Origin of the sequence: Archangium gephyra (assembly GCF_049060025.1) — a bacterium.
In the GTDB taxonomy this organism is placed as follows: domain Bacteria; phylum Myxococcota; class Myxococcia; order Myxococcales; family Myxococcaceae; genus Archangium; species Archangium gephyra_A.
Genome location: NZ_JBMEQQ010000002.1, coordinates 6487501 through 6715545, shown reverse-complemented (window position 1 = coordinate 6715545; position 228045 = coordinate 6487501). Strand labels below are relative to the sequence as shown.

Genomic DNA, 228045 nt, shown 5'->3' with positions numbered 1-228045 from the left:
GCGCGCGCCGGCACCCACCCACACGTCATCCTCGATGACGGGGTAGCCGTCATCCTTGGCGGTGCCCACGGTGTTGTTGCCGTAGAAGCGCACGCGGTTGCCCACCTTCGCGTCGCCGCCCACCACGGTGCCCAGGCTGTGGACGAAGTACACGCCGCTGCCCAGCTCCACGTCCTTGCCGATTTCGACGCCGAGCACCGCCGTCTGCGCCACGCGCAGCGCGTGGTTGCCGAGCGGAATGCCCAGTCCGCGGGCCGCCTCGCGCATCCGCTGCAGCGCCAGCACCCGGAAGCCGTCCGAGGTGAGCACCATGGCGGCCACGGCCTTCACGCCGGGCTGGCCGTACTCGGAGCGCGCCACCTGCATCGCGTCGTCCTTGAGGGCCTTGGCCAGCTTGAGCACCTGGCCGGGCTTGCCGCCGGTGAGGGCGTAGCGCGCCACGTGCCTGGCCGCCTTGGGCAGGGAGCCCGCCTCGGTGCGCGCGCCGCGCAGGTACTCCATGGCGTACGTCACCGAGGTGCCCATGAAGGCCGCCTGATGCAGGCCCGCCTTGTCCGCGAGCTTCGCGGCCGCCATCACCGCCTGCGTCACGGGACGGGTGGCCTCGGGCGCCACCACCGCGGCGGCCAGCAGCGGCCGGGCCAGCGGATTCATCTCGAAGAGGAAGCGCCAGGGGTCCACCTGCGGCACGTCCGCGTGTTTGGCCGCCACGCGCGAGTCGAAGATGCCGTAGCGGTGGGCCCGCTTCAGCCACTTCTCGAAGCTGGTGTGATCCGAGCCGTGCAGCACGTACGCCCCGGTGCAGAACTCGAAGCGGCAGCCGGCCTTCTCCAGGCGCACGCCCAGCTCGATGTCCTCGGACTGGCCGAGGCTCTTGTCGAAGCCGCCGGCGGCCACGTAGTCCTCGCGGCGGAACGAGACGTTGCCGGTGAAGAGCTGCCAGCCGCGGGCGCGCCGCTTGGGGCCGCTCATGCTCGCGGCGATGCGGTTGTTGAGCCACGCGTACCACCGCTCGAAGAGCGGCATGTCGGAGATGGCGGGGTCCGGGCGGATGCTGCCGATGACGACGTTGCGAGAGCCGCGCGGGTGACGCGCCAGGTGCTTGGCGAGGAAGTCCTCGGCCACCTGCATGTCGTCGTCGGTGATGAGCACCACCTCGCCGCGCGCCGCGAGCACGCCGCGGTGACGGGCCGCCGCCGCACCGGCGTTGGCTTGCGTCTCCACGCGCAGGCTGAAGGGGAGCGTCAGCTTCTCCAGGTGGGGCGCCACGGGCTCGCGCGAGCCGTCATCCACCACCACCACCTCGAAGTCCGAGGCGGGCAGCGTCTGCCGGGCGAACTGCGCCAGCAGCCGTTGGATGAGGTCCACGCGGTTGTAGGTGGCAACGACGACACTCAGCCGCGGGCGCAGGGCCACGGGCCGAGGTGGAACAGCGGCGCCAGAGGCGCCGTTGGCTGCGCTCATTTCTTCGAAGCTCCGGACGTGGGCTGGAGGGTAACGCTCCCGAGGAAGCGCTCCTTCCCAATCAGGTCCAGCGTACGGCGAGCGGAGGTGTAATCCGAAGTCCCAAGTGAGACGCACAGCAGCGCCCGCTCGGCCGCCAGGGCGACTTCCAGGCCCACCGGGTTGGCCACGACGGAGTCGAGCAGGACCACCACGCGGTCCCCCTGCTCCACGTAGGCCATCATCTCGGCCACCACGTGCTGGGCGGCGCCGAGCTTCCAGGCCTTCCGCGTCCAGGAAGTGCACCGGCGTGCTGCTCTGCCTGCTGGCCACCTCGATGATGGCCTGCACCACCTGCAAGCCCGAGCCGCTCTCGTGCGAGGGCACCACCACCAGCGACGACCACCGGCCGCGCTGGTTGAGCATCGCCCACAGGTGCAGCAGGGTGCTCGAGGGCGCGGCGTTGGCGGACTTCTGCTGGGGAACGGGCTGCTGTTGCTCGACGACCTCGGACGTACCCTCCCCGTTGGGGGCAGGCGCCGAAGGAGACGTGGGGGCGGGCTGCGTCCGGTTGCCCCGAATCACCGACAGCGGCTGTACCACGCGCCGCTGGTCCGGTGGATTCGGACCTCCGTTCCGCGAGCCACCCTTGGTCTTCTTGTCATGAGGCTCGAACATGGGCAGAGCCATGTTACCGCGTTGCCGGGCGTTTGGCATCTCGGAAGCGGCAGAGTTTGCCTCCGGACTGTCGTATTTCCTTGGCCTCTTCGGTTTGCGGTGCGGTATCATACCAGATTTCCTACTGGGCTGGCCGTTTTCTCAGGCTCCGAGACTTCGTTTCGTAGAGCCTGGGGTGCCGGCCACGCATTCGTGACAGTTGCGAGCTTGCCGGAGCACGTGGCCGCCATCGCCACCAGCACGGTGCCCAGCCAACTGATGGTCCCCATGTCGCCGAAGCACTGGTTGGTATAGGCGATAATCACCGACATCGCCACCAATCCTCCCGCGCGGGCCACCGGCGCATGCGCCCGGTGGTAGGCCCGAACGGACAGGAACATGGAGATGGAGACCCAGGCCCACAAGCCCGAGAAACCAATAATTCCGCCAAAGGCCAGCATTCCGAGTACGGAATTGTGGGGGTGGTAGAGGTAGTCGGCGAAGGCGTGGGAGATGTCGGGCAGGGCGATCTTCTCGAGGAAGGGGTGGCCCCAGCCGGTGCCCATGAGGGGGCTCTGCTCCCAGGTGTAGACGACGTCGAGGTTCTCGATGTCGCGGTAGTCCATCTGCCCCTTCTGGAGGTTCTCGCCCTCCACCAGGGACTTGAAGACGCCGACGATGCCGAAGATGCCGGTGGGGTTGGACCAGCCGATGGCGAGGTAGAAGGGGAAGAGGGGCGCGAGCACCAGGCCGGCGCGGGTGGCGTAGCGCTTCACCCAGTGCCAGGGGCTGACGACGTACGCGGCGATGAGGGCGAACGTGAAGCTCACGTAGGCCAGGCGCCGGTCGTTGTAGTGCATGCCCATGAGGATGACGGAGCACACGCCCACCATGCGCCAGAAGTGCTTGCGGAGGGGCTCCTCCATCCACGACATGATGACGGTGGTGAGGCCGGCGACGTACAGCACCGTGTCCGAGTGGGTGGTGGCGTACTCGTGGTACAGGCCGCGCGGCCGGGCGATGGTGAGGATGAAGAAGGCGCCGAGGAAGGCCTTGGTGAAGCAGCCCACGATGAGGATGCGGCCGATGGTGCGGAAGTCCTCGGGGCCGCGCAGGGCGACGTTGAAGAGCGCCACCAGCAGGGGCAGCATCAGCATCTGGTGCCACTGCCACTTGGCCACCGTCGAGTTGCCGCCGTTGATGTAGATGCCCCACACCTGCAGCCAGAGGATGGTGGCCGTCTGGGCCATCAGCGCGAGGACGAGCGGCTTGGGCAGGGGCGGCGTGGGCGGGCCGTCGATGGTGATGCCCATGGCGCGCCGGTAGGCATTGAGCCCCAGCAGCCCCACGGTGGCCAGGTCGATGAGGGGCAGGGACATGCCCGGCTTGGTGAAGAGCAGCAGGCCGGGGAAGTAGAGCGGCGACTGCCAGTGGCCCTCGTAGGGCACCTCGGTGACGAGGTCCACCGTGACGGCCATGGCGAAGATGGCGAGCGCCAGCGTGCGGATCTTCTGCTGGCACACCCACCACCCGCCCACGACGAGCACCACCGGCAGCAGCGCGGCGGCCGGAGCCAGGACGAGCAGCCCCAGGGTCGCCAGCCCGAGCAGGGCCAGCGACGCGAGGAAGACGAGGGGGCGGGAGAGGAAATCCTGAATCATCTCAAGGCTTGGGGGCCTCGCGCGTGGTGCGCACCCACTCGCCCTTCTTCTCCTCGGGGCGGCTGAGCATCAGCCACACCTTCCAGGCCACGTAGAAGGGCGCCCAGGCCAGCGCCGACAGGCCCGACAGGCCCATGCCGGACACCCACCAGCCGCGCATCACGTAGAGCACCAGCGACAGCATGCTCGCCGCCGCCGCGTACGCGGACAGCGTCACGTGCCCCTGCCACAGCGACAGCGCGCCCGAGGCCACCGCCACCGCGCCCGCGCCCAGCACCACCCAGCTCAGCGGCGGCACCAAGAGGTCCATGGCCAGGTCCACCAGCACCTTGTCGCCCTTGCGCAGGCCCTCGGCGAGCAGCGGCAGGCCAAACTTGCGCGTCATCGCCATGCGCCCGCCATCCCAGCGGCGGCGCTGCGAGCGCGCGGCCTTCTCGCTCGTCACCATCTCACCGAGCGCCTCGGCCTCCCAGGCGTAGTGCACGCGCTGGCCCGCCTTGCCCAGGCGGATGCCGTACTCCAGGTCTTCCACGATGGAGAAGGCCTCGTGGGGCACCTGGCGGATGATGGCGTGGGTGAAGCACATGCCGTTGCCGCGCAGGCCGCACGAGACGCCCAGCCGCTCGCGGCCCATGGAGCGCACCTTGTGGAAGAGCGCCATGGCCACGGCCATCAGCCGGGTGCGCCAGGAGGCCTGCGGGTTGAGCACGCCGTAGTGCGCCTGCACCGCGTGCGCGCCCGCCTCCAGCCGCAGCCCGAAGGCGTGCAGCAGGTTGGACGTCACCTCCGTGTCCGCGTCCACCACCACCACCGCGTCGGCGAAGCCGTCCGCGAGGCTCCGCTCGAAGGCGTGCTGCAGGGCGTAGCCCTTGCCGCGCAGCTCCTGGTTGTGGCGCACCAGCACCGTGGCGCCGGCCTCGCCCGCCCGGTCCGCCGTGGCGTCCGTGCAGTTGTCCGCCACCACGAGGATGCGCCGCAGCTCCGCCGGGTAGTCCACCCGCGAGAGGTTTGTCACCGTGCGGGCGATGCCCGCCTCCTCGTTGTGGGCGGGGATGATGATGTCGAACTTGAGCCGCGGCGCCACCCGGGGCGGTGCCTCCTTCAGCCCCGACAGGAGCGTGAGCAGCAGGAGGTAGCCCGCGGCGGCGAGCACCGGCAGGGCCAGGAGGACGAGCAGCAAGTCGAGCATCATGGGGGGGTGGACTTCGGGGGGAGGCGGGGGTGCTGGACTAGCGGGAAGAAGAGGAGGACTGGGTCTCGAATTGGGGCGCTTCCAGCTCCGCGAGGACGGGCAGCCCCAGGCCGCGGCGGACCTGCCAGGCCTGCAGGAGCTGGCCGCTGAGCACGTCCCGCGCGAGCGCCGCGAAGACGCCGAGGATGAGGCCCGCGAAGATGCCGCCCAGGGCGATCACCTTCGCGTTGGGCTTCACCGGCGTGCGGGGGAACTCGGCCGGGGTGAGCAGGGTGTAGCGGTACTTGAAGGAGGCCTGGGAGATGTCGCGCTCCAGCTTCGCCCCATCAATCCGCTTGCGGAGCTGCTGCATGACGATGGTGCGCGACTGCAGCTCGTCCAGGGTCACCGCCGCCTTGGGGTTGTCCCGGATGGCCGGGAGGATGCCCATCAGCACGCGCTCCAGGCCGTACGGGTCCGGCATCGGCTCGTCGGGGAAGGGCACGTCACCGCCGCCGAAGCGCGAGTACTCCCGCGTCAGCTCGTTCTCCTCGCTCAGCAGCGTCGTCGTCTGCGGCGAGCCCTGGGCTCGCAGCCCGTTGATGCGCTGTTGAATCTCCACGATGTTGGGGTGGTTCTCCCCGTACAGCTTGCGCTGCGCCACCAGGTCCGCGTTGAGCTCTTCCAGGCGCCGGTTGTGCTTCTCCTCGGAGTCCGAGATGGCGCGCCGCTTGGCGCGGATGAGGAAGCGCAGCTCCGCCAGGTGCTGGTTCGAGTTGAAGCCGCCCACGCGCGGATCTCCCACCGCCCGGCGGCGCTCGACCATGATCTGCGCGAAGACCTTCTCGAACTCGAGATAGGACTTCTTGTAGTTCTCGCTGGCGACCTTCTCGTGCTCCTCGAGGATGGCGAGCGCGTCGGTGATGCTGGCGAGGTCCTCCTTCTGACGGGCCTCGAGGAAGCTCTGCTGCGCGGCCTCCACCAGCTCGTAGGCGAGCTGCGGATCCGGCCAGGTGATGCCGATGGCCACCTTGCCGTCCTCGGTGTTGACGATGAGGGCCTTCTCCAGCATGCCCACCATGGCGTCCAGCTTGATGTCCTCGCTGGGGCGCCCGGACAGCAGGTGCATCACCGTGTCCTTGAAGCGCAGCAGCGGGGCGCGCGTGGCCTCCCAGCGGTCCAGCAGGTTCACCCGCTTGATGAGCGCCACCAGGTTCTCGCGCCGCATCACCGCCTGGGCGGCCGAGCGCGTCACCGAGTCCACCTCGCCGGGCGGGCGCAGCGGATTGGGCGGGTCGGGGTCCAGCGCCGGGATGCGGTCCGGGTTGACCAGCGCGGCGATGGTGGAGGCGCGCTTGGGCAGCAGCGAGGCCTCGGAGTAGTAGCTGCGCGGCAGGAACTTGGCGAGCGCCAGCCCGAGCGACGCCATCACCACGAAGGTGGCCAGCGCCAGCAGCTTGTGGCGCAGCACCGCGTTCTTCACGAAGCCGGCGTAGTCGCGCAGCGCTTCCCAGTCGAAGATCTGGGCCTGCGCGCGCTCCACCTCGGGCAGCTCGTCACGGGACTGGGGCATGGCTTCCCTACGCTTCCTTCCGCGGGCGCGCCGCCATCACCCGCTCCACCTGCAGGCGCAGCTCCTCGGGCGTGAAGGGCTTGATGAGGTAGCCCGTCGCTCCGGCTTCCTCCGCCTGCGCCCGGTCCATCGTCTGCGAGCGCGCTGAAATCATCAGCACCGGCACGTTCTGCAGGGCCGGCGTGGCGCGGATGTGCTCGCACACCTCGTAGCCGGAGATGTCCGGCAACGTCAGGTCCAGGCACACCAGATCCGGACACTGCTCGGCCAGGAGCTCCTTGGCCGCCTGCCCGCTGAAGGCCTCCAGCACGCGCGTGTAGCCGAGGCTCTGCAGCATGTCGCTGAGCATCCTGCGGAACATGGGCGAGTCCTCGACGACGAGGACGGTTGTTCCTTGCTGCTGCATAGAGTCTCTCAGGCCTTTTCTCAGTCTTCCATCTGCGTCCAGACCGACAGGACGAGGAAGGCATAGAGGAAGTTGTACGCCACGAACAGCGCCACCGCCCGTTTCGCGCCACGCACCGCGTTGCGCTCACGCGCCGCCAGGCTCGGCAGGATGAGGACGGCGTACAGCACCGACATCAAGATGAACTTCTTCATGGCCTGGTGCGCCTAAAGCCTACCACGGTCATACCGGACGACCAATCCAACGCTGGTGTACCACTGCACGGCGGGCAGGCTGCCGAGAACCACGTGCTTCGCCCAGGTGTACTGCGCTTTTCCCTGTACGAAGAGATAACGAGAAACCGGGAGGGGCAGCAGCGCCTCGATTTCGGCGCGCGCCTCGGCGTCGTCGTGATGGACGCCCGTCGTGAGGGGGTGGGCATAGCGGAGTTTTCCCAGCACCTTGGCCTCGCGCCGGCCCTTCCATTCCAGGTCGAGTCCCACATCGGCTCGGGGGATGAGCTTGGTGGTGAGGGGATCCATGTAGGGCAGGTAACGCGCGCGCACCTTGGCCTTCACCGGCCAATGGTTGCCAAGGGGAACGGGGGTATTGAGGGTGGTTTCCAGGGTGGGCATGACCAGGTCCTTCGGCAACTCGTCTGGTCGCCGGGCGTGCGCCCGGCCCACCGCGATGCCGGGCTCGACGCTCAAGTCCACCAGGGGGGAGAACTGGTGCTGGAGGCCCGGGGCGAACTGGAGCACCGAGGCATGGTTGCCGGTGGAGAAGGCCACGTCCCGGCCGTACAGCGACAGCGTGAACATGTCGCGGGGCGTGGCGCCATAGTAGGACTGGACGCGCAGCTCGGGGTAGCGCTGCTGGGGGTAGGCCGCGTTGCCTCGGGTGAGGGGACGCGTGGGGCCCTCCAGCAGACCATTGACGACCCAACCGAGCGTACCGGCCACTGACAGGCGCTTGATGCCCAGCGACGTCCAGAAGCCCGCCGCGGTCTCCGTGTAGATGTAGGCGCTGTCGGTGCGCAGCGTCGTGCCCACGGGGGCCGCCGGGAGGCTGCCTCCGCCCACGCCGCCGTAGTTCTCGAAGGGGAAGTTGCCGAAGGTGGTGGTGTGGACGCCGATCAGCGAGAAGTCCCGGCGGATTTTGTAGTCGGCGCGCGAGTAGACGGACTGGAGGATCTCCAGCGAGGGCCGCATGAACGACTGGCGGATGAGGAACTGCGGCTCGTAGACGAACTTGACCTCGAGGCGGTTGGTGTAGAGGACGCCGTCCAGGCGCGGCACGAGCATCAGGTCCGTCACCACCTGGGTGGCGGACGTCTCGGTGAGCAGCGGCGTGCGGATGACGGACTCGACGCGGGCCGAGGCCTTGTATTTGACGGCCGGGGCGGAGGCCACCAGCAGCCAGCCGAGGGCCAGTGCGGGCAGCGCCATGGGGTTACTCCACCACCAGCACGTCGCCCGTCCTCAGACGGAAGGTGGGAGCGGCGCCCTCGTTGCGCGTGAGGGCCTCGTAGGTGAAGCGGATGCGCACCGGCCTGGGGTCGCCGGCCTCCTTGCGCAGCACGTAGATGGCGTCATCGCGCGCGTAGTCGGTGAAGCCGCCGGCCTCGGAGAGCGCCTGCAGCGGGCCGGAGCCCGAGTCGAGCAGCTTCTTGCCCGGGTTGCGCACCTCGCCGAGCACGGCAATCTTGATGGGCTGGGCCTCGTCCACCATGACGGTGACGACGGGGTTGGCCACCAGATCCTTGAGCTTCTGCTCCATGGCGCGGGCGAGCGCGCCGGGCGTCATCCCGGCGGCGTCCACGTCGTTGAGCAGGGGCAGGCTGATGCGGCCATCGTCCCGCACGCGCAGGCGCGAGGAGATGTCGCGCTGGTTCCACACGTTGACGTTGAGGATGTCGCCCTTGCGGATGAGGTAGCCGTCGTCCTGCTGCTGGACCTGGGGCTCGCGGTAGTCGTCCACCCAGACGAAGCGGCCCGGCTTGTAGCAGGCCGACAGCAGCAGGAGCGTGGCCAGCAGGGGCCAGCGGCGGAGGGAGGTGCGGGAGGAGAGGCTCATGGCGGACAGGGAGGGCTTCATGCGGCGCGGACCTCGGAGGAGGGCGCTCCGGAGGGAGGCTGCCCGGCGGCGGCCTGGGGCTTGCGGCGGTTGCGCACCATGCGCACCAGCCCGAGCACCTCGTCCTTGCGCACCGCGCCGGTGAGGAGGATGAGAGACACGTAGAGGAGGCCGTCCACCACCATGCGGGCCAGTCCGCGCCCCAGGTCGCGCGCGTCCAGTCCCGCCTGGCCCAGCAGCAGGTGGGCGGCGGTGACGGCGGCGCACACGCCGAGCGTCTTGCCCAGCACGGCGAGGCTGCGCGCGTCCCAGGCCCGCGAGCCGATGGCGTACAGGAGGACGGCGGTGACGACGATTTCGTAGAGGGCCAGCGAGATGGCGGTGGCGCTCGCGCCGCCGGTGAGGCCCCGCCACTGCATGAAGGGGCCGATGAGCAGCAGGTTGAGCACCAGCTTGAGGCCCACGGCCAGCACGGTGGTGCGCGTCACCGTCCAGGGACGGTTGGCCGCCATGAGCCAGCTCCCGCACACCGTGGCCACGTAGGTGAAGACGAAGATGGGGGCGAGCAGCCGCAGCACCGGGGCGGCCGGCAGGTAGGCCTCGCCGATGAGCAGCCGCACCCATGTCTCGGCGCCCAGCGCCAGCGCGAGCGTCACCGGCACGGACAGGGAGACGATGCCCTCCAGCCCCCGGCGCAGGATGCGGGTGAACTCCTCCTGGGAGCTCGCCGCCGCGCGCGACATCATCGGCAGCAGCACCCAGCCGAGGATGGGCGAGAGCAGCATCGTCATGCCCGCGATGCCCCAGACGGCGCCGTAGTAGCCGACCTCCGTCGTGTTCGCGAGGGTGCCCAGGACGAAGACGTCCAGCGGGCCGTTGCTGGCCAGCGCCGCGTCGTTGAGGAAGAAGGGGAGGGCGGCCAGCAGCGTCGCGGCGGTGGCGCGCAGGTCCACGTGCAGCCGCAGCCCGGCATGCTGGCGCGTGAGGCGGAAGAGGAAGACGGCCTTGAAGAGCTCCGCGGCGATGAAGGGCGCGGCCAGCCACGGCAGGGGCGCGCGCAGCAGCAGCAGCGCGGCCAGTCCGAAGCCCCAGATGCACTTCATGAGGATGTGGGCCACGGACAGGCCATCCACCTTCTCGTGCGCGTGCAGCAGCGCGGCGAGGATGGCGTTGAGGCGGAAGAAGAACTGGTAGACGCCCAGCAGCAGCGCGAGGGCCCTCACCTCGGGAGGCGCCCCCCGCATGTGCATCACCCCGAGCAGGGCGCCCAGCAGCACCACGGCGAGGACGGCCTGCAACAGCAGGGTGCCGCCGAAGAACTCGTTGGCGTGCTCCTTGCGGACGGCCACCTCCTTGCGGATGTAGACGTCCAGGCCGAGCGCGCTGAGGATGAAGAAGGCGGCCGCGGTGCCGGTGGCCCAGTTGTACTGGCCGAAAGTCTCCGGACCCAGCAAGCGCGGCACCAGCACCTGCAGGCCGAACCCGATGACGTACGTCACCAGCAGCGACCCGCCCAGCTTCAGGGCGTTGCGCAGGGGCGTGTGGGTGTCCACCGGTGCGGGCTCGGCCCGCGGGGTGGCCGCCGCGCTCGTCTGGGGCGTTTCGATGACGGGTACCTCGGCAGGCATGGCCGTGCGCAGTGAACGACACAGGTCCAACCCCGTCAAATACACGGCTACATGTCTGTAGGGCGTGCGGCCGGGCTTCTCACCTCGCGAGAAGCGCCCGGGTCCTGCGCAGAAGCTGGGCGGCATGGCGAGCGAGCGCCCGTGGTACGCGAGGCACTTCGCCCGGCCGCTTCGTGCAACGCCCTCCTGACTAGCTCGCGCCGCTGCCGGTGAGCACCACCGGCACCGTCTTGAGAATCAGGTTGATGTCGTTCTTGAGGCTCCAGTGGTCGATGTACTGCATGTCCAGGTACATCCACTCCTCGAACGAAATCTGGTTGCGGCCGGAGACCTGCCAGATGCACGTGAGGCCCGGACGCACCGACAGCCGGCGCCGCTGCCACGCCGCGTACTTCTCCACCTCGCTGGGAATCGGCGGCCGCGGCCCCACCACGCTCATCTCGCCGCGCAGCACGTTGATGAGCTGCGGCAGCTCGTCGATGGAGTACTTGCGGATGAAGCGCCCGATCCCGGTGATGCGCGGGTCGTTCTTCATCTTGAAGACCGGACCCGTCTGCTCGTTCATCGCCTCGAGCTTCGCCTTCAGCTCCTCGGCGTTGATCACCATCGAGCGGAACTTGAGCATGTGGAACGGCTTGCCGTGCAGCCCCACGCGCTTCTGCTTGAAGAAGATGGGCCCCCGGCTGGTGAACTTCACCCCCAGCGCCACCCCGATGAGCAACGGCGAGAGCATCGCCAGCGCCGCCGCCGAGCTGCACGATGTCGAACAGCCGCTTGAGCGCCATCTGGTGCGGCCGGAAGGCGTGCGTCATGAAGTGCAGGTAGCCATCCGAGATCGCATGGTCATCCACCGGCCGCGCCCGGTCGAAGCGCATGTGGTACGCCGGCAGCGCGAACGGAATGCCGAAGTTCTCACACAGCTTCACCGCCGCCTGCATCTCCGTGGAGTGCTTCAGCATGTTGCCGGCGATGTAGACCTCGTCCACCGGCACCGTGCACAGGATGTGCTCCAGGTCCTTCACCGTCCCCAGCACCGGCGCCGGCGGCACCGTCGAGGACGACTCGTTGCTGAAGCTCAAGAAGCCGATGACCTTGCGCCGGTGCTTGGTGTTCAGGTCCTCGCCCGTGAGCCGGCCCATGGCCCCCACGCCCAGGATGAGCACCTCGTCCAGCGGCTGTTCCTGCACCGACAGGTTGCGGAACAGCTTCAGGCGCAACAGCGCCACCGACGGCCACAACAACGGCGGGAACATGCTCAGCGCGACGATCCACGACTCGGTGCCCATCACCAGACGCGTGAGGAAGAGCACCACCGTGACGACCATCACCTGGATGGAGATGAGCGCCAGGTCATCCAGCCGCTCCCGGTCCGCGAAGCGCACGTCGTAGAGGCACAGCGCCGTGCCCACCACCAGCCACGCCACCACGCCCACCCCGAGCAGCACCCATACATCCGTGCGCTCCAGGTGCAGATCGTGCCCCATCATCGTCGTGGAGATGAGCAGCGCCGCCACCACCAACACCACGTCCACCGCCAGGTTCAGCTTGGCCGCGAACCCCGGCGCGAAGCGCGAGGGCGGAGCCTCGGGACGCGTGGGGCTCACCACCGCGAGCTGCTTCTCCGTGGTCTCGAGCGCGCCCAGTCCTGGAACCGGCGTCTGCGCGGGGCTCAGCTCCGGCGGCGGAGTCTCGGCGGGAGCCAACCCATTGGGTGGGGTCTCCGCACCGGCTCGTGGGCTGGTCGAGGGCGGCTCGCTGGAGGTCACTTCAACTTGAGATGCGGGTCGCATGCAGACCTTCCCTGATTCAACACCAACAGCACCGCATGATAGGGGGCCGCGACGTCCTCAAAAAGCCAGGGATCGCCAAGTGTTAAGACGATGTATCCTCTTCGTCGCGCGGCGCGCAGCGTAGAAGGCTGTCCGGAAATCCGTCAACCTTCCCTGGATTTTTGCATTTCGAGTGGTGCTCCCAGTGGACACCGGCTCGCCCCGGAGTCCGGGCACACACCCGCCGTACTTGTAGGGGCATGGGATGTGCACGTCGGGAAAAGGACGTGTTGGGTCCTCCATGGGAGACACCGCGATGACCGCTGCCGAGCCGCCCGTTTCCGCCGCCCCCGTGCTGGCGCGCCGCGACTACGACGCGGCCCTGTTCGATCTGGACGGCGTGGTGACGCGCACGGCGCAGGTGCATGCCGAGGCGTGGACGCGCCTGTTCGACGCGTACCTGGAGGCGCACCGCGGCAGTGGGCCCTTCCAGCCCTTCACGGCGGAGGACTACCAGCGCTACGTGGACGGCAGGCCGCGCCTGGACGGCATCCGCTGCTTCCTTCGGAGCCGGGGCCTCGCCCCGCCCGAGGGCTCCCCGGAGGAGGGCCCGGAGGCGGAGACGGTGTGGGGACTGGGCAAGCGCAAGAATGGCTACTTCCTCCAGGCGCTGGAGCAGCGGGGCGTGGAGGTGTTCGCGGGTGCGGTGGGGCTGCTGGAGCGGCTGAGGGCGGCGGGCTTCCGCACGGCGGTGGTGTCGGCCAGCCGCAATTGCGAGGCGGTGCTGCGGCGGGCCGGGCTGGAGCACCTCTTCGACGCTCGGGTGGACGGGGTGGAGGCAGGGCGGCTCGGGTTGCCGGGCAAGCCCGCTCCGGACACGTTCCTGGAAGCGGCACGGCGATTGGGCGTGACCCCGGAGCGCGCGGTGGTATTGGAAGATGCGCAGGCTGGAGTGCAGGCGGGCAGGCGAGGTCACTTCGGGCTCGTCCTGGGCGTGCGCCGGGCGGGGCCGGAGGGGGCGCTGGAGCGGGCTGGCGCGGACATCGAGGTAGCGCACCTGTCCACCGTGAGGGTGGAGGAAGGAGAGCCCTGAATCATGCGGCCGATGCGGGAGGTGCAGTCGGCGCTGGCGGCGCGGCGGGAGGAGCTGCTGCGGCGGTTGGCGGGCCGTCAGGTGGCCCTCTTCCTGGACTATGACGGCACGCTCTCGCCCATCGTGCCCAACCCGGAGGACGCGCGGCTGTCGGACGCCATGCGCGCCACGCTGGTGTCGCTGGCGCGGCACTACCCGGTGGCCATCGTGAGCGGGAGGGATCTGCCCGTCCTCAAGGGCTTCGTGGGGCTCGAGGGCGTGTACTACGCGGGCAGCCACGGCTTCGAAATCGAGGGGCCGGGCGGGCAGTCCTTCGAGCTGGAGGAAGGCCGGGCGCTGATGCCCGAGTTGGACGCGGTGGAGCGGGAGCTGGCCTCGAAGCTCGCGGACATCCCCGGCACGAGGCTGGAGCGCAAGCGCTTCAGCGTGGCGGTGCACTGGCGGCACGTGGAGGTGGGGCGGGCGCCGGAGGTGGAGCGGGTGGTGGACGCGGTGCTCGCGCGCCATCCGCGGCTGCGCAAGAGCGGGGGCAAGAAGGTGTTCGAGGTGCAGCCGGACATCGACTGGCACAAGGGCCGCGCGGTGCACTGGATGCTGCGCGCCCTGCGGCTGGAGGGCCCGGGCGTGCTGCCGGTGTACGTGGGGGATGACCTCACGGACGAGGATGCTTTCAAGGAGTTGGAAGGACGGGGACTTGGGCTGGTGGTGCGCGGGGAAGTGGAGCGGCCCACGGCGGCCGACTACGCGCTGGCGGACGTGGAAGAGGTGCGCCAACTGCTGGAGCTGCTCATCGCCCGGGCCGGAGGTACCGGAGGGAAGGCGTGATGAATGGAGCGCACTGGCTGTTCACCTATGAGGGCTTCGAGCCGCGCCAGGAGGGGCTGCGCGAGGCGCTGTGCACGCTGGGCAATGGGTACTTCGCCACGCGCGGGGCGGCGCCGGAGTCCGAGGCCGACGAGACGCACTACCCGGGGACGTACCTGGCGGGCGGGTACAACCGGCTGAAGACGGACCTGGCCGGGCGGGTGGTGGAGAACGAGGACCTGGTGAACATGCCCAACTGGTTGCCGCTCACCTTCCGGCTGGAGGGCGGCGACTGGTTCAACCCGCGGGCGGTGCGGCTGCTGGAGTACCGGCAGGTGCTGGACCTGGCGCGGGGGCTGCTCCTGCGGACGATTCGCTTCGAGGACCGGCGGGGGCGGCGCACGCGGGTGGAGCAGCGGCGCTTCGTGCACATGCGCGACAAGCACCTGGCGGGGCAGGAGCTGGTGCTGGTGCCGGAGAACTGGAGCGGCCGGGTGCAGGTGCGCTCGGCGCTGGACGGGCGGGTGGTGAATGGAGGCGTGCCCCGCTACCGGCAGCTCAACTGCAAGCACCTGCGGACGCTGGTGACGGAGGAGGTGGACGCGGAGACGCTGCTGCTGGAGGTGGAGACGGTGCAGTCGCGCGTGGAGGTGGCCGAGGCGGCACGGACGCGGCTGTATGTGGATGGGCTGCCGGTGCGGGCGAAGCGGGGGCTCGCCGTGGAGGAGGGCTACCTCGCGCACGAGCTCACGCTGGAGCTGCGCGAGGGCCGGCGGCTGGCGGTGGAGAAGGTGGTGGCGCTGTACTCATCGAGGGACCACGCGGTGTCCGAGGCGGCCATGGAGGCGCGGCACGCGGTGGAGGTGGCGCCCGCGCGCTTCGACGAGCTGGTGGCCACGCACGCGCGGGCCTGGTCACACCTGTGGCGCCGCAGCGACCTGGACCTGGAGCTGGCCGAGCCGGACCACATCCACACCACCCTGCGGCTGCACATCTTCCATCTGCTGCAGACGGTGTCTCCGCACACCATCGACCAGGACGTGGGGGTGCCGGCGCGCGGCTGGCACGGCGAGGCCTACCGGGGCCACATCTTCTGGGACGAGCTGTTCGTCTTCCCCTTCCTCAACCTGCGGCTGCCGGCCCTGACGCGGGCGCTGTTGCGCTACCGGCACCGGCGGCTGCGGCGGGCGCGCGAGGCGGCGCGGGAGGCGGGCTTCCGCGGGGCGATGTTCCCCTGGCAGAGCGGCAGTGACGGGCGCGAGGAGAGCCAGCGGGTGCACCTCAATCCCCGCTCGGGGCGGTGGGTGCCGGACGTGACGTGGCTGCAGCGGCACATCAACGCGGCCGTCGCCTACAACGTCTGGCAGTACTACCAGGCCACGGCCGACACCGAGTTCCTGTACTACTACGGCGCGGAGATGCTGCTGGAGCTGGCGCGCTTCTGGGCGAGCCTGGCCCGGTGGAATCCCGAGCTGCGGCGCTACGAGATTCTCGGTGTGATGGGGCCGGACGAGTACCATACGGGCTACCCGGACCGGCCGGAGCCGGGGCTGGACAACAACTCCTACACGAACCTCATGGCGGTGTGGGTGTTGTGCAAGGGATTGGAGGTGCTCCAGTTGCTGCCCGGCGAGCGCCGGGACGAGTTGCTCGAGACGCTGTCCCTGGGCCCGGAGGAGCTGGCGCACTGGGAGGACGTGAGCCGGAAGATGCGGCTGGTGTTCCACGAGGACGGCGTGCTGAGCCAGTTCGAGGGCTACGAGCAGCTCCAGGAGTTCGACTGGGAGTCGTACCGGGCGCGCTACGGGGACATCCAGCGGCTGGACCGGATTCTGGAGGCCGAGGGGGACTCGCCCAACCGCTACAAGCTGTCGAAGCAGGCGGACGTGTTGATGCTGTTCTACCTGTTCTCGGCGGAGGAGCTGAAGGACCTCTTCGAGCGGCTGGGGTACCCGTTCGAGCCGGAGATGATTCCGAGGGCGGTGGACTACTACCTGCAGCGGGCCTCGCATGGCTCGACGCTGAGCGGGGTGGTGCACTCGTGGGTGCTGGCGCGAAGTGATCGCCCCCGCTCGTGGAAGCTGTTCAGCGAGGCGTTGCGGAGCGACATCTCGGACGTGCAGGGCGGGACGACGCCGGAGGGCATCCACCTGGGCGCGATGTCGGGGACGGTGGACCTGATGCAGCGGGCGTACACGGGCATCGAGGTGCGCGGGGACGTGCTGCACTTCAATCCGAACCTGCCCGAGGGGCTGACGCGGCTGAAGTTCTCGCTGCGCTACCGCAAGCACCTGGTGGACGTGGAGATCACCCAGGACAAGCTGGTGCTCAACAGCCGGTGGCCCGCGCCCGCGCCGCTGGAGTTCGCGCTGCGCGGCGTGCGTCACCAACTCCAGTGCTGCGAGACGCGGGAGTTCCCCATCGTGAAACCCCCGATCTCTCCCGTGTCGGACATGCACAGCGCGGGCCCGTGAGCGGATTTGCTACCCCTTCTCACCACCGCACGCACAGCGACTCGAAGCCGCGGAACATCAGCCCGCCACTCTTGATGCGCGGCGGGCTCGTCTCGTCCAGGCGCAGCTCCGGCATCCGGTGGAGCAGCTCCTCGAAGGCGATCTCCAGCTCGCGGCGCGCCAGGCCCGCCCCCAGGCAGTGGTGCGGCCCGAAGCCGAAGCTCATGGACTTCTGCTGGTGCGGATCCCTCGTGATGTCGAAACGGTCCGCGTCCGGGAAGGCCGCCGGATCGTGGTTGGCCGCCGCCAGCCCGAGGAACACGATGTCACCCTTGCGGATGGTCCGGCCGCGCAGCTCGATGTTGTCCACGGCGATGCGGTGGATGAAGGGCACCGGCGGAGCGAAGCGCATCATCTCCTCGATGGCCGATTTGAGCAGGGTGGGGTCCTTGCGCAGCAGCGCGAGCTGGTCCGGATGCGTGAGCAGCTCGTACATGCCGTTGCTGAGCTGGTCCGTGGTGGTGAGGTGTCCGGCCGCGACCAGCAGGCCCGCGTTGGCCACCACCTCCTCCGTCGGCATCCCGCCCTGGTCCTGCACGCGCAGCATGTGGCTGATGAGGTCGTCCCCCGGCGCGCGGCGGCGCTCCTCGACCAGGGCCGTCAGGAACCCGTTGATCTTCGCCTGGCCCTCGTTGGCCTGGCGGGCCGCCTCCATGAGGTTGGTGGCCGCCCCCGTGCTGGTCAGCTTCGTCACCGCCTCGCCCCACTGCTGGAGCCGCTCGCGGTCCTCGGCCGTGATGCCGAGCAGCTCCGCGATGACGAGCGGAGGCATCTGGTAGAAGACCTCGGGCACCAGGTCCACCTGGCGCTGGTGGCGCAGCTTGTCCAACTGCGTCACCAGCGTGCGATGGATGAGGGGCCTCCAGCTATCGAGCACCTGCGGGGCGAAGGCCGCCGCCGTCTGCCGGCGCGGACGCAGGTGGGCCGCTCCGTCCTTGCACGCCATCTGCCGCTTGAAGGTCTCGGTGACCTCGCGGATGGACTCCGGGCTCAGTCCCATCATCTGGAACTGGTGCTCCAGCACCTTGGCCCGGTCCGCGCTCAGCCGCGAGTCTCGCAGGCCGTTCATCACGTCGTCGTGGCGGGTGAGGAACCACGCATGCACCGCCTCCGACCAGTGCACCGGGTCGCTCTCCCTCAACTCCTTGTAGAAGGGGACCGGGTCGAGCAGGTTCTCCGGATCCACTGGATTGAGTTGAAGCTTCCGGGCCGCGCTCGCCATGTGTCCCTCCACTCACCCGCCTCCGAAGTTTCCGTTCTGGCGGGGTGTGCCTGAATCGCACCGTTGTCCTGACTTGATATGCAGATGCCAGGCCAGGGTATCATGCAAGGCTTTGGCCGACACAGCGACGGTGTAAAGCTTTGGATTCCGGTGCTCTTCCCTTGTAGGGCTGGGTATGTCCAGGGGGGCAAATCCGCCCGGCGCCGTCCTCGCGCCCGGGTAGCCGGAGACTCCCCGGGTCACGTGGTACCCAAAAGGTAGGCGGCCGCGAGGGGGATGTCACGGGCAGTGCGCGAGGGAGCCCCGGAGTCCGGGACAGATGGGGCCGTGGTACAGGGGCCCTCGCATGAGCACGGAATTGTTGGAGCGGGTGGTCATCCGCGAGGCCCGGCCCGAGGACGACGCGGCCATCGGCGAGCTGCTGGTGGAGGCGTTCGTGACCCAGTACGCCAAGAAACTACCCGAGGTGGTCTACACGGAGGCGCGCAAGCAGAGCCTCCGGGACACGGCGGGCAAACGCGCGGTGGCGACGGTGCTGGTAGCCGAGTTGGACGGCCGTGTGGTGGGGACGGTGGCGCTGTGGCCGCCGGGCGCACCCGGCTCGGAGGCGTGGCTGCCGGGTGCGGCGGACCTGCGGCACCTGGCCACCGCGGTGGAGCTCCACGGCCAGGGCCTGTCCATCCCGCTGCTGGAGGCGGCCGAGCAACTGGCGCGCGAGTGGCGCGTGCCCGCCCTCTGCCTGCACGTGCGCCGGGGCGCGGCGGGCGTGGCGCGCCTGTATCAGCGCCGGGGTTTCACCCGCGAGCCCTCGGCCGACCTGGACACGCCCACGGTGTACCTCGAGGCCCACGTGCTGCGCTTCCAGGACTGAGGCGAGTGCCCGCTCCCCCTCCCGCTGTGGAGAGCAGGAGGTTCCCCGGAGCGCGTGCCTAGATTCAGGGGCGAACACGGGACACCCACCGGGGGACACCATGCGCGCGCCGCCCATCTCCGACTACGCCTTGCTGTCCGACTGCCACTCGGCACTGCTGGTGAGCCGCCGGGGCTCCGTGGACTGGCTGTGTCACCCCCGCTTCGACTCGCCCTCCGTGTTCGGCCGGCTGCTGGGCGCGGAGGCGGGACACTGGGTGCTGCGGCCGGTGAAGGGCCGCTCGCGCCGGCGCTACCTCGAACGCACGCTCGTGCTGGAGACGCTGCACCACACGCCCACGGGCATCGCCGTGCAGGTGGAGGCCCTCGCGTTGGGGCGCGGCAATCGCGAGCACGAGCTGGGGGCGAATGCGCCCGGCATGGTGCTGCGCCGGGTGGTGTGCGTGGAGGGGCAGGTGGAGTTCGAGACGGACTTCTGCCCGCGGCCCGAGTACGGCCTGGTGCACCCGCTGCTGCGCGAGGTGGAGGGCGGCGTGCTGGCGCAGGGAGGCGCGGACCGGTTGCGGCTGTCCTCTCCGGTGCCCCTGCGTCTGGAGGACAGCAACGCGTCCGGACGCTTTACCCTGCGGGCGGGTGAGTCGGTGTGCTTCGCGCTGGAGCACCGTGCGTGGTGGGAAGAGGCGCCGCGGGCCTGGAGCCAGCAGGAGCTGCATGCGTGGCTCCTGGACACGGTGGAGGGCTGGCGGAGCTGGTCGGACATGCACCAGAACTACGAGGGCCCCTGGCGCGAGCTGGTGCACCACAGCGGCCGCGTGTTGCAGGGGCTCACCTTCCAGCCCACGGGCGCCATCGTCGCCGCGCCCACCACCTCGTTGCCCGAGTCCGTGGGCGGCGAGCGCAACTGGGACTACCGCTACACCTGGCTGCGCGACGCGAGCCTCACGCTCGAGGCGCTCTGGGTGGCGGCCTGCCCGGACGAGGCGTGGATGTTCTTCGACTTCCTCACCTCGTCCATGACGCAGATGCGCCGGGGGGAGGACTTGCAGATCATGTTTGGCATTGGTGGCGAGCGCGATTTGAGCGAGCGCGTGCTGCCACACCTGCCGGGGTGGAGGGGCAGTTGGCCGGTGCGGGTGGGCAACAGCGCGTGGACGCAGCGGCAACTGGACGTCTACGGCGAGGTGCTCGCGGCGGCGCACCGGCTCCAGCCGCAGCTCGACAGGTTGGATGAGGCCGGACGGCGGTTCCTGCGGACGCTGGCGGACACGGCCGCGGACCGCTGGGCCGAGCCGGACCAGGGCATCTGGGAGATGCGCGGACCGCCGCGGCACCACCTCTACTCGAAGCTGATGTGCTGGGTGGCGATGGACCGGGCGCTGGCGCTCGAGGACATGCTGGGCGCGGACCCCGAGCGCGTGGCGCGCTGGAAGCGGGTGCGCCGGGACATCCGCTCGGCCATCCTGGAGCACGGGTGGAACGAGGACGTGGGCGCGTTCACGCAGTCCTTCGACTCGGGTGTGCTGGATGCGTCGGTGCTGATGATGCCCATCGTCGGCTTCCTGCCGGCGAACGACTCGCGGATGCGGGCCACGATGGACGCCATCGCCACGGAGCTCACGGATGCGCGGGGGCTCGTGTACCGCTACCGGGCCGACGACGGGCTGGAGGGCGAGGAGGGGACGTTCTTCCTGTGCACCTTCTGGCTGGCGCAGGCGTACGCCCTGGCGGACGAGGTGGAGCGCGCCCGGGAGACATTCACGCAGGCGGTGGAGCACGTGAATGACGTGGGGCTGCTGTCCGAGGAGGTGGAGCCCGACAGTGGGGAGCTGCTCGGCAACTTCCCGCAGGCCTTCAGCCACATCGGCCTGGTGAACGCGGCGTGGGCCATTGCCCAGGCCGAGGAGCGCCGCGAGCGCAGGGCCGGGTCCGCGCGCCTCTCCACGCCGGGTGCCCCCATCTGATCGTTCCTGGATATCTCGCCCGGCCCGGGGAGGAGGGTGGGCGGCAGGGGATGTCATACTCCCGGGATACGTTGCCCCCGCGCCGGTCGTCCCCGGCGCACACCTCCATGTCCCGCTACCGCCTGTCGCAGAGTGATGCCGTCGAGTGGCTCCGTGGCCTGCCGGAGTCCTCGGTGGACCTCGTCATCACCGACCCCGCCTACGAGTCCCTCGAGAAGCACCGCGCCATCGGCACCACGACGCGTCTCAAGCGCAGCAAGGCGTCCAGCAACCTCTGGTTTCAAATCTTCCCCAACGCGCGCTTCCCCGAGCTCTTCGCCGAGATCTGGCGCGTGCTCAAGCGGGACTCGCACTTCTACCTCTTCTGTGACCCCGAGACGATGTTCGTGGCCAAGCCGCTCGCGGAGGCCGCGGGCTTCCGCTTCTGGAAGCCCATCGTCTGGGACAAGCAGCACATCGGCATGGGCTATCACTACCGCTCCCGCTACGAGCTCATCCTCTTCTTCGAGAAGGGCCGGCGGCGGCTGAGCGACCTGGGCGTGGCGGACGTGCTGCCGGTGCCGCGCGTCCACCGGGGCTACCCGGCGGAGAAGCCTCCCGCGCTCAGCGAGGTGCTCATCCGCCAGAGCAGCGCGCCCGGAGAGGTGGTGGTGGACCCCTTCATGGGCTCGGGCTCGGTGGGCGTGGCGGCGGTGCGGCTCGGGCGGAACTTCCACGGCACCGACATCTGTGACGAGGCGCTCGACATCTCCGACACGCGCCTGCGGGCCGAGGGCGCGGTGCCCGAGGAGACCGCCGGCTCGCGGGAACTGCGCCTGGCCCACAGCGGGTGAGCGGCCAGGCGAGGGAGGCACGGATGACTGGACACGAATACGCGGACCTGGTGGCCAGATACATCGTGAAGAACTTCGCCTCGCGCGGGGTGAAGGTGTACCGCGAGGTGTCCGTCGGCAAGACGCTCACCGGGCGCGGACGGCGCGTCGACATCTTCGTGCTCGAGCCCTCCACGCGCACCGCGCTCGCCATCGAGTGCAAGTTCCAGGGCAGCGTGGGCACCGTGGACGAGAAGATTCCCTTCGCCCTGCAGGACCTGGAGAGCATGCGGATTCCCTGCTGCGTCGTCTACGCGGGGGATGGCTTCTCGCAAGGCATCCTCCACATCCTCTCCGCCTCGCCCATCGCCGCCTACTGCCTGCCCGGCGCCAAGACGCTCGCGCCCTCCCAGGACACGCGGGAGCTGGACTCCATCCTCGCCATGACCTTCAAGTGGTGGGACGTGCTCGTGCGCGGCAAGAAGCGCGTGGCGCTCTGAGCGCCTCCCGTCCTTCCATGACGTGCGGTCCGGCCATCGGACGGGGTAGTGTGCCCGCCCTACATTCCGAGCGGCCCGCACGGCCGGGCCGGGGAGCTACACCATGCGCGCGTTGCAGCTCGAGCGGTTGGACGGTCCCGAGGGTCTGAAGCTGGTGGACGTGCCGGAGCCCGAGGCGGGTGACCAGGTGCTCATCGACGTGAGGGCCGCCGGAGTGAGCTTCCCGGACCTGCTGCTCACCAAGGGCCAGTACCAGATGAAGCCGCCGCTGCCCTTCGTGCCGGGCGTCGAGGTCGCGGGCGTGGTGCGCGGCGCTCCGGCGGGTTCGGGCTTCAAGGCCGGCGACCGGGTGATGGCCTTCACCATGCTCGGGGGCTGGGCGGACGTGGTGGCGGCACCGCCGGGCATGACGTTCCGCGTGCCCGAGGGCTGGAGCTTCGAGGCGGCCGCGGGCACGGTGATGAACTACCACACGGCCTACTTCGCGCTGCACCGGCGCGGCCGGTTGAAGACGGCCGAGACGGTGCTCGTGCACGGCGCGGCCGGTGGGGTGGGGACGGCGACCATCCAGGTGGCGCGCGGCGCGGGCGCCCGCGTGTTCGCGGTGGTGAGCAGCGAGGAGAAGGCCGAGGTGGCTCGCAGCGCGGGCGCGGACAAGGCCTTCCTGTCCAGCGGGGACTGGGTGTCGCGGGTGCGGGACGCGACGAAGGGGCGGGGCGTGGACGTGGTGATGGACCCGGTGGGCGGAGACATCTTCGACCTGAGCCTCAAGTGCCTCGCCCCCGAGGGCCGGCTGCTGGTGGTGGGCTTCGCGGGCGGGCGGATTCCCGAGGTGAAGGTGAACCGGCTGCTCCTCAAGAACGTGGACGTGGTGGGCGTGGCCTGGGGCGCCTTCATCATGCAGGAGCCCGAGCTCACCGCCGAGATCGCCAAGGGGCTGTCCTCGCTCTCGGACAAGGGCTTCGTCGAGCCCGTGGTGGGGCAGGTGTTTCCGTTGGAACAGGCCGCCCAGGCCCTGCGTGAGCTGGACTCGCGCAAGGCCACCGGCAAGGTGGTGCTGCGCATCCGGGAGGGGTGAGCCGCGCGTTTGGAGGTAGCATCGGTGCCCTACTCACTTCAGGGGGATGCACCGATGCTCACCGGACGCATGATGGACTTCCCGCTCACGTTCACCCATTTCCTCGAGCGGGCCCGCACCTACTTCGGCCGCGCGGAAATCGTCAGCCGCCAACCGGACAAGTCGCTCCACCGCTATACCTACGCGGACTTCTACCGGCGCACCTGCAAGCTCGCCCACGCCCTCACCCGGCTCGGCGTGAAGCCCGGCGACCGCGTGGCCTCGCTGAGCTGGAACCACCACCGCCACCTGGAGCTCTACTTCGCCGTGCCCTCCATGGGCGCGGTCATCCACACCCTCAACCTCCGGCTCCACCCCAACGACCTCGCCTATATCGCCCGGCACGCCGAGGACCGCGTCGTCGTCGTGGACCGCTCGCTCCTCCCGCTGCTCGAGAAGTTCATCGCCGCCGTCCCCTCCATCCAGCACGTCATCGTCATCCCCGATGATGGCCCCACCCCCGAGGGACGCCTGGACTACGAGAAGCTGCTCGCGCCCGAGCAGGACTCCTTCGCCTGGCCCGCGCTCGAGGAGCGCTCCGCGGCGATGCTCTGCTACACCTCCGGCACCACCGGCAATCCCAAGGGCGTCCTCTACTCCCACCGCTCCTGCGTGCTGCATGCGATTGCCCTGTGCATGAGCGACTCGTTCGGCATCGGCGAGGCGGACGCCATCCTCCCCGTGGTGCCCATGTTCCACGCCGCCGCCTGGGGCATGCCCCATGCCGCCGTCTTCACCGGCGCGAAGCTCGTCTTCCCCGGGCCCCACCTGGACCCGCTGTCCCTCGTGGAGCTCATGGCCGGCGAGCGCGTCACCCTCGCCGCCGGTGTGCCCACCATCTGGCTCGGCATCCTCGCCCTGTTGGATCAGGAGCCCAAGCGCTGGGATTTGAAGTCCGTGCGCACCATGGCCATCGGTGGCTCGGCGGCGCCGCCCGCGATGATCGACGGCTTCCTCCACCGCCATGGCCTGCTCGTCACGCACGCCTGGGGCATGACGGAGCTCAACCCCGTCGGCACGCTCGCGCGCCCGCGCCGCCACCACGAGCACCTGCCTCAGGAGCAACGGCTCGCCCTCCGCGCCACGCAGGGCTACGCCCTCCCGCTCGTCGAGGTGCGCCACGTGAGTGACGCGGGCCAGGTGCTCCCCTGGGACGGCGCGACCATGGGCGAGCTGGAGGTGCGCGGGCCCTGGGTCGCCTCCTCGTACTACGGCGGCGAGGGCACGGACCGCTTCACCCCGGATGGCTGGTTCAAGACGGGAGACGTGGTGACGCTCGATGCCGACGGCTACGTGCGCATCACCGACCGCTCCAAGGACGTCATCAAGTCCGGCGGCGAGTGGATCAGCTCCGTGGACCTGGAGAACGCCCTCATGGCCCACCCGGCCGTGCTCGAGGCCGCCGTGTTCGCCGCGAAGGACTCCAAGTGGGACGAGCGCCCGCTGGCCGCCGTGGTGCTCAAGCCGGGCCAGTCCGCCACCAAGGAGGAGCTCGCCGCCCACCTGGAGAAGCGCTTCGTGAAGTGGTGGCTGCCGGATGACTACGTCTTCCTCCCGCAGATTCCGCGCACCTCCACCGGCAAGTTCCTCAAGACGAAGCTGCGCGAGGACTACGGCGACTACCTGCTCGAGCAGAAGCGGAAGAACGGCTGACGTCCCCCGCCTCGGCCCGGGGCTTCCCGTGTGGAAGCCCCCGGAGGAGCCCGGCTCAGTCCTCGATTTCGAGCTCGAGCCCGCCGGTCATCCTCAGCGCGATGTTCGCGAACGCCGTGGCGATGATGCCGCCGATGAAGCCGATCAGCGCGTACATGATGGGGATGAAGATGATGGCGGCGATGCCCCCGCCGATGCCGAAGGCGGCCAGGGGACCGGCGTTCTTCCCGCCCGAGGCGGCGCCGATCGCGCTGAAGAGCATGAAGAAACCGCCGTACATGAGCCCGATGAGGAAGCCCATGAGGGCATTGAAGACAGCGAGGTACTTGCCGAACGACAGCACGCCGAAACTGCGGATCCGCTTCATGGTGGTATCCCCCTCGAGGATGTCCCGAGCCGGTGGGGTGGCTCGTGCGTAGTACCCCCCAGGTTAAGCGTTGTCCCGTGGACGATTCCAGCCCATCCCTCAGCCGGCGAGGCCGTGGCGGAGCGCGTCCCAGCCCACCCGGGTGATGGCCTCGTCCCGCTCGCTCTCTCCGTAAAGCAGCAGCGCCACTCCGTAGTGGAACGCCCGGAAACGCGCGCGGTCCCAGGTGGCCGCGTCGATGTCCCCATAGGCCTCGCGGAACGCGCCCCGGGCCTCCGGCGGCAGGAAGGTGAAGGCGAGCGTCAGGTCGATCGCCGGATCTCCCAGGTGCACGTCTCCCCAGTCGATCACCCCCGTCACCGTGTGGTGCGCGTCCACGAGCAGGTGTCTCGCGTACAGGTCTCCGTGCACCCAGCAGGCGCGCCGCTCCCAGGGCGGGGTGTCCACCAGCCGGGACACCCAGGCACGCACCGCCGCGCCGTCCACCGCCGCGCCGTCCGCCTCCAGCTTTGCCAGCCGCTCGAGAATCATCGGCGCGCGTTGGCGCAGGTCCGCGCGGGCCAGCTCGTCCCCGGGGCCTCGCGCCAGCGTCTCGTCGTCCACGGGTATGCCGTGCAGCGCCCTCAAGAACCGCCCCAGTGCCGCGGCGTTGCGCAGCCGCTCCCCGGGAGTCCACGCCACGGCGCAGGCGGTGACTCCGGGCAGCAGCGCGTACCCGGCGAAGGGGTAGGGGTAGTCTCCCTCGGGCTGGCCGTGCCACACCGGCTCGGGGATGCGCAGCGGCAGGTGGGGCGCCAGCCGGGGCAGGATGCGGGCCTCGTTCTCCAGCAGGGCCACCGCGATCTTCCGGCGCGGGAAGCGGAACACCCACCGCCCGTTCACCGTATACGCGGCGTTGTCCCAGCCCGTCCCCAGGTGCTCCAACCTCGCCGGGGCGAAGCCTCCGGGAATTGCCGCTCCACCCGCCGGGCGGCGTCCTCGCGCGTCAGATGGACGTCTGCTTCCCACACGGGCGGCATGCTGCTTCCTCCCCCCTTCATCCATCCCGGCGCGGAGGGGGCCACGCACACAGGGAGACCCGGGCTCGGCGCCCGGGTCTCCCTGGTTCCTTCAACGGCTACCCGCTACTGGCAGGCGATGCCGGGCAGGCCCCGGTACGCGCCCTGCGACGTCCAGCGCGTGTAGGGCGTGCCGCACGAGCCGGCGTACGGGTCATCGATGCCGTAGTTCGGCACCCAGTACTCGAAGTGCAGGTGCGGACCGGTGGAGGCGCCGGACGAGCCCGCCCGGGCGATCCACCAGGTGCAGGACAGGTTGGTGTTGCGGGCGTACTGCTGCGTGTACTTCATCAGGTGCCAGTACTTGGTCTTGGTGCCATCCCCGTGCCGCATGATGATGTAGTTGGCCGTGTAGAGGCCGCAGGCGGCGTACGGGTTGGCCTGGTTCCAGTAGTTGCACCGGTCGTAGTACCCATCCACCGAGGACTCGATGACACCCGCGGCGGCGTTCATGACCCACACGCCGTAGTCCATCTTGCTGAACCCGCCGACCAGGGCGTAGTCCGTGCCGGTGTGTCCGGAGTAGCGCACGCCACCGCACGCGTAGTCCCGGCCACCGTAATCCTTGTACGCGCTCACGACGCAGCCACCGTTGCCGCACTGGTCGCCGAGCTGCGACATGGGAAAGCGGAACATCGTCTGCGCCGAGGAGACCGCCGGCATGGCCAGCAGCGCGAAGAGCAGCGTCGCGGCGAACTTCTTCATGGTGTTCATCACTTCTCACCCCCGAGATCCGGAGCTGCCTTGCCCGTGCGCACGTCGATCTTCCAGAACTCGCCGCCGCCCGCGTTGTAGCGGAGCACGTCGTCGCTCACCCACTCCATGTGGTGGCTGGAGACGGGCGGGGGAACGAAGCCCGCCGGAGCGCCGCCGAACAGCATGTGGCTCTCCATCCCGATGTTGGTGAGCTGCTTGGGCTCCGCGCCGTCCACCGTCGTGACGAAGAACGAGGCCACGCTGGTGCGGCCCGACACGAAGACGACCGTCTTGCCATCCGGGGAGATGCTGGGCGTCGCGTCGATGCCGGGACCATCCGCCAGCACCTTCACGCGGCCGTTCATGTCGATGATGGCCACGGACGTCTCGTGACCCTCGTCGTTGCTACCCGCCATCGTGGCCACCAGGGCGTCACCCTTGGCCGTCGGGAAGAGATCGCCGCCCACCTTCTGGGCCAGCACCCGCTCGCGGCCGTTGGGCTCGCGCAGGCGCAGGTTGCCCTGGCCGTCCAGCAGCGCCACGTTGCGACCCACCGCGCGGGCCTCACGGTACTTGAACTCGCGGGCCACCACGCTCACCGCGCCCGTCGGCTCGTCGTACTGCACGATGGCCAGCAACGGCACGTCGTCCGTGGCCGGAGCGTTCTCGGGAATCTCGGCGATGACTCCCGCCATCATGTTGCGGCCCTGGCCGAAGAGATGCACGAACCGGGCCTTCGGTCCGAACTCCTTGGCGACCGCGGGGACGATGCGCTCACGCGCCTTCTCGACACGGCGAAGGTCCGACGGATTCATACGGCCCGCTGCCGACGCGCTGGTCGCTGCCAGCGTGAACGCCGCCATGGACAGAAATAGCTTTCTCATCCGGCTCCTGGGGGAATAGGGGGAATGCCTGTTTATCCGTTTTTGAGAAGGTTTGAAAGCCCAGGATACAAACAGTTGAGTCGGGATTTTTCGTGGAAGATTTGTATGGATTTGTTTTGACCGTGGCGGAACGCCCTGGGGTCCGTGGCACCCTCACCCCGACCCTCTCCCGGAGGGCGAGGGGAGAGTGGGGGCACCGTTCTTCGGTTCTTCAGTTCTTCGGTTCTTCGGTGTTCAGGCGGTGCCCTTGGGCTGCAGCAGCTCGGTGGAGAAGTAGCGCTCCATCCGGTCCGGGAAGAGCGTCACCACCTGCGCCTGCGGACCCAGCCGCTTCGCCGCCTCCACCGCCGCCGCGTAGTTGAGCCCCGACGAGGGCCCCACCGGAAAACCCCGGCGGATGAGCGCCCGCGCGGTGCTCATCGCCAGATCGTCCGAGATGTTCAGCTCCACCAGCCCCGGCAGGTCCGCCTCGCGGTACAGCCGCGACAGGCCATCCACCACGCCCGGCACCCGTGAGCTGAAGCTGCAGCACTCGATGTCGGTGCCCAGCCCCGAGATGGGCCGCGCCACGAAGGGCGTCACCGGGCAGCCCGCCTCCGCGAAGGCCTGGTACAGCCCCACCACCGTGCCGCCCGTGCCCACCCCGCTCACCACCGCGTGCACCAGCCCGCCCGGTACCTGCGAGAGAATCTCCTGCCCCGTCCACACCCGGTGCGCCTCCGCGTTGTCCGGGTTCTCGAACTGGCGCGGCGCGAAGGCCTTGCGCTCCCGGGCGAGCTCCTCCGCTCGCGCGATGGCGCCCCGGATGCCCACGTCGCGCGGCACCAGCTCCACGTTGCCCCCGTAGGCGCGGATGGTGAGCACGCGCTCGCCCGTGACGCCCTCGGGCATGACGGCGGTGAACTTCAGCCCCATCTGCGCCGAGGCCAGCGCCAGCGCGATGCTCGTCGAGCCGCTCGAGGCCTCCACCACCTCGCCGTCCGGGCTCAGCTCGCCCAGCCGCCACGCCTTCTCCAGCATGTAACGCGCGATGCGGTCCTTCGTGGAGCCGCTCGGGTTGAGGAACTCCAGCTTGCACCAGATGGTGGGGCCCTCCGCCTCGAGGCGGACGGGGACCAGCGGCGTGGGGGCGATCGACTGGAGGAAGCGGCCATCCGCGGGGAGCGGGCGACAGGGAGGACGTGGGGTCATGGCGGGCTCCGGAAGTCCGCCCCACATATCGTGAATACCCCCGCGCCGGGAGTCTTCCTCCCGGATGACGCACCGCTTCTCTGGCCGCTTCCCGAGCGAATGGCTCAGAAGTGCAGGCCGACGCCCCCGAACGGGCCGCCCATCTTCTCCCGGTGCACCACGCCATCCAGGTGGCCCCGGTCATCCAGCAGCAGCCCGCGCCAACCGGCTCGCACCGTCAGCGCGCCCAGGTGCATCGCCAGGCCCACCTGTCCATCCAGTTGCAGGTGCGGCAGCGGCACCCACTGCACCCGTCCCTCCATATCGAACGGTCCGAACAGGCACCGCTCGAATGACAGCGCGAGGCTCGGTCCGATGAAGGTGATGTCCGGTGCGCGGGCCATGGCCACGCCCGCCTCCCACCGCAGCCGGCCGTGCTCGCTCGCGAGCGGGGCGAACGTCACACTCGCGTCCGCCAGGGTGATGTGGTCCTTTCCCTCCGAGCCATCCTCCGTGTTCAGCGACAGCGAGTTGATGCGCGCCGAGACACCCCAGCGCCGCTCCTCGACGCCCAGGTTGAACCCCACCGCTCCGCCGTCCGGCAGCACGTTCGCCTCCACGCCCATCCGCACCATCACCGGATGGCTCCGCTCTTCCGGCTCCTGCGTCACCGGGCGCGGGCGGTACCGGCGGTAATACGGGACAGACGTCCCGGAGACGGAGATCCACCCGATGCCCGGAGTCAGGAGGGGCCGCCGGGGACGCGGACCCGAGCCCCCGCCATTGTCGCCTCCGTTGCCCGGCGAGTCGTCCGAGTCCCGGCCCACGGGCGTGGCATCGTGGACCCGGGACTTCCCGCTGCTGCTGCCGTGCTCGCCGCTGGAGCTGGAAGAGCTGGAGCCGGAGGAGCGCGAGCCTCCGGACGAGGACGAGCTGGAGCCGGAGGACGAGCCACCCGATTTACCGAAGCGGGCCTCGGCCACCGGGGCGGTGAGGACGCATCCGGCCGCCAGGGCGGCACACAGTGTCTGCTGGGGGGATGGCAGGGGAGGCCTCCTGGGAATGCGGTTCCGTGCGGCTCCATCCAAGCATTTCTCCAACCCGTCCGGCCTCCACTCCCCAGCGGGTGACGCATGCCCGACAGGGTGAGTGTCCATGTCAGGAACCCAGCCGGGGCGAGTGTCGTCAGCCGCACGGCGGCGCCCCGCACGCGGGGTGATAGCCTCCACCCCATGTTGTTCTTCGACCTGGAGGCCTATGCACCTCCCGATGACCGCACCGCGAGCCTGAGCTCGCTCATCGTCAACCCCGCGCGGCCGGGACACCTGCTGCTGGGCGGATGCTTCTTCCGCAAGCGCTTCGACGAGCCCATCCCCGAGGCCCCCGAGGTGCAGGGGCTCTGGCTCTGGAACTTCGCCTCCGAGGCCGCCCTGCTCTCCGCCATCAAGGCGCGCTTCGAGGAGGAGTGGCGCCTCCAGCGCGAGGAGAAGGTCCGCGTGCTCGGCAAGCCGGCGACGGACCTCGTCGTCTGTGGCGCGGGCATCACCAAGTTCGATCTCCCGGCCCTCTACTGCCGCTCCCTCTTCAACGAGATCGCCAGCCCGGCCGAGCTGTTCGAGGTCTTCTTCAAGGCCCGTCCCATCGAGCTCGCCAACGAGGCCAGCTTCCTCTTCCCCGAGGAGCCCATCCTCTATCCCAAGACGACCCGGGAGATGGCCGGGCGGCTGGGATTGCACGAGCGCAAGGGCTCCAGCAAGAACATCTGGGACAGCTACGAGCGCCGCGACTACGCCGCCATCGAGCAGCGGACCGCCGAGGAGCTCCGCCTGGTGCTCGAGCTCTACACGCGCCTGCAGGCGAAGATCGCCCGGGCCTCGCGGGCTACATGAAGGTGGTGGGCGGGCTTGCAAGGGCCGGCGGGACGGGGTGGTTTCGGGCCCCCCTATTCGCGTGGAGTGGGCCGTCATGCGAGCATACACGCGTGTTGGTTGGTCGATCCGAGGCCCGGCGATGACGATTCGCGCCAAGGTGTTCCTGTTCGCCTTGATGGCGGTCGGGCTCGTATGCCTCATGGGCGTCCACCTCTACGCCGGCGCCAGCCGGGGCCAGTACATCCGCGAGCAGCTCACGGCCATCCAGGAGCAGCGCGATGCCTACGAGCGGTTGCACGGGCTCGTCTGGCCCTACCTGAACCAGTTGGCGCAGATGCGGCGGGTGGAGGGCAGCATCGGGCTCGTGCAGCGCGAGCTGCTGGAGAAGGTGGACGTGGAGCTGGCGCAGCTCGAGGACAGCCTGGCCCGGGAGGAGCGGTGGTTGGGGAACAGGTCCGAGGAGTCCGAGCGGCAGGAGCAACAGGAGCTCCGCGATGCCATGCGCCAATGGTCGGAGTGGGCGGCGGCGCGCGTGCGTGCCCTCCCCGAGGGCACCTCGGTGGGCTCCACGTTGCAGTGGTTGCTGTACTCCCAGTTCGAACAGAACGTGGGCCAGCGCATCAAGCTCCTGCAAGAGGCGGAGAAGGCCGAGATGGACGAGCTGCGGCGCCGCTGGGACGGCAACGTGCAGCTCTCCCGCAACCTGGCGCTGGTCTTCCCCGCCATCTGCCTCGTGCTCGTGCTGGCGCTCGCCTTCGCCATCCTCAACCCCCTGCGGCGCTCGCTCCAGGGGCTCATGACGGTGGCCGAGCGCATCGGGCGGGGGGACTTCGACCTCCGCCTTCCCCCGGCGGGCCATGACGAGCTGGGCCGGCTCACCCACGCCTTCGACCGGATGGCGCGCGAGCTGCGCGAGGTGCTGGAGGAGAAGCAGCGGCTCATCCGCGCCGAGGCCGAGGTCTCCGAGCGCGAGGCCCGCCGCTACCACCTCCTGCTGGAGGACACGGTGCGCACCCGCACCGCCGAGCTCGCCGATACCAACGTCCGCCTCCAGGACAGCCTCCAGCAGCTCCAGGCCGCCCAGGAGCAGTTGCTCTTCGCGGACCGGCTCGCCTCCGTGGGCCGGCTCGCCGCGGGCGTGGGCCATGAAATCAACAACCCGCTCGCCTTCATCCTCAGCAACCTGCGCTACGTCCACCAGGAGCTGGACGAGCTGTCCGGCACCCCCTCCGAGGAGTCGCGCCAGGAGATGCTCGCCGCGCTCTCCGAGGCCAGCGAGGGCGCCGAGCGCGTGCGCCTCATCGTGCAGGATCTCAAGTCGCTGTCGCGGCCGGATGACGTGGCGCTCGGCCCGGTGGACCTGGCGGAGGTGGTGCGCGGCTCGGCGAAGATGGCCCGGCACGAGGTGCGGGACCGGGCCCGGTTGGTGGAGGACTGTGGCGAGGTGCCTCCCGTGCACGCCAACGCGGCGCGCCTGGGGCAGGTGTTCCTCAACCTCATCATCAACGCGGCGCACGCCATCACCCCGGGCCGCGTGCAGGAGAATGAAATCCGCGTGGAGGCCCGGCGCTCCGGCCCCAGCCAGGTCACCGTGGCGGTGCGCGACACCGGGGCCGGCATCTCCCCCGAGCACCTGCGGCGCGTCTTCGATCCCTTCTTCACCACCAAGCCCGCCGGCGTGGGCACGGGGCTGGGGCTGTCCGTGTGCCACCGCATCATCACCGCGCTCGGCGGGGAGATTCGCGTCGAGAGCGAGCCGGGCCGCGGCACCTCCTTCTTCATCACCCTGGCCGTGGCCGAGCGCTCCGGGGACTCGGAGCCGCCGTCCTCCGGCGAGTCCGCGGCCTGAGCTGTCCGGCGTTGGACGTCCGCGCGGCGCAAGGACTTGGCGAGCGCAAACTGTTCAACGTTCTTCCCCGTGAAATTCCGCACGCCCCCAGCGTCTGGAAACAGGCATCCCCATGTTGGGCGCGCAAGCCATCCAACATTCAGGAGGAGGAACGGATGCCACCGCGTGGAGTGAAGAGCCCGAAGCGTCAGCGGCAGTATGCGAAGATCAAACAGTCCGCGCGCAAGCGGGGCACCAGCGAGGCCCGTGCCGAGGAGCTCGCCGCCCGCGTCGTGAACAAGCAGCGCAGCAAGTCCGGCGAGACGAAGGGCTCGGCGAAGAAGAAGACCGCCGCGAAGAAGAGCGCGGCGAAGCGGAGCTCCACGAAGACCTCCGCCAAGAGCTCGTCGCGCCGGGCGAAGCCGGCCCGCGGCACGCGCAGCACCGGGGCCAAGTCCCGCACCCGCACCACCGCCGCCAAGACGCGGCGCAAGTCGAGCGGCTCGTCCCGCTCGAGCAGCCGCTCCAAGCCGTCACGCTCGAAGAAGAAGTAGGCGCGCGCCCGGCGAGCCTGACGGCCAGGTACCGTTTCCAGTGAAGTGACCCCGCGGCCCTCGGAGAAGACCCGAGGGCCCGCGCGGCTCCGGCGGCTCCGGTCCGCTCAGCGGGCCGAGTCCGAGCCGACCGCCTGGTCCTCGGGCGCGGGCTTCGCCGGGCTGGCCTCGAAGTGAGTCCAGAGCATGGGGTCTCCCGCCTTCACGGGCACCAGGAGCTTCTTGTTGATGATGTGATCGGCGTCGCTCGGTCTGACGATGGAGCGGGTGACGAACTGCTCCGGGATGCTCCGTTGGTACACGTGGTCGAACGTCAGGACCGTTCCCTCTTCCATGTCCTGGCTGGCGACGATCACCGGGTGGAGGTTCCAGCCCTCACGGGCCTTCGCGGCCTTGTTGTGCGCCCAGTTGTACGCCACGATGCCACTCACCATCACGCCGCCCACCAGTCCCACCACCAGGCCGATGATGAGCCCCAGCACGATGCCCGCCGGCTTCTTCTTTTCCATGTCGAGAGTCTCCGGGCGTTCAGCCGCCCATCGCTGAATGGTACACCCGCGCGAGTGCCTGGGCCTCGTTCGCCACGCCGAAGCGGGCCCGGGCCTCCTCGGCGGCGTTGAGCCCCACCTGCCTCGCCCGCTCCGGCGCGTTCAGCAGCTCCTTCAGCAGCTCGCGCAGCTCCGCCACGTTGCCGGGCTCGAAGAGGAAGCCCGTGCGGCCGTGCTCGATGAAGGAGGGCACGTGCGGCAGCCGGCTCATCACCGTGCAGCACCCGCACGCCATCGCCTCCAGCATCACCATGGAGAAGGACTCGAAGTGCGTCGGGTTCACCAGCACGCTCAGCCCCTGGTACCAGGGCACCACCGGGCGCTGCTCTCCGGCGAGCACCAGCCGCCCTCCCGTCTTGTCGCGCAGCCCCTTGGCCCACGCCCTGTCCCCGCCCTTGGCCAGCCCCACCAGCACCGGCGTCCACTCGGACGCGGGCAGCCCGGGCAGCAGCGGCGCGAGCGCCTCGACGAAGTCTCCCTGGCCCTTGCTCGGGCGGATGCGTCCCACCACGCCCACGCCCCGCCGGCCCCCGAGCCCCAGCGCCTTCCACGCCGCGTCCCGGTCCACCGGCGGTGTGAAGCGCTCCAGGTCCACCCCGTGCGGCACCAGCTGCGAGGGCCTCCCCATCCACCCGGCGCTCTGCGCGTTGAGCGTCACGAGCTGCTCGGCGAAGCGGGTGAGGAAGCGGGTGAAGCGGCCCGGCGGCCCTCCCCCGTGGCGCGTGTAGACGAGCCGCACCTCCCGGCCCAGCAGCCGCAGCAGCAGCCCGGCCAGCAGCTCGTTGTTGCGGTGCGCGTGCCACACCACCGGCTCCTGACGGATGCGCCGCCACAGCTCGCTCCAGGCGATCCGCGGCACGTCCTCCTCCAGGTTGCCCCCCACGGCCCGCGTCTCCATCAGCCGCGCCAGCTCGGTGACGATGCGCTCGGTGTGCGCGGTGACGCCCGTGCGGCGCCGGTGGAAGTGGGGGTGGACGACGAGCATGGCGCCCCCGTCTGTACCCGACGTCAGACGACTCGGCAGCTGGCGTCTGGCGTCTGTAAGGTACTCCCGCGTACCCCGCTGTCAGTGGGGGGCGGGATCTGGCGCTCATCCTCCCACCTGTGGTACCTGAAGTGTGCCCATGCCCACTTCTCTTCCCCGTGGTTGGCTCCTCGGGCTCGCGCTCTGGTTCGCGAGCACCGCATGGCTCTACGCCTTCATGAGCCGCGCCCAGGCCGAGCAGTCCTCGGAGCTCGCGCAGCTTCGGCGGGAGATGGCGGAGCTGCACCGCGAGGTGCTCTCCTGCCAGTTGGAGAGCGCCGAGGCGCGCATCTCCCAGGGCCGCCGCTAGCTCGCGTCAGGGAAGTGGCCGAAGGGGCGTGATGTCCCCTCTCCCGAGGGGAGAGGGGAGATGTCAGCGCAGGTTCCCAGGGTGTCTGGGTGCAGAGCGGGCAGGCTCGGCCCTCGCCGCTCCCCCGCGTGAAGAAGGACCCGAGGTCAGAGGTTGACTCCTGGAGGTTACCTCCGGAGTCATCATGGACCGTACGGGCAGTGCAGACCTTCCCCTCCATTCGGGCCGCGTGCCGGACTGGCTCGCCCAGCGCATGGCGCGCATGAGCCGCGTCCTCGTGGAGGCCCTCGTGCTCCACTACGGCCGCCACGAGGTGCTGCGCCGGCTCGCCCATCCCTTCTGGTTCCAGTCGCTCGGCGCCGTCATGGGCATGGACTGGCACTCCTCGGGCGTCACCACCACCGTGCTCGGCGCGCTCAAACGCGGGCTCACCCCCGGCGGGCGCCAGCTCGGGTTGTATGTCGTGGGCGGCAAGGGCCTCCAGGCGCGCCGCACCCCGGACGAGCTGCGCATCATCGGCGACCGGGTGGGCATCGACGCGGACGCCCTCATCCGCGCCAGCCGTCTGGCGGCCAAGGTGGACAGCGCCGCGGTGCAGGACGGCTTCGAGCTGTATGCCCACAGCCTCATCCTCTCGGACGACAACGCGTGGGCCGTGGTGCAGCAGGGGATGAACACCGAGGCCCGGCAGGCCCGGCGCTACCACTGGCTGTCCGAGGGCCTGGGCAGCTTCGTGGACTCGCCCCACGCCGCCATCGAGGGGCCCAACCAGGGCGTCATCCTCAACCTCACCGACAAGCGTGCCTCGCGGGCCCGGGCCGCCCAGGTGGAGCTGGTCTCCCAGGGGCCGGACGTGGTGCTGGGCGCCCTGCGCAAGCTGCGTCCCCAACCCGCGCCCGTGCCCTTCACCCCGCTGCTGCCCCACCTGCAGATGCCCCCGCACGAGGAGGTGACGCGCGAGGACGTGGTGCTGCGCCGGCTCCACGGCACGCTGGCCGCCGCGGCCGAGCAGGGCCCCCGCGACTTCGCCGAGCTGCTGCTCCACCCCGGCGTGGGCGCGCGCACCGTGGCGGCCCTGGCCACCGTGGCCGAGGTGCTCCACGGCTCGCCCGCGCGCTTCACCGACCCCGCGCGCTTCGCCTTCGCCCAGGGCGGCAAGGACCGGCAGCCCTTCCCGGTGCGCCTGGACGTCTATGACGAGACGCTGCGCGTGCTGCGCTCGGCGGTGGACGCCGCGAGGCTCGGCAACGACGAGCGGCTCCAGGCCATCCGCGAGCTGGACCGGCAGGCGCGCCGGCTCGAGTCCGTGGCCACGGGCGCATCCTTCGACGCGCTCGTCGAGGAGGGGTGGAAGGACGTCCCCGAGTTGCTGCCCACCGATGCGCCCCCGCGCAGGCCCTCGGGACGTCCCGGCTGGCGGCGCCGGACCGGGCCCCGGAGCCAACTGGAGCTGCCCGGCCTCGAGGAGGAGACTCCCGGTGATTCCTCGTCCCACTCCAGGTGAGGCCCGGGGGGCGGACGCCCGCCCGGTCGGCGATCGAGCCGCCCCTCCTGAAAGAGGGACGTGTACGGTGGCGGAGAGCTGTTTCCCTCCAGGGCGGGGCGGTGTGGGGTCATGGCGGTAATCTGTCCGGTGGCGCCTGCCCCCCCAGGCGAGTAGGGAGCCCTCATCGTGTCGAGCAGCAGCCACTCTGCCCCTTCCGCGCGCCGGGGGGCCCAGCAAAAGCGGGCCTTCCCCCCCCGGTTGGATGGACGGGTACTGGTCGTCGATGACACGGACGCCAAGCGCTACCTCATCGCCCAGACGCTGCGCCTGGCGGGCATGGAGGTGGTGGAGGCGGTGAGCGGCGAGGAGGCCCTCGCGGCGGCCCTGTCCGGGCCGGACGTGGTGGTGCTGGACGTGCGGCTGCCGGACATGAGCGGCTTCGACGTGTGCCGGCGTCTGAAGGAGGACCCCGCCACCGCCGCCATCCCGGTGCTCTACATCTCCGCCCTGCTGCAGGACGAGGAGCTGGAGGAGCGGCTCTTCGAGGACGGCGCGGATGGCTACATCCCCCAGCCCATCGAATCCCGGCACCTGGTGGCGCAGACGTGGGCCCTGGTGCGGATGCGCCGGGCGGAGCAGGCCCGCCGGCGCGAGCGCGAGGAGTCCCAGGCCGAGCAGGCGCGGCTGCAACGCGAGCTGGAGAAGACGCAGTCGCGGGCCCGCCGGCTCACCGAGTCCGGCGTGGTGGGCATCCTCTATTGGGACCTGGACGGCTCCATCCTCGAGGCCAACGACGCCTTCCTCGGCATGGTGGGCTACTCGCGCGAGGACTTCGAGCAGGGCCTCGTCAACTGGCGCGGGCTGACGCCCCCCGAGTGGGTGGCGGCGGACGAGCAGGCCATCCGGGAGGTCCGCGCCCAGGGCTTCAGCGGGCTGTACGAGAAGCAGTACGTGCGCCAGGACGGCGCGCGGGTGGACGTCATGCTGGGGGCCGCCGCGTTCGAGGGCGAGGCCCACCGCGGCGTGACGATGGTGGTGGACCTCTCCGAGCGCCGGGAGTCCGAGCGCCGGCTCAAGCACCTCATGGCGGAGCTGGCCTCCAGCGAGGCCCGGTTGCGGCTGGCGCTCGACTCGGCCGAGCTCGGCGCGTGGAGCTACGACCTGGCCACCGGCCAGCATCGCTGGGACGCGCGTGCCAAGGAGCTGTTCGGGCTGCCGCCGGAGGCGCCGGTGGACATGACGGTGTGGCGGGCGGCGACCCACCCGGAGGACCGGGAGTGGGTGGAGGCGTCGGTCCTGCGCGCGCTGACGGGGGCCAAGGGGGGCTTCTTCTCGGCCGAGTACCGGACGGTGGGCGCGCGGGACGGGGTGTTGCGGTGGATTGCCTCCCGGGGCCGGGTCCTCTTCGGCGCGGATGGCCAGCCCACGGCCCTGTCGGGCACCTACCTGGACTTCACCGAGCGCAAGCTCAACGAGCAGCGTGCCGCGGAAGCTCCAGGCCACCACCGCCGCCTTCGCGCACGCGCTCACCCCCGAGCAGGTGGGCAACGCGCTGGTGGAGCGCGGGCTGAAGTCCCTGGAGGCCTACGCGGGCGTCCTCAGTCTGGTGGAGGGCGACGCGCTGCGCATCTCCAGCTACTTCGGCTATCCCGCCACCCTTCCCCAGCAGTACAGCCGCTTTCCGCTCGGCGTCCGCACCCCCTCCACCGCGGCCGTCCTGGAGGGGCGGACCCTCGTGGTGCAGGCCAGCGAATCGCTGGCCCAGGAGTGGCCCGAGTTCGCCCGGACGGTGGCGGACAGCCGCACCCGCACCTGGCTGAGCACGCCGTTGAAGATGGGCGAGCGGGTGGTGGGGGTGCTGGGGCTGAGCTTCGCCTCGCCGCGCCGCTTCAGCGCGCGGGAGATGGTGCACCTGGAGTCGCTCTGCGGGCTGTGTGCCCAGGCGCTGGAGCGGGCCCGGCTCTACGAGGAGGAGCGGCGGGCCAAGGACGAGGCCCGGCAGCGCTCGGAGCTGGAGCAGCAGTTCCTCGGCGTGGTGAGCCACGACTTGCGCAACCCCCTGGCCTCCATCTCGCTGGGCGCGCGCACGCTGCAGCGCCTGGAGCGGCCGGCCCCGGAGACGGTGTTGCGCACGGCCGGACGCATCGCCACGAGCGCGGACACCATGGGGCGCATGGTGTCGGACCTGCTGGACTTCACGCGCGGGCGGCTGGGCGGAGGCATTCCGCTGGAGCGCACGCGCAATGACCTGGTGCTGTTGTGCCAGGAGGTCATCGAGGAGTTCTCGGTGACGCACCCGGACCGGCGCATCCTCCTGGAGGGCGACGCGCGCTGCGAGGGGTGGTGGGATGGGGAGCGCATGCGGCAGGTGCTCTCCAACCTCCTGTCCAATGCGCTGAGGCACTCGCGGCAGGGGACGGCGGTGTCCGTGCGGGCCCGGGAGCTGGCGGGCGAGGTGGAGCTGGCGGTGAGCAACGAGGGCGAGCCCATTCCGGCGGAGCTGGTGCCGGTGCTCTTCGAGCCGTTCCGCCGGGGCATGCCGAAATTCCGGCCGGCGGGCAGCCTGGGGCTGGGACTCTTCATCGTGCACCAGGTGGTGGCGGGCCACGGCGGCCGGGTGGAGGTGGGCAGCGGCGACGCCGGCACCACCTTCACCGTCCGGGTTCCCCGCGGCGCGTAGTCCGGGCGAGCCGTCCTCCGGCCGGGCGTCCGGGGAGTGTAGTGTCTGACAGCCGGGCGCTTCCGCCGGGAGCGCGCGGGCCGGGCTGTTCATGGCAAACATCACATGATGCCTGTCCCCCCAGGCGAGCAGGGAGTTTCATCGTGTCGAACAGCGGCCCCTCCGCCCCTTTTCCGCGCCAGGAGCCGCGGGAGCTGGCAGCCCCCCTCCGGATGGAGGGGCGGGTGCTGGTGGTGGATGATACGGAAGCCACGCGGTACATCATCGTCAAGGCGCTGCGCCGCGCGGGCATGGAGGTGCTGGAGGCGTCCAGCGGGCAGGAGGCCCTCACCGCGGCGGCGCTGAAGCCGGACGTGGTGGTGCTGGACGTGCGGCTGCCGGACATGAGCGGCTTCGAGGTGTGCCGGCGCCTGAAGCACAACCCGGACACCGCCGCGCTCGCCATCCTCTATGTCTCCGCGTTGATGCGCGACGAGGAGTTGGAAGCGCGGCTCTTCGAGGACGGCGCGGACGGCTACATTCCCCAGCCCATCGAGCCCCGGCACCTGGTGGCGCAGACGTGGGCCCTGGTGCGGATGCGCCGGGCGGAGCAGGCCCGCCAGCGCGAGCGCGAGGAGGCCCAGGCCGAGCAGGCGCGGCTGCAGCGCGAGCTGGAGCGCTCCCAGGCCCGGGCGCGCCGGCTCACCGAGTCCGGCGTGGTGGGCACCTTCTACTGGGACCTGGACGGCTCCATCCTCGACGCCAACGACACCTTCCTGGAGATGGTGGGCTACACGCGCGAGGAGCTGGAGCAGGGCCGGCTCGACTGGCGGAAGATGACGCCTCCGGAGTGGCGGGCGCAGGACGAGAGCAACATCCAGGACGTGCTCACGCAGGGCGTGTCCGGGTTGAGGGAGAAGCAGTACGTGCGCAAGGACGGCACGCGGGTGGATGTGATTCGAGGGGCCGCGGCCTTCGAGAACGAGCCCCACCGGGGCGTGGGGGTGGTGGTGGACATCTCCGCGCGCAAGGAGGCCGAGCGCCGGCTGGCGCAGCTCATGGAGGAGCTGGAGTCCAAGGAGCGGCTGCTCAAGGCCGTGCTCCAGCAGATGCCCACCGGCCTCCTCATCGCCGAGGCATCCTCGGGGCGCACGCTGCTGTCCAATGAGCGGATGGCCACCCTGCTCGGGGACTCCCCGAAGCCGAACCTCGAGCAGATGCGCCGGCACCTCATGTCGCACCCGGACGGCAGGTCCTACACGCGCGAGGAGCTGCCGCTGGTGCGCGCGCTGGGCGAGGGCCGGGAGGTGGTGGAGGATCTCGTCGTCCGCCGCGAGGACGGCTCGGTCCGGCTCACCCGGACGTGTGCCTCGCCCGTGCGGGATGCGCGGGGAGACATCGTCGCCGGGGTGCTGACGATGGAGGACATCACCGAGCGCAAGGCCACGCAGGAGTCGCTGCGTCAGAGCGAGGAGCGGCTGCGCATGGCGATGGAGTCCGCCGCGCTCGGGGTGTGGTGCTACGAGCCCGCCACGGACTCGCTGGTGTGGGACGTGCGGACCCGGGAGCTGTTCGGGATGGCCCCCGATGCGCCCGTGGACCTGCGCGTGTGGCTGGAGCGCGTGCACCCGGATGACCGCGAGCGGGTGGAGTCCGCGGCCCGGGGAATGTCCGGTGTGGGCGGGGACTCGGTGGAGATGGAGTACCGGGCCCTGGGGACAGAGGGCGTGCTGCGGTGGATTGCCGCGCGGGGCCAGGCGCATGCCGGCGAGCGGGGACAGGCCCGGATGCTGGGCACCGTGCTGGACATCACCGAGCGCAAGCTGGCCGAGCAGCATGCCGAGGCCCTCCTGTCGGCGACGGCCGCCTTCTCGCACGCGCTCACGCCCCGGCAGGTGGCCGAGGCCCTGGTGGCGCACGGGTTGAAGTCCCTGGATGCCTGCGCGGGCGTCGTCACCGGGGGGGTGGACGAGGGGCTGGTGGTGCTCGGGTCCGTCGGCTACCCGGAGGACACGCTTCGCGCTTTCAGCACCCTGCGGCTCACCCAGTCCCTGCCCATTCCGCAGGTGGTGCGCGCGGGGCGCGCGGTGTGGATCGAGTCCATCGAGGCGCTGGAGCGGGACTGGCCGGAGGCGGCCCCGTGGGTGAGGAAGAACCGGGGCCGCTCCTGGGGCTCGCTTCCGCTGGTGAGCGGGGAGCGGGTGGTGGGCGTGCTGACGCTGAGCTTCCCCACGCCCAGGCGCTTCAGCACCCGGGAGAAGCTGCACCTGGAGTCGCTCTGCCGGCTGGGGGCCCAGGCGCTGGAGCGGGCCCGGGTCTACGAGGAGGCCCGGCACCGGGCCGAGCTGGAGCAGCAGTTCATCGGCGTGGTGAGCCACGATTTGCGCAACCCCCTGGCGGCCATCTCGCTGGGGGCGCGCACGTTGCAGCGCATGGAGCGGCCGGCGCCCGAGGCGCTGATGCGGACGACGGGGCGCATCGCCAACAGCGCGGACACCATGGGGCGGATGATCTCCGACCTGCTGGACTTCACGCGCGGGCGGCTGGGCGGAGGCATTCCGCTGGAGCGCACGGCGACGGAGCTGGTGCGGCTGGGCCGGGAGGTCATCGAGGAGTTCTCGGTGACGCACCCGAGCAACGACATCCGCCTGGAGGGAGACGCGCTGTGCGAGGGGTGGTGGGACGGGCCGCGCATGCGGCAGGTGCTCTCCAACCTCCTGTCCAACGCGTTGAGGCACGCGCGCCCGGGGTCCGAGGTGGTGGTGGAGGTGCGCGGGCTGGGCGGCGAGGCGGAGCTGAAGGTGAGCAACGAGGGCGAGCCCATTCCGGCGGAGCTGGTGCCGGTGCTCTTCGAGCCGTTCCGCCGGGGCATGTCGAAGTTCCGGCCGTCGGGCAGCCTGGGGCTGGGGCTCTTCATCGTGCACCAGGTGGTGACGGGCCACGGCGGCCGGATGGAGGTGGGCTCGGCCGGGGGCGTCACCTCCTTCACCGTGCGGGTGCCACGCGGGGCGTAGGACGGACGCCCCGCTCCCGTCTCACTTCGCGCGCTTGAGCGGGAGGAACTCGGGCCGCCACATCTCCGCCTCGAGCAGGCCCTCGAGGTCCTCGGGCAGCTTGCGCATGGCCACCTCCTCCTTCACCGCCTGGCGCATGACGGCGATGGCCACCTGCCGGCTCGCCGCGCGCAGCCGGTCCATGCGCGGGTACAGCGCGCCCTGCGCCAGCCGCGCCCCGTCCGTGTAGTCCGCCAGCGCCAGCGACGCCGCCGTCAGCATCCCGTCCGTCACCCGCTTCGCCCGCGTCAGCAGCACGCCCAGCCCCAGTCCCGGGAAGATGAAGGCGTTGTTGCCCTGGCCCACCGGGTGCGGCGCCCCATCCCACTCCACGTCCTCGAAGGGGCTGCCCGTGGCCACCAGCGCCTTGCCCTGCGTCCACCGGTAGATGTCCGCCGGCACCGCCTCGCTGTTCGCCGTGGGGTTGCTCAGCGCGAACACCACCGGGTACGGCGTGTTCTCCGCCACCGCCTTCACCACCTCCTCGCCGAACGCCGCCCGCTGCCCGCTCAGCCCCAGCAGCACCGTCACCTTCGCCTCCCGCGCCGTCTCCAGCAGGCTGGGAATCGCGCCCTGGAGCTTCCAGCCCGCCACGCGCGAGGGCTCGTGCGCGAACTCCAGCTTGTACGGCTCCAGCCCCTTGCGGTCCTTCAGGATGAGGCCCTTGGAGTCGATGAGGTAGATGCGCTCGCGCGCCTGCTGCGTGCTCAGGCCCTCGCGCTCCATGCCGCGGACAATCTGGCGCGCCACGCCCACGCCGCCCGCGCCCGCGCCGTGCACCAGGTACACCTGCTGGCCGAGCGTCGTCTGGCTGCGCCGCGTGGCCGACAGCAGGCCCGCGAGCACCACCGCGCCCGTGCCTTGGATGTCGTCGTTGAGCGAGGGCAGCACGTCCCGGTAGCGCTCCAGCACGTCGAAGGCCTTCTGCTTGCTGAAGTCCTCCCACTGCACCAGCACGTTGGGGAAGCGCTTCTTGAGCGCCGTCACGAAGGCGTGGATGAAGTCGTCGTACTCCTTGCCCTCCATGCGCGGCCGCTTCACGCCCAGGTAGAGGGGGTCATCCAACAGCTCCTTGCGGTTGGTGCCCACGTCCAGCTCCACCGGCAGCGTCACCGCCGGGTCGATTCCCGCCGCGGCCGTGTACAAGGACAGCTTGCCGATGCAGATGGCCAGGCCGCCGAAGCCCTGGTCTCCAATGCCGAGAATCCCCTCGTTGTCCGTGGCGACAATCAGCTGCACGTCCGGGAAGGGCGTGTGGGCCAGCAGCGAGTCGATCTCCCCGATGTTCTCCGGGCTCACCACCAGCCCGCGCGGATAGCGGTAGATGCGGCTGAACTGCTCCACCGCCTGCGCCACCACCGGGGTGTAGATGATGGGCATCATCTCCTCGATGTGCCGGTTGAGCAGCGCGTAGAAGAGCACCTCGCTGCGGTCCTGCAGCGCGCGCAGGAAGACGTGCTTGTCCAGGTCCGAGCGGAAGGAGCGGAAGTTGGTATAGGAGCGCTCGATCTGCTCGTCCAGCGAGGAGACGTGCGTGGGCAAGAGGCCCATCAACCCGAACTCGCGCCGCTCCTCCAGGCTGAAGGAGGTGCCCTTGTTGAGCAGGGGCAGGCGGGTGAGCATCAGCCCCTCCAGGTTCGTCTCCAGGTAGGGGCGGCCGTGGGCGTCGAGCTTCTTCTCGTACTGTTTCATGGGGGGAAATTCGTGGCTGTGAAGGAGGGGCGCTCCCTTAACGGCTCGCCCCTCGCCTCAACAAGGCCCCTCTCCAGGCGGGCATAAGCGGCGATTCGGCCCTCCATGCGGCCGTTGCACGGCGCCGTGCGCCAACGCGACGCGTCACCGGTCCGCTCCACGCGGGCGTCACGCCCGGCCAGGCACCGGCTCGGCCCGCCTCCCAGGGGGGCGCTCACCCGGGAGGCGTCGAGCACTCACCTACTGGAAGTAGAAGCTGCGCCCGTAGGGGCCATAGGAGGAACTGGTGATGCCGTTCTGCGTGCTGCTCACGTAGGACGACTGGCCGGGCGCGAGCACCGCATGGATGACGCCCCCGCTCGTCGTGATGACGCCCGCGTGGACGGCCGCCTGGCACAGCGCCGAATCATGCGTGTAGATGTTCGTGCCCCAGATGGTCTTGTGGCTGGCGGTGCTGATGTACTCACTGGAGCAGTTGCAGCTCACCACGTCGCCAACCACATACTCGCTTCGGGCGAGGTGTTCGTGGCAGGGGAACGCGCATTGACTGCCCGTCGCCACGGAGAAGCTGGCCGGCCAGGTGGTGCTGTAATAGGAGGAGGAGGTCACGCCGTTGCGCGTGGAGCCCGTGTAGGTGATCTGGTTGGGCAGCATGGTCACCGTGACGTACCCGCCGTTGGTCGTGATGGCGCCCGCGTGCACCGCCGCGCGGCACACCGACGAGTCGGACGTATAGGCGTCCGTGCCCAACAGTGAGGTGTTGGTGGCGGAGGCCTGGGGGGCCGTGCAGCGGCACGTGAGCGTGGTGCCAATCTGGTTGGTGTAGTTGCTCATGCTGGAGGGGCAGTAGCCACAGGCCTCCATGGCCTGCTGCGCCACGCCCGTGGACTCCTCGCCGGGCAGCCCCGCCGCGTCCAGCTCCGAGCCGCCACAGCCGCCCACCACCAGCGCGCCGACCACGGCCAGCAGCCGGAACCCAGAGATTCCACCGGTATTCTTGAACATGTATTGCCCCCTCATAAAGGCTTGTGCCCCGGCATGGGGCGGGGGGGGCTTGTAGGTAGTGGCCGCGGGAGAGTCAATACGGGGTTCTCCGTCCTCGCCTGCTTTCGAGAAGGCAGGGCGAGGGGCGCTCCATCGGGGGCTCGCCGCCGCTCCTGGCAGGCCCACACCGCGAGGCTCGCCTATTCCCACGCAGCAGGAGCGACGGTGGCCCGCCTGGTGCCGGAGCGGCTTTGAACGCGGAACTGGCCACACCGGGTCCGCACTGCTTCAATCCGCGCCCCTGGTCTCCGTCCGCCGCGACTGGCAGAGGAACGATGAACGCACGTGTCTGGAAGATTGCCCCCCTGCTGTTCGGCTCGGGCTTCTGCGCCCTGGTGTACCAGATGGCGTGGCAGCGTGAGCTGCGCCTCATCTTCGGGGCCTCCACGGCCGCGTCCGCCGCGGTGCTGGCCATCTTCATGGGCGGGCTGGGACTGGGCGGTGCGCTGCTGGGTGGGCGCGTGGACCGGGAGAAGCGCCCGCTGGCCTTCTACGCCAACCTGGAGCTGCTCATCTCCCTGAGCGCGGCGCTGACGCCGCTGCTGGTGTGGCTGGCGCGCACCGTCTACACGTCCCTGGGCGGCTCGGTGTCGATGGGGCTGGGGCTCGGCTCGGTGGTGCGGCTGGTGCTCTCCGCGCTGGTGCTGTCGGTGCCCACGCTGCTGATGGGCGGCACGCTGCCGGCGGCGGCGCGCGCGGCGGAGACGGCGGATGACGTGCGGCGCCGGGCGCTCGCGGTCCTCTACGGCCTCAACACGCTGGGCGCGGTGGCCGGCGCGGCGGCCTCCACCTTCCTCCTCTTCGAGGTGTTCGGCACCCGCAGCACCCTGTGGCTGGCGGCGCTGCTCAACGTGCTGGTGGCGCTGATCGCGCGGGCGGTGGCGCGCGGGCTGCCGGACCAGGAGGACGTGGCCGCTCCGGCCGCCGAGGCTTCCGCGCCGGAGGCCCCGACGGCCACCCTGCCGCCGCGCCGCTTCGTGCTGGGCGCCGCGGCGCTGGTGGGCTTCGCCTTCTTCCTCATGGAGATGGTGTGGTACCGGATGCTGGGGCCCCTGCTGGGCGGCTCCACCTTCACCTTCGGCCTCATCCTGGTGGTGGCGCTGGCGGGCATCGGCCTGGGCGGCGCGGCGTACGCGGCCTGGGGCCAGCAGCGCCCGGCCACCCTGCGCGGCTTCGCGCTGACGTGCCTCCTGGAGGCGCTGCTGCTCGCCGTGCCCCTGGCGCTGGGCGACCGCATGGCGGTGCTGGCGTCCATGGTGCGGCAGATGACCGTCTTCGGCTTCGGCGGCCTGGTGCTGGGCTGGGCCTTCATCGCCGCGCTGGTGGTGCTGCCGGCCGCCTTCATCTCCGGTGTGCAGTTCCCCCTCCTGCTGGCGCTCCTGGGCCGCGGCGGCAACAACGTGGGCCGCCAGGTGGGCATGGCCTATGCGTGGAACACGGTGGGCTCCATCGTGGGCTCGCTGGCGGGCGGCTTCGGCCTGCTGCCGCTGCTCTCCGCGCCCGGTGTCTGGCGGCTGGTGGGCGCGGTGCTGGTGGGCCTGGGGCTCGTCGCGGTGGCCCTGTCGGTGCGCCAGGAGCAGCCAACGCCTTCGCGCATGGTGCCGCCGCTGGCCGCGGCCGTGGTGGCCGCCCTGCTGCTCACCGCCGTGGGGCCCACGGCCTCCTGGCGGCACAGCGCCATCGGCGCCGGCCGCGGCAAGCTGGACAAGCAGACGTCCACCAACCAGCTGCGGGACTGGGTCTCGGCCCAGCGCCGCTGGATGCTGTGGGAGACGGACGGCGTGGAGAGCAGCGTGGGCGTCGTCGGCGCCAACGGCCTGTCCTTCATGGTCAACGGCAAGTCGGACGGCAACAGCCTCGGCGACGCGGGCACCCAGGTGATGGGCGGCCTCATCGGCGCCTTCGTCCACCCCAACCCGCGCCGCTCGCTCGTCGTCGGCCTGGGGACCGGCAGCACCGCCGGCTGGCTCGGCTCCGTGCCGGAGATGGAGCGCGTGGACGTGGTGGAAATCGAGCCCGCCATCCTCCGCTTCGCCCGCCAGTGCGACCCCGTCAACGAGCGGGTGCTCGACAACCCCAAGGTGAAGGTGCACCTGGATGACGCCCGCGAGGTGCTGCTGGCCTCCAAGGAGTCCTACGACATCATCTTCTCCGAGCCCTCCAATCCCTACCGGGCCGGCATCTCCAGCCTCTTCTCCCGCGAGTTCTACCAGGCGGTGAAGCAGCGGCTGGCCCCCGGCGGCATCTTCCTGCAGTGGCTGCAGACGTACGAGGTGGACGCGCTCACGGTGCGCAGCGTCTACGCCACGCTGTCCTCCGAGTTCGGCGCGGTGGAGACGTGGCAGACGCAGGGGGGAGATCTCATCCTCATGGCCACCGTGGAGCCGCAGAAGCACGACCTGGAGCGGATGCGGGCGCGCGTCTCGCAGGAGCCCTACCGCCGGGCGCTGCCCTCCGTCTGGAACACCAACGAGCTGGAGGGCGTGCTGGCGCACTTCCTCGCCGGGCCCGCGCTGTCCCGGGCCCTGGCCGAGGGCCAGGAGGCGCTCGTCAACACGGATGACCTCTCGTACGTGGAGTTCGCCTTCGCCCGCAGCGTGGGGCACAGTGCGACGGGCTTTTCCTTTTCGCAGCTGCGGCGCTCGGCGCTGGACCTGAAGGCGGACCGCCCGGAGGTGGGGCGCGGCACGGCGGACTGGCAGCGGGTGGAGGAACTGCGGGTGCTCTCCGGCGAGCTGGCCTTCTCCGGGGCCGGCCTGGACAAGGCCGCGTTGGCCAATCGCGTCGCCTTCGATCAGGCGTACCGCCGCAACAACTACGCCGAGGTCCTGCGCCTGTGGCGTGAGGGCGGGTGGCAGCCCCGCGGCCCCAACGAGCTGATCCGCTTGGGCGAGGCGCTGGCCAATACGGGGGAGGAGGCGGCGCTGCTGCCCATGCTCGAGCAGTTGCGCGGCTCGAGGCCCTTCGATGCCGAGGCGCTGCTGGCGCGGTTGCGCTACCAGCAGGGGCGCCATGCCGAGGCGGCCGGGGTGCTCGAGCGCGCCTTCGCCATCCTCCACGAGACGCCCTGGCACAACCGCTACGTCTTCCAGTCCGCGATGAGCATGGTGGTGTGGCTCGCCGGCAAGGACGAGGCCCTGGGACAGCGGATGTGGACCGCGCTGGAGAAGCCCTTCTCCAACTACGCCGGGGAGAGCATGCGCCTGGGCGTCCGGTTGGATCTCGGCAACCGGCTCGACTCCGGGAAGCGGTGCGCCGAGGCGATCTCGGTCTTCGAGCCGAACATCCCCTGGACGAAGGAGTTCCTCGAGATGCGCTCGCGCTGCTACGTGACGACGAACCACCCGCTGCAGGACCAGGCGCTGGGGGACCTCGTGGAGTTCATGGAGGCCGAGCCGCCGCCGCTGTGGAGCGAGGGGCCGCCCATGCTGCCCGGCGCGACTCCGGCGGAGGCTCCGAAGGCCGCGCCCCCCGTGTCGGACATGGGGACGCCGTAACGCGGGAGGGGCCCTCCCCCCGCGAGGGGTCTCCGCGCTAGGGTGCCGCCCCATGCCGCCGGAGACCCCACTCGTCTTCAACCACACCGTCCAGGGACTGTTCTCCCGCACCTTCCCGGACGGCGTGCCCCCCGAGCTCAAGGCGCAGCTGCGCACGGTGGGGGTGGACCTGGACAAGACGTTGCTGCCGGCCTACCCCATCACCACGTGGTCGCGCTGCATCGAGCTCGGCGCCCGCACCGCCTTCCCCCGGGAGCCGCGCCGCGAGGTGGCCTGGCGCCGCATGGGCGAGCGGATGATCGACGGCTACCAGGACTCGATGATCGGCAAGGCGATGTTCTCCATGCTCCAGGTGCTGGGGCCGCGCCGGACGCTGCAGCGGGCGCAGAAGAACTTCCGCACCGGCAACAACTACACCGAGGTCCGCTTCAGCGACGTCTCCCCCACGGAGATGGAGCTGTGGTTCAACGAGACGGACGACGTGCTGCGCCACTTCACCGGGGGCCTGGTGCTCGCGGGCCTGCGCGCCGGAGGCGCCTCGGAGCCCGAGGTGCGGCTGGTGGGCTCCGACGCGAAGGGCTTCACCCTGCGCGCCGCGTGGAAGCCGAAGTAGCGCGGCCTTCACTTCCGGGGCGCGCCGCCGTAGAGCGTCTCGGCGCGGTGGAAGAGCACCCAGGACGTGATGATGTATTTGTCGTTGGACTCCGGCACGTTGCCCCGGTGGGTGTGGGTGAAGCCCGCGGGGAAGATGAGCATCCGGCCCGCCTTCGATTGGACCTTCTTCTCCTGGTAGAAGAACTCCGTCTCGCCGCCCTGGGCGACGTCGTTGAGGTAGAACTGGAAGGCGAGCACGCGGTGCAAGGGCTCGCAGCCCGCGTCCTTCGGGTACACCTCCGAGTGCCAGTGCGGATAGCCGCCGGAGCCCCGGAGGTACTTCTGCACGGTGAGGTCGCCGTAGCGGTAGAGGAAGCCGACGAGCTGGTCGAAGACGGGGTCTCCCAGCTCGGCGAAGTTCTCCCGCGTGAGCGTCACCACCTGGCCCGTCTTCGGGTGCTTCGTGGACAGGGAGACGGCGCCGATGAGGCTGTAGAGGTACTTGCGCAGGTAGCTCTTGAGCGGGGGATTCGCCGCGTCCAGCAACCGGCGCAGCACCGGCTGGTAGTCCGGGTGCTGGTGGAGGTTGAGATCGTAGCTGTCCTTCTTCGTCACATCGACGCCGCCCCCGGTGCGGCCGCGCTGCACGTGGGGGCTCTTCTCGAAGAGCTGGAGGAGCTCCTGGCACAACGCGGGAGACAGGGCGCCGTCGTGGACCTCGATGAAGTCGGTCATGGGCGGAGGGTCAGCGGGCGTAGACGAGTTCCACGTCGAAGACGAGCACCGCGTCGGGCGGGATGCTGGGGTAGCTGCCCCGCGAGCCGTAACCGAGCTGGGACGGGATGACGAGCCGGCGCTTGCCGCCGACCTTCATGCCGAGCAGGCCCTCCTCCCACCCCTGGATGACCTCGGGGTAGGGGGTGGCGCCGAGCCGGAACTCGATGGGCTGGTTGGAGTCACGGCTGGTGTCGAACTGGCTGCCGTTGGCGAGCCAGCCGGTGTAGTGCACGTTGACGATGCGGCCGGCCTCGGCCGTGGCGCCGGTGCCCACCACCTGGTCCTGGGTGTAGAGGCCGGAGCCGCTGCGGTTCATGGCGGCGAGGTCCACGCCCAGCTCGGGGGCGAACGTCACGTTGGCCGGGTCCCCCATGTCGGGGCCGCAGGCGGAGGCGGCGAGCAGCAGGCACGTGGAGAGGAGCGCGAGGAGTCGGTTCATCCTCGCGAGCCTAGCAAGGCGGGCCGGGGGCCGGTGGGCTCAGCGGGGACGGAGGCGCGGACCGCCGCCTGCCCACTGGTAGCCCACGGTGGCGCCCGAGCCGATGAAGCCCAGGGCGATGTACTTGCGGAACCACCCGAGGGTGCCGCGGTTGTCCACCACCTCCTCCAGCAGCCCGTGCACCGCCACGCCGAGCAGCGTGCCCACGGCGGCGCCGCCGAGGGCTCCGAGGAAGGCGCGGCCCCGGTGCTGGCTGCCCTCGAAGGCGAGCTCGCCCAGCCCCCACGTGCCCAGCGCCGCGAGGGGAGGGGTGAGCACCAGCCCCGCGCCGAATGCCGCCACGTCCAGCTCGGCCCAGCGCCCGCCGGCCTCCGCCGAGTGCAGGAAGAGGAGCTGCGCGGGCAGGAAGCCCGCCACGCTTCCGGCCGCCGTCTCCGCGGCCGTCACCCAGAGACGTTCTCCGCCCAGGCGGCTCGCGCCGTACACGCCCCCGAGCGGCACCAGGGAGAGCGAGCCGTACATCATCCAGGCCCCGGGGGTGACCGGGGCGTCGGCGGCGAGGTGGGGAGACGTCCGCACCGTCTTCGCCGGGGGCGCGTTCTTCTCCGTGTCGGGGGCCTCGCCCCGGGGCTCCGGCTGGACGGGCATGGCGGGGAACTCGACGTTCTGCAGCAGCGTCTCCCGCTCCGGGGAGAAGGGCCGGGCCAGGGCCGGAGGCGGCGCGAGCGCGGTCCCGAGCAGCGCGAGGGAAGCCAGACAGGAAGGCAGGGAGGCAGGCAGTCGCATGGTCTCCAGAGAGGGGTCCGCGATGCAGCCGCCCCGGCCCGGCACCCGGGCGGGGGGGACCTGGTGGCGGACCCGTGTCGCGGAGGGATGGGGAGGGTGTCGCGTTTCGTCCACCCGCACACCGGGAGGGGCTTGTCCCAGCGGACAATGGAGGGGCTCTCCTGTCGGCCGATGGACGGAGCGTGGGCACGCGGAGGCAGATGCGCGGGGCGTGACTAGCTTGCCCGCGTGAAGACGCATTGGCCGCTGCTGGTGCTCGCCCTGCTGCTGGCGGGCTGTCCCCTGCCGAATCATCATCTCGCCCTGCGTATCCGCGACACCGTCCCGGAGTCGCCCGAGGGCATGTCGCTCGCCTGGTACCAGACGGTGGGCGTGGAGCTGGAGCCGGGCAATCAGGTGGAGCTCGTCCACAACGGCCGGGTCTTCGACATCATCGAGCAGGAGATTCGCGCCGCCCGCTCCAGCATCCACATCCTCCTCTACATCTGGCGTCCGGGAGATCCGTCGGACCGCATCATCCAGGCGTTGCGCGAGCGCGACCCGGCGGTGAAGTGCCGCGTCCTGGTGGACCCGCTGGGCAGCATCCGTTTCGAGGACAGCGTGGGGCCGGAGCTGGTGGCGGCCGGGTGCGAGGTGCGCATCTTCCGCCCGCTGCAGGGCACCATCTCCACGCTCAACCTCAAGCGCTTCCAGTCGCGGCTGCACCGCAAGCTGGTGGTGCGCGATGGCGTCTCCGCGCTCACGGGCGGCTGGGGCATCTGGAAGAGCTGGATTGGAGAGGGACGCAAGCCGGACGAGTGGCGTGACGCCAACATCTGGGTGCAGGGCCCGGCGGCGCGAGGCATCCAACTGGCATTCGCGCAGAACTGGCAGGAGGCGGGAGGCGGGATGCTCCCGGCCGAGGCCTTCCCCGAGCCGATGCCCATGCCGGGCGTGGCGCGTGCGGGCTTCGTCACGCATACGGGGGCGCCGGTGCTGACGAACGCCGAGCGGATGACGCTGCTGGCGATCGCCTCGGCGAAGAAGCGGCTGTGGATTTCCAACTCGTACTTCATCCCCACGGGGGCCATCCAGGACATGCTCATCGCCAAGGCGAAGGCGGGCGTGGACGTGCGGGTGCTCACGCCGGGGCGGCACCACGACATCCCTCCGGTGCACGAGGGCCAGCGCGCCACGTACGCGCGGCTGCTGGAGAACGGGGTGCGCATCTGGGAGTACGAGGTGTCGATGATGCACTCCAAGTCGCTGCTGGTGGACGACCGGCTGTCGATGGTGGGCTCGACGAACCTGGACCCGCTGGCGCTCAGCGCGGAGGAGGGCTCGCTGGTGGTGGATGACCCGGCGCTGGCGGCGCAGCTCGCCGAGGCGTTCGAGGAGGACGTGCGGCACTCGGTGGAGATCCGCTGGGACTCGTGGCGGCGGCGCGGGCTCTTCAAGCGGCTGTCGGAGCGGGTGACGGTGCTCTTCGGCAAATACCTGTAAGCACCACGCGGGGGGCCGGCTCGCCCACCCGTGCCCCTCTCCAACCCACCGTGCCCATCTCCCCTCGCCCTCCGGGAGAGGGTCAGGGTGAGGGTGCCGGAGTTTCCGGGTTCCCCCCGGTCTGGGATTCACAGCATGATGAATCCCCACGGTTCCACCGGTCCGGTAGGAGGCGCATGCAGAGGCTCGTGAGGGGCGTCCACAAGTTCCAGAAGGAAGTGGTGGGCAAGAAGGCGGACTTCTTCGCGGACCTGGCGAAGGGGCAGCGCCCGCACACGCTGTTCATCTCCTGCTCGGACTCCCGGCTGAGTCCCAACCAGCTCACGCAGACGGAGCCGGGGGAGATCTTCATCCTGCGCAACGCGGGCAACATCATCCCGCCGCACAGCGCGACGGTGGGCGGGGAGGCGGCGACCATCGAGTACGCGGTGGGGGCGCTGGGCGTGACGGACATCGTGGTGTGCGGGCACACGCACTGCGGAGCGATGACGGGGCTGCTGCACCCGGAGACGCTGGCGGAGCTACCGGCGTTCCGGACGTGGCTGGGGCATGCCGAGGCCACGCGCCGCATCGTGGCGGAGAACTACGCGCAGCTCCCGGAGGCGGAGCGGCTCAACGTGGCCATCCAGGAGAACGTGCTGGTGCAACTGGAGCACCTGCGCACCATCCCGGTGGTGGCCGCGAAGCTGGCGGGCGGGCGGCTGCACCTGCACGGGTGGGTGTACAAAATCGATACCGGCGAGGTGTTCGCCTACGACCCGGTGGAGTCGCAGTTCCTCGCCCTGGCGAAGTACCAGCCGAAGCCGTCGCAGCCGCACAGCTTCACGACGCTGCCGTCCATCTGAGCCGGGGCCCCGTCATCGAAGGCATCCTGAAGGGCTACGGAGGGCCGTAGCCCTGGCGGCGCGAGTTCAGCTCCACCGCGGTGGCGTAGATCTGCGCCCAGGCCCGGAACTTGAGGCGGCCGCCCAGGCCCTTCTGGTCATTGGCGTAGTTGAAGAGATCCTCGCGGAAGAGGGCATCGGCGGCCTTGCGCGCCTCGGGCCCGAGCGGCGTGCCCTTCTTCTCGTAGTAGCGGAGCAGATCGTACCCGTAGTCGTGCGTCTTGGCCGCGGGGTCGAACTCCTTGTCCGGGCCAATCTTCCCCGGGGCCGAGGCCGAGCCGTGCGGGTCCTGCATCCGCTGGCCGTGCTTCGTCTGGATGGGGAAGGGCTTGTAGCCCATGACCTGCTCGAAGTCGGCCGGGGGCGGGCGGGCACCGGTGAGGTATTCCCGCATCAGCGTGCCGTGGTTGCCCGCCGGCGCGGCGCCGACCTTCGCGGTGCGCTGCAGCGCGCCGGCCCCGCCGGTGAAGGTGTCCTGCGCGAGGGGCCGCGTCTGGGCGACGGTGTTGGACGGCGTCTCGGCCGGCGTCTCCGGCGTGGAGGAGACCGGGCGGCGAGTCGGGACTGGGGAATTGCGGACGATCATGGGAACCTGGGGGGAACGCTTCCTCTCGTGTTATCGGATTGTGGCACACGGGAGTTGCGTACCTGTGACTGACGCGCCGCGTGGTGCGGGGAGAGCCCAGTGGGAACGGACCTTTATCGCGACGGGATGGCCCGGCTGGAAGCGGGAGACGTGAAGGAGGGGCGCCGGTTGTTGGAGGAGGCGCTCCACGCGTCCCCCGGGGACGTGAAGGCGATGCACGGGCTGGCGCTCGCGTTGGACCTCCTGGGGGAGCGCACCCGGGCGCTGGAGCTGCTCGAGTTCGCGCATGCCCGTGCGCCGTCCGAGCCGGAGCCGGCCTGCGACCTGGCCATGTCCCTGCTGGAGCGGGGCGAGGATGCACGGGCGGAGCAGGTGCTGGCACCCGGGCTGGCCGCTCACCCGGGCCACCCCCGCGCGAACCTCTATATGGGCATGGCGCTGGCGAAGACGGACCCCGTCCGCGCGCGCACGCACGTGGCGAAGGTGCCGCGGGACGCGGATGCGGAGCTGCGGCGGGAAGCCGAGGCGTTGGATCAGGTGCTGGCGGAGCACGCGCCTTCCGTCTGACTCACGGCCCCGGACAGGGCCCGGCTCGCCCTGGAGGGCCGGGCGCGTGTCTTCCATTGAACAGTCTTTCCCCCGCTGAGCGCCGGGCCGCGTTCACCAGCCATCACTGCCTTGCCCGGCTGATCGCCTCCAGGCTGGGGAAAGAGGGAGCGCGTTCCTAATTTTGCCGTGTGATTGTCACGGGAGCGTGGGGCATGCAGGGGCTCGAGGGGTCGCGGGAGCTGGGGGCAGGGCGTCCAGCGACGCAGCGTCGGTTGGTGTTCGAGCACACGGTCGAAGGGCTCTTCCGCTTCTCCCTGCGCAGCCGCCTGTCTTCCCAGGCGTGGAATGGCCTGCGCGCGGTGGGCATCGACTTGTCCAAGCCCCTGCTGCCGGCCTACTCGGACGAGACGTGGAGGCGGGCGCTGGAGCTCACCGTGGTGGACCTCTACCCGCTGCTGCCGCGCGAGGAGGGGTGGCGGCGGCTGGGGCAGGAGGTGGTCCACGGCATGGTGCACACGGTGCTCGGCCGCGCCATGGTGGGCGTGGCCCGGCTGCTGGGGCCGCTGCGCTCGCTGCGCCGGTTGAACAACACGCTGCGCAGCGCGGACAACTATGTGGAGTCGCGCCTCACCGAGCTGTCGCCCACCTCGTGCGAGGTGTGGATCAACGAGGTGATGGGCCAGCCCAGCTACTACCAGGGGATTGTGGAGGCGTGCATCGCCCTGGCGGGGGGCCAGCGGGCGCGGGCGCGGGTGGTGGCGCGCGAGGGGACGGGCGCGCGGCTTCACGTGGAGTGGGAGGAGTAGACGGCCCGGGGTCTGAGGTGAAGTCTACCCACGTGGGTAGCAGGGGACTCGGCGAGCGGATACTTCCAGTCTCGCGGCTCTTGCCTCACACCTGCGGGGTTCACCGGGTTTCAGGCATACTCGCGCGGCCGGGGCAGGGGAGAACCGCCCGTTCATGTCGAGCATGTCCACCAGGGTCGCGCGAGCGCAGGGAGTCAGAGGGCTGGAGCCGTCGGGGCAGGGCCTCGTGCGGCCCGGCATGACGGCCCGGTTGCTGGCGTGGCTGGACGGTTTCCTCTCCGAGTCGCTGCGCCAGGGGCCCGCCGAGGAGCTCGGCCGCGGCCGGGTGATGGTGGGCGCCAACGTGGTGCTGGTGCTGTGCTCGCTGGTGTACCTCGTCTACGTGGCCCGGAGCGCCCTGCCGGCGGAGATGGGCGGGGTGGGCGCGGTATGCGGGGTGGGCTTCATCACCTCGCTGGTGTTGCTGCGCCGCGGCGGCTCCTCGCGGATTCCGGGGATGTTGCTGTGCGGGATGCTGCTGGGGGGCCTGATGGCCGCCGGGCTGCGCATGAGGGATCCCCACGTGGGCACGCACGCCACCTGCATGCTCATCCCCATCCTGTCCGTCTATCTGCTGGGGCCGCGGCCGGGCTTCTTCTTCGCGGCGCTCGGCGCGCTGGGCGTGGGCGTGGTGCTGCCGCTGTGGCACGCGATGGACGCCGGCCTGTGGGCCCGCTCCCTGTTCGCCGCGACCTTCATGCTGGGCGCCTGGGCGCTGAGCTGGCTGATTCTGGCCGCGAGGGATCAGGCCAACCTGGGGATGGTGCGGGCGCTGCGCTCGCTGCGCGAGAACGAGGGCAAGCTGACGAGCTTGTTGGAGAACACCGAGGACATCGTGTGCTCGGTGGACGCGGACGGCCGGCTCATCGCGGCCAACCCGGCGCTGGAGGAGATGTACCGGGAGCTCATCGGCGCGGAGCTGGCGCCGGGGGATTTCCTCTTTCCGGAGCGCGCGCCGGAGCGGCTGCGCCGGCGCTGGCAGGAGTGCGCCGTGCAGGTGCTGGCCGGCAAGCGGGTGCGCTTCGAGGCCTCGCCCTCGCGGCTCAAGCGGCCGCGGGTGCTGGACATCTCGCTCAACCCGGTGTTCGACCCGACGGGCACCCGCGTGGTGGGGATGACCGTCTTCGGGCGAGACATCACGGACCGCAAGGAGGCCGAGGCGCGGCTGGGCGAGATGCACCGCAGCCTGCTGGACGTGTCGCGCCAGGCGGGCATGGCGGAGATGGCCACCGGCGTGTTGCACAACGTGGGCAACGCGCTCAACAGCGTCAACGTGTCCGTCAACCTGCTGGCCGAGCGGCTGCACCAGTCGCGGCTGCCGGGCCTGAAGAAGGCCATGGACCTGATGGCCTCGCACGCGGCCGACCTGGGGGCCTTCCTCACGGCGGATGGCCGGGGCAGGCAGCTTCCGTCCTACCTGCAGGCGCTCGCGTCGCAGTTGCTGGGGGAGCGCGAGGAGTTGCTGGACGAGGTGCGCACGTTGCAGAAGAGCGTGGAGCACATCAAGTCCGTGGTGAGCATGCAGCAGGAGCACGCGCGCTTCTCCGGCGTGGTGGAGCGGCTGGAGCTGACGGCGCTGTTGGATGATGCGCTGCGGCTGCAGGCCGTGTCCTTCGAGCGCCTGGGCATCCAGGTGAAGCGCGAGTACACCGAGGGGCTGCTGGTGAAGGTGGACCGGCACAAGCTGTTGCAGATTCTGCTCAACCTGCTGAGCAACGCGCGCCAGGCGCTGGTGGAGAGCGGGCGGGCGGACAAGCAGCTCACCATCCGCGTGGAGCGCATGGCCGCCGAGCGGCTGCGCATCGCGGTGCAGGACAACGGGGTGGGGATTTCCCCCGAGGAAGCGCCCCGCCTCTTCACCCAGGGTTTCACCACCAAGAAGGACGGACACGGGTTCGGCCTTCACATCAGCGCACTGGCGGCGGCGGAGATGGACGCGTTCCTCTCCTGCACGAGCGAAGGCCGCGGCCAGGGTGCTACCTTCACCATTGATTTGCCCATCTCGGGCGAGGAGAGCAGGGCATGAGCGCCGCCACCGCACCCAACCGCCGCATCCTGGTGGTGGATGACAACCAGGCGATCCACCAGGACTTCCGCAAGATTCTCTGTGCCGCTCCGGCGAGCACCGCCTTGGATGCCATGGAGGCCGCGCTGTTCGGCGGGCCCTCGGCGGCCCCCGTGGACACGGGCTTCGAGGTGGACTCGGCCTACCAGGGCGAGGAGGGTCTGGCGAAGGTGAAGGCCGCGGTGGCCGAGGGGCGGCCGTACGCGCTGGCCTTCGTGGACATCCGCATGCCCCCGGGCATCGACGGCGTGGAGACGGTGCAGCGGGTGTGGAAGGAGGATCCGGACCTGCAGGTGGTGCTCTGCTCGGCCTACTCCGACTACTCGTGGGAGGAGATGACGCAGCGGCTGGGCATCAGCCAGCGGCTGCTGATCCTGCGCAAGCCCTTCGACAACATCGAGGTGCGGCAGCTCGCGCACGCGCTCACCGAGAAGTGGGAGCTGCTGCGCCAGAGCCACCGGCGGCTGGAGGACCTGACGCACGAGGTGGAGGAGTGGACGCGCGAGCTGTCGGTGGCCAACGAGCGGCTGCGCAAGGAGATGGAGGACCGGGCGAAGCTGGAGCTGCGGCTGGTGCAGGCCCAGCGGCTGGAGGCGCTCGGGCGGCTGTCGGCGGGGCTGGCGCATGAAATCAACAACCCGCTGAGCGTCATCATGGCCAGCGTGGGTTTCATCCGCTCGGAGCTGGACGATCAGGCCAAGGGCGGCCACCAGGCGGACCCCAAGGAGCTGAGCGAGGTGTGCTCGGACGCGCTGCTGGGGGCGGACCGGATCCTGCGCCTCGTGAACGACTTCCGGCTCTTCTCCAAGCTGGATGGGGTGCCGCAGGCGTGGGTGGACCTGCGCGAGGTGTTGGACCACGCGCTGTCCGGGGCCAGCTACATCCTGGGGCCCAAGACGCAGGTGGTGCGCGACTTCCAGGACGTGCCGCCCGTGTGGGGCAGCGAGCAGGGCCTGGAGCAGGTGTTCCTCGGGCTGCTGAACAACGCCGGGCACGCCCTGAAGAACGCCGCGGAGCCGCGGGTGACCGTCATCGCCCGCCAGCGCGAGGACGGCGGGGTGGTGGTGGAGATCCGCGACAACGGCGTGGGCATCGCCAAGGAGAACCTGACGCGCATCTTCGATCCCTTCTTCACCACCAAGGCGCCGGGAGAGGGGACGGGCCTGGGCCTCTCCATCTGCTACGGCGTGGTGTCGGGACTGGGCGGGGCCATCGAGGTGGACAGCGCGCCGGGACAGGGCGCCACCTTCCGGGTGAAGCTGCCCAAGGCTCCGGAGAACGTGGCCTCGGCGAGCAGCCCGTAGTCCCTTCCCAAGCGCCCCGGAGTTGGGCTACCCCGGCGAGGTGCTCCGCCTCGCGCGGGGCTCCACTCCGGGGGTTTCATGCATTCCACGCGTCTCTTGTCGCTGTGTCTGGCCGTGCTGCTCGCGCACGTGGCCTGCTCCACCACGCCACCCGCGCCGGCCGTTGCGCCCGCGCCCGCGGAAGTGGCCGCCGCGCCCGCTCCCGTGCCCTCGGAGCCGGTGCCGCCGGTGGCCCGGCGCGTGCCCCACCCCGTCGCCTTCCACGGGGACACCTTCCAGGATGACTACTTCTGGCTGCGCGAGAAGGAGAGCCCCGAGGTGCGCACGTACCTCGAGGCCGAGGCCGCCTACACCGCCGGGCGGATGAAGCCCACCGAGGCCCTGCAGGCCCGGCTGTACGGGGAGATGCTCGGCCGCATCCAGCAGACGGACCTCAGCGTGCCCTACCGCAAGGGCGGCTACCTCTATTACTCGCGCACCGAGGAGGGGAAGCAGTACCCCATCCTCTGCCGGAAGAAGGCAAGCCAGGAGGCGCCCGAGGAGGTGATGCTGGACCTCAACGTGCTCGCCGAGGGGCAGCCGTACCTCGGGCTGGGGGATGCCGAGGTGAGCGATGACGGCCACCTGCTGGCGTACTCGCTGGACACGACGGGCTTCCGCCAGTTCACCCTCCAGGTGAAGGACCTGCGCACGGGCCAGGTGGACGCGGCGCGCATGGAGAAGGTGACGTCGGTGGCGTGGGCCGCGGACAACCGCACCCTCTTCTACGTGACGGAGGACTCGGCCAAGCGGGCCTCGAAGCTGTGGCGGCACACGCCCGGCACCCCGGACGTGCTCGTGTACGAGGAGAAGGACGAGCGCTTCAGCGTGTACGTCCAGCGCTCGCGCTCGGGGGAGTACCTCCTGGCCCACTCGGGCAGCCTGACCACGAGCGAGGTGCGCGTGTGGCCTGCCCGCAAGCCCACGGCGGCCCTGGCGGTGGTGGCGCCGCGCGAGCAGGAGCACCTCTACAACGTGGAGCACCGGGGGGACCTGTTCTACATCCGCACCAACTCGGGGGGCCGCAACTTCCGCGTCGTCACCGCGCCGGTGAAGTCGCCGGGCCGCGCGAACTGGAAGGAGCTCATCCCCCACCGCGACACGGTGCTGCTCGAGTACCTCTCCGTCTTCAAGGACCACCTGGTGCTCTTCGAGCGCGAGGCCGGGCTGCAGCAGATCTCCATGCTCGACCTGAAGACGCGCGCCACGCACCGGATGGCCTTCCCCGAGCAGGTGTACGCCGTCTACCCGGAGATGAACGAGGAGTGGGACACGAAGTTGCTGCGCATCAGCTACCAGTCGCCCCTCACCGCGCCGTCCGTCTTCGACTACGACATGGGCAGCCGGGAGCGGAAGCTGCTCAAGCAGCGCGAGGTGCTGGGCGGCTATGACCCTTCGCGCTACCAGACGGAGCGGGTGATGGTGGAGGCGAAGGACGGGGTGAAGGTGCCGGTGAACCTCGTCTACCGCAAGGGGCTGAAGAAGGACGGGAGCGCGCCGCTGCTGCTCAAGGGGTACGGCGCCTATGGGGCCTCGGCCTTCCTGGGCTTCAACTCCAACGACGTGTCGTTGCTGGACCGGGGGATGGTGCTGGCCACCGCGCAGATTCGCGGCGGGAGCGACCTGGGCAAGCCCTGGCACGACGGCGGCCGCATGCGCAACAAGATGAACACCTTCACGGACTTCATCGCCTCGGCCGAGGGGCTCATCGCCCAGGGCTACACCTCGAAGGAGCGGCTGGCCATCCAGGGCGTGAGCGCGGGCGGCCTGCTGATGGGCGCGGTGATGAACCTGCGGCCGGATCTCTTCAAGGTGGTGCTGGCGCACGTGCCCTTCGTGGACGTGCTCAACACCATGTCCGACGCGAGCCTGCCGCTCACCGTGGGCGAGTTCGAGGAGTGGGGCAACCCCCAGGTGAAGGAGGACTACGCGTACATGCGGCAGTACTGCCCCTATACCAACGTCACCGCGAAGGCCTACCCGGCGCTGCTGGTGAAGACGAGCTTCAACGACAGCCAGGTGATGTACTGGGAGCCGGCCAAGTGGGTGGCGAAGCTGCGCGCGTTGAAGACGGACACGAATCCGTTGCTGTTCCACATCAACATGAACGCCGGGCACAGCGGCGCGTCGGGGCGGTATGACCGGTTGAAGGAAGTGGCCTTCGACCAGGCCTTCCTCCTCACGCAGCTCGGCGTGGAGCCGTAGGGAGAACCCGCCATGTCCATCACCATCCGGCCCGCCCGGGCCGAGGACGGCCCCGCGCTGGGACGCATGGGTGGGGCGCTCGTCCGCCTGCATCATTCCTATGACGCCCAGCGCTTCATGGCCCCCGCGGAGGACGTGGAGTCCGGCTACCAGTGGTGGCTGACCCGGGAGCTGAAGCGCCAGGGCGCGGTGGTGCTGGTGGCGGAGGGGGACGGCGCGGTGGTGGGCTACGTCTACGCCACCGTGGAAGGCCGTGACTGGAACGCGTTGCTCGATGCGCACGGCGAGCTGCACGACGTCTGGGTGGAGGAATCCGCGCGCGGAAGTGGCGTGGCGGGGCTGCTCCTGGAGGATCTGGTGCGGCGGCTGCGGGCGCGGGGCGTGCCTCGCATCATCTTGATGTCCGCGTCGAAGAACGAGGCGGCGCAGCGGCTCTTCGCGAAGCATGGCTGGCGCCCCACCATGGTGGAGATGACGCGCGAGGTGGAGGACTCCGAGGATTAGGGAGGAGGCGCCCCCTGGGAGCCGGACGCGGGCAAGCGCAGGGGCGTCTCCCGGCCCAGGGTGAGGAAGGGGGCCCAGTAGTGGGGGTGGGGCTGGGTCCGCCGCAACTCGAGCATCGCCTCGCGCAACGCCGTGGCACGGCCCTGCCCCGCGAGCAGGTGGCGGTAGTAGGCCTCCATCAACGTGCGGGTCGTCCCGTCGTTCACCTTCCAGAGGCTCATGACGACGGTCTCCGCGCCCGCCACGAGGAAGGCCCGGCGCAGCCCGTACACGCCCTGGCCGAGCCGGACGTCGCCTCGCCCCGTATCGCACGCGGAGAGGACGACGAGCTGGGTGCCCCACAGGTCGAGGCCCTCCAGCTCCAGCGCCGTCACCAGGGAGCTTTCGGCCAGCAGCCGCGTGGAGCCGGAGGAAGCCGGGGCACTCGCCCCCGCCAGGACGAGGCCGGAGCGCAGCAGGGGGTCCGGAGGGCTCGGGGCCCGCGGGTTCTCGCCCAGCGCACCGAAGTGGCCCACGCCGCGGGCGTCCGGAAGTGGGGGCGCCGCGTCCTCGAGGAAGAAGCCATGGGTGGCCAGGTGGAGGATGCCAGGTGGAGGCAGTCGCAGCAGCCGCTCCTTGGTGGCCTCGGGGCCCAGGAAGAGCTGGGCCTGGGGGAGCAGGCGCTGGATGGCCTCGGCCTCCTGGCGGGTGCCCGGCAGCGGGACGGTGGCCCAGGTGCGTTGCGTCAGGTCCGCGCTCAGGGTGGAGAAGAAGCGGTCGGTGGCCATGGAGCGCGAGGCCTGGGATGCGGGGCGTGCGGGGAGGGGGGTGCTGAAGTCCGGGTCCGCGAGGACGACCACGGAGCCAGGGGGCGCGCTCTCCTGGGGGCGTGGCAGCAGGTGCTTGCCGGAAGGGAGGTAGGTGAAGTCGAAGGTGTCCACGAGGAAGCGCTGGCCATCGTGCAGCGCGGCGAAGGGCACCAGGGCGAGCTGGCCATCCGGCGAGAGGAAGAGGCGGCGTGTCGTGCCCAGCAGCGGGAGCAGGGGTTGGAAGGCGAGCTGGTGGAGCGCCTCGGCGGAGGCCTGGACGCTGGCGTCACGGTTGGCCAGGGCGTCGCGCAGCCGCGAGACGGCGGCGTCGATGGGCCCGGCGGGTCCCAGGTCCCGGTAGCGGATGGTGGCGTCCGGGAAGAGCACCAGCGCCAGGTAGCGCAGCGAGCCGGGGCGTTGGGTTCCGGGCGTGCCGGGCCCGGGGACGAGCGGGCGGTCCACATACGCGATGAGCTCGACGAGGGCCGCGTCCCCGGGCAGGGCCGTGGCGACCCGGTCGACGATCTCCGCGGGAGGCGGCAGGGTGGCCAGCGCGCGCAGGGGAGCGGAGCGCTGGGCCAGGTCGGCTTCGAGGGCGGTGCCCTGCGCGGCGAGCTCCTCGAGACGCCGCTGGTGGTCGGCGGGTGGAAGCGGACCGGGGCCCTGGAGTGAGAGCTGGGCGAGCTGGGTGCGCAATCGCCGCAGCCGCTCGAAGGTCTCCCGGTCCCGCGCGCTCAGGCTCCGGTAGATGGTCCGGGAGATGTCGGAGCTCTCCCCGACGGAGCGGCCCTTGAGGAGGAGCGCGGCACCGAGGGCCAGACGTCTGACGCCGGCATCGTCCGGGTGGGCGCGCAGCAGGGCGTAGAGCCGCTCCTCGTCGGCGCGGAGGAACTGGAGGAAGCTGGCCAGGCGCGCTTCGGAGAAGCCGAGCGACTCCTGGCGAAGGCGCCGCTCGGACAAGGTGAAGGCGCGCGTGAGCAGCGGCAGGGCCTCTGCGGGGCGGCGCTGGGCCAGATGAACCACGCCGAGGTCGTTGAGCGTTTCCGCGAGGCTGGGATGGTTTCCGCCGAAAACCGCACCCTGAATGGCCAGCGCGCGCTCGTGAAGCGGCCTGGCCCGGCCGTACCTCCCCTGGGCCGAGTAGAAGCGGGCCAGGTGGTTGATCGTTTCAGCGACCTCGGGATGGTTCCCGCCGAGGGCCGCTTCCTGAATGGCCAGCGCGCGCCGCAGGAGTGGCTCGGCACGAGCGTACGCCCCCAGGGCCACGTAGAGGTTGCCGAGGCGGCGGAGCGTCGTGGCGATGTAGGGATGGTTCCTGCCGAGGGCCGCTTCCCGGATGGCCAGCGCGCGCAGCAGGAGTGGCTCGGCACGAGCGTACAGTCCCTGGGCCACGTAGAGGGTGCCGAGGTCGAGGAGCGCGGTGGCGACGAAGCGGTTGTCCTCGCCGAAGGCTGCTTTGCGGATGGCCAGGGCGCGCGAGAAGAGCGGCTCGGCCCGCGCATACAACCCCTGGGCCACGTAGAGGTTGCCGAGGTCGAGGAGCACGTCGGCGATGAGGGGATGGTTCTCGCCCAGGGCCGGTTCCCGAATGCGCACCGCGCGCAGCAGGAGTGGCTCGGCCAGGCCATACGAGCCCTGGGCGAAGTAGAAGTAGCCGAGCCAGCCGATCGGGTCGGCGACGAGGGGATGGTCCTTGCCGAGCGTCGCTTCCCGAAGGGCCACCGCGCGCTGGAAGAGCGGCTCGAAAGGAGCGTTCGGATCGCTGGCCAGGGAGAGATAGGCGAGTTGCAGGAGCGAGGTGGCGACGTCGGGAGGGTTCTTGCCGAGGGCTGCTTGCCGGATGGCCAGCGCGCGCTCGTAGAGCGGCTGGGCACGCGCGTTCAACCCCTGGGCCACGTAGATGTTGGCGAGGTAGCCGAGCGGATCGGCGACGAGAGGATGGTCCTTGTCGAGGGACGCTTCCCGGATGGCCAGCGTGCGCAGCAGGAGTGGCTCGGCACGCGCGAGCAATCCTTGGAGATCGTAGAACCAGGCGAGGTCCTGGAGTGTTCGAGCCACCTCCAGATGGTCCTTGCCGAGGGACGCTTCCCGGATGGCCAGCGCGCGCTCGTAGAGCGGCTCGGCCCGCGCGTACAATCTCTGGGACATGTAGAGGTTGGCGAGGTGGTGGAGCGGCTCGGCGACGAGGAGATGGTCCTTGCCGAGGGATGCTTCCCGGATGGCCAGCGCGCGCGAGAAGAGCGGTTCGGCCCGGCTGTACAACGCCTGGTCCGCGAGGAGTCTGCCCAGATGGAGGAGCGTCCGGGCGGCATCCGGGTGGTCCTTGCCGAGGGCCGCTTCCCAGATGGCCAGTGCGCGCGAGAAGAGCGGCTCGGCCCGGACAGGGTTGCCCTGGAGCAGGTGGTGAAGACCGAGCTGGTCCAGACTCCGGGCGACGTCGGGATGGGTGCCCCCGAGCACGGCCTCGTGCAGCGCCACCGCCTGCTCGCCCTTCGCCACGGCGTCCGCATACTGGCCCGCGTCCCAGAGCGTGTGTGCTTCGTCGAAAGCCGTCCGCGCCTGCCGCAGCCGCGCGTCTGGTTTCTCCTCCGCGACCGCCACGCCCGCCGCACAGCACAACACCACGGCCATCATCATCCCGCGAATCCGTTGCATGTCGGCTCCTGGGCCCCCTCCCGGTGAGGATATCCCGGTGTCGACGCGCGGGCTCGTGGGGGGGCGCGCCCGGGAGGGATTCGGGAACCAGGCAGGCTCGCGAGCGGAGCGGGCGGCTCCTTGGCCAGACGCCGGATCGCCTATGCTCCCGTGCCGTGTGGTTCCGTGGCCTGGGAGACCTCTTGCGCGACACCTTCAGCTCCTCGCCTCCTCGTGTGGCACCGGTCTTCTCCGGCCCCCGCGCCGTCCTGCTCGCCCTGGGACTGTGGCTGGCGGGGTGCGGCGTGGGCGAGTCACCCCCGCCCGCACCGCCCCCGCGCCTCGAAGTGGGGACGGGACGCCATTTCACGGTGCTCGGTGAAGGCGCCACGCTCGAGCTGGTCCGCGGCTCCCAGGGCAGCCAGCATGTCTTCGTGTCCCTGCGGGCCTGGGACCTCACGCCGCTGACCGCCCGGGTGACGCTGTCCCTGGCGCGCACGGAGGATGGGCTGCGGGTGTCGTCCCCCTATGAAGTCCGGCTGCCCTTTGAAGCGGCCACGACGCCGGATGCGCCGGCCGAGCTGGAGGGGCTGCTGCTGGTGGTGCCCGATCCTTCTCCGGCCCTGGGCCGCGAAGTGCGCCTGACGGCCTCCATCGAGACGCAGTCCGGCGAGCGCGCCACCGACACCCGTTCCGCTACGCTCCAGTGGGGCGCCACGTCCCCCTGAGCCAGTGGAAGGAAGGCCTGTCAGGAGTGCTCCCGCGGGAACGCACGGGCGCCTTCCGGCCGCGCGGCGTGCCAACTGGTCCAACAATCGGACCAGTTGCTCCCCCTCGCGGCCGGAACCTCCCCCCCTGACAGGCCTTACCTCTCCTGGCTTAGGTTGCTGAGCCACTTGAACCCCGCCGTACGCAGGAGCCCCCCATGCCGCAGCACCCCTTCACCTCCTTCGAGCCACGGGTCCGCGCGCGCGGCGGCTGGCTGCTGACGCTGCTGCTCGGCGCCCTGCTGGCGGGATGCCCGGAGCCGGTTCCTCCGGAGCCGGTGCCCTGGACCCGCGTGGCGCAGTCGAGGCCCGAGGCCCTGCTCGCGGTGACGGGCCGCTCGAGCTCGGACGTGTGGGCGGTGGGCGCGGACCGGGGCCGCGGGCCCGCGGTGCTGCACTATGACGGGACGGCCTGGCGGGAGCTGGCCACCGGCCAGCGCGGGGACCTGTGGTGGGTGCACGCCTTCGAGAATGGCCCGGTGATGATGGCCGGCGGGAACGCCACCCTCCTGCGCTACGAGGACGGCGTCTTCACCCGCATGCGCACGCCGGGCCTGGCGCGCCACACGGTGTACGGCGTGTGGGGCCCGAGCCCGGAGGACGTGTACGCCGTGGGCAGCGTGTCCGGCCAGAGTGGCTTCATCTGGCACTACGACGGCACGCAGTGGAGCGAGGTGGCGCTGCCGTATGACGAGCTGCCGCGCACGGCCGATGGAGACATTCCCGGCTTCTTCAAGGTGTGGGGCACGGGCGGGGACGTGTACGTGGTGGGTGCGCAGGGCGTGGTGCTGCGCTCGCGCGCGGGTGCGGCCTTCACGCGGATTCCCACGGACACCACGAGCCGGCTCTTCACGGTGCACGGCGCCGGGGGCGTCGTGACGGTGGTGGGCGGCGAGGGCCAGGGTGAAATCCTCGAGCTGGACGAGGCGGCCGGCCGCTTCGTGAGCCGCTCTCCCGAGGGCTGCCCGCTGCTGCAGGGCGTGTCCCTCTCCGCGGATGGCACCGGCTGGGCCACGGGCTTCCGGGGCGAGGTGTACCGGCGGCGCGCCGTGGGCCGATGGGAGCGGGTGCCACTCGGGTTGCCGCTCGAGCTGGAGTCGCTGCACGCGGCGTGGATGGACCCGGAGGGCGGTGTCTGGGCCGTGGGCGGCAACGTGCTCTCGGGCGCGCTGAACGCCGGCACGCTGCTGCACCGGGGGCCCGCGGTGGCCACGGTGCCCGCGCCGGTGGATCCGGGCCCGCCACCCGCGGCCTCGTGTCCGGCGGCGGCGGTGGATCCTCGCCCCGAGGGCTCCATCGCCCGCCGGTGGAACGAGCAGATTCTGGGCGCCATCCGCCGAGACATTCCCCGGCCGACGGTGCACGCGCGCAACCTCTACCACCTGTCCGCCGCCCTGTGGGACGTGTGGGCCGCCTATGACGCCACGGCCGATGGCGTCTTCCTGCGCGAGAAGCACACCGCCCCGGACGTGGCGGCGGCGCGCACCGAGGCGATGAGTTACGCCGCCTACCGCGTGCTCACGCACCGCTACACGAAGGCCATCGGCGGGCCCACGTCCGCGGCGTGCTTCCGCGCCTTCATGGAGAAGCTCGGGTATGCGCCGGACGCCGTGGGCACGGACGGCGACAGCCCCCGCGCGCTCGGCAACCGCGTCGCCCAGGCCATCATCGGCGCGGGCGCGGACGACGGAGCCAACGAGCAGCAGGACTACAAGGACACCACGGCCTACCAGGCGGTGAACACGCCCCTGGTGGTGGACGTGCCCGGACTGACGGTGGCGAACCCCTCGCTCTGGCAGCCGCTCAACCTCGCGGTGGCCGTCACGCAGAACGGCATCATCACCGCCTCGGGTGTGCAGGGCTACATCGGCGCGCACTGGGGCAAGGTGACGCCGTTCGCCCTGACGCGGCCCGAGGGCGGCGGGCTGTACCTGGACCCGGGTGCGCCGCCGGTGTTCGGCGCGGAGCTGCGCGCGCACGTGGTGGAGGTGCTGCGCAAGACGGCCTGGACGGGCAGCGACGAGCGGGTGGACCTGTCGCCCGGGGCCTTCGGCAACAACCCCCTGGGCACCAATGATGGCACCGGCTACCCGGTCAACCCCGTCACCGGCCAGCCGTATGCGCCGCACCTGGTGAAGCGCGGAGACTTCGCGCGCGTGCTCGCCGAGTTCTGGGCGGACGGCCCCAAGTCCGAGACGCCGCCGGGCCACTGGAACGTGCTGGCCAACAGCGTGGCGGACTCGCCCGGCTTCTCGCGGCGCCTGTTCGGCACGGGCGAGCCCGTGGACGCGCTGGAGTGGGACGTGAAGGTGTACCTGGCGCTCAACGGCGCCGTGCACGACGCGGCCATCGTCGCCTGGGAGGTGAAGCGCGTCCACGCCACCGCGCGCCCCATCACCCTCGTGCGGTACATGGGCCGCCTGGGCCAGTCGACGGACCCCGCCGGGCCGGCGTACCACCCGGAGGGCCTGCCCCTGGTGCCGGGGCTCATCGAGGTCGTCACCGCGGAGAAGCTCCGCGCCGGGGCAGCGCCACGCGCACCTGGCCCGCTTCCTCGGGCAGGTGGTGGTGAGCACCTGGCAGGGCGAGCCGGGGGACCGGATCCACGACGTGGGCGGCACCGGCTGGATGCGCGCCGTCGAGTGGATGCCCTACCAGCTCCGCACCTTCGTGACGCCCGCCTTCCCGGGCTTCATCTCCGGGCACAGCACCTTCAGCCGCGCCTCGGCCAAGGTGCTCACCGCGCTCACCGGCAGCGCGTACTTCCCCGGCGGCCTGGGTGAGTTCGTCGCCGGCCGCAACGCCTACCTCACCTTCGAGCGCGGCCCCTCCACCGACGTGCGCCTGCAATGGGCCACGTACTACGACGCGGCGGACCAGGCGGGGCAGTCCCGGCTGTGGGGCGGCATCCACGTGGCGCCGGATGACTTCGTGGGCCGCAAGCTCGGCAACAAGGTGGGCCTGTCCGCCCTCGAGCACGCGCGGCGCTTCTTCGACGGCACCGCCACTCCCTGAAAAAGCGAAGGGCCCCGGCCGGGTGACCGGGGCCCTGGGCTGTCCGGGGCGCGCCTACCGCACGCGCCCTCGGGGCACTAGCAGAAGCACACCCAGCTTCCGTCCGGCTCACGGTGCAGGTAGCACTGGGTGTAGGGATCCGGGCTGACGCAGAGCGGCGCGGCCAGGGCCTGCACGCTGCCCTTCGCGGGCGCCATGTGCGGGTACATGGTGAAGCCCTTCTCCAGCGAGGCCGGCGACGTCTGGAACTCGGCGGCCAGCTCGGGCAGCCACTTCTCCAGGTTCATCACGCGGTCGCTCGGGCAGATGACGTTGATGGCCGAGTAGTCCACGCCCGGCTCCACGCGGAAGCCGCTGCGGGTGTTGCGCAGGTCCACCACCACCTGGCCCTCGGGGGAGCTGGCCAGCAGCTCGGACACCGAGACCACGCCCTGGGTGTTGCCGGCGGGCTGCGCGGTCTCCGGGGCCTTCTCCGTACCACCACAGGCGATGAGGCCGAGGCCGAGCGCGGCCGTGACGAGGTGCTTGAGCATTCGCGTCTCCATTCCCCTCGGGGTGGGGGGTGGGTCGAAGAGGGGAAGGACTCTTATCTTTCAGGAAAGCAGGGAATTGCAAGGGTGCGCCCGTTGAATCCATGCCCGAAAGTGGACGCTCTCCGGCGCCCGCGTGGCGGACGGGAGACACGCTGCCCCGGAGTCGCAGAAGTCCGTGCGGGGGCGCTGCGTACCCTCGCGCGCTCCGGGCCCACCGCCCGGCTCGACGCGGAGGAGTCTCCTTGTCCCAGCCCCTGCACCGCCGGACCGTCCTCAAGTGCCTCGTCGCCGCCGCGGCCAGCACCGCCTTCGGCTGTTCTGACGATGAGCTGCCCGTGGAGGACGGGCGTACGTACTTCCCCCAGTCCGTGGCCTCGGGAGACCCCCGTGTCACCAGCGTGGTGCTGTGGACGCGCATGGTGGACCCCGAGCGCCCGGAGGCCGACGTCGCGCTCACCCTGGTGGTCGCCCGGGACGAGAACTTCCAGCAGCGCGTCCTGGAGCAGGCCGGGCTCGTCGCCAGGGCCGCGCATGGCCACGCCCTCAAGGTGAAGGTGACGCGCCTCGAGCCGAGGACGCGCTACTACTACCGCTTCATCCTCGAGAAGGACGGCCAGCGCCTGGGCTCGCCAGTGGGCCGCACGCGCACCGCCGCCGCCTCCGGCACGAATGCGCCCGTGCGCTTCGCCGTGGCCAACTGCCAGGACTTCCGCGGGCGCTACTACAACTCCTGGCACCGCCTGCTGCAGCTCGACGAGGATCTCGACTTCGTCCTCTTCGTCGGCGACTACGTCTACGAGTCCGACTCCTCGCTCGTGCCCTCGCCGGACCCCGCGCGCGAGGTGCGCTTCTCCGACCCCGGCTCCGCCCTGACGCGAGACGTGGGCGGGGGGCGCACGGAGCTCGTCGCGCAGTCGGTGTCCAACTACCGCGATCTCTACCGCACCTACCGCTCGGACCCCTTCCTCCAGCAGGTGCACGAGCGCTACCCGTTCATCGTCGTCTGGGATGACCACGAATTCTCCAACGACTGCTGGGACGCGCACGCCACGTACACCGACGGGCGCACCGAGGAGTTCCAGCCCGAGCGGCGGCGCAACGCGGAGCTCGCCTTCTTCGAGTACATGCCGCTGGACACCACGGACTCGCCCGCGGGCGCCATCGACGTGGAGGACGTGCCCCGCTACCCGGACACGCGCATCTGGCGGGACTTCGTCTTCGGCAAGCACCTGCGGCTGCTCGTCACCGACTACCGCACCCACCGGCCGGATCACCTCATCCCCGAGGACGCCTACCCCGCCACGGTGGCCATGGACGCGGCGGTGCTGGCCGGCCTGGGCGCCACCGCGGCCTTCGCGGCGGACGCCTTCGCCTACGTGCCCATCGAGGAGTTCCCCGCGCAGCAGGCCGTGCTGCGGGGCGCGTACGTGCAGCTCGCGGTGGGGGCGGGGCTGAGCGTGGCGGACGCGTCGGCGCGGGCCGAGGCGGCCGTGCGGGGCAACCTCGCGCTGGCCTACGTCAACCCGGTGCTGGTGGCGGCGGCGCAGCCGGGAGCGGGGCCCATCGAGCCCACGGGAAAGCCCCGGGGGCTGGCCTTCGTGCACATGGGGAAGCAGGAGCTCTTCTCCAGCATTGGCGCGCGCAACGTGGTCATCAAGGACACCTTCGACGTGTATGCCGCGTGGCGGTACGCCACCTCCGGCCGCGAGGCCCAGGACGCGCTCGGCGAGCCCCAGGAGGCGTGGCTGCTGGAGACGGCCCAGGGCCCGCAGACGTGGAAGGTGGTGGCGAGCTCGGTGTCCACGACGTCGATGATCTGGGACTTGAGGGCGAAGCCGGACGTGGAGCCGCCCACGGTGCGCAACCGCTACTACTTCAGCGTGGACCAGTGGGACGGCTTCCCCGACAAGCGGCGCGAGCTGTTGACGGCGCTGCGGGACGGCACCGGCGGCCACACGCTCTTCGTCGCGGGGGACATCCACGCGGCCTTCGCCTCGGCGGAGCACGGGGTGCCGTGCCTCACCGCGCCCTCCATTGCCTCCACGGCGGTGCAGGAGGAGGCGGGAGAGGCGGTGGAGGCCGCGGGTTTCCCTCCCGGCTCGGCCGTCTACCGCTACGTCGTCACCGAGCAGGAGGCCACCTTCCGCGAGGGCAACCCGGGCATCGCCTTCGTGGACACGGACGCGCACGGCTTCACGGTGGTGGAGGTGGGCCCCGAGGAGGTGCGGGCCGCGTACCACCTCATTCCCAGCACCGAGGTGCGGGTGGACTACGGGGCGCGGCCCGAGGAGCTCGCGGCGCGCTTCTCCCGCGGCGACTTCCGGGTGAGGCCCGGCGGCACCATCGACGCGGGGTGAGGGCCCGGAGGCGGGCGCTTCAGCCGGCGGAGGCCTTCGCGGGAGCGGGCAACCGCGGCTGCTCCAGGGCGTCGAGCGCCCGCAGGGAGCCCGTCGCGTCCAGGTGCTCGAAGATGTGGCGGGCCCGGGCGAGGTGGAGCTCCCGGGCACCGCCGGGCGCGGAGGTGCGGGCCAGCTCGTAGTGGGCGAGCCCCTCGTCGGTGGGCATGCGCCAGGTGCTGGCGAGCTCGAGGGCGCGCTGCCACAACACCTGGGCTCGCCCGGTACGGCCCTCCAGCCAGGCGTACGTGCCCTCGAGACGGGCGGTGCGGCTGCGCGCGGTGGGCTGGAGCCGGCTCGTCTTGCGCAGCACCCGGAGGGCCGCGGTGGCCAGCGCCCGGGGCTCGGCGTCTCCGGTGCCGCGCGCCTCCTCCCAGAGCCTCCAGGCACGCCTGCGCCAGCGAGGTGAGGGACGTCAGGTCGGACCACATGAGGAGGGGGCGCTTGCGCAGCAGGCGCAGGGCCTCGCGCGCGTGGAGGAGCACCCGGTCGGGCTCTCCCTGCCGCCGCGCCACGAGCGCCGCGTTGCAGCGGAAGCGCAGCACGTTGGTGGGGTCCGCCAGGCCGAGCAGCATCTCCGCCTCGCGCAGCCGCTCCGCCGCCTCGTCCAGCCGGGCGAGCTGCAACAGCGTGGGCGTCATCTCCGTGAGGGCCCACATCACGTTGGTGACATTGGAGACCTCGTTCGCCTCGCGCAGCATGGACTCGCGCACGTACTGGGCGGCCACCGGCTCGCGCGCCATCTCCAGCCCCATGCCCAGCACCTCCAGGCCGGTGCACAGGGTGAAGTGGTCATGGAGCCGGCGGGCCGTGGCGATGCCCTGCTCGGCCAGACGCAGGCCCTCCTCCCAGCGCCCGAAGGTCAGGTGCCAGGCGCCCTCGACGATGTCGGTATGCGGGCTGCGCGCGTCCGCCGGGACGCTGGCGCGGCGGAAGTAGCGGTGCGCCAGCGCGTCCATCCGGCCCAGGCCCGCCATGTACCCCAGCGAGTTGTAGGCCACGGTGGCGGTGGAGAAGTCGCGCGCCGCCTCGGCGAGGTTCACCGCGACGAAGTTGGCGGTGAAGTGCTCCAGCAGCCGGTCCGCGTAGAAGGTCTGCACGGAGAGGGTGCTGAAGATGCTCGCGGCCAGGGTGAGCCGCTCGCGCTCCGCCTCCGAGCGCGGCGCCGGCAGCCAGCGCCCCAGCAGCATGCGCCCGGCGTGCCGCACCACCTCCCACGCCAGCCGGCCGCTCCACCCCAGGCGCGTGCCGGGCCGCGTCTGCCCCAGCAGGAGCAGGGCGCTGTCACAGTGGCGCAGGCTGTGCTCCGTCTCGCCCAGCGCGTGGTACGCGGCGCCGAGCCGCACGGTCCAGCGGGCCTTGCGCAGCCCGTCCACCGGCTCGGTGCCGCTGGCGGCCATTTCCAGGGCCCGCTTGAGCAGGGCCACGGTCTCCGCGTGCGCCCCCCGCGAGACGGCGGCCTCCGCGGCCCGCTCCAGGTGCTCCAGCGCGCGCTCGGGCTGCTCGGCCATCCGCCAGTGGTGCGCCAGCAGCGGCTGGAGCTGCTCGCCCCGCTCCTCCTGCTCGCGCTCGTGCAGCAGCGCCACGGCGCGGTGCAGCTCCCGGCGCTGGGAGAAGGCCATCAGGTGGTAGGCCGCCTCCTGGATGAGCACGTGCTTGAAGGCATACACCGGGCCCGAGCCGGACTCCTCGCGCTGCACCAGGTCCAACCGCTCCAGCTCGGCGAGCTGCTGGGGCAGGGTGGGCCGGTCCGCCTCCACCGGGTGCACGGCGTGCAGCAGCTCGAAGGAGAAGGCGCGGCCGAGCACGCTGGCCACCTTCAAGGTGAGCTGCTGTTGCTGGGTGAGCCGGTCGATGCGGCTGGTGATGAGGCCCTGGATGGTGCCGGGCAGCTCCAGCGCCATCTTCTCCACGGAGCGCGCCGCCAGCCGGCACTCGCCGCGCTCGATGACGAGGTAGCGGGCATCGCGCAGGGCACACGCGAGCTCCTCGCTGAAGAGGGGGTGGCCCTCGGCGCGGTCGCGGATGAAGGTGGCCGCCTGGGCGGGGAGGGTCCGCACGCCGAGCCGCTGGCGCACCAGGGCGAGCACGTCCTCGTAGGACATGCGCCCCAGGGGCAGGTACTCCGTGCCGGGCGAGTCGCGAAGCTGGCGGTACTCGGCGGGGGCCGGCTCTCCCGGGAGGCGGGTGGAGATGACGAGCAGCAGCCGCTTCACCCGCCGCTGCACGGCGAGCGCGAGCTCCCACGAGGCGGAGTCCATCCAGTGCGCGTCGTCGAGCACCACCAGCCGGGGACGCTCGTGGGCGCAGTCGTCGAGCAGTTGCACCAGCAGCTCGCGGGTGGTGGCGCCGCGCAGGGCGGCCGTGAGGTGACGCACCCCCTCGTTCTCCGGCACCTCGACGGGGAGCACGCCGTTGAGCAGCGGGGCCCACGTCTCCTGCTCGGGCCAGGCGCTCAGCCGCTCCAGGAGGCGCGCGGTGCGGGCGGCATCGTCCGGCAACCCCTCGAGCCCCAGCAGGCGCGAGAGCACCGGACGCCACGCATGCCAGACGGGAGAGCCCTCCACCGCGGTGCCCAGGCCCACGGCGGTGGACAGTCCCGCGGCCCGGGCCCGCTCGAGCAGCTCGCCCACCAGCACGGACTTGCCGATACCGGCCTCGCCCTCGAGGAGCACGGTGCCGCCCACGCCCCGCTCGGCCAGCGCCCGCACCGCCGAGGCGAGCTTCGCGCGCTCCTCCTGCCGGCCCACGAGCCGGGGGCCCTGTGCGGCGGGAGCGCCCGTGCTCTCGGCGCCCTGCTCGGGGCGGAACACCGGCACCGGGTGCGTAATCCCTTTCATCTTCAGGGGCGCGAGGGTTTCGAAGCGCAGCCGCGAGGAGGCCAGCCGCAGCGTGGTGGCATCACACAGCACGTCATCCGCCGCGGCCTGCATCAGCCGCGCGGCGAGGTTCACCGTGTGGCCCACCATGACGTACTCGCGCCGGGTGGTGCCGCCCGTGGTGCCGCAGAAGACGCGCCCGGTGGCCAGGCCCAGGCGGTACGGCACGCCCTGCGCCTTCAGCGCGCCGCGCAAGTCGAGGGCCGTCTGCGCCGCGCGTGCCGCGTCGTCCTCGTGCGAGAGCGGCGGCAGTCCGAAGGCCGCCACCATGACGACGCCCTTGTCGTCCACCACCACCTGGTTGGCGCTGCCCCCGTAGCGGAAGAGGACGGACTGGAGGGTGCTCAGCGCGCGTTGCAGCTCCTCGGGCCGCTGACCGGAGGCGAAGCCGGGAGCGCCCAGGTTGATGAACATCACCGTGACGGTGCGGAACTCGGACAGCCACTGGCCGTGCCCGGCCTCCAGCCGGTGCGTCACCACGCGCGGCAGGTAGGAGCACAGCGCGGGCTCCAGCGTCGGCGGCACCGACTCGAAGGGGCGCACCTCCGGCAGCGGCACGGGCTCCATCCCCAGGAGCTTCCAGCCCGCGGTGCCCCGGGGCTCGCCCTGGGCGCCCTTCAGCAACGGCCATGCGCGGGGGCCGAGGATGATCTCCCCCGGCAGTGCCGCGTTCTGCGCCTGGGCCATCTCCAGCAGCGGCTCGCCCGAGGCGATGAAGTCCCAGCGGCCCTTCTCGCCGCCCACGTCGGACAGCTGCACCGTCCCGGCGCCGATGCCCACCTTGAGCCGCAGCCGCACGCCGTCCACGGGCTCGCTGCCGTCGATGAGGGACTGGGCGGCCCGGGCGCTCTGGGCCGCCAGTCGCACCGCGCGAGCCAGTCCCCCGTCCGGCTCCGCGGGCCACAGCGCCACCACCGCGTCCCCGGCGAAGCGCAGCACGTCCCCGCCATGGGCGAGGAGGGTGTCGATGAGCCGGGAGAAGAAGGCGTCGAGGATGCCGCGCAGCCGCTCGGCGCCGGAGGGGCCGCTGTTCTCCAGGGTCTCGGCCACGGCGGTGAAGCCCGTCAGGTCGGCGAAGAGCACCGCGCCCTGCTGCTCACTGCGGGCGCCCGCGCGCGGACGCGAGGTGTCCTCCTGGAGAGCGCGCACCAGGGAAGCAGGCAGGAACGCCGCCAGTGCGTGCAGCCGCGAAGGGAAATTCATGCCGGGACACCGCCGGCGGGAGAGGGGGGAATCCCGGGGCGGAAGTGAGCCCATTCGTAGCAGATGGTTGTGGCGCCAGCCACCCTGGAAGCCGGCTCCCAGAGGGGGCAAGCAGGCGAGCGGGACCGTGCCGTGCGGGGGCTCCGTGCGGCTTCGATTCCTGGCGAGAGGGGGATTCTCAACGGGTGGGAACTTGTCCCCCGGGACGGGGGCGGTGTTCTCCACCGGGCCGCCAGGGCTCTCGGGGTGTTGACCGGCGCGACGGAGGCCGGAGGGCGTCCTTCCTCCTGGGGAGACATCCTCCAGATTGGGAGGACATGGCACTGCAATCCCCGAAGGGCGAGGCATGAAGGCCGTCGCGGTATTTCCGAAGGAGCGGGTGCTGCGCGTCATCGACGACGCGCCGGAGCCGCGCATCGAGAAGCCCACGCAGGTGCGGGTGAAGACACTCGAGGTGGGCCTGTGCGGGACGGACCAGGAGATCGCCCGGTTCCAGTACGGCACGCCGCCCGATGGGGAGAAGTACCTCATCCTCGGCCACGAGGCGCTCGGCGAGGTGGTGGAGGTGGGAGAAGGGGTGAAGGGCCTGGCGCCGGGAGACCTCGTGGTGCCGCGCGTGCGCAGGCCGTGCCCGAAGGCGGAGTGCCGGCCCTGCCTGGAGGGCCGCCCGGACTTCTGCCTCACCGGCGCGTACACCGAGCGCGGCATCCAGAAGGCGCACGGCTTCATGGCCGAGCGGTTCGTGGAGGATGTGGCCTGGCTGCACCGCGTGCCGCGGAGCCTGCGCGAGGTGGCCGTCCTCACCGAGCCCCTCACCATCGGCGAGAAGGCACTCAAGGAGTTGGAGCACATCCAGGCGCGGCTGCCGTGGGGGCGCGAGGGCAGGAAGCTGCACGCGGTGGTGCTGGGGGCGGGGCCGGTGGGCCTCTTGGGCGCGATGGCGCTGCGGCGCGCGGGCTTCACCACGACGGTGTACTCGTACTCGCGTCCGCCGGATGAGCGGAGCGCCCTGGTCGACAGGATGGGCGGCCGCTACTTCTCCTCGCAGGACGTGACCCCGGGGGAGCTGGAGGCGAGGGCCGGAGCGGTGGATGTCGTGTACGAGGCGACGGGGGCCTCGAAGTTCTCCTTCGATGTGCTCGGTGCACTGGGGCCCAACGGCATCTTCATCTTCACGGGCGTGCCCGGCCGCAAGGAGCCGCTGCAGTTGGAGGGCGGCACGCTGATGAAGTCGCTGGTGCTCAAGAACCAGGTGGTGCTCGGCACCGTCAACGCGGGACCGGATGCCTTCGACGCGGCGCTCGCGGATCTGCAGGCGTTCACCGAGCGCTGGCCCGGAGCGCTCCAGAGTCTCATCACCACGCGCTACCCGCCCGAGGCCGTGCCCGAGGTGCTGACCGGGAAGAGCGGCGGAATCAAACGCATCGTCCATTTCGACTGAAGAGGGAGGGCGCACCGATCATGTCCCATTCCACGCCCTGGCTGGATGTCTCGATTCCCCTGTCGTCCGCGATGCCGCACTACCCGGGAGACCCGGTCCCGGACATCAAACGCGTGAGCTTGCTGGAGAAGGGTGCGGACGCGAATGTGACGCACCTGTCCGTGAGCGCGCACGCGGGGACGCACGTGGATGCGCCGGTGCACTTCTTCTCGGGGAGGGCGGGCATCGACCAGATACCGCTCGACGCCACCATGGGCCGAGCGCGTGTCGTGCACCTGAAGGGGGACGGGCCGGTGAGCGCGGACGCACTGAGGGCGCATGACCCGAGGCCCGGGGAGCGGCTCCTCTTGCGCACGCGCAACTCGGATCGGCGTTGGTGGGAGCTGCCCTTCCAGGAGTCCTTCGCCGGGCTGAACCAGGAGGCCGCGGCCTTCCTCGCCGAGCGCCGCGTGGGATGCGTGGGGGTGGATTACCTCTCGGTGGCGGGCTTCCACGAGGACAGCCCCGGGGTGCACCGCACGCTGCTCGACGCGGGCATCTGGATCATCGAGGGGCTCTACCTCGGCGAGGCGGCCCCGGGGGACTATGAGCTGGTGTGTCTGCCTTTGCGCGTCGCGGGCGCGGACGGCGCCCCGGCGCGTGCGCTCCTGCGCCCGTGGACGCGGGGATGACGCCTACGCCTCGCGGACACGGCGCCCGCAGCGGATTCATGGTGCGCTGCGGGTCCGCTCGCGAGCAGGGAGGGGACTGGAGCTTCGTGCCAGAAGCCGATGTTCCGTTCGAAGGTTTGACAGTGTCTCGTGGAATGGGTGCTGGGAGTTGCCTTCGAGGTTCAAGGGCAGGTTCAACTCGCGGAAAAGCTCTTTCTCGCTCGTTCGTGGCTGCTCAGCCTCGACGAACACCACACGTGCATGTGTCGCCATCCATGAGGAGAGCTTCCTCTCCCCTTCATCCAAGGCGAACGTGAGCCGCTTGCCAGAGCCGCTCGCACGTCGAAGCTGGATATCGAGCTCGCTCGAAAGGAGGCAGCCGAGACTCAATCTCAGCGTTGAGCCACAGGCATTGCCAGTGAAGTGGGTGCTGATGCGCCGTTGCAGTGTTTGTGCGCTGGACGCGATGCCAACGTAGGTAAGCGACCATCCTTCGATCGTGTGACAGGCCGAGATTGGCACACGCTTCGGAAGCCCTTGGAAATACCAGCCGTAGATGCCGGGCTTTTTTGGCAGGACCTGTTGCTCCCGCAGCTCAGGCCAGCTCCAAAGCCTGTCAGGATTGAGGAGCCATTGATTCATGGCAGGTCGCTTTGTTCGATGGGGATGATTTCCGCCTCATCATCGAGTACGGCGCTGCCCTGGTAGGCGATCCAGTAGGGGGAACAATCCGTCGTCGGTCGGCCCTGCGTGGTGTGTCCGCCATGGTGATGCGCCAGAAGTGCCGTCCCTCTTTGCGTGAAGCGCAGCATCTGGAGTTGATGTACCTGCCGGTGCATGGGGGGCCGGTAGATGGTCCTTCGGACACGGCTGTGGGCCAAGTCGACGAGCAGGTCACAATCGTGGAGTTCGGATGCGGGCTCTTTGAGCACCCGATTCCCGAAAAAGGGCCCATTGGCGGTGGTGCTGCTTCCGGTGAATTCACCGCATACAAAGAAGGCAGCAGTCAAACCGCCTCCGACGTTCGACTTTCGATGAACCAGGTCTGTGTGGCTCCGGAGAACCTCAAGGGTATCGATGGAATCGCCACAGCAGAAAAGCCGCTGCTCCAACTGGCGGTTGTCCGCTCCGAAGGCGATGGTTGCCCTGGAGGGGTGCACACGGATGACATCGTCGATGCCGCTCGCGGGAAATGGCTCTGCTCGCGTCCAGGCCAGCTCGCCTTCTCCGTCACGAAATCTGTGTGCATCGAAGCCGAAGAATCCTCCCGGGTATACCCAGAAGGATTCCATGTGTCCCGGCAGCAACCTGCCCAGCTTTTTCCCAATTGCGCGCATAAGGTGAATCCGATTGGTCACCTGAGGCGAGTAGGTTTCGTTTACGGACACGAGGTGAACAGCCAGTCCTGCCGCTTGCGGAGTACTCTTCCGGCCACCTTTGCCCAAGAACGCGCGTGCTACCCAGGCCAAAGGCCTTGGTGGCTTGGTGCTCCCGTTATGAGCTGTGGACTTGGTATTTCCTGTGCGGCTTGAGGGCTGTTTGGGGCTGGCCACGGGTTCAACACCTCTTGATGGACAGAGCGTATTACACTCGCTGCTTCTCCAGCGCGCTGAGGCGCTCGAGGAAGGCGCGGCCCTTGGCCGGGTCCGTCATGTGGATGAAGGCGGCCATGCCCTTGAGCTGCTCGAGCGTCTCGCCCTCCTTGCCCGGCTTGCCCTTCTCCCGGTTGTGCAGCGCCGCTCGGAGCTGACGCACCACCTCGCGAGGCACCCGCGCTCCGGGCTGCCCCTTGGCGGCCTCGTTCACCACCAGCCCCGTCACCACCTGGCGGTTGCCCGGACGCATCACCCGCGTCTTGTCCGGGTGCACCCGGAAGCCCTCCGCCTCCAGCACCTTCTCCACCCGGGCGATCAGCACCGCCACCGGTGCCTCCGTCTTCCCCCGGCTCTTCTTCCAGGAGAACGTCATGTCGTCCGCATAGCGCGTGTACGCGAAGCCCAGCCGCCTCGACAGCGCCGACAGCCGCTTGTCCAGCCGCAGGCACAGCGCGTTCGTAATGCCCGGGGACGTCGGAGCTCCCTGCGGCAGCGCGCGCGGCCCCTTCGCCACGTAGAGCGTCTTGCCGCGGAACTGCACCACCTCGCGCGGAGCCTCCGTGGCCATCAGCGCGAGCAGCGTCGCCGTGCTCTCCGCCAGCCCGCCCTTGCGCAACAGGCCCTTCACCCGCTGCCACGTCACCGAGGGGAAGAAGTCCTTGATGTCCATCTTCACCACCACGTCCGCGCCCTTGTGCGCCAGCGCGTTGGTGACGATGGAGCGCCCCGCCACGAAGCCGTGCGCCGCCCCGTGCACCGGCAGCCGCTCGACGACGTTCGCGAGCACCCAGCGCTGCGCCTCCTTCAGCTCCTTCTTCGGCGAGGTGATGGTCCGCTTCCCACCGTCCCGCTTGGGAATCTCCCAGCTCCGGTAGTGCGTCCCCGTGTCCACCTCGCGGTGGTAGGAGAACCAGCGCAGCCGCGACACGCTCAGCCCCAGCGCCTTCGCCAGCTTCTGCGCCGACTCCAGCTCCGGCAGCCCGTTGGCCTTGGCCCGCTCCTCGCGGTCCTTGAGGTCGAACTTGTCCGGGCCCCCCGTCTCCTCCCAGTGCACCCCCGCGCCGAGGTGGTTGATGTGCGCGGTGCGCCACGCCTCCCACGCCAGACGCTGGAGCGCGCGGCGCTCGGCGGCCTCGGCCTTCTTCTTCTCCTTCCAGGCCGTCTTCTCCTTCTCGGAGAGTCCGCTCGGGTCCTCGTGCTCGGGCGAGAGCCCCTTGGCCTTCAGCTCGGCGTCGACCCACGCCTCTTGGCCGCCGGCCTCTTCAATGGCCTTCCAACGGGCCAGCCGGGCCTGCTCCTCGCGCTGGCTCACCTCGCGCTGGGCCACCACGTTGGCGGAGGCGGGCGCGGGAGCGGGGGCGGGCACCACGACGGGGGCCGCGGCGGGGACGAACGTCTCGAGCTTCGCGGTCATCACAGCACCTCGTTGATGCGAGGAGGCGTCAGGAGGGGGGACGGGGCGGCGCGAGCGGTCGAGAGAGGCCTGGAATCACCACATGCTCACCTGGGGCACGGTAGCCTCACCGGCTCTCCCCGGTACAGGGGCCTAGGCCCCTTGGGGAAACGGCGGTTGCGTCGTTGGCTCCGCTCCCCGAGGGGCCTAGGCCCCTGTACCGGGAGAGAGCCAAGAACAGGCTACCTTGCGGAGAGTGTCCTGCATTGCTTCCAGAGCGGCGCAGCGCCGCTCCCGCGCTCGAGGCGCGAAGGCTGATGCTTTCCAGACCTCTCTCGACCACTCGCGCTACCTGGCGCGTCTGCCGTGCGTCGTCGCGTCCACCCCTCCTCCTGGGTTTTCTACACCATCCCGCCCACCGAGTCGATGAAGCCTTCGGCGGCCAGCGACTCCAAGCGCGCGAAGTAGGCCGAGCGGGCCTCGCCGTCCGTGTCGAACCACAGCCGCTGGTGGCGCTGCTCGCCCAGGCGCGGGCCCCACTCCACCGACACCAGCTTGCCGTCCAGCGACACCCGGTACACCTGCTCCTGGCCGGACTCGTCGCGCCGCACGTACGAGCGCGTCTCCGCGCGGATTTGCGCCCGTCCCTTCGGCGTCTGCCGCAGCGCCTCCTCCTGCGCCCGCTGCCGCGCGTACGCGAGCCGCAACGCAATCATGTGCTCGCACGGGCCCTCGCGCATCCCCGAGCGCCGGTAGGGCGGACAGCCGCAGCTCGCCTCGCGCACCCGCCCCTCCAGGTCCAACATGAACCCGGGGAAGAAGCTGCGCACCGCCTCGCGGTCCACCACCTCGCCCGTCAGCCGCGTGCCCACGCCCACCACCTCGTGCACCTTGGTGAGCTTCACCTCGCCCGCGCCCGGGCCGCCGTCGCCCAGCAGCCGGTGCGCCCGCTCCTCGCGCTCGTTGCCGTAGCGGATGACGGCCTCGTCCACCGGCGCGGAGAGCAGCTCGCGCGGCCGGTACGTGCCCTTCGCAATGTCATACAACACGCGTCCACGCAGGCACTCGAGCTGTAGCGCCCCGCGCACCGCGTCCTTCGGCGCGTCCGTCCCCGAGGCGAGCGCCTCGAAGCTCAGCGGGCCTTCCTTGCGCAGCCGGCCGCGCAGCTTCTCCGCGAGCCCGTCCGGCACCGAGCGCGGCATGAGCGCATCGAAGGCCGCCGCGCTGGACCAGCCGCTCTCCGTCCACCCGGTGAGAGCCAGCGTCAGCGTCGCCGGGCCGAGCTCAATCACCCAGAACACCGGCAGGCCGGGCCCGAGCATCTGCACGCGCACGCCCTGCGCATGGGGCAGCAGCCGCGCGAGGGCCGCGAGCCGCTGCCGTCCGAAGGTGCGCACCACCGCGGGCGCGCTGCCCTGGTACTTCGGCCCGTGGCACTCCAGCACCAGCTCCCACGGCTCCAGCACGAGCCTCGGCTGCATGCCGGGGACGAGCTCGAAGCGCAGGGCGCGCGGGGCCTTCTTCGCCTTCCGTGTGCGCAGCGCGAAGAGCAGGTTGTACAGGTCGATCGGCGCCAGCGTGCAGGTGCTCGCGGGCAGCGTGGCGGCGGACTGCACCTGGAGGAAGCCGCGCAACCACGCATGGGGCACCTCCACATTGCGTGGGGCGCGGGACTCGGTACCACGCGCGGGCAGCGCCACGTGGGCCTCCAGCGACACCGGCACGTAGGTGCGCAGCCGGTCCACCTTGGCCAGCAGATCCGCGGGCACGTCCAGGAAGGTGGAGCCGTGCGCGGCCTCGCGGCCCTCGAAGAGCGAGTTGTCGAAGGACAGGCGCGCATAGGCACTCTCGTCGCGGGAGAACACCTCCAGCGACACCTGGTCCGGGTCCACGGTGAGGACGGGGTCCAACACCGCGTCGGCCTTCTGCTCGCCCTCCAGCGACTGCTCCAGGAAGGCCTTCTGCGCCTCCCAGATTTGAGCCGTGGCGCGCTTGCCCTGTTTCATCAGGTAGGCGAGGTACGCGGTGCGGTCCTTGCCCCGGTAGCGCAGGTCCGAGGCGAGGATGCCGAGCGTGGCGGCGAGCGCGTCGCGGAAGAGCGCGGGCTCGCGCACCCGGCCGCGCACGCCCACGGTGCCGCGGGAGCCCTCCAGGGCGAGCTGGATGCGCGAGGCATTGGCGCCGACGTCCACGTCACTCGTGGTGGCGTAGCGCAGCTCGACGGCGTGGTGGGTGGCGGTGCTCACGACGGGCTCCCTTCCTTCCGGGCGCGCTCGGCGGCGCGGAGTGCACGTTTGTGGGCGCGGTAGGCGGCCTTCCGCAGCTCCACGGATTGCGACTTGTCGAAGGCCTGGCCGCGCAGCACTTCCGCGGCCTCGGTGCCGCCCAGGCGGCCCAGGGCGGCCCACCCATCCTGCCGCACCTGCTCGTCCTTGTGGGTGGCCAGCGGGCGCAGCGGCTCCAGCTCCTTGCCGGCCAGCACCGAGGGCAGGGCCATGCGGCGGGCCTCGGAGGTGGCGAGCTGCTTGAGGCTGCGCACCGTTCCCCCGCGGGGCCGGTGGCCACCGGGTCGAACGGCTGCACCGCCAGCGCCCACTCGGCGGCGCGCTCGGGGGCGATGCGCGCCAGGGCGGAGGTGGCGGCCTCACGCACCTCGGCGTCCGGGTCGGACAGCGCGGCCCGCAGGGCCTCGGGGGCCGTGTTCAGCCGGCCCAGGGCCCGGGCCGCTTCCAGGCGCACCCCGGCCGGGGCCTTGGCCTCTCCGCCCTGGAGGATGTCCTTGCCCGCCTTGGCCAGCTCCGTCACGCCCAGGCACGAGCCCGCCCAGAGCAGCCGCTCCCAGGCACTCTCCAGGGGCTCGCGCTTGGGCTCGGGCGTGGAGGCCCACTCGGAGGCGGTGCGGCGCTCGGCGGTGGTGAGGGCTCGGCCCAGCATGGCGCGCTCCTCGCTGGACCAGGCCCGCGAGGTGTCCGCCTCGCCCGTACGCGCGCCCACCAGCCACGCGGCCTCCTCGCGAGCGGAGGGCTTCTCGTGGCCGAGCAGGCTCGCCAGTGCTCCGGCGGGCAGCGACGCGCGCCGCACGAGTCCCCGGCGCAACCGCTGGCGCAGCTCCTCCTTGTCCAGCGTGGCCAGCCGCGGCAGCAACTGCATGGGGTCCGCCTCGGTGGCGAGGTAGCTGGCGGCGGGCTCGGAGATGTCCTCCTGCTCGCTGGCCACGGCGAGGAACTCCACCCGGATGCGCTCCTTGGGGAAGAGCGCGTCGAGCGCCTTGCGAGCCGCGGCGCGCAGATCGTCGTCCCAGTCGTTCAACGCATGCGCCAGCGTGCAGCTCGGCGGCGGTGTCCCCGAGCTTGCCCAACTCCTGGGCCGCGGTGAGGCGCACCTCGTTGCCGGCGTTGTCGTCGGCCAGCAGGGTCTCCAGCCGGGAGCGCGCCCGCTCGCCGCCGATGTGCCGCAGGCCCCGGACACCGGCCTGTTGCAGCGCGGTGGCGGTGGCCTCCATCGCGGCGAGCTCCACCTTCTCCTCGACGCGGCGGCGATCCTCTCCCTCGGGCAGCTTGGGGGCGAGCCGGCCCAGGCCCTCGAGGGCCGCGGCCACCATGCTCTCCTCCACGGGGGCCTCGGGCGTGCCACCGGCGGCCACCTGCTCCAGCTCGGACAGGGCGCGCGCGTCGCCCAGCGTGCCGAGGGCCAGCAGGGCGCGCTCGCGGTCTCCCTCCTCGCCCGCGCGCACGTACAGCAGCAGCGGGCGCAGGGCACTCGGGCGGCCCCGGAAGGCCACGCCCTCGGCGGCGGGCAGCATCAGCTCGCGAGCACCGCCGCGCAGCACCTCCTCCAGCGGCTCCACCTTCGCGCCCTTGTGGATGACGCGCGAGGCGTAGCGGGCCACCGACTCCATGCGCACCGTCACGTCCCGGTCCGCGAAGAGGCCGGCGAGCAGCTCGTCCTGGCCCACGTCCTCGCCCTGCTCCAGCTCGGTGGCGGCGGCCTTGCGCACCATTGGATCCGCGCTGCGCACGGCCGCACGGAGGAAGCGCATCGCCAGGGCCATGTCGCGCTTCGTCTCGCCCTTCTCGTCCTTCTGGGGCGGGGTGGCCACCTCCATGGCGGCGCCCACGCAGGCGTAGCGCACGGTGGCTGCTTCATCGTCGAGCTGCCGTGCCAGGGCGTCCACGGCCTCGGCCCGCCGGGTGTGTCCGAGGGCCTTCACGAGGGCGAAGCGCTCGTTCAGCTCCGTGGCCGTGCGAAGCCGGGCGGCGAGCGCCCCCACGGCGGCCACCGAGCCGAGCCGGGCCAGGGCCTCCTGGGCGCGCTTCACCGCCGAGGCATTCTCCGAGCGCAGGAAGGCGGCGAGCACCTCCACCGCGCGGTCATCCTGGCGCCAGGCGAGCAGCTCCGCGGCGCGCAGGCGCAGGTCCTCGTGCTCGCTGCCCGCGGCGCGGCCGAGCGCCTCGGTGACGCGCGAGTCATTGGCACCGGCGAGCCGCTCGATGACGCCTACGCGCAGATCCGCGTGCTCGCTGCCGAGCGCGGCCAGCAGGGGCTCCAGGCTGCCCGGAGGGCTGAGGCGCTCCAGCAGCTCGAAGGCGTACTTGCGCACGTCGGACAGGGGCGAGTTGAGGGCGGCGGTGAGGCGGCCCTTGGCGGATGCTCCCCGGGCGGCGAGCTCATCCAGCGCGGCGCGGGCCACATCCGCGGAGAGCGAGGCCAGGGCGAGCGCCAGCGGCTCATCGGAGCCGGCGGGGTACAGCTCCTTGAGGCCGGCGAGGGCCGCCCTGCGCACGAGTTGGTGCGGGTCCTCGAGGGCGCGCAGCAGGGCGGCCACGGCGGCGGGCGTACCGGCATGGCCCTCCTGGGTGAGCTTCACCACACGGTCCACGGCATCGCGGCGGACACGGTGGCCCTCGTCGTCACCGGAGGACACCTGGCGCAGCAGGCCCACGTAGGCGCCGAAGGCGAGCCGGCGCAGGTGCTGCTTCTCGGCGGAGACGAGCGCCTCGGGCGAGGGCTCGGCGGTGGCGGCCTTGCCGGTGCCGGTGGTGAAGAGGCGGCGCAGCCAGTTGCGCGCGGGCTTCTCCTCGACGGGCCGGGCCTGGGCCTGGGGCGACGTCTCGGGCTTCCACGGCGCCTCGAGCGAGCGCGGGCGGGCCACCTTCGCGGCCTCGCGGAAGTAGTCGAGCGGCTTGTGGCGCAGTTGCAGCACCTGGGCGGCGGCGTAGCGCTGCTCGGGCACGTCGCTGGCGAGCGCCTCGGCAAGGCCCACCATGGTGCGGGCGCGCTCGGCCTCGGCGGGCCAGTCCTTCATGTCGCCGGCCTTCTCGGGGCGGGGCGGCTGGAGCACCTCCACGAGGTGGGCGTGGGAGGCGTCCGTCTCCGTGCGCAGCTCCAGGGCGCGGGCCGCGGCGTAGCGCACCTCGGGCCGGCCGCTGGAGAGGGCGCTGGTGAGGAGGTCGGGCGGCTCGCCCCGGCGCGAGGCGCGCAAGTCCCGGGCGAGGACGATGGCGAAGATGGTCTCCTGCACCTCGCGGGAGCGATCCTCCAAGCCGTGCAGCAGGCCGCTGTCGCCGTCCGGACCGAGCGCCGCGAAGGAGAGGATGGCGCCGATGCGAATGGGCTGGTGCTCGTGGCGCAGGTTGCCGGTGAGGACGGGCAGGGCGCGGATGTCACCGAGGCGGGACAGGCCATCCGCGGCCCACGAGCGCACGGCGACATCCGCGTGCCCGAGCGCGTCCAGGAGGTAGCCCTCGTCGCCACGGCGGCTGGCGGTGGCGAGCCCGCGGGCACCCTGCTCACGCACCTCGCTGGCCTCGTCCTTGAGGAGCGTGGTGGCGAAGAAGGACAGCAGGCGGCGCGAGCCGAGGGTGGCCAGGGCGCTCGCGGCGCGGTGGCGCAGCGGGGCGAGGAAGGCCGGCGGGTAGATGCGCTGCAGCTCCTTGTCGGTGAGGAGGTTGCGCATCGGCTCGATGATGTCCTCGGAGCCGCGGGCGGCGAGCAGCTCGGCCGCGCGCACCTTGAGGGGCAGCTCGCCGGAGCCGAGGCCCGCGAGCAGGGGACCGTTCTCGTTCTTGACGAGCTTGTCGAGCGCCTCGATGGCGGCGAGGTAGACCTGGGGCTCCTCGGAGAGCAGCAGCTTGAGGAAGGGCGAGCGCACGGCCTCGGCGGGGGCCTGGGCGGCGTTCTTCGCGGCCAGGGCGCGCAGCGAGGCGTGGGCCGTGTCCATGGCGGCGAGGTGCGGCTCCGCCTGCTCCTTGCCCACGTGCTTCACCCAGGCCTCATAGGCGGCCTGGGCCACGCTGGCGTCGCGGTCACCGACGACCTTCTTCAGCCGCTCGAGCGCCCAGCCCTCCTTGATGCGGGCGGCGAGCTCGTCCACGGCGCGGCGGCGCAGGTCCGGGAAGCGGCCGGCGAGCGCACGCTCCAGGGCCTCCTGGGGATTCTTCTCATTCCAGGCCCAGAGGGTGCGGAAGGCCTCGTCGCGCACCTTGGCGGACTCGTCCTCGAGCGCATCGCCGAGCAGGTGCACGGCGGCCTCGGAGCGCTTGCCCGAGAGCTTCACGAGCCTGTCGAGGCCGCGGACGCGCACGTCCTCGAAGGAGGAGCGCAGGGCGGCCTCGGCGCTGGAGAGGGGCGCCTCGGTGTCGAGCGTCACCACCGCGTCGAGGGCGGTGGCGCGCACGTCGGCGTTCTCGTCGTCCAGCATCCACACGAGGCGCTCGCGGCCACGGGCATCCTGGAGGGCGCGAAGGGCCTCGGCGGCCTGACGGCGGATGGCGGCGTCGGGCTCGCGGGAGAGCTGGAGCAGCGCGCCGAGTGCCCGGGCATCCCCGAGCTGTGCGAGTCCCCGCGCGCCACGCACGGCGGTGTCGGGAGTGCGGCAGGCCATGGCGGCGAGCAGCGGCTCCAGGCTGGGCTCGGCGAGGGGCTCACCGGCCTTGCCGGTGCCGGGCAGGGCGGCGCGAGCGGCACGGGCCTCGTCATCGGTTGGACGCGGGCGGCGGGAGAGGCGGCGGGCCACGTCGAGGGCGGCGCGGGCGAAGTCCTCGTCCTTCTCCTCCAGCACGTGGGCGAGGGGCCGGCGCTCCAGCACGCGCACGGTGAAGGCCACGCGGCGCACGTCGGCGTCCGAGTCATCGAGGGCGCGGGCCACCAGGGGCTGCAACTGGGGCGAGCCCAGCCAGCCGGCACCGGCGGTGCGGATGAGGACCTCGGCGCGCAGGTGGGAGGTGCCGCGCTCGAAGGCCGTCTTCAGGGGCTCGGTGCTGTCCTTGGGGAACACCTGCACCAGCGCATCCAGTGCTGTGGTGGAGACAGAGGCGTCCGAGTCCGTCAGCTTGCTGGAGATGAGGCCCGGCACCAGCGGCGAGGTGCCACCGAGCGCAGCCAGCCGGCGCAGTCCGGCGATGCGCGTGTCCGGGTAGCGCGAGTCCAGCGCGGCGCGCGGGGCGGCGAGCGGGGACTCCTTCTCCAGCGTGGCGAGCGACTCCAGCGCGGCGGCGCGCACCGCCGGGTGCTCGTCGTCGAGACGCTCGCGGAGCTTCACCCGGGCGCCGGTGCGGCCGAGCCGGCCCAGCTCCTCGGCGGCCAGCTTGCGCACCTCGTGCTCGCGGTCCGAGGAGAGCAGCGCGAGGACGAAATCGAGCGCCTCGGACTCCTCCAGCGCGGCGGCCTCGCGCACGGCGGCCTCGCGCTTGGGACGGTTGCCCTTGCGCGACTCCTCCAGCAGTTCGAAGCCGTGGGCGAAGGAGACGGTGTCGTGGGTGGGCTTGCCCTCGGTGTCCAGCTCGAAGCGGCGCACCGTGCGGTCCTCGCCGCCCGCGTAGACGAAGCCGAGCTGCACCCTGGCCTGCCGGGCGCTGACGGGCGGAGCGAAGGCGAGGGCGTGCACGGGCTTGCTGCCGCAGTCGAGCGTGCGCGGCTTGCGGCGCTCGTCCAGGCGCCACGCCTTCACCTTGCCGTCGTCGCCGGAGGAGAAGATGCGGTCGGAGGCCTCCTCGCCGCGCTCGGGAGTGGGCGTGGGCGGGAAGAGGAGGGCGAGCACGGCGCCGGTATGGCCGGAGTCCTTGTCCCCACGCACCTCGTGCTCGACGGCGCCGACGAGGTACCAGATGCGCAGCTTGCCATCATCTCCGGCGGAGACGAGGCGCCCGTCGCGCGGGGTGAAGGCGAGCGCGCGGACGGCGCCCTCGTGGCCCGGCATGTCGCGGCGGGCGCCGTTGGCGAGCGTGAAGGAGCGCACCACGGAGTCGTCACCGGCGCACGCGGCGTAGGTGCCGGAGGGGTCCACGGCGACGGCGCGCAGGGGCAGGGGCGAGGCCTGCCACTCGTGCACGCGCTTGCCCTTGGCGAGCTCCCAGGCGCGCAGGAAACCATCGAGGCCCACGGTGAAGGCGCGGGTACCATCGGGGCTGAGGGCGATGGCGGTGCAGGGGCCGCTGTGGGCGTCCTTCAGCTCGCGCTGCACGGTGCCATCGCCGAGGGCGCCGATGCGCACGGTGCCATCCGCGCAGGCGGCGACCCAGCTCTCGCCGGCATGGGCGAGCCCGAGGACGGCGGCGGGCAGGTCCACGGTCCAGGCCACCTTGTTGGTGGAGGGCTCGTAGGCGGTGAGGCGGCTGTTGGAGGCGGCACGAGCACCCCCGACGAGCAGCAGGCGCGGGGTGGCCGCGAGCGCGCGGACCTTCTCGTAGTGGCCGATGGAGAGTGAAGCCATACGTCGGAATCCTCCGGACGGAGGGGTTTAGCACAGGTGAAGCCAGCTACTTCCGCCGTCCTTCAGGTTTCCACGCCTGTCCGGCAACGTGTCCCTGGTGCGACTCCCGTCCGGGTGGCTTCATCGGTTGAGCAGGCTTGCGCTCCTGTTGTTGCTCACGGGATGCGCTGCGCAGTCCCCCGCGAGGGTGCCTCGGTGGTATGGGCGGAGCGGTCCTGTCTCCGCTCAGGGCGGACCTCGAATCGTCGAGATTGACTTCGAGGCTGCCACGCCTCAACGAGCGGAGGCTCTGCGCCGCGGCGGCGTTCAACTGCCCCGGGTCTCGGAGCGGACCGCCGACCCACGCGCGCATCGTGACTTCGTCGAGCTGCGAGTCACGGCCGTGGGCTTTGGGCTTACCGAGGGCGGCTATCTCCTCTACTGCGAGGGGCTGCCGCTGCCCGTGCTCGTTCCGGAGTCACAGGTCGACCTGGGCGTGACGAGCGCCGAGCCGCTCCATTCCTCCCTCTACCCGGACCGGGACAGCGCTCTGGTGGACCTGGAGGCCAGCGCCTCGGAGCCAGGACACCCGAGGTATGCGTGGTACCGGGGAGCGGGGGGCGCGCTCATCGTGCCCACCCTCTTCTCTCCGGCCACCACCCCGCGCATCGCCCGGACGATGCTCGAGGTGCGCGCGCACCTGGCGCAGACGACCCAGCGCGAGCTGAAGGTGCTGTTGTTGACGCTGACGGGCACCAAGGTGCTTCAGGGCGTCTTCTCCCGTGTGCTGCGGGTGGGTACGGAGCCAGCGCCCCGTCTACAGCCCCGGCGGGAGGGAGTGGGCGGCAGAGCCCCGGCATCGCAACCATCCGCGCCACAAACCGCTCCACCTGCACCGGAACCTGTCCCCGCACCAGCAGCGTCCGCTCCGGTTCCGAGCGCACCCGCGCCATCGCCGAGGCTGGTCCAGGCTCTTGTTGGCAACAACCCGACGCGGCGGGTATCCCCTGGTCCACGCCTGCCTCGGGATGTCGCGGCCAGCCCCCAAGTACCTCGGGAGTTGTCGCCGAACCGGCCCATCAGTTCCAGCTCCTCCCAGAATGCGCAGCTCCAGGCGGACATCCAGTATCTGCAGGACGTCGGTGCCACGAACATCCGGGTGAACCAGCAGCAGAGCACGCTGCGCAACAGCCAGCGCGTCGGAATCAACCGACCGGACCTGCAGTTCGACTATAACGGCCGCCGCTACCATGTGGAGTACGACACGCCTACGTCGGGGCGTGGCCCAGGCCACCAGTCGCGTATTGTGTCCAATGACCCGAACGCGGAGACCATCCTCCTCATTGTGCCCTGATGGGCAAGGCTCACCGGATGACCGACAGCATGAAGGGATTGCTCCTGGAGGATCGCTGGGCGCCGATCACTTCGGAAATGGGGTTTCTGGAGACCAATGCGGAGCACGCAGCTCGCGCCTTCACTGCCTGGCACGGAGGTCTGCAGGCGCCTCGTGGCATTGCCGTGGGGGTGCGTCCGGTCTCCGGCTCCCTGGAGCAGGCCCTCTCCGCTCTTCTGCCCCTGACCAGTCCCGAAACGCGGCGGCACCTTTTTCTGCCAACACGCAGCCCCTGGACGGCGTATGTCGAAAGTGGATGGGGCGGAACTGATGCGGGGAGTGCAATGCCCGCCATGGCCCGGAGGCTGGGCTGCCGGGGCATGCGAGTGGTCGCGGTGCCCCACACCTTGCGCGGCGACAAGGGCCGCTATGGGGCCGTGATGTTCGAGCTGTACGGACCCCAGCAGACGCACTTTCTCAACTACCTGCGCACCCTCTATGTCTCCAACGATGGAGGCAAATGGGTCTTCGGCCAGTCCGGGGAGCCCCTACCCTTCGAGAAACTGGAGCGCTACCAGGCGCGCAAGCTCAGAGACCGCTTCACCTTCGACATGCTCGCGGAGTACCTGCACCACCTGGGGCTGTCTCCCTTTCAGGAGGACTTCTACCTGCCCCAGGGCGCTCCCGCCTGGCTCGTGGAGAAGACGGGAAACTTCGTCCCCGCTCAGACGGAGTACACCCTCGCTCAGGCCCGGGAGGACTTCTGACTTCCACCCCGCACGTGGCCTCGCCGAACCGTATGGGCGCCGGTCATGGGGAGCCGCCGTCTGGTACCTGCACGCCCATGGCCTGGCGAAGCAGTTGGGTCGCTGCTCCGGTGTCCCAAGGGGTTTTCATCTGGGGTGTGCGCTGGGGGTCCGGGCTGTAGACGATCTGCAGGTTGTCCCACCGGGTGGCGTCGAGCTTCTGGCAGCGGATGATGAGGCCCTCCGCGTCCCGGGTGACATCGAGCGAGGGCGAGGGCGCGCCCGGCTTCGGGATCTTCCAGCGGGTATCCCGGGCCTGGGTGCGGACGCGGATGCTCTCGGGTTTCACTCCACCCCGGGCCTTGATGCGGACGATGATCTCCCCGATGGGACCGGCCCAGAGTCCGCCCGTTTCGAGGATGTACCAGACGCGCCGGCCGTCGATGATCTTCTCGCCCGTGTGTGCACTCCGGCCGGAATAGGGGTTGGCCACCACCCCGTAGCGCACGCGGATTCGCGTGTCTCCCTGGGCGAAGCGGGTGGTGAAGACGTGCCACGTCTCGTGCCGGGTCTTGGTGAAGCCCGAGCCCGAGGAGGTGCGCTCGAGCTTCCGGGCCTCGTGGGGGACGGCCCGGCCCTCCACCCAGACGGAGAACCCCTCCAGGGGATCATGGGAGGCGTACTCGTCCGGGATATCCAGACGCACGCCCCTGCCCGGGAAGCCCACCTGCAGCTCCCGGGGCGGGCCGGGGTTGGCCATGGTGAAGGTGGCGTCGATGAGGGCGTAGGCGTCGTGAAGCTCGATGATGACCTGCTCGTGCTTCATGGAGATGCCCTGGGCGGCCTTGGCGTCCAGGGGGCGCGGCTCGGACAATCCGGCGAGCGGATCCGGGGCGATGTCGGCGAGGACAGGGGCGGGGAAGGCCAGGAGGGAGAGCAGGAGGGGCCAGGTGATGAGCAAGCGCATCGCGGACACCCTACGCCCGGCGGCCAACGCCAGGACAGGGTCTCCCAGGCAATCATTCGCGGGCCGGCCCCGCACCGCGAGCGCCCGCGGAGCGGCCCCCCCGCCACACCGCGAGCGCTCACGGGCGAGGGCCCCGGTGGTGTGGACACACACGGGTTCGCCGACGACATGCTCGCCGCGTCCCCCAAGGCACGCGGCTTCACACGAGTAGGAGCCCCCGGGCGGGAAAATCATGCACGATTTTTTTATGATTCAGGGGCGGGACGCGAATCGGTGCGCGGGACCAGCTCTTGCAGGGGCTCGTCCCGGCCGGTGGTGGTCAGAGTCCTCCGAGCCTCCACGCCGGGGTGCGCCGCGCGCAGCCTCACCAGCGAGGCCAGGCAGCTCTGCCACTCGCCCTTGGCCAGCGAGCCGGTGAACTCACCGAGCACGGGCGCCACCACGCGGGCGAAGCCCTCGTCTTCCAACCCCAGGTCCCGTACCAGCTCAATCACCCGGCGCTTGGCCTCGCTGGCGGACACCCGCCGCACCACGTTCCCCTCGCGGCCTTCCTTGGAGCGCCCCGGCGGCAGGCCGAAGAGCATGCGGCGCAGGAAGGTGCGCAGGGCCTCCACGTTGGCGAAGCGCTCGGTGGCGCTCACCGGAGACTCCGTGGCACCCGAGGGCTTCCACCCTTCCGGCAGGTGCAGCGGGCGGTGCTTCTCCCAGAGCAGCCGGATGGCGAAGAGGCCCACCTCGCGGTCGGCGCTCTCCATGAGCCACGCGAGGCGCTCGGGCCCGCCCAGGCGCGCGTAGTGGCGGCGGATGAGCTCCACGGCCACCTCGCGAGTGGAGCGCTTGGTGCTCTCGGTGAGGGAGAACACCTTCACCGCGTCCAGCTCCTCGGGGGTGAGGGTGCGGCGCTTGTCGGCGCCCTCCTCGCCCGCGTCGAGCAGGGCGTCATAGGCGAGGTTGCGCACTTCCTTGGCGCCAGCCTCGGCGAGCTCGTACACGCGGGTGTGCCAGCCCCAGGCGCGCAGCTCCACGCGCGTCACGGCGAGCGCGAAGTGGCGCACGTCATCCCGGGCATCGAAGAGAGCGGACCACAGCCGCTCGGGGGTGTACGCGTTGCGAGGCGCCTTGGGCTTGAGCTGGTAGGACTTGGACTCGGGCTGCTCGGGGCCGATGACGGGGTGGTGGCAGCGCAGGTACGTCTGGGCGAACGTCCGCACGGGTGCGGGCTGCTTCGCGCCGAGCGCCAGCTCGAAGAGGCGCTCCAGGCCCGCGGTGGCATCACCGGACTCGCTGAAGTCGGCGGGCGCCACGTTCTCCAGCAGGTAGCGGTGGGCGAAGTGGTGCAGCGTGGGGTCCGCGCGCCGGGCGAGCGCCAGCAGCCACGCAATGCCCACGTCCCGGGGCGCGAAGAGCTTGCGGTTGCCGAGCAGCTTGACCGCCACCTCCCGGTACTTCGCGTTGAAGACGAGCCCCTTCACGCGCTCCACGTCCAGGCCGGGCAGCGCGTCCGCCTCGGTGAGCCAGTCGGAGACGGTGTCACCGAAGTTCGGGTGGATGGCGCGGTCGAGCAGCCAGTCGGCGCCGATGTCCGCGGGCTTGAAGGCCTTGAGCGACTCGAGGGCCAGCTCCTCCACGTCGCTGCCATAGGACTCCAGGCGCGAGTCATCGAGCAGGGCCTTCCAGAAGGACACGGGCAGCTCGCCCTTGCCGTACTTGGACTTGAGGTACTTCGTGGCCCATTCCGTCTGCTCCTCGTCGCCGAAGAGCATGTCGAAGAGGAACTTCTGGGTGCAGCTCGGCACGGTCGAAGCTCTGCTCGAGCGCCTTGGCGGCGAACTTCGCGGTCTGCTTGTGGACGAGCAGCCGGCCGAGGAAGTCCGGGCCGAGCTCGCGCGGGTTGCGCTTCTCCAGCACGGCGGCGGCGAAGGCCTTCACGTCGGTGTGCTCGCCCTCGAGCAGGGTGGCGAGGCGCTCGGGGGCGAGGTCCTGCGCCTGGGCGCGGGCGTATTCGATGGCGTAGGTGCGCGCCTTGTTGCTCTCGGAGACGAGCAGGGCGAGCACGGCCTCGTGGAGCCCGAGTCCGCGCAGCTTGCCCTGGTGGAACTCGGGGGAGCCCTGGAGGGTTTCCACGAGGAAGTCATGGGCGCTGGCGAGCGGGCGGCGGGCGAGCCGGTCCAGCCAGGCGGGGGTGATGTTGTTGCGCAGGGTCTCGGGGAAGTCCTTGCGCAGACCCTGGATGGCGAAGCGGGCGGCGGGGTCCGACTGGCAGGTGTCGAGCAGCCGCATGAGCGCATCGGGCGAGCGCTTCCACGCGTCGGTGAAGGCGCGCTTCTTCACCATGTCGCCGGGGGGCTCGATGGGGAAGGAGTTGGCGGAGTAGTTGCCGTTCTCGTGGGCCCAGATGTGGTGGGAGACCCAGCACGAGCGCCACGAGGTATCGGGCTCGTAGTGGCGCAGCACTTCGATGGCGAACTGGGGGTAGAGCTCGGGGATGGCCTGGGCGAGCTGGCGCAGGTAGCGCCAGGCGCGGCGCTGGAGGTAGGTGAGGGTGCCGCGGGAGACGTCGCGGGTGCGGTAGGACTCGGAGCGCTCGGTGTCGAAGCGCCAGGCGAGGACGCCGAACATCTCGGCGTCATGGCGGGCCTCGGCGAGCTTGTAGATGCGCTTGAGGCCGCCCCAGAGGCCGTAGCGGAGGTCGGCCTTGCGGGCGAGCTCGAAGAGGACGGCGCGGGAGGCGCTGGTGTTGCGCTCGTAGAGGGAGACGAGCAGGTCCGCGAGGGCGAAGCGTGCGGGGAGGGGGACGTCCTTCTGGGCGAGGTAGCGCTGCCAGGCCTCGCGGGCGCCGGTGTGGCGGGCCTCGGCGCCGCGGCGGGACTGGGACTGGCGCAGGAGGCTGAGGAGCCCGTCGAAGGAGAGGGCGCCCTGGGGGAGCGTCTCGGGCAGCTTGTCGGGCTGCTCGAGGAAGGCCAGCACGGCCTCCGCGAGGTCGGGCGCCTCGGCCCGTGACAACCGCTCCAGATCTGCTGCCGTCAGCTCGTCGCTCGTGGCCATCGGGCGGACGGGTTTAGCACAACCGGACGGTCGAAGCGCCAACGCGTGAGCGCACCGCTCCCTTGAGGTCCCCACTGCCATCTCCTTCTCTCGTCCTTCCGGTTTCCATCCTTGTCCGGCATCGTGGAGTGGTGCGACTCGCCGTCGGCTGGCTCCTCCTGTTGTGGCTCACGGGATGCGCCGCGCAGCCCTTCTCCAGAGCTCCTCGGTGGTATGGGCAGCGCAGTCCTGTCGAAATCGACTTCGAGGCGCCCCCGCCTCAACAGGCGGAGGCTCTGCGCCGCAGCGGCGTCCAACTGCCCCAGGTCTCCGCGCGGACCGTCGACCCAGCCACCAATCGCGCATCATCTCCAACGACCCGGATGCGGAGATCATCCTCCTGATCGTGCCCTGAGGAGCGAGGTTCATCGGATGAGCGAGAACATGAAGGGCCTGCTCCTGGAGGACCGCTGGGCGCCTGTCACTTCGGAGCTGGGATTTCTGGAGACGGATGCGGAGCATGCTGCCCGTGCATTCGCGGCGTGGCAGGGCGGGTTGCTGGCGCCCCGTGGCATCGCCGTGGGGGTATCTCCAGTTCCAGGTACCCTGGAGCAGACCCTTTCCACCCTGCTGCCCCTGAATGATGCGGAGAGGCGGCGGCACCTCTTCATCCCAACGCGCAGTCCCTGGACGGCATACATCGACAACGGGTGGCAGGGGACCGATGCCGCGAGCGCCATGTCCTACATGGCCCGGACGCTGGGCTGCCGGGGGATGCGTGTGGTCGCGGTGCCCCACACCCTTCGCAAGGACAAGGGGCGCTATGGGGCCGTGATGTTCGAGCTGTACGGACCCCGGCAGACGGATTGGCTCAACTACCTGCGCACCCTTTATGTTTCCAACGACGGTGGCCGCTGGGTGTTCGGCCAGTCCGGTGAGCCCTTCCCCTTCGAGAAGCTGGAGCGGTACCAGGCTCGCAAGGTGAGGGACCGATTCACCTTCGAGATGCTCGAGGAGTACTTGCACCACCTGGGGTTGTCCCCCTTCCAGGAAGACTTCTACCTGCCCCAGGGCGCTCCCGCATGGCTCGTGGAGAAAACGGGGCCCGTCGTCTCCGCTCAGAAGGAATACACCCTCGCTCAGGTCCGTGAGGACTTCTGACTTCTGGGTTTCAGGAAGCCTGGGTCCAGCGAGGGGACGGGCGACGGGCTGAGATCGGAGGTGCAGAAGAGGGGCGAGAGGGGTTCCGCGGCTTGAAGGGGAGGAACCATTTCGATTTATGTTCGGACATGAGCTCGACCCGCATCCGCCTCCGTGTAAACGCACCCCGCGCGAGGGTCTATCGTGCGCTTGTCGATGCGCGCGCGATCGCGGCGTGGAGGGTGCCGCCCGGCATGACCAGCCACGTGCATGAGTTCGACCCTCGCGAAGGTGGCGCGATCCGGGTCTCGCTCACGTACGACGCGCCGGCCGGAACCGGCAAAACGACTGCGCACACCGACACGTACCACGGCCGTTTCGTGAAGCTCGTGCCGGACGAGCAGGTGGTCGAAGTGGACGAGTTCGAGACGGCGGATCCCGCGCTGCAGGGCGAGATGACGATCACGATCTCGCTCGCCGATGCGGACGGCGGCACCGATGTCCTCGCCGTGCACGATGGGCTCCCGCGCGGCGTGTCGGCCGCCGATAACGAGACCGGTTGGCGGTTGGCACTCGCGAGACTCGCGGCGCTCGTGGAGGCGGGCTGATACACACGCGACCTGGCTCGTGGAGTCCAGCGAGTGGACGGGCGACGGGCTGAAATTGGAGGTGTAGAAGAGGGGCGAGAGGAGGCACTCGCATGGCGGACGCGAAGCACGGGAAGGACGGGAGGCTGGGCCCGTATCGGCTCGGCAGGCGGCACGAGAGCAAGGACCCGGAGATGGGCCGGCTCTATGAGGCGCACAACGTGCACACGGACGCGCCGGCGTTGGTGCTGGTGCCAGGACCAGGTGAGGGCGGGGGAGCTCGAGGAGGACTGCCAGGTGCGCGTCACGGCCCAGGCCCGGCCACCCTATGTCGCGCTGGAGGTGGAGCAGGCTCCGGCAACAGGAGGACTGGCGGGACTGGCGGGGCTGTTCGAAGTGCTCACCCGCATGATGGAGCGGATGGAGTGGAGCGACGAAGCACGCCGACACCTGACGCACGCGCCGGAGGGAAGGCTGAAGCAGTGGGGCTCGAGTGCGCGCCGGGTGCTGGGGACGGGAGTGGGGTACGGAGTCGTGCTGGTCATCGTGGCCCTGGTGCTGTTGATGGTCGCGGCGCACAGGCAGGCATACGTCGAGAGCCAGCGGGGCGAGCAGCACGAGGCTGGTGGGGTTGCCGTGCAGCTTGATGAGGGCAACCGTGCGCCCACGCTGGTGGACACGGGCGATGTGAGCCCTGCTGGCCTTACCTATCCCCTACCGGCGAAGCCCTTCAGCGACCAGGCGAAGGCGCCGTGTCTGCCAAAAAAGGGGGAGGTGGAGATCAACGGTGGTTGTTGGAAGGCGCTCGAAAAGCGCCCGCCCTGTTATGAGGACGATGCCGAATACCAAGGCAAGTGCTACGCGCCGGTCTCGGCGCGCTCGCGGAAGCCGCGTGAGCCACAGTCCATTCAACCGTGAGCCACTGTGGCCCCCTCTCCCTTGGAATCGCCGCGGGCGAGCTGGCGAAGCTGGACGAGCTGAAGCGATGAAGTGGCGGATGCTGGTGGTGCTGGGGCGCCGTGAGATCGTCGACTTCGCGCACTCTCACGTGATGGGAAAGCATTCTCAGACATGCAATAGCAGACGGCTGTGGAGTCCAAGCGCAACACCGTTGTCTGCTCAGCGACCTTCACGGTGTCTTCGTCCCGGACGGCAGGAGGCGGTGGGCACACCGAGCACTACATCCATCCTCTCGCGCTCAGCGCTCCTCAGAGGAGGCCGATGTGGATGCCCCTGCCCGGTCGGAATGTGTCTCCCGGTTGCGATTGCTCGTCGGGGTGCATGAGGGCGGTTTCAACGGCATCGACACCTACGCGGAGCAGGTCGCGGCCAGTGCCATGGCGGCCGGGCACGAAGTGACACTGGCGGCCACGGCCTCGGCGGCCTCCCGCCTCCGCACGGGCCTCGGACTGGCCGGGGTCCGCATCCTGGAGCTCGACATCGCTCCTCCCGGCCGGTGGGCTCGTCTGGCGGCGCGCTTCTGGCCCCGGCTCGACCGGCTCCGGCTCGAGCGCGGGCTGACCGCGGCCCTCGCCCGGACCGGGCAGCGCTTCGACGTGGTCCACCTCAACCGCCCGGGACTGGCTCCGGCCCTCCGTCCCTTCGCCCGCAGGCTCGTCTCGGCCGCCTGGTTCTACCCGCATGAGCCGGTGCTTCGCGCCCTGGAGACCTGGCGCCATACCCGTGGCGGCAACCTCCTCCGGCGAATGGTGATGACCCTCAAGTCGTTCTCCCATTACCTCGGCGATGTGGAGGGGTACCGCGCCTCGGACTGCGTCGTGGCTCCCACGCCTTCGCTCTCCGCGCAGCTTCGCTCCCAGGGCATCCAGGCCATGCTCTGCCCTCCGCCCGTCCAGATGGAGCGCCCCCACGTGTCCGCGGAGTGGGAAGGTCGCGCGGTGGACCTCAAGCGGCTGCTCGTCTGCAGCGGAGACCTGTCCCACCCGAGGAAGAACCTCCTCCTCGCCCTGGAGGCCCTGCGTGACCTCGCGCCGCGCGGCTGGCGGCTCCAGATGGAGGTGATTGGGAAGAACCCGGAGCGGCTCCAGGCGTTGGCGCGCACCCTGCCGGAGAGCATCGACGTGCGCTTCACCGGGCCGCTCCCGGCCGCGCAGGTGCAGGCCCATATGCGCTCGGCGGATGTCTTCCTCTTCCCGAGTCTCTATGAGGAGTGGGGCTATGCCGCCGTGGAGGCGCTGCTCTGCGGCACGCCCGTGGCCACCTTCCCCGTCTATCCCTTCCCCTTCATGCTCGAGGGCGGGTTGGGCGCGATCGCGGGAGACCTGTCCGCGCGAAGCCTCGCCGATGCCGTGGAGCGGGCCTTCCTGCTGAACGACAGGCCCCGGCTCGCCCTGGCTGCCGAGGAGCGGTTCGGCGGCTCCGTGGTGGCCCACCGACTGACGGAGATCTGGACCTCTCCGCGTGCGTGAGGTCCCGAGTCACCGCCCCCAGAGCGAAGTGAGCTTCAACGGGAGCATCGCGAAGGGTTCGGCGTGCACGGTGGCTTCCCCGCTCCAGTGTCCCTGCCGGCTCCAGCGCCGCTTCTCCAGGCGGTAGGTCTCCAGCGACGTCTGGAGGGGATCCACCAACCACAGGTGGTTCACGCCTTCGCGAGCATAGGCCTTCATCTTCTTCTCCCGGTCCAGCACCGCCGTGGAGGGCGAGAGCACCTCGCATATCCAGTCGGGGGCCAGGGTGAAGGCCGCCGTGTGAGGCATTTCCGGCATGCGCTCCCGGCACCAGCCCGCCAGGTCTGGCACCAGGGCATCGTCTCCCAGGTGCAACTCGGGCTCGAACAGGATGACCCAGCCTCCGGGTCCTCCCTCGCCCTGGTCGAAGCGCCCTTCCAACCACGTCCCGAGTCGGATGGCGGCGCGGGCACGGGGCGAAGCCGGGCGAGGACTCACGTACAACTCGCCATCGACGATCTCCCCCACGCAATTGGGGGGAACGGTCTCCAGGTCTTCGTAGGTGGCTTTGCGCCTCGACCCGCTCATGCCCGGAGCATGGGGAGTCGAAGGTGCCTCTTCAAGCGGCGTCCAGGGACGGTCGATCAATCCATGACCCATGCATCCAGTTTGCACATGACCCGTCACGTTGGCAAACACCACACGACATCGGAAGTCATGTCCAGGCGCCTCGTGAAGGCGGCGAGCGGGGAGGCTTTCGCTTCCCAGCCCCAGGGCATGTGACAGCCGGCCCCGTACGCCCCGACAGGGGTTCGGCACCAGACGCACCCAGTTGTCCTTGGGGACAGGGGAATCGTCGGGTTCCGGACAGCCAGGGCGCGGATTGTTCAGGGGGTGGACTTCTCGGTGGGGGGCCCCGTACCTACTTCCGTCGCCTCATGAACGAGGCACTCGTCCCTGAAGGCATGTCGGCAAGAGTGGGAGAGGCGGTGTGGGAGCCAACGCCCGCTCCTTCGGAGCTTCCTTATAAGGAGCTGTTCCTCTCCCTCGCCGAGGCGCTGCCCGACGCGGTCTTCACCAAGGATCTCCAGGGGCGCTACACCTTCATCAACGGTGCCGGAGCGCGCTACCTCGGCCTGCCCGTGGAGCAAATCCTCGGCCGCACCGACAGCGAGCTGATGCCCCCCGAGGATGCACGGCGCAACCAGGAGGTGGATCGGCGGGCGCTGTTCGCCGGCCATCCCGTGTCCACCGAGATGAGCGAGCGGATGGCGGGTGTCGAGCGCGAGTGGCGCTCCACCAAGGGGCAACTGCGCCGGCCGGATGGGACGATGGTGGGGATGTACGGCCTGGCGCGAGACGTCCTGCCCCATCGGCGGAGCGAGGCGGCCCGCCTCCGGAGCGAGGCGCTCTTCCGGGCGGCGGCGAGCAGCGGCCCCGACGCGTTCTTCCTCCTCCGGGCGGAAGAGGGCGGGGGCCTGCGCATGCTTCACCTCAATGCCCTCGCCGAGTCGCTGCTGGGCCATCAGGGGCGCGGGGCCGAAGGGCGCCTGCTCTCCGACTTCCCGCATGCCGCCTTCATCGCCCCGCCGCTCCTGTGCGAGCAGGTCAGCCGGACGGGCCAGACGCACGACGCCGAGGTGGAGCAGGTGCTGCGCAGGCTCGGCCGCCGCTGGTTCCGCCGCCAGGTGCGCGCCGTGGGCGATTGCCTCGCCGTCACCGTGCGCGACGTCACCGAGCAGCGCGAGACCGAGGCGCGCCTTCGGCTCAACGAGCGGCTGGCCTCCATCGGCCGGCTCGCCGCGGGGGTGGCCCATGAAATCAACAACCCGCTCGCCTTCGTCTCCAGCAACCTCTGCTTCATCGAGGCCGAGCTGCGCCGGCTGCCACTGCCCGAGGAGGACCGGCGCGAGTTGCTGGAGGCGCTCTCCGACGCCCGCGAGGGCAGCGAGCGCATGCGGCTCATCGTCCAGAGCCTCCAATCCCTCTCCCGCGGCGACGCGGCCGTCCTCCAGCCGCTGGCGCTGCACGAGGTGCTGGAGAAGCTCCCTGCGCCTGGCCTCGGGCCGGTGGAGCGGGGGGCGCGAGCTGGTGCGCGACTACGGCGAGGTGCCTCGGGTGCTCGGCAATCCGGTGCAGCTCGCCCAGGTCTTCACCAACCTGCTCGTCAACGCGGCGCAGGCGCTGCCGCCGGGAGGAGGGGAGATCCGCCTGGTGACGCGCCGGTTGGGAGACTCGGTGGCGGTGGTGGAGGTGCGCGACACGGGCTGCGGCATCGCCGTCGAGCACCTCGAGCGCATCTTCGAGCCCTTCTTCACCACCAAGGAGGTGGGCGAGGGGACGGGCCTGGGCCTGTCGTTGTGCCACGACATCATTCGCGGGCTGGGCGGGGTGATGACGGTGGACAGCCTCGTGGGCGAGGGGAGCACCTTCCGCGTCTTCCTGCCCGTGGCGGACACGGGGCAGGAGGAGGCGCGGGGCTAGCGGGAGGCCTGGGCCTTGGCGAGCACGAGGTTGGAGTAGCGCGCGGTGATGCGCAGGTGCTTCTTGTAGAAGAGGAAGCCGCCCTCGGCGTCCACGTGGAGGGTGTCGAGCACCTGGCCCATGCCGGGCTGGGCGCGGAAGTCCATGCGCACCTCCACCCGGTCCGCCATGGTGGGCAGCTCCGTGGGGCTGTAGCTCAGGCGCAGCAGTTGGCCCGAGCTGGGGTCCACGAGCGCCTCGCCCTTGTGGATGGAGGGAGCCTTGCCGTCGGCGCGGGGCTCGAAGCGCAGGCGCAGCCGGTGGGGCTCGCGCGGCTCCGGGCCCGCCAGCGAGAAGCGGTGCTGGGACAGGTGGGAGGCGGCGAAGGGCAGGTTGACGGAGTTGAAGGAGGTGCGGACCTCGCCCTTGCGCTGGCGCTCCTCCAGGTCCTTGCGCAGCGCCTCGGTGGCGTCCTGGCCGTCCTTGCGTGCCTGGAGGAGCTCCCGGTGGTGCTGGCCGCCCTTCACCGTGACGCGGTCCACCCGCTCCTGGGTGTGCTTCACGTTGCCGTCCCCGTCGAGCTCCTCCACGCGCAGGGTGATGGTCACCTGCTCCACCTTGCCGGCGAGCAGCTCCTCCATGCCCCAGGTCGTCTCACCCAGGCGCCGGGCGAGCACCTCGGCCTCCACGGTGGGGGTGGTGCCTCCCTGCGCCTCTCCCCGTGCCTCGAGAGGTAGGGAAAAGAGCAGCAGACCCACCAGGGTGAGCGCGCGACACATGCTGGGCTCCTGGAAGACCCCGCGCGGAGCGGCGGGGGGCGTGGAAGATGCACCACGCCGCGCGCCAGCGGAAGTGGGGATTCCACGCAAGTGGCTCTTCTTCTCGTGGTTCCAACTTCCGAGGATTCTCGCAGGCCGGGAAGCCTCACTCGCTCATGGGCGGCGAGGCGTTGACGGGCTCGGGCGGCTGGGTGGGCGGGAGGCGGTGCTCCTGCTCCCCGGTGGGCCGCCGGCGCTTCTCGAAGGGCTCCAGGCGCACCGGGCGTCCGGTCTCCATGGACTGGTAGAGGGCGCGGATGATGCGCACGTCGGCCAGGCCCTCCCAGCCGCTGGGCTCCACCTCGCGGTCCTTCAGGATGCAGTCGCTGAAGTAGGAGATTTCCGGGCCGATCTGGTCGCGCGCGGGCAGGGTGCGCTTCTTCTTGCCCTTCGTCTCCAGCTCCAGGGTCATCTTCCCCTTGTAGTCGTAGGCGTTCTCCAGGCGGAGGCTGCCCTGGGTGCCCACGAGCTGGTAGGTGGACGTCGACGCGGCGCCGAAGCTCACGTTGAAGGAGGCCAGCCGGTCTTCCGGGAAGCGCATCACCGCGGACACCGCCTCTTCCGTCTCGGCGAAGCGCTCGTCCTTGCCCTGGGCCCTGAAGGCGAACACCTCCTCGGGCTCGGCGCGGAAGAGGTAGCGCGCGGCGTTGACGCAGTAGACGCCGATGTCCCAGGCCACCCCGCCGCCCTTCTCGGCGTCCACGCGGATGTTGGGCGCGTCGATCTGGAAGCTGAAGGAGGAGCTGAAGAGGCGCGGCTCGCCAATCTTCCCCTTGCGCACCGCCTCCATGGCCGCGAGGTTGGCGGACTCGAAGTGCAGCCGGTAGGCCGTCATCAGCTTCACGTCGCTGTCCTCGGCGGCGCGAATCATGTCCATGCACTGCTGCTCGTCGAGCGCCAGGGGCTTCTCGCACAGCACATGGGCGCCGGCCCGCGCCGCGCGCACCGCGTACTCGGCGTGCATCGAGTTGGGCAGGGCGATGTAGACGGCGTCCACGTCGGGCAGCGCGAGGCACTCCTCGTACTGGTCATAGCCGTAGACGGGGACGCCGTGGCGCTTGCCCAGGACGCGGTGCTTCTTCGGGTCCCCCGAGACGAGCGCCACCAGCCGCGAGTTCTTCTTCGCGTTCTTGAAGGCGGGAAGGATCGCATCCTGCGCGAAGTGTCCGAGCCCCACCACCACGTAGCCCACCTTGCGCGCCTTCTGACGCTTGCGCTGCGTGTCCTGTGCTCTCGCCTGCTTGCCAGCCGCCATGTCCGCTGCCTCCTGGAACCTGTCGGCGGGGCAAGCTCCGCATCGCGAGGTGTGGCGACAACCCACCTCGGCCCGCGAGGAGCCCGCGTGTCGGGGGGAGGACGCCGCTGGGGAACGAGGCGTCCGCTGGTGAAGGGCGCGGGCGTCACGATACGCTCCGTCCCCATGTACCGGAGCACCATGTCTGTCGGGAGGAGGTGGAGGGGGCTGGTGGCGGCGCTGCTGCTGGTGGGCGGTTGCAAGCAGGCGAAGGAGCCGAAGTCCGGGGGGGAGAGCGCGGTGGCCGTGGCGCGGGACGAGAACGAAGGCCGGTTGAGCGCGCGTCCGGGCCGTCCCACGGTGGAGGCGCCGGAGCGGGGCCTGCGGCCACTGGGCCTGGGAGGCGAGCGCGATGGGCTGCTCTACGTGCCCGCGAACTACCGGGCGGAGCGGCCCGCGCCCCTGGTGGTGGTGCTGCACGGCTCGAGGAGTGGCGCCCGCGACGGCCTGGCGCCGTGGTTGAAGCTGGCGGACGGGGCGGGGCTGCTGCTGCTCGCGCCGGAGTCGCGGGGGCACACCTGGGACATCGTCCTGCGCGACGGCGGGTATGGGCCGGACGTGCCCTTCATCGACCGGGCGCTGGCCCACGTCTTCGCGCGCTACGCGGTGGAGCCCGGGCGGCTCGCGCTGGCGGGTTTCTCGGATGGGGCCTCGTTCGCCCTGTCGCTGGGCCTCACCAATGGGGACCTGTTCACCCACGTGGTGGCGTTCTCCCCGGGCTTCCTGTCGCCGGGGGTGCAGCACGGCGAGCCGGGCGTCTTCCTCTCCCATGGGAGGGAGGACGCGGTGCTGCCCATCGGGCCGTGCAGCCGGAGCATCCTCCCGCTGCTGAGGGAGGCGGGCTACACGGTGCGCTACCGCGAGTTCGACGGGCCGCACACGGTGCCTCCGGACATCGCCCGCGAGGCGCTGGGCTGGTTCACCTCACCGTGAGTGCGGCCCTGCCCGGACGGGCGCGCGGGGAGCCTGTCAGGTCTGTTACATTCGGAGGGGACCTGCGCGCCGGAAGTCGGGGGGTGGGGCGCACGCCGGGAGCGCACGGGTGAGGAGTGGGTTGGCTCCTGACCCCGGGAACGCAGGCCACGGCTTGGAGGAGGTATGTGGTCACCCGAGAAGGGACAGGAGCCCGGGACGGAGGCGGACCGGGTACGTGCGCGGCTGGACTGGCTCGTGCTGGGCCTGGTCATCGCCACCCACGTGGTGCTGGTGGCCTCCCTCTGGGGCCAGTGGGGGCGCATCGGCATCATCACGGCCCTGTTGGGGGCGGTGTCCTGTCTCAACCTCGCCATCTCGCGGCGCTTCACGGCGGAGCGGGCGCGCAACCAGCTCACGCTGGCCAGCCTGGAGCAGCGCAACCAGGAGCTGGCCAAGGCGCTGGCGGAGCTGGACCTGGTGCACCGGCGCGCCCGGGAGCAGGAGCGGCTGAGCAGCCTGGGCATGCTGGCCGCGGGCATCGCGCACGAAATCAACAACCCGATGAGCTACGTGAAGAGCAACGTGCACACGCTCCATCAGGAGCTGCGGGAGCAGAAGGATTTGCCCCCGGTGTTGCGCGAGTACGTGACGGAGGTGCTGCCGCAGACGTTGGATGGCATCAAGCGGGTGTGCTCCATCGTGACGGACCTGAGGCGCTTCGCGCGAGGGGACCCCGAGGCGCTCATCGAGTACGACCTCAACGAGGAGGTGCGGGCGGCGCTGCGGATGACGCGCAGCCAGCTTCTGCCGCAGTGCGACGTGGTCATCGAGCTGGGGCCGTTGCTGCCGATGCTCGGCCACCCGAGGCAGGTGTCGCAGGCGGTGATGAACCTGCTGCTCAACGCGGCGCAGGCGATGAAGGAGCGGGGCACGGTGTACGTCTCCACGCGGCCGGACGGAGAGGACGACGTGGTGCTGACGGTGAGGGACACGGGGGTGGGGATGGCGCCGGAGGTGCAGGCCAACCTCTTCCAGCCCTTCTTCACGACCCGGCCGGAGGGGGAGGGGACGGGGCTGGGGCTGGCGGTGGTGCACGGCATCATCACCTCCCACGGCGGGCGCATCCGGGTGGAGAGCCAGCCGGGGCAGGGGAGCACCTTCACGGTGCGGTTGCCCCGGGTGCCGCCGATGAAGTTCATCGCCGAGCAGCACGAGCCGGAGCAGCAGCCGGGGGCCTCGACCATCCACGTGTTCAAGAGGCCTCGGGTGGCCCCCGGGACGGCGGAGGACTAGGTGGGGAAGCCGGCCGCGTCCTCCGGAGAGGTGTACTGGGGAGGCGGAGGCTGGATGGGGCGGTGCTTCCAGAGACGCGCGGCGGCCACGCCCCAGCCGGTGACGAGGGCGCCCTCGACGACGGCATCCAGCAGGTACACGGGCGAGATGCGCTGGGGCGAGTAGACGAGGTCCACGGCCGCGAGACTCGCGGCGCTGCCGGCGGCCAGTGAGATGAGCTCGGGGTGGACGCGGCGGCGCAGGCCGGCGGCGAGCAGGGTGCCCCCGACGACGGCGATGAGCGCGCCCACCGTCTTCACCAACCAGCCCTCGAGCTTGGGCCCCGTTACCGCCTCGAAGCTGCGCAGGTGGACGATGGGCCAGAGGCCCGTGGCGAGATAGAAGACGCCCTGGGTGACGGCCAGGCCCGAGGCCAGTGGCCCGGCGTGCTCGGACTCGAGTTGCTCGACTGCCTCCATGTGCTCCTCCGGTGCTCTGAAGGAGGAAGATGGGGATGACCGGGAGAAGGACGCCTGCCCGCTCCCTGTGCTTCCAAGGAAATGAGCCCACTCTCCCCACCTCCTCCCTCTCCCCTCGGGAGAGGGTCGGGGTGAGGGTGCCTGCCCCTGTTCTCCTGACCCGTGAACCGGAGTGGATCCGTGCTTCCTCCGTGATTCAGCACGGCTCCGGGAGGCAACCCGAGTGATTCCGGCACCCTCACCCCGTCCCTCTCCCGGGGGGAGAGGGGAAGTTGGGGCAAGTAGGGGAACTGGAGGACCCAGCGCTAGGAAGAGAGAAGCGGCTCCACCTTCCGCAGGACCGCGTCCAGGCACGCGAGGCCCTCGTGGCGCACGGTGTCCACCGCCTCCCGGGCCCAGGCCAGCACCTCGCGCCGGTCCTCCTCGGGCATGCCGTGGAAGCGCGGGTCCACCGAGCGCACGTCCTCGGCCACGTGGGCCGCCACGCCCAGGCTGCGCCCCACCGCCACCGCCCGCCCGGCCCGGGCCGTGCCCTCCCACAGCACCCGCAGGTAGAGCGCCCACTGCTGTCCGGCGATGCCCTCGGCCACCTGCTTGAATCGCGGCGCCGTCCACGCGGCCGTGCGCACCTCGAGCACCTGCAGGCCCGCCGCCGTCGCCATGTCGTCCGCGGCCTCGGCCAGCACAGGAGCGGAGAGTTCCGCCCGGGCCAGCGTGGCGAAACACAGCGACTGCAGGGCGAACTGCACCCCGGGCCCCAACCGCTGGGGCTGCTCCAGGTACGTGCACTCGCCGTCGGCCAGGTCATCCGCGAGGTTCGCCGCGCACGAGCACAAAAACAGCCCCGCCGCGCGCCGCAGCAGCACCGCGCGCCCGAGCCCCGCTTCGGCGCCCGCCGCGTACAGCAGGGCGAGGGGCCCGGGCCGCCCCGCCTCCATCGCCGCCAGCACGTCCCGCTCGGCCTCTCCCGGGAGCCCGTGCCGGCGCAGCGCGCGGAGGGCCTCCTGGAAGACGGCGCCCGCGCTCATCTCAATTCCCGTGGCAGCAGGATGCGCAACTGGGCTCCTCCGGTGGGCCGGTTGTGGCGCTCCAGCGTGCCGCCGCTGGCGCGGATGAGGCACTCGGAGGTGTACAGGCCCAGCCCCGTGCCGTTCGGCTTGGTGGTGGACAGCCCTTCAATGGGGGCCTGCAGCTTGTCCGCGGGGAAGCCCGGGCCGTCATCCGCGATGAGCAGCTCCAGCCGTCCGCTGTACGGCTCGGTCCGCGCGAGGATGTCCACCGTGGCGGCCCCCCGCTCCCCATTGCCCTCGCACGCGTTGAGCACGAGGTTCTCCACCACCCGCCGCAGCGTGGTGGTGCCCCCGCGCAGCAGCGCGTGCGTCGCCTGCTCCTCCACCTTCACCTGGATGTCCACGTCCGGGAAGCGCCAGCCCAGGCTGGTGCGCACCGACTCGAGCACCGGCACCAGGTGCACGTTCTCCGGCTCGTGGCTCACCGAGCGCCGCCCCTTCTGGCGGATTTCGATGACCATCTCGCGGATGCGCGTGAGCCCCTCGTTGAGCTCGCGCACCAGCTCCTCGAATTCGGCGCGGGGCAGCGTGTTGCGCTGCACGCCCATGACGGAGAGCATGTCCGCCGCGGCGCTCACGCTCATCAACGTGTTGTTGATGTCGTGGTTGTAGCCGAGAATCTGCACCAGGGCCTGGGACAGCCGGCCCACGTCGCGCTCCTGCTGCTCGAGCATCTGCGCCTGGACGGCGGCGCGCAGTTGCTCCGTCTCGGCGCGGGCCAGGTCGTGCTGGAGGGCGAAGCTGCCCGCGTACAGCTCGAGGAGGATGGCCAGCGGCGCCATGACGGCGAAGAGGGCCACGTGCTGCTCGCTGCTCGCCAGCAGCGCCGCCAGCCCCAGCGCCACCGCCGTGCCCAGCGCGAGGAAGGGCTGCGAGGGCGCCACGCGGTGGAGCCGGCCGTGGTAGCCGGTGGTGAAGAGCAGCACCGCGGCGAACACCATGGCTCCCGGCATCTGCGCCATGGCCATCAACGCGGCGAGGTAGAACTGCAGGGCGGCCGTCCCCACCACCAGGTACAGCCAGCCCCACCACTCCAGGCGCTGACGGCCCCGGTGCAGCAGCGCGAAGCCGATGCCCAGCACCAGGCTCGGTGCCAGGCACGCCATGCCCATGGGGAAGTCCAGTGCGAAGAACTCCTTGGCCCCCGGGGCCCACACCGCCAACGCCAGCACCGCCGGGATGACCAGGGCGAAGCTCAGCCACGCCTGCAGCGACGAGGCGGCCAGCACCTCCTGGGCGTCCTGCGAGCGCACCCAGCGCCTGAAGGAGTCTTGGACGGGCCGGCGCCAGCGGGCGGGAAGGTTCATAACGTCGCGGTCAGGTAGAAGCCCGCTGCCTTGTTGATGCTGTTGGCCTCGTGTCCCACCTGCTCCACGCGGCGGTTCAGCTCGTTGAAGATGTCCGGGTTGCCCCGGTGCACCACCTTCACCTCCACCGTCCCGCCGGCCAGCACCTGGTGGATGGCCTCCAGGATGGGCTTCACCTCGGGGCTGATCTCCAGCGCGCCGTCGGGGCCCTCCACGGCGCCCAGCTCCTGGATGCGCATCAGGTACTCACTGAGCGAGGAAGCCACGTTCAACCCCACCACTCGCGGACCACGGATGTCGTTGTAGCTCATTGACGCCTTGCCTCCGCCGGTCCAGCGGACCGGACTGTTGTCTGCTTGATTCGGGGGGGGGGGACTGTTCAGGGGCGCGGGGCGTGGGGACCCGGCGTGGAGAGCAGGGCCTCCAGCTCGCGGCGGCCGAAGGGCTTGGGCTGGAACCACTGCTGGCCGGGCTGCTCGATGAAGTCCGGAGGGCAGTGCGTGCCGGAGATGAGGACGCGGCGCGCGTGGGGCACATGGGCCTCGGCCCAGCGCAGGAAGCCGGTGCCCGTCTCGCCCTCCTCCAGGTGCTGGGCGGCGAGGATGACATCCACGGCCGGTTGCGCCGCGAGGGCCGCGCGGGCCTGGGCGGCCGAGGAGGGCCGGAGCACCTCGTGGCCGAGCACCTGCAGGGTGCGCTCCAGCCCCCGGGACACCCGGGCATCACAGTCCAGGACGAGCACCCTCATGGCGTGGCCTCCTGGGAGGAGGCAGGGGCCTGGAACCAGTCCCGCGGGGGCGCGAGGTAGAGGCCGCCGCCCACGGCCCTGGCGTAGCGGAGCATGGCATCCGGAGTCTGGCCCCCCACACCCAGCAGCGCGTCCAGCGAGCGCTGGTAGTACTCCGGGTCCGCGGAGGCGGAGACGAAGGCCAGGCCCTCCTCGCCCGCGTGGCGGAAGGGGAAGCCGCGGCGGATGAGGAGCTGGTTCTCCCCGGCGCCGGAGGCCCGCGCCCGGTGGATGTGGGCCTCGGCGGGCGCATCGGGGACGAGCTCCCCGTCGCGGGTGCGGCCCACCACGCGCTCCTGGGCCGGGGGCTTGAGCAGGCCGAAGCGCTCGATGTCCTGCTGGAAGCGCAGGTAGAGCAGCCACGAGGCGCCGGCCAGGGGGCCCGAGGGCACGAGGGCGGCGCGCCGCACCTGCTCGCGGGTGGGACGCAGCAGGCCGTCCCGGAAGCCGAAGGCGTCACGGCCCTCGCCGATGCGGCCGCCGAGCACCTCCTCCTCGAGGTACAGCACCGCCTGGGAGAGGGCGTGCACCCGCCGCAGGGCCCACAGCAGCAGCTCGCGGCCATTGGCGCTCACCTGGACGAGCACGTGGGACTGGGTGGACGGGAAGCGCGCGGTGGGGCCCTCGCGGGGCAGCAGCGCGGCATGCTCGGGCGCGCCGGGCACCAGCGTGGGCTGCAGGCCGAGCACCATGTTCAAGCCCCCGGCCGCGCTCAGCTCGGCGTGGAGGGCGGACACCACCTCGCGCAGTTGCGGCAGGGCCACGTTGCGGCTGAGCCGGAGAACGACGACAGCACTGAAAGCACCAGGCGAGTGGAAGAGCCCCTCTTGTGGCTGCATCGCTGTATCCCCCCCACCCTCGCGCCGATGCACCGGCACGGAGGGTTTCGTGTACCGCCAAGGAGAACCCAACGGGTCTCGTGATGTCAAAGGGGGGGCGCGAAGAATGTCAGGTGCGCGTCGTCTCATTCCTCCCAGAGGATCGCCACCTCCAGCTCGAATGCCGCGAAGGGCTCGGCGCGAACGGAGACCTGGTCCGCGTGGGATTCCAGGGGGTGGTAGCGGGAACCTTCTAGACGGAACACCTCCAAGGTGCGGGCGTCCGGATCCAACATCCACACGTACCGCACGCCCGCGCGCGCGTACACGAGCGGCTTGGCCTTGCGATCCAAGGCGCGTGTGGAAGGAGAGACCACCTCGCACACCCAGTCGGGGGCGAGCGAGGTGGCCGCCCTGCGGGGAGTCCGGCGCATGCGCTCGCGCCGCCAGCCCGCGAGGTCGGGCACGAGCACGTCCTCGCCCAGGCGCAGCTCGGGCTCGCTGAGCAGACGCCAGCCTCCGGGCCCGCCCCGTCCCTTGGCGAAGGGGCCCGACAGCTCCCCGAAGAGTTCCGCGGCCGCCATCGCATACGGAAGGGCGGGCGCGGGACTGACATACAGCTCTCCATCGATGAGCTCTCCGACGACGTGCGCTGGGAGCGCCTCCAGGTCCGCGGATCGTGCCTTGCGTGGTTGGCTTTCACCCATGGCCGGAGTCTACACCCTACTTGACGAATAGGGTAGTGTTTCCCTTCCAGAAAGGTAATCCCCAGGGAAGGGGAGGCGGACGGCCACCCGCTGCCCGCTCATTCGCGAGGCAGCCGTGCGGACGTGGAGGGCTGCCGGGCCTGGAAGCACCCCCCATCTTCCGACCGGAGGAGGCGCGTCCATGGCCAGTCCCAAGCAGGTGAGCGAGCACGAGGCGCAAGGAGAGGTGGAGCGGGTCCTCCACGAGATGAGGCGGACGCTGCGGGTGACGGGGCTGGACGTGACGGTGCGCACGTGGGCGGGCTTCGAGCGCTTCCTGGTGGCCATGTGGGAGGCGATGGGGCCGAACACGGAGACGCGGGCCTTCGAGGCGGCGGCGGACGAGGTGAGGGCGCAGGCGGTGGAGGCCGCCGGGCGCCTGGGGCGGCTGGGCGCGTGGGAGGCGGCGCTGTTGGGGGAGAGCCAGCGCTACCACGTGCGAGGGGCGCTGGAGCTGTACCACTACCTCAACCCGAAGATGCTGGTGTTCACCTCGGCGGTGAAGCTGGCGCTGCAGGACGAACCGGTGGGGGCGCTGCAGCCGCTGGGGAGCGCGGAGCGGATGGAGCGGGGGGCTCCGGCGCGGATGAGGGCGATGGAGGAGGTGGAGGAGCGGCCGGACGACGCGCGGCTGCGGAGCCTCTTCAAGGACATCGAGGAGACGGTGGGGCCGCCCGTGCTGCCGGGAGAGTTCCGGGGGCTGGCGCTGTGGCCCGGCTACCTGGAGGCGGCGTGGGAGCGGCTGAAGCCGCGGCTGCGGACGGAGGAGTGGGCGCGCGCGTGTGACGCACTGCTGGAGACGTCGAGGCGGCTGGCGAGGCGGCTGCCGTACGAGGTGGCGTTGTCGAAGGAGCGGTTGGAGGTGCTGCGCGAGGACGCGGAAGCTCATCCAGCGGGTGACGGTGCAGTGCGAGTGGCGGCTGCCGGTGCTGGTGATGGGGATGGCGACGCTGGTGGAGGACGTGGGAGACCTCGAGCGGCGGCTGCCCTTCCCGGCGGAGGCGCGGCTGGTGCCGGACTTCGTGGTGGGGGAGGAGCTGCGATGAACTGGCGCGAGTATCAGGCGAGGCAGCGGGTGGTGGAGCTGGGCCACCGGTTCATCAGCTACGTGGACGAGGGGAGGGGAGCGCCGCTGGTGCTGCTGCATGGGATTCCCACGTGGGGCTTCCTGTGGAGCGGGCTGTTGCCGGCGCTGTCCCTGACACACCGGGTGTTGATTCCGGACCTGTTGGGGTACGGGTACTCGGACCGTCGCGAGGGCTTCGACCGGTCCATCGCGCGGCAGGCCGAGGCGCTGGATGCGTGGATGGACCGGCTGGGGGTGGAGGACGCGGTGGTGGTGGGGCACGACATCGGCGGAGGGATTGCCCAGCACCTGGCGGTGCGCTTCCCGCGGCGGGTGTCGCGGCTGTGCCTGATGAACAGCATCTGTTTCGACTCGTGGCCCATCGAGATGATGGTGCAGTTGGGGCACCCGGCAGTGGTGCGCAAGCTGTCGGCGCAGGCGGTGCAGCGGATGTTGAAGGTGGCGCTGAAGCGGATGGGCTTCGCGACGGCCCCTCCGGACGGGCTGGTGGAGGGGTTGCTGGCGCCGTACGCGACGGAGGTGGGAAAGACGTCGCTGGTGCGCGACGCGGCGGCGCTGGACACCAACCAGACACAGGAGCTGGTGCCGAGGCTGCCGCACATGGCGGTTCCCACGCGGGTGGTGTGGGGCGTGGAGGACACCTTCCAGCCGGTGAAGTGGGGCGAGCGGCTGGCGTGGGAGATACCGGGAGCGAAGCTCGTGCGGGTGGAGCGCGCGAGACACTTCGTCATGTGGGATCAGCCGCACGCGGTGATGACGGCGCTCTACGAGTTCCTCGGGATGGAGGAGCGGCCCCGGCTGGAGGGCCTGGAGCCGCGGGACGCGGAGGTCCCCTCGCTTCAGGGACCGTTGATCTGAGAGGGCCCGAGCCTCGGTGGGTGCTCGCGTTCCTCACCAGGGATCGTTGCCCAGCTTCTCCGCGGGGGTGGGCGTGAAGGTCGACTTGAAGGCCGCGCCCGCCGTGTTGAGCGCCGAGCCGAAGGCCTCCACCGCGCCCTGCTTCACCTGGCCCGTCGAGAAGCTCTCGAAGGCATCGCGGCCGAAACCCTTGGCCTCACGCAGATGCGCGGTGATCTCGCTCATCGCCCCCGTCTCGACCTTCTGCACGTTGCCGATGACGCCCTGGGCCGACTGCTTGGAGATTCCCACCCCGAAGCCGTCCAGCAGCTTGTTCACGCCATGGACCTGGTTGGCGTAGTCGCTCTTCTTGCCCTGGGTGACCTGGTGGATGTCCATGCGCAGGGGGTGGTTCAGCTTGACGCCAGAGGTGAGCTTGTTGATGGGCATGGGAGTCGGTTCCTTCGAGTGGCTGGGGCCGCATTCGCGGCGGACAGGCGTACCCGGAGCACGGGGTGTGCCAACCTCGAGCGCTCCTCCAGGGGCCCCGAAAAACGCCCACTTCCCCCGGGAAGTGCTCGCGGACCGGGCCTGTGCTGGTGATTCCAGTCACCACCTGGGGCCTGGGAGGGTGATGACTCCAGTCACCAGGGGGGACTCCTGTCACCATCCGCGCCCTTCCACGCGTTGACAGGGGGGGGGCCCTTCTTGAAGATGGCCCGGCGGGGCGATCTGGCTCGCGCCCGGCATCCCTGTCTTGGAGGACGAGGGCTGTCGGATCTTCGCGGGCCGAGGGGGGATGATGAAGATCGGGCGTACAGGAAGGCATTGGGTCCGGGTGGCCCCGCGCGTGGTGCGCTATGGCGTGCTGCTCGGGGCGCTCGCGGTGCTGGCTGCCTGCAAGAAACCGAAGACCGACGAGAATTCAAGCGGACAGACGGGTCAGGCCGCTGAAGCACCTCCCAGCTACGAACCCGTCTCGCTCACGATCGTCGGCTTCAACTACACCGACCTGTACATCGACAGCTTCGAGGTGAACAGCGTGGGCGGGGGCAACATCGTCGTCAGCACTCCGACCTCAGGGGGTGGAGGCAGCACGTGTTGCGCGACCTGGTTTCGGGGCAGGACGACTCCATTGCCGCTGAAGATCAAGTGGACGCGTGACTTGAAGCGCTGGTGCCAGAAGGAAATACAGACATCTGGCCCGATACCCGCCAACCCCACTCACCTGGGAGTGCATTTCTTTCCCGATGGACGGATCGAGGCCGAGCTCTCGGAGGGCTATCCGGAATTGAAGCTCCGGCTGGAAAGCGTCAGTGCTGGTGAGCGCAAGGAGTCGGGAAATACCGTGATGGATGAACAAGTCGCCAGGTGCCAGGATGCCTATCCCTACTGAGCAGAAGACGCGGGCCCTCTCGAATCTGGGCAAGTCCGCCTCGCTCGCGTATATGCGGACCGATGTGACCACCCCAGTGCCATCCGCGAAGGGCGGTGTTCTCCAGTGCCCTGTCAATCCGGAGGGCCTCTCGGTCACCTTCTTCTTCGACGGCACGGGCAACAACCTGGACGCGGATCTCGCCAATGGCGAGCACAGCAATGTGGCGCGATTGTACCGGGCTCATCGTGAAGACCCAGCCCAGGGAATCTTCCGCTACTACGTCCCCGGTATTGGCACGTACTTCAAGGACATCGGCGACCCCGGCGATGAGCTGCGGGGAAACGTCGCTGGCGGCAAGGGCGAAGCTCGCCTCCAGTGGGCGATGCAGCGCATGGACGAGTGCATCTCGCGGAGCAAGGGCCGCAAGATTCACCTGTCCCTGTTCGGTTTCTCCCGTGGAGCCACGCTGGCGCGCGCTTTCGCCCTGCGCATCGCCCAGCGATGCCTGCGCGCGAATGATGACAGTTGGCTCATCTCACTGGGCCAGCGCGCGTATCCCATCCGGCTGTACTTCATGGGCCTGTTCGACACCGTGGCCTCGGTCGGCGTGCCGATGAGTGCGAACAACACACGCTCCCAGGTGGCCGGTCTTTTCAGCACACGATTCACGATGATGGACCGCAGCCAGACGGATCTCATCAACCTCGCCTTCGGCAATGCGCCGGGCGCGGATCCGGCACCAGGGCCGGCCGACGGCCATATGGATTGGGCGAAGGACCTGCACATCCCCGAAATGGTGGAGGACTGTCTCCACATGATGGCCGCCCATGAAGTCCGCAACTCCTTCCCGGTGGATAGTGTCCTCCAGGGCGTGCACTACCCCACCAACTGCCGCGAGATGGTCTATCCTGGCGCTCACTCGGACGTGGGCGGGGGCTACCGTCCGGGTGAAGGGGCGCGGAGCCGGACGAATGGCTCACTCCTGAGCATGATTCCCCTGAGGGCCATGCGTGAGCAGGCGCTCCGGGCTGGAGTGCCGCTTCGGACGGACCTCCCCAACATCAAGAAGGACTTCGCGGAAGATCCTGGCGGCAAGGATGCCTTCGAACTGCTCTGCCAACGATTCACGGGCTACATGAGTGCTGCGGGCTCAGGCGGTAAGCCATTGGGCACCATGATGCTGTCTCACATGGCGCTCTACTTCCAGTGGCGCTTCCATCGGATTGCCCGGGACAGGAAGGACAGAAAGGCCGACCGTCCGACCAAGGATGAAGCCCTCTTTCGAGAGTTCCAGAGTGGCTGGAAGATCGAAAAAGCCGCGTTGGCGAAAGAGACGGAAACGCAAAGGCGCAAGTTCGTCGAAGCGGTAACTCACGCCAGCAGACTCAAGATGTCGCACGGGGCGAAGCACAAGCAGATGGCCATCGAGAGGGCGGAGGACACCGAAGCTCTCATGAAGAATGAGTACCTCTCCATCAAGGCGCGCCTGGATACGATGCCCAGTTCGGATGGCTCGTTCCTGGACTACCTGGAACTCTACGATGAGCAGCTCATGGCGGATGTTCAGGCCGTCCAGTACTGGGTGAAAAAATATGGAAGGCAGAAGCTGCGCCCCCACTACCAGATGATGCTCGAGGCCTTCGAGGCCGAGCAGCGCGGGATGGGGTTGCGCGACCAGGGAATCATCCAGTTCTTCGACACCTACGTTCACGACTCCCTGGCGGCATTCGCCATGGACGCGACCCTGCCTTCCGACCCTCGCGTCATCTACATCGGCGCTGACAACAAGTTGCCGTACGCGATGAACAAGCTGCCGGGCCGGGGGTTGCCCACCTCGGCTCTGGGCTGAAGCGCCCGGCATGATGGGGCCCGACCGGCCCCGGTCTGCCTCGACAGGCCGCGGCTCACTCGTCCCCGTCACCCCCCTCGGGTTCCGGGCCCTCCGGGGGCTCCGAGTCTCCGATGGGCATCTGGAGCGCCCGGGCCTTCTTCGCGCGCTTGCGGCTGAGCTCGACGCCCACGGCCTCCAGCCCCAGCCAGTTGGCCACGGCGAGCACGGAGCCATGGCCGCAGAAGGGGTCCACGATGGTGCGCGTGGGCGTGTTCTCCAGCACGTACCGGCAGGCGGCGAGACACGCCTGTACGCCCATGCCGCGGGTCCACGTCACCTCGCCGGCCTGGGGGAGCACATCGGCGGTGGACTTCGAGAGATCCGCGCGGAGTCCTCGCGAGAAGCACAGCATGTGCGAGTACGCCGGCCGCCCGTAGGTGATGCTGCCGGGCGGGGTGCGGCAGACGACCTTGTGCCAGAGCAGCGAGTGCCCGAGCTGCTCGGCGGCCTTCTGGACGAGGTAACCCTTGTCGACCCAGGTCCCGTCCTTCTTGATGTCCGTCTGGTAGAAGATGGTGACGCCGTCGTCCGGGCAGCGCGAGAGGACGAGCGACGCGGTGCGGACGAACCAGTCCTTCCACTCGGCGAGCGAGAGGGAAGGGAACTCGGACACGTCGGGCATCGAGGTGATGAGCGAGCACCCGGCGAGCACGCCCTGGGCCTCCAGCCACGCGAGGGCATCCGCGCAGTGAACCGTCCGCTTCCCCTGTGTGGGTGCCTGCTCCACGCGGTGGCTCCCGGCGCTCAGCGGCGCTTGACCGAGAAGGGGCCGAAGCCCTGGTCGGCGGGCATGACCTCGACCACGTTGATGTTCACGCGGGCGGGGCGGGTGACGGCCCAGAGGACGATGTCCGCGATGTCGGCCGCGGTGAGGGCCTCCATGCCCTCGTAGACCTTGCTGGCGCGCTGGGCATCGCCCTTGAAGCGCACGAGCGAGAAGTCGGTCTCCACCATGCCGGGCTGGATGTCGGTGACGCGCACGCGCGAGCCCACGAGGTCGGCTTTCAGGTTCTCGGAGAACTGGTGCACGAAGGCCTTGGTGGCGCCGTAGACGTTGCCACCGGGGTAGGGGTAGCTGGCGGCCACCGAGCCGAGGTTCACCACGTGCCCGCGGTTGCGCTTCACCATGCCGGGCAGCAGGGCGCGCGTCACGTAGACGAGCCCCTTGCAGTTGGTGTCGATCATCGTCTCCCAGTCGTCGAGCGACGCCTCGTGAGCGGGCTCGAGACCCAGGCCGACACCGGCGTTGTTGACGAGGACGTCCACGTCGGCGAACCCGGCGGGTAGCGCGGAGAGGGAGGCCTCGACGTCATGGCGCGAGCGCACGTCCAGGACGAGGGGGTGGGCGGGGTTGGGGAGCTTCGCGGCCAGGGCCTCGAGCCGGTCGCCGCGGCGGCCCGCGAGCACGAGCTTCGCGCCCGCCTGGGAGAGCGCGAGCGCGCAGGCCTCGCCGATGCCCGCGCTGGCGCCGGTGACGAGGGCCGTCCATCCTTGAAGGGTTTGCATGGGGCGCGGATTCTAATGAGGCGCGGGAGGAGTGCACGCCTTCGCTGTAGGCTGGCCCCCCATGACGCCACCTCGCGGGCTCAACGCGCTGCACCTGCACCAGGGCCACCCGGACTTCCTGGACCTGCCATGGCATCTGCCCCTGGAGGAGTGGCGCCCGGACGTGTGCTCCCGGATGGTGGAGGTCCCCCGAGGCCTCTCCCGGCACACGGTGGTCTTCGTCAGCTACGGCGCCCACATCTACGCGCTCAAGGAGCTGCCCCTGTCCGTGGGGCAGCGCGAGTATGACGTGCTGCGCGGACTGGAGGAGCGCCACCTGCCGGCGGTGACGGTGGTGGGACTCGCCCGGGTGCGCGCCCTGGGCGAGCCCGGAGACGAGGTGGCCATCCTCCTCACCCAGTACCTGCCCTCGTCGCTGCCCTACCGCGTGCTCTTCATGAACAAGGGCCTGGAGCGCTACCGTGAGCGGCTGCTGGACGCGATGGCCAGCCTGCTGGTGCGGCTGCACCTCGGCGGCTTCTTCTGGGGGGACTGCTCCCTGTCCAACGTCCTCTTCCGCCGCGACGCGGGCGAGCCTCCAGGCGTACGCGGTGGACGCGGAGACCTCGGAGCTGCACCCGAAGCTCTCCGACGGCCAGCGTGAGCTGGATCTGCTCATCATGGAGGAGAACGTCACCGGAGGGCTCGCGGACCTGGCGGCGATGGTGGAGCTGCCCTCGATACTCGACGTGTACGAGACGGCCCCGAGCATCCGTCAGCGCTACGAGCGCCTGTGGGCGGAGATCAACACGGAGATCTCCATCACGCCCGGGGAGAGCTACCGCATCCACGAGCGGATTCGCGCACTCAACGAGCTGGGTTTCTCGGTGGGCGAGGTGGACCTGGTGGCGAGCGGGGATGGGAGCCAGCTCCGGATGCGGACCATCGTGACGGACCGCGAGTACCACCGGCACCAGCTCCACAACCTGACGGGGCTGGTGGCCGAGGAGCGGCAGGCGGCGCTGTTGCTCAACGAGGTGCGCGAGCTGAAGGCCACGCTGACACGCGAGGTGAACCGGAGCGTGCCCTTGAGTGTGGCGGCGTTCCGCTGGCTGGACGAGCGCTTCCGGCCGACGTTGAGCAAGCTGGAGCGGGAGCTCGGTCCGGCGGCGGACGAGGCCGAGCTGTACTGCCAGGTGCTGGAGCACAAGTGGTTCCTGTCGGAGCGGGCGAAGCGGGACGTGGGCCTGGAGGTGGCGGTGAAGGGGTACGTGGCGCTGCGCCGCGAGCAGCCCGCCCTGGCGCTCCTGCGCTCCGCGAGCGCCCCGTTGCCGGAGGTGGAGGCCGGCGCCGAGGCTCGCGCGGACGTCACGCCGGAGCTCCCCAAGGTCGCGGCGGGACGGGGCTGAGTCCGCCGCGTTGCCCTCGGGAATCCGAGTGGGGCTCGCGGAAAACCCAGGCACCCGCCACCAGACGCCCCACCATTTCGCGGGGTTGCGGATGGTCCGGGGCCTGCAGGGTGGCGCGGCATGCGCCCTTCCTTCCCGCTGCTTCGTCGACTGAGCCGTTTCGCCACCGGTGGTGCCGTGCTCGGGCTCCTCCTGAGCTGTGGTCCCGCCGAGCCCGAGAGCTTCGAGCGTCTGAAGTGGGAGTACGGAGGCGGCCCCTGCACGGAGGAGATGGACTGCAGCGGCTGGGATGAGCTGTTGGCGGACGGCACCTTCCGCGTGGACCGGTTCGGCGATTCTGGCGGTGCGGTGCGCGAGACCGTCCTGCCCGCGGAGGAGCTGGAGCGGGTTCGCGTGGCGGCCACCCGTGCGGCGCTGCTCGATGTGCTGCGGCGCGGGGAGGCTCCCTGCGGCAGGGTCAGCGATTCGAGCAGCGTCCTCACGCTGGAGCTGGAGGGCGCGAACTACCGTGCCCAGCTCGCCGGCTGTGATGAGCCGGGCGTGGACGAGTTGCGCACGCTGCTCGAGCGCCTGCGCGGCACCTACGCGCGGTGAGCGCTGTCTGGAAACACCACGGGGCGCGGCCCCGGAAGGCACCGCGCCCCGCGAATGAACGGCCCTGCGTCAGACTACTTGGCGATCAGCAGCAGCAGGCCGCGGCCGCACACGCCGTAGCTGTAGCCCTCTCCGCCGATGAGCGCCTCGGCGCCGGGGAGGGCCACCTGGCCGGAGCCCTCGGCCCAGGGGCAGGTGTCCGTCACCCGGTACCACTGCTTGCCCGTGCCCGGCCACGGCAGCGAGAAGTTCACCGCTCCGCTCCAGCCGTTGTAGGCCACGTAGATGGCGCTCGCCGTGTCACCGAACTCGGTGCCGTCGATGCGGAAGGCCAGCGAGTGGTTGGAGCCGTTGCCCATGTACGCGGAGTCGGCCACGGCGCCGTTCGGCTGGAACCAGCGCATCTGCTCCATCACGTTGCCGTTGTTGTCCACGCCGCTGAAGAAGTTGGCCGGACGCAGCGCCGGGTGCGCCTTGCGGAAGGCGATGAGGCGCTGGGCGAACGTCTTGAAGTTCGTCTGGTCCGTGTTCAGCGTGTAGTTGAGCCAGTTGGCGCTCGAGTCCAGGTTGTACACGTTGTTGTTGCAGTACTGCGTGCGCAGGAACTCGTCGCCGCCGGTGAACATCGGCGTGCCGGCGCTCACCATCAGGAAGGCGAAGCCGTTGCGCGCCGCCTTGCGCTGGTCGGCCAGCACTCCGCCCTGGTCCCAGCTATGGTTGTTGTCCTCGCCGCCGTCGGACGGGCCATAGGGCCACGACTGCAGGTTGTTCTTGCTGTTGCAGGCGTAGAGGTCCTTCAACGTCATGCCGTCGTGGGCGACCATGAAGTTGATGGAGTTGAACGGCTTGCGGCCGTCATCCCCGTACAGGTCCGAGGAGCCCGCGAAGCGCGAGGCCAGCGTCCCCGGCGTCACCGTCTCCAGGCCCATCTGGTTCTGGTCCTTGCGGAAGGTGTCGCGGTAGATGCCGTTCCACTCCGACCAGCCGCCGGGGAAGTTGCCCACCTGGTAGCTGTTGCCACCAATGGCCCAGGGCTCGGCGATGAGGTCCGCGCCGGTGCCGCCCGCGGCCGGACGCGGGGCCAGGTCCCGCCAGATGCGGTTGAGCGCCGTGTTGGCGTTCAGCTTGTCGTAGTTGAAGCACCCGTGCTGGCACGTGTTGCCCAGCACCGAGGCCAGGTCGAAGCGGAACCCGTCCACGCCCAGCTCGTCCTTCCAGTACTTGAGCGAGTGGACGATGAGGTTCTGCGCCACCGGGTTGAAGGTGTTGAAGTTGCCGCCCACACCCGTGTTGTCCCAGTTGCTCTGCATGTCACTGGTCAGGGTGTAGTACGTGGGGTTGTCCAGGCCCCGGAAGGTGAAGACGTTGTACGTCGTCTTGTCCGTGGAGCTCCACGCGCCGCCCTCGCCGGTGTGGTTGTAGACCACGTCGATGAAGACCTTGATGCCCTGGTCGTGGAAGGCCTTCACCATGGCCTTGAACTCGCGCGTGGGGCCGCCGGCCGACTTGTCGCAGGCGTAGCGGCGGTCCGGCGCGAAGAAGTTGAGGGTCATGTACCCCCAGTAGTTGTCGCCGGTGGTGGTGGTGGCGCTGACGTCGTTGGCGTCGTTGTCCGTCTCCTGCACCGGGAGGAACTCGACGGCGGTGACGCCCAGGGCCTTGAGCGCCGCGGCCTTCTGCGCCGCGCCCGCGTAGGTGCCCCGGCACGTGGTGATGCTCGAGTCGCCCTGGGTGAGGCCGCGCACATGCACCTCGTAGATGACGTCATCCTTCAGGGCGCGCGTGGGCTTGGTGCCGTAGCTGGTGGTGTCCGGCGCCAGCACCACGCCCTTGGGCGCCCGGGCCCCGCTGTCCCTGAGCCGGTTCGTGGCGCCCGAGGCGTAGAGGCCGCCGTCCGTGTTGCTGGGGTTGATGGGATCGTGGCTGATTTCCAGCGCGTACGGGTCCACCAGCAGCTTGTTGGGGTTGAAGCGGTTGCCCTGCGCGTCCACGTCGGTGATGAAGCCCGCGCTGGAGCCCTTGGTCCACGTGGAGCTGTACGTCCAGTTGGGACCCCAGGCGCGGTAGCCGTAGTACACCGGGCCGGTGATGCCGTAGGTCGTCTGCAGCGTGGAGACGGGGACCGTCTTCGTCCACACGTTGGTGGTCGTGTTCTTCGTCATCACGTACTTCGCCACTTCCTGGGCACCGTTGGGGGTCTTGTAGATGTAGACCTCGATGCGGGTGGCGCGCGACGAGTAGACATTGAAGGTGATGTTGCTCTTCGTCGCGTCGTACTGGGCGCCGAGCGTCCAGGAGATGGCCGCCTGCTGCGTGTCACCCACCGCCTCCTGCGGGCCCTCGAGCGCGAGGACGTCGGCCTCCGCTGCCGGGCCGCAGGACAGCAACGGCGTGGCGACGAGCCCCGCGGTGAGCAGGGCCGCCCGCCAGGGGCGGAATTTTCCGGTAGAAACCTTCATGGAGTGACTCCCAGCGCGGCGGGGGGATGAAAAGCCAAGGAGGCGGGCCCGCGCCTACCCGTCTGTCCCACCTTCCAGCACCTCTCTGACAGGGGAGTCAATCCGGGGTGTTCCAGACTCACCCCGGCGCCCCCGTTCTGCCCGGTGGTGAGCACGAGGCGCGTGCCGGAGCCGGGTTTCATGACGCGGCGTGTCAGGACGGGCCGGGGGCCCAGGCGATTTCACGCCCAGGACAGGCTACAGTCCCGACAGAGACTTCGCGTAGCATTCGCGACCCTTTCGCTGTCCCTCACCGCGGAGCCCCCACCGCGGCTACCCCCCCTCTGACGGAGAGCTTGCCATGCCCAGTGTTGCTTCCAGCGATCAGACGCCCATCCACTACCGCGTCGTTGGAGACGGACCGCGCAACGTGCTGTTCGTCCATGGGTGGATGATGTCCGGCGAGGTGTTCAACGAGCTCGTGGAGCTGTTGGACACTACGGGCCTGCGGCTGGTGATTCCGGACCTGCGCGGCTCGGGTGCCTCCGGGGCGCCCGCGAGCGGCTACACGCTCGAGCAGCACGCGCGTGACGTGCTGGCCGTGGTGGAGCACGCGGGCCTCAAGCGCTTCACGGTGGTGGGCCACAGCATGGGCGGCCAGCTCGCCCAGTGGGTGGCGGCGCAGGAGCCCTCGCGCGTGGACGGCATGGTGTTGATCAACACCGTGCCCGCCTCGGGCATGCAGCTTCCGCCGGACGCCGTGGGGCTGTTCCGCACCTCGGCCAACGACCGGGAGAAGCAGAAGATCATCCTCGGCCTGGCGTGCAAGCAGCTCCCGGCGGCGGCGCTGGAGCGGCTGCTGACGGTCGCGGGCGCGGTGGCGCGGGGCTCCATCGAGGGCAGCTTCGATGCGTGGACGGGCGGTGGCTTCGAGGCGAAGCTGGCCTCCATCACCGCGCCCACGCTGGTGGTGGCCACGGATGACCCGTTCCTGCCGCCGGCCTTCCTGCGCGAGAAGGTGGTGGGCCCCATCCGGAACGCGCGCCTGGCGTACCTGCCGGGGCCGGGGCACTACCCGCAGGTGGAGCGTCCCGCGGAGGTGGCCGCGCTGCTCACATCCTTCCTGACTGGCCTGGGCCGCGCGTAGGAGGCTCTCCCCATGGCTTGGAAGATAGCCTTCGACTACGACGAGCAGCACGACGTCGTGACGGCGACGTTCCAGGACTGCATCCTCAACAACGCGCTGGACGTGGCGCGCTGGCGCACCGAGGTGGAAGGCCACCTGTCGAAGTTCCCCTCGAAGGTGGACCTGCTCATCAACCTGGATGGGCTGGTGGTGAAGTACACGGCGGGCCGCGTCTTCGGGCGCGAGCGCTCCGAGGTGCTGTCGCGCTACACCCGGCGCTCCTTCCGCTTCGGCGGCGACGAGATGACGAAGATGTTCGTCAGCACCAGCGGCGTCATCAACGGCGCCGCGGTGAACGTCTACAGGTCGCGCGACGACGCCCTCAGGGCGCTGCTGTCGGACCGGGCCGCGGAAGCCGGAGGCAAGTCCCCGGTGTCCGGCAAGAAGGCCATTTGAGGAGCCACACCCCGGCGAAGCGGTGAGGGACTTCACCCTCCCGCCGCCGGGCTTCACCCCCGACAACGCGAACACCCTCCCGCGCTCGCCCTGCCTCCAGGGCGTGGCGGGCCCCTGCCGTGGCGCCACCGTGCACGCGGGTGACCCTACTTGGGGCGGTGGGAATGAAACAAGTGACCGCCAAAATAGGATATGGGGTTGACTTGACGTCGGGGGTAGATAGGGTTGTGGCCACCATGCCAGGTCATGTGCCTCCCGAGGTCCGCAAACGATTGGCCGAACCCCTTCGGAACACCCTCCGCACCGTGCGTCAGCTCGTGGAGCTGTCGCAGGCGGACATGGCCCAGCGCATCGGCATGCCCGAGCAGGCCTATGGCCGTTTCGAGCGGGAGAAGCTCGAGCATCGTGCCGAGTGCCTCGACGCTGCGGCGGATGTACCGGGTGCTGGAGCGCTCCGTGGACGAGCTGCTGGGTCCGGAGTGTGTGGAGGGCTCGCGTCCGGCGGCGAAACCCGCCTCGGGTGGGAGCCGCTCCCGGCGCACGGGGCGGACCCGGCGTCTGGCGCTCCGGGTGGACGTGGAGTGAGATGGAGGGCATGAGCCAGCCGCTCCCGGCACGGCGTTTCCTCTACTGTCTCCTCCAGGGAGACACCTTCTCTCCGTCGCTCGCCCAGGCGCGCACGGGGTTGCTGCTGGTGGACGCGAACGAGCCCGGGGACGTGGCTCCCTCGGGGCGCTACGAGGGCAAGGCCCTGCCGTACGGGAGCGCCATGCTGGTGCTGTTCGACGAGGACCTGGAGCCGGGTGCCTCCGCCCCGGAAGCGCTGCGGGCCTTGAAGGCGCGGCTGCCGGAGCTTCGGGCCCTGGGCGCCACCGGGGCCTCGCTCTACCTCGTCGTCGCCTATGAGCGGCAGTGCGACTTCCAGTTCTCCCCCGAGGAGCTGGTGGAGCTCGCCGCGCTCGGACTGCCGCTGGCCGTGTCCTGCCACCCCGCAGCGGCGTAGTCCGTCACCCGTGTCAGCGGGTGCGTGGCGGGTTGCTCCGGCGCGACGTGGCCGGGACGTCCTCTCCCGTCACCGCCCGGGCAATCCGCTCCGCGTCCGCGGTGGTGATGCCGAGCGAGGCGAAGGCGCCGCTGACGAAGAGGCTGGCCACACCCATCGCCAGGGCCCGGCCGTGGAGTTGCTGTATCAGCGGATGAGACGCGGAGAGGGCGCCGCCCGAGCGGATCAGCCCCGCCAGCTCCGGCCAGAACGTATCCATGGAGCCCCGGAGGGCCTCGGGTGCTTGGACATCCGACGGCGTCGACGCGTAGTCGATGTAGGTGGGGTCCGTCGCGATGCGGTGGAGGGCGGGGTTCTCCGCCGCCCAGCGGATGTAGGCCACGCCCGAGAGACGGAAGGCCTCGCGCGGCTCGGTGCACCCTCGTGTCGCCTCGACGAGCGCCCCGGCGAGCCGCCGGTTTCCCTCCTCGGCGAGCGCGCGCAACAGCGCCGGACGGTCCGCGAAGTGCTTGTAGGGGGCGGCGGAGGACACGCCGACGCGGCGGCCGACCTCGGCCACGGTGAGCGCGTCCACGCCTTCCTCGCGGATGAGCTCGATGCTCGCCTCCAGCAGCGCCTGCTTGAGGTTCCCGTGGTGGTAGGGGCGCGTGGGCGTCTTCCGGGTCATGGATGTCATCGGATGGGAACGGAAACGAAGTCTGTTGCCAAGTAAGTGAGACTCACTTACTTTATCTCCCGTCGCGGATCCACCCTCGTGAGGAGCAGTCGATGAGCAGCCAGAACGCCGTGAGCCCCTTGTTGCGGTCCCTCTCGCGGTCCCACGGTTTCGAGCCGCTGCGGGTCGAGGGACGGCTTCCCGAGGCGCTCCGGGGCACGCTGTTCCGTGCGGGACCGGGCCTCTTCGAGCGCTTCGGCGCGAGCCTCTCGCACGCGTTCGAGGCGGATGGTGCGATCTCGGCGGTGCGCTTCGATGGCCATGGTGCGCAGGGCGCCAGCCGTATCGTCGAGAGCGCCGGCTATCGCGAGGAGGAAGCGGCGGGGCGGTTCCTCTTCAACTCGGCGGCCTCGTGGCTGGACCGCATGCGGGCCGCGCGCAAGGGCACGGCGAAGACCACGGGGAACACCTCGACCTTCTTGTGGCAGGACCGGCTCTTCGCGCTGATGGAGGGCGGGCTGTTGCAGGAGATGGACCCGGGCACGCTGGACACGCTCGAGGCCACCGACCTGGGCGTGGTGTCGGGCGCCTTCTCCGCGCACCCGCACCGCGTCGCCTCGCTCCGGACGACGTTCAACTTCGGCGTGCGCTACGGCCCGAAGATGCTCATCGACCTCTACGCGCTGCCGGATGCGGGAGCCCCCTCGAAGCTCGGCACGGTGGAGGCGCCCTGGCAGGGCATGCTGCACGACTTCATCGCCACCGAGCGGCACCTCATTCTCTTCCTGGGGCCGGTGAAGCTGAACCTCCTGCGCGCCATGCTCGGCCTCGCTGACTTCACGAAGCTCTTCCAGTGGAGGCCCGAGCTCGGGGCCCGGCTCATCGTGGTCCCGCTGGACAACATCCAGTCGCCCCGCACCTTCGAGCTCGATGCCTTCTGGACCTGGCACTTCGCGAATGCCTTCGAGGATGACGGCGGTCCGTGCATCGACCTGTGCCGCTACCCGGAGTTCACCCTCGACGACATCGGCGAGCTCGAGGAGAAGGGGCCGCCCCCGCTGCTGACGCGCCTGCACCTGGACATGAAGACCGGAAAGGCGCGGGAGACGAAGCTCTTCGACGTCCCCTGCGAGTTCCCCCAGCTCCACCCGCGGGTGCACGGGGCGCGTTACGGCACGCTCTTCGCGCAGACCGAGCGCCGGGGCGCGGACGGGAAGCACCCGGGGGTGACGCGCATCGAGCTGGACAGCGGGAGGAGCGCGGAGTGGACCGTGCCGTCCGGGCATGTGCCGAGCGAGCCCGTGCTCGTGCCGCGCGGGGAGGCGGAGGACGACGCCTACGTGCTCGACCTCGTCTACGACGCGAAGGGCGACCATTCGTACGTCGCCGTGCTGGATGGGCAGCACCTCGAGGACGGCCCCCTGGCGACCGTCCACTTCGACCACGCCATCCCCGTCACGTTCCACGGCGGCTTCTCCGCCGCACGCTGAGATACCTGGCCCTCCCCCCTTGGCCTCTCCTGGCCGGGGCCTTCCGCGCCCCTGGCCCGCGAAATGCTGTGGCGCGGCTGGCCATGTCTGGACTGCATGACCTCTTCGCCCGCTACACCTTCGGCCACCCCGAGCGGGCCGCCGCCGAACTGCGCGCTGTGCTGCCCGCCCATGTCGTCTCCGAGGTGGACTGGTCGTCCTTGAGGCGAGAGCCCGTCTCCGTCGTGGACCCGGAGCTGCGGGAGACCGAGAGCGATCTGCTCTTCACGGCCCGGTTGCACACGGGGCGCCCGCTGCTGCTGTACGTGTTGCTGGAGCACCAGTCCACGGTGGACCGGTGGATGGCGCTGCGCATGCTGCGCTACGTGGTGCGCCAGTTGGAGCGTTGGCGCCAAGAGCACTCGAAGAGCGAGTTGCTGCCCATCATCATCCCGCTCGTCATGTACCACGGGCCGGGCGGGGCCTGGACGGCGCCACGCCGGGTGGAGGATCTCTTCGAACTGCCTGAGGGAGAGGCGCAGCGGGAGCGATGGCGAGCGCTGGTGCCGCGTTTCGAGTACCTGCTCGATGACCTGACGGCCGAGCGGGAAGAGGCACTGAGTGCGCGCCCCGGACCGCCCCTGGCCCGGTTGGCGTGGCTGGTGCTGCGCTACGGACGGACCGGGGAACTGGCCCGGAAGCTGCCGGACTGGGTGGCGCTCTTCGCGCAGGTACAGGCCGGCCCTGAAGGCGCCGAGCATCTGGTGGTCGTCATCCGTTACCTGGAGTGGACCGAGGGCAAGGCCGTCCACACAGCGGCGAGGCGGGTGTTACATTCGGTGATGGACGGGCAACGAGCGGAGGAGCTGATGGGAACCTGGGCCGAGGAGATGATCGAGCGGGGGCTCCAACAGGGTCGGGTGGAGGGCCGGGAGGAGGGCCGGGAAGAGGGTTTGCAGCAGGGGCTGCTCCGAGGACGTGCCGATAGCATCCTGCGGATTCTCGGTGCGCGCCGTGTGCACGTCGACGAGGAGGCCCGGCAGCGCATCCTCACCTGCGCGGACATGGCCACCCTCGATCGTTGGTTCGACCGTTCCCTGAACGCCGCCACCCTCTCCGACGTGCTGGACGACCGCGCCTGGTAGCCGTGCCCACCCGCATGCGCCTGGAGCGCTCCATGCGCCTGCCTCCCGGACAGCCGGGGCACACGGGACGGTAAAACGCTCCCTGCCGGGTCCGGGTCCCCGGGCTACACTGGGCTCCCCCCCCGGCTCCCATGAATCGCAAGGCCCTCGCCTCCGTGCTCCTGCTGTGCATCGCGCTCGCCAGCGTGGTGGTGGGCGTGGTGCACTTCATCCGCCGGGACCGGGCGGCGCTGGTGGACCAGTTCGCCGCGGACCGCAAGGCCCAGGTGGAGGCCGCCGCGCGCGAGGTGGCCGATGCGCTCGACGACGCGGCCGATGACCTCCGTTTCGCCGGGGAGCTGCTCTCCCGGCCCGGCTCCATCTCCGAGCACCGGCGCGAGCTGCTCGCCCTCCTGGAAGTGGTGGGCCAGTACAAGGCCATCGTCGTCCTGGACGCGGCCGGAGCCCAGCGCTTCACCATCATGGACCGGCGCGCGGGCCCGGCCGTCACCCGCGGGGCCGTGGGCACCGTCCTCACCGAGACCGCTCGCGAGGCGCTCACCCGGACGCCCGGAGACATCCTCACCTCGCCGCCCGTGGCCGCCGCGCCCGGCGGCTGGTTCCGCGTCTTCGCCACCGCCTATGCGCCCTCCGAGGATGGGCCCGGGGGCTCGCTCGCCGTGTTGGTGGACACCGAGCCCTCCTTCGCGGCCCTCAAGCTCATCGCCACGCAGCCGGAGGCGAAGCTGCTGCTCCTCGGCGCGTACGGCGTGCCCACCCCGGCGAGCGCCCCCTCCCTCATCGACTGGCACAAGCGGCTGGACGCCGAGGCGGGCCGCATCCCGGCCTACGTGGAGCTGGTGGGGCACATGCGCTCGGGCGAGCGCGGCACGGTGCGCATCCCCGAGAACGAAGCGGCGCTGCTCGGCCTGGGCGTGGCCGATGTCATCGCCGCCTATACGCCCATCCGCATGCGCGGCGGCGCCCACTGGTCCGTGGCCACCTTCTCCTCCACCCAGGAGCTGCGCGCCCACGAGCGCGGCGTCATCCTGCGCGTGGCGCTCGGTGCCATCCTCGTGGCCTTCTTCCTCGCCGTCTTCGGCGCCTACGTCATCGTCGCCTCGCGCCGCGCCGTCGCCCTCCAGGAGAGCCGCCGCCACGCGGACCGGCTCGCCCACCTGCACGAGAAGACGCAGAAGATTCTCGACAACATCCCCACCGGTGTCCTCGCGCTCTCCGCCGCCGGCCGCATCACCGCCGTCAACCAGGCCCTGCGCGAGCGGTTGCCTCCCACCGCCGTGGGCGCCTCGCTCCCCGAGGCCTTCCCCCATGCGCCCGCCGCCGTGGTGGACCGGCTCGCCTCGTTGGTGGAGGCCGCCTGCTCCGCCGAGCGCGTCCTCAGCCTGCATGGCGAGCCGCTGCCCCTCTTCGGCCAGGAGGGCCAGTACCGCATCCACGCCGTACCCCTGGAACGCGTGGACGCCGAGGTGCGCGTGCTGCTCGTGGTGGAGGACCTGAGCAACGTGCACGCGCTCGAGTCCCAGTTGTTGCGCGCGGAGAAGCTGGCCACCGTGGGCATCCTCGCCGCGGGCATCGCCCACGAGATTGGCACGCCGCTGGGCGTGGTGCGCGGCCGGGCCGAGTACGTGCTGGGCAAGCTGGGTGCGCAGCACCCGCAGGGCGCGGGCGTGCAGGTCATCATCGATCAGATAGACCGGGTGAGCCGCACCATCCGCCAGTTGCTGGACTTCTCGCGGGTGCAGCCGGCGCTGGTGAAGGGCGTGGCGCTGGAGCCGTTGTTGGGCGCGGCGCAGGAGCTGCTGCACGGCGAGGCCGAGCGGCGCAAGGTGAAGCTGGAGGTGGAGGTGCCCGAGGGACTGCCGCCCCTGTCGGCGGACCCGGATCAGTTGCAGCAGGTGGTGCTCAACCTGGCGCTCAACGCCTGCGACGCGTGCGAGCCCGGGGGCTCGGTGCGCATCGCCGCGCACCTGGAGGCGCCGGGCGAGCCGGGGGGCTGGAGCGGGGTGCGGATGACGGTGCGCGATGACGGGTGCGGCATTCCGCCGGAGAGCCTCCACCACGTCTTCGACCCCTTCTTCACCACGAAGAAGCGCGGCCAGGGCACGGGGCTGGGCCTGACGGTGGTGGCTCAAATCGTGCGCAACCACGGGGGCCGCATCGAATTGGAGAGCGAGCCCGGCCAGGGCACGTGCGTGACGTTGTGGTGGCCCGCCACCCCCCTGCCGAGCGAGGAGCGACATGCCGTCTGAAGGACGAGTGCTGGTGGTGGACGACCACGTGGAGATGGCGCGGCTGCTGGCCGACCACCTCTCGGACGCGGGCTACACGGTGGACGTGGCCACCAGCGGGCAGGAGGCGCTCGCGGCGGTGAACGGGCGCGTGCTGGACGCGGTGGTGTGCGACCTGCGCATGGAGCAGGTGGACGGCTTCGACGTGCTGGCCGGGGTGCGCAAGGTGGACCCCACGCTGCCGGTGCTCATCATGACGGCCTTTGGCGGGGTGGAGAACGCGGTGGAGGCCATGCGGCGCGGCGCCACGCACTACTTCACCAAGCCCTTCCGGCTGGACGAGGTGCTCCTCTACGTGCAGCGCGCCATCGCCGAGCGGCGGTTGCGCGAGGAGAACCGGGCGCTGCGCCAGGCGGTGGGGGACCGCTCGGCATTCGCGGCGCTGGTGGGCCGCAGCGCGCCCATGCGCACCCTGTACGAGCTCGTCGAGCGCGTGGCGCACTCCCCCGCGCCGGTGCTGGTGCGCGGCGAGAGCGGCTCCGGCAAGGAGTTGGTGGCCCGCGCGCTGCACTTCGAGGGCCCCCGCAAGGACGGGCCCTTCGTGGCCGTCAACTGCACCGCCATTCCCAACGCCCTGCTGGAGAGCGAGCTGTTCGGTCACGTGAAGGGCAGCTTCACCGGCGCCACCACGCCCCGCCGCGGCCTCTTCCTGGAGGCGGATGGGGGCACGCTCTTCCTCGACGAGATTGGCGACATGGCCCCCGAGCTTCCAGGCCAAGCTGCTGCGCGTGCTGGAGGACGGCGAGGTGCGCGCGGTGGGCGCGGATGCCTCGCGCAAGGTGGACGTGCGCATGGTGGCCGCCACGCACCAGGAAGCTCGAGGCCCGCGTGCGCGAGGGCCGCTTCCGCCAGGACTTGTTCTACCGCCTCAACGTGGTGCCGCTGCACGTGCCGCCCCTGCGCGAGCGGCGCGAGGACATTCCCCTGCTGGTGGAGCACTTCGTCGCCCAGTCGCGCAAGCGCAACCCCCGCGCGCGCCTCGCCGGCTTCTCTCCCGAGGCCCTCGCCGCGCTCGCCGCCGCGCCCTGGCCCGGCAACGTGCGCGAGCTGGAGAACCTCGTCGAGCGCCTCGCCGTGGTGACGGTGCTGGAGACGGTGGACCTGCCCACCCTCCAGTTCCATGCGCCCGGTGTGACGGTGGAGGCCCATCCGCTGTCACGGGCTCAGGGCCGGCTCATCCCACTCCGGCAGCTCGAGGGCGAGTACATCGCCTATGTGGTCGCGCAATGCGGTGGCAACAAGACGAAGGCAGCGGAAATCCTCGGCATCGACGTCTCCACCATCCACCGCCGTGAGCGCGAGCGGAGCGGAAACAGCGCGTAGCCGCACGAGGCTGTCTACACTGCGGACCTCTCTTCCTTTGGAGGTTCACACCTCGTGTCCACCCCACGCGCTTCCTTCCTTTCCCTCCTCGTCTGCGCGCTGAGCGCGGTGCTCGTGCTGTCCACGGGTTGTGAGCCGGACCGGCCGCCCCCCGGTGGCGGAGGAGGCGGGCCCCTTCCCCCGAGTGGCGGTCCCAATGGGGGCGGGGACGGAGGCACCTCGGATGGAGGGGTGCTCGTGATTCGCGGTGATGGCAGCAACTTCCCGGCGAAGCCCTCGTGCGCCAGCGGTGCCTCCTGCGCGGGCGCCTGTCCGGATGGCGGCGTCATCTGCGCGGGCAACTGCGGCTTCCTGGCCCCGGTGACGCTGTCCTTCGCCGGAGATCCCAGGGACATCGCGCTCGGCGACGTCGACGAGGATGGTGACGATGATCTCCTCACGGCGAACAACGACGGCGCGTCGGTGGCCGTCCTGCTCAACCGCGGCAATGGCGTCTTCCAGAAGCCCAACCTGTGGACGGCCGGCAAGGACCCCACGGCCCTGGCGCTCGAGGACCTCAACGGGGACGGGTCGCTGGACCTGCTCGTGGCCAACAGCGGGGACTCCTCCGTCGGCGTGTACCGGGGCAAGGGCAACGGGGACTTCCTGGCGCCGGTCACCGTGGGAGGCCTGGGCCTGAACCTCAATGACCTGGTGGTGGGCCGCTTCAATGGAACCACCCGGAGCGTGGCCCTCCTGCGCGGGAGCGAGCAGGTGCTCTCCGTGTTCCCGGTGAAGAGCGACGGCACCCTGCAGGCGGAGGCCAACTACGCCGCTTCTCCGGGGGCCCACGCGCTGGTGGCCGAGGACTTCAACGGGGATGGCAGGTTGGACCTCGCCCTCACCCATGAGACGGCCTGCGGTATGTCGTCGAGCACCCCGTGCCAGTCGGTGGGCGTGCTGCTGGGCAAGGCCGATGGCACGTTCCAGGAGCAGCTCCTCACGTCCACGGGCGGCACGCCGCGGGGCCTCGTGGCGGCGAAGCTCGACACCGACACGGCGACGGACCTGCTGGTGGCCGACGCCAACCGCAACCAGGTGCTCATGCTGCGTGGCCAGAACAATGGCCGCTTCCATGAGCCGGTGGCCTATCCCGTGGTGAAGGCGCCGTCGCGGCTGGTACTGGCGGACATCAACCGGGACACCCTGCCGGACCTGCTGGTGACGAGCGCCACGGGCAACCAGGTCGGTCTGCTGCTGGGCCAGTCGGGTGGCACCTTCGCGCCGCAGGTGCCGCTCACCGCCTGGCCCGAGGACGTGGGCCTCCAGGGGCTGCTCGTGTCGGACTTCGACTCGGACAACGTCCGGGACATGGCGGTCCTCACCCGCAACGGCATCCAGTTGCTGTGGGGCATCTGCCGCTAGGGCAGGAGGTTCCGGCCGCGAGGGGGAGCAACTGGTCCGATTGTTGGACCAGTCGGCACGCCGCGCGGCCGGAAGACCGGCTCGGGCCCCGGGTGCAATGCCCCGTGTCGGCCCCATCGGATAGCCTCGGACCCTTCTCGTGGTCCAAGAAGGTGGAGCCGCCCATGGGGTTTCTCTCGCGGCTGTTCGGGATGGATGAGCCGGGTGTGAAGGGGGCCTCCGGGCCCATGCTCCGGGGAGACCCGGGGCACATTCCCGTGGCGGCGGTGTCGGAGGAGTACGCGTGGCTGCGGGACAACCCGTGCGAGTGTGGCGGCGGGTGGTCCCTGGTGCAGCAGTCCGTGGGCTCCAGCCCGGCCCTTCCCGAGCACTTGAAGCTCGACCGGCTGGAGGTGGCCTGTGACGACTGCGGCCGGGAGTCCGTCTTCCTCTTCCAGGTGGACACCCACTCGCCCCAGTACCTCGAGGAGCAGCAGGCGATGATGAAGGAGCTCTTCGGCGAGGATGCCGATGCGCTCTTCGGGGGAGAGGACGGCCCCTCGGGCAGGAGCTGAACGCGGCCCGGCCCCTCAGTGGGCGCCGGACCCGGGCGTGTGCGCTCCGGCGCCGAGCAACTGCTTCACCCGCTCGACGACCGGGGGCAGCACCTCGCCGATGCCCGCTTCGATGCGGAGCTGGGCCAGCCCGTCGAAGGGCGTCTCGCCCCGGTTGAGGAGGATGAGCCGGGCACCCGACTCCAGCGCGACGCGCGGCATCTCGTTCGCGGGCGATACCACCAGTGACGAGCCGATGGCGAAGAACACGTCGCTCCGCTCGGAGTGCACGAAGGACTCCTCTATCTCCTTGCCGGGCAGCGGGTCTCCGAAGTTCACCACCGAGGAGATGATGCGGCCCGTGCACTGCGGGCAGCGGGGCTGTCCCTTCAGCGGGCGCTGCGTGCGGTAGCCCTCGCCCCACACGCGCCGGTCCCAGCCCACCTGCTCGAGGGTGTAGCGGCCGTCGCAGGCCAGGCAGCGCATCTGCTTGCCGTTGCCGTGCAGCTCCGCGAGCTTCTCCAGCGGGAAGCCGGACTCCAGGTGGAGGTTGTCCACGTTCTGCGAGATGAGGAAGCGCAGCTTGCCCAGGCGCTCCAGCTCGACGAGCGAGTGGTGCGCGACGTTGGGGCGGATTTGAGAGGCGGGCTTGCCCCACTTGGGCGGAGGCAGGCCGGCATCGCGGCGGGTCCACACGCCGTCGGGGCCGCGGAAGTCGGGCAGCCCCGAGTCGGTGCTGATGCCGGCACCGGTGAAGGCCACCAGGTGCCGGCTGGCCGCGATCCACTCGGCCGCCTGTTCGATGTGTCGATTCAGTTGGGCGCGCATGGCCGTTCCTTGCTGGCCGGCGAAAAAGGCCGGACTGGTGAAAACCCTCCACTCGGCACGAGCCATTCCGAGGGAGGCCAGGAGCGGCCGGGCGGGGGAGCCCCTGTCCGGGACGTTCAGAGTGCGACGCGCTCGCCCACCGGCGGCGGGGTGAAGGGGCGCAGCGCGTCGTCCTTCCAGCGCAGGAACACGAAGGACGGGTCCTCGAGCGGCTTGTCGAAGGTGAAGCCGAGCCGCGTGGGACCCTCGCCGTTGTCCTCCAGCACCGTCACCGTCATGCCCTGGAGCTTCACCTGGGCGCCCTGGCGCAGCGGGTGGCGCGGGCCGCGGAACACGCTCTCGAACTCGCTGGTGAGGAACTCGTTCCGGGTGAGCGCGAGCTCGAGGGAGTCCGGCCCCGTGCGGGTGAGCTCGTGCGGCTCCGGGGACAGGGACATGGGCCACCAGGCGAGCGGCTTCGGCATGCCGCGGGTGGCCATGATCATCGGGATGTACATGGAGATCATCGGCACCGGCGTGGGGAAGACGACCAGGCGCTGCTGGGGGAGCCGCTGGTAGTCCAGCTCGCGCTCCAGGAGGAGGAAGCTCGGCTCCGTCTGGGCGAAGCCCTGCTGGAAGGCGGTGGTCATCAGCGGCCAGAGCAGCGGCGCCAGCACCAGGTGCAGGAGCGCGAGCACGGCGGCCGCGGCCGTCACGCCCCGGGGCCGCCAGCCGCGCGCCCGCGAGCGCCACGCGGACACGAGCACCAGCGCCACGGCCACCGAGCCGCCCAGGCCCGGCAGGAGCAGCAGCCGGTTGGAGGGGAAGGTGGCGGCCACCGGCAGCAGCGACAGCGCCGCGCCGAGGAAGAGCCAACGGCAGTGCCGGCGCTCCTCGTCGGAGAGGGAAGGCCACGCGGCGCGCACCAGCAGCCCCACCCCCGCGAGCCCGAGGAGCCCCAGGCCCACCAGCGCGGGACGGAGCTGCTCGCCCGCCACCCAGAGGTCCGCGGGCACCTGCAGCAGCACCCCACCGAGCAGCACGGGCACCCGCGCCAGCGCTCCCACCAGGAAGCGCCCGGGCTCGCCCACCGGGTCCATGTAGGAGCCGGAGCCATGGGCGCCGTAGCCGTTCAGCTTGTACACCACCAGGTAGACGAGCCCGAGCAGCGCCGCCGGGGCGATGGCCCGCAGCCGCTCCTTCACGCCGCCCTTGTCTCCGAGCAGCTCATAGGCCAGCACGTACGCGAAGAGGCCCAGCGCGCTCTCTCCTCCCATCAGGCCCACGGCGAGCCCGGCCAGCGACAGGGGGAGGGCCCAGGGCCGGCGGGACTCGCGCCACTCCAGGTGCATCCACAGGCCGAACAGCGCGGGCACGGCGGCCACCAGCGCGTTGCGGTTGGCGATCCACCCCGCGACCATGAAGTGCGCGCCGTTGATGGCGAAGAGGAACAGCGCGAGCGCCCCGATGGCCCCCGGCAGCAGGCGCCGCAGCAGGGTGCCGAAGAGCGCCACCGTCCCCAGGTACCAGGCCAGCGAGTGGAGGTGATAGCCCACGGCGTTGCGGCCGAAGAGCGTGTGGTCCATCACCGCGAGCGCGCTCGACAGGGGCCGCCAGAAGGTCAGCTTCAGCTCGGGCAGCGTCCACCAGGGATAGGGTCCCTCGTCCATCAGCCGCTGGGTCTCCGCGGGGTCTCCGCCCGCGAAGCGGAAGAGGTCCCAGGGCGTCCCCGGAGCGGGAAAGCCCTCGAGGATGAGCAGGTGGATGAAGTCGTCGCTCATGAAGCCGAGCCACGCCGTGGGCAGGGTGAGCACCAGCGCGGCCAGCAGCGAGAGCCAGAGGATGCGCGGGAAGGCGAGCCACCGGCCCCGGGAGGGAGTGTCCATGGCCCCCCATCTAAGCCAGTTGGAGTCAGTCCTGTCAGGCGGACTCTCCGCCCCATCGGGCGTTCAGAGCTGGTCACTCGTCCGGGCTGAGGCGGAGCCCCGGGTGCGGCCCCCCGGTATCGTGGCGCCCACTCCGGGTCTGGTATGGGAGCTGGGTGAGCATGAGCCGAGTGGATGTGAAGCACCTGTCGCTGCTCGTCGTGGGATTGGCGCTCGGGGGAACGGGCTGCGACGAGATGAGCGCGCCCCTCGTCACGTATGACCCGCCCGCGACGCCTCCCGCCATCCAGGAGGTGTCCACGTCTTCTGTGTCCGTGGGGCCCGGAGAGGTGCTGCGCCTGGGGGTCTCCGCCACGGTCTCCCGTGGGGAGCTGTCCTACGCGTGGACCACGACCGCGGGCACCGTGGGCACCCTGGTGGGTGGCACCGGAGGCACCGAGGCCCTCTGGACGTCTCCCTCGTGTCTGCCCGCGGGCGCGACGCCCACGGTGACGGTGACGGTCACCGGTGCCGCGGGGCTCAGCACCTCCCACTCCTTCCCCGTCACCTGGACGGGTCCCACCTGCACGCGGCCTCCGTGTCTGTTCTCCCTCGAGGACAGGCGCCTCGCGCTGGCGGCCGACTGCACCACGGACACCACGCTGCTCATTCCGGACGGCTACACCTTCGATGGTGCGGGCCACACCGTCACGGTGGTGGATCCTCCGGGCGAGGCCTTCAAGGGGGCGGTCATCCGCAACCGGGGCGCCATGGCGCGCGTGCGTGGCGTGACCGTCACCGCCAGCGGATTGAGGGACCTGTGTTTCCTCGGCGCGCAGGGGCTCCGGGGCATCCTGCTCGAAGGTGCCTCGGGAGAAGTCGTGGACAGTGAGGTGAACGGCCTCCTCAAGGGCACCGAGAGCGGCTGTCAGGACGGCATCGGCATCGAGGTGAGCAACGACGACGCGAGCCGCGGCCCCTTCCGGGTGGACGTGCTGCGCAACCGTGTCTCGGCCTATCTGAAGACGGGCATCATCGCCACGGGCGCCGTGGAGGTGACCATCGCGGACAACACGGTGGAGGGAGGCGGGCCCGTCAGCTCCGTCGCGCGCAATGGCATCCTGGTCCGTGACGGGGCGAAGGCGCGGGTGACGGGCAACAGGGTCTCCGGGAACGCCTATACCGGCGCCAGTGCCGCGTCGGGCTCGGGAGTCCTGGTCAAGGTGGATCCCGGCCAGCCCCTGGTGTCCGGGCTCGTCGTCGAGGGCAACACCCTCACCGACAACGACATCGGCATCTACCTCTTCCAGGACGCGGGGGACCCGCCGGCCCCGTCGGCGCGCGCGCGAATCGCCAACAACGTGCTCCAGAACGGCGGGGTGAGCCATCCCAGCTATCAAGGCGCCATCGTGGACTACTACGCGACGGGGAGTGTCATCACCTCGAACCAGATCTCCGGGGCGGGTTACGATCCGGTCACGGCGCCCGACCGCACCTTCGCCGTGGCCGTGTACACCTTCCATCCGGCGTCGAAACTGACGTTCCTCACGTCCGCGTACGACGTCCCGACCGGCACCTGCTCCGGCAAGGTGACCGTGCAGAGCCAGGACAAGGACGGCAACCTCGTGCCCTCGGAAGGGACGTTCACCCTGGCGGCCTCGGGCGCGGCGGCTCCCGGTGTCACCTTCCACACGGACCCGGGCTGCACCAGCAGTGCCATCACGGGCGTGGACCTCTCGAAGCCCGAGGCGGAGGCGGTCTTCTATTTCAAGTCCTCGCAGCCCGGCGCGGCGACGGTGGCGGTGTCCGGCGGGAGCCTGACCACGGCCTCGCAGGAGCAGATCATCCGCTGAGCCGTCCCGGGGCCAGAGTCCTGGCAATCCGCCAGGGGACTCTTGCACGGTGCCACGTTGCGCCTCGGAGCGCCGGGGCGCTCCCGAGGGAGCGGCTACAGGCATGTGACTTGCTGATGCCAGAGGGGGAGGAGCCGCCATGCGTCACCCCTTGCCGTGCTGCGTCATCCTCGCGCCGGACGCGGACGAGTCGCTGCGCTCGCTGTTGAGCGATGTGCTGGGCGACATGGGCATCGCCCTGCGTCCCGGCGGCGGGGCGGAGCGGCCGGATGTGGTGCTCGCGCTGGTGCAGCGGGAGGACAGCATGTCGCGCGTGCTGCGGGTGGCCGGGAATGAGGCGGGCTCCGCGCCTGTCTTCGCGCTGCTGCCCTTCGAGGACGAGCGGTTGCGGCGGCTGGCGGTGAGTCTCGGCGCGCGCGGCTGCTACGCGCTGGGCACGCCGCTGGAGTCCCTGAAGGAACTGTTGCGCAACGTGGTGGGAGTGCCTCCACGTCCGCGCGGTCCGGAGCGCCTGGCGGACGTTCCGGGGTTGAGTGGTGAACGCGGGAGGCACGATGATGGAGCGTGAGTCCTGGCTGGGGCCGCGGTACCCGAAGTCCGTGTTGAGATTGGTTCCCTCGAGCCCTCCGGACCCCCTCACCCCCTCGGGTGAGCGGGTGCTGGTGGCGGCCGAGGGCTTCCGGCTCACCAACGAGCGTCTGGAGGCCATGGGCGGCTCGTGGCGGCTGGAGGAGCTGCGCGGCTTCGGCACGCGGCACGAGGCTCCCGGTCTCAAGCTTCCGCTGCTGGTGGGCGCGGCGGCGGCGCTGGTGGTGCCCTCGCTGATGCTGCAGCCGGGCTCGTTCCGCGTCACCGCCGCGCTGGTGGTGGCCATGGTGCTCGTCTTCGCCTCCATCGTCCGGCTGGTGGTGGCGGCGGATACCTACTGGCTCACGGTTCGCACCGCCGACGGCGAGCGCCAGGTGCTGCGCTGCCAGGATCATCAGCTCTTCGCCCGGGTGGTGGAGGCGCTCGGCGAGGTGCTCGAGCGGCCCGAGCCCGGGCCTCCGGTGTCGGTGCGCCGGCTCGCCCTGGTGCGCTGAGGCCGGGACGCACGGGGGCTGTCTCCGGCGGTGACAAGGGCTGAGCCTCGCCGGGGCACTCTGGTCTACCCTGGGTGCCCATGTCCCTCTTCCGCACCCTCCGGCGCCGCCGCCTGCGGCGCCGTCCATTCCCTCCCGAGTGGCTCGGCTACCTGGAGCGGCGCGTCCCCTTCTTCCGCGAGCTCCCTCCCGAGGCGCGCCAGCGCTTCCTGGAGCAGCTCAAGCTCTTCGCCTGGGAGAAGGAGTTCATCGCGGCCGGCGGCTTCTCCATCACCGACGAGGTGCGCGTGGTGGTGTCCGCCACGGCGGTGCGCCTGGTGGTGCACCTGGACCTCTCCTATTACGATCGGCTGCGCGAGGTCATCGTCTACCCGGACGCCTTCCGGATTCCGGACCGCACGGGCGTGGTGCTCGGCGAGGCGAAGAACTGGGGCACCGTCATCCTCTCGTGGCAGTCGGTGCTGGCGGGACTCGCGAATCCCCATGACGGGCACGCCACGGCCACGCACGAGTTCGCCCACGTGCTGGACCGGGAGGACGGCGCCTTCGACGGCACACCCCAGTTGCGCCAGTACTCGCACTACCGGGCGTGGGCCTCGGTGATGGGCGAGCACTTCCACAAGCTGCGCCAGGGCCAGCGCTCCGAGCGTCAGGTGCTCGACGACTACGGCGGCCTCAACGAGGCCGAGTTCTTCGCCGTGGCCACCGAGTCCTTCTTCGAGAAGCCGCGGCAGATGCGCGAGAAGACGCCGGAGCTCTACGAGGAGCTCAAGCGCTTCTACGGGTGGGATCCAGCGCCCGGAACGTAGGAGCACCAACGGCTCGCGGAACGCCTGGGCCTCTGCTTGCTTCGGGGCCGTGCGGGTATGCCAGCGGACAGCGGACGCGAGGGCGGGCGTTGGCGAGGAACGGTGGGGCTTGCCGATGCGTCCCACCATTCCGAGCATGTGAGAAAGAGCGCCCGGCCGCCGTGGCGCCGCACGAGTCCACTCGTGAGGGCCCGCCGGGGCGCGCTCCTGGGAGGTGTGGGATGCGCTTCACCGATTATCTGTCGGAGGACTGCATCTGTCCGGACCTGACGGCCCGTGACAGGGGTGGCGTGTTGCACGAGCTGGCCGGCATGCTCGCGGCGAGCACGCGGACGCCTCGGCAGCAGCTCGAGGAGCAGCTCGTGGCCCGGGAGCGCATCTCCAGTACCGCCATTGGCGAGGGGGTGGCCATTCCCCACTGCCGCTTCGAGCGGCTGCGGAAGATGACCGCCTGTGTCGCCGTGGACCGCGAGGGCGTGGACTTCGGGGCGCGGGATGGGAGGCCGGTGCGGCTCTTCGTGACGCTCGCGTCACCGGCGCATGCCCCGGGCACGCACCTGAGCGTGCTGGCGCGCATCGCGGCGCTGATGCGGGACACCCGGTTGCGGCAGGCCCTGGTGGAGGCGCGCTCGGCCTCCGCCATCCGCGAGCTCCTGGTGCGGGCCGAGGACGCCTACCTCGCCGGCCAGGCCCGCGCCGAGGCCGGCCCGCACCTGAGCGCTCACTGACGCGCCCGAGGACAGATTGTCTCGCGCGCCCGGGGAGGACGCGGGCCAATCTGTCCCCGCGCGGGGTCCGCGCCGCGGAGCTTCCCTCTGGGAGAGGCCCGTGGCACGCGCGCTGCTACTGTCCGCACCGTGCCGTGGGCCGGACGGCGAACGGGAGCGAATGCGATGCGGACAGGACTGCGTGGGGCGATGCGTTGGGCGGCGTGTGCCGCCGGAGTGGGGCTGGGACTGGTGCCGATGACGGGCAGCGCCCAGGAGACGGAGGCGCTGGAGGAGGCCCAGGAGGCGCGGCGCACGCTGGTGATGGCGATGCCGGGGACGCCGGCCACGAGTGTGTTGGGGATGGTGGGCCAGCTCGGCGTCGGGGTGGAGCACGCGGTGGGCTCGCACGTGGCGCTGGTGGGCTCGGTGCATCTGTCGGGGGCGCTCCAGGGCAGCGAGTCCTACTTCGCCGGAGGCTCGGGCACCATCGCCCAGTCGTGGGGCGTGGGGGTGGAGCCGGGCGTGCACTTCTACCTGAGCGGCCGAGCCCCCGAGGGGCTCTGGGTGGGGCCTCACCTGGAGCTGTCCACGTACCATTGGGCCTACCGGAGCGACTACCTCCAGGGCCCCTCCCCGGACGAGGGCCCGTTGGTGACGGTGGAGTCGCGCGCGCGGACGGTGCAGTACGGGGGCAGTGTGCGCCTGGGCTACACCGCCATCCTGGCTCCGGGATTCACCCTCCAGGTGAGCGCGGGACTGACGGCGAACTCCAGCCGCAACACGACCTTCGGCACGCCGGCGGTGCTGGGCGGGGTGTCGGCGGCGGAGGTGGAGAGCCAGCAGGTCCTGGGGGGCCTGGGCGGCCTGAGCGATTCCCGCCACTGGTCCGTGGCTCCGCGCATGACGATCGGCGTGGGCTGGGCCTTCTGAGGACTCCGGAGCGGGGCTACTCCGTCTCCGAGGTGTCCGGCGCGGGCGTGCTGGCCGCCTTCTTCCGGGCGCCTCCCGCGGCCGGGCGCCGGGCCCGGGACCTCTTGCCCGCGAGCGCCGGTCCGCTGACCTCCTCGGGCATGAGGCCCGTGGTGGGCGTGCCCTCGGCCCGCGAGAGGCGGGGCTTGATGCGGCGCGGGGGCAGCAGATCCGGCTCTCCGGGCACCTTCTGGGCGAGGAAGATGGCGGCGTCCAGCTTGTAGAAGTTGCGGGTGCGGTACCACGAGAGCGCGGACTCGTTGTTCTCTGCCACCTCGAGCACCAGGTGGGTGCAGCCCCGCGTGCGCGCCAGGTGCTGGAGCTGCTCCATGATGAAGCTGCCCACGCCCCGGCCCTGGTAGTCCGGGTGCACCGCGAGCTCCTCGACGAAGAGGGGCCGCATGCCCCGCTTCTCGAACCAGCGCGGGTTGACCCAGTTGTCGTCGCCCGTGGCCTCGAAGGCGCACTCGGAGTAGCCGACGATGTCCCCGTTCACCTCGTAGACGAGCTGCTCTATCCACTCCGAGGAGTACACCTCGAGGAAGCGCCGCTTGGAGCGGGGCCGCTGGTACTCCACCGTCTCCCGGTTGACATCCCGGAAGACGAGCTTGAGGAATTCCCAGGCCCGGTTCAGGTCCCTCCGGTGGATGCGCCGCACGCGCACCTCCAGGGTGTCCTTCTTCTTGCGGGAGGGAGGTTTCGTCTCAGCCATATACTCCCCAGTCCTAGCCGACCCGGCGGCACGATGCGCGGGGAACCGTACGCGACTTCTCACTGCCCGGCATATGGTGCGCACGTGAAGCCTTCGACGAACACGACTCCCCGTTGGTTGCTGTACGGCGCCACCGGCTACACCGGTGTCCTCATCGCCGAGGAGGCGGTGCGCCGCGGACACAAGCCGGTGCTGGCCGGCCGCTCGCGCGAGAAGCTCGCCCCGCTGGCCTCGCGGCTGGGGCTGGACTCGGTGGCGGTGGGCCTCGACGACGTGCGCGGCCTGATGTCCGCCCTGGAGGGCCTGCCCCTGGTGGTGCACGCCGCCGGCCCCTTCGTGCACACCAGCGAGCCCATGGTGCAGGCCTGTCTCGCCGCCGGTGCCCACTACCTGGACATCACCGGAGAGATTCCCGTTTTCGAGAACACCTTCCGCCACGACGCCGAGGCGAAGCGCCGGGGCGTGGTGCTGATGTCCGGGGTGGGCTTCGACGTGGTGCCCACCGACTGTCTGGCCCGCTACGTGGCGGACAAGGTGCCCGGCGCGCACGAGCTGGAGCTGGCCATCGCCGCCGCCGCCCAGCCGAGCGCCGGTACCACCAGGTCCATGCTGGAGGGCCTGCCCTCCGGGTGCTTCGTGCGCCGGGGCGGCCACCTGCAACCGTGGCCCATGGGGCAGGGCGTGCGCCGGGTGCGCTTCTCCGACAAGGAGCGCACCGTGCTTCCCATTCCCTGGGGAGACCTGGTGACGGCCTGGCACTCCACGGGCATTCCCAACATCACCACCTACCTGGCCCAACCGGCGGCCGTGGCGCGGACGCTGCGCTTCACCTTCCCCGTGCTCCAGCGGGTGATGACGGTGGGGGCGGTGCGCGAGGGGCTGGCGAAGCTGGTGGAGGCGCGCGTGCGGGGGCCGGACGAGGCGTTGCGCCAGCGGGGCCGCTCGCAGGTGTGGGCCGAGGCGCGCGCGCCGGACGGGCGGCGGGCGGCGGCGGTGCTGGAGACACCCGAGGCCTATGCCTTCACCGCCAGCGCCACGGTGCGCGCGGTGGAGGAGGTGCTCGCCGGAGAGCGGCGGGGCGCCTTCACCCCGGCCCAGGCCTTCGGCGCCGACTTCGTCCGCTCCATCGAGGGTGTGCGGCGCATGGACCTGCCCGTGTAGGGACCCGCCCAACCGGCTGGTTGCTCGCCAGGCGGGGCGCCTGACAGGCGTTCATGCGGGGTCATCTCCACCCCGGGTGGAGGCTGACATCCCCCCGGAAGGGGGGCGACGCGCGCCGGGGGAGCGCATCCGATATCCTGCGGCCCTCGCGGCGGAGCCCCGCCGCTGGTGGCAGGGAAGTGCGGGGCCCACGCGGGCCCGCGGAGGATGGAGAGCCATGTCCAGACGTTGCACGTCCCGGGTCGAGGGGGGGCGATGACGTTCAAACGGAAGGTCTTCCTCCTGCCGCTGGTGGCGACCGTCTTCCTGCTGGGCCTGTTGGCGCTCTCGTTGGTGGTGGGCCAGGACGCGGCGCGGCTGAGCCGGCGCATCGTGGACGGGTACACGCCGGCGCTCACCACGGCGCGGAGCCTGGAATCGCTGGCGATGTTGCTCGAGGGGGGCGTGCGCGAGGCCTGGCAGCGGCGGGACCCGGCCCGGCTGGGGGCGATGCGGGAGCAGGTGAAGGCCTTCGAGGAGGAGCTGGCGCGCGGGACGCAAAACCCGGTGATGGAGGCCTCACGGCTCCGGACGCTGGGCGAGTCCTTCGGCGGATTCTGGGCCCAGGGGCAGAGGGCGGTGGAGCTGGCGGCCCGGGAGTCGCCGGACGCGGAGGCGGCCTTCGCCCAGACGCTGGCGCGCTCGGCGACGCTGCGGCAGTTGCTGCGCGGCACGAGCGAGTGGGCCCATGCGGGGCTGGAGCGGACCTTCGACGAGATGCGCGTGCTGCAGCGTGGGCGGCAGGCGTGGACCCTCGGCCTGGGGGTGCTGTGCATGGGGGTGCTGTGGGTGCTGTCGTGGTGGCTGGTGAGGGGCGTGGTGGGGCCGCTCACACGGCTGACGGAGGTGACCACGCGCATCGCCACGGAGGGAGACCTCACGCAGCGCATCGACGTGGACTCGCGGGACGAGGTGGGTGAGCTGGCGCGGGGAATCGACGCGCTGGTGACGCGGCTGCGCACGGTGCCGGTGACACTGGAGGGGGTGGTGGGCGAGCTGACCCAGGCGGCGGAGCGGCTCACCGAGGCGAGCCAGCGGCAGTTGGCGTTCCTGAGCCACCAGTCGCGCAGCTTGTCGGAGGCGGGCTCGACGATGAGCGAGATCGCGCAGACGTCGAACCTGGCGGCGAGCCGGGCGGAGATGGTGCTGCGGGTGGCGGCGCAGGCGGACGCGTTCAGTGCGTCGGGGCGGCAATCCATCGAGAGCAGCGCGCAGGGGCTGCAGCAGTTGCGCGAGCGGGTGGAAGCGCTGATGCGCAGCGTGGCGCACCTGTCGGAGCAGGCGGCGCGGGCGGGAGAAATCATCGGGAGCGTGAGGGACCTGGCGGACCAGTCGAACGTGCTGGCGCTGAATGCCTCCATCGAAGCGGCGCGGGCGGGCGACGAGGGGCGGGGCTTCGCGGTGGTGGCGAGGGAGATGCGGGCGCTGAGCGGACAGTCGGTGCAGAGCACGCAGCGGATCGGAAAGATATTGCTGGAGATCAACCAGGCGATCCGGAGGGCGGTGTCCATCGCGGAGCAGGACAGTCAGCAGATGGAGGCGGGTATCGTGCAGGTGATGACGTCAGCGGACCGGCTGAAGGAGATCACCACGGTGGTGCAGGAGAGCAGCCAGGCGGCGAAGCAGATCGTGGCCTCGGTGACGCAGCAGAACGCGGGCATCGCGCAGATGACGAACGTGATGACGACGCTGTCGCAGATGATGGGCGACGTGGTGGAGTCGACGATGAACGCGGAGGAGGCGGTGGTGCGGATGAACGCGACGCTGGAGCGGCTGAAGCAGGTGGCTACGAGCTTCCGCGTGTAAGGCCAGAAGCCCACCGCGCCCAAGAGCGCCACCGCACCCAATCAACCCCACTGCGCCCAAGAACCCCTCGCCCTCCGGGAGAGGGACGGGGTGAGGGTGCCCGGGCCCCGGGTTGAGTCCCCGTCAAAACGCCGTGGAAAGGACTTGAGCCAAGGGCGCGCCCTGGAACAGGTTGGAGGCGTTCACAGGGGGAAACACATGAGCTACGTCGACGGCTTCATCCTGCCGCTGCCCAAGAAGAACCTGCAGGCCTACCGCCGCATCGCGCAGAAGGCGGGGAAGATCTGGAAGGAGTATGGAGCGCTCGAGTACATCGAGTGCATCGGTGACGACGTGAAGCCAGGGAAGCTCACGTCGTTCCCGCGGAGCGTCAAGCTCAAGGCGGACGAGACGGTGGTGTTCTCGTGGATCGTCTTCAAGTCGCGAGCGCATCGGGATCGCGTGAACAAGAAGGTGATGGAGGACCCGCGCCTGGCCGCCATGATGGAGGGGAAGGACAGTCCCTTCGACAGCAAGCGGATGATCTACGGCGGCTTCAAGACGCTGGTGACACGCTGAGCTACTCCGCCGTGTTCCCGCGCTGGCCCCGGAGCAACAGCGCATAGGGCAGCGCGATCGCGCTCACCACGCCCACGAGCCCGAGCCAGGGCCACGGCGTGGCGAGGAGCGGAGCAATCCCCTGCCGGACCGAGGGAGGGAGCTGCGCGGCGACCATGACGCAGGCGACGCCGAGCACGAACACGGCGAAGCCCTTGCGCAGCGAGCCCGGCGAGACGCGGTTGGAGAAGTACCCGCCGAGGAAGCTGCCGCCGACGGCGGTGCCCACCACGGCGGCGGTGAGTCCCCACGGAAGCTGGACGTGGCCCAGATGCCCGAGCAGCCCGGCGAAGCACTGGAGCGAGATGACGGCGAGCGAGGTGCCCACGGCGGCCTGGGTGGACAAGCCCACCAGCACGAGCGCGGGAACGATGAGGAAGCCCCCTCCGGCGCCGACGAGTCCCGACAGCAGCCCCACGGCGGCGCCCTGGGCGAGCACGCGCGGCACGGGCAGGAGCACCGGTGCCCCGGCGGACACACCGGGCACGGCCGGGGCCTCCTTGCGCCGCAGCATGGCCACGGCGGCGGCGATCATGACGGCGGAGAAGAGGAGCAGCAGCAGGCCCGGTGGAACCTGTCGGGCCACGCGCGCGCCCAGGAAGGCGCCCGACATGCCTCCTCCCCCGAAGACGAAGGCGGTGCGCCAGCGCACCCGGCCCGCGCGCGCATGCACCACCACGGCTGAGGCGCTGGTGATGCCCACCACCAGCAGGGACATGGCGATGGCCGTCTTCGGCTCGACACCGAGGACGTAGACGAGCAGGGGGACGGTGAGGATGGAGCCGCCGCCGCCCAGCAGCCCCAGTGACACCCCGATGAGCAGCGAGGCGGCGATGCCGAGCAGCATCATGCGGCGCTGCTCTCCTGCCGCGACACGGCGAGCATGTCCCGGCACTCGCGCAGCACGCGCTCCCAGGCGCCGGCGTCCTTCACCGCCACCTGCCCGGCGGCCTGCAGCAGCTCGAGCATGCAGAGCAGTTGGGCGTGCGTGGGAGCGCCACCGTGCGCCTGGAGCAGGCCCCTCGGCGTGGAAGCGGAGACGCCACCGCCCAGCTCCCGTATCCGCGCGAGCAGCGTGTCGAGCACGTCCGTGACCTGGAGCGCGGGGGCGGACGCGGGGCGGACGACGGGCAGCCCCGCCTCGTTCCACGCGAGCATTCCCCCGCGCAGGTTCATCACCCGGGTGAAGCCCTGGCGCACGAGCTGCGCGGCGGCCCGGCCCGAGCGGGCTCCGGAGCGGCACACCATCACCAGCGCCGCGTCACGCGGCCAGCACCCGCAGGCCACCTCCACCGTGCGCAGCGGCACGGGCTCCACGCCCGCGATGTGCCCGAGAATGCCCTCGAGGCTCGGAGGGCTCGCGCACGTCCACCAGCCGTGCCTCGTTCTTCCCCGTGGCCACGGCGCCCACGTCCACGTCCCGGTAGCCCTCCGCGTGCGGAGTGCCGTGCTCGTACAGTGCGCTCATCGTGCCTCCTCCGGAAGCTCAGCTCATCGCCTGGGCGGGCTTGCCGCAGGCACGGTTGGCGGGCACCGCGATGTCCAGCTTCTTGGGCGGGGCCAGCTTGCGGCTGTTCATGAACTCGATGAACCACTCGCGGCTCCTGCCGGCCAGCCGCGGGTTGTGGCGCTTCTCCTCGCCGATGGTGCTCATCGTCTGGCCCGTGTAGTCGTGGCCCGGGTACACCTCGGTCTCGTCCGGCAGGGTGAAGAGCTTCTGGGTGATGGCGTCGTAGAGCTGCCCGGCGTCACCGTTCTGGAAGTCCGTGCGGCCACAGGCGCGGATGAGGAGCGCGTCGCCCGTGAAGAGCTTGGCGCCCACCCGGAAGCTCACGCTGTCCTCCGTGTGGCCCGGCGTCGCGAGCACCTGGATGCGCAGGCCGCCCAGTGCGAGCTCCTCGCCCTCCTTCACCGGCCGGTCCACGCACGGCGCTCCCGCGGCGCTCGCCGCCACCCGCGCCCCCGTCAGCTCCCGCAGCCGGCCCGCTCCGGTGACGTGGTCCGCGTGGATGTGCGTCTCCAGCACCAGCGTCAGCTTCAGGTCCAACTCCTTCACCACCTGAAGGTCCCGCTCCACCTGCTCGAACACCGGATCCACGAGCGCCGCCTCGCGCGTCGTCTCGTCCCCGATGAGGTAGGTGTAGGTCCACGTCTCCTGGTCGAAGAGCTGACGGAAGATCATGCCCGGGGACATTGCGAGGGCCGTGCCAGGGCCGTGGCGCCCGGTTTTCCTCGGGGGCAGGGCAGAACACGGGCACGGATACCCTCACCCCGACCCTCTCCCGGGGGGGAGAGGGAGAGGAGGTGAAACGTTTCGTGAAACGGTTGAAACGGTCAGGGGCTCTCCGCGTCCTTCAGGCGCCGCCAGAGGGTGACCCGGCTGATGCCCAGCATCCGGGCGGCCTCCGTGCGATTGCCTCCCGCCCTCGCCAGCGCGGCCCGCAGCACCGCCGGGTCGTGAGCGTCGCCTCCCGTGGCGGACCCGGCCGGGACGTCGGGCACCGGCGGCGGACGCGGCTCGGAGAACTCGGGGGGCAGGTCGGCCTCGTGCAGCACCGGGCCCTCCCCGATGACGTAGGCGTACTCCATCACGTTGCGCAGCTCGCGCACGTTGCCCGGCCAACCATGCGACTCCAGCAGGCGCCGCGCTCCCGGCGAGAAGCGCTCCACGTGGCGGGGGCCGTTCTGTTCCAGCTCGTCGAGGAAGCGCCTCGCCAGCGGGAGGATGTCCTCGCAGCGCTCGCGCAAGGACGGCAGGAAGAGGGGCACCACCCGCAGCCGGTACATCAGGTCCGCGCGGAAGCGGCCTGCCTCCACCTCGCGCCGCAGGGGCCGGTGGGTGGCGGCGACGATGCGCACGTTCACCGGCACCGAGGCGCGTCCACCCACGGGGATGATGGAGCGCGTCTCCAGCACCCGCAGCAGCTTCCCCTGCAGCTCCAGGGGAATCTCCGCCACCTCGTCCAGGAAGAGCGTGCCCCCGTCGGCGAGGCGGAAGTGGCCCGGGCTGTCGCGCACCGCGCCGGTGAAGGCGCCGCGCACGTGGCCGAACAGCTCGCTCTCCAGGAGACTGGGAGGCAGGGCGGCGCAGTTGATGGCGCGGAACGGGCCCTTGTGCCGCGCCGAGATGGCATGCAGCGCGTTGGCCACCAGCTCCTTGCCCGTGCCCGACTCGCCCCGCACGAGCACGCTGGACTCGGTGCGCGCCACCTTCTCCACGATGCGGAACAGGCGCTTCATCCCCGGGTTGCGCGTCCACATGCCGTGGAACGTCTCCTCGGCCTCACCCCGCGTCCCCTCGGACTCCGCCTCCGCGCCGAGCAGCACCGCCCACCCGAGCCGCTTCGCTCCCTGCCCCAGCGGCACCGCCCGCACCCGCACGGGCCCGGATGCGCGTGGCCGGGCTTCCACCTGGCGTCCCTGGGACAGCAGCGCCTCGAGGCCCCGGGCACCCTCGGACACGGAGAGCACCTCCGCCAGCGGCGTGCCGGGGCGGACCGGGGCGGGGCCCAGACGTGCCTCCGCCTCGGGCGTGGCGGCCGTCACCCGCTGCTGGAGGTCGACGAGCAGCACCGCTCCCGCCAGGGCCTCCAGGGCGGGCAGCAGGAGCGGGGAGCTGGTGGTGGGCGGGGAGCGCGAGGTGGGCATGAGCGCGGACGGGTGAAACATGCTGTTTCACCCCGGTTCATACCCCTCCCGGCCGCGCGCTTCACCAACTGGTCCAACAATCGGACCAGTTGCTCACGGCCGCGCCCGTCAGGCCCTCCCGCGCAACATCAGCTTCCAGTAGAGCTGGGGCAGGCCGTACTTCTTGAGCAGCCACATGTCACGCCGCTCCTTGAGGGTGTCGATGAGCGGGATGCTGGGGGTGGGTTTGCCGTCGTAGTCGAACTCGGCGAGCAGCAGCTTGCCGTAGCCGGTGGTGAGCGGGCAGGACGCGTAGCCGTCGTAGCTCGCGGTGGGGGCCCGGCCAGCCATGACGGCGAGCAGGTTCTCCACCAGCACGGGCGCCTGCTTGCGGATGGCCGCCCCGGTGCGCGAGGTGGGCAGGTCCGAGGCATCTCCCAGCGCGAACACCTCCGGGTGGTCCGGGTGCTGCAACGTGTGCTTGTTCGCCTTCACCCAGCCCTTCGTCCCCCCCTCCTGCCAGGCCAGCGGGCTGCGCTGGATGAAGTCCGGCGCACTCTGCGGCGGACAGGCGTGGAGCATGTCGTACGGGATGACCACCTCCTCGGTGCCGCCCTCCGGCAGCGTGCGCGTGAAGACGGCCTCGTTCCTGTCGCCCCGCACCTCGGTGAGGTTGTGCTGGTAGCGGGCGTCGATGCCGTAGCGCTTCACCACCTGCTCCAGCACCGCGGCGTACTCCTTCACCCCGAAGATGGCCTTGCCGGCCGAGGCGAAGAGGACGTGCGCCCGGTCCTGGAGGCCCCGCTTCCGGAAGTGGTCCGCGGCCAGGTACATGATCTTCTGCGGCGCGCCCGCGCACTTCACCGGCGTGGCCGGGTGGGTGAAGAGGGCGGTGCCTCCCTGGAAGGCGCGGAGCATCTCCCACGTCTTGGGCGCGTAGCGCACGTCGTAGTTGCTGGAGACGTTGGGCCGCTCCGCCAGCGCCTGGCGCAGGCCCTTCACCTTGTCCCAGTCGAGCTGGATGCCGGGCGCCACCACGAGGAAGTCGTACCCGATGCGCTTGCCGCCCCGGGTGCTCACCGTCCGGGCCACCGGGTCCACCTCCTCGGCCCAGTCCTGAATCCACTTCACGCCCCGGGGGATGCAGCGGGCCTCGTCGCGCACGGTGTCCTCCACGCGCGCCTCGCCCGCGCCCACCAGCGTCCAGAGCGGCTGGTAGTAGTGGTGCGCGCTCGGCTCGAGGATGGCCACGTCCTTCTGCCCGGCGTGCGCCAGCCGCGCCGCCACGCTGATGCCGGCCGTGCCTCCTCCGATGATGACCACCCGGTGCCGCTCGGCCCCCGGAACCCGCGCCACCGGCACCATCACCGGATCCCTGCAGACCTGCTCGGTCACCCCTTCACTCATCTCGGTCTCCTCCACCCCGGACGGGCGGGACATGTCTCGTCGCTCGTGTCTCGTGAAACACCTGTCTCATTGGAGCCAGGTCTGTTCCACGGGGATTCTGCAGAGCGCGTGCCACCCGTCGGGTGCAGGGCACTCCTGGGGTCACGGGGAGAACGGACGAGCCCGTGACTGTTTCACGGTGTTTCATCCGGAGGCCGGAGCCTTTCAGCGGTGGCGCGCATCCCCGGATGGGCTCCAGGCGGGCGGGCCCCGGGTGGCGCCGGAGTGGCTCCCGGCCGCACCTTGAAGTCACGGCTCTGTTCAACGTCGGTAGAGGGAATGCGCACGTCACGGGAAATCCGAGAGGAGATCGAGGCTCGTTTCGGGTTCTTCCCCCCGTTCTTCGCGCCCGCGCTGGACAACCCCCAGGTGCTGGAGAACCTGTGGCAGCAGACGCTCCAGGCCTACGTGGAGAATCCCCTCCCCGCGCTCTTCCGGGAGAAGCTCTTCGCGTACCTGTCGCGCTACTGCGTGGTGCCCTACTGCATCGTGTGCCACTCCTGTGCGCTGCGGCCCCTGGGGATGAAGTCCTCCGAGGTGTTGGAGCTCCTGGAATCCCTCCCGCCCGCGCACGGGGCCATCGACGAGACGCTCGCCCGTCTGGAAGCCGGGGGGGACTCCCTGGGGGAATGGCCCGCGCCCGGCTCGGCGCTGGAGGAGGATCTGTTCCGCTGCTGCGTCTTCCTCTTCGTCCACCAGGCCCAGGCGGAGCGGTGCCGGGAGCGGGTGCGTCGGGTGCTCAGCCCCGGGCTCTACGGACACCTCGTCGTGTTCCTCGCCTATGTGAAGGCGTGCCAGCTCTGGGTGGAGGCCCATCCGGAGCTGTCCTACGAGGCGGACCAGCGCGCCCGGGAGCACCTGGGGGCGCTGCTCCAGGAGGAGCCCCGGCTGGGGGACTTCTTCGCGGGCTATGCCGAGCGGGTGCGCGCCGAGCGGGAGCAGCGCGAGCGGCAGGAGCGCGAGGCGGCGCAGGCGGGCCAGCGCGCCGAGGCCCTCTCCCGGACGCTGAGCCGGCAGACGGAGGCGCTGCGCGAGAGCGAGGCCCAGCTCCGGCTCGCGCTGGAGTCGGCCGCGCTCGGGACGTGGGACCTGAACCCCAGGACGGGCGAGCTGCACTGGGACACGCGGTGCAAGGCCCTCTTCGGAATGCCCGCGGAGCAGGCGGGGCCGGTGGACTACTCCTCCGCCTTCCTCGCCGCGCTCCATCCCGAGGAGCGCGGCCGGGTGGAGGCGCAGGTCCGGCGGGCATTGGCTCCTGGCGGTGACGGCGAGTACCGCGAGGAGTTCCGCGTCCGGGGGCTGCGCGATGGGGTGGTGCGGTGGATCGCCTCGCGGGGCCGCTGCTTCTTCGACGAGGAGGGCCGGCCCGCGCGCTTCATCGGCACGGTGATGGACATCACCGAGCGCCGGCGCTCCGAGGACAACCTGCGCTTCCTCGCCGAGGCCAGTGCGCTGCTGGCCACCTCGCTCGACTACGAGGACACCCTGCGGCGCGTGGCCACCCTGGCCGTGCCCGTGCTCGCCGACTGGTGCGGGGTGGACGTGGTGGATGGGCGCGGGCGGGTGCGCCGGCTCATCACCTTCCACGGCGATCCAGACAAGGTGCGGCTGAGCGAGGAGCTGCTGCGGCGCTACCCCTTCGACCCGGATGCGCCCTCCGGCTCTCCCCGGGTGCTGCGGACGGGAGAGTCGGAGCTCATCCCGGACCTCCCCGACGAGGTGCTCGTCCGCCATGCGCGGGACGCGGAGCACCTGAGGCTGATGCGCGCGCTGGGGCTGCGCTCCTACGTCGTGGTGGCGCTGCGCTCGCGCGAGCGGGTGCTCGGGGCCCTCACGCTCGCCGTGGGCGAATCCGGCCGGCGCTATGGGCAGGAGGAGCTGCGGCTGGCCGAGGACCTCGCCCGCCGGGCGGCCGTCTCGGTGGACAACGCGCTGCTCTACCGCGAGGCGCAGAAGGCCATCGGGCTGCGCGATGGCTTCCTCCAGGTGGCCGCGCACGAGCTGCGCACGCCCGTCACCGCGTTGAAGCTCAACGTCCAGGCGCTGGTGGGCTGCACGCGCCGGGAGGAGGCCTGGAGCGAGCGGACCGTGTCCCGGCTCAAGGGCCTGGAGCGCGGGGCGAGCCGCCTGGGCGTGCTGGTGGACGAGCTGCTGGATGTGTCGCGCATCACCTCGGGACGGCTGGTGCTGCACCCGGAGGAGCTGGACCTGGCCGAGCTGGTGCGGGAGGTGGCCGGGCAGCTCCGTCCCGAGGCCGAGCGGGCGGGCTGTGCCCTGAGCGTCCGGGTGCCCGGGCCGGTGGTGTCCCGGTGGGACCGGCTGCGGCTGGAGCAGGTGTTGAGCAACCTGCTCTCCAATGCCCTCAAGTATGGCGCGGGCCATCCCGTGGAGGTGGCGCTGAGCACCTCGGGGGAGCGCGTCCACCTGCGGGTGCGTGACGAGGGCATCGGCATCGAGCCCGAGGTGCAGGAGCGCATCTTCGAGCGCTTCGAGCGCGCGGTGAGCGACCGGAACTACGGCGGCCTGGGGATGGGGCTGTGGATTACCCGGGAGATCGTCACCGCCATGGGGGGCACCATCCACGTGGAGAGCGCGCCGCGGCGGGGCGCCACCTTCACGGTGGACTTGCCCCGGGGTTGAAGGGCTCCAGGCGGCCCGGGCCCCCGCCTCTCCGCCTGCCCATCTTGCGCGCGGGCTCGCTCCAGTCCCGCCGCATGCCGGGGTGATTGCCCGTGTGACGCAACGTGCCAACCGTTTCCAGGCAACGGAGGTGAACCGTGGGAATGTTGGTGGACGGAGAGTGGCGTACGGACTGGTACGCCCCGGACGAGGCCGGACGCTTCGTGCGTCCGCGAACGCGCTTCCATGACCGGGTGTGCGCGAGCGGGGAAGGGCGCTTCCCGGCGGAGGCGGGCCGCTACCATCTCTATGTCTCCTATGCCTGCCCGTGGGCGAGCCGCGCGCTCCTCATCCGCAAGCTCAAGGGGCTGGAGTCGGCGGTGGGGCTCACCGTGGTGGATCCCCGCATGGGGCGCAACGGCTGGGGCTTCGGGGGCTACCCCCGCTCGGGCCCGGACACGCTCAATGGCTCGCGCTACCTGAGCGAGCTCTACCTGAAGGCGGATCCGCACTACTCGGGGCGGGTGACGGTGCCGGTGCTGTGGGACGCGCACGAGCGCACCATCGTCAACAACGAGTCGCGCGAGCTGCTGCGCATGCTGGACACCGAGTTCGACGCCTTCGCCGAGCACCCGGTGACGCTGTGGCCCGAGGCGCTGCGCGAGCAGGTGGATGAAACCATCGACGCGCTCTACGAGCCGGTGAACAACGGCGTGTACAAGGCGGGCTTCGCCAACAGCCAGGGCGCCTACGAGCTGGCGGTGCGCAGCTCTTCACCGCGTTGCAGCACTGGGAGCAGGTGCTGGACCGGCAGCGCTACCTGTGCGGCGACGTGCTCACCGAGGCGGACCTCTGTTTCTACACGACGCTGGTGCGCTTCGACCTCGTCTACTACTCGCACTTCAAGTGCAACCTGGCGCGGCTGCAGGACTTCCCCAACCTGTGGAACTACCTGCTGGACCTGTACCAGACGCCCGGCTTCGCGGAGACGACGAACGTCGAGCACATCAAGGTGCACTATTACTGGAGCCAGGACGCCATCAACCCCTCGCGCATCGTGCCGATGGGGCCGCAGGTGGACCTGCTCACGCCGCACAACCGGGACCGGCTGGGCCCGCGCATGCTGGCCCCCGCGCCGGGAGTCACGCGTCACTGAGAGGGGCGGGCGCGTTTCCTCTCTTCTTCTCGCGCCGTGGGAATCGGGCGGCCGGTGGCGGGAGCACTGTTGCTCCTGCGACGCTGATCGCCCGCGCCGTCCGGGAATGGCCCTGGGGGGGGATTGCCGGGATTGCGGAGGTTGCCGATATACCTCTGGCCTGAAAGGGAGGCCGGGTGGGTAGGGCCCCGGGGAATGACGAGGGCAGGGGCCTCTCGCCGGTTCCGGATACGCGCCCCGTCTGGGAGTCACATCATGGCCCGGCAGCGAAGCAGACGCTCTCCCCGTACGGATACGCGTGTCTCCGGTCTGTTCATCCAACTGCTCACCACGGAGTGGACGAAGGACTCACGGGGAGGCGCGGGCGCGCGGGTGCGCGATGCCACGCCCCTGGCGCTCGAGCTGCCGGAGGCGTTGAGCGGAGTCTGGCGCGAGGGCGCCTTCCCGCTGCACCACGTCTACTTCTCCGAGCAGCGGCGCTTCCTGGCGCGGGAATGGACGGAGGTGCGCCGGGGCAGGCCCTTCGTCGAGCTGGAGGCCTTCCGCGTGGAGCGCTCGGAGGCGGGCGTCCGGGTGCTGCTCGACTACGGGAAGATGGGGATGCCGGGACGGCTCGAGTGGAGCGGCCTGTCGCGGGGCGAGCGCCACGAGGAGCTGTTCCGCCTGACTCCCGGCGAGTGGGCGCGCGGCGTGTACAACGAGCGCATCCAGTATTGGGAGACGGGGCACTGGGGCTACTGCAAGCACGTGCTGAACGTGGGCCTGCTGTGCGACGCGGGACGGGAGGCCTTCGTGCGCACCGCGCCGGAGACGGAGGTCCGCCGGGAGTTCCTGCTGCGCCAGTGTGGGCCCGCGGCTCCGGAGTCGCGGAGCACCCGGCTGCCCGCCGTGGCGCAGCAGTGAGGCGCGGCTAACGTCCGAAGAGGCCGCGGACGCGCTTCTTCGCTTCCTCCTCGGCCTTCTTGCGCGCGGCATCCGCTTCCTGCCGCGCCTTCTCCTCCAGCTCCTTCTGACGCTTCTCCGCCTCGGCCCGCGCCGCTTCCTTCGCCGCGTCCGTGCCGCCGGTGATGATCTTCCCCACCTGCTTGCCCTTCTCACCCAGCAGCTCCGTCGCCGCGCTCGCCACCGCCATCTTCCCGATGGCCACCGCCGCCGGCTTCACGTCCAGCCCCGTCACCTCCGGGCTCCACGCCTTGCCCGTCAGCTTCAGCGCCACCGGCACCGGCTCCGTCGGCTTCGCCCGGCCCAGCGTCATCCGCTCGATGAGCGGCGGCCCCAGGTTCACCGTCCCCGCCAGGTCCAGCGTCCCGTCCAGCCGGATGCCTCCGTCGAAGCTCATCGCCGCGTCCGGCCTCGTCCAGGTGATCGGCTTGGAGAGCTGCGCCACGCCGTTCTTGATGGTCACCCCGAACGGGAGCTGCTCCGCCAGCTCCGTCACCCCATCGCCGTCCAGCACCTTGCCCGTGAAGGGCAGCGCCTTCACCAGCGGCCCGGACACCGCCGCCGGAATGTCCATGCCCGAGAACGCCCCGCCCAGCAGGTTGCCGTCGATGGCTCCGGCCAGCCGCTCCTGCAGGCTCGCCATCTCGTAACCCACGCCCGACAGGTTCATCTGCCCGTCGAACGTCCCCTCCAGCACCTTGCGCGGCACCCGCGTGGACAGCGCCTGCGCCACGTTCATCCCCTTCACCTCCGCCTTCAGCTCGAAGGGCCGCTGCGCCGCCTCGGGCCCCAGCCGCACCGTGCTCCCATTCGCCGACACCGTGCCCCCGTAGATGCCTGTGGTGAAGCGCTCCACCGTGATGAGGTCGTCCACCATCTTCAGGTCGGCCACCATGTTGGACAGGTCCATCTCGTTCATCCGCAGCGCGCCAATCTTGAACGACATGTCGCCGCGCATGCCGTTGAAGCGCTTGGGATCATCCGGCCCCTCCTCCGGCAGCGGTCCGCCCACCGTGGCGGCGATCTCCTCGTCCGTCATCAGCAGCTCGTCCGCGTCGAGCCGCGGGCTCTCGAGCGCCAGGGCGAACGTCGTCGTCTCCTTCGCCCCCGTGCCCGCCTGCGAGAACGACGCCTTGCCCGCCATCGTGTACTCGAGCAGGGCGATGCCCAGCCGGCTCAGGTCCACCTTCATCGGCTGCTTGCCGCTCTCGGGCTGGTACGTGCCCGCCGCGTCCACCGTGAAGGTCTGCCCGGGCCGCTTGTCCAGCAGCAGCCCCGGCCGCATGTCCACGCCCGTCAGGTCCGTCTTCGCGTCGAAGCGCAGCGCGCCTCCGCTGGCCGCCGCCCCGGTGAGCCGCGCCGTCAGCCGCATGGGCGCGCCCGCCTCCTTGGAGAGCTGCTCGGGAATGCGCAGCCGCACCGGCGTCAGGTCCACCTCCGCCGTCAGCGCCTGCGACTCCTGCGTGCCGCCCCCGCGCACCACGAGGCCGATGGGGCCCGCCACCTGGTTGGCGAGCTGCTTGCGCAGCGGCGGGTAGTACCCGGCCAGCACCGCCGGATCCAGGTTCTGCCCCACCAGCTCGAAGTCCTGCACCGTGGGCGTCTCGCTGAGCATCCCCTTCACCTGGCCCTTGCCGGTGATGCGCGCCGGGCCGAGCTCCATCCGCAGCGTCTGGAGGGAGAGGTCCCCCTTGTCCATGTCGCCCGTCACGTCGGTGTCCACCACCACGTCGAGCGCCTTGCCACCCTCGGCTCCGGCGAAGCGCAGGCCCTGCGCGCGCAGGCCGCCCTTGAGGTGGGTGGGCCCGGTGCCGCCGGGCACCGCCGCGCCCAGCTCCGCCGTCCAGTCCGCCTGGAGCGTGCCCGCCTGCAGCCCCAGCTCCGGGCCGAGGAAGGGGCCCAGCGGCGCCAGGTCGATGGGCTCGCTCTTGAGCACCACGCGCTCGGGCACGGGGATGAGCGAGGCCGGCAGCGGCGTCGTGTGCAGCGTGAGGTGGAAGTTCTGCTTCTCCGCCAGCACCGCGGCGTGCAGCACCACGTCCAGCGGCTTGCCCGCGCGCAGGTCCTTCACCTCCACGTCGAGATCGGAGATGGCCAGCTCGCGTGCCTGCGCCGCGCTCCGGTCGATGAAGCGGATGGTGGCGTCCGTCAGCGCCGCCCGGTCCACGCGCACCCTCGACAGGTCCGTGGGCTGCTCCTCGGCGGGCGGCGGCTCCTCCTTGGGCTGCTGCTGGGCGAGCTTCTCCTGCAGCCGCGAGACGTTGGTGGTGCCGTCCGGCAGCCGGACGATGTTGACGGTGAGCCCGGACACCTCGGCGTTCTTCACCTGGATGTCCTGGCCGCGCGAGGTGAGGGCGGGCCAGAGCGCCACCGCCACGTCGAGCTCCTTCAGCTCCACCAGGGGCACCTGCTCGCCCTCGGCGGCGCCCACCACCACGTTCTCCACCTCGACGCCCACGTGGGGGACGAGCTGGGTGGAGATGTCACCAATCTCCACGGGCCGGCCCAGCGTCCGGGAGAGCGTCGCGGCCTCGGTGCGGGCGCGCTCGAGCAGGATGGCGTCGAGCCGCCACAGGGCCACCGCCACCACCACCACCAGGAACAGGACGATGCCGCCCACCACATAGGGCCAGCGCTTCTTCTTCGGCTGCTGCTCGGACATCTCTCGGTACCTCCACCAGCCAGGGGCCTCGGGGGTTGCAAGGAGCCAGGGCTGTCAGGCAGGCGAACCCTTAACCCAGGAGGACTTCTCCCGCACGTTCCTCGTGCACGGGGGCCCGGGACTGATTGTTGAAGATGGCATTCATGGGCTTGGACGGGAGCCGCTCGCGAATATGCACCCGGCCCCGCGGGGCATGTCCGCCCGGCCGCTCCCCGGGCCCGTCTCCCCGGGCCCGGGGCTCAGCGCGAGCGCACGGCCGGGGTCCACTGGAGGGGGCCTCGGGGCACGCTCCGTCCCGCCGCGCCGCCGGGGTCGAGCACCACGCGCCCCTGCGTGTCGAGGGCCTGCACCTCTCCCTTCACCGGACCGGCGAGCCGCCCGGTGCTCATGTCCACCAGCAGGCCCTCGGAGTAGACGAGGCTCCCCGCGCTCGCGAACCCGTACCCGGTCTGCTCACCGAGCTTGCGCTGCTCTCCCGTCCGGGTGTCCACCCACCAGAGGCGGCGGAACTGGTGGTCGCGTCCGGCGTACCGCACCACCAGGGCGCGAGTCCCCTCGGTGTATTGCACCTCTCCTTGCACCGGGTGCACGGTGCGCGTCTCCAGGTCCACCACGCTCTGGGGGGTGGAGGACGCGCCGCCCTTGGTGGAGGCGGGGGTGACCGGGAACAACCGGGGCGGGCCGCCGGAGGGAGGGGGCCGCCCGGTGTACCCGACGGACAGCCCGAGCGGCTGGTGGACCCGGGCGCCGTGCAGCTCGAGCGCGTTGTCCCGCTCCTTGCAGGCCACCAGGACCTGCTCCCGCGCGGCATCCACGTGGAGGACGTTGGCACGGCAGCTCGCGGGCACCCACTCGGTGCGCTGGCCCGAGGCCTCTTCGACGAACACCTCGCCCTGCGGGCTCAGACGCAGCAAGGCGTCTCCCAGCGTCTGGAGGACGCCTTCGCTCGGGACGAGCCCGCCTCCGTCCACGCGGCGCAGCAGCCAGGTGGGCGTGTCTCCCTCCTGGCCATAGTGGCCGTACGACATGATGGGGCCCCGGCAGTACCTGGAGGAGAGCGAGGTCCTCGCCCGAGGCCAGGTGAGCTGTCCATCCTCATTGGTGTCCTGGGTGATGACGCCGAACATCACCCACCGGCCGTCCGAGTCGAGCCTGGCGTGGCCCAGCACGCCGGGGCCATGCGGCACCTCGCGCCGGCTGCCGTCCCGCAGGTCGAGGAGGAAGGCCGTGGGCCGCTTCTCGGGCCCGCTCAGGGACACCAGGAGCAGGTGCCGGCCATCGCGGGAGAAGGACACGGGCAGCGGCGCGCTGGGCGCGGTGCTCTCGGGGATGGCACCAGGAGGGGCCAGCTCGGTGTCGGTGCGCGTATAGGTGTCGAGCAGCCGGAGCGAGCCGGCGCGGACCAACACGAGGTAGCGGCCGGCCGGGTCGGCGGTGAGGAAGTCGTCGAGATGCTCGCCCTCGCCGGGTTCGAGGAAGAGGTAGGGGACGAGCGCATCCCCATACGTGTCCCCGTGACGGCCGAAGCGGACCTCCACGGCCCCGTCCCTGTTGGTGTCCTCGCGCGCCTGGCAGGCGATGACCCAGCGCCCGTCCTCGGCGGACCGCTGGAAGAGGATGGGGTGTCGCGTGCCGATGGGGCCTGCCTTCTGCTGCAAGCCGGTGGGGGGCGCCACCGTGAACTCCGGAGCCGGAGGCAGAGCGGCCACGGGCGCGCTGGGGGGCTCGGGAGCCGGAGCAGGTGGGGCCACGGGCGTGCTCGGGGGCTCGGGGGCCGGAGCGGGAGCGGCGACCGGCGCGCTGGTGGGCTCGGGCGGGGGCGGGACTCTCCGCGCCGCACAGGCGGGCAGGAGGAGGGCGGAGGCGAGCAGCACGCGGAGTTTCATGACGGGTGAGGCTGGGCGAGGAGGCACCGGGTGCGCAAGCGGTACGGAGTCCACTCCGAGCGCCTTCCCCGCCGTGCCCGGGGGATGGAGACTGCGGACGTGATGCTTCGAACGATCCTCTGCTGTGCCGCCCTGCTCCTGGTGCCCGCGTGTGCTCCGCGCACGGGCTCGGGGCCGGCGGCCTCCGCGTCCGCCATGGCTTCCACTCCCGCCGATGCCGAATACGCCCGCTTCGCCCGCGAGTACCTCGACTGGTACTACGCCGCGCACCCGGTGCGCTCGACGAGCCTGGGCCTGCACCAGTACGACGCGCGGGTGCAGGACCTGTCCGCCGAGGCCATCCAGCGCCAGGTGAAGGCGTTGCACGGGTGGCTCGCGCGGCTGGAGCGGCTGGACCGGGCGTCGCTCACCGGGGACGCGGTGTTCGACGTGCGCATCCTGGAGAACGCCATCCGCGCGGAGCTGCTGGAGCTGGAGGAGGAGCGCGGCTGGCAGCGCAACCCGATGCTCTACAACAGCGTGGTGGCCAGTGGCCTCTCGTCGCTGTCGCAGCGGGAGTTCGCTCCGGTGGAGGAGCGGGTGCGGAGCCTGATGGCGCGGATGGAGCGGATTCCCGCGGTGGTGGCCGCGGCGAAGGCCAACCTGCGCGATGTGCCGAAGCCGTGGGCCGAGCAGGGCCTGCGCGACACGCGCGGCACGGTGGGCTTCCTGCGCTCGGATTTGCCGAAGGCGCTGGAGGCCCAGGGGCTGGCGCGGGTGGAGGCGGGGCTGCGTGAGGAGTTCTCGGCGGCGCTGGCTCGGGCGGTGACGGAGGTGGAAGGCTTCGCGCGGTGGCAGGAGCAGGAGTTGTTGCCGAAGGCGAATGGAGACTTCCGGCTGGGGAAGGGGCTCTTCGAGAAGAAGCTCGCGCTGGAGGAGCACGTGGCGCTGATGGCCGAGCAGTTGCGCGACATCAACGAGCGGGCCATCCGGAGGTACCAGGAGTGGGTGGCGAAGGAGGCGGCGCGGGTGGACGCGGCGAAGTCACCGGTGGAGGTGATGGACGCGCTGGTGCACGACCACCCGACGGCCGAGGAGCTGATTCCGACGGCGCGCAAGCAGTTGGAGGAGTGCCAGCGGTTCGTGGTGGAGAAGGGGCTGTTGACGCTGCCCTCGGAGCGGCTGCCGACAGTGCGCGAGACGCCGCCGTACGCGCGGATGGGCTTCGCGTCGATGGACACGCCGGGGCCGTTCGAGACGCGGGCGACGGAGGCCTTCTACAACATCACCAACGTCGAGCCGGAGTGGACGGAGGAGCAGAAGGCGCAGCACCTGACGTACTTCAACCGCGCGGGGCTCTTGGGCATCACGGTGCACGAGGGGATGCCGGGACACTTCGTGCAGTTGCTGTACGAGGCCCGGATTCCGACGGAGGTGCGCAAGGTGTTCACGCCCGCGTCGCTGGTGGAGGGCTGGGCGCACTACGTGGAGCAGATGATGGTGGACGAGGGCTTGGGCGGGGGAGACCCGGCGGTGCGGCTGGGGCAGTTGCGGCGGGCGTTGCAAAGGCATGCGCGGTGGCACGCGGGCCTGTCGATGCACGCCTTCGGTGAGTCGGTGGAGGGAGCGGCGAAGCGCTACGCGGAGATTGCGTACTTCGAGCCCTTCCCGGCCCTGCGCGAGGTGCAGCGGGGCACGTTCAATCCCACGTACCTCTATTACGCGCTGGGGCGGATGCAGATCCTGAAGCTGCGCGAGGACTACCAGCGCTACCTGGAGGCGCGGGGACAGACGTTCTCGCTGCGAGACTTCCACGACCGGTTCCTGCAACTCGGGCTGCCGGTGTCACTGGCGCGGCAGGCGTTGATGCCGGGGGACACGGGCCCGTCGCTGGAGTGAGGGGCATCTGCCTCAAGCGGACTTCACCCGGGCGAGCCAATCCTGGAACTCGTCGCCCAGGTTCATGATGAAGTCGAAGCGGCCGGTGACGATCATCTCGACCAGCCGCCGGTCGCGGGCGAAGAGCTCGGGCACGCTCCCGGGAAATTGGATGCCTCGCATGCCATCGAACAGGTAGCCCTGGTCCACCATGAGCATGTCGATGTAGTGGGAGAGCGCATCGAAGAAGCGATCTACGTTCGAGGCGATGGGCAGGACGTACCTGTCCATGTAGGCATCGATGTAGATGACGGGCTGGCGGCCCTGCTCGTCGGCCAGCTCTGGCACAACGGCATAGTAGTAGGCGAGCCCGGGGACGCCCCCGAAGATGACAGAGGAGTGCCAGGGCTCCTCCGGGCGTCGAAATCCCTCGGTATCAAGGACGATTCCGTTGAGTTGATCATTGACCGGGTTGAGGAAGAACTCTCCGTTGAAATCGTCCAGAAACCCGAAATCAGCCCCGCCAAGGCGTCTGTAGACGGCCGCGAGCACGGGATCGAAGGGATGGCCCGCCACGAGTTCTCCAGCCGAGGGGGGAGCGCGCCCCGGCGGAAGGATTTTCAAGGGCAGCCCATGCTTCCGGTATACCTCCATCAGCCTGTCGAGACCCGGCAGTGGAATATCTGCATTCATGGCGATGCTCATTGCAGGAGGAGGTCTACGATAACCTTCACTTCGGCGAGTGCATCCGCCTCGGCCCTGGCGAGCGCGGACGCGGAGCGCCCCGCCTCATAATGTTGGTTGAACCAGCGTCCAAAGTGCCGGTGGACGATGGCCGCCACTTTCCGCACGTCTTCCGCGGTTGCCTTGCCTTTCGCCTGCCGGAACGCCGTCCAGACCTTGTTGATTCTCTCATGTATGAGCTTGTGCACGCCCCACAGGTTCTCCCGGGCGTTGATGTTCAACCGCGCGAAGAGATGAGCGTACTCCAGGGGGATGTGGTGATGTACGGGGTAGCGCTTCCCCCACTCATCCAGCAGGAGCTTTGCCAGGTCGGGATGGAACTTCCCGTAGAAGTCGTTGTGAGCGAGCTTCCTGAGTTCCCCGCTTGCATAGCTGTCCAGCCTGGTATCGAGAAGCTGCTCGAAGCGGGCCATGAGCTTGCGCAACTGCTCCTTCTCCACGGCGGACAGTCCCTGGGTCTGGGCCTTCGTCCACAAGCGATGGAACTGTTCCCGCTCGGCCGGACGTACCCGGGCGAGGAAGGAGCGGAACCATGCGACTGTCTCCGCACCCCCACGAGCCAGGATGGGCGCCAGCCGGGGTGCCACCGCTTCGAAGAGTGCAAGGCCGCCGCGTAACGCGAGGCTGCTGATGAACCAGGTAGCGAGGAACTCGGTGCTGGTGACTCCCGCTTGCAGGAAGGCGTCCTGGGTCTCTTCCCTCCACTGGCGGAGGATGCGCTCGTAGAGCGCGTAGTGCTCGGCGACGAGGTCGGGCGGGGCTTCCGAGTCCAGGCGCAGCGTCCCGGCTTCCATGACTCGCCAGCGCGCTGACTGCTCCGTCCGGTGGTGCTCCGCCACCAGCGTCAACCGGACCGTGCGCGGCCCGATCGCATGGGTGAACGGCAGGAGCGCCTGAGCGAGTTGCGCCACCAGTTCCGGCGAGGGTTCTCGGACAGGTGGGCCGCCATGGGACTCGTAGCGTGCGGTCGTCGCGCCAAGGACCCGATCATCATCCAACTGGACATCCACCCACGCCGTGACGCTGCCCCCAGCGGGGACCCGCAGCCCCCTGGACAACCGGGTGGCCAGGGCATGCGCCTGGGCGAGGGTGTTGGCTGTCACGCCCGTGCGCCGCACGGGCAACGTCCTGGCCTCCAGGGGCCTGGCGTTCTCCGCGGTGGTGAGGGAGCGCAGGCTCCATCCGCGCTGCTCCCGGTGCAAGGTGAGGACAATTTCTCCGGTGCGCGCCTTCACATAAATGGGGAGGTGCGCTTCAAGACCCGGGTCGAACGCAGCCCTCTTCCTCGCGGCGCCCGCCTCCACGGCACCACGCTTCCAGGACAGCAGTGTCAGCACGCCATTCTGTGCCCAGAAGCGGAAGACCAGCTCTGCGCCGGCTTCCTCTACGTGGCTGGCCACTCCACGCATGCCCGATAAGGCCGCCGTGGCTTCAGCCCGGCGCGCTTCTTCGTCCGTCTCCTCGTCGCGCGTCTCCCAAGGTGGGGGGAGATCCCTCCCAAATTGCTCCGCTGGAAGATCCTCTTCGGGCTCGATGTCATCCATCGCTCCCGTCGTCGCGCAGGCCTGGAGCACCAACGCCAGGAGACATATCCACCCGGCGGGTCGGGCCGTTCCCCATCTCATGTTGGGGCGAGCTTATCCCGGTATTGTATCCGCCGAGCCGGGTGAAGTCCTCGTTGCCCAGGCGCTCCTACTTCCGGCCGCTTTCCTTCTTCCCGGCGAGGGAACGGACGTAGTTGCCGTCGATGCCGTGGATGCGCATGTCCACGAGTTGCTCGAGCGTGACGTTCGGGTACCCGGCTTCGCGAATCTCCTGGACGAACTTGGGGGTGACGCCGTGAATGCGCATGGACATCAGCTCGTCCAGGGAGAAGCTCGCCGAGCCCCAGTCCCTTCGCCTCGCGGACGAACTGCGGCGTGATTCCGTGGATGCGCGTGGCCACCAGGTCATCGAAGTCCAGCTTGCCGTAGCCCAGGCCGGCCATCTCGCGGATGTGCTCCGGCGTCACGCCGTGGATGCGCGAGGCCACGAGCTCCTCCAGCTTCAGCTTGTCGTAACCGGCCGCCTTCAGGGCGCGGATGTGCTCGGGCGTCACCTGGAAGATGGCCACCTGGATGAGCTCGTCATGGGACAGCTTCGCGTAGCCGAGCTCCGCCAGCGCCTTCACCCGCGCCGGTCCCAGGTCGAAGATGGCCAGTTGAAAGTGCTCGTCCGGGGTGATGTTCGTGTAGCCAAGCTTCCCCATCTCCTCGAGGTACGCCGCATTCGGCTCGAAGGTGTAGTGGCCCGCGCCCTCGCCGTGGGCGAAGCGGCCCTCGAAGCGCAGCGTGCCCGCCTCGCGAACGAGCTGGAACTTCGTGTCCGCGCCGTCCGCGGTGTTCAGCCCCTGGAAGGAGGCCCGGGGGATGCTGAGCCCCATGTTTCCGTGCTCCTTCACGCGGAAGCTCATCTGCAGCGTGTCCTCGCGCGGGGTGGCCGTCCACGTGCCGCTCTTCGGCGCGGCGGCCAGCGCGGAGAGGGTCCACAGCAGCACGGCGGAGAAGAGCAGCGGGTACGTCGTCCTTCGAGGGGTCATGTGCGTGGTCATGGTTCAGGCTCCTTCGGGGCACTTCGGGCAAAAGGGAGCCCGGCGGCTCGCGCGGGAGGCGCGGCCGGGGGCTCGTGGGAGGTGAGGGGAAGGGGACTGCCGGTTACTGCTTCTTGCGCAGCTCGCGGATGAAGTCCGCGTCCACGCCACTGCTACGAAGGCGGATCAGCTCGTCCACCGAGAGCTTGTCCATTCCCTCGTCACGCAGCTTGCGGATGAAGGCCGCGTCCACGCCGAGGGCGCGCATCTCCACCACCCTCTCGGCGGGGAGCTTGTCGAGCCCCGCCTCGCGCAGCGTGCGCAGGTACTCCGGCGTCACGCCGAGCGCCTTGAACTGCGTCAGCTCGTCCGCCGGGAGCTTGTCGTAGCCCGCGGCCTTCAGCGCCTGCACGTACTCGCCATTCACGCCGAGCGCGCGGAACTGGACCAGCTCATCGAACGGCAGCTTGTCGTAGCCGGCGGACCGCAGCTCATTGATGAAGCGCTCGTCCACACCGAGCGCCGCCGCCTGCGTCAGCTCGTCGGCCGAGAGCTTGCCGTACCCGGCCGCCGCGAGCCCCTTCACGCGCTCGGGCGTCACGCCGACGTGGCGCATCTCCACCAGCTCCTCGGCGGTGGGCTTGCGGCCGAGGATGCCCGTCATCTCCTTCACGTACTCGGGCGTCATGCCGGCGTGGCCGAACTGCACCAGGTTGCCCACCGTGGGCTCATAGCCGAGCGACTCCATCTGCTTCACCCGCTCGGGGGTGACGCCGGCCACCTTGAGCGCGACGAGCTGATCCACCGAGAGCGGCTTGTCGCCCACGCGGGTGGTGTCCTCGTCCGCCTCGTAGTCCGAGTCCACGTTCAGCTTCCCGGCGATCACCGGCTTCGGAGCGGGGCCGGGAACCGGACCCTGGGCGAGCACCGGAGCACCCATGGGCAGTGCAGGGGGCACGCGTCCCAGCCGCGGCGCCACGGGCGGGACCGGGGCGGGCGGGTCCATCGGAGCCGGAGGGGCGGGGAGGCCGGGCGCCATCGGGGCGCTCACGGGCGCGGGAGGCTCGGGGAGGACGAGGGCCGCCAGGGGAGCCGCCACCGCCACGCCGCTCATCAGCGTGACGACCGAGGCACCCGCCACCCACCGCGAGGAGCAGCGCGCCGCGGGGGCAACCACCAGCCGCCGGACGCGGTCCGTGAGCGAGCCACCCAGGGCGGACATCGCCGGGCTCGCCGTCCCGAGCGGCAGCACGCGCAGGGACTCCAGCGCGGTGAGGGCCCGGGCGTACGAGACCGCGTTGCCGCTCGTGCCCACGGCGATGTCGTCACAGCAGTGCTCGCGCTCGACGCGGATGACGCGCGACATCCACCCCACCGCCGGGTGGTAGAAGAGCAGCGTCTCCACCAGCGTCTGCACCAGGTTCACCGCGAAGTCGTGGCGCCGGATGTGGGCCAGCTCGTGCGCCAGCACCATCTCCAACTGGCGGGCGGACAGCCCGGTGAGCGCCGTCACGGGCAGCAGCACCACCGGCCGCAGCCAGCCCACCGCCGCGGGCACGTCCAGCGCCGCCGAGCGCAGCAGCCGCACCGGGCGCGTCATTCCCAGGCGCAGTGCCAGCCGCTCCAGCGCTTCCTGCCACTCGGCGGGCGCGGGCTCGGCCTCGTGCACCAGGCGGCGCAGCTTCAGCCACCCCGAGAGCAGCCGCAGCGACGACACCGTCACGCCCAGCCCCCATGCCAGCACCAGCCAGTGCATGTGCTCGCCCGACAGCGCCAGCGCCCGCTCCAACACCGGCGTGGGCTCGGCGGCGCGCGGGGCCGCTGGGGTACGCACGTCCATCGCACGCGCCAGCTCCGGGGCAGGCGCCACGGCGGAGGTCAGCGCCACGGGGGCGGGGGAGCGCACGGGCTCCACCTTCTGAAGGGAGACGTAATGGTGCCAGCCGGTGAGGGCGGGCAGCACGAGCATCAGCGCCAGCGCGCCACAGGCGAGCAGGTAGCGCAGGGAGGCCGCGCGGCGATCCAGCATACGCAGGGCCACGGCCAGCGCCGCCGCCACCAACGCGCCCTGCCAGAGCAGGTGCAGCAAGGCCCAGCCCAGGGACTGCGACACGGCTCCGCTCATGGCGTCTCCTCCCCTTCCAGGGTGTCCAGCAGCTTGCGCAACTCGGCGAGCTCCTCGGCCGAGGCCTTCTTCGTCGACAGGGCCTGCATCGCCAGTTGGGCCGGGGAGCCTCCGAAGGCCCGGTCCAGCAGGTCCGTCACGAGCTGGCGTTGCGTCTTCTGTTGCGTCGCCCGTGCCTTGTAGACGTGGGCCCGCTGGGACTCGTCGCGCTCCACGAGTCCCTTCTCGGCCATGATCTGCATCAACTTGAGCACCGTGGTGTAGCCGGTGCCCTCCTGGCCCTTGTTCAGGGCCTCGTGCACGTCGCGCACGGTGCTGGGGCCTCGTTCCCACAGCACCCGGAGGATGCCCAACTCCGCGTCCGTCGGACGCGGCAGCGTCGGTTCACTCATCGCTCTGCCTCCCGTCAGCTTCCTCCCCATAGATATACGAAGAGATTCGTAGATGTCAACGAAGGTCTTCGTAAGTGAGGGGCCTGTTGGCTGGGAGGCAGGCGATGGCCCTGGGGGACGAGGCACACCCTTTCCCTCTGGGAGAAGGCCGGGGAGAAGGCCGGAAAGGGGCGGGCGGGCCTCATGCCGACTGTCTGCCTGGCCGCACCCGGACCGTACCGGGAGGGGACTACCGGCACCTGGGAGCACACCCCACCTTCCGGGGAGATCGGAATGTGAAGCAGGAGGCCGCGATGGCGGACAAGCGCAAGGGTGGAGCGGGGAAGCAGAAGCGCACGGTGGTGCGGCGGCGCCGGACGGCTGGAAGTACCGCGGGACGCATCGCGGTGCGCCGGGACACCGCCCCGTATCGCAGCGCCGCGATGGACGAGCACTCCGTGCAGGTGCGCGAGCAGATCAACGCCGCGCTCGCCGAGGCGCGGAAGATGCGCGAGGACATCGAGCAGCGCATCGAGGAGCGGCTGAAGGAGGAGGACCAGGGCACCGTCGGTCAGGTCATCTCCCGGCTGACGGCCGAGTCCCGCCTGCACGCGGTGAGGGCGCCGAGCCCGGACAAGGGCCGCTCGAAGAGCTCGAAGTAGAGGGGAGTCCCCGCGCGCTCCAGCCCGGACTGCGCTGGAGCGGCGGGCCGTGCCGTCACCTCGCGGGGTGACGGACTCCGGGACTCAGTAGACGGTGCCGTTGGGGCGCTTGCCGGCCGAGGACGTGGCGGTCGACAGGGTGGTGTGCAGCACGAGGGTGGCGCCGTTGGTGGCATCCGGGTTGCGGTTCATCGACACGCCGTCCGTGCCCGAGAGCGACGAGGAATAGGTGATGGTGCTCACCGTCGTGCCGGCCGCGTTCTTCACCGTCACGGTGTCGCCGCTGTTGCTCAGGTTGAGGCCGCCCGAGGTGGCCGCCACCGCGTTGGTCACGCCCGTGGGAATCCCCGCGGCGCCGCCGAACACGGCCAGGGCCCTGCCCGGCGCCAGCGTCGTGCCGCTCGCGAAGGTGTGGCGCAGGCCGGTGGCATCGGAGAGCGTCCAGCCGGAGAGGTCCGCCGTGCTGCCTCCCGCGTTGTAGAGCTCCACGAACTCACCATTCACGTCCGAGCCCGCCTCGTTGGCGAGCACCTCGTTGATGAACACCACGGGGACGCTGCCCCCGCCGCCGGAGGTGGTGATGGTGAAGGTGGCGTTGCTCGTGTCGGAGACGGCGGAGTTGGTGGCGTCGCTCACGCGCACCCGGGCGGTGGTGGTGGCGTTGCTCGGGACCGTCCAGCCGTAATAGCCCGTGGAGGCCGGGAAGCTGGAGGTGATGGTGGTCCACGTGGTGCCGTTGAGCGTGTACTCGAGCTTCACGTTCGTCACGCCCGTGGCCGTCCAGGAGATGCTCTGGGGGCTGCCGCCCACCCAGCTCTCGCCGCCGTTGGGCGAGCTCACCGTGACGCTCGCGGTGGGGGTGGTGGTGTCCGAGGGGATGAGGAAGTCCTTGATGACGGCCATGTGCTGCATGTTGGTGGCGCCGCTGTCGGCGCTCAGCGCGGGAGAAATCTCCGAGAGGGGCGAGTACACGCGGGTGTCGATCACCGTGCCCGCGGCGAAGGAGCTGCCGCCGATGACGGTGGCCGTCTGGTAGGCGCGCAGGTCGGCGTCGACGAGCACGTGGTCATACGGCTTGCCGCGGCTGGCGTTGGTGTTGCCGTTGCCGTTGCGGTCCGCCGGGTACGGGCTGGCCGTGCTCACCACCTGGGAGAAGGTGGAGAAGCAGGACTCGGAGCGGCTGTCGGTGTTGAAGTCACCGGCGATGACCAGGAAGTCGGAGGCGGGGACGTTGGCCTTGATGAAGTTGACCAGGTTGACGGCCTCGGTGTTGCGCACGCTGCTGCTGGCGGTGAGCAGGTGCACGCTCACCACCCAGAGGTCCTTGGGCCCCGGCACGTCGATGCGCGCCCAGGCGAAGTCCCGGTTGGAGACCTGGGTGTCGTCCCACTCGCCCGCGGCGATGATGGGGTAGCGGCTGATGATGCCGTTGGGGATCTGCGCGCCGGCCTCGCGGTAGTAATAGAAGTTGGAGCCGAAGGCGGTGTTGACGAAGCCCCGGATGGCGGCGGCCGAGTTGTCCCCGTAGTTGAACTCCTGGATGGCCACCACGTCCGGCTTCGTCCCCTGGAAGATGCGGGTGCCGTGGCCCGGATCGTAGCTCTGCAGGTTGCCGCTGGTGGTGTTGGCCGCCATCACGCGCAGCCGCACGCTGACCGGGGACTCCTGGGTGCCCAGGAGCTCCTCCCCCTCGTCCTGGGGCATGCCTCCGCAGGCCGCCAGCGTGAGGGAGAGCACGGCCGCCAGCAGATGGCGGCCGAAGAGTCCGGACCTCGAAGGAGAGGTTTCTGTCTTTCGCACGATGTCGGTTCCTGCCCCGGGAGCCCGGAGCGGTGGAGGGTTCTCGGAGACGCCTCGTCTCCTGGTGAAGCGGGCGAGTGCTCGCCTGCTCCTCCTCCTCTCGTTATCGGCGAAAAAGCGAACTTTGTTGCGTGACGGTGTGTGAATTCCGCTACGGCTCAACGCATGAGCGAAAACGGGGCGCTCAGCTCCTCACCTGGGTGGACTCGGGCAGCGGGGCCGGGGCGGGAGTACCCGCGTCCTCCTGGCCCAGGGCCGCGAGCTTGCGCGCGAGCTGCTCGGCCTGGGCGCCCTTGGAGCCCACGTCGCCGCCCTTCACGCCCACCAGGGACACCCGGGCCCGCTCCAGCAGGGCCACCTGGGCGTGGAGCTGCGCGAGCTGCCGCTCCCGCTTGCGGCCCAGCAAATCCAGGTGGTTGAGCTCCTCGCCCAGCGACGAGGCCGCCAGCTCCAACTGCCGCCGCGCCACCGCATCCGTGGCCGCGGCCGCCTTGGCGCGCAGCTCCTTCACCTGCGCGTCCACCTCGCCCTGGTGCACCGCGCGGAGCTGCGCCTCCAGCTCGGCGTGGGACTCGGCGAGGGAGAACACCTCGCGCGCCATCTTCTCCAGCACGCCCACCAGCTCCGTCCTGCCCGGCCCCGGCGTCAGCCGCGCCGCTTCCTTCTGGCACTGGGCGTAGAGCGTCACCGCGCGCGACACCAGGCCCTGGGCCTCGCCGGAGAGCTGCTTCTCCAGCGCCGAGCCCCGCGCCTCCACTGCGTTGCCGTGCACCGTCACGTGCGCCGCGAGCATGCCCACGCTCCAGAAGAGCGCCACCGCCGCCAGGCCCAGCACCGCGCCCACCGCGCCCAGGCGCCCGTCGAAGAGCCGCGCGTCCATCACCGTCTTCACGTACAGGCCCAGGGGCACCAGCACCCCCGCGCCCACCGCGCCGGCCAGCACCTGCAGGGGCTTCGGCTTCCACCGGGTCCCCAGCCAGCCCACCACTCCGGCCGCCAGCGCGCCCATGCCCGCGTCGGACAGGGGCGGGGGGATGAAGAGCATGTCCGGCAGGTTCAGCAGCACGGGGAAGCCCAACAGCATCCCCACGCGCACCTTCCAGTCCGTGCGCGCCCCGGCCAGCGCCGCTCCCGCCACCGCGAAGAAGCCCGCGTCCACCTGGATGTACAGCCGCGAGGCCGCCACCGCCAGCAGGCCCGCGGCCGCCCCGCCACCCAGCGCACGCAGCGTGCGCACCTCGAAGTCCTCGCGTTCCTGGAGCTGTACCGACAGGGGCATGGCCGGGCTTTCCTAATAGGAGTTGTTCTGTCCGAAGGTCGTCAGCGATTTGCGATGAAGCTTCAACGCTTCACGCTTCACGGAGGTTTCATCCTGGGCGTTGAGATAGGCTGCCTTCGTCCGGTCCACGTCCGCAAGCTCCCCCGAGAGCGCCGCCGCCGAGCTGCCGAAGAGGCGGCGGGCGTTGTCCAGCATGCCCAGGGCCTTCTGCCGGTTGCCGCGCTTCATCTCCTCGGCGGCCGCCTGCATCTCCCGGGCCCCGAGCGCCCGCACCGCGTGCACCCGCACCTCCCGGTCCAGGTTAGCCCGCACCACGGACTCGTCCTCCGTCACCTTCGCCGTGAGGGCCAGGGCCGTCTCCACCAGCCGGTCCGCCTCCACGTCCTGGTAGCGGAGCTGCGCGCCCAGCACCGTCCGCTCCGCGCCCGTGGCCTCCAGGCCCAGCGTCAGCTTCACCACCACCTGCGCCTCCTGTCCGCCGGCCAGGTCGTACAGGGGCACCACCAGCGTGCGGCCCTCGCGCCGCGCCGACACGCCCATCGCCTCCGCGTCCACCACGCCCTCGGGCAGCTCCAGCCGCAGCACCACCCCGCGCGCCAGCGTCCCCGCCGCCTGCTCCAGCTCGCGCCCCAGAATCTCCGCCAGCTTCTCCGAGTCCTGGATGTAGCCGTAGAAGCCGCCGCCCCGCTCGGCCAGGCCCCGCATCAGCCGCTCGTTGAACTCATCGCCCACGCCCAGGCCGCTCACCGCCATGCCCTCGTGCTGGTAGGAGTCCGCGAGCTGGGTCAGCTCCCCGTCCTCCACGAGGCCCTCGGTGGGGTGCCCATCGCTGAGCAGCAGGACGCGGCTCACCCGGAAGCTCCGCAGGTACGGGCGCAGCTCCTGGGCCGCCGCCTGCAGGCCGCCGCTGATGTTGGTGGCGCCCTCGTCCTCGATGGTGTCCACGAACTCGAGCATCCGCTGGCGGGTCTCCTCCGTCACCAGCTGGCTGGGGAAGACGCGCACGTCCGAGCCGTAGTGCACCAGCGCGAGCCGGTCCTCGGCGCCCAGGCGCTGCACCAGCAGCCGCGCCGCGCGCTTCGCGTCCGTCAGCTTCTGGCCGCGCATGGAGCCCGAGCGGTCGATGACCAGCGCCAGGCTCACCGGCACGCGCTTGTGCTCGCGGGGCTGGTCCGCCCGTACCTTCAGCACGGCGTAGGCCTCGCTCGGCCCGGCCATCAGCCAGGCCCCGGACAGCTTGCCCTCCAGCGTCAGCGGGCCGGCCTTCGCCGTGGCCGGGGGCAGCACGATGCCCGTGGGGGCCTCGCCGGGTTGGGCGAGCGTGTGGCTCGTGTCCTTCTGGCGGGGCAGGCCCACCGCCACCGCCACGAGGGCGAGCAGTCCGGTGGTGGCCAGCAACAAGTAGGTCCGGTTCATCGGAAGTCCTCGAAAGACGGGGGAGGGCAGGGAGCGCAGCCTGACCCAGGTGCGTCCACTTCCCTATCCGTCACTGGGAGGAGGGTCCGACAACCGGAGGAGGCCGTCAGTTCCCCACGGCCGCGGCGTTGCTCAGCACCAGCTCGCGCACCACGCGCCGCACGGCCGTCTCGTCGAAGGGCTTCTCCAGCGTGGGGTTGGGCACCCGGGCCAGGAAGTCCCGCGCCCCCTGGGTGAAGGCGCCGCCGGAGACGAAGACGAAGCGCCGCTCCAGCCCCGAGCCGGCCTGTTGAATCGCCTCGTACAGGTCCTTGCCGCCCAGGTCCGGCATCATCACGTCGCACAGCACGGCGTGGAAGCGGGTGTCCGCCGACAGCTTCTCCAGCGCCTGACGCCCGCTGGTGGCCAGCTCCACCTCGTGCTCGCGCAGAATGCGCCGCAGGGCCCGTCCGACGGCGGGCTCGTCGTCGACGATGAGCACGCGCCCGCGCTGGGTGATGGGCACCTGGGGCGCCGCCACCTGCTTCTCCACCCGGGTGCCCTTCTCGGCCGCGGGCAGCACCACCCGCACCGTGGTGCCACGGCCCGGCTGGCTCTCCACCGAAATCTCCCCGCCCAGGCTGGTGATGATGCCGTGGCAGATGGACAGGCCCAGGCCCGTGCCCACGCCCACCGGCTTGGTGGTGAAGAAGGGATCGAAGATGCGGCCCAGCACCTCGGGGGGAATGCCCGAGCCGGTGTCCTGCACCTCGGCGATCACCCGCCCATGCGGGCCCTCGCGCGTCACCAGGCGGATTTCATTCTTCTCCGCCGCGCCCTCGGGGATGGCCTGCGCCGCGTTCACCACCAGGTTGAGGAACACCTGGCACAGGCGGCCCTCGTTGCCCTTCACGTGGGGCATCGCCCCGTACTCGCGCTTGAGCCGCGCCCGGTGCTTGATTTCGTTGGCGGCCAGCATCACCGCCGAGTCCAGCACCGCGTGCAGATCCACCGACTCCTGCCGCTCCTCGTCCGGCCGGGAGAAGGCCTTGAGCTGGCGGACGATCTGCCGCACGCGCTCGGCGCCCTCGCGGGCCTCCATCAACACCGAGCGCCACTCGTCCACCTCGGGCCGGGACGCGAGCCCGCCCGGCAACATGGACGGCATGCGGCGCATCTCGTCCAGGAGGAAGCCCAGGTTGGAGATGACGAAGGCCAGCGGGTTGTTGATTTCGTGGGCGATGCCCGCGGCCAGCGTGCCCATGGAGGCCATGCGGTCCGCCAGCGAGAGCTGCGACTGGAGCTTGCGCTGCTCGGTGACGTCGCGGGCGATGGACACCACGGCCGGCTCTCCGTCGAAGAGCAGCGGCAGCGAGGCGAACTCCGCCACGCGGATGGTGCCGTCCTTGCGCCGCATGCGCCGCTCGCCCGTCACCAGCGACACCATGCCCTCGGGCGTGGGCGGCTCGTCCACGAGGAACTCCTGCAGCTTGCGGTCCATCAGCTCATGCGGACGCTCGAAGCCCAGGGCCGTCACCAACGCGGAGTTGGCGTAGATGATGTGCTCGTCGCGCTGGATGGCCGCCGGCTCCGGCACGCCCTCCAGCAGCAGGCGGAAGCTGGCCTCGGACAGCTTGAGGGCCTCCTCGAACTGGCGGCGCTCGGTGATGTCCCGGGCGATGCCCTCCACGGCCACGCACAGGCCGGTGGCATCCAGCACCGGCGTCACCACGTGCTGCAGCCACACCAGGCGCCCGTCGCGCCGGGTGAAGCGCACCACCACGGGCGTGTCCGCCATCCGCTGCGGGTCCGACAGGAGTTGCTCGAGGACGGCCAGGTCCTCCGAGTGCACGTGCTGGTGCCACAGCGTCGGGTCCCGGTAGTGCTCCTCCGGGGTGTAGCCCAGGTTCTTCGTCACCACGCCGCTGATGAAGGCGAAGCTGCGCGTGCCCGCGAGCTGGTAGCGGTACAGCACGTCCGAGGCGTTCTCCGCGATGCGCCGGAAGCGCAGCTCCCGCTCGCGCAGCGCGCGCTCGGACTGCCGCTGCTCCATGGCCAGGGCGATGGCGCCGGCCGCGGCCCACAGCAGGTCCACCTCCAGCTTCTCCCACTCGCGCTCTTCCGCGCGGTGATCGAAGCCGATGAAGCCCGCCAGCGTGCCGTGCACCCACAAGGGCAGCGTCAGCAGCGAGCGGATTCCGTGCGGCTCGAAGCGGGCCCGCTCCTCCGCGGGAAAGTCCTTCACCAACCCGGACACCACCTGGCCGCGCGACAGCCTCTCGTACAGGTACGGCAGCTCCCGCTCCAGGGGCACGTTCCGCAGCGACGGGTTGTGGAAGCTCGCCCGCACCCCGGGCGCGCACCACTCGGCGCGCTGGCTGAAGAACTGGTTGCCGTCCGGGGAGCGGTGCGCCTCGAAGATGTAGGCGCGGCTGGCGCCCGAGGCCTCCCCCAGCGGCGCCACCAGCCGCTCGAAGAGGTTGTCCGAGGCCGAGGCCGCCAGCAGCCGCTGTTGGATCTCCACCACCGCGGTGAGGTAGCGCTCGCGCCGGGCCAGCGCGTCCGTGGTGGCACGCCGCTCGGTGATGTCGTTGAGCGTGCCGCCCGTCCCCAGCAACGTCCCGTCATCCGCCAGCAGCAGCCGCACGTAGACCTCCATCCACAGGTAGCGACCGTCCCGGGTGCGGTAGCGCAGCTCGTGCTTGCAGCACTCCTTCTGCCGCGCCAGCAGCGCCTGGCCCAACTCCTGGCAATGCGCGTGCTCCGCCGGGTGCACCAGCTCCAGCGCCGGCCGGCCCAGACACTCCTCCACCGCGAAGCCCGTCAGCTCCGTCCAGGACGGGCTGAGGAACGTCCACCGTCCCTCGGCGTCGAGCTGGAACACCACTTCCCTCGGGTTCTCGGCGATCAGCGGATAGCGCTGCTCATGCGGAGGTGGGGACGCGTCGGTCTGCTGGGGCTTCGGATGCATGAGTGATGAGGGGGGGCTTCGATTCCATGGGCCCGGGGGCGCCCAGGGGAACCGCCTCGATGGAGAATTACGATAGCCTGCCCTACACCCTTCTGCACCATCCTCCAAGAAAACGTGCCTTCCCGCTTCTTCGGGGATCAGCCCGTGGCGGCGGCGAGGGGAGCGGCTGGTACCTCGCGGGGCAGGCGGACGTGGAAGCAGCTCCCGAGCTGGGCGCCGGGGCTCTCCGCCCAGATGGTGCCACCGTGACGCTGGACGATTTCGCGGCAGATGAAGAGCCCCAGGCCCAGGCCGCCGAAGTGACGCGCGGTGGCATTGGAGGCGCGGGCGAAGGGCTGGAAGAGCAGGGCGATGCTCTCGGAGGGGATGCCGATGCCCTGGTCGCGCACCCGGAGCTCCACCGCCTCGGGGGACAGGTGGAAGCTGACGTGCACGGTGCCGCCCTGGGGCGAGTAACGCACGGCGTTGGCCAGCAGGTTGGTGATGACCTGCTCCAGGCGGGGGCCGTCCCAGAGGCCCTCCACGGCCTGCTCGGGGGCGTCCAGCACGAAGCGCAGCCCCTCGTTGCCCCGCAGCTCGAAGCGCTCCATCACCTCGCGCACCAGGGGCAGCAGGTCCACCCGGGCGGGCTCCAGCTCGAAGCGGCCGGCTTGAATGCGCGAGGTGTCCAGCAGGTCATCCACCAGCCGGGTGAGGCGGTCCGTCTGCCGGGCCATGGAGCGCAGGGCCTTGAGGGTGCGCTCGCGCTCGGGGAAGTCGCCGCCCTTCTCCATGCGGCTCAAGGTGAGGGCGGCGAAGCCCTTGAGGGGCGTGAGCGGGGTGCGCAGCTCGTGGCTGGCCACGGAGAGGAACTCCTCGCGCAGCCGCACCGCCTCGCGCAGCTCGCCCTGGGCCGCCTCCGTGCGGGCCGCCATCTCGTTGAAGCCGCGGCACAGCTCGCCCAGCTCGTCGTTCTCCTCCACGGGCACGCGGCGCGACAGCTCGCCCTGGCCGATGGCGGCGGTGGCCTCCACCAGCGTCTCCAGGCGGCGGATGATGTCGCGGGCGACGAACTGGGCCAGGGCGAACATGAGCAGCACGCCCAGCGCGAGGATGGCGATGAAGGCCACGCTGGTGCGGGTGATGGCGCGGTAGGCCACGCCCATGTCCTGGGCCACGACGACGCTCCACTCGGTGCCGGGCACGGGGGCGTCGGCGGCCAGCATGATGCGCTGATCCTCCGGGCCGAACGTCTCCACCACGTTCTCGTCGCTGCTGACGAGCTGCTGGCGGAGGACGGCGGGCAGGTGGGCCTCGCTCAGCAGGGGGGCGCCGGGCTGGGTGTCGCGCAGGAGCAGCAGGCCGCGCCGGTCCAGCACCTGCACGCGGAAGCGCTGGGCGGCGGGCGTCACGGCGGCGGACAGGCGCTCGAGGGACAGCAGGCCCACGAGCATGCCTTCCAGCCTGCCCTCCTGCTTGAAGGGCAGGGCCACGGCGACATGGGGCAGGCCGAGCGAGCTGACGTAGGGGCGGGAGATGTAGGGGGCGCCGGTGCTCAGCACGCCGCCGTAGTAGTCGCGGTGGGCGAAGCTGCCCAGGCCCTTGGTGCCGTAGGAGGCGGCGAAGCCCTCGCCCTCCTTGTCCAGGACGATGGCGGCGTCGAAGGCGCGGGCCTGGGCGGGGAGGTTGCTGAGGTAGCGCGCCATGAGCTCGTGGTCGCGCTTGGCGAAGGCGTTGCGGAAGCCGGGGGACTCCAGCAGCAGCTGGAGGGACTCGCGCGCGTCGTCGAGGTAGCGCACGAGGAAGTCCGCCTCGCCGGCCGCGGCGCGCACGGTGTCATCGCGCACCTGGCGCTCGATGGCGCCCTGGGCGAGGTAGGCCGCGAAGCCGCCCAGGGCCAGCAGCGGCACGATGCCGGCGAAGGCCAGGCCGCGCAGCAGCTTGAAGCCCACGGTGCGGGGCGCGCGGGGGCGGAAGCCCGTGGCCGAGGCGATGCAGGCCAGGGTGAGGATGAGGTAGATGCTGGCACCGGGCCCCGAGCCGATGCGGCCCAGCGCCCAGGCGAGCAGCGAGAAGTCCACCGCGAGCAGCGCCATGAAGAGGCGCGGCAGCGCGGGCCGGCGCGAGCCGGCGGGGGACAGCAGCCCCACGCCGCAGCCCAGGAAGACGAGCCCCATGGGCACCAGCAGGGGCGCCACCGAGGCGTAGAAGACGGGGGGGAAGCGCTGGCGCGCCAGCAGCATGAGCAGGCCGAAGGAGAGCGCGATGAGCGCCACCACGCCGCGGAACACCTCGCGCTTGCGCCACGCGGGGGACGTCTCCAGGGCCAGGCCCGCCAGCAGCAGCGGATAGAGGATGGCCCCGGTGAGGCCGCCGGTGCGCACGTTGAGGACCCACCAGTACAGCCCGGTGACGGCGCCGAAGCCCACGCGCCCCAGCACGTCCAGCCAGCGCGGCGCGAGGGGGTAGAGCATGGTGGCCATGAGCAGCACGCTGCTGGCCAGGTAGGCCACGCCCATGGTGCGCACGTACGGGTAGAGCGGCCGGAAGTACGCCGCGTGGAACTCGTACGGCGCATACGTCATCGCCACGCCGAAGATGAGGCCGAAGAGCGCTGCAGGCCAGGTGATGGGCAATGATGGCGGGCGCGCGGGCTCGGCTTGCATTCAGCCTCCTTCCAATCAGCTTGCCCTTCCCAAATCCACCGCCCGGGAGTGATTCGTCCATCGTCCGACAACGCGGGTGTGGGGAAGGGTGCTCCGGGTCAGGAGGAGGCCCGGAGCGGCAGCTCCACGGTGAAGGTGGCCCCGGCCCCCGGCGCGCTGGTGACACTCACGGTGCCTCCCAGGGCCTCGACGATTTGACGGGTGATGTAGAGGCCCAGGCCCAGGCCGCCGTAGTGGCGGTCGGACACGGCGCGCTCGAAGCGGCCGAAGAGGCGCGGGAGGCTCTCCGGGGCGATGCCGATGCCCTCGTCGCGCACCACGAGCCGGGCGCGGGTGGTGTCGGCGGACACCCGCAGGCGCACGGGCTTGCCGGCGCCGTACTTGAGGGCGTTGGAGAGCAGGTTGGTGACCACCTGCTCCAGCCGGAGCCGGTCCCAGGCGCCCACGGCGGGGCCGGAGAGCCTCCGGGAGGATGGGGCTGTGGGCCTGGGTGGCGGGCAGCTCGAAGCGGGCGGCCACGTCCTGGACGAGCGCGGTGAGGTCCACCTCCTCCAGGTCCAGGCGCAGGCGGCCGGCGTGGATGCGGGTGACGTCCAGCAGCTCGTTGACGAGCGCGTTGAGGCGGCCGGCGTTGCGGTCGATGTTCTCCAGCTTGGCCAGGAGGGAGGCGGGGGACTGGCCGGCCTCGCCGCGGCGGGCGCCGCGCAGGAGCGACTGCACGTTGAGCTTGAGGGAGGTGGTGGGGGTGCGCAGCTCGTGGGCGGCGACGGTGAAGAACTCGTCGCGCTGGGCCACGGCCTGGCGGGCCTCGCGGAAGAGCAGGACGTTGTCCACGGAGAGGGCCACGCGGTCGGCGAGGTCCTCGGCGAAGCGCAGCGCCTCGTGGCCGAAGGAGCGCGGGGTGACGGTGAAGAGGACGAGCGCGCCCAGGACGCGCCCGCGCGCGCGCAGGGGCACGGCGAGCAGCGAGCGCGGCCCGAGCGCCCGCATGAGGCGCAGGTGCTCGGCGTCGCGGGTGAGGGACTGGAGGAGGGGCGGCGTCAGCTCGGTGAGGAGCTGGGGGACGTCCTGGGGCAGCAGCAGCCCGAGGAGGCCGGGCTCGCCGGAGGCCTGGGAGGAGGCGCGCCGCAGCACCTCGAGGAGCAGGGCCTCCTGGTGGGGCTCGTGGGCGGCCGTCTCGAGCAGGAGGGGCTGGCCGCGGCTGTCCATCACCTGCAGGACGCAGCCGTCGGCGAGCGTGGGGACGCAGCGGCGGGCCAGCTCGTGCAGGGCGCTCTCCACGTCCAGCGAGGCGGTGAGCAGGTGGCTGGCCTCGGCGAGGAAGGTGGTCTCCAGCTCCTCGCGCTTGCGGCGGGTGATGTCGTTGAACCAGACGGAGAGCCCGTCGCCGCGCTTGAGGGCGACGAGGCGGAACCAGCGCTCGCGGTCCTCCAGGGGGAAGTACACCTCGTCCACGTAGGGCTCGCCGGTCTCCACCACGCGGGCGAAGCGGGAGTGGACGCCGCGGCTGCGCGCGTCGGGGAGCAGCTCGACGATGCCCCGGCCGAGCACGAAGGCCAGGCTCATGCCCATCATCGTCTCGGCTGCGGGGTTGGCGTACAGCCAGCGGAAGTCCACCAGCTCGCCCGCGCCGTCGCGCACGGCCGACACGGCCATGTAGCCATCGGGATGGTCCGCGGCGAAGGCCCAGTCCTCGGGCGGGAGCGTGGGTTGCTCCGGGCTGTCCGGACGGAAGCTCTTCGCTGCTCCACGAGGCTGGAACATGGCGCGCGACCTCCTCTGGCGCAGGACCCCCCGGCGCCTGCCTTCCCTGGAAGCGTGGAAGAAGGCGGGGAGGGGATTCAAGCCAGGGGGTTCAGGCGACCTCGAGGACCGTCCACTCGCGTACCTCGCCGGCCAGCGTCACCTCGATGGTGTCGCCCGCCCGACGTCCCATGAGGGCACGGCCCACGGGGGAGGCGGGGGTGATGACGGAGAGGAAGCCATCGCCCCCGGGGCCGGTGAGCTCGGTGCCGGCGCCGACGGGGAGGAGGAAGAAGGTGCGCTCGGAGAAGCCCTCGTCGTCCTCGGTGGACACGTCGATGAGGGCGCCGAGGGCGACGGGGCTCTTGCGCGAGAAGCGGGGGAGGCCTTCCTGCTGGAAGTCGGAGAGGGTCTTGATCTCCTCCTGGACGCGGCGGGCGCGCTGGGCCTGGCCGGTGGCGAGGCTGCCGTACTCGATGACGGCGCGGCCGTCCTCCTTCTTCTCGGACTCGGTGGCGAGGGTGCGAGCGGCCTCTCGGGCCTCGAGCTCGGCGCGGTGGGCGAGCCGGTCGCTCTGGTGGAGACGTTCGGCGAGCTGATCGAGCAGGGCGTGTTTGTCCAACATGGTGCGACGGGACTGTAGCGCCGTGGAACGAGGGCTCCAGTTTCCGGCTACAGTCCGGCGCCCATGACGCCGAAAGAACTGTCGGAGAAGGCCCGGGAGCTGGTGGGGCAGGGGTGGGTGCTGCTGGACGTGAGGACGCCGGAGGAGTTCAAGCAGGGGCACCCGGAGCCGGCGCGGAACATCCCGGTGCAGGAGCTGCCGCAGCGGGTGGGCGAGGTGGGCCCGCCGGGGACGAAGGTGGTGGTGTACTGCCAGGCGGGAGGACGCAGCGCGATGGCGACGCAGATCCTCCGCTCGCACGGCATCACCGACATCTTCGACCTGAAGTCGGTGAACTACTGGTAGCCCGGACGTGATGGCCGCCAGTTCCGGTTGCGCCAGGGCGGCTGGCCGAGCATGTTTAGACCAGTGGTCCAACCGCCAGTCCAGGAGGGCTCTCATGAGTGATGTTCCCGCGTCGAAGGTGTCCGAGCGGTGGTCCGCCCACTGGTACGCGGTGGCGCGCACCCCCTCACTGGGGAGCAAGAGGCCGCTGGAAGCTCGAGCGGCTGGGGCAGCGGCTGGTGCTCTGGAGGGATGCTGCGGGAGTGGCGCGCTGCGCGGACGCGGGCTGTCCCCACCGGGGGGCCAACCTCGGGCTGGGGCGGGTCGTGGGCGGTGAGCTCGAGTGCCCGTACCACGGCTTCCGTTTCGAGGGCGGAGGCGCTTGCACGCTCATGCCCTGTGAGGGGCGGGACGCGAAACCGTCCCGGGCCATGTGCCTGCGCATGCACCCGGTCCGCGAGGCGCACGGCTTCCTCTGGGCCTATCTCGGAGGCCAGGCGCGGGGGCCGCTTCCGGAGCTGCCGTGGATTCCCGGCGCCCCCGAGCCGGACCCGCACAGCGCCTCCGTGGAGGCTGTCTGGAACGCGCGATTCACCCGGGTGATGGAGGGGATGATGGACCTGCATCACTTTCCGTTCGCGCACCGGCGCTATGCACCGACGGCCTACACCCGGCTCGAGCCCTACGAGGTGCGCGTGGAAGGCGGCATCGTCCGCTCCACCGGCTGGCTGCGCAAGGAGTCGAGTCCCTCGGGGACGGGGTTCCGTTTCGACATCCACGTCGGGTACCCGGGCGTCCTCCACCTGGGCTTCACGCCGCGGCTCCAGGGCGTCGTGGTCTGCACGCCCATCGACTCCGAGCACACCTGGATTTCGGCGCGTTACCACCAGGGCTACCTTCCCGTGCCAGGGCTGGGGTGGCTCACCGCGCGCCTGCTGCTCGCACTCGAGTTCCAGCTCGTCCAGCCGGATGACTACCGGATGGTCAGCACCAGCCTGCCCCGCTCCGGTTCACTCGAGCACGGCGTCATGGTCCGCGCGGACCGGGCCATCGTCGCGTGGCACCGGCTGCACGAGGAGGCGCTCGGGGCTCACGGCGACACCGCCGTTGCATCCTGATAGAAGCCGCTGCCCGAATGCCCCATCCCCGGTTCGACAGGCTTGCCCCCGAGCGACGGCGGGCCATCCTTGAGGTGGCCGCCGAGGAGTTCGCGGAGCATGGGTTCGATGGTGCGTCCTACAACCGCATCATCGAGCGCGCGGGCTTCTCGAAAGGCACCGCGTACTACTACTTCGAGGGCAAGGAAGACTTGTATGCCACGGTGATCGGCCTGACCGTGGAGGGGCTGCTGGGCCAGGTCGGGAAGTGGACGCCGCCGCGCGACGCGGAAGACTTCTGGCGCCAGTTCAGGAGCATCTACCTCGCGCTGCTCGACTTCATCCTGGGCGACGAGCGCTCGGCGCGGCTGCTCCATGGGATGTCGCAGGCGCGGATGAACCCGAAGCTCCAGTCCGCCTGGCTCCGCTTCGAGGCACCCCTGACCGCGTGGCTCCAGCGGGTCCTCGCGGAGGGGCGCACGGTGGGCGCGGTACGGACGGACCTCCCCGAGGACCTGTTGCTGGTGGCGATGATGGGGTTGGGCCAGGCCACCGACTTCTGGATGCTGGAGCAGTGGGAGCGCCACGGAGCACCGGCCCTGCGGCGGAGCGCGGAGCAGGTGCTCTCCCTCTTCGAGGAGCTCGCGGCCGGGCGGCGGGCCCACAAGGCGCCGCCCACCCGGAAGCGCTGAGCCTGCTCAGGACAGCGCGGGAGCGGGGGACGGCTTGGGGGCGGGAGCGGACTGCTCGCGGATGCCGACGAGAACGAGCAGGGCGGCGACGACGAGCGCACCGAGCATGAAGGTGAAGCCGGTGGCGTAGTCATTGTTGTTCCACGCGATGACCTTGCCGATGAGGATGTTGGTGAGGAAGCCGCCGATCTGCCCACCGGTGTTGATGAAGCCCGAGCCCGAGCCCATGAGCTTGGGGGGCACGAGAATCATGGGGAGGGTCCAGATGGCGCCGGCGGCCATGAAGAGCAGGAAGCCGGCGATGCACTGGGCGATCATGTACGGGAGGGGGTCGTTGATCTGCGTGAAGAGGTAGAGGCAGACGCCGCCGAGCGCCTGGCAGCCGAACACGAGGTACTTGCGGCGGCCGCGGAACCAGCGATCCGACACGTAGCCGGCCAGCGTGCAGCCGATGCCGCCGCAGAGGAATGGCAGCGCGCCGAGGAGGCCCGTCTTGGTGAGCGAGAGCTTCTTCACCTCGAGCAGGTACGTGGGCAGCCAGTTGAGCCAGCCGTACATGGTGAGGTTGTAGATGAGGGCGACGAAGAAGAGGACCCAGATGGCGGGGGAGCGCAGGAGCTGGCCGAAGCTGGCCTTCTCCAGGGTCTGCTCGGCGTTGGCGGCCTGGGAGCGGCTGTCGCGCTCGAACTCCTCGAGCTTCCTCGCGGGAGACCTTCGGGTTGTCCTGGATGGAGTTGGTGATGTAGAGCCAGGCGGCCAGCAGGCAGAGCACGCCCGCGCCGCCGAGGGCGAAGAAGCTGCCGCGCCAGCCGAGGATGGGCAGGAACCAGGCCAGCAGCAGCGAGGAGATGGCCGGCCCGAACGCCACGGACGAGAGGATGATGGCGTTGGCGGTGCCGCGGTTCTTCTTGGTGTACCAGTTGCCGACGACCTTCCAGACGGCGGCGGGGAAGATGCCCTCACCGATGCCGAAGAGGAAGCGCACGACGAGCATGCTGATGAGGCCGCCGACGACGCCGGTGAGCGCGGTGAAGACGGACCACCAGGCGAGCGCGAAGAGGATGACCTTCCGGGGCCCGATGCGGTCGGCGAGCATGCCGCCGGGAATCTGGAAGAGCGCGTACCCGAGGAAGAAGGCGCTGAGGATCCACCCGATGCGCTCGGGGCCCACGTCGAGCTCGGTGCGGATGTACGGGATGGTCATGTTGATGGCCATCCGGTCCAACCAGGCGACGAGGTAGCACAGGAGCACCGCGAGCCCGACCTTGTAGCTGGTCTTGAAATTCATGGGGCCGGAGCATATCCGCCCGGTTCTCTCGCAGGTAGGCCAGCCCCCGGCCGCGTCGAGACGGCTCCCCCCCACAACCCGGGTGAAACCGCCCCTACCCCTGGCGTCGGTTGGCGCGGCACGAAGCTTCCTGCTAGATGATAGTCGCGAATGCGGAATATCTCCGGGTTGGATGACGCGGCGCGTCGGATGTTGGAGCTGTTGGTGGCGGTGGGCCGGCGCAACTCGCTGAGGGATCCGCTCGCCCAGCTCACCGAGACGCTGGAGCTCACGCCGCCGCAGCTTCACGGCGTGATGTGGCTGGGGCAGGACGGGCCGCTCCCCATGGGAGAGCTGGCGCGGCGGGTGGGCGTGACGGAGAAGACCATCACCGGCATCGTCGATCGGCTGGAGCGCGAGGGGTACGCCCAGCGCGAGAGGGACCCCGGGGATCGCCGCGTCGTCCATGTGCGGCTGACGGCGCGGGGGCAGGAGACCGCGGGCCGCATCCAGGCCCAGGCCCAGGAGAGCCTGGGCAACTTCCTGTCCCTGCTGGACCCCGGGGATCGCACGGCGCTGCTGCGCATCTTCGAGAAGCTGGTGGGCCGGCTCGCCGCGCCCCCGTCCGCCGAGAACCCCTGACATCTGGAGGATGCAATGAGGAGCAACTTGAGGAAGGCCGCCTGCGTGGCGGTGCTGGCGCTGACGGCGTGCGGAAAGCCCGCGCCCGAGGCGGCCAAGGCCGTGGAGCTGGCGGTGCGTCCGGTGAGCGTCGCCCCGGTGGAGAAGGGGAACGTGGTGGAGGCGGTGACGCTGGTGGGCGAGCTGCAGGGCATGGAGGAGGTGCGTGTGTCGCCGGTGGTGCCCGAGCGCATCCTCCGCCTGGCGGTGCAGGAGGGCGTCCGGGTGAAGCAGGGAGACCTGCTGGCCACGCTGCACGGGGACTTGCAGTCGGAGGGCTTCAACCAGGCGCAGGCGGGGCTGGAGGCGGCGCGGGCCAACCGCGACGCGGTGGAGGACAACCTCAAGCGCACGCGGGAGCTGGTGGCGGCGGGCTCGGTGTCCAAGGCCCAGCTCGAGGCGCTCGAGGCGCAGTTCCGGGGCGTGGATGCGCAGGTGCGCCAGGCGGAGGCCGCGGTGGGACAGGCCTCGGCGCAGCGCAGCCGCACGTCGATTCGCAGCCCCATCTCGGGCGTGGTGGCCGTGGTGCACCTGCGCGAGGGAGACCTGGCGGGAGCGGGCTCGCCCGTGGTGACGGTGGTGAAGGCCGAGCGCCTCAAGGCGGTGTTGCGCGTGCCGGAGCGGGACTTCCTCCATGTGCGCGAGGGCATGCCGGTGCGGGTGTCGCCGCTGGCGCGGCCCGAGCAGAGCGTGGAGGGCAAGGTGTCGCTCAAGGGGCCGGTGGTGGACCGGATGACGCGCACCGGGCTGGTGGAGGTGCACCTGGACAACAAGGAGGGCCAGCTCGTCGCCGGCTCGGCCATCCGCGCCTCCATCGAGCTGGGCCGCCGCGAGGGCGTGGTGCTGGTGCCGGCCGAGGCGGTGCTGCTGGAGGGCGAGACGGAGCGCACGGGGCTGGCCACGGCCTTCGTGAGTGATGGGCAGAAGGCCACGCGCCGGCAGGTGCGCGTGGGCGTGCGTCAGGATGACCGGTTGGAGATCCGCGAGGGGCTCGCGGCCGGAGAGCAGCTCATCGTGAAGGGGGTGCACCTGCTGCGGGATGGCAATCCCATCACGCTGGCCGGGGCGCAGAAGAAGGAGCCGGGCAAGTGAACCTCACCGAACTGTCGGTCCGCCGCCCCGTCACCGGGGTGATGGTGTTTCTCTGTCTGACCATCCTCGGGGTGTTCACCTTCAGCCGGCTGAAGCTGGACATGCTGCCGGACATCGAATTCCCCCTGGTGGCCATCATCACCGAGTACCCGGGCGCGGGTCCGGACTCGATTGAACAGCTCGTCACGCGTCCCATCGAGGCGGCGATGGCCTCGGTGGAGAACGTGGAGGACATCAACTCCACCAGCCAGCAGGGCACCTCGCTGGTGATGGTGAAGTTCGCCTGGGGCACGAACATGCAGACGGCCGAGCAGGACGTCCGCAAGAACCTGGAGATTTTCGCGCAGGACGTGCTGCCGGAAGACGTGAGGCGCTCGCTGACGTTCGCGTTCGACCCGGCGTTGCAGCCGGTGGTGTTCCTCACGGTGAACGCGCCGGGCACGCCGCACTCGGTGCGCACGCTGGCCGAGGACATGGTGGAGCCCTACCTGGCGCGCATCGAGGGGGTGGCCTCCGCGGAGGTGATTGGCGGGACGAAGCGGGAGATCCAGGTGCGGCTCAAGCCCGAGTGGCTGGAGGCGTACGGGATTTCGGCGCAGCAGGTGGTGGCGTCGCTGCGGGGCGCCAACGTGATGATTCCGGGCGGCATGCTGCGGCAGGGGCGGCAGGAGCTGAACATCTCCACCAACGCCGAGTTCCAGAAGGTGGAGCAGGTGCGGGAGGTGGTGGTGGGGCAGAAGGGCGGGCAGCGGGTGCACCTGCGCGACGTGGCGGACGTGGTGGACACGTTCGAGGAGGAGGCGTCGGTGGTGCGGGCGGACGGCCGGCACGCGGTGATGATGGCCGTGCGCAAGCAGTCGGACGCCAACACGGTGCAGGTGGCGCGGCGGGTCATCAAGGAGCTGGAGGGGCTGCAGAAGCGGATGCCCGAGGGCGTCACGCTGGTGCGGGTGTTCGATCAGGGCCTGCCCATCACCCGGGCGCTCTCCAACCTCTCGGACAGCGCGGTGCTGTCCATCCTGCTGACGGCGGCGGTGCTGCTGGCGTTCCTGCGGAGCTGGCGCACGAGCAGCATCGTGCTGGTGAGCATTCCGTTGTCGCTGCTGGCCACCTTCGCGGTGATGGATTTCCAGGGGGTGACGATGAACATCATCTCCATGGCGGGCCTGGCGCTGGCGGTGGGCATGCTGGTGGACAACTCCATCGTGGTGCTGGAGAACATCTTCACGCACCTGGGCCGCGGGAAGGGTCCGAAGGAGGCGGCCATCGACGGGACGCGGGAGATGGCCATGCCCATCGCCGCCTCGACGCTGACGACGGTGGCGGTGTTCGCGCCCATCCTCTTCGTGCCCGGACTGGCCGGCCAGCTCTTCCGGGACATGAGCCTCACCATCTGCATCTCGCTGCTGGCCTCGCTGCTGGTGGCGCTCACGCTGGTGCCGTTGATGGCCAGCCTGATGGCGCTGAACGCGGGGCAGAACCGGCTGGAGCGGTCGATGGCGCGGCTCACCGCGTGGTTGGATCCGCTCTCCGAGCGCTATGCGCGGGTGCTGGGCAGGGCGCTGCGGCACCGGGGCAAGGTGTTGGGGGCCACGCTGCTCGTCTTCATCGCCATCATGGGGCTGTCGCCGCTGCTGGGCGTGGACTTCATGCCCAAGACGGACAACGGCGAGCTGCGCTTCTCGGTGAAGGCGAACCCCGGCACGTCGCTGTGGACGACGGACGAGCTGTTCAAGCAGGTGGAGGCCATCGTCCACGAGCAGGTGCCGGAGGCGGAGGTGGTCGTCTCCCAGTTCGGCGGGGGCGAGGGCTTCGCGGCGCTCTTCGGGCAGAACTCGTACACGGGCAGCGTGCAGGTGCGCCTGCCGCCACGCTCCGAGCGCGAGCGCAGCCAGCAGGAGATCGAGGAAGCGCTGAAGGAGCACTTCAAGGGGTTGGCGGGGCTGGAGGTGCTGCCGCAGCAGCAGGGCCTGGCGGGAGCGGGGGGCGACGTGGTGGTGAAGGTGTTCGGCGATGACCTGATGAAGGTGCGGGCCTATGGCGCGCGGCTGAAGAGCCGGCTGGAGACGATGCCCGGGACGGCGAACGTGACGTTCTCGATGGAGCAGGGCCAGCCGGAGCTGAAGGTGGAGCTGGACCGGGAGCAGATCAAGCTGTTGGGGCTGGCGCCGGCGGAGGTGGCGTCCACGGTGTCCACGTACTTCCTGGGGACGACGGCCACCATGTTCCGGGAGGACGGTGACGAGTACCGCGTCTTCGTGCGGGCGCCCCGGGAGGTGCGGGAGGACTTGCGCCGGTTGAGGGCGTTGCCGGTGTCGACGCCGCTGGGGGTGACGGTGCCCCTGGAGACGGTGGCGGGCATCGAGCAGGCGCTGGGGCCCACGGCCATCGCGCGCGAGAACCAGCGGCGCCTGGCCACCATCAATCTGTCCTCCGCGAAGGGCGTGGCGCTCGGCACGCTCATCCAGCGGGTGAACGAGACCATCGCCGCGGAGGGCGAGGAGCCCGGCATCTCCACGGTGGTGGCGGGCACGGCGGAAGACCTGGCGGACTCCTTCATGGCGCTGGGCCTGGCCTTCGTGGTGGCGGTGGTGCTCGTCTACATGGTGATGGCCAGCCAGTTCGAGTCGCTGCTGGAGCCCTTCGTCATCCTGTTCTCGGTGCCGCTGGCGGTGGCGGGCGTGGTGCTGGCGCTGGTGGTGAGCAAGACCACGATGCAGGTGACGGCGCTGATTGGCATCATCCTGCTGGCGGGCGTGGTGGTGAACAACGGCATCGTGCTCATCGACGTGCTGAAGACGCGGCGCCTGGAGGGGCATGACCTGGTGCTGGCGGCGATGGAGGCGGGGCGGAGCCGGCTGCGGCCCATCCTGATGACGACGCTCACCACGGTGCTGGGCATGGTGCCGCTGGCCTTCGAGCTGGGAGACGGCGCGGAGATGTGGGCGCCGATGGCCCGCGGAGTCATCGGCGGCATGACGGTGTCCACGCTGCTGACGCTGCTGGTCATCCCGGTGGCGTACGTGTCGCTGGCGGGCTGGGTGGATCGCCGCCGGGCGCGCAAGGCGGGGCCGGTGGCCGTGGTTCCGCCCGTGGAGGAGGAGCTGCCGCGTCCGGCCTCCACGGTGGGGTAGCGGCTCCCAGTGCCTACTTCCCGCGGAGCGTGCGCAGGAACTTCTTCACATCGTCGACGAAGCGCTGGGGCTGCTCGACGTGGGGCGCGTGGCCGGTCTCGGTGTAGAGCGCGAGGGTAGCGTGGGGCAGGGCCTGGGCGAGGGCCTGCTGCTCGGGGACGGAGAAGAAACCATCGCGGTCCCCACCCACGACGAGGGTGGGGACGGAGAGCTGCCCGAGCCGGGAGGAGTGGTCCTCGGCGATGAGGCCGTCGAGGGAGGCCTTCCAGACGCGAGCGGGGACCTTGAGGCTCTCGGAGACGGCGGTGTCGAGGAAGGCGGGGGGAATGGGGCGGTAGAAGGTACCGGCCTGGAAGTCGCGGACGAAGGCGGGGTCGATGGGCTCGGAGAGGGTGTCCACGAACGACTTCAGCTCAGCGGCGACGGCGTTGCCGTGGACGGTGGGGGCCGAGCCGATGAGGACGAGGGCCTCGACACGCTGGGGGTGCTCGAGGGCGACCTGCTGGGCGATGAAGCTGCCCATGGAGTGGCCGACGAGGACGGCGCGCTGGATGCCCTGCGAGTCGAGGAAGGCGGCGACATCGGAAGCGAAGTCGGACTGGGTGTAGCAGCACTCGGGGCGGGACGAGTCACCATGACCGCGCTGGTCGAGCGCGTAGACGTGGAAGCTCCGGGGGAGGAGGGGCAGGACGCGCTCGAAGGAGAGATACGAGTCCGTGTAGCCGTGGAGGAGGACGAGGACGGGGTCTTCCTTCCGGCCCTGCTCGACGTAGTGCATCTGGACGCCGGTGGAGAGCTGGACGGTGGCCTCGCGGAAGGAAGCGGACTCGGAGGCGAGGGCCTGCTCGTTGGCGGAGGGGGCGGAGGCCTGGCTGGAGTGAGCACCACAGGCGCTGAGGGAAGCGGAGGCGAGCAGCAGGGCGACGTGAAGCTTCATGAAGGAAACTCCTGGCCGGGGTGGAGAGAAGCGGGCGGACGCTAGCGAAATCCCCTGACACCCCTCCTCTGCCCCTCCTCTCCCTCGCCCTCCGGGAGAGGGTCGGGGTGAGGGTGTCTCGGGCCCCGGATTCCCCCCGTGTAACCTTTCCGAGTCCCCCGTCGTGGTCCCTGTGAGCCCGAGAAGAAGCGGCTCGAAAAAGGGAGCGGACGATGAATCACAAAACGGACGTGGTGGTGGTGGGAGGAGGGCTGGGAGGGCTGGCGGTGGCGGCGCTGCTGGCACGAGGGGGGAGGAAGGTGACGCTGTTCGAGAAATCGAGACACCTGGGGGGCCGGGCGCACACGACGGAGGTAGAGGGCTACCACTTCAACCTGGGGCCGCACGCGCTGTACCTGGGAGGAGCGGCGGCGCGGGTGCTGGGGGGGCTGGGAGTGCCGATGCGGGGAGGAAGCCCGCGAGGGGAGGGAAGCTTCGCGTTGAGAGGGAACCGACTGCACGCGCTGCCGGCGGGGGCGGTGTCGCTGCTGATGACGGATCTGCTGGGAGCGGCGGGCAAGCTGGAGCTGGGGCGGGTGCTGACACTCCTGATGCGGACGGACGCGGCGGCGCTGGAGGGCCGGAGCCTGCGCGAGTGGCTGGAGGAGCACGTGACGAGGGCGGAGGTGCGCGAGGTGGTGGCGGCCTTGTTCCGGGTGTCGACGTACTGCGCGGACGCCAACGCCTTGGCGGCGGACGCGGCGGTGGAGCAGTTCCAGCTCGCGAGGAAGGGGGTGCGCTATCTCGACGGAGGCTGGAGCGAGCTGGTGCGAGCGCTGGCGGAGAAGGCGAGGGAGGCGGGAGTGGAGGTGGTGGGCTCGGCGAGGGTGGAGTCGGTGGAGCGGGAAGACGGACGGGCGCGAGGGGTACGGCTGGCGGACGGAACGGAATACGAGGCGGAGGCGGTGGTGGTGGCGGGGGGGCCGAGGGACGTGGCGGGGCTGCTGCCGGGGGACGAGGTGCTGGCGGGGTGGGCGGCGCAGGCGGTGCCGGTGAAGGCGGCGTCGCTGGAGGTGGGGCTGTCGAAGCTGCCGAAGCCGAGGGCGCTGTTCGCGTTGGGGATGGACAGACCCTGGTACGCATCGGTGCACTCGGCGTGGGCGGCGCGGCTGGCGCCGGAGGGAGGCGCGATGGTGCACGTGGCGAAGTACCTGGGAGGAGGGGAGGAGGAGGCGAGCGAGGGGGAGCTGGAGGGAGTGCTGGACGTGCTGCAGCCGGGGTGGAGGGAGCACGTGGTGACGAAGCGGTTCCTGCCGGGTCTGACGGTGATGAACGCGCTGCCGGCGAAGGGGCTGGAGGCGAGACCGGGGCCTCGGGTGGAGCACGTGCGAGGGCTGTACGTGGTGGGGGACTGGGTGGGGCGGGAGGGGATGCTGGTGGACGCGTCGTTGGCGAGCGCGGAGACGGTGTCGCGGCTGTTGAGCACGGAGAGGGGAGCGCGAGCGGCATGAAGCTGGGGGAACACGAGGCCCTGGAGAGGGCGGTGCGGGAGCACGAGAAGTTCCTCTGGGGCCTGTGCTACCGGATGACGGGGGTGGCGGCGGACGCGGACGAGCTGGTGCAGGAGACGTACGCGAGGGCGCTGACGTCGCCACCGGGGAGGATGGAGGAGGTGCGCCCGTGGCTGACGCGGGTGGCGATGAACCTGGCGAGGGACCGGCTGAGGAGGAGGAAGCGGGAGGGGTACGTGGGCCCGTGGCTGCCGTCGCCGGTGGAGACGGGGGAGGAGGCGGTGCCGTCGGTGGAAGCGGAGCTGCCGGGGGGAGGGACGACGGAGGGCCGCTACGAGCTGTTGGAGAGCGTGTCGTACGCGTTCCTGATGGCGCTGGAGGCGCTGACGCCGAGGCAGCGGGCGGTGCTGCTGTTGAGGGACGTGTTCGACTACTCGGGGAGGGAGGTGGGGGAGTGCCTGGGGATGAGCGAGACGAACGTGAAGGTGACGCACCACCGGGCGAGACAGGCGATGGAGCGGTACGACCGGGCGAGGTGCGTGCCGACGCGGGAGTTGCAGGAGCGGACGAGGGAGGCGCTGGTGGGCTTCCTGGGCGCGCTGGCGTCGGGAGACGTGGAGGCGGCGGAGGCGTTGCTGGCGGAGCCGGTGAGGGCGCTGACGGACGGGGGAGGCGAGACGTACGCGGCGCGGGTACCGGTGGTGGGGCTGAAGCGGGTGTCGCTCTTCTACCGGCGGGTGCAGGAGATGCGAGGCACACCGGACACGGTGGAGCTGCGGATGCTCAACGGGCTGCCGGCGGTGGTGGCCGAGTGGCGAGACTGCGCACCGGGGGCCGCGGCGCGGGTGGTCATCCGGGTGGAGCTCGATGCGGCGGGGCGCATCATCGAGGTGCACTCGGTGCAGGCGAGCCGCAAGCTGGCGGGCCTGCGCCCATCAACAGCCGCATGACGTCTCGTCGACCTTGAACGCGTTCAAACTGTGGGACCCTCCCCTCGCCCTCCGGGAGAGGGACGGGGTGAGGGTGCCCGTCACAAGGGTTGCACCCGCGTCAAACCCCCTCTCCCTCTGGGAGAGGGCGGGGGTGAGGGTCTACCTGACCTGCGGGTCTACCTGACCTGAGGCTGCGCATTCTCCCCGGTACCCACGGCGGGGGAGTCCTTCCTGGCGGGGGCCTGCCACTTCACGAGGCCGTAGATGCCGAAGGCGATGAGCCCGAAACAACTGAACTGAGCGGGTGTCAGGCCGAAGTACCGGGCATCGACATAAGCAAGGTCGGTGGCGCGGAGGGTATCGAAGAAGAAGCGGCCGCAGGCGTAGAGGATGGCGAGCAGCGGGAGCAGCTTGCCGCGCAGCATGCCGGAGTTGCGCAGGAGGAACAGCAGTCCGGAGATGGCGAAGAGGAAGACAGCGTCATACAGGCCGAGGTCATGACGGGGCCCACCGAGGGCCGCGGGGAAGTCGACGGCGAGGAAGAAGTCGGTGGGGATGCCCTTGTGGTCGTGGGCGGCGAAGCAGCCGAGGCGGGCGATGGCCCAGCCGGGGGTGACGGCGAGCGCGAAGGAGTCGGCGTAGTCGCGGAAGCGCAGCTTGCGGACCTTGAAGAAGACGACGGCGGCGAGGATGCCGCCCATCAGGCCACCGAAGGAGGACAGACCATCCCACACGCGGAAGATCTGGTACGGGCTCTTGGAGAGCTCCTCGGGGTGGTAGGCGAAGAGGTGGAACAGGTGGCCGACGACGACACCTACACCCACACCCCAGGGCGCGTAATCGGCCAGGGCGTTGGAGTCGAGCCCCTCGCGCTCGGCGTTGCGGGTCAGCATGTGGGCGGCGAAGAGGATGCCGAGGGCCACGAAGATGCCGAAGGGCTCGAGGGTGAGGGGGCCGAGCTTGATGGAAGGAGGCTGGAAGTAGGGAATCACGAATCTCTCCGGCGGGGACGGCGTACGGCTCTTACAGCCATAGTCCGCCTTGGCACCGGGAGGCGAACAAATGTAGGGGGCGGGACACTTCCCCAAGGCCTCTGGAAGCAGGCAGGCGAGCGCAATCTTCCCAGCGGACACTCCACCCGGCCGCTATTTTCCGACCTGTCACGGTTCGTATTACGCTTCCCACCTGTGAATGCTTTCCGGTTTCGTACGTTGGGAGAGTCATCCACTGGAACGCACGGGGGGCCGATGACGTCCAGAGCGGGGATACCCGCGATTCATGTCAGGGGTGGCCGCTCTAGTCGCACTGTGAGCCGACGGTGTGAACGAAGACGGTGTCCCACCCCGGCTCCGTCTGGGAGTGGCCGGCACCAGGCTGTGGCCGCCGGGCAGTCAGTCCAGTCGCTATTCTGTAAAGGAGCGAACCCATCATGAAGTCCTACCTCCTGGTGCCGAAGGAGTCGATCGAGACCCACGCCCATCCGGGCGTGCGGGGCACGGAGCAGGGAGAGCGCGTGTTGCAGCGCACCACCGCCCTTCAGTTCATGATCAGCGGGCGGGCGCCGGACATGCTGCGCACCCTCGGGTTGCGCTCCGCCACGCTGCCCGGGCGTCTGCCCGAGGTGAGCGCGCCCCCCACCTCTGGCAAGAAGAAGCCGGCGGCGAAGTCCGCGAAGGGCCGCGGCAAGAACGAAGTCCAGGTGGCAGTGAACAACGATGGCCCGGTGATGGAGCCGGCGTCCGCCTCGGACGTGGGCACCTACCGCCACATGCCGCTCATCGGCGCCACCATGGCGCACTTCACCTCGGAGCAGGCCGAGCGGATCGCCAAGGAGGAGCTCGGGCGCGACTTCGAGTTCATCCCGGACACGGTGCAGCTCACCTTCCCGGGCCCGGTGTCCGCGGGGCAGCTCGGCCCGCGCAACCGCGGCCTGTCCTCGCTCGTCAACCGCGAGTGGCCCGAGGAGTGCGGCATCAACTCCGCCCACGCCCAGGGCATCAAGGGTGCCGGCGTGATGCTGGGCATCCTCGACACGGGCGTGGACGCGGACCACCCGGAGCACCAGGACCGCGTCATCCAGTTCCGCTACGTCTCGCTCTTCCCCAACTCGCCGCACAACCCGGCGCGGGACGTGCGCGGCTTCGACCCGGATGGGCACGGCACGCACGTGGCCGGTATCGCCGCCGGCCAGTTCCACGGCGTGGCGCCCGAGGTGGACCTCTACGTCGCCTCGGTCATCGAGTCCGAAAGCATACGCACGAGCCTGGGCCGTGTAGCCGCCGGCATGGAATGGCTGCTACACCAGTTCTCACGTCCTGAGAACGCCACCCGTCCGGCGGTGGTGAACATGTCCCTGGGGTTCCCCGTGCAACCGCCTCAAGGTGTCAGTGACATGGAGTACCGTCTCAACATCCGCGCGCTGCAGACACTGCTGCGCCGGTTGGTGGACTCCAACGTCCTGCCCATCGTGGCGGCCGGCAATGGAGGCGCTGGGACGGCCGGCTACCCAGCGGCCTTCCCAGAAGCCCTGGCCGTGGGGGCGGTCGACTTCTCGCGGCGGGTGGCCAGCTTTTCGGCCAGCGGCGTGGTGAGCCAGCGATCTGTTCCCGACGTGATGGGTTATGGCGTGAACGTCTATTCGAGCACAGAACGAAGGTGTAACAATCAGGCGTTCTATGAACGAATGAGCGGAACGAGCATGGCCGCCCCTTACGTCGCTGGTCTCGCCGCGCTATATCGCTGCCGTTCCCCGGACTTGACGGCACTTGAAGTCAGGGATTTGATTCTGGACAATGTGCTGAAGCTGCCCAAGACGCCTTCTGGGCGCGCGGGCAGGGGTCTGGCGGTCTACAAGTGATGGCGGCTACCAGGGCCGGCGGCAGGTAAGCGCCGGGCCTGCGGGAGGAAGCAGGATGAGCAGGAAGACAGCCACATCGCCGCGCCGGGCCTCCGGCCGTTTCCCGAAGATCTCCGCGGTCACTCCGCTGCCGGGCTCCCGCGTGGAGGGCTCGCAGGGGTGGATCGAGGCCATGGTCATGCCCCGGGAAGTCCCCGGAGCTGCCTGGCAGCCGTCCATCACCCGCGACCGCTCGCTCGTGCACAAGAGTGCGTGCGAGCAGAGCAAGCAGTTCCGCGACTCGGTGCTGAACTTCCTGCAGTCCCATCACCTGATGGGCGCTGTCAGGTGGATCAGCGAGCCGGGCTCCACCGAGATGGTGACGCTCTACTGCACGCCCCGGGTCCTGGAGCAGCTTCAGAGCTCGCGCGAGTTCGATGCCGGTCGCACGGCCGCGCTCGAGATGTACACCTGAGCCAGCCCCTCAGTTCAGACACCTGAGCGGGGCTCGAGGTTCCCCTCGACGCCGGGAGTAGCGGACTGCCCACGGTTCGCTCGGCTCCCTCGACTCGCGGGGCCCGCCGCCTGGGATGGCGCGTCCCGCCTGCCGTGCTCGACCTTCCGAGCGTCCCGTCTATTCCCGACTGGAAATGATTTACTCACTTGACTTCCAAGCGGCAACCCCCTGAACGCTTGTTGCGGTTGCGTTTGGGCGAAGAAGTCCCACCTTGCACCCTTTTTTGTTGGCCTCGGGTACGGGGCGCTGCGCGTGCTTGCCCGCCTGCCCTCCCGGTGCCGCCTGCGCTGTGCCGGATGTCCCCCCCATATCCCTGAAACGCACGAGCCGGGCGGATGGGTCTGACCCCATTCCGCGCCGGCCCGTCCACAAACCTACATCGTGAGGCCGCCGTCCACGTCGATGGTGCGGCCGTTGAAGTAGTCGCACTCGAGGACGAACTTCACGGCCAGCCACAGGTCCTCGGGCAGGCCGATGCGGCCCACGGGGATGTTGGCCACCAGGGCGTCCCGGGCCTTCTGGTTCATGCCCTGCGTCATGGGCGTCTCCACCATGCCGGGGGCCACGGCGCCCACGCGGATGCCGAAGGAAGCGAACTCGCGCGCCCAGGTGAAGGTGTTGGCGGCCAGCGCGGCCTTGGCGGACACGTAGTTGCTCTGCCCGCGGTTACCGTGCCGGGCGATGGAACTCATGTTGACGATGACGCCGGGGCGCTGGTCCGTCTGCACCATCTTCGCCACCACCTCGCGCACCATGAAGGTCGCGCCGGTGAGGTTGACGCCGATGACGGCGTTCCAGTCCGCGGTGGACAGCTTCTTGATCTCCCCCGTGGTGCGGTCCTTCTTCACCAGCAGTGAGTCGCGGAGGATGCCGGCGTTGTTGATGAGGCCGTTGAGGCCGCCCATGGACTCGTGAGCCCACTGCACGAAGGCGACGCAGTCCTCCTCCTTGGACACGTCCAGGCGGCGGCGGTGGATGCCCGCGGGCAGCGCCGCGAGCCGCTCCTCGTTCACGTCACCCACGGCCACCTGCGCCCCGGCCTCCTTGAGCTGCGTGGCGAAGTGCGCGCCCATGCCCTGAGCGCCGCCCGTGACGATGACCTTCAAGTCCTTGAGCTGCATGCGTTCCCTCTCTGGCTGACGCAATGCGTTGCATGTCCATGCGCCAGCGGATGAATGACAGTTTTTGACAATACCGCGAGGGGAGTGTTACGCAAGGTTGAAAGATGAATCGGTCTTCAACTTCGCCAGCCGAGCGCATCGTTCCAGCGACCCCGCGAGGCCAGCGCACGCGCCAGCGGCTGCTGCTGGCGGCGGAGACCGTCTTCGGGGAGAAGGGCTACGAGCACGCCTCCATCGCGGATATTACCCGCGAGGCGGAGGTCGCGCTGGGAACTTTCTACGTCTATTTCCCGGACAAGCAGTCCATCTTCGTCGAGGTGGTGGACGAGCTGGGAGCGCGGTTGCGCCGGCTCATCTCCGAGGCGGTGGTGGAGTGCGAGGACCGGATTGAAGTGGAGCGCGAGGGCCTGCGCACCTTCTTCCAGTTCGTGAGCCGCCACCACAACCTGTACCGCATCGTCCGTCAGGCGGAGTTCGTGGATGAGGCGTGCTACCGGCGCTACTACGACCGCTTCGCCGAGGGCTACGTGACGGGCCTGGAGCGCGCCATGGCGAAGGGCGAGGTGCGGCGCATGGACTCGGAGGCGCTGGCCTACTGCCTGATGGGCATTGGCGACTTCCTGGGCATGCGGTGGGTGCTCTGGGACAAGAAGGGCGGCCTGGAGCACGTGTTGGACACCGCCATGGACTTCATCCGCCACGGCATGGACGCACGTTCTGCCGGCGGCGACACCGGCAGCAAGAAGGGGCCGCGCAAGGTGCGCGCTCCGCGGAGCAAGACGACCCGATGAGATACGCCAACATCCTGGCCACCGGCCGCTATGTCCCCGAGAAGGTCCTCACCAACGCCGACGTGGAGCGCATCATCGGCGAGCCGGTGGACGAGTGGCTCCAGACGAACGTGGGCATCAAGCAGCGCCACCTGATGGCGGACAACCAGGTGACGAGCGACTTGTGCGTGGCCGCGGCGAAGCAGGCCCTGGAGCGCGCGGGCGTGAAGCCGCAGGAGCTGGATCTCATCATCATCTCCACGGACACGCCGGACTACCTGAGCCCGGCCACGGCCTCGGCGGTGCAGGCGAAGCTGGGCGCGAGCAACGCGGGCACGTACGACATCAACGCCGCGTGCGCGGGCTGGGTGACGGCGCTGGACGTGGCGAGCAAGACGATCGCCGCGGACGACAGCTACCAGCGCATCCTGGTGGTGGGTGCGTACGGCATGAGCCGGTACATCAACTGGAAGGACAAGAAGACCTGCACGCTCTTCGCGGATGGCGCGGGCGCGGTGGTGCTGGGCGCCAGTGACAAGCCCGGCTTCATGGGCGCGAAGCTGCTGGCGGCCGGCGAGTACCATGACGCGCTGGGCGTCTACACCGGCGGCACGTACCGCCCGGCCACGCCGGAGACGCTGGAGCTCACCAACGGCAAGCCGTCGGTGCAGTTCGTGCGCAAGTTCCCCGCGACGTTCAACACCGAGCGCTGGCCCATGCTGCTCAAGCAGCTCCTGGAGCGGGCGAAGCTGACGATGAACGACGTGGACCACTTCGTCTTCACCCAGCTCAACCTGCGCACCATCGAGGCCACGATGAAGGTGCTGGAGCAGCCCATGTCCAAGACGAACTGGACGATGGACAAGTGGGGCTACACGGGCTCGGCCTGCATCCCCATGACGCTGGATGACGCGGTGGTGCAGGGCCGCATCAAGAAGGGCGACCTGGTGGCGCTGTGCGCCAGCGGCGGCGGCCTCGCGATGGCCTCGGCGCTCTACCGCTGGACGGCCTGAGCCAAACACCTCGGGAGGGGACGAAGCATGTTCATCGGCGATTGGATGGGCCGGGGGGCCATGTACTGGCCCGAGCACACCGCGGTGGTGGACGTGGCCAGGGGAGAGGCCGGCCGCTTCACCTACCGGGCGATGAATGCGCGCGCCGAGGCGCTCGCGGGCTGGCTGCGGGACGTGGCCGGTGTGTCCCGGGGCGACCGGGTGGGGCTGGTGGCCCACAACGGCGTGGAGTACCTGGATGTCCTCTTCGCCTGCGGCAAGCTGGGCGCCATCTTCGTCCCCTACAACTGGCGCCTGCACGCGCAGGAGCTGACGGAACTGGTGCGCGACACCGGCCCGCGCGTGCTCCTCTTCAGCGATGACTTCCGCGACGGCGTCGCCACCGTGCACCAGCAGGTGGGCGGCGGGCTGAAGCTCGTCCACCTGGAGGGGCAGGGGGTGCCCGCGAGCATTCCGTATGCCCAGACGCTCGCGCACGTGTCCGCCTCCCGGGTGACGAACCCGCGGGTGAGCGAGGAGGACATCATCGCCCTGCTCTTCACCGGCGGCACCACGGGCAAGAGCAAGGGGGCGCGCATCAGCTACCGGATGGTGGCGTGGAACACGCTCAACACGCTCATCCACGAGGTGCGGCCCGGGGACGTCACGGTGACGCACACGCCCATGTTCCACACGGGCGGCTTGCTCGTCTACACGGTGCCGCTGCTCACCTGTGGCGGCACCGTGGTGCTCATGCGCCGCTGGGACGCCGAGGAGATGCTGCGGCTGGTGGAGCGCGAGAAGGTGACGCTCTTCTTCGCGGTGCCCACGCAGTACCAGCAGATGTATGACTCGCCGCGCTTCCGCTCGGCGGACCTCTCCAGCGTGCGCTTCGTGACGAGCGGTGGCGCGCCGCTGCCGGTGCCGCTGCTGCAGTCCTGGCAGGCGGTGCACCAGGTGCCCTTCAAGCAGGGCTTCGGCATGACGGAGTTCGGCCCCGGCCTCTTCAGCATGGGCCCCGAGTTCGCCGTGTCCAAGGCGGGCTCCATCGGCCGGCCCAACTACTTCATCGACGCGCGCCTGGTGGACGACGACGGCCGCGACGTGCCCGAGGGCGCCACGGGCGAGCTCATCCTCAAGGGCCCCTCCATGTGCTCGGGCTACTTCGAGAACGCGGAGGCCACGGCCGAGGCCATCGACGCGGACGGCTGGCTGCACACGGGCGACCTGGCGCACCGCGACGCGGACGGCTTCTACTTCATCAACGGGCGCAAGAAGGACATGTTCATCTCCGGCGGGGAGAACGTGTACCCGCTCGAGCTGGAGACGGTGCTCTACGAGCACCCCGCCGTGCAGGCCTGCGCGGTGGTGGGCGTGCCCGACCCCAAATGGGGCGAGGTGGGCCGGGCCTTCGTGGTGCTCAAGCCGGGCGCCCAGGCCACGTCCGAGGCGCTGCTGGAGCACCTGCGCGGCCGGGTGGCCCGCTACAAGGTGCCCAAACAGGTGGAGCTGGTGGCGTCCCTGCCGGTGTCCGCGGCGGGCAAGATTCTCAAGCGCGAGCTGCGTGAGCGGGCCATCGCGGCTGGCGTAAGCTGAGCACCTCCCCTCTCCCTCTGGGAGAGGGCCAGGGTGAGGGTCTTCCCCGCTGGGCCTCCACGGGGAAATCCCAGACATGTCGTGTCAATCGAGCCGGCACACGCCGGGGGAGAGAGTCACATGAAGAAGCAACTGCTGTCGGCGGTGATGCTGTGCACCATGGGCGTGGTGGGCTGTGATCCGGTGGAGCCGACCCCGGTGGACCCCAACACGCAGGTGGGCACGAAGCTCGAGGGCAAGACGCTGGTGATGGAGGGGGCGAACATCCCCAGCCACCCCAATGGCTTCAACGAGGACATGAACCTCGAGGGCTCCACCCAGTGCTACAGCAAGACCACCATGCAGGTGGGCAACAACACCTATACCGTCACCAGCGTGCTGGGCACCCTGCGTGACGCGCCCAAGCAGTTCGACATTGGCACCTGTGACCACGAGGCCGCCGGCGCGACGGCGCAGTTCACCTCCACGGCCGTGCTCATCGAGAACGCCAAGGCGGACCTGAGCTGCTTCGACGCCACGTTCACCTACAACGGCTTCGGCCAGGAGGGCCGTGGCAGCCTGAGCGCGGATGGCAGGACGCTCAAGCTGGAGCTTCTTCCTCGGCCAGGCCACCGGCCACCGCTGCGCGGACGGCGAGGTGGGCGCGGCGACGGTGACGCTCAACGGCCAGCCCTTCACTGGCAACGCCGTGCAGACGTTCATCGCCCAGTAGTACGGCATCTCCCAGCGCGCATCCTCCTTCCCCCTCCGGAGACGAGACACGTATGACGTGGCGGTGGCTTCCTGAAGCAACCTGCAGGACTGCGGTACGCGGATGCGCGCTGGCGCTGACGCTGGGCTCGGCCGTGCTCTCCTTCCCCGCGTGGGGACAGAGCACGCCGCTGCCCGGGGCCTACGCCGACTGGTACGAGGCCAAGAACCGCGAGGAGGACGCGGAGCCTCGCGAGTTCGTCCTCATCAACTACTTCTTCACCCGCGTCACCGCCACCAACCAGCTCGGGGACCCGACGGGCCTCAAGGGCGTGTCACTGGGGCCCATCGGCGGGGTGGCCGGCAGCGGCATACGCGTGGAGAACGCCCCGGCCTTCTACGTCGAGCAGCGCTGGATTCCGGTCATCGAATACAGCCCGCACTTCGTCGACGGCCTGGCCAGCTTCCGCGCCCAGTTCGAGGTGGACTACCTCTGGGGCCGCGCCGCCAATGCCGTGCAGCAGAACGAGGGCGGCGGTTTCAACGCCGACCAGGTCAACATCCAGACGAAGAACGTCAACGTCGCCCTCTACCCGACGAGGAACCCCAGCCAGCTCACCCTGCTGATTGGTACCCAGCCCGTCTACGACTCGGTCTACGACCCGACGCGCGCCCCGCTCGGCGACATCATCCGCACCGGTTACAAGCTGACCTTTCTGGGCAGTGACGCCACCGGCCTGTCCGTCTTCAGCAACCACCTCAAGGGCCAGTCGCGCCTGAGCCTGCTGCCGCTGGGCAGCGTGCAGGCGGACAAGGCGGAGTTCAACGACCCCCGGCTCAAGTTCGTCTGGCTGGGCATGGCCGACTACACCTACCCGGTGGCGCCCGGCACCAACGTGGGCGCCTCGCTGTGGTACCTGCGCGACGACACCAAGGGCGATGCCTACGCCTTCGAGGGCCTGGTGAAGAGCGGCCCGTCCTCCAGCAGCCTGGGCAACTTCACCGGCGTGCCGCGGTTGTCCATCGACCGGCCCTCCGGTTGGGTCGGCTGGGCGGGCCTCAACTTCAATCACAACATCGACTTCCGCACCGGCCGGTTCGGCGCCTCCGGCTTCCTCATGTACAACGGGGGCCAGTTCGTCTCGAACCGTGCGGACACCGCGCTCAACCAGCGGGTGGACATCAGCGGCCTGTCCGCCAACCTGGAGCTGCTCTACAACTTCGGGCGCACCAGCAGTGACATGGTGACGCTCGAGGGCATGTTCTCCACGGGCGACGCGGACCTCGCGGACAACCGCTACTCCAGCGCCTTCACCCTCAACCAGTACGGCCTGCCGGGGGCGGTGTGGTTCAACCACAAGATGCTCATCCTGTTCCCGTTCACCAGCACGGTGAACAACTACACGGGCGCGGTGACGGACATCTCCAACCAGGGCTTCGGTCTGCAGAGCGTCATCGCCACCGGCGCGTATGACCTCATCCCCAACAAGCTCAACCTCAAGCTGGGCGTGGGCCATGCGCGCAGCAGCGTCACTCCGCCCGAGGAGACCGCGGGCGTGGCGCGCGGCCGCGTCATCGGCACGGAGATCAACGCCGAGCTGCGCTACACCTTCCGCTACCTCATGACCGTGGGTCTGCACGGCGGCTACATGTTCCGCGGCGACTTCTACAACGGGAACCCGCGCGTCACCGCCAACCCGTGGGCCGCCTTCACCACCTTCACCTGGTACGCGTTCTGACCATGAAGACTCGTGCTCTCGGCCTGCTCGCGCTCGCGAGCCTCTCCACCGGCTGCGCCACCTCGTACAACGCGCGCCCACCCCTGTCCTTCCAGGACTTCGACTACTCCTCTCCCGACGGCAAGCCCTGGCCCCTCCAGCGCCTGGCCCTGCCCGAGACCGCCGCCACCCATGGCACGAAGCAGGTGCCCGAGGTCGCCTACGTCGAGCTCAACCCGGAGGGACAGCAGACCGTCCTCTTCATCCACGGCCTGGGCTCGTACCTGAAGTTCTGGCGCTACCAGCTCGACGCCTTCGCCGCGCAGGGCTACCGCGTCATCGCCGTGGACCTGCCCGGCTATGGCAAGTCCGACAAGCCCGCCTCCTTCCCCTACACCATGGAGGCCATGGGCGATGCGGTGCATGAGCTCGCCCAGAAGCTCGGCGTGCAGAAGCCCATCCTCGTGGGCCACTCCATGGGCGGGCAGACGGCGCTCTCCTACGCCCTGCGCTACCCCGAGGACGTGAAGGCCATCGTCCTCACGTCCCCCGCCGGCTTCGAGAAGTTCAGCCCGAGGGAGAAGGCCTGGTTCCAGCGCTCCTTCAGCACCGCCCTCATCAAGGGCTCGCCCGAGGCCGCCATCTGGGGCAGCGTGCGCCAGTCCAACTTCGAGCGCTGGCGGCCCGAGCTCGACTGGCTCATCGAGGAGCGCGTGCGCGTGGCCAAGAGCCCCGAGTTCGACTCCTACGCCTACGCCAACGTGCGCACCGTGAATGGCCTCGCCCACAATGACTTCGTGCGCGACAGCCTCAACCGCGTCTCCGTCCCCACCCTCATCATCTACGGCGAGGACGATCGCCTCATCCCCAATCCCTTCCTCCACGGGGGCGAGGTGGCCGACATCATGCGCTACGGCCACGAGAACATCCCCGGCTCGAAGCTGGTGGGCCTGGAGCGCTGCGGCCACACCGTCCAGATGGACTGCCCCCAGGACTACAACGCGCAGGTGCTCGCGTTCCTCGAGGGCCTGGAGTCCGGCGGCGGCTCGCAACAGTAAAGACAGACACCGGAGCGGGGGACTTTCCATCGTCCCCCGCCCGGCGCGCCACTACGGGATGGTGTGGTACTTCACCATGTTGAGTTGCACGTTCTGCGTGAGGTCCTTCGAGTTGAAGTGGCCATACGGGTAGCCCGAGTAGACCTTCTCGCCCATCTGCCCCGGGATGCGCGAGGTGTACTGGCCGTAGACGAGCCCGTCGTAGCCGATGACCTCATCCGCGGTGGACCAGATGGTGTAGCGGAAGGCACCCTCGTAGCCGCTGCTGGCCAGCAGGTTGTTGAGGTACGCCGAGCGGCCGCTCACGCCCAACCCGTTCCAGTAACCCGGGTACAGGCCGTTGGTGCTGCCGCACGTGGGCGTGCCGGGACCCGTCTGATAGCACGAGGTCAGGCCCAGGTTGGCGCCCGCGATGCCCACGAAGGTGTCCACCGAGGCCGTCAGCGACGGGCCGATGTAGTACTGGCCGCCCTCCAGCGAGTCCGTGGCGTAGCCGCCGAGCACCGCCTTGCGCGCCAGCGTCACGCCCATGGAGTGCGCGATGATGTCCACCTTGGCGGCGCCCGTATAGGCCTTCACCGCCTCGATGAGCTTGCGCACCTTCATCACGTTCGTCTTCGAGTGGTACTGGTACGCCGACAGGGAGGCGTCCGCCGGGCCCCACGTCGTCGCGTACAGCTCGCTCGTCTTGTAGCCCTTGGACAGGAAGAACTCGATGGAGGCATTCCAGCCCGACTGGCCCAGCTTGCCCGTGCCAATCGCCTTGTCCGAGTTGCCGTGGATGAAGATGACCGGCTGGTTCACCACCGTGTCCGAGCTGCTCGCCTTGCCGCCGTAGCTGCCGCCCACGAGGTCCGCGCGCACCAGGTTGTACGTGGGCTCATAGCCATTGGCCGACAGCCATGTGCGGAAGTGCGAGGTAAAGCCAGACGTGGACACCGCCGCCTGCTCCGTGCTGCCCGTCTCCTCGGCGGTAGCAACCTGTTGCACCGGGGTCTCGGCCGGGGCCTCCAGATCCTCGGCGGGACCGCAACCGGGAACGAGCGAGCCCAACAACAGCGCACCCGTCAGTGAAAGGGAATGACGCAGCCGCATGATTTCTACTCCTTGTTTTGGGGTGGGGAGCCTGCGCGCACGGGAACTGTGCCGCATTGCACGATTATAACGTTTTTCACGTTTCATTGCCCGTGGGATGGAGTTGGCATGTCAGGCCCTGCTGCATAGGTTGGGTGACGCATGAGGTCAGGACTCGCAGAGATGACTCTCTGCGTCATGCTGTTCCTGACCACGCGTGTCTCCGCAGAGGGGCAGGAGGCGCAGCAAGGCTTTCGCAAGCCGAGGCTGCGTGCAGTCGGGGTGACGGGTCGGGTCGAGGAGGTACGTGTGGCCGCCAGGACGGCGACGCGGATCCGTTTCGACACCGCCCTGGACGCGGAGCGCACGCGCCTGGAGGACGGGCTCGGGCGTTTCGAGCCCCTGGTGGTGGGCAATGGCTTCCTCGTCGTCACCCCGCGCGAGGAGCTCCCCGGCGGTGAGCGCGTGACGCTCCGGGCCGTGCTCTCCGACGGCACCGAGGTGCCCTTCGAGCTCGCCGCCGGCGCCTCCGAGGTGGACGTGCAGGTCCGCGTCTCCCGGGGCGTGGCCGCTCCCGTCCGGATGCGTGAAGTGCCAACGGTCGTGTCCGCGGTGTGGCGCGAGCGCGTGTGGGGCGCACGCGGCGCCAGCGTGGAGTGGCCCGAGCGGCAGCGCTCGCGCCGGGGCGAGGGCCGGGCCGGACGGCTCGCGGAGTCCATGCTGGTGCTGGCCGCGCGCTCCGGGCCGCTGCCCCTGTCAGACGCGTGGCAGCCGGACGCGGGGCTCGAGGTGGAGCGGCGCCTGTTCCACGCCGGTGGACTGTCCGGCTTCGTGGTGCGCGTGAGGAATCCGGATCCGCTGCGGCCCTGGGAGCCCGGCGAGGTCCGCGTGCGTCATGCCGCGGGAGGCGGGGAGGTGGAGGTGCTGGCCCTGCGCATGGGGCCCGGGTTGCTCCCGCCCGGTGGGTGGGGGTGGCTCGTCGTCGTCACCCCGGCCCTGCCCGAGGACGGGCCGGCCCGGTTCGAGCTGGAGCTGCGGGGACGGAAGGGCGTCGCGCTGTGAGAGCGGAGCCGTGAGTGCAGTCGTGAGCCGGGAGGACGTCATGGAAATGAACAGGAAGACGTACTGGCGCCGTTGGATGTTGGCCATTGGCGCTGCTGCCGCTCTCGCCGGGGGGGCGGCCTATGCGATGCAGAAGGAATGCTGGAACTGCTCGCCCTGCGGGTGCTCGCCGGATGGAGGTGCCCTCATGTGTTGTGAGATCAACGCCTGCTGAGTGAAGCGATCGGGTCATGAGGATTGGTGCGGAACCGCGTCACGCCTCCCTCGGATAATGCGGGGGGTGTGCCCCGGAGGCCCATCGCACCGTGAATGGAACGCCACCTCACGGAGGGGATGACATGAGAGGCGCAGCACATGCGTGAGCGGACACGCCCGAAGCGATTCGCGCTCGCGTTCGCTTTCGGAGGCATGGCGGTCTTCCTCTGGCAGCTCGCCACCGCTTCTCCCGGCCCCGGCCCGTGGGAACCTCCCGAGGGGTCCCTCGTCCTCCCCCGCCAGTCCGCCCGGCCTCGAGCCCTCCTCCATGGAGCCTCCGTGCTCGATGCGAGCTTCGCGGCTTCCTCCGCCTCGCGGCTGGTGAAGGCCGTCCCCTCCTGGATGCAGCCCCGCCCCTTACATGGTGCGCCGGCCGCTCCTCCCGAGGTGCCTCCTTCTCCGCCTCCCCCTTCCGCGACCGTCCTGCCGCTGTCTTCACAGGAACTCGCGCCGGACGGGCTGCCGGTCTCGGCGATGCGCTGCACCCGGGAGGGGGCGGGGTTCGACTGTGGAAGCTGCAGCACCGATGGGGACTGTCCCGCCGGGCAGGGGTGCGTGGCCAACCGCGAGACGCGCCGCTTCGAATGCATGGCCTCCGAGTGCGAGGAGGATGTCCACTGCTTCCCCGGCACCGTGTGCCGCACCGTCACCACCGGCGCCACCGGCGCCACCCTCATCCGCCGCTGTGCCCCCGAGGGGGTGCGCCGCGAGGGCGAGCCGTGTGACTCGCTGCCCGTCTCGCCCGCGGGTTCCTGCCGCGAGGGCCTGCGCTGCGTCAACCAGGTGTGCTCCACGCCGTGCTCCCTGGATGGCAGCGTGCGCTGTGCCTCGGGCTTCGTCTGTACCGAAGGCCTGGAGGGCCCCGGGTGCTTCCCGGACTGTCAGGAGGCTCGGGTGCCCCGATGGGCAACAGTGCGCCCGCGTCCGGGAGGACGAGTACCAGTGTCTCGCGGCCTCCCAGGGAGATTGCCGTGACACCCCGTGCCCCGAGGGCGAGCGCTGCAACATGCGCATGTCCCGGGGCCGCGCTGTCTTCTGGTGCGCCCAGGTCTGCAATCCCATGCTTCCCGGCTCGTGCTCCAGCGGGAACGTCTGCGGCATGGGGAGCGCCACCGCGAGTACGTGCTTTCGTCAGTGCGACCCCGTGGACCCCCAGGCCTGTGGACCCGGGTGGTCCTGCTCCACCGTCACCGAGGATATGTCTGTCTTTGGCTGTACCCCGGTGTTGAGGTAGCGGGGGGAGCGACCCTCAGCTCAGGGCACCACGACCCGGCGCAGGTGCGCTCCCAGCCGCGTCGCGAACTCGTAGTGGATGGTCTGCGCCCAGTCCGCCAGGTTCTCCACGTGCAGGTGCTCGTCCCCGTCCTTGCCAATCAGCGTCGCCGTCAGCGGCCGCTCGTCGTGCGTCGCCCGCGTCACGTCCACGATGATGTGGTTCATCATGATCCGCCCCAGCACCGGGCACCGTCTCCCGTTCACCAGCACGTGCGCCTTGCCCGACATCAGCCGCGCGTAGCCGTCGAAGTACCCCACCGGGAGGATCGCCACCCGCGTCGCCTCGGGGCACCGGTACGTGCACCCGTACCCCACGTAGCTCCCCGCAGGGAGCCACTTCACCACCTGGCTCGGGCACCTCCACGACAGCACCGGCCTCAACTCCGGCACCCGCCCCAACACCAGCCGCGCCGACAGTCTCGTCTCCGTCGACGGCCACAGCCCATAGAGCGAGATGCCCACCCGCTGTGCGTCGTAGCGCGCCCTCGGCAGCACCAGCGTCGCCGCGCTCGCCGCCATGTGCCGCTGCAACGGCTCCTCCACCGGCACGCTCGCCCTCAGCGCCATCAGCCCACCCTCGAAGACGTCGAGCTGGGATTCGGCGTACGTCTGCTCCGTCACGTCCTCCGTGTTCGCGAAGTGGCTCAGCACTCCCACCACCCGCAGCACGTCCGCCGCCTCGCGCAGGAAGTCCAGCTCGCCCCCCGCTATCTGCCCCGGCGTGAAGCCCTCGCGCCCCAGCCCCGTGTCCACGTGCACGTGCGCCCGCAGCGGATGCTCCAGCTTCGCCCGGCGCAGCTCCTCCACCGTCTCCCTCCACGAGCCGTCCCCCACCACCACCTCCACCCCCGCTCGCGCCAGCGCCACCGCCTCCTCCGCGTCCGTGGCCCCGATGACCAGCACCTGCTTGCGTTGCAGGCCCTTCGTCTGCTCGAAGGCCCGCACCGTCAGCGCGTCCCCCGGCGTGATGAAGTACAGGACGTCCACCAGCGGGTGCACCAGCGGCAGCATCTGCGTCAGCCCGTGGCCGTACGCGTTGCCCTTCAGCACCGCTCCCAGTGCCCTCGGCCCTCCCACGTCCGCCGACAGCTTGCGCAGCGTCGCCACGTTCGCCGCCAGCGCTCCCGCCGACAGCTCCAGCCTCGATGCCACCTTCCCGGCTGCCCCCGCAGTCACCTCGTGCATCTTCCGCCTGACCGTCCTTCGCGCCTCCCGGCGCGCTGTGTGACTCTTCTTCTTCCAAAGCGTGCCGCATTGCACGTGCCATCCAAGCGGGCAGGCATGGGAGCGTCCGATGCTCAGCGCGGAGGGGGCCGTCCATGAAGGCCAGGCGGATCCTACGCCCCGATGACCGGCCTACCTGGCGGGGGTCCGGTCATCGGGAGGCGCGTCGGACACCGCCCGACGCACCGGGCGGCTCCGGCCCACCTGCAGCACGAAGAGGACGAGCCCCACGGCGCCCAGCGCGAAGAGCGTGTCGCCGGGCACGCGCATCCAGCGCAGCGCGTTCATCACGGGCGTCTGGAGGAACTCGGCGCTGCGCGCATACCAGTAGCCGTGCTCCACCGAGGCCCACGTCTGCATCAACCCCACCGGCAGCAGGCTGAGCACCACCATGCCCATGAGGCCCGCGTTGATGGACCAGAAGCAGAAGCGCAGCAGCCGCTCGTTCCACGGCTGGAGGGGATCCAACGCCCGCAGGCAGAAGAGCATCAGCCCGATGCCCAGCATGCCGTAGACGCCGAAGAGCGCGGCGTGGCCGTGCACGGGCGTCGTGTTGAGGCCCTGCATGTAATAGAGCGCGATGGGCGGGTTGATCATGAACCCGAAGAGGCCCGCGCCCACCAGGTTCCAGAAGGCCACCGAGATGAAGAAGTAGATGGGCCAGCGGTAGTTGCGCACCCAGGGCGAGACGTTCGTCAGCTTGAGGTTGTGCCACGCCTCGTAGCCCACGAAGAGCAGCGGCACCACCTCCAGCGCGCTGAACACCGAGCCGAGCGCGATCACCACCGTGGGGGTGCCGGAGAAGTACAGGTGGTGCAGCGTGCCGATGATGCCGCCCGACAGGAAGATGGTGGCGGACAGCACGGTGGCCTCGCCCGCCGTGCGCAGGCTCAGCAGCTTCAGGCGCGCGAAGAGGAAGGCGATGACGACGGTGGCGAACACCTCGAAGAAGCCCTCCACCCACAGGTGCACCACCCACCAGCGCCAATACTCGGCCACCGCGAGGTTGGTGCCGCGCCCGGCCCCGAGCGCCGCGAAGTAGAAGCTCGCGATGGCCGCGGAGCTGATGAGGAAGAGGGTGAGGATGGGGCGCTGCTCGTCCTCGCGCTTCAGCGCCGGGCGGATGGCCCGCACCACGAGGAAGAGCCAGAGGAAGAGGCCCACCAGCAGGCCCACCTGCCAGAGCCGGCCCAGGTCGATGTATTCGTAGCCGCTGTGGCCCAGGTAGAACCAGGCGTCCCCGGTGCCCAGGTAGCCCTTCACGCTCAGCCACTGGCCCGCCATGGAGCCCAGCACCACCACCAACAGCGCGCCGAAGAGCACGTTGACGCCCAGCCGCTGGCCCCTGGGCTCCACCCCACCCACCGCCGGGCCAATGTAGAGGCCCGTGGCGAGCCACGCCGTGGCGATCCAGAAGATGCCGAGCTGCGTGTGCCAGGTGCGCGTCACGCTGTAGGGCAGTATCTGGTCCAGCGGAATGCCGTAGAAGCCCGAGCCCTCCACCCCGTAGTGCGCCGTGACGACGCCCAGGAGGATCTGCAGCAGCAACAGGCCCGACACCACCCAGAAGTACTTCACCACGCTGCGCTGGGAGGGCGTGGGTTGCAGGGCGAGCAGGGGATCATCCGCCGGCACCTCCCCCAGGGGCGCCTCGGCCGGACGGGAGGCGTAGTAGAAGGCCATGGCGCCGATGCCGGCCAGCAGCAGGATGATGCTCACGCCCGTCCACACCACGGTGTCGCCCGTGGGGATGTTTCCGATGAGCGGCTCGTGGGGCCAGTTGCTCGTATAGGTGACGCTGTCGCCCGGACGCTCGGTGCCCGCGGCCCAGGCGCTCCAGAAGATGAAGCCCGAGAGCAGCCGCAACTGGGCCGGGTCCGTCACCGCGCCCGAGGGAATGGCGTACTCGGGGCGTCCGCGGGTGAAGACGTCCGCGTAGTGCGCCTGGTTGGCCTCGAAGGCGCGAGCGCGCACCGGGTCCAGCGTGAGGGTGCCGGTGGCCTCGTCATGGGTGTTGGTGCGCATGAGCTCCGTGAGGCGCTCGCGCAGCGCGGCCTGCTGGGGCCGGGCCAGGGTGTCGTAGCCCGCGCCGTGCTCGGCCCGGGCCCAGGCGTCGAGAATGAAGAGGGCCTCGCGGTGCAGCCAGTCCGCCGTCCAGTCCGGCGCCACGTAGCTGCCGTGGCCCCAGATGGAGCCCACCTCCATGCCTCCCATGGCCTGCCAGACGTTCTGACCGGCCTGGATTTCTCCGGGCCCGAAGAGCTGCTGCCCGTCCGTCGTCACCACCCGCTGCGGGACGGGCGGCGCCTGTTGGTAGACGCGCACGCCCACCCAGCCCAGCACGGCGAACGAGGCGATGAGGACGGCGGCGAAGGCAATCCAGAGCTTCTTCATGCGCGGCTCCTGTGGCGTCATGGGCACGGCGCGCCCGGTGGGGAGGGGGGCCTCGGCGACGCGCCAAGGTAGGAACGCGCATGCCGGGTGTACACCCGCATGTCCGATGACTTCGGCCCATGCTGTGCGAGCCCCATGCCACGGGCGGCCCCAGGGGCTCCGGCTCTAAATGTTGTATTTAATATGCATATTTTGCGCGAGGAGAGCCGGAGAGTGCAGTCCCTGCGCGCCCGGGAGGCCTCCGGCAGGTGGATGCGGGACGGGTGGGGGGCTGGCCCGGCACTTGCTGTCCTCCCCTTGGACACCTGGACCAGGAAGGCCTCATGCAATCCCTCTCAAGCCCCTTCGCGCTCACGCCCACCACCACCGTCGGTGAGCTGGCCGCCTCCCGTCCCTCCTCCACCCGTGTCTTCTCCCGCCGGGGCATCGACTTCTGCTGCGGCGGCGGCAAGACGCTCGAGGAGGCGTGCCGCCGCCGCGGCCTCGATCCCCAGGAAGTCCTGCGGGAAATCCAGCAGGAGCTCGAGCGGGGGGCGGGGGAACCCGTCGCCTGGACGGAGCGCAGCCAGGCCGAGCTCATCCAGCACATCGTGGCGCACTACCACGAGCCGCTGCGCGAGGAGCTGCGCCGGCTGCACGGCATGGCGCTCAAGGTGCTGCGCGTGCACGGAGAGAAGGATCCGGAGCGGCTCTCCCAGCTCGCCGACACCTTCGTGCTGCTCAAGGACGAGCTCGAGCCGCACATGGAGAAGGAGGAGCGAATCCTCTTCCCGTGGATTCTCTCCGGGCGCCCGGTGCCGCAGGGCGGGCCCATCGAGCGGATGATGTTCGAGCACGAGCAGGCCGGGCAATTGCTCGTGCGGCTGCGCGAGCTGACGGGCAACTACGAGGTACCCCCGGGGGCCTGCAACACGTGGCGCGCGCTGTGGAATGGGCTCGAGGCGCTCGAGCGTGAACTGCACGAGCACATCCACCTGGAGAACAACATCCTCTTCCCACGCGCCTCGGGGCGGGCCTGAGTCCCGCTGGGCCCGGCCGTGCTCCAGGCGGGGGAGAGTGGGAGCCTCGTTTCCGTCGTGCGCATCCTGTCTGCCAGGAGGTCTCCCCATGAGCATCTGGCAGAAGCTGTCGTCGCGTTTCCGTGGGCATTCCGAAGAAGAGGCGCCTCGTCCCGGTTCCGAGTCCCCCGGCATGACCTACGCCGACCTTGAGCGCGACAAGGACCTCAAGGAGCGTCAGCTCTCCGGCGCCTTCGAGCCTCCCTTCGGCAAGGACGCCTCCGCCATCGAACAGGACGAGTGAGCTCCTCGTAGGGGCGCACAGCGGGGAGGACGGGCCCGTGCACCCTCACCCCGTCCCTCTCCCAGAGGGCGAGGGGAGGGGTGAAGGAGGGGCTGCTCGCCGACCTCGTCGCCGTCGAGGGAGACCCCACCGTCGACATCTCCGCGCTGCGCCGCGTCCGCTTCGTCATGAAGGGCGGCTCCGTGTTCCGGCGGTAGCGCCTCCGATGCTAGGGTGCGCCGCCGTGCCGCGCATCTCCTTCACCTCGAGTCTCCAGCGTCATGTCCCGTGCCCCTCGGAAACGGTGGGCGGGGCCACCGTTCGCGAGGCCCTCGAGCAATACTTCACCCGCCATCCCCAGGTGCGCGGCTACGTGCTCGATGAACAGGGCGCGCTGCGCCACCACGTCGTCGTCTTCGTGAATGGCGGCCAGCTTCGCGACCGCTCGGGCCAGGATGAACCGCTCGGCGAGACCGCCGACATCTACGTCATGCAGGCACTCTCAGGGGGTTGATCATGTCGGATCGCATCTTCGTCGCCACGCGCAAGGGCCTCTTCGAGCTTCCGGCGCTCCCAGGGCCAGTGGCGCATCGCCCAGACGTCCTTTCTCGGTGACTCCGTCTCGCTGGTCGCGAAGTCCTCCTCGGATGGCACCCTCTATGCCGCGCTCAACCTGGGCCACTTCGGTGTGAAGCTGCGCGCCTCCTCCGATGGTGGCCAGCGCTGGGACGAGCTGACCGCTCCCGCCTTCCCCAAGAAGCCGGAAGGGCTCGAGGAGACGCTCCCGGATGGCAAGCCCTGGCCGTGGCGCGTCGAGCAGATCTGGGCGCTCGAAGCCGTGGACGGCACCCTCTGGTGCGGCACGGTCGGTGGCGGGCTCTTCCGCTCGCGAGACCGGGGCCAGTCCTGGGAGCTGTGCCGGGGCCTCTGGGAGCACCCGCTGCGCAAGCAGTGGTTCGGTGGCGGCACGGACCTGCCGGGCATCCACTCCATCTGCCCGCACCCCAAGAACCCGAGTGAGCTCGTCGTGGGTGTCTCGTGCGGCGGCGCCTGGCTCACGCGCGATGGGGGCGAGCACTGGGAGGTGAGCCACGGCATGTTCGCCGCGTACATGCCCCCCGAGCTGCGCGAGAATCCGGCCACCCAGGATCCGCACCTGCTCGCGCGCTGCGCCTCGCACCCGGACCGCCTCTGGGCCCAGCACCACAACGGCGTCTTCCGCTCCGATGACGGAGGCAGCCGCTGGGTGTCCATTCCCGAGAGCGCTCCGAGCGTCTTCGGGTTCGCCATCGCCGTCCACCCGTCCAACCCGGACATCGCCTGGCGCGTCCCCTCCATCAAGGACGAGCAGCGTTTCCCCGTGGACGGCCGCGTCGTCGTCTCCCGCACGCGCGATGGCGGCAAGAGCTGGGAGGTGTTGCGCGAAGGTCTGCCCCAGGAGCACGCCTACGATCTCACCCTGCGCCACGCGCTCGACGTGGACTCCACCGGAGAGCGGCTCGCGTTCGGCAGTACCACCGGCTCGCTCTGGGTCTCCGAGAACGGTGGAGACTCCTGGATGCACCTCTCCGCGCACCTTCCCCCCATCTACGCCGTCCGCTTCGCCTGAGCGGGCTCAGTCCGGGGTGGCGTCGATGATCTTCTTCGCGATCCCGAAGGAGAATCCCGCCCTGGCCAGCGCGGCCAGGTCCCGCTGACGGTTCTCCTCCCGGGTCTTCAGATTGGTCCGGAAGGGGCCCAGCCGCTTCTTCCGCGCCCAGATCTTCGCCGCCTCCTCCTCGGAGAAGCTTCCGCGGTGGCGTCCGCCAGCTTCTTCGCGACCACCTCCGCCGAGACGCCCTTCATCCGCAGCTTCTGGGCGATGACGCGCGCACTGCGGCCCGAGTTGCGCAGCGAGTGCGCCTTCATCCCCGCGTAGGCCTCGTCGTTGATGAGCCCGCTGCGCGTGAGCTTCGCGACGAGCTCGTCCACCCAGCCGATCGCCTCGGTCCGCTCCCCACCGTGCGCCTTGATGGACCGGTCCACCCGGCGCATCAGCACCCGCTTGAGCTGGCTCACCGTCGCCGCGTACCTCTTCAGGTAGTGCAGCGCCGCGTTCTCCAGATAGCGCGGAGTGACCTTCCGAGGCTTCTTCTGGGGCCGCGCGGCCTTCCGTCCCTGCTCTCCCTGCTGCTCTTCCATGAGAGGTTGGATGTAACACCCGGGTCCCACGTCCGGCATGGGGTTGTCCGGGTATTTGGCTCGCATGGTGTACGGGCGGGCATTCGGGGGCTCAGAAGGCCTCTTCGGGGACCTCCATCAGGTCCAGCGTGCCCTGCTCCACCATGCGCGCGGCGTGCGCCAGCCCCGGCAGCACCTCGCGGCAGAACCAACGCGCGCTGGCGAGCTTGCCCCCGTAGAAGGCCTTGTCGCCCGGGTTCTCCTTCATCCGCTCCAGCGCCACCGCCGCGTGCCGCACCAGCAGCCAGCCCACCACGAGGTCCGCCAGCCCCAGCAGCACCCGGTTGCCCTGCATGCCCACGTGGTAGACGGACTCGCCCAGCTTCCCCAGCAGCGTGCCCAGCATCGTCTCCAGGTCCGCCAGCCCCTTGCCCAACGCCGCCCGCTCGGCCTCCAGTTCCTTGCCTCCCTCGCCCGACTCCACCGTCTCGCGCACCTGCCCCAGCAGCCGCTGCAGCGTCGCCCCTCCATCCCTCGCCACCTTGCGCAGCAGCAGGTCCAACGCCTGGATGTGCGTGGTGCCCTCGTAGAGCGTGTCGATCTTCTGGTCCCGGATGTACTGCTCCATCGGGTAGTCCTTCAGGTACCCCGAGCCGCCCAGGCACTGCAGCGCCAGGCCCAGCAACTCGTACCCCTTGTCCGAGCAGTAGCCCTTCACCAGCGGCAGCAGCAGGTCGTTGAGCGAGTCGTACTCGGCGGCCTCCAGCGCCCGGTGCCCGCCCTTGAGCTCCACGTGGTCCTGGATGGAGGCCGTGTAGAGGCAGAGCGCCCGCATGCCCTCGGCGTGCGCCTTCTGCGCCATCAGCATCCGCCGCACGTCCGGGTGGTGCAGAATCGTCACGCGCGGCGCCTTGGCATCGCGCGCCTGCATCAGGTCCGCTCCCTGCTTGCGGTCCTTCGCGAACTCCAGCGCGTTGAGGTACGCCGTGGACACCGTGGCCATGGACTTGATGCCCACCGCCATGCGCGCCTGCTCGATGATGTGGAACATCTGCCGGATGCCGTCGTGCACCTCGCCCAGCAGCAGCCCGCGCGACGGCTTGCCGTCACCGAAGGTCAGCTCGCACGTCACCGAGCCCTTCAGCCCCATCTTCTCTTCGATCTTCGTGCACACCACGCCGTTGTGCTCGCCCAGCGCGCCGCCCTCGTCCACCCAGAACTTGGGCACGATGAAGAGCGAGAGGCCCTTGGTGCCCGGGCCCGCGCCCTCGGGCCGCGCCAGCACCATGTGGACGATGTTCTCCGTGTTGTCCGTCTCCGCGCTGGTGATGAAGCGCTTCACGCCCTCGATCTCCCAGACGTCCCCGCCCACGTGCCGCGCCTTGGTGCGCGCCGCGCCCACGTCGCTGCCCGCGTCCGGCTCGGTGAGCACCATCGTCCCCACCCAGCGCCGCTCCATCATCGCCGGCAGGTAGCGCTTCTTCTGCGACCCGGTGCCCAGCCGGTCGATGACGCGCGCCAGCACGCCGGCCAGCGTGTAGAAGGCCACCGCCGGGTTGGCTCCCACCATCAGCTCGAAGGCCGCCCAGCCCAGCGAGGGCGGGGCTCCCATGCCCCCCAGGTGCACCGGTAGCTCGAGCTGGCTCATCCCCGACTCGTGATATGCCGCCATCGCCTTCTGGAGGCCCGGCGGCAGCGTCACCGTCCCGTTCTCCAGCTTCGGCGGGTTGTGCTCGGACTCGGAGAAGCTCGGCGCCATCTCCTCGAGGCACACCCTGGCGAACGTCTCCAGCGTCTGGCGCGCCGCTGTCTCGTCGAAGTCCCCGAAGGGCGCCTTGCCCAGCGAGCTCCTCCCGATGTCCAGGAACTCGAAGAGGTTGAAGTTCAGGTCACGCAGGTTGTGCTTGTAGTGGTTGGGCGCGGACGACATCGCGGCCTCCGGCTGGAACGGGTTGTGCGGGTAGAGCCCCAAGGCTACCGCGTGTGACGGGTCCGGGCCGCCACGTTTTTGAGGGGGGGTCGCAACTCGGGGCCTCTCGCTGCGACAATAGGGAACGAAGCACCCCCCGTGCGCCCAGCGAGGACCTTCCATGAGCATCCGAAGGATTGGTTTCAGCCCCTTCGTCCAGACCGCGAGCGTCATCGAGGCCCAGCGGCGCATCGAGGCGCAGCAGCGCGTCGACGCCGTCGAGAAGCCCATTGGGGCCGATGACCCGGCGCTGATGACCGAGGAGCAGCAGCTCGAGGCCCTCAATGCGAAGCACCGCGCCGAGCTGGAGGCCCTCGAGGCCGAGCGCGCGCAGATGGAGCGCGAGAGCGCGGCGCTGCGGGCCCAGCTGACGCTCGCCGATGGGTACGAGACCGCCCAGCGCGAGCTCGTGGACCTCAAGGGGGGCAAGGACAGCGCGAAGGAGGCGCTCCCGGACGCCGGTGCGGACAAGCCGGGCATGTCGCTCGCGCACCTGGCCCGGGCCAATGTGTACGCGTCGGTGACCCGGGCGGAGCGCGCCCAGGCCGAGCAGCTCGCCGCGCTGGAAAAGGCCGCGGCGGAGCAGGCCACCGCCACCGGGGGCGAGGACGACTGGATGGCGGCGGAGGTGGCCGCGCTCCAGGTGGACGGTGGCGCCGAGGTGGCGGAGGGGGAGGACCCTTCCTGGATGGAGGCGGAGCTGTCCGCGCTCGAGGCGCAGGCCGGGGCGCTGGAGGATGCCGAGGAGGTCTACAGCGATCCGGGAGCGGACTCGTTCTTCGCCAGCCTGGATGACGTCGAGAACCTGGATCCGGGTGGAGGGAACTTCGGCGACGCGGGGGCCCATGCGTTCGTCGCGAGCATGGAGGACATCGCCCTCCTCGTGCCCGACGCCGGGGCCGAGGCCGTGCCAGCGGGCACCTCGGAGCCCGTGGCGGCGGAGCCTTCCGTGATTGTCGCGGAGCAGGCGCGGGTCATGGGGTTGCCGTTCGATGACGAGGCCGTTCCGGCTCCGGCTCCGGCGCTGGTGGCCGAGCCGCCAGTGGCCGAGGCCTCCGCTCCCGTGGGGCTCCCCTTCGACGCGGAATAAGGAGCGATTCGGGGGTATATCCGGGCCATGCGCAAGGTGGTCATCCCCCGCGCCGGTGGCTACGACCGGCTCACGCTCCAGACGCAGCCCGATCCCACGCCCGGCCCCGAGGAGGTCGTCGTCACCTCGGAGGCCATCGGCGTCAACTACGCCGACTGCGTCATCCGCATGGGGCTGTATGCCTCGGCCAAGGAGTACGTCGGCTGGCCCATCACCCCGGGCTTCGAGTTCGCCGGGACGGTGTCCGCGGTGGGCTCCGCCGTCACGGACCTCGCGGTGGGTACCCGGGTGTTCGGCGTCACGCGCTTCGGGGGCTACTCCACCCACGTCGTCGTGCCCCGCCACCAGGTGTTCCCCCTGCCCGCGCGCTTCGACATGGCGCAGGCCGCGGGCTTTCCCACTGTCTTCCTCACCGCGTATTACGCCCTCTTCGAATTGGCCCACCCGCGCCCGGGGAACACGCTGCTCGTGCACTCGGCCGCGGGCGGTGTGGGCGGGGCCCTGCTGCAACTGGGGCGCATCGCGGGTTGCCGCACCGTGGGCGTCGTCGGCTCCAGTCATAAGGTGGAGACCGCGCGGGCCCTCGGCGCCGATGTCGTCATCGACAAGAGCCGCGAGGACCTCTGGCGCGCCGCCGAGCAGGCCGCTCCCCGCGGCTATGACGTGGTGCTCGATGCCAATGGTGTCTCCACGCTGCGCGACAGCTACCGGCACCTCGCCCGGCCCGGCAAGCTCGTCATCTATGGCTTCCACTCCATGTTGCCGCGTGAAGGCGGCCGGCCCAACTGGGTGAAGCTCGCCGCGGACTTCCTGCGTACTCCGCGGTTCGATCCGCTCTCGCTCACCAACGAGAACGCGAGCGTCCTCGCCTTCAACCTCTCCTATCTGTTCGAGCGCCGCGACGTGCTCGAGGAGTCCATGGGCCGGCTGCTCGCGTGGGTGGACGAGGGCCGCATCACCGCGCCGCCCGTGACGCGCTTCCCGCTGGAGCGCGTCGCCGAGGCGCACCGCGCGCTGGAGTCCGGCTCCACCGTGGGCAAGCTCGTGCTGGTGCCGTGAGGCGCGCGGGCTACCGCTTCACTGCGCCCCGCTGCTTCATCGCGTCGTCCACCCGGCGGCCCAACTCCGCGATGCTCTGCGTGAAGCCGATCGCCGTCACCGTTCCGGGGAAGCCGTTCTCCTCGTCCGCGAAGTCCGCTGTCCCTGCCAAGCCCTCGTCGTAGTAGCGGTAGCCCAGGTTCGACAGGAACGCGATGACGTAGTGCCTCGGCGCCTTCCCCGGCAGTGCCCGCACGATTCCCGCGTCGCTCCCGTAGTTCTCCGTCTGCCCCGTCTTGTGCAGGAACTCCACCTCCGCCGCCGCGTTGCACGGCCTCGTGTCCCGCTTGAACGCCGTCACCCCCACCGTCGCCGTCCCGTCCTCCGCCAGCCACCTCGCCGGCACCGCCGTCGGGATTCCCCTCCTCGCGTTCGCGTCTCCGCACACCAGTGTCGAGCTCAGCCCCTCCGCGTACCCCTGCTCCGCCAATAGCTTCTTCAGGAAGTTCCTCGCGGGCTCCGACAGCTCCGCCGCCGTCACCGCACGCCCCTCCTTCGTCCTCCACAGCACCCCGGGCCCTCCGTTGATCAGCAGGAACAGCCTCGCAGTGTCCAATGCCGTCATGTGGATGCTTCCCGGCTGCCAGTTCCTCCCCGTTACCGGTGACGTCCCGTTCACCTGCAGCGTCCCCAGTCCGAGCGCCGCGTACTCCGCGTTCAGCTTCTCCATCGCCCCCCGCTCGTGCAGCAGCTTCACCAGCGCCTCCGTCGCGCCGTTGTCCGACTCGACGATCATCGGCTCCAGCCAGCCCCGCAGCGGGCGCTCGCCCTTGTCCACCGTGTCCCGGAGGAAGCGGTACGGTGTGTCCAGCGTCAGCTCGCCCCGGTCCACGAGCTTCATCACTCCGTACGCGATGAGGATCTTGAACAGCGACGCGGGGTAGGGCGCCATGAAGCGCAGCGGTGCCTTCTCGCGTCCCGGTACCAGGTCGTCCCCCGCAGGTGCCTCCGCCCAGCCCTTCTGACCGTCCCAGCGCTCCAGGTCCCATCGCGTGAAGCGCACCGACTGGGTTCCCAGCGTCCGTGCATCGATGGGGACTGTCTGCCCCTTCGGGTAGTCCCTCGACAGCAGCACGTTCGCCACCGCCACCGGGCGCCCCTCCGCGTCCAGCTCGATGACCGCTACGTCCACGTTCGGCGGGTGGGTGATCCGTTCTCCCTTGTGTCTCCAGTCACGCACCTGGTCGAAGCCCGCCTCGCGCACCGCGTTCAGCAGCTCCGTCTCCAGGGCTCGGGAGCGGGGAGGGGCGGCCACGGCGGCCGTGCACAGCAGCAGGGCGAGGCAGAGCAGGGCAGGGCGCATGGGGGCTCCGGGTGGAGGCGACGGTAGCCGTGGGTCCGGTTCCCGGCCAGCGCACGCGGGGCGGGGACTTTCGGTTTTCGTCCCGGTAGGCTCCGGTCTACCCTCACCCCGTCCCTCTCCCAGAGGGGGAGGGCTCAACCCGGGAACCGCTATACCCTCACCCCGTCCCTCTCCGGAGGGAGAGGGGTGTTGTTGGAGTGACTCGTGCCCATCGTCCACGACTGGCTTGCCCGCAGGGCCTCGCTCGCCCCCGAGCGCACCGCCCTCATCGACTCCCTCCGCGGTGACCGCCGCATCTCCTGGCGCGAGTGGAACTCCTCCGCCAACCGTACCGCCCGCCTCCTCCATGACGTCCTCGGTGTGCGCCGCGGCGACCGCGTCGCCGTGCTCGCCATGAACTGCACCGAGTTCCTCGATCTCCTCTTCGCTTGCGGCAAGCTCGGCGCCATCCTCCAGCCCCTCAACTGGCGCCTCAGCTCCCCCGAGCTCGCCTCCCTCCTCGCCGACGCCGAGCCCGTCGTCCTCGTGCACGGCCCTGATTTCCAGTCCCAGGTCGAGGCCGTCCGTCCGCTCGCCCGCAGCGTCCGTCACTTCGTCCACCTCGAGGAGTCCTCCGCCCGCCAGCCCCAGGACATCCCCTTCAGCCGCCGGGAGTCCCTCGAGGACGCGCCGCTCCCCCTCGTGGACGTGGAGCCCGAGGACGCGTGGGTGCTCTGCTACACCGGCGGCAGCACCGGCCTCCCCAAGGCCGCCATCCTCACCCACCGCTCCATCACCGCCAACGCCGCCAACACCGTCGTCAGTTGGGGCCTCACCGCCGACGACACCGCGCTCCTCAACGCGCCCCTCTTCCACACCGGCGGCCTCAACGTCTTCACCACCCCCCTCGTCTACGTGGGCGGTACCACCGTCGTCGCCCGCGCCTTCGCCATCGACCAGGTCTTCGACCTCGTCCACCGCGGCGCCATCAGCCTCTTCTTCGGCGTGCCCACCATGTTCATCGAGATGCAGCGCCACCCGCGCTTCGACTCCGTGGACTTCTCCCGCCTCAAGCTGCTCGTCAGTGGCGGCGCCCCCTGTCCCCAGCCCGTCTTCGAGCGCTTCTTCGCTCGCGGCGTGGACTTCAAGACCGGGTATGGCCTCACCGAGGCCGGGCCCAACAACTTCTGGCTCCCCTCCGGTGACGTGCGCCGCAAGCCCGGCTCCGTCGGCGTGCCCCTGTTCCATGTCGAGGCCCGGCTCGACGGTGACGGCGAGGAGGGCGAGCTGCTCCTGCGCGGGCCCCACCTGTGCGCCGGTTACTGGCGCCGCCCCGAGGAGACCGCGAAGACCTTCGCCGGTGGCTGGCTGCACACCGGAGACCTCGCCCGGCGTGATGCGGACGGGTGCTTCTCCATCGTCGGCCGCAGCAAGGACCTCATCATCTCCGGCGGAGAGAACATCTATCCCTCCGAGGTGGAGAACGTGCTCGCCGCGCACCCCCAGGTCGCCGAGGTGTGTGTGATTGGTGTGCCCGACCCCAAGTGGGGCGAGGTGCCTCGCGCCCTCGTGGTGCCCCGCCCCGGCGCGGACCTCACCGAGGCCCAGGTGCTCGAGTTCTGCCAGGGCCGGCTCGCCCGCTACAAGCAGCCCCGCTCCGTGCGTTTCCTGGACGCGCTGCAGCGCACCAGCGCCGGCAAGGTGGACCGGCGCTCGCTCTCCGCGAGCCACGGCACTCCGGCTTGAGCCGGCCGCCGCTCGCGCGAGATCAGTTCGACTCGGGAGTGAGGTACTCGTCCACCTGGGTTTCCAGCTCGCGGGCGATGGAGGGGGACACCCGCGAGAGGATCTGCCATTCCAGCTCCAGGTCCCGGACGAGCACCGGGCGGGCATAGGAGAGCGGGTCGCCCTTGATCATCTTCTGCACGCCCGACGCATCCTTCGACTGGAAGGCGGCGGGGTGGGGCGCCGTCCGGCCGACGGTGGTGTAGGTGATGCGGTACACGTTCAGGATGAAGCGGCCGTCCGCGAGCTGCTTCCCCATGACCATGTGCCGCTCCCGGACTCCCCCGACGTCGAGGGTCTCGTCGAACTTCGTCCGCCAGTCGGTCCGCACATAGTGGGGGTCCGTACTCGCCAGGATGAGATAGCCCCGCTCCTTGAGGAGCTCGCGGGCCGTCTCCAGAATCTGCTCGGGAGGGAGCCGGTAGGCGGCGTAGGCGGCGCTGCGCTCGAGCAGGTGCTGGCGCTTGTTGGTGGCACAGCCCGTCCCCCCCAGGAGCAACAGACCGGCGAGGACTGCTGGGAGCAGGGCCCGGGTTCGGGGTGCCTCGGACAGCCGGTGCGGCGCGTGCATCCATTTCTCCAGACGTGGATGAAGCGGGATGCTGATGCAACGCGCGGGCGCGCCCTGCATATCGCCGCCAGGAGATTCAGCGCTCCACGTGGAATCGCGTCACCATCTCCCGGAGCTGGCGCGCCCTCGCCTCCAGGTCCTCCACCGCCTTGGTGATCTGCTCCACGTTCATCGCCGACTCCACCGCCTGGTTCGACAGCGCGTGGATCCGCAACGTGAGCGCCTCGCCCGTCTCCGCCTGGGAGGCGTGCGCTCGCGCCGTGTCCTTCACCCTCCGCTGGATTTCCTCCGCCCCCGCGACGATCCGCTCCAGCGCCTTCCCCGTCTCCGCCGACAGCGCCAGCCCCTCGCTCACCTTCAACCGCCCCTGCCTCATCGCCGCCGCCGCCGCCTCCGTCTCCGTCTGGCTCTCCTTCATCAGCCCGTGGATCCGCTCCGCCGCCGCCCGCGCCCGCTCCGCCAGATTGCGCACCTCCTGCGCCACCACCGCGAAGCCCTTCCCGTTCTCCCCGGCCCTCATCGCCTCGATGGCCGTGTTCACCGCCAGCACCCGCGTCTGATCCGCCACGTCGGAGATCAGCTCCACCGCCTTCTCCACCTCCGCGCTCCACTCCGTCAGCCGCTCCACCATCCGCGCCGAGCGCTCCACCACCTGCGCTATCTCCTTCATCTTCTCCCCCGTCCCCCTCACCACCGCCCCGCCTTCGCGCGCCGCCTGCTCGTTCGCCTCCGCCGTCCGCGCCGTCAGCTCCGCCTGGCTCGCCCCCATCGCCAGCTCCTGCGTCATCCCCATCACCGCGTCCGTCATGCTCCGCAGGGACCTCGATTGATCCTGCGCCGCCTGTCTCAGCCCGTCCGCCGAGCGGTGGATGTGCCGGGCGTCCGTCTCCGTCGCCTTCGACACCTCCCCCATCTCCCGCAGCATCCGCTGCACGTCCCCCACCATCGCGTTGAAGGCCTGGCCCAGGTCCCCCACCTCGTCGTGCGAGGGCGCCACCACCGTCACCCGCAAGTCCCCTCGCGCCACCCGCCCCGCCGCGTCCACCAGCGAGCGCATCGGCCTCAGCACCCGCCGCGAGAAGTACACCCCCGCCAGCCCCGCCAGCCCCACCCCCGACAGCAGCGCCACCCACAGCCGCCGCTGCACCGCCGCCACCTCCAGCTCGATGTCCTCCACGTACACGCCCGTCCCCAGCACCCAGCCCCATGGCGCGAACAGCTTCACGTAGGACACCTTGGGGATGGGCTGCGGGTCTCTCGGCCGCGTCGCCAGGTACTCCACCGCGCCCTCTCCCTCCTGGCGCGCCAGCTCCACGATGTCCACGAACACCCGCTTGCCGGCCAGGTCCTGGTACCCCTTCATGTCCTCGCCGATCCGTCCCGGCAGGAAGGGGTGCATCACCAGCCGCGTCTCCAGGTCGTTGATCCAGTAGTACTCGGCCTTCGCGTAGCGCAGGCCCTCCAGCATCGCCGCCGCCCTGTGCTGGGCTTCCCGCGGCGTCAGCTCGCCCGCGCGCACCCGCGCCTCGTACGCCTCGAGGATGCCGTGCCCCGTCTCCACCAGTTGCCGCACCGCTCGGATGCGGTCGTCGCGGAGCTGCTGCCGGATGGCTGGCAACACGTAGAACTGCTGCAGCAGCAACAGAGGCAGCACGGCGAGCAGCAGCGCCACGTAGAACTTCGTCAGCAGGCTGCGCCTTCGTCCAAGCCCGAACGCCATTGCGCGCAGCCTAGGGCAAACCGGACGGAATGTTCAGGCGCCCACGGCCCGCTTCCCCGGAACCCGGGGGCTCAGCACCGCGGCAGGTTCGCGTCCGGCGGGCAGTTCCACTCCGCGTGGCAGCACTCGCCCCCCTCGCGGCCACAGGGCAACTGGCACGTCTCCACCCAGTCGCAGGGGTGGCTGCTCTCCAGGCCCGCGGACTGCGGCACCGGCTCCTCCACCTTCAGGACTCCGCAATCCCTCGCGCCCGGCTCGCACGTCACTCCCGGCCGCGCGGGCTCCATGGACATCGAGCCCACCATCGCCACCGGCGCTCCCAGCAGCATGCCCGCCGCGGCCACCAGACAAACCATCGCCTTCACGACCACACCCCCATGCTGATCGCGTGACTCGTCCCACCACCCCCGCCCCGGGCTCGGCCCTGGGACGGTGCGTCACGTACGTCTTCTCATGTCGATGCCTGGCCCGCGCCACGGAAACTCATCCCCGACGGGGCTCCCCTGGCGTCTCGGCCAGGGCCTCTATGTGCCCATGGCGCGCTGCGGTGCGAAGGGTGATGAACCGGGAACTCGCGACCTCGTCACCCAATGGGCGGAACGGGTGTTCGCCTCCCGGCACTCGCTCGCCCGCCAGGGTGGGACGGTGGGGGCACGGGTGTTGCCGGGGGGGCGTGGAGTGGAGGATGGCCTACGTGTGCCTGCTCTGGTGAGTGTGGTGCTGACATCATCGGGGCTCTCCACACCATCAGGAAATGGGAATTCCTGGACGGCCCGAGGTGAGTATCGGAAATCCGAGGTCCTCGAGAGGTAGGAGGTCACATCCTTGATACGTGTATGCCTCGTGTTGTGCGCACTGCTTCCACTCGTGACAGCAGGTGCTCGCCCGCGGAATCTGTTGGAGGAGATTCCCGCGCCCATGGAGTGGGGGCTTGAGGGGCAGGGGATTGCCGGAAGAAAGGGGCGTGGGGGGGCTTCCTCCCAAGAAGGCGCCTGTAGAGCGACAGCAAAATTGCCCCCCTCGCGACACTAAAACTGATCCTCATCCCGGGGCCTCCACACCAGGGAGGTAACCTCGATGGGAGAGACGGCAGCAGTTGTGGCATCCCGCGCGGCGGAGGTGCCGATGGTCGAGCAGGAAGTGGTGCGGCGGATACGGGTGCTGGCGGAGGCGGGCTGGGACCACAAGCGGATTGCTCGCGAGGTGGGCGTGGCGCGCAACACGGTGCGACGCTACCTGCGCGCGGGCAGCGCGGCCGACAAGCAGGTGCGGCCCAAGGCACGGCGGCTCACCGGGGCCGAGCAGCAGCGTGCGGTGGAGTCGTGGGACGGAGCGGCTGAGGGCAACGCCGTCGTCGTCAAGGCGCTGCTGGCCCAGGAGGGGGTGGAGGCCAGCGTGCGCACCGTGCAGCGAGCGGTGGAGCAGCGGCGGCAGCAGGTGCACGCGGCGCAAGTGGCCACGGTGCGCTTCGAGACGAAGCCGGGGCAGCAGATGCAGGTGGACTTCGGCGAGAAGAAGGTGCGCCTGGGCGGGCAGTTGGTGAAGGTGTTTCTGCTGGTGGCGGTGCTGAGCTTCTCGCGCCGGCTGTTCGTGCGCGCCTTCCTCAATCAGCGGGGAGACGAGGGGCAGCTCCATCACGTGCGCGCGATCGTACGTCTTGTCCGCGAACTCGACCGTCGTTTCGTCATGGTTGGCGGTGCCGATGAACCACACATTGCTCGGGATCGCCAGGGTGTACTGGTCCCGGAAGAGCTGGGGCGGTTTCTGGGTGGGATCCGTCACCAGCCGCAGCTCCCGCTTCGACTCGGGCTGCTCGAGCTGGATGAGCTTTTCGCCGGGCGAGCAGCTCGCGGCGCTCCGCCTGCAGCGCGTCCTCCTCCGCCTTCCGCTTTGCAGCTTCGTCCCGAGCGAGCCGCTCCTGCTCCTTCTTCTGCTCCTCGAGTTCCTTGCGCCGTGCCTCGAGCTGCCGCTCCCGCTCGTCGAGCCGGCTCCGCTCCTCCTCGGACCGCCTGCGTGCGGCATCGGCCTTGCGCTCTTCGTCCTGGGCGCGCGTGAGCTGCGCCTCCCAGAGACGGTGGGCCAGGTCCGCTTCGTTCCAGGCCGCATTGAGATCCACGGTCTCCGGAGGCGGCGACGCTTCGATCCTCCTCGGTCGCGGTATCGCCGGCCTCGGTGACGGCGCTGACAGTCTTGGAGAAGAAGGAGCGATTCTGCTCCGCGGAGGGCTCGGGCGTCTGGCTGGCGGGAGCGGTTTGCGCCGGAGGCATGTCAGCGCGCTGCGGTGCTTACTTGTTGTTGTTCTTCTTCTTGCTCATGGGATGGGAAAACCTCGTTCACGAGTGCATGCCATGGAGCGCCTCCACGGCGTCGTAGACAGTGGAAACCACGGTGAGGAGTTGCTCCGCGGTGAGCGGGGGAGCAGGGCGGCGTCTGGCATGTGGGGCACTCGTGTCGCGGGCGGTCGCCAACGCATCGAGCCGTTCGAGCAGCCCAGGGGGGCAGGCCGCCGCATGCAGCGGGTGGGTGCCATTGAGGCTGGCGGTCAGCAGCGCCGCCAGCAGGTGGGGCCGCAGCGACTGTCCCCCCTCGCGCGCGACCCAGACCCCCTCCGCTCCTCCACCCGCGCGAGCGAGCGAGGCAGCGGCGCCTTGAATCCAGGTTGGAGGCGATCCGCTCGAAGAGCAGCGCGTTCTCGACGCCCGATCTCCGGTGATCTGCCGCCAGCACTCGCGGGGTGGGTGGCGCTCGCGCAGCAGCATCAGCAGGTGCTCGACGGCTTTCTTCTGCCTCCACCAAGACACCCTCCAACTTCCAGGGAGGGCAGCGTTCTCGCAGGGTGAGGACCTCGCCGCGCGCGCTCTCCATGCTGACCAGTGCCTCGAAGCAGGGACGGGTGCTGCATGGCGACCCCGAGTCGCTCCTGCACTCGGAAGCGGGCCTC

Annotated in this window: 186 protein-coding genes and 9 pseudogenes (2 of these 195 cut by a window edge); 104 read left to right on the top strand and 91 right to left on the bottom strand. The window is 70.4% G+C overall.

The window, feature by feature from the left end; genetic code table 11:
- Together epsD and ACN28I_RS29090 are read right to left on the bottom strand one after the other, a co-directional pair.
- Nucleotides 1–1464, bottom strand: the 5' portion of a protein-coding gene (gene epsD / locus ACN28I_RS29095) for an exopolysaccharide biosynthesis glycosyltransferase EpsD (RefSeq protein ID WP_420945184.1). The gene continues 141 nt to the left of window position 1, outside the view; 1464 of the gene's 1605 nt are visible here — the first part of the coding sequence; its start codon is at nt 1462–1464; its stop codon lies beyond the left edge, outside the window.
- Nucleotides 1461–1688, bottom strand: coding sequence for a hypothetical protein (locus ACN28I_RS29090; RefSeq protein WP_420945183.1), 228 nt, complete (start codon nt 1686–1688; stop codon nt 1461–1463). Before ACN28I_RS29090 ends, epsD begins: the two co-directional genes overlap by 4 nt.
- A 65-nt stretch (nt 1689–1753) precedes the next feature.
- On the opposite strand from ACN28I_RS29090, the gene ACN28I_RS29085 reads away from it, so the two are divergent.
- Nucleotides 1754–2110 (top strand): hypothetical protein, encoded by a 357-nt coding sequence (locus tag ACN28I_RS29085; RefSeq protein WP_420945182.1) that lies wholly within the window; start codon nt 1754–1756, stop codon nt 2108–2110.
- 118 nt (nt 2111–2228) lie between these two features.
- Here ACN28I_RS29085 and wzy read toward each other — a convergent pair whose 3' ends face one another.
- The 9 genes from wzy to ACN28I_RS29040 all read right to left on the bottom strand — a co-directional run bounded on the left by wzy (nt 2229) and on the right by ACN28I_RS29040 (nt 11327).
- Nucleotides 2229–3761, bottom strand: coding sequence for an exopolysaccharide repeat unit polymerase (wzy, locus tag ACN28I_RS29080; protein ID WP_420945181.1), 1533 nt, complete (start codon nt 3759–3761; stop codon nt 2229–2231).
- Between the two features lies 1 nt (nt 3762).
- Nucleotides 3763–4953 carry an exopolysaccharide biosynthesis GT2 family glycosyltransferase EpsU gene (epsU, locus tag ACN28I_RS29075; protein ID WP_420945180.1) on the bottom strand — a complete coding sequence of 397 codons (1191 nt, stop codon included), beginning with the start codon at nt 4951–4953 and terminating at the stop codon, nt 3763–3765.
- A gap of 37 nt (nt 4954–4990) precedes the next feature.
- Nucleotides 4991–6505, bottom strand: a complete 1515-nt coding sequence (locus ACN28I_RS29070; RefSeq protein WP_420945179.1) for a chain-length determining protein — start codon at nt 6503–6505, stop codon at nt 4991–4993.
- 7 nt (nt 6506–6512) lie between these two features.
- Nucleotides 6513–6911, bottom strand: a complete 399-nt coding sequence (locus ACN28I_RS29065; RefSeq protein ID WP_420945178.1) for a response regulator transcription factor — start codon at nt 6909–6911, stop codon at nt 6513–6515.
- A gap of 20 nt (nt 6912–6931) precedes the next feature.
- Entirely contained in the window at nt 6932–7105 is a 174-nt protein-coding gene (locus tag ACN28I_RS29060) for a hypothetical protein (protein ID WP_420945177.1), read from the bottom strand.
- Nucleotides 7106–7117: 12 nt separating this feature from the next.
- Nucleotides 7118–8338 (bottom strand): hypothetical protein, encoded by a 1221-nt coding sequence (locus ACN28I_RS29055; protein WP_420945176.1) that lies wholly within the window; start codon nt 8336–8338, stop codon nt 7118–7120.
- 4 nt (nt 8339–8342) lie between these two features.
- Nucleotides 8343–8987, bottom strand: coding sequence for a polysaccharide biosynthesis/export family protein (locus tag ACN28I_RS29050; RefSeq protein ID WP_420945175.1), 645 nt, complete (start codon nt 8985–8987; stop codon nt 8343–8345).
- Nucleotides 8984–10594, bottom strand: coding sequence for a flippase (locus tag ACN28I_RS29045; protein ID WP_420945174.1), 1611 nt, complete (start codon nt 10592–10594; stop codon nt 8984–8986). Before ACN28I_RS29045 ends, ACN28I_RS29050 begins: the two co-directional genes overlap by 4 nt.
- 190 nt (nt 10595–10784) lie before the next feature.
- On the bottom strand, nt 10785–11327 hold the full coding sequence (locus ACN28I_RS29040) for a sugar transferase (protein ID WP_420945173.1): 543 nt from the start codon (nt 11325–11327) through the stop codon (nt 10785–10787).
- A 269-nt stretch (nt 11328–11596) separates the two neighbouring features.
- Here ACN28I_RS29040 and ACN28I_RS29035 point away from each other — a divergent pair, with 269 nt between their 5' ends.
- From ACN28I_RS29035 to ACN28I_RS29015, 5 genes are all read left to right on the top strand, one after another.
- The gene (locus tag ACN28I_RS29035) at nt 11597–11983 is read left to right on the top strand and encodes a hypothetical protein (RefSeq protein WP_420945172.1); all 387 of its coding nucleotides are present in this window, start codon (nt 11597–11599) and stop codon (nt 11981–11983) included.
- Between the two features lie 12 nt (nt 11984–11995).
- Entirely contained in the window at nt 11996–12370 is a 375-nt protein-coding gene (locus tag ACN28I_RS29030) for a hypothetical protein (protein WP_420945171.1), read from the top strand.
- 309 nt (nt 12371–12679) lie between these two features.
- Nucleotides 12680–13456 (top strand): HAD family hydrolase, encoded by a 777-nt coding sequence (locus ACN28I_RS29025; protein ID WP_420945170.1) that lies wholly within the window; start codon nt 12680–12682, stop codon nt 13454–13456.
- A gap of 3 nt (nt 13457–13459) precedes the next feature.
- Nucleotides 13460–14281 carry a trehalose-phosphatase gene (gene otsB / locus ACN28I_RS29020; RefSeq protein ID WP_420945169.1) on the top strand — a complete coding sequence of 274 codons (822 nt, stop codon included), beginning with the start codon at nt 13460–13462 and terminating at the stop codon, nt 14279–14281.
- The gene (locus tag ACN28I_RS29015) at nt 14281–16734 is read left to right on the top strand and encodes a glycoside hydrolase family 65 protein (protein WP_420945168.1); all 2454 of its coding nucleotides are present in this window, start codon (nt 14281–14283) and stop codon (nt 16732–16734) included. Before otsB ends, ACN28I_RS29015 begins: the two co-directional genes overlap by 1 nt.
- A 19-nt stretch (nt 16735–16753) precedes the next feature.
- Here the strand turns inward: ACN28I_RS29015 and ACN28I_RS29010 are convergent, their stop codons facing one another.
- Nucleotides 16754–17995 (bottom strand): cytochrome P450, encoded by a 1242-nt coding sequence (locus ACN28I_RS29010; protein WP_420945167.1) that lies wholly within the window; start codon nt 17993–17995, stop codon nt 16754–16756.
- A 346-nt stretch (nt 17996–18341) separates the two neighbouring features.
- On the opposite strand from ACN28I_RS29010, the gene ACN28I_RS29005 reads away from it, so the two are divergent.
- The 6 genes from ACN28I_RS29005 to ACN28I_RS28980 all read left to right on the top strand — a co-directional run bounded on the left by ACN28I_RS29005 (nt 18342) and on the right by ACN28I_RS28980 (nt 24908).
- Nucleotides 18342–18866 (top strand): GNAT family N-acetyltransferase, encoded by a 525-nt coding sequence (locus ACN28I_RS29005; RefSeq protein ID WP_420945166.1) that lies wholly within the window; start codon nt 18342–18344, stop codon nt 18864–18866.
- 100 nt (nt 18867–18966) lie between these two features.
- Nucleotides 18967–20826: a glycoside hydrolase family 15 protein gene (locus ACN28I_RS29000; protein ID WP_420945165.1), complete on the top strand. Its 1860-nt coding sequence runs from the start codon at nt 18967–18969 to the stop codon at nt 20824–20826.
- A gap of 50 nt (nt 20827–20876) precedes the next feature.
- Nucleotides 20877–21659, top strand: coding sequence for a DNA-methyltransferase (locus ACN28I_RS28995; protein ID WP_420945164.1), 783 nt, complete (start codon nt 20877–20879; stop codon nt 21657–21659).
- Nucleotides 21660–21682: 23 nt separating this feature from the next.
- The gene (locus tag ACN28I_RS28990; RefSeq protein ID WP_420945163.1) at nt 21683–22138 is read left to right on the top strand and encodes a PD-(D/E)XK nuclease superfamily protein; all 456 of its coding nucleotides are present in this window, start codon (nt 21683–21685) and stop codon (nt 22136–22138) included.
- Nucleotides 22139–22241: 103 nt separating this feature from the next.
- Nucleotides 22242–23216 (top strand): NADPH:quinone oxidoreductase family protein, encoded by a 975-nt coding sequence (locus tag ACN28I_RS28985; RefSeq protein ID WP_420945162.1) that lies wholly within the window; start codon nt 22242–22244, stop codon nt 23214–23216.
- A 54-nt stretch (nt 23217–23270) separates the two neighbouring features.
- Entirely contained in the window at nt 23271–24908 is a 1638-nt protein-coding gene (locus ACN28I_RS28980) for a long-chain fatty acid--CoA ligase (RefSeq protein ID WP_420948736.1), read from the top strand.
- A 55-nt stretch (nt 24909–24963) separates the two neighbouring features.
- On the opposite strand, the gene ACN28I_RS28975 is transcribed toward ACN28I_RS28980, so the two are convergent.
- The 6 genes from ACN28I_RS28975 to ACN28I_RS28950 form a co-directional block, all read right to left on the bottom strand.
- Nucleotides 24964–25275: a hypothetical protein gene (locus tag ACN28I_RS28975; protein WP_420945161.1), complete on the bottom strand. Its 312-nt coding sequence runs from the start codon at nt 25273–25275 to the stop codon at nt 24964–24966.
- A 99-nt stretch (nt 25276–25374) separates the two neighbouring features.
- Nucleotides 25375–26283, bottom strand: a complete 909-nt coding sequence (locus tag ACN28I_RS28970) for a phosphotransferase (protein ID WP_420945160.1) — start codon at nt 26281–26283, stop codon at nt 25375–25377.
- Nucleotides 26284–26399: 116 nt separating this feature from the next.
- Nucleotides 26400–27047, bottom strand: a complete 648-nt coding sequence (locus tag ACN28I_RS28965; protein WP_420945159.1) for a M23 family metallopeptidase — start codon at nt 27045–27047, stop codon at nt 26400–26402.
- Nucleotides 27047–27844 (bottom strand): TolB family protein, encoded by a 798-nt coding sequence (locus tag ACN28I_RS28960; protein ID WP_420945158.1) that lies wholly within the window; start codon nt 27842–27844, stop codon nt 27047–27049. Before ACN28I_RS28960 ends, ACN28I_RS28965 begins: the two co-directional genes overlap by 1 nt.
- Nucleotides 27845–28147: 303 nt before the next feature.
- Nucleotides 28148–29104, bottom strand: coding sequence for a PLP-dependent cysteine synthase family protein (locus ACN28I_RS28955; protein ID WP_420945157.1), 957 nt, complete (start codon nt 29102–29104; stop codon nt 28148–28150).
- Between the two features lie 104 nt (nt 29105–29208).
- On the bottom strand, nt 29209–30171 hold the full coding sequence (locus ACN28I_RS28950; RefSeq protein WP_420945156.1) for a hypothetical protein: 963 nt from the start codon (nt 30169–30171) through the stop codon (nt 29209–29211).
- 144 nt (nt 30172–30315) lie between these two features.
- On the opposite strand from ACN28I_RS28950, the gene ACN28I_RS28945 reads away from it, so the two are divergent.
- The 3 genes from ACN28I_RS28945 (at nt 30316) to ACN28I_RS28935 (ending at nt 33336) form a co-directional block, all read left to right on the top strand.
- A complete protein-coding gene (locus ACN28I_RS28945; RefSeq protein WP_420945155.1) occupies nt 30316–30972 on the top strand; it encodes a hypothetical protein in 657 nt (218 codons plus the stop codon).
- A gap of 76 nt (nt 30973–31048) precedes the next feature.
- The gene (locus tag ACN28I_RS28940; protein WP_420945154.1) at nt 31049–32803 is read left to right on the top strand and encodes an ATP-binding protein; all 1755 of its coding nucleotides are present in this window, start codon (nt 31049–31051) and stop codon (nt 32801–32803) included.
- Between the two features lie 155 nt (nt 32804–32958).
- Nucleotides 32959–33336 carry a hypothetical protein gene (locus ACN28I_RS28935; protein ID WP_420945153.1) on the top strand — a complete coding sequence of 126 codons (378 nt, stop codon included), beginning with the start codon at nt 32959–32961 and terminating at the stop codon, nt 33334–33336.
- Nucleotides 33337–33443: 107 nt separating this feature from the next.
- Here ACN28I_RS28935 and ACN28I_RS28930 read toward each other — a convergent pair whose 3' ends face one another.
- Nucleotides 33444–33845: an SAF domain-containing protein gene (locus tag ACN28I_RS28930; protein WP_420945152.1), complete on the bottom strand. Its 402-nt coding sequence runs from the start codon at nt 33843–33845 to the stop codon at nt 33444–33446.
- 19 nt (nt 33846–33864) lie between these two features.
- A complete protein-coding gene (locus ACN28I_RS28925; protein ID WP_420945151.1) occupies nt 33865–34869 on the bottom strand; it encodes a glycosyltransferase family 4 protein in 1005 nt (334 codons plus the stop codon).
- Nucleotides 34870–35008: 139 nt separating this feature from the next.
- Between ACN28I_RS28925 and ACN28I_RS28920 the strand changes: the two genes are divergently transcribed.
- From ACN28I_RS28920 to ACN28I_RS28895, 6 genes and pseudogenes are all read left to right on the top strand, one after another.
- On the top strand, nt 35009–35218 hold the full coding sequence (locus ACN28I_RS28920) for a hypothetical protein (protein ID WP_420945150.1): 210 nt from the start codon (nt 35009–35011) through the stop codon (nt 35216–35218).
- Nucleotides 35219–35402: 184 nt separating this feature from the next.
- A complete protein-coding gene (locus ACN28I_RS28915; protein ID WP_420945149.1) occupies nt 35403–36722 on the top strand; it encodes a DUF763 domain-containing protein in 1320 nt (439 codons plus the stop codon).
- A 168-nt stretch (nt 36723–36890) separates the two neighbouring features.
- Nucleotides 36891–38174 (top strand): annotated as a pseudogene (locus ACN28I_RS28910) (PAS domain S-box protein); the annotation flags it as partial.
- Nucleotides 38119–38853, top strand: a pseudogene (locus ACN28I_RS28905) (GAF domain-containing protein); the annotation flags it as partial. The pseudogenes ACN28I_RS28910 and ACN28I_RS28905, both read left to right, overlap by 56 nt.
- A gap of 15 nt (nt 38854–38868) precedes the next feature.
- Nucleotides 38869–39384, top strand: coding sequence for a sensor histidine kinase (locus tag ACN28I_RS28900; RefSeq protein ID WP_420948735.1), 516 nt, complete (start codon nt 38869–38871; stop codon nt 39382–39384).
- Between the two features lie 143 nt (nt 39385–39527).
- Entirely contained in the window at nt 39528–42377 is a 2850-nt protein-coding gene (locus tag ACN28I_RS28895) for a PAS domain S-box protein (protein WP_420945148.1), read from the top strand.
- A gap of 21 nt (nt 42378–42398) precedes the next feature.
- On the opposite strand, the gene ACN28I_RS28890 is transcribed toward ACN28I_RS28895, so the two are convergent.
- Both ACN28I_RS28890 and ACN28I_RS28885 read right to left on the bottom strand, forming a co-directional pair.
- Nucleotides 42399–44108, bottom strand: coding sequence for an NAD-dependent malic enzyme (locus ACN28I_RS28890; RefSeq protein ID WP_420945147.1), 1710 nt, complete (start codon nt 44106–44108; stop codon nt 42399–42401).
- A gap of 240 nt (nt 44109–44348) precedes the next feature.
- Nucleotides 44349–45113: an LCCL domain-containing protein gene (locus ACN28I_RS28885; protein ID WP_420945146.1), complete on the bottom strand. Its 765-nt coding sequence runs from the start codon at nt 45111–45113 to the stop codon at nt 44349–44351.
- Between the two features lie 314 nt (nt 45114–45427).
- On the opposite strand from ACN28I_RS28885, the gene ACN28I_RS28880 reads away from it, so the two are divergent.
- Together ACN28I_RS28880 and ACN28I_RS28875 are read left to right on the top strand one after the other, a co-directional pair.
- Nucleotides 45428–48649, top strand: coding sequence for a fused MFS/spermidine synthase (locus ACN28I_RS28880; RefSeq protein WP_420945145.1), 3222 nt, complete (start codon nt 45428–45430; stop codon nt 48647–48649).
- Nucleotides 48650–48701: 52 nt separating this feature from the next.
- Nucleotides 48702–49262, top strand: coding sequence for a DUF2378 family protein (locus ACN28I_RS28875; protein WP_420945144.1), 561 nt, complete (start codon nt 48702–48704; stop codon nt 49260–49262).
- An 8-nt stretch (nt 49263–49270) separates the two neighbouring features.
- Here the strand turns inward: ACN28I_RS28875 and ACN28I_RS28870 are convergent, their stop codons facing one another.
- From ACN28I_RS28870 to ACN28I_RS28860, 3 genes are read right to left on the bottom strand one after another with little or no spacing between them, the layout of a single operon-like run.
- Nucleotides 49271–49978: a 2OG-Fe(II) oxygenase family protein gene (locus tag ACN28I_RS28870; protein ID WP_420945143.1), complete on the bottom strand. Its 708-nt coding sequence runs from the start codon at nt 49976–49978 to the stop codon at nt 49271–49273.
- Nucleotides 49979–49988: 10 nt separating this feature from the next.
- Nucleotides 49989–50459, bottom strand: a complete 471-nt coding sequence (locus ACN28I_RS28865) for an FKBP-type peptidyl-prolyl cis-trans isomerase (RefSeq protein WP_420945142.1) — start codon at nt 50457–50459, stop codon at nt 49989–49991.
- Nucleotides 50460–50498: 39 nt separating this feature from the next.
- On the bottom strand, nt 50499–51245 hold the full coding sequence (locus tag ACN28I_RS28860) for a hypothetical protein (RefSeq protein WP_420945141.1): 747 nt from the start codon (nt 51243–51245) through the stop codon (nt 50499–50501).
- Nucleotides 51246–51473: 228 nt separating this feature from the next.
- On the opposite strand from ACN28I_RS28860, the gene ACN28I_RS28855 reads away from it, so the two are divergent.
- Nucleotides 51474–52727 carry a phospholipase D-like domain-containing protein gene (locus tag ACN28I_RS28855; protein ID WP_420945140.1) on the top strand — a complete coding sequence of 418 codons (1254 nt, stop codon included), beginning with the start codon at nt 51474–51476 and terminating at the stop codon, nt 52725–52727.
- Between the two features lie 176 nt (nt 52728–52903).
- Nucleotides 52904–53572 (top strand): carbonic anhydrase, encoded by a 669-nt coding sequence (locus tag ACN28I_RS28850; RefSeq protein WP_420945139.1) that lies wholly within the window; start codon nt 52904–52906, stop codon nt 53570–53572.
- Nucleotides 53573–53606: 34 nt separating this feature from the next.
- Here ACN28I_RS28850 and ACN28I_RS28845 read toward each other — a convergent pair whose 3' ends face one another.
- A complete protein-coding gene (locus ACN28I_RS28845) occupies nt 53607–54197 on the bottom strand; it encodes a hypothetical protein (RefSeq protein ID WP_420945138.1) in 591 nt (196 codons plus the stop codon).
- Between the two features lie 99 nt (nt 54198–54296).
- Here ACN28I_RS28845 and ACN28I_RS28840 point away from each other — a divergent pair, with 99 nt between their 5' ends.
- From ACN28I_RS28840 to ACN28I_RS28815, 6 genes are all read left to right on the top strand, one after another.
- Nucleotides 54297–54764 (top strand): tetratricopeptide repeat protein, encoded by a 468-nt coding sequence (locus ACN28I_RS28840; RefSeq protein ID WP_420945137.1) that lies wholly within the window; start codon nt 54297–54299, stop codon nt 54762–54764.
- A 194-nt stretch (nt 54765–54958) separates the two neighbouring features.
- Nucleotides 54959–55552 (top strand): DUF2378 family protein, encoded by a 594-nt coding sequence (locus ACN28I_RS28835; RefSeq protein ID WP_420945136.1) that lies wholly within the window; start codon nt 54959–54961, stop codon nt 55550–55552.
- A 154-nt stretch (nt 55553–55706) separates the two neighbouring features.
- Nucleotides 55707–57617, top strand: a complete 1911-nt coding sequence (locus ACN28I_RS28830; protein ID WP_420945135.1) for an ATP-binding protein — start codon at nt 55707–55709, stop codon at nt 57615–57617.
- Nucleotides 57614–58960, top strand: a complete 1347-nt coding sequence (locus tag ACN28I_RS28825) for an ATP-binding protein (protein WP_420945134.1) — start codon at nt 57614–57616, stop codon at nt 58958–58960. Before ACN28I_RS28830 ends, ACN28I_RS28825 begins: the two co-directional genes overlap by 4 nt.
- A 78-nt stretch (nt 58961–59038) precedes the next feature.
- On the top strand, nt 59039–61204 hold the full coding sequence (locus ACN28I_RS28820) for a S9 family peptidase (protein ID WP_420945133.1): 2166 nt from the start codon (nt 59039–59041) through the stop codon (nt 61202–61204).
- A 12-nt stretch (nt 61205–61216) separates the two neighbouring features.
- On the top strand, nt 61217–61708 hold the full coding sequence (locus tag ACN28I_RS28815) for a GNAT family N-acetyltransferase (RefSeq protein WP_420945132.1): 492 nt from the start codon (nt 61217–61219) through the stop codon (nt 61706–61708).
- Here the strand turns inward: ACN28I_RS28815 and ACN28I_RS28810 are convergent.
- Nucleotides 61705–65151, bottom strand: a complete 3447-nt coding sequence (locus ACN28I_RS28810) for a tetratricopeptide repeat protein (protein WP_420945131.1) — start codon at nt 65149–65151, stop codon at nt 61705–61707. The genes ACN28I_RS28815 and ACN28I_RS28810 overlap by 4 nt on opposite strands.
- A gap of 182 nt (nt 65152–65333) precedes the next feature.
- On the opposite strand from ACN28I_RS28810, the gene ACN28I_RS28805 reads away from it, so the two are divergent.
- Together ACN28I_RS28805 and ACN28I_RS28800 are read left to right on the top strand one after the other, a co-directional pair.
- Nucleotides 65334–65858, top strand: coding sequence for a hypothetical protein (locus tag ACN28I_RS28805; RefSeq protein ID WP_420945130.1), 525 nt, complete (start codon nt 65334–65336; stop codon nt 65856–65858).
- 197 nt (nt 65859–66055) lie between these two features.
- Complete coding sequence (locus ACN28I_RS28800) at nt 66056–68680, top strand: DUF6851 domain-containing protein (protein ID WP_420945129.1); 2625 nt, start codon at nt 66056–66058, stop codon at nt 68678–68680.
- Between the two features lie 309 nt (nt 68681–68989).
- On the opposite strand, the gene ACN28I_RS28795 is transcribed toward ACN28I_RS28800, so the two are convergent.
- Nucleotides 68990–69445, bottom strand: coding sequence for a hypothetical protein (locus ACN28I_RS28795; RefSeq protein ID WP_420945128.1), 456 nt, complete (start codon nt 69443–69445; stop codon nt 68990–68992).
- 242 nt (nt 69446–69687) lie between these two features.
- Between ACN28I_RS28795 and ACN28I_RS28790 the strand changes: the two genes are divergently transcribed.
- A complete protein-coding gene (locus tag ACN28I_RS28790; protein ID WP_420945127.1) occupies nt 69688–71802 on the top strand; it encodes an alkaline phosphatase D family protein in 2115 nt (704 codons plus the stop codon).
- On the opposite strand, the gene ACN28I_RS28785 is transcribed toward ACN28I_RS28790, so the two are convergent.
- A complete protein-coding gene (locus tag ACN28I_RS28785; RefSeq protein ID WP_420945126.1) occupies nt 71715–75923 on the bottom strand; it encodes an AAA family ATPase in 4209 nt (1402 codons plus the stop codon). The two genes, ACN28I_RS28790 and ACN28I_RS28785, sit on opposite strands and share 88 nt — an antisense overlap.
- 346 nt (nt 75924–76269) lie before the next feature.
- Here ACN28I_RS28785 and ACN28I_RS28780 point away from each other — a divergent pair, with 346 nt between their 5' ends.
- Nucleotides 76270–77364, top strand: a complete 1095-nt coding sequence (locus tag ACN28I_RS28780; protein WP_420945125.1) for a glucose 1-dehydrogenase — start codon at nt 76270–76272, stop codon at nt 77362–77364.
- Between the two features lie 20 nt (nt 77365–77384).
- Nucleotides 77385–78035 carry a cyclase family protein gene (locus tag ACN28I_RS28775; protein WP_420945124.1) on the top strand — a complete coding sequence of 217 codons (651 nt, stop codon included), beginning with the start codon at nt 77385–77387 and terminating at the stop codon, nt 78033–78035.
- Between the two features lie 36 nt (nt 78036–78071).
- Here the strand turns inward: ACN28I_RS28775 and ACN28I_RS28770 are convergent, their stop codons facing one another.
- The 6 genes from ACN28I_RS28770 to ACN28I_RS28745 form a co-directional block, all read right to left on the bottom strand.
- Nucleotides 78072–78656, bottom strand: coding sequence for a GIY-YIG nuclease family protein (locus ACN28I_RS28770; RefSeq protein ID WP_420945123.1), 585 nt, complete (start codon nt 78654–78656; stop codon nt 78072–78074).
- A complete protein-coding gene (locus ACN28I_RS28765; protein ID WP_420945122.1) occupies nt 78653–79372 on the bottom strand; it encodes a hypothetical protein in 720 nt (239 codons plus the stop codon). Before ACN28I_RS28765 ends, ACN28I_RS28770 begins: the two co-directional genes overlap by 4 nt.
- 226 nt (nt 79373–79598) lie before the next feature.
- Entirely contained in the window at nt 79599–81023 is a 1425-nt protein-coding gene (locus ACN28I_RS28760) for a reverse transcriptase family protein (RefSeq protein WP_420945121.1), read from the bottom strand.
- Between the two features lie 380 nt (nt 81024–81403).
- Nucleotides 81404–83248, bottom strand: coding sequence for an SWIM zinc finger family protein (locus ACN28I_RS28755; RefSeq protein WP_420945120.1), 1845 nt, complete (start codon nt 83246–83248; stop codon nt 81404–81406).
- Entirely contained in the window at nt 83196–83741 is a 546-nt protein-coding gene (locus ACN28I_RS28750; protein WP_420948734.1) for a HEAT repeat domain-containing protein, read from the bottom strand. Before ACN28I_RS28750 ends, ACN28I_RS28755 begins: the two co-directional genes overlap by 53 nt.
- Nucleotides 83647–89712 (bottom strand): HEAT repeat domain-containing protein, encoded by a 6066-nt coding sequence (locus ACN28I_RS28745; RefSeq protein WP_420945119.1) that lies wholly within the window; start codon nt 89710–89712, stop codon nt 83647–83649. Before ACN28I_RS28745 ends, ACN28I_RS28750 begins: the two co-directional genes overlap by 95 nt.
- A gap of 382 nt (nt 89713–90094) precedes the next feature.
- On the opposite strand from ACN28I_RS28745, the gene ACN28I_RS28740 reads away from it, so the two are divergent.
- Nucleotides 90095–91045, top strand: a complete 951-nt coding sequence (locus ACN28I_RS28740; RefSeq protein ID WP_420945118.1) for a hypothetical protein — start codon at nt 90095–90097, stop codon at nt 91043–91045.
- Between the two features lie 332 nt (nt 91046–91377).
- Nucleotides 91378–91791, top strand: coding sequence for a hypothetical protein (locus ACN28I_RS28735; protein WP_420945117.1), 414 nt, complete (start codon nt 91378–91380; stop codon nt 91789–91791).
- A gap of 43 nt (nt 91792–91834) precedes the next feature.
- Here ACN28I_RS28735 and ACN28I_RS28730 read toward each other — a convergent pair whose 3' ends face one another.
- Nucleotides 91835–92737 carry a hypothetical protein gene (locus ACN28I_RS28730; protein ID WP_420945116.1) on the bottom strand — a complete coding sequence of 301 codons (903 nt, stop codon included), beginning with the start codon at nt 92735–92737 and terminating at the stop codon, nt 91835–91837.
- A 245-nt stretch (nt 92738–92982) separates the two neighbouring features.
- Complete coding sequence (locus tag ACN28I_RS28725; RefSeq protein WP_420945115.1) at nt 92983–94533, bottom strand: hypothetical protein; 1551 nt, start codon at nt 94531–94533, stop codon at nt 92983–92985.
- 1660 nt (nt 94534–96193) lie between these two features.
- On the opposite strand from ACN28I_RS28725, the gene ACN28I_RS28720 reads away from it, so the two are divergent.
- From ACN28I_RS28720 to ACN28I_RS28705, 4 genes are all read left to right on the top strand, one after another.
- Nucleotides 96194–96922 carry a hypothetical protein gene (locus tag ACN28I_RS28720; RefSeq protein ID WP_420945114.1) on the top strand — a complete coding sequence of 243 codons (729 nt, stop codon included), beginning with the start codon at nt 96194–96196 and terminating at the stop codon, nt 96920–96922.
- Between the two features lie 128 nt (nt 96923–97050).
- Nucleotides 97051–97509 (top strand): SRPBCC domain-containing protein, encoded by a 459-nt coding sequence (locus ACN28I_RS28715; protein ID WP_420945113.1) that lies wholly within the window; start codon nt 97051–97053, stop codon nt 97507–97509.
- Between the two features lie 276 nt (nt 97510–97785).
- Nucleotides 97786–98406: a hypothetical protein gene (locus tag ACN28I_RS28710; protein WP_420945112.1), complete on the top strand. Its 621-nt coding sequence runs from the start codon at nt 97786–97788 to the stop codon at nt 98404–98406.
- Nucleotides 98407–98747: 341 nt separating this feature from the next.
- Entirely contained in the window at nt 98748–99917 is a 1170-nt protein-coding gene (locus ACN28I_RS28705; protein ID WP_420945111.1) for a glycosyltransferase family 4 protein, read from the top strand.
- Between the two features lie 9 nt (nt 99918–99926).
- Here ACN28I_RS28705 and ACN28I_RS28700 read toward each other — a convergent pair whose 3' ends face one another.
- Complete coding sequence (locus tag ACN28I_RS28700) at nt 99927–100484, bottom strand: Uma2 family endonuclease (RefSeq protein ID WP_420945110.1); 558 nt, start codon at nt 100482–100484, stop codon at nt 99927–99929.
- 350 nt (nt 100485–100834) lie between these two features.
- On the opposite strand from ACN28I_RS28700, the pseudogene ACN28I_RS28695 reads away from it, so the two are divergent.
- Nucleotides 100835–101839 (top strand): annotated as a pseudogene (locus ACN28I_RS28695) (PAS domain-containing protein); the annotation flags it as partial.
- Between the two features lie 148 nt (nt 101840–101987).
- Complete coding sequence (locus ACN28I_RS28690) at nt 101988–102380, top strand: sensor histidine kinase (RefSeq protein ID WP_420945109.1); 393 nt, start codon at nt 101988–101990, stop codon at nt 102378–102380.
- Here the strand turns inward: ACN28I_RS28690 and ACN28I_RS28685 are convergent.
- Nucleotides 102377–103138, bottom strand: a complete 762-nt coding sequence (locus ACN28I_RS28685; RefSeq protein ID WP_420945108.1) for a hypothetical protein — start codon at nt 103136–103138, stop codon at nt 102377–102379. The genes ACN28I_RS28690 and ACN28I_RS28685 overlap by 4 nt on opposite strands.
- Nucleotides 103139–103283: 145 nt before the next feature.
- Nucleotides 103284–104432: a Gfo/Idh/MocA family protein gene (locus ACN28I_RS28680; RefSeq protein WP_420945107.1), complete on the bottom strand. Its 1149-nt coding sequence runs from the start codon at nt 104430–104432 to the stop codon at nt 103284–103286.
- 210 nt (nt 104433–104642) lie between these two features.
- On the opposite strand from ACN28I_RS28680, the gene ACN28I_RS28675 reads away from it, so the two are divergent.
- Both ACN28I_RS28675 and ACN28I_RS28670 read left to right on the top strand, forming a co-directional pair.
- Complete coding sequence (locus ACN28I_RS28675) at nt 104643–105404, top strand: alpha/beta hydrolase (protein WP_420945106.1); 762 nt, start codon at nt 104643–104645, stop codon at nt 105402–105404.
- Between the two features lie 165 nt (nt 105405–105569).
- Complete coding sequence (locus tag ACN28I_RS28670) at nt 105570–106679, top strand: sensor histidine kinase (protein ID WP_420945105.1); 1110 nt, start codon at nt 105570–105572, stop codon at nt 106677–106679.
- On the opposite strand, the gene ACN28I_RS28665 is transcribed toward ACN28I_RS28670, so the two are convergent.
- The 7 genes from ACN28I_RS28665 to ACN28I_RS28635 form a co-directional block, all read right to left on the bottom strand.
- The gene (locus ACN28I_RS28665) at nt 106676–107137 is read right to left on the bottom strand and encodes a hypothetical protein (RefSeq protein WP_420945104.1); all 462 of its coding nucleotides are present in this window, start codon (nt 107135–107137) and stop codon (nt 106676–106678) included. The genes ACN28I_RS28670 and ACN28I_RS28665 overlap by 4 nt on opposite strands.
- Before the next feature lie 305 nt (nt 107138–107442).
- Nucleotides 107443–108165 (bottom strand): hypothetical protein, encoded by a 723-nt coding sequence (locus tag ACN28I_RS28660; protein WP_420945103.1) that lies wholly within the window; start codon nt 108163–108165, stop codon nt 107443–107445.
- Nucleotides 108162–109460: a sensor histidine kinase gene (locus ACN28I_RS28655; RefSeq protein ID WP_420945102.1), complete on the bottom strand. Its 1299-nt coding sequence runs from the start codon at nt 109458–109460 to the stop codon at nt 108162–108164. Before ACN28I_RS28655 ends, ACN28I_RS28660 begins: the two co-directional genes overlap by 4 nt.
- Nucleotides 109461–109510: 50 nt before the next feature.
- Nucleotides 109511–109825: a hypothetical protein gene (locus tag ACN28I_RS28650; protein ID WP_420945101.1), complete on the bottom strand. Its 315-nt coding sequence runs from the start codon at nt 109823–109825 to the stop codon at nt 109511–109513.
- A gap of 68 nt (nt 109826–109893) precedes the next feature.
- Nucleotides 109894–110262, bottom strand: a complete 369-nt coding sequence (locus tag ACN28I_RS28645; RefSeq protein ID WP_420945100.1) for a hypothetical protein — start codon at nt 110260–110262, stop codon at nt 109894–109896.
- Entirely contained in the window at nt 110259–111140 is an 882-nt protein-coding gene (locus ACN28I_RS28640) for a Dyp-type peroxidase (protein WP_420945099.1), read from the bottom strand. The genes ACN28I_RS28645 and ACN28I_RS28640 overlap by 4 nt, the downstream gene beginning before the upstream one ends.
- A gap of 125 nt (nt 111141–111265) precedes the next feature.
- Complete coding sequence (locus ACN28I_RS28635) at nt 111266–111826, bottom strand: Uma2 family endonuclease (RefSeq protein ID WP_420945098.1); 561 nt, start codon at nt 111824–111826, stop codon at nt 111266–111268.
- 181 nt (nt 111827–112007) lie between these two features.
- Between ACN28I_RS28635 and ACN28I_RS28630 the strand changes: the two genes are divergently transcribed.
- Nucleotides 112008–113810 (top strand): alpha/beta fold hydrolase, encoded by a 1803-nt coding sequence (locus ACN28I_RS28630; RefSeq protein WP_420945097.1) that lies wholly within the window; start codon nt 112008–112010, stop codon nt 113808–113810.
- A 33-nt stretch (nt 113811–113843) separates the two neighbouring features.
- Here the strand turns inward: ACN28I_RS28630 and ACN28I_RS28625 are convergent, their stop codons facing one another.
- Nucleotides 113844–114239, bottom strand: a complete 396-nt coding sequence (locus ACN28I_RS28625; protein ID WP_420945096.1) for a hypothetical protein — start codon at nt 114237–114239, stop codon at nt 113844–113846.
- Between the two features lie 349 nt (nt 114240–114588).
- Here ACN28I_RS28625 and ACN28I_RS28620 point away from each other — a divergent pair, with 349 nt between their 5' ends.
- Together ACN28I_RS28620 and ACN28I_RS28615 are read left to right on the top strand one after the other, a co-directional pair.
- A complete protein-coding gene (locus ACN28I_RS28620; RefSeq protein ID WP_420945095.1) occupies nt 114589–115185 on the top strand; it encodes a DUF3304 domain-containing protein in 597 nt (198 codons plus the stop codon).
- A complete protein-coding gene (locus ACN28I_RS28615; protein WP_420945094.1) occupies nt 115145–117016 on the top strand; it encodes a T6SS phospholipase effector Tle1-like catalytic domain-containing protein in 1872 nt (623 codons plus the stop codon). Before ACN28I_RS28620 ends, ACN28I_RS28615 begins: the two co-directional genes overlap by 41 nt.
- Nucleotides 117017–117071: 55 nt before the next feature.
- On the opposite strand, the gene ACN28I_RS28610 is transcribed toward ACN28I_RS28615, so the two are convergent.
- Complete coding sequence (locus ACN28I_RS28610; protein ID WP_420945093.1) at nt 117072–117785, bottom strand: SAM-dependent methyltransferase; 714 nt, start codon at nt 117783–117785, stop codon at nt 117072–117074.
- Between the two features lie 17 nt (nt 117786–117802).
- Nucleotides 117803–118564 carry an SDR family oxidoreductase gene (locus ACN28I_RS28605; protein ID WP_420945092.1) on the bottom strand — a complete coding sequence of 254 codons (762 nt, stop codon included), beginning with the start codon at nt 118562–118564 and terminating at the stop codon, nt 117803–117805.
- 61 nt (nt 118565–118625) lie between these two features.
- Between ACN28I_RS28605 and ACN28I_RS28600 the strand changes: the two genes are divergently transcribed.
- From ACN28I_RS28600 to ACN28I_RS28590, 3 genes are all read left to right on the top strand, one after another.
- Nucleotides 118626–119207, top strand: a complete 582-nt coding sequence (locus ACN28I_RS28600) for a hypothetical protein (RefSeq protein WP_420945091.1) — start codon at nt 118626–118628, stop codon at nt 119205–119207.
- The gene (locus tag ACN28I_RS28595) at nt 119155–119952 is read left to right on the top strand and encodes a DUF4032 domain-containing protein (RefSeq protein WP_420945090.1); all 798 of its coding nucleotides are present in this window, start codon (nt 119155–119157) and stop codon (nt 119950–119952) included. Before ACN28I_RS28600 ends, ACN28I_RS28595 begins: the two co-directional genes overlap by 53 nt.
- 120 nt (nt 119953–120072) lie before the next feature.
- Complete coding sequence (locus ACN28I_RS28590; protein ID WP_420945089.1) at nt 120073–120546, top strand: hypothetical protein; 474 nt, start codon at nt 120073–120075, stop codon at nt 120544–120546.
- A 74-nt stretch (nt 120547–120620) separates the two neighbouring features.
- On the opposite strand, the gene ACN28I_RS28585 is transcribed toward ACN28I_RS28590, so the two are convergent.
- Nucleotides 120621–123005 carry an alpha-amylase family glycosyl hydrolase gene (locus tag ACN28I_RS28585; RefSeq protein ID WP_420945088.1) on the bottom strand — a complete coding sequence of 795 codons (2385 nt, stop codon included), beginning with the start codon at nt 123003–123005 and terminating at the stop codon, nt 120621–120623.
- 340 nt (nt 123006–123345) lie between these two features.
- Here ACN28I_RS28585 and ACN28I_RS28580 point away from each other — a divergent pair, with 340 nt between their 5' ends.
- From ACN28I_RS28580 to ACN28I_RS28565, 4 genes are all read left to right on the top strand, one after another.
- Complete coding sequence (locus tag ACN28I_RS28580) at nt 123346–124131, top strand: alpha/beta fold hydrolase (protein WP_420945087.1); 786 nt, start codon at nt 123346–123348, stop codon at nt 124129–124131.
- A 12-nt stretch (nt 124132–124143) separates the two neighbouring features.
- Nucleotides 124144–124566: a hypothetical protein gene (locus ACN28I_RS28575; protein WP_420945086.1), complete on the top strand. Its 423-nt coding sequence runs from the start codon at nt 124144–124146 to the stop codon at nt 124564–124566.
- Nucleotides 124567–124971: 405 nt separating this feature from the next.
- Nucleotides 124972–125151 carry a hypothetical protein gene (locus ACN28I_RS28570; RefSeq protein ID WP_420945085.1) on the top strand — a complete coding sequence of 60 codons (180 nt, stop codon included), beginning with the start codon at nt 124972–124974 and terminating at the stop codon, nt 125149–125151.
- Between the two features lie 10 nt (nt 125152–125161).
- The gene (locus tag ACN28I_RS28565) at nt 125162–125569 is read left to right on the top strand and encodes a hypothetical protein (protein ID WP_420945084.1); all 408 of its coding nucleotides are present in this window, start codon (nt 125162–125164) and stop codon (nt 125567–125569) included.
- A gap of 13 nt (nt 125570–125582) precedes the next feature.
- Here the strand turns inward: ACN28I_RS28565 and ACN28I_RS28560 are convergent, their stop codons facing one another.
- Entirely contained in the window at nt 125583–126236 is a 654-nt protein-coding gene (locus ACN28I_RS28560) for a TetR/AcrR family transcriptional regulator (protein ID WP_420945083.1), read from the bottom strand.
- A gap of 101 nt (nt 126237–126337) precedes the next feature.
- Here ACN28I_RS28560 and ACN28I_RS28555 point away from each other — a divergent pair, with 101 nt between their 5' ends.
- The 6 genes and pseudogenes from ACN28I_RS28555 (at nt 126338) to ACN28I_RS28530 (ending at nt 134407) form a co-directional block, all read left to right on the top strand.
- Nucleotides 126338–127714 (top strand): carotenoid oxygenase family protein, encoded by a 1377-nt coding sequence (locus tag ACN28I_RS28555; protein ID WP_420945082.1) that lies wholly within the window; start codon nt 126338–126340, stop codon nt 127712–127714.
- A gap of 83 nt (nt 127715–127797) precedes the next feature.
- Nucleotides 127798–128838 carry an Rpn family recombination-promoting nuclease/putative transposase gene (locus ACN28I_RS28550; protein WP_420945081.1) on the top strand — a complete coding sequence of 347 codons (1041 nt, stop codon included), beginning with the start codon at nt 127798–127800 and terminating at the stop codon, nt 128836–128838.
- 131 nt (nt 128839–128969) lie between these two features.
- The gene (locus ACN28I_RS28545; protein ID WP_420945080.1) at nt 128970–131087 is read left to right on the top strand and encodes a two-component system sensor histidine kinase NtrB; all 2118 of its coding nucleotides are present in this window, start codon (nt 128970–128972) and stop codon (nt 131085–131087) included.
- A pseudogene (locus tag ACN28I_RS28540) lies at nt 131077–132449 on the top strand (sigma-54-dependent transcriptional regulator). Before ACN28I_RS28545 ends, ACN28I_RS28540 begins: the two are co-directional and overlap by 11 nt.
- 54 nt (nt 132450–132503) lie before the next feature.
- Complete coding sequence (locus ACN28I_RS28535) at nt 132504–133853, top strand: FG-GAP repeat domain-containing protein (protein WP_420945079.1); 1350 nt, start codon at nt 132504–132506, stop codon at nt 133851–133853.
- Between the two features lie 164 nt (nt 133854–134017).
- A complete protein-coding gene (locus ACN28I_RS28530; protein WP_420945078.1) occupies nt 134018–134407 on the top strand; it encodes a hypothetical protein in 390 nt (129 codons plus the stop codon).
- A gap of 15 nt (nt 134408–134422) precedes the next feature.
- Here the strand turns inward: ACN28I_RS28530 and ACN28I_RS28525 are convergent, their stop codons facing one another.
- Nucleotides 134423–135214 carry an SIR2 family NAD-dependent protein deacylase gene (locus tag ACN28I_RS28525; RefSeq protein WP_420945077.1) on the bottom strand — a complete coding sequence of 264 codons (792 nt, stop codon included), beginning with the start codon at nt 135212–135214 and terminating at the stop codon, nt 134423–134425.
- Nucleotides 135215–135330: 116 nt separating this feature from the next.
- Complete coding sequence (locus ACN28I_RS28520) at nt 135331–137079, bottom strand: hypothetical protein (RefSeq protein WP_420945076.1); 1749 nt, start codon at nt 137077–137079, stop codon at nt 135331–135333.
- Nucleotides 137080–137240: 161 nt separating this feature from the next.
- Here ACN28I_RS28520 and ACN28I_RS28515 point away from each other — a divergent pair, with 161 nt between their 5' ends.
- The 6 genes from ACN28I_RS28515 (at nt 137241) to ACN28I_RS28490 (ending at nt 142442) form a co-directional block, all read left to right on the top strand.
- Nucleotides 137241–138911 carry a right-handed parallel beta-helix repeat-containing protein gene (locus ACN28I_RS28515; protein WP_420945075.1) on the top strand — a complete coding sequence of 557 codons (1671 nt, stop codon included), beginning with the start codon at nt 137241–137243 and terminating at the stop codon, nt 138909–138911.
- 139 nt (nt 138912–139050) lie between these two features.
- Complete coding sequence (locus tag ACN28I_RS28510; protein ID WP_420945074.1) at nt 139051–139479, top strand: DNA-binding response regulator; 429 nt, start codon at nt 139051–139053, stop codon at nt 139477–139479.
- Nucleotides 139466–139993, top strand: coding sequence for a DUF6232 family protein (locus tag ACN28I_RS28505; RefSeq protein WP_420945073.1), 528 nt, complete (start codon nt 139466–139468; stop codon nt 139991–139993). The genes ACN28I_RS28510 and ACN28I_RS28505 overlap by 14 nt, the downstream gene beginning before the upstream one ends.
- A gap of 80 nt (nt 139994–140073) precedes the next feature.
- The gene (locus ACN28I_RS28500; protein ID WP_420945072.1) at nt 140074–140802 is read left to right on the top strand and encodes a M90 family metallopeptidase; all 729 of its coding nucleotides are present in this window, start codon (nt 140074–140076) and stop codon (nt 140800–140802) included.
- Between the two features lie 221 nt (nt 140803–141023).
- Nucleotides 141024–141530 (top strand): PTS sugar transporter subunit IIA, encoded by a 507-nt coding sequence (locus ACN28I_RS28495; protein WP_420945071.1) that lies wholly within the window; start codon nt 141024–141026, stop codon nt 141528–141530.
- A gap of 165 nt (nt 141531–141695) precedes the next feature.
- Nucleotides 141696–142442: a hypothetical protein gene (locus ACN28I_RS28490; protein ID WP_420945070.1), complete on the top strand. Its 747-nt coding sequence runs from the start codon at nt 141696–141698 to the stop codon at nt 142440–142442.
- A 16-nt stretch (nt 142443–142458) separates the two neighbouring features.
- On the opposite strand, the gene ACN28I_RS28485 is transcribed toward ACN28I_RS28490, so the two are convergent.
- On the bottom strand, nt 142459–143193 hold the full coding sequence (locus ACN28I_RS28485) for a GNAT family N-acetyltransferase (RefSeq protein WP_420945069.1): 735 nt from the start codon (nt 143191–143193) through the stop codon (nt 142459–142461).
- A gap of 84 nt (nt 143194–143277) precedes the next feature.
- Between ACN28I_RS28485 and ACN28I_RS28480 the strand changes: the two genes are divergently transcribed.
- The 3 genes from ACN28I_RS28480 (at nt 143278) to ACN28I_RS28470 (ending at nt 146757) form a co-directional block, all read left to right on the top strand.
- Nucleotides 143278–144354, top strand: a complete 1077-nt coding sequence (locus ACN28I_RS28480; RefSeq protein ID WP_420945068.1) for a saccharopine dehydrogenase family protein — start codon at nt 143278–143280, stop codon at nt 144352–144354.
- A gap of 255 nt (nt 144355–144609) precedes the next feature.
- Entirely contained in the window at nt 144610–146199 is a 1590-nt protein-coding gene (locus ACN28I_RS28475; protein ID WP_420945067.1) for a methyl-accepting chemotaxis protein, read from the top strand.
- A 198-nt stretch (nt 146200–146397) separates the two neighbouring features.
- Entirely contained in the window at nt 146398–146757 is a 360-nt protein-coding gene (locus ACN28I_RS28470) for a DUF1428 domain-containing protein (protein WP_420945066.1), read from the top strand.
- A gap of 1 nt (nt 146758) precedes the next feature.
- Here the strand turns inward: ACN28I_RS28470 and ACN28I_RS28465 are convergent, their stop codons facing one another.
- The 6 genes from ACN28I_RS28465 to ACN28I_RS28440 form a co-directional block, all read right to left on the bottom strand.
- The gene (locus ACN28I_RS28465) at nt 146759–147646 is read right to left on the bottom strand and encodes a sulfite exporter TauE/SafE family protein (RefSeq protein WP_420945065.1); all 888 of its coding nucleotides are present in this window, start codon (nt 147644–147646) and stop codon (nt 146759–146761) included.
- On the bottom strand, nt 147643–148104 hold the full coding sequence (locus ACN28I_RS28460) for a rhodanese-like domain-containing protein (RefSeq protein ID WP_420945064.1): 462 nt from the start codon (nt 148102–148104) through the stop codon (nt 147643–147645). Before ACN28I_RS28460 ends, ACN28I_RS28465 begins: the two co-directional genes overlap by 4 nt.
- A complete protein-coding gene (locus ACN28I_RS28455; RefSeq protein WP_420945063.1) occupies nt 148058–148264 on the bottom strand; it encodes a hypothetical protein in 207 nt (68 codons plus the stop codon). Before ACN28I_RS28455 ends, ACN28I_RS28460 begins: the two co-directional genes overlap by 47 nt.
- A gap of 18 nt (nt 148265–148282) precedes the next feature.
- A complete protein-coding gene (locus ACN28I_RS28450) occupies nt 148283–148978 on the bottom strand; it encodes an MBL fold metallo-hydrolase (RefSeq protein WP_420948733.1) in 696 nt (231 codons plus the stop codon).
- 152 nt (nt 148979–149130) lie between these two features.
- Nucleotides 149131–150465, bottom strand: a complete 1335-nt coding sequence (locus ACN28I_RS28445; protein WP_420945062.1) for a sigma-54 interaction domain-containing protein — start codon at nt 150463–150465, stop codon at nt 149131–149133.
- Between the two features lie 87 nt (nt 150466–150552).
- Nucleotides 150553–151863: an FAD-dependent oxidoreductase gene (locus ACN28I_RS28440; protein WP_420945061.1), complete on the bottom strand. Its 1311-nt coding sequence runs from the start codon at nt 151861–151863 to the stop codon at nt 150553–150555.
- A 285-nt stretch (nt 151864–152148) separates the two neighbouring features.
- Here ACN28I_RS28440 and ACN28I_RS28435 point away from each other — a divergent pair, with 285 nt between their 5' ends.
- A complete protein-coding gene (locus ACN28I_RS28435; protein ID WP_420945060.1) occupies nt 152149–154509 on the top strand; it encodes an ATP-binding protein in 2361 nt (786 codons plus the stop codon).
- A gap of 143 nt (nt 154510–154652) precedes the next feature.
- Nucleotides 154653–155036, top strand: a pseudogene (locus ACN28I_RS28430) (glutathione S-transferase family protein); the annotation flags it as partial.
- Here ACN28I_RS28430 and ACN28I_RS28425 read toward each other — a convergent pair.
- Entirely contained in the window at nt 155000–155170 is a 171-nt protein-coding gene (locus ACN28I_RS28425; protein WP_420945059.1) for a hypothetical protein, read from the bottom strand. The pseudogene ACN28I_RS28430 and the gene ACN28I_RS28425 sit on opposite strands and share 37 nt — an antisense overlap.
- Nucleotides 155171–155269: 99 nt before the next feature.
- Here ACN28I_RS28425 and ACN28I_RS28420 point away from each other — a divergent pair, with 99 nt between their 5' ends.
- Nucleotides 155270–155644 (top strand): glutathione S-transferase C-terminal domain-containing protein, encoded by a 375-nt coding sequence (locus ACN28I_RS28420; protein ID WP_420945058.1) that lies wholly within the window; start codon nt 155270–155272, stop codon nt 155642–155644.
- Between the two features lie 255 nt (nt 155645–155899).
- Nucleotides 155900–156547 carry a hypothetical protein gene (locus tag ACN28I_RS28415; RefSeq protein WP_420945057.1) on the top strand — a complete coding sequence of 216 codons (648 nt, stop codon included), beginning with the start codon at nt 155900–155902 and terminating at the stop codon, nt 156545–156547.
- Between the two features lie 7 nt (nt 156548–156554).
- Here the strand turns inward: ACN28I_RS28415 and ACN28I_RS28410 are convergent, their stop codons facing one another.
- Nucleotides 156555–159248, bottom strand: a complete 2694-nt coding sequence (locus tag ACN28I_RS28410; protein ID WP_420945056.1) for an AsmA family protein — start codon at nt 159246–159248, stop codon at nt 156555–156557.
- 239 nt (nt 159249–159487) lie between these two features.
- On the bottom strand, nt 159488–161122 hold the full coding sequence (locus ACN28I_RS28405) for a hypothetical protein (protein ID WP_420945055.1): 1635 nt from the start codon (nt 161120–161122) through the stop codon (nt 159488–159490).
- Nucleotides 161123–161236: 114 nt separating this feature from the next.
- Here ACN28I_RS28405 and ACN28I_RS28400 point away from each other — a divergent pair, with 114 nt between their 5' ends.
- Nucleotides 161237–163012 (top strand): DUF885 domain-containing protein, encoded by a 1776-nt coding sequence (locus ACN28I_RS28400; RefSeq protein ID WP_420948732.1) that lies wholly within the window; start codon nt 161237–161239, stop codon nt 163010–163012.
- Between the two features lie 12 nt (nt 163013–163024).
- Here the strand turns inward: ACN28I_RS28400 and ACN28I_RS28395 are convergent, their stop codons facing one another.
- From ACN28I_RS28395 to ACN28I_RS28375, 5 genes are all read right to left on the bottom strand, one after another.
- Nucleotides 163025–163567 carry a hypothetical protein gene (locus tag ACN28I_RS28395; protein ID WP_420945054.1) on the bottom strand — a complete coding sequence of 181 codons (543 nt, stop codon included), beginning with the start codon at nt 163565–163567 and terminating at the stop codon, nt 163025–163027.
- A gap of 125 nt (nt 163568–163692) precedes the next feature.
- Nucleotides 163693–165279, bottom strand: a complete 1587-nt coding sequence (locus ACN28I_RS28390; protein WP_420945053.1) for a hypothetical protein — start codon at nt 165277–165279, stop codon at nt 163693–163695.
- A 77-nt stretch (nt 165280–165356) separates the two neighbouring features.
- Complete coding sequence (locus ACN28I_RS28385; RefSeq protein WP_420945052.1) at nt 165357–166325, bottom strand: hypothetical protein; 969 nt, start codon at nt 166323–166325, stop codon at nt 165357–165359.
- Between the two features lie 103 nt (nt 166326–166428).
- Nucleotides 166429–168429 (bottom strand): M56 family metallopeptidase, encoded by a 2001-nt coding sequence (locus ACN28I_RS28380; RefSeq protein ID WP_420945051.1) that lies wholly within the window; start codon nt 168427–168429, stop codon nt 166429–166431.
- On the bottom strand, nt 168426–168821 hold the full coding sequence (locus ACN28I_RS28375; RefSeq protein WP_420945050.1) for a BlaI/MecI/CopY family transcriptional regulator: 396 nt from the start codon (nt 168819–168821) through the stop codon (nt 168426–168428). The genes ACN28I_RS28380 and ACN28I_RS28375 overlap by 4 nt, the downstream gene beginning before the upstream one ends.
- Before the next feature lie 275 nt (nt 168822–169096).
- On the opposite strand from ACN28I_RS28375, the gene ACN28I_RS28370 reads away from it, so the two are divergent.
- Complete coding sequence (locus ACN28I_RS28370; protein WP_420945049.1) at nt 169097–169462, top strand: hypothetical protein; 366 nt, start codon at nt 169097–169099, stop codon at nt 169460–169462.
- 84 nt (nt 169463–169546) lie between these two features.
- Here ACN28I_RS28370 and ACN28I_RS28365 read toward each other — a convergent pair whose 3' ends face one another.
- From ACN28I_RS28365 to ACN28I_RS28330, 8 genes and pseudogenes are all read right to left on the bottom strand, one after another.
- Nucleotides 169547–171166 carry a lamin tail domain-containing protein gene (locus ACN28I_RS28365; RefSeq protein WP_420948731.1) on the bottom strand — a complete coding sequence of 540 codons (1620 nt, stop codon included), beginning with the start codon at nt 171164–171166 and terminating at the stop codon, nt 169547–169549.
- A gap of 280 nt (nt 171167–171446) precedes the next feature.
- Nucleotides 171447–172541 (bottom strand): hypothetical protein, encoded by a 1095-nt coding sequence (locus tag ACN28I_RS28360; protein ID WP_420945048.1) that lies wholly within the window; start codon nt 172539–172541, stop codon nt 171447–171449.
- Nucleotides 172542–172553: 12 nt separating this feature from the next.
- Complete coding sequence (locus ACN28I_RS28355) at nt 172554–173957, bottom strand: vWA domain-containing protein (protein WP_420945047.1); 1404 nt, start codon at nt 173955–173957, stop codon at nt 172554–172556.
- A 106-nt stretch (nt 173958–174063) separates the two neighbouring features.
- Nucleotides 174064–176907 (bottom strand): PAS domain S-box protein, encoded by a 2844-nt coding sequence (locus ACN28I_RS28350; RefSeq protein WP_420945046.1) that lies wholly within the window; start codon nt 176905–176907, stop codon nt 174064–174066.
- Nucleotides 176908–177044: 137 nt separating this feature from the next.
- A complete protein-coding gene (locus ACN28I_RS28345; protein ID WP_420945045.1) occupies nt 177045–179552 on the bottom strand; it encodes an ATP-binding protein in 2508 nt (835 codons plus the stop codon).
- A gap of 98 nt (nt 179553–179650) precedes the next feature.
- Nucleotides 179651–179965 carry a sensor histidine kinase gene (locus tag ACN28I_RS28340; RefSeq protein WP_420948730.1) on the bottom strand — a complete coding sequence of 105 codons (315 nt, stop codon included), beginning with the start codon at nt 179963–179965 and terminating at the stop codon, nt 179651–179653.
- Nucleotides 179966–180134: 169 nt separating this feature from the next.
- Nucleotides 180135–181208: pseudogene (locus tag ACN28I_RS28335) on the bottom strand (PAS domain-containing protein); the annotation flags it as partial.
- 199 nt (nt 181209–181407) lie between these two features.
- Nucleotides 181408–181920 carry a GreA/GreB family elongation factor gene (locus ACN28I_RS28330; protein WP_420945044.1) on the bottom strand — a complete coding sequence of 171 codons (513 nt, stop codon included), beginning with the start codon at nt 181918–181920 and terminating at the stop codon, nt 181408–181410.
- Nucleotides 181921–181983: 63 nt separating this feature from the next.
- Here ACN28I_RS28330 and ACN28I_RS28325 point away from each other — a divergent pair, with 63 nt between their 5' ends.
- The 3 genes from ACN28I_RS28325 to ACN28I_RS28315 all read left to right on the top strand — a co-directional run bounded on the left by ACN28I_RS28325 (nt 181984) and on the right by ACN28I_RS28315 (nt 184033).
- Nucleotides 181984–182265, top strand: a complete 282-nt coding sequence (locus ACN28I_RS28325; protein WP_420945043.1) for a rhodanese-like domain-containing protein — start codon at nt 181984–181986, stop codon at nt 182263–182265.
- Nucleotides 182266–182507: 242 nt separating this feature from the next.
- Complete coding sequence (locus ACN28I_RS28320; RefSeq protein WP_420945042.1) at nt 182508–183362, top strand: Rieske 2Fe-2S domain-containing protein; 855 nt, start codon at nt 182508–182510, stop codon at nt 183360–183362.
- Nucleotides 183363–183379: 17 nt separating this feature from the next.
- Nucleotides 183380–184033 carry a TetR/AcrR family transcriptional regulator gene (locus ACN28I_RS28315; RefSeq protein ID WP_420945041.1) on the top strand — a complete coding sequence of 218 codons (654 nt, stop codon included), beginning with the start codon at nt 183380–183382 and terminating at the stop codon, nt 184031–184033.
- A 6-nt stretch (nt 184034–184039) separates the two neighbouring features.
- Here ACN28I_RS28315 and ACN28I_RS28310 read toward each other — a convergent pair.
- A pseudogene (locus tag ACN28I_RS28310) lies at nt 184040–185237 on the bottom strand (MFS transporter).
- Nucleotides 185238–185471: 234 nt separating this feature from the next.
- On the opposite strand from ACN28I_RS28310, the gene ACN28I_RS28305 reads away from it, so the two are divergent.
- Genes ACN28I_RS28305 through ACN28I_RS28295 form a run of 3 tightly spaced genes read left to right on the top strand, consistent with a single transcriptional unit; the run spans nt 185472 to nt 190207 of the window.
- The gene (locus ACN28I_RS28305) at nt 185472–185942 is read left to right on the top strand and encodes a MarR family winged helix-turn-helix transcriptional regulator (protein WP_420945040.1); all 471 of its coding nucleotides are present in this window, start codon (nt 185472–185474) and stop codon (nt 185940–185942) included.
- A 15-nt stretch (nt 185943–185957) separates the two neighbouring features.
- Nucleotides 185958–187073 carry an efflux RND transporter periplasmic adaptor subunit gene (locus ACN28I_RS28300; protein WP_420945039.1) on the top strand — a complete coding sequence of 372 codons (1116 nt, stop codon included), beginning with the start codon at nt 185958–185960 and terminating at the stop codon, nt 187071–187073.
- On the top strand, nt 187070–190207 hold the full coding sequence (locus ACN28I_RS28295; RefSeq protein ID WP_420945038.1) for an efflux RND transporter permease subunit: 3138 nt from the start codon (nt 187070–187072) through the stop codon (nt 190205–190207). The genes ACN28I_RS28300 and ACN28I_RS28295 overlap by 4 nt, the downstream gene beginning before the upstream one ends.
- 13 nt (nt 190208–190220) lie before the next feature.
- Here ACN28I_RS28295 and ACN28I_RS28290 read toward each other — a convergent pair whose 3' ends face one another.
- Nucleotides 190221–191144 (bottom strand): alpha/beta fold hydrolase, encoded by a 924-nt coding sequence (locus ACN28I_RS28290; RefSeq protein ID WP_420945037.1) that lies wholly within the window; start codon nt 191142–191144, stop codon nt 190221–190223.
- 212 nt (nt 191145–191356) lie between these two features.
- Here ACN28I_RS28290 and ACN28I_RS28285 point away from each other — a divergent pair, with 212 nt between their 5' ends.
- Both ACN28I_RS28285 and ACN28I_RS28280 read left to right on the top strand, forming a co-directional pair.
- Nucleotides 191357–192634 (top strand): phytoene desaturase family protein, encoded by a 1278-nt coding sequence (locus ACN28I_RS28285; RefSeq protein ID WP_420945036.1) that lies wholly within the window; start codon nt 191357–191359, stop codon nt 192632–192634.
- Nucleotides 192631–193584: a sigma-70 family RNA polymerase sigma factor gene (locus ACN28I_RS28280; RefSeq protein WP_420945035.1), complete on the top strand. Its 954-nt coding sequence runs from the start codon at nt 192631–192633 to the stop codon at nt 193582–193584. Before ACN28I_RS28285 ends, ACN28I_RS28280 begins: the two co-directional genes overlap by 4 nt.
- A gap of 158 nt (nt 193585–193742) precedes the next feature.
- Here ACN28I_RS28280 and ACN28I_RS28275 read toward each other — a convergent pair whose 3' ends face one another.
- Nucleotides 193743–194558, bottom strand: a complete 816-nt coding sequence (locus ACN28I_RS28275; RefSeq protein WP_420945034.1) for a prolipoprotein diacylglyceryl transferase — start codon at nt 194556–194558, stop codon at nt 193743–193745.
- 437 nt (nt 194559–194995) lie between these two features.
- On the opposite strand from ACN28I_RS28275, the gene ACN28I_RS28270 reads away from it, so the two are divergent.
- Both ACN28I_RS28270 and ACN28I_RS28265 read left to right on the top strand, forming a co-directional pair.
- The gene (locus ACN28I_RS28270) at nt 194996–196423 is read left to right on the top strand and encodes a S8 family peptidase (RefSeq protein WP_420945033.1); all 1428 of its coding nucleotides are present in this window, start codon (nt 194996–194998) and stop codon (nt 196421–196423) included.
- Nucleotides 196424–196478: 55 nt separating this feature from the next.
- Nucleotides 196479–196877 carry a hypothetical protein gene (locus ACN28I_RS28265; protein WP_420945032.1) on the top strand — a complete coding sequence of 133 codons (399 nt, stop codon included), beginning with the start codon at nt 196479–196481 and terminating at the stop codon, nt 196875–196877.
- A gap of 416 nt (nt 196878–197293) precedes the next feature.
- Here ACN28I_RS28265 and ACN28I_RS28260 read toward each other — a convergent pair whose 3' ends face one another.
- A complete protein-coding gene (locus ACN28I_RS28260) occupies nt 197294–198040 on the bottom strand; it encodes an SDR family oxidoreductase (RefSeq protein ID WP_420945031.1) in 747 nt (248 codons plus the stop codon).
- A gap of 104 nt (nt 198041–198144) precedes the next feature.
- Between ACN28I_RS28260 and ACN28I_RS28255 the strand changes: the two genes are divergently transcribed.
- The 6 genes from ACN28I_RS28255 to ACN28I_RS28230 all read left to right on the top strand — a co-directional run bounded on the left by ACN28I_RS28255 (nt 198145) and on the right by ACN28I_RS28230 (nt 204864).
- Complete coding sequence (locus ACN28I_RS28255) at nt 198145–198831, top strand: TetR/AcrR family transcriptional regulator (protein WP_420945030.1); 687 nt, start codon at nt 198145–198147, stop codon at nt 198829–198831.
- Nucleotides 198828–199823: a 3-oxoacyl-ACP synthase III family protein gene (locus tag ACN28I_RS28250; protein ID WP_420945029.1), complete on the top strand. Its 996-nt coding sequence runs from the start codon at nt 198828–198830 to the stop codon at nt 199821–199823. Before ACN28I_RS28255 ends, ACN28I_RS28250 begins: the two co-directional genes overlap by 4 nt.
- Before the next feature lie 27 nt (nt 199824–199850).
- Nucleotides 199851–201398: an acyl-CoA synthetase gene (locus tag ACN28I_RS28245; protein WP_420945028.1), complete on the top strand. Its 1548-nt coding sequence runs from the start codon at nt 199851–199853 to the stop codon at nt 201396–201398.
- Nucleotides 201399–201518: 120 nt separating this feature from the next.
- Entirely contained in the window at nt 201519–202166 is a 648-nt protein-coding gene (locus ACN28I_RS28240; RefSeq protein WP_420945027.1) for a hypothetical protein, read from the top strand.
- On the top strand, nt 202163–203827 hold the full coding sequence (locus ACN28I_RS28235; protein ID WP_420945026.1) for a hypothetical protein: 1665 nt from the start codon (nt 202163–202165) through the stop codon (nt 203825–203827). The genes ACN28I_RS28240 and ACN28I_RS28235 overlap by 4 nt, the downstream gene beginning before the upstream one ends.
- 2 nt (nt 203828–203829) lie before the next feature.
- Nucleotides 203830–204864: an alpha/beta fold hydrolase gene (locus tag ACN28I_RS28230; RefSeq protein WP_420945025.1), complete on the top strand. Its 1035-nt coding sequence runs from the start codon at nt 203830–203832 to the stop codon at nt 204862–204864.
- Between the two features lie 51 nt (nt 204865–204915).
- Here the strand turns inward: ACN28I_RS28230 and ACN28I_RS28225 are convergent, their stop codons facing one another.
- Entirely contained in the window at nt 204916–205959 is a 1044-nt protein-coding gene (locus tag ACN28I_RS28225; RefSeq protein WP_420945024.1) for a lipase family protein, read from the bottom strand.
- Nucleotides 205960–206100: 141 nt separating this feature from the next.
- Here ACN28I_RS28225 and ACN28I_RS28220 point away from each other — a divergent pair, with 141 nt between their 5' ends.
- Nucleotides 206101–207000, top strand: a complete 900-nt coding sequence (locus tag ACN28I_RS28220; protein WP_420945023.1) for a DUF2381 family protein — start codon at nt 206101–206103, stop codon at nt 206998–207000.
- A gap of 534 nt (nt 207001–207534) precedes the next feature.
- Complete coding sequence (locus ACN28I_RS28215) at nt 207535–208230, top strand: hypothetical protein (protein WP_420945022.1); 696 nt, start codon at nt 207535–207537, stop codon at nt 208228–208230.
- Nucleotides 208231–208509: 279 nt separating this feature from the next.
- Here the strand turns inward: ACN28I_RS28215 and alr are convergent, their stop codons facing one another.
- Nucleotides 208510–209715 (bottom strand): alanine racemase, encoded by a 1206-nt coding sequence (gene alr / locus ACN28I_RS28210; protein WP_420945021.1) that lies wholly within the window; start codon nt 209713–209715, stop codon nt 208510–208512.
- Between the two features lie 171 nt (nt 209716–209886).
- Nucleotides 209887–212148 carry a nitric-oxide reductase large subunit gene (locus ACN28I_RS28205; RefSeq protein WP_420945020.1) on the bottom strand — a complete coding sequence of 754 codons (2262 nt, stop codon included), beginning with the start codon at nt 212146–212148 and terminating at the stop codon, nt 209887–209889.
- Nucleotides 212149–212471: 323 nt separating this feature from the next.
- Between ACN28I_RS28205 and ric the strand changes: the two genes are divergently transcribed.
- The 4 genes from ric (at nt 212472) to ACN28I_RS28185 (ending at nt 215038) form a co-directional block, all read left to right on the top strand.
- Entirely contained in the window at nt 212472–213167 is a 696-nt protein-coding gene (ric, locus tag ACN28I_RS28200) for an iron-sulfur cluster repair di-iron protein (RefSeq protein WP_420945019.1), read from the top strand.
- 88 nt (nt 213168–213255) lie between these two features.
- On the top strand, nt 213256–213450 hold the full coding sequence (locus ACN28I_RS28195; RefSeq protein ID WP_420945018.1) for a hypothetical protein: 195 nt from the start codon (nt 213256–213258) through the stop codon (nt 213448–213450).
- Nucleotides 213451–213673: 223 nt separating this feature from the next.
- Nucleotides 213674–213943 (top strand): MoaD/ThiS family protein, encoded by a 270-nt coding sequence (locus ACN28I_RS28190; RefSeq protein WP_420945017.1) that lies wholly within the window; start codon nt 213674–213676, stop codon nt 213941–213943.
- Nucleotides 213944–214117: 174 nt separating this feature from the next.
- Nucleotides 214118–215038: a WD40/YVTN/BNR-like repeat-containing protein gene (locus tag ACN28I_RS28185; RefSeq protein ID WP_420945016.1), complete on the top strand. Its 921-nt coding sequence runs from the start codon at nt 214118–214120 to the stop codon at nt 215036–215038.
- A 6-nt stretch (nt 215039–215044) separates the two neighbouring features.
- On the opposite strand, the pseudogene ACN28I_RS28180 reads toward ACN28I_RS28185, so the two are convergent.
- Together ACN28I_RS28180 and ACN28I_RS28175 are read right to left on the bottom strand one after the other, a co-directional pair.
- Nucleotides 215045–215610 (bottom strand): annotated as a pseudogene (locus ACN28I_RS28180) (regulatory protein RecX).
- A gap of 91 nt (nt 215611–215701) precedes the next feature.
- Complete coding sequence (locus ACN28I_RS28175) at nt 215702–217519, bottom strand: acyl-CoA dehydrogenase (protein ID WP_420945015.1); 1818 nt, start codon at nt 217517–217519, stop codon at nt 215702–215704.
- Nucleotides 217520–217679: 160 nt separating this feature from the next.
- Here ACN28I_RS28175 and ACN28I_RS28170 point away from each other — a divergent pair, with 160 nt between their 5' ends.
- Both ACN28I_RS28170 and ACN28I_RS28165 read left to right on the top strand, forming a co-directional pair.
- Nucleotides 217680–218648, top strand: coding sequence for a hypothetical protein (locus ACN28I_RS28170; protein WP_420945014.1), 969 nt, complete (start codon nt 217680–217682; stop codon nt 218646–218648).
- 27 nt (nt 218649–218675) lie between these two features.
- Entirely contained in the window at nt 218676–219707 is a 1032-nt protein-coding gene (locus ACN28I_RS28165; protein WP_420945013.1) for a synaptic vesicle VAT-1 family membrane protein, read from the top strand.
- Nucleotides 219708–219717: 10 nt separating this feature from the next.
- On the opposite strand, the gene ACN28I_RS28160 is transcribed toward ACN28I_RS28165, so the two are convergent.
- Nucleotides 219718–221049 carry a serine hydrolase gene (locus ACN28I_RS28160; protein WP_420945012.1) on the bottom strand — a complete coding sequence of 444 codons (1332 nt, stop codon included), beginning with the start codon at nt 221047–221049 and terminating at the stop codon, nt 219718–219720.
- 204 nt (nt 221050–221253) lie between these two features.
- Here ACN28I_RS28160 and ACN28I_RS28155 point away from each other — a divergent pair, with 204 nt between their 5' ends.
- Nucleotides 221254–222774 carry an acyl-CoA synthetase gene (locus ACN28I_RS28155; protein ID WP_420945011.1) on the top strand — a complete coding sequence of 507 codons (1521 nt, stop codon included), beginning with the start codon at nt 221254–221256 and terminating at the stop codon, nt 222772–222774.
- 22 nt (nt 222775–222796) lie between these two features.
- Here the strand turns inward: ACN28I_RS28155 and ACN28I_RS28150 are convergent, their stop codons facing one another.
- From ACN28I_RS28150 to ACN28I_RS28140, 3 genes are all read right to left on the bottom strand, one after another.
- A complete protein-coding gene (locus ACN28I_RS28150) occupies nt 222797–223384 on the bottom strand; it encodes a hypothetical protein (protein ID WP_420945010.1) in 588 nt (195 codons plus the stop codon).
- 76 nt (nt 223385–223460) lie between these two features.
- Entirely contained in the window at nt 223461–225104 is a 1644-nt protein-coding gene (locus ACN28I_RS28145; RefSeq protein WP_420945009.1) for a methyl-accepting chemotaxis protein, read from the bottom strand.
- Between the two features lie 71 nt (nt 225105–225175).
- Nucleotides 225176–225469, bottom strand: a complete 294-nt coding sequence (locus ACN28I_RS28140) for a hypothetical protein (RefSeq protein WP_420945008.1) — start codon at nt 225467–225469, stop codon at nt 225176–225178.
- A 760-nt stretch (nt 225470–226229) separates the two neighbouring features.
- Between ACN28I_RS28140 and ACN28I_RS28135 the strand changes: the two are divergent.
- A pseudogene (locus tag ACN28I_RS28135) lies at nt 226230–226727 on the top strand (IS21 family transposase); the annotation flags it as partial.
- A 710-nt stretch (nt 226728–227437) separates the two neighbouring features.
- Here ACN28I_RS28135 and ACN28I_RS28130 read toward each other — a convergent pair.
- Complete coding sequence (locus tag ACN28I_RS28130; protein ID WP_420945007.1) at nt 227438–227905, bottom strand: hypothetical protein; 468 nt, start codon at nt 227903–227905, stop codon at nt 227438–227440.
- A gap of 35 nt (nt 227906–227940) precedes the next feature.
- Here ACN28I_RS28130 and ACN28I_RS28125 point away from each other — a divergent pair, with 35 nt between their 5' ends.
- Nucleotides 227941–228045: the 5' portion of a hypothetical protein gene (locus tag ACN28I_RS28125; protein ID WP_420945006.1), read on the top strand. Its footprint extends 90 nt past the window's final position; 105 of the gene's 195 nt are visible here — the first part of the coding sequence; the start codon lies at nt 227941–227943; its stop codon lies beyond the right edge, outside the window.

Excerpts from the sequence above, each read along its gene's own strand:
- ACN28I_RS28330 (WP_420945044.1), bottom strand. The coding sequence starts at position 181,920 with ATGTTGGACAAACACGCCCTGCTCGATCAGCTCGCCGAACGTCTCCAC.
- ACN28I_RS28625 (WP_420945096.1), bottom strand. The coding sequence starts at position 114,239 with ATGCCCATCAACAAGCTCACCTCTGGCGTCAAGCTGAACCACCCCCTG.
- ACN28I_RS28960 (WP_420945158.1), bottom strand. The coding sequence starts at position 27,844 with ATGAATCCGTCGGACCTTCGCCGTGTCGAGAAGGCGCGTGAGCGCATC.
- ACN28I_RS28650 (WP_420945101.1), bottom strand. The coding sequence starts at position 109,825 with ATGAGCTACAACGACATCCGTGGTCCGCGAGTGGTGGGGTTGAACGTG.
- ACN28I_RS29035 (WP_420945172.1), top strand. The coding sequence starts at position 11,597 with ATGTGCTCCAGGTCCTTCACCGTCCCCAGCACCGGCGCCGGCGGCACC.
- ACN28I_RS28860 (WP_420945141.1), bottom strand. The coding sequence starts at position 51,245 with ATGCGACTGCCTGCCTCCCTGCCTTCCTGTCTGGCTTCCCTCGCGCTG.
- ACN28I_RS28925 (WP_420945151.1), bottom strand. The coding sequence starts at position 34,869 with ATGCTCGTCGTCCACCCCCACTTCCACCGGCGCCGCACGGGCGTCACC.
- ACN28I_RS28640 (WP_420945099.1), bottom strand. The coding sequence starts at position 111,140 with ATGCAGCCACAAGAGGGGCTCTTCCACTCGCCTGGTGCTTTCAGTGCT.
- ACN28I_RS28445 (WP_420945062.1), bottom strand. The coding sequence starts at position 150,465 with ATGTTTCACCCGTCCGCGCTCATGCCCACCTCGCGCTCCCCGCCCACC.
- ACN28I_RS28785 (WP_420945126.1), bottom strand. The coding sequence starts at position 75,923 with ATGAATTTCCCTTCGCGGCTGCACGCACTGGCGGCGTTCCTGCCTGCT.
- ACN28I_RS28575 (WP_420945086.1), top strand. The coding sequence starts at position 124,144 with ATGGCTTGGAAGATAGCCTTCGACTACGACGAGCAGCACGACGTCGTG.
- wzy (WP_420945181.1), bottom strand. The coding sequence starts at position 3,761 with ATGATTCAGGATTTCCTCTCCCGCCCCCTCGTCTTCCTCGCGTCGCTG.
- ACN28I_RS29040 (WP_420945173.1), bottom strand. The coding sequence starts at position 11,327 with ATGCTCTCGCCGTTGCTCATCGGGGTGGCGCTGGGGGTGAAGTTCACC.
- ACN28I_RS28545 (WP_420945080.1), top strand. The coding sequence starts at position 128,970 with ATGAATCGCAAGGCCCTCGCCTCCGTGCTCCTGCTGTGCATCGCGCTC.
- ACN28I_RS28620 (WP_420945095.1), top strand. The coding sequence starts at position 114,589 with ATGATGAAGATCGGGCGTACAGGAAGGCATTGGGTCCGGGTGGCCCCG.
- ACN28I_RS28555 (WP_420945082.1), top strand. The coding sequence starts at position 126,338 with ATGAGCAGCCAGAACGCCGTGAGCCCCTTGTTGCGGTCCCTCTCGCGG.
- ACN28I_RS28150 (WP_420945010.1), bottom strand. The coding sequence starts at position 223,384 with ATGCACGCGCCGCACCGGCTGTCCGAGGCACCCCGAACCCGGGCCCTG.
- ACN28I_RS28580 (WP_420945087.1), top strand. The coding sequence starts at position 123,346 with ATGCCCAGTGTTGCTTCCAGCGATCAGACGCCCATCCACTACCGCGTC.
- ACN28I_RS28935 (WP_420945153.1), top strand. The coding sequence starts at position 32,959 with ATGCCACCGCGTGGAGTGAAGAGCCCGAAGCGTCAGCGGCAGTATGCG.
- ACN28I_RS28605 (WP_420945092.1), bottom strand. The coding sequence starts at position 118,564 with ATGCAAACCCTTCAAGGATGGACGGCCCTCGTCACCGGCGCCAGCGCG.
- ACN28I_RS28850 (WP_420945139.1), top strand. The coding sequence starts at position 52,904 with ATGCAGAGGCTCGTGAGGGGCGTCCACAAGTTCCAGAAGGAAGTGGTG.
- ACN28I_RS29055 (WP_420945176.1), bottom strand. The coding sequence starts at position 8,338 with ATGGCGCTGCCCGCACTGGCCCTCGGCTGGCTGCTGGTGGCCTCCGCC.
- ACN28I_RS28315 (WP_420945041.1), top strand. The coding sequence starts at position 183,380 with ATGCCCCATCCCCGGTTCGACAGGCTTGCCCCCGAGCGACGGCGGGCC.
- ACN28I_RS28470 (WP_420945066.1), top strand. The coding sequence starts at position 146,398 with ATGAGCTACGTCGACGGCTTCATCCTGCCGCTGCCCAAGAAGAACCTG.
- ACN28I_RS28685 (WP_420945108.1), bottom strand. The coding sequence starts at position 103,138 with ATGTGTCGCGCGCTCACCCTGGTGGGTCTGCTGCTCTTTTCCCTACCT.
- ACN28I_RS28735 (WP_420945117.1), top strand. The coding sequence starts at position 91,378 with ATGGCCCGGAGGCTGGGCTGCCGGGGCATGCGAGTGGTCGCGGTGCCC.
- ACN28I_RS28220 (WP_420945023.1), top strand. The coding sequence starts at position 206,101 with ATGAGGTCAGGACTCGCAGAGATGACTCTCTGCGTCATGCTGTTCCTG.
- ACN28I_RS28350 (WP_420945046.1), bottom strand. The coding sequence starts at position 176,907 with ATGCATCCGAAGCCCCAGCAGACCGACGCGTCCCCACCTCCGCATGAG.
- ACN28I_RS28815 (WP_420945132.1), top strand. The coding sequence starts at position 61,217 with ATGTCCATCACCATCCGGCCCGCCCGGGCCGAGGACGGCCCCGCGCTG.
- ACN28I_RS28760 (WP_420945121.1), bottom strand. The coding sequence starts at position 81,023 with ATGACCGCGAAGCTCGAGACGTTCGTCCCCGCCGCGGCCCCCGTCGTG.
- ACN28I_RS28630 (WP_420945097.1), top strand. The coding sequence starts at position 112,008 with ATGGCCAGTCCCAAGCAGGTGAGCGAGCACGAGGCGCAAGGAGAGGTG.
- ACN28I_RS28475 (WP_420945067.1), top strand. The coding sequence starts at position 144,610 with ATGACGTTCAAACGGAAGGTCTTCCTCCTGCCGCTGGTGGCGACCGTC.
- ACN28I_RS28660 (WP_420945103.1), bottom strand. The coding sequence starts at position 108,165 with ATGAGCGCGGGCGCCGTCTTCCAGGAGGCCCTCCGCGCGCTGCGCCGG.
- ACN28I_RS28345 (WP_420945045.1), bottom strand. The coding sequence starts at position 179,552 with ATGCAAGCCGAGCCCGCGCGCCCGCCATCATTGCCCATCACCTGGCCT.
- ACN28I_RS28585 (WP_420945088.1), bottom strand. The coding sequence starts at position 123,005 with ATGAAGGTTTCTACCGGAAAATTCCGCCCCTGGCGGGCGGCCCTGCTC.
- ACN28I_RS28440 (WP_420945061.1), bottom strand. The coding sequence starts at position 151,863 with ATGTCCCGCCCGTCCGGGGTGGAGGAGACCGAGATGAGTGAAGGGGTG.
- ACN28I_RS28985 (WP_420945162.1), top strand. The coding sequence starts at position 22,242 with ATGCGCGCGTTGCAGCTCGAGCGGTTGGACGGTCCCGAGGGTCTGAAG.
- ACN28I_RS28885 (WP_420945146.1), bottom strand. The coding sequence starts at position 45,113 with ATGTTCAAGAATACCGGTGGAATCTCTGGGTTCCGGCTGCTGGCCGTG.
- ACN28I_RS28880 (WP_420945145.1), top strand. The coding sequence starts at position 45,428 with ATGAACGCACGTGTCTGGAAGATTGCCCCCCTGCTGTTCGGCTCGGGC.
- ACN28I_RS28415 (WP_420945057.1), top strand. The coding sequence starts at position 155,900 with ATGGCCCGGCAGCGAAGCAGACGCTCTCCCCGTACGGATACGCGTGTC.
- ACN28I_RS28235 (WP_420945026.1), top strand. The coding sequence starts at position 202,163 with ATGACGTGGCGGTGGCTTCCTGAAGCAACCTGCAGGACTGCGGTACGC.
- ACN28I_RS28820 (WP_420945133.1), top strand. The coding sequence starts at position 59,039 with ATGCATTCCACGCGTCTCTTGTCGCTGTGTCTGGCCGTGCTGCTCGCG.
- ACN28I_RS29070 (WP_420945179.1), bottom strand. The coding sequence starts at position 6,505 with ATGCCCCAGTCCCGTGACGAGCTGCCCGAGGTGGAGCGCGCGCAGGCC.
- ACN28I_RS28290 (WP_420945037.1), bottom strand. The coding sequence starts at position 191,144 with ATGAAGCTTCACGTCGCCCTGCTGCTCGCCTCCGCTTCCCTCAGCGCC.
- ACN28I_RS28360 (WP_420945048.1), bottom strand. The coding sequence starts at position 172,541 with ATGCCCCTGTCGGTACAGCTCCAGGAACGCGAGGACTTCGAGGTGCGC.
- ACN28I_RS28325 (WP_420945043.1), top strand. The coding sequence starts at position 181,984 with ATGACGCCGAAAGAACTGTCGGAGAAGGCCCGGGAGCTGGTGGGGCAG.
- ACN28I_RS28955 (WP_420945157.1), bottom strand. The coding sequence starts at position 29,104 with ATGACCCCACGTCCTCCCTGTCGCCCGCTCCCCGCGGATGGCCGCTTC.
- otsB (WP_420945169.1), top strand. The coding sequence starts at position 13,460 with ATGCGGCCGATGCGGGAGGTGCAGTCGGCGCTGGCGGCGCGGCGGGAG.
- ACN28I_RS28490 (WP_420945070.1), top strand. The coding sequence starts at position 141,696 with ATGCGGACAGGACTGCGTGGGGCGATGCGTTGGGCGGCGTGTGCCGCC.
- ACN28I_RS29090 (WP_420945183.1), bottom strand. The coding sequence starts at position 1,688 with ATGATGGCCTACGTGGAGCAGGGGGACCGCGTGGTGGTCCTGCTCGAC.
- ACN28I_RS28795 (WP_420945128.1), bottom strand. The coding sequence starts at position 69,445 with ATGCTCAAGCACCTCGTCACGGCCGCGCTCGGCCTCGGCCTCATCGCC.
- ACN28I_RS28990 (WP_420945163.1), top strand. The coding sequence starts at position 21,683 with ATGACTGGACACGAATACGCGGACCTGGTGGCCAGATACATCGTGAAG.
- ACN28I_RS28520 (WP_420945076.1), bottom strand. The coding sequence starts at position 137,079 with ATGGACACTCCCTCCCGGGGCCGGTGGCTCGCCTTCCCGCGCATCCTC.
- ACN28I_RS28485 (WP_420945069.1), bottom strand. The coding sequence starts at position 143,193 with ATGGCTGAGACGAAACCTCCCTCCCGCAAGAAGAAGGACACCCTGGAG.
- ACN28I_RS28255 (WP_420945030.1), top strand. The coding sequence starts at position 198,145 with ATGAATCGGTCTTCAACTTCGCCAGCCGAGCGCATCGTTCCAGCGACC.
- ACN28I_RS28965 (WP_420945159.1), bottom strand. The coding sequence starts at position 27,047 with ATGAACACCATGAAGAAGTTCGCCGCGACGCTGCTCTTCGCGCTGCTG.
- ACN28I_RS28515 (WP_420945075.1), top strand. The coding sequence starts at position 137,241 with ATGAGCCGAGTGGATGTGAAGCACCTGTCGCTGCTCGTCGTGGGATTG.
- ACN28I_RS29000 (WP_420945165.1), top strand. The coding sequence starts at position 18,967 with ATGCGCGCGCCGCCCATCTCCGACTACGCCTTGCTGTCCGACTGCCAC.
- ACN28I_RS28240 (WP_420945027.1), top strand. The coding sequence starts at position 201,519 with ATGAAGAAGCAACTGCTGTCGGCGGTGATGCTGTGCACCATGGGCGTG.
- ACN28I_RS28285 (WP_420945036.1), top strand. The coding sequence starts at position 191,357 with ATGAATCACAAAACGGACGTGGTGGTGGTGGGAGGAGGGCTGGGAGGG.
- ACN28I_RS28435 (WP_420945060.1), top strand. The coding sequence starts at position 152,149 with ATGCGCACGTCACGGGAAATCCGAGAGGAGATCGAGGCTCGTTTCGGG.
- ACN28I_RS28945 (WP_420945155.1), top strand. The coding sequence starts at position 30,316 with ATGTTGTTCTTCGACCTGGAGGCCTATGCACCTCCCGATGACCGCACC.
- ACN28I_RS28810 (WP_420945131.1), bottom strand. The coding sequence starts at position 65,151 with ATGCAACGGATTCGCGGGATGATGATGGCCGTGGTGTTGTGCTGTGCG.
- ACN28I_RS29015 (WP_420945168.1), top strand. The coding sequence starts at position 14,281 with ATGAATGGAGCGCACTGGCTGTTCACCTATGAGGGCTTCGAGCCGCGC.
- ACN28I_RS28775 (WP_420945124.1), top strand. The coding sequence starts at position 77,385 with ATGTCCCATTCCACGCCCTGGCTGGATGTCTCGATTCCCCTGTCGTCC.
- ACN28I_RS28365 (WP_420948731.1), bottom strand. The coding sequence starts at position 171,166 with ATGCCCCAGGACGAGGGGGAGGAGCTCCTGGGCACCCAGGAGTCCCCG.
- ACN28I_RS28720 (WP_420945114.1), top strand. The coding sequence starts at position 96,194 with ATGAGCGAGAACATGAAGGGCCTGCTCCTGGAGGACCGCTGGGCGCCT.
- ACN28I_RS28890 (WP_420945147.1), bottom strand. The coding sequence starts at position 44,108 with ATGAAACAGTACGAGAAGAAGCTCGACGCCCACGGCCGCCCCTACCTG.
- ACN28I_RS28560 (WP_420945083.1), bottom strand. The coding sequence starts at position 126,236 with ATGACCCGGAAGACGCCCACGCGCCCCTACCACCACGGGAACCTCAAG.
- ACN28I_RS28930 (WP_420945152.1), bottom strand. The coding sequence starts at position 33,845 with ATGGAAAAGAAGAAGCCGGCGGGCATCGTGCTGGGGCTCATCATCGGC.
- ACN28I_RS28145 (WP_420945009.1), bottom strand. The coding sequence starts at position 225,104 with ATGGCGTTCGGGCTTGGACGAAGGCGCAGCCTGCTGACGAAGTTCTAC.
- ACN28I_RS28510 (WP_420945074.1), top strand. The coding sequence starts at position 139,051 with ATGCGTCACCCCTTGCCGTGCTGCGTCATCCTCGCGCCGGACGCGGAC.
- ACN28I_RS28645 (WP_420945100.1), bottom strand. The coding sequence starts at position 110,262 with ATGAGGGTGCTCGTCCTGGACTGTGATGCCCGGGTGTCCCGGGGGCTG.
- ACN28I_RS28980 (WP_420948736.1), top strand. The coding sequence starts at position 23,271 with ATGCTCACCGGACGCATGATGGACTTCCCGCTCACGTTCACCCATTTC.
- ric (WP_420945019.1), top strand. The coding sequence starts at position 212,472 with ATGCAATCCCTCTCAAGCCCCTTCGCGCTCACGCCCACCACCACCGTC.
- ACN28I_RS28565 (WP_420945084.1), top strand. The coding sequence starts at position 125,162 with ATGAGCCAGCCGCTCCCGGCACGGCGTTTCCTCTACTGTCTCCTCCAG.
- ACN28I_RS28380 (WP_420945051.1), bottom strand. The coding sequence starts at position 168,429 with ATGAGCGGAGCCGTGTCGCAGTCCCTGGGCTGGGCCTTGCTGCACCTG.
- ACN28I_RS28530 (WP_420945078.1), top strand. The coding sequence starts at position 134,018 with ATGGGGTTTCTCTCGCGGCTGTTCGGGATGGATGAGCCGGGTGTGAAG.
- ACN28I_RS28225 (WP_420945024.1), bottom strand. The coding sequence starts at position 205,959 with ATGCGGCTGCGTCATTCCCTTTCACTGACGGGTGCGCTGTTGTTGGGC.
- ACN28I_RS28230 (WP_420945025.1), top strand. The coding sequence starts at position 203,830 with ATGAAGACTCGTGCTCTCGGCCTGCTCGCGCTCGCGAGCCTCTCCACC.
- ACN28I_RS28730 (WP_420945116.1), bottom strand. The coding sequence starts at position 92,737 with ATGCGCTTGCTCATCACCTGGCCCCTCCTGCTCTCCCTCCTGGCCTTC.
- ACN28I_RS28205 (WP_420945020.1), bottom strand. The coding sequence starts at position 212,148 with ATGAAGAAGCTCTGGATTGCCTTCGCCGCCGTCCTCATCGCCTCGTTC.
- ACN28I_RS28900 (WP_420948735.1), top strand. The coding sequence starts at position 38,869 with ATGGGGCGCATGGTGTCGGACCTGCTGGACTTCACGCGCGGGCGGCTG.
- ACN28I_RS29060 (WP_420945177.1), bottom strand. The coding sequence starts at position 7,105 with ATGAAGAAGTTCATCTTGATGTCGGTGCTGTACGCCGTCCTCATCCTG.
- ACN28I_RS28665 (WP_420945104.1), bottom strand. The coding sequence starts at position 107,137 with ATGGAGGCAGTCGAGCAACTCGAGTCCGAGCACGCCGGGCCACTGGCC.
- ACN28I_RS28780 (WP_420945125.1), top strand. The coding sequence starts at position 76,270 with ATGAAGGCCGTCGCGGTATTTCCGAAGGAGCGGGTGCTGCGCGTCATC.
- ACN28I_RS28680 (WP_420945107.1), bottom strand. The coding sequence starts at position 104,432 with ATGGCGGCTGGCAAGCAGGCGAGAGCACAGGACACGCAGCGCAAGCGT.
- ACN28I_RS28160 (WP_420945012.1), bottom strand. The coding sequence starts at position 221,049 with ATGCGCCCTGCCCTGCTCTGCCTCGCCCTGCTGCTGTGCACGGCCGCC.
- ACN28I_RS28615 (WP_420945094.1), top strand. The coding sequence starts at position 115,145 with ATGAACAAGTCGCCAGGTGCCAGGATGCCTATCCCTACTGAGCAGAAG.
- ACN28I_RS29025 (WP_420945170.1), top strand. The coding sequence starts at position 12,680 with ATGACCGCTGCCGAGCCGCCCGTTTCCGCCGCCCCCGTGCTGGCGCGC.
- ACN28I_RS29005 (WP_420945166.1), top strand. The coding sequence starts at position 18,342 with ATGAGCACGGAATTGTTGGAGCGGGTGGTCATCCGCGAGGCCCGGCCC.
- ACN28I_RS28830 (WP_420945135.1), top strand. The coding sequence starts at position 55,707 with ATGTCGAGCATGTCCACCAGGGTCGCGCGAGCGCAGGGAGTCAGAGGG.
- ACN28I_RS28550 (WP_420945081.1), top strand. The coding sequence starts at position 127,798 with ATGTCTGGACTGCATGACCTCTTCGCCCGCTACACCTTCGGCCACCCC.
- ACN28I_RS28635 (WP_420945098.1), bottom strand. The coding sequence starts at position 111,826 with ATGGGTGAAAGCCAACCACGCAAGGCACGATCCGCGGACCTGGAGGCG.
- ACN28I_RS28400 (WP_420948732.1), top strand. The coding sequence starts at position 161,237 with ATGCTTCGAACGATCCTCTGCTGTGCCGCCCTGCTCCTGGTGCCCGCG.
- ACN28I_RS28265 (WP_420945032.1), top strand. The coding sequence starts at position 196,479 with ATGAGCAGGAAGACAGCCACATCGCCGCGCCGGGCCTCCGGCCGTTTC.
- ACN28I_RS28270 (WP_420945033.1), top strand. The coding sequence starts at position 194,996 with ATGAAGTCCTACCTCCTGGTGCCGAAGGAGTCGATCGAGACCCACGCC.
- ACN28I_RS28170 (WP_420945014.1), top strand. The coding sequence starts at position 217,680 with ATGAGCATCCGAAGGATTGGTTTCAGCCCCTTCGTCCAGACCGCGAGC.
- ACN28I_RS28175 (WP_420945015.1), bottom strand. The coding sequence starts at position 217,519 with ATGTCGTCCGCGCCCAACCACTACAAGCACAACCTGCGTGACCTGAAC.
- ACN28I_RS28995 (WP_420945164.1), top strand. The coding sequence starts at position 20,877 with ATGTCATACTCCCGGGATACGTTGCCCCCGCGCCGGTCGTCCCCGGCG.
- ACN28I_RS28385 (WP_420945052.1), bottom strand. The coding sequence starts at position 166,325 with ATGACCACGCACATGACCCCTCGAAGGACGACGTACCCGCTGCTCTTC.
- ACN28I_RS28600 (WP_420945091.1), top strand. The coding sequence starts at position 118,626 with ATGACGCCACCTCGCGGGCTCAACGCGCTGCACCTGCACCAGGGCCAC.
- ACN28I_RS28305 (WP_420945040.1), top strand. The coding sequence starts at position 185,472 with ATGCGGAATATCTCCGGGTTGGATGACGCGGCGCGTCGGATGTTGGAG.
- ACN28I_RS28260 (WP_420945031.1), bottom strand. The coding sequence starts at position 198,040 with ATGCAGCTCAAGGACTTGAAGGTCATCGTCACGGGCGGCGCTCAGGGC.
- ACN28I_RS28455 (WP_420945063.1), bottom strand. The coding sequence starts at position 148,264 with ATGAGCGCACTGTACGAGCACGGCACTCCGCACGCGGAGGGCTACCGG.
- ACN28I_RS28875 (WP_420945144.1), top strand. The coding sequence starts at position 48,702 with ATGCCGCCGGAGACCCCACTCGTCTTCAACCACACCGTCCAGGGACTG.
- ACN28I_RS28250 (WP_420945029.1), top strand. The coding sequence starts at position 198,828 with ATGAGATACGCCAACATCCTGGCCACCGGCCGCTATGTCCCCGAGAAG.
- ACN28I_RS29010 (WP_420945167.1), bottom strand. The coding sequence starts at position 17,995 with ATGGCGAGCGCGGCCCGGAAGCTTCAACTCAATCCAGTGGATCCGGAG.
- ACN28I_RS28450 (WP_420948733.1), bottom strand. The coding sequence starts at position 148,978 with ATGATCTTCCGTCAGCTCTTCGACCAGGAGACGTGGACCTACACCTAC.
- ACN28I_RS28700 (WP_420945110.1), bottom strand. The coding sequence starts at position 100,484 with ATGAGCGGGTCGAGGCGCAAAGCCACCTACGAAGACCTGGAGACCGTT.
- ACN28I_RS28865 (WP_420945142.1), bottom strand. The coding sequence starts at position 50,459 with ATGAACCGACTCCTCGCGCTCCTCTCCACGTGCCTGCTGCTCGCCGCC.
- ACN28I_RS28845 (WP_420945138.1), bottom strand. The coding sequence starts at position 54,197 with ATGATCGTCCGCAATTCCCCAGTCCCGACTCGCCGCCCGGTCTCCTCC.
- ACN28I_RS28165 (WP_420945013.1), top strand. The coding sequence starts at position 218,676 with ATGCGCAAGGTGGTCATCCCCCGCGCCGGTGGCTACGACCGGCTCACG.
- ACN28I_RS28745 (WP_420945119.1), bottom strand. The coding sequence starts at position 89,712 with ATGGCTTCACTCTCCATCGGCCACTACGAGAAGGTCCGCGCGCTCGCG.
- ACN28I_RS29065 (WP_420945178.1), bottom strand. The coding sequence starts at position 6,911 with ATGCAGCAGCAAGGAACAACCGTCCTCGTCGTCGAGGACTCGCCCATG.
- ACN28I_RS28920 (WP_420945150.1), top strand. The coding sequence starts at position 35,009 with ATGCCCACTTCTCTTCCCCGTGGTTGGCTCCTCGGGCTCGCGCTCTGG.
- ACN28I_RS28835 (WP_420945136.1), top strand. The coding sequence starts at position 54,959 with ATGCAGGGGCTCGAGGGGTCGCGGGAGCTGGGGGCAGGGCGTCCAGCG.
- ACN28I_RS28800 (WP_420945129.1), top strand. The coding sequence starts at position 66,056 with ATGCCGCAGCACCCCTTCACCTCCTTCGAGCCACGGGTCCGCGCGCGC.
- ACN28I_RS28355 (WP_420945047.1), bottom strand. The coding sequence starts at position 173,957 with ATGAACCGGACCTACTTGTTGCTGGCCACCACCGGACTGCTCGCCCTC.
- ACN28I_RS28670 (WP_420945105.1), top strand. The coding sequence starts at position 105,570 with ATGTGGTCACCCGAGAAGGGACAGGAGCCCGGGACGGAGGCGGACCGG.
- ACN28I_RS28525 (WP_420945077.1), bottom strand. The coding sequence starts at position 135,214 with ATGCGCGCCCAACTGAATCGACACATCGAACAGGCGGCCGAGTGGATC.
- epsU (WP_420945180.1), bottom strand. The coding sequence starts at position 4,953 with ATGATGCTCGACTTGCTGCTCGTCCTCCTGGCCCTGCCGGTGCTCGCC.
- ACN28I_RS28300 (WP_420945039.1), top strand. The coding sequence starts at position 185,958 with ATGAGGAGCAACTTGAGGAAGGCCGCCTGCGTGGCGGTGCTGGCGCTG.
- ACN28I_RS29045 (WP_420945174.1), bottom strand. The coding sequence starts at position 10,594 with ATGCCTGCCGAGGTACCCGTCATCGAAACGCCCCAGACGAGCGCGGCG.
- ACN28I_RS28915 (WP_420945149.1), top strand. The coding sequence starts at position 35,403 with ATGGACCGTACGGGCAGTGCAGACCTTCCCCTCCATTCGGGCCGCGTG.
- ACN28I_RS28870 (WP_420945143.1), bottom strand. The coding sequence starts at position 49,978 with ATGACCGACTTCATCGAGGTCCACGACGGCGCCCTGTCTCCCGCGTTG.
- ACN28I_RS29050 (WP_420945175.1), bottom strand. The coding sequence starts at position 8,987 with ATGAAGCCCTCCCTGTCCGCCATGAGCCTCTCCTCCCGCACCTCCCTC.
- ACN28I_RS28410 (WP_420945056.1), bottom strand. The coding sequence starts at position 159,248 with ATGTCCGAGCAGCAGCCGAAGAAGAAGCGCTGGCCCTATGTGGTGGGC.
- ACN28I_RS28375 (WP_420945050.1), bottom strand. The coding sequence starts at position 168,821 with ATGAGTGAACCGACGCTGCCGCGTCCGACGGACGCGGAGTTGGGCATC.
- ACN28I_RS28590 (WP_420945089.1), top strand. The coding sequence starts at position 120,073 with ATGCGCCCTTCCTTCCCGCTGCTTCGTCGACTGAGCCGTTTCGCCACC.
- ACN28I_RS28500 (WP_420945072.1), top strand. The coding sequence starts at position 140,074 with ATGTCCCTCTTCCGCACCCTCCGGCGCCGCCGCCTGCGGCGCCGTCCA.
- ACN28I_RS28975 (WP_420945161.1), bottom strand. The coding sequence starts at position 25,275 with ATGAAGCGGATCCGCAGTTTCGGCGTGCTGTCGTTCGGCAAGTACCTC.
- ACN28I_RS28770 (WP_420945123.1), bottom strand. The coding sequence starts at position 78,656 with ATGAATCAATGGCTCCTCAATCCTGACAGGCTTTGGAGCTGGCCTGAG.
- ACN28I_RS28825 (WP_420945134.1), top strand. The coding sequence starts at position 57,614 with ATGAGCGCCGCCACCGCACCCAACCGCCGCATCCTGGTGGTGGATGAC.
- ACN28I_RS28495 (WP_420945071.1), top strand. The coding sequence starts at position 141,024 with ATGCGCTTCACCGATTATCTGTCGGAGGACTGCATCTGTCCGGACCTG.
- ACN28I_RS28245 (WP_420945028.1), top strand. The coding sequence starts at position 199,851 with ATGTTCATCGGCGATTGGATGGGCCGGGGGGCCATGTACTGGCCCGAG.
- ACN28I_RS28390 (WP_420945053.1), bottom strand. The coding sequence starts at position 165,279 with ATGGATGACATCGAGCCCGAAGAGGATCTTCCAGCGGAGCAATTTGGG.
- ACN28I_RS28195 (WP_420945018.1), top strand. The coding sequence starts at position 213,256 with ATGAGCATCTGGCAGAAGCTGTCGTCGCGTTTCCGTGGGCATTCCGAA.
- ACN28I_RS28280 (WP_420945035.1), top strand. The coding sequence starts at position 192,631 with ATGAAGCTGGGGGAACACGAGGCCCTGGAGAGGGCGGTGCGGGAGCAC.
- ACN28I_RS28425 (WP_420945059.1), bottom strand. The coding sequence starts at position 155,170 with ATGGTTTCATCCACCTGCTCGCGCAGCGCCTCGGGCCACAGCGTCACC.
- ACN28I_RS28715 (WP_420945113.1), top strand. The coding sequence starts at position 97,051 with ATGAGCTCGACCCGCATCCGCCTCCGTGTAAACGCACCCCGCGCGAGG.
- alr (WP_420945021.1), bottom strand. The coding sequence starts at position 209,715 with ATGCACGAGGTGACTGCGGGGGCAGCCGGGAAGGTGGCATCGAGGCTG.
- ACN28I_RS28505 (WP_420945073.1), top strand. The coding sequence starts at position 139,466 with ATGATGGAGCGTGAGTCCTGGCTGGGGCCGCGGTACCCGAAGTCCGTG.
- ACN28I_RS28940 (WP_420945154.1), top strand. The coding sequence starts at position 31,049 with ATGCGAGCATACACGCGTGTTGGTTGGTCGATCCGAGGCCCGGCGATG.
- ACN28I_RS28465 (WP_420945065.1), bottom strand. The coding sequence starts at position 147,646 with ATGATGCTGCTCGGCATCGCCGCCTCGCTGCTCATCGGGGTGTCACTG.